Genomic DNA, 227245 nt, shown 5'->3' on the forward strand with positions numbered 1-227245 from the left:
TGAAGGACTGGCGCCGTGTCGCCACACGCTATGATCGATGCCCAACCGTCTTCTTCTCAGCCATCGCGCTCGCCGCAACCGTCATCTTCTGGCTCTGATCAACGAGTCCTGAGCCTAGGCGGATCGAGGACGAAGGCGAAGAAGCTGACGCGAAGTTCCGCAAGCGAAGCTACGCGGGCGACTTATCGGCCGTTTCGCTGTACCGCGTTTTCAAATATAATTGGCAGACCGGGGGCCGAATTTATGGAGGCTGGTGGATGAGCCTTCCACGTGTCTTGCGGCCTTTTCTCACCATCAACGGCGAGTCGATCGTCGAACTGGACTACAAAGCGCTGCACCCGCTGCTGCTCTATCGCCGAGCAGGAGCTATTATGCCGAGTGATCCATATCTCGTAGAACCATGGAAATCGCAAGCGATGCGAAATCTGGGGAAGCGTACATTCAACAGGTTATTAAATAGACGGGAAACCGATTCGACAAAACGCCTCATGCTCCGGGCGGCAGCGGGCGATAAAGAGATCCTCGGTCGCGTCGGCTTCAAACAGTATCTATCTGCGCTGACTCGTAATCTTGTTGGTATCGAAAAGTGGTTTGGAACTGGGGAGGGTATTCGGCTTCAATACGAAGATAGCATTTTAGCCCTTCACGTCATAAAAAGCATGGAGGAACAAGATATTGTGGTGTTGCCCATTCACGATAGCTTCATTGTTGAATTGCAATACGAACGACTGCTACGCCTTGCGATGGAAAAAGCATTCAAAGATCTCTACGATATTTTTCCTGCGATCGATCGGAAGGCTGAACCTTCATTGAAGCACAAGCGGGGCGCACAATGACGGTTTCAGCCGGGTCCATAACTAAGTCGCGTAAGCCCGCGCATCCCCGAGGCGGTGACATGGGGCGAGAAATGCCAGTCTCCTTCCGCATTCAACGGCTTCGCAATGGACGATAGCCCCCGACGCCCTCGATACGACCCGCGCTTCGCCCTCCATCAACGTCAGCCACGAGCCAATAAACTTGATCAAAGGCAGCGGCTTCTATGCCGGGCCGATCCGGCGTTTGCAGAGGCACTTAAAGCACGTGTTGCGAGTTCGGCAAGGTTCTCAGCCTTCCTCGGCGGTGCCTCCCTCTACATTGATTTTGATAGGGCGTGCGGCAATTGCGGGAGCTTCAAAAAGCGAACGCGCGATCGTTCCTGCTACGGTTGCCACTTGGCCAGAAGCGCTTCGAACTTTACTCGGATGAAGGAAGGTTTGGCACCCGTCGTGATCAGAAGTCGCGATAGTGTCGCTGATCTACAGCGACGAGAACGAGCGGAGCGAGCTGGCGGATGTGAAGAGCAAACTTTCTTCGGGCTCGTCGCCAAGCGCTGGGCCATGGGTCGGTTAGAGATTACCTTTCCCGATGGATACACCGAGCCAGACCTGTCCAAGCTTGATTTTGAGGGATTGAAGCAGGCGATTCACGAGTTCCCGTCGCTTATCGACGCGCTCCGATGGGCGGGCTGGACAATTCCGGCGTGCGATTAGTTTGAGCTTCAGTGTTAATCGGGCAGACTTCTCTCGAGCAGAAGGTGGTTGGCTACGCTTCGTCTCGCACCCCGTAGTGTAACGTTTCTAGCCTCCCAATACCCAGCCCCTCGCATTTGCATACGCGACTCTATATCCTTGATTTCTTTAAGTTCTGCCGTGAGAACAGCGATTTGTTCGGACGACAATTCCTCGCGAGCTTGGCATAAGAGCAAAGCTAAATCGTTCTCCAATGCCGCAATTTCGTCCGCTTTGGCTTGATGGTATCGTGAGCGACCCAGCCGAACCCAACCCCACCCGATCCAGATTGCAAGCGCCAAAATTGCCATAGATTGAAAACTAAGCACGTGCTGCTCCCACTCTGCGGCCAAACGATAGCCTTTGCGCGATGGGTCGTAAATACCGTAGCGATATAAACTAAGGCAGCCGACCGCTGATGTGTGCCAAGGGTCGCCGGTCATCAGGATGAAAATGGGCTATTGAAACGCCTAGGTGACGCCGTGAGGGTGGCACGGAAGGCGCGCGGTCTCTCCCAAGAATCGCTAGCTGACGCCGCAGGGATTGATCGTAGTCACTTGGGAAAAATTGAGCGGGGAGAGCGCAACGTAACACTTTTAAACGTGCTTAAGATCGCCGCTGCACTCGAAGGTTCCGCTGCGGACTTATTGCGCGCGGCTGAGCTTTGAAGCGATGTCGCGCGACGGCAAGTCAGCTACCTAGCCTTAGACGACGCACTAGCAGCACTGGCAGCGCGTATGGCAATTATGTACTTTGCTGAGTATGTTTGAGTGATACAAGATTTGGAGCAGGCTGGCGATATAGTTGACGGTTTCACCACGCGAGATAGAATAATTGTGGCGGAGTGGCGCCGTCGTGGGTTTCTAATTCCCGGCCGCGAACTTCACGATGAAGAGCTCCAAGATTTCAGAAACAGTCTTAGCAACATTTTCCAGTGTTTCAAGGACAGGCTTTCCGGCAAAAGGGAAGTCTGCGTCGGGGAACACCAAAGGCATGATGCCCGGTAACGGCCGCATGAAGTTCAATGGATCAGTATCATCTCCGAAGAAAACAAATTCTCCGTGTTTGATAGTAACTTCGCGAGGCATGTCCCCTAAGATTGGTGAGTAGTTTACAACGCCATCAATCTCAATGGTAGTTCCATGGGTGTCCCCGTAAAGCACCGGGACGCATTTTCCGATAGACTTGGCTCTCGGTATGCCGTGCTGCTCAATGAGCTGATTTAAAGTCTGCGCATATCCCGCAGCAACATACGCCCCCGGTTGCATCAGCGCGGCAGACTTGAAAAATACTGGGACAAGCAATTCATGCTTATCTTGTATATCAAGATCATGGAGATCGCGTAGTGATTTGTTTCCAGACGGGAATGGCTCAAGAGACTGAACTATTTCAGTCATAACACTATCTATCTTTGAGAAACCAGTATCACGTAATCTACCATCGAAATGAACTTTATCCGTTCCGAAGGGAAATCGTACATTTTTTGTAGAGCGACCTTTCATCCGCGCAACATCACAAACCATAATATCTAAAGAAGAACGCAAATTGTGAGCCGCATCGCCTACGATGCACCCGATGTCCGCAGGTGGTGGCGGTACAAAGTTGACCTGGCGGTCGCGCCCCGCAGAAAGCGTCCCGAACTCAACTTTCGCTTCTAAGCCGTATTCGTAGGTCTGTGTCGCAAGGCTCTCGATGTGATAGTATGCTCGCTCGATTTTGAATTTCGCCCCTGAGAACGGATTGGTAACGGCGATGAAATCGGACGACATAGACACCTACCCTGATGATCAAACCACGGCCCGGCGTGAGGCAGCGCTAAAGCGCATGCTCGCGACCCCTCCTAAGCCACACAAGACTAGCAAGGTGAAGGTCCGCGAGTCTCAATCAAAGTTGCGTTTGCGTGGCGTCCCGAACGTGCGCGGGATCACCGCCGTTTCAGGCAGCGAGCTTGTCAGACCGCCGAGAGGTCAGGCGATGCCCCTCACCGCCCTTTAGGATACCCACCCGCACCCTGTCCGCGTCTCACGGGGCTGGCTAGGGCGTTCTTGGGTATCTGTATGTTCGGCCTTCAAGGCTTTGCGATTTCAATGCCAGGAATTCGGTAGGACGCAATTGCTGCAACCAGCACCCGCATTGATGGCGCTGCCCCGTACTTATCGGCAGCGTCCTTGCCCTCATGCCCCTGAAACTGTCGGCACACCCGTTCGGGAATACCGGCGTCTACGGCATGAGTTTTCCACGTATGGCGGAAAGAGTGAAAGACCTTGGCCTTGTCCTCAATACCGCACTCCTGCTTGTACCGACTGAACCACTGGCCCACCTTGTCAGTAAGCTTTTTGCCAATTCCAACGGGCTTTAAGCCGGGGAATGCGCGGCCCGCTTGATCTGGCAGCTTGGTCACATAATCGATGAAACCTAATTCGATCAGTTTTGGATGCAGCGGGACAAGGCGATTGCTCGCTTCATTCTTGATCTGGTTCGGCAGCACATCGTCATCCGGCGTATCCGTAATGTCGATACACCAAACCTCCTTCCGCTGATCGTCATCGTCCACGTAGGCGACGGGCTTGATATCCTGCACCCGAAGCTGGCCGAGCTCTTCCCGTCGCGCTCCCATGAACAGGGCAATGAGAGGCAGCCAATAGACAGCCTCATCATATCCGCCCTTGGGTCGATAGCCGGTGGCATGAACCGGGCCAGCAAACAGGGCATTCAGATCATCGGTGGAGAAATCTTTGCGCTTCTCGCCCCGCTCAGAAACGGCCATCTTCACGTCGCGGGCCACGTTGACGGGAACTATATCCTCTTGGGCAGCCCATTCGAGCAGGGTCCGCAGATAGGCCAGCCGGTCCCTCACGTTAACCTGCGAGCGAGCCGGGTCCGCGATCAGCTTGCGCTTGTAGGCCATCACATCGGACTTGGTGATAAGCTCGACGGACTTACGGCCCATCATGGAATTGAACAGCTTGGCGTCCCGCCAATAGGCATCCTTGCCACGAGGCGACGGTTTACGCTCAGCAGCCCACCCGTTCAGGATATCCGTGTCGAGATAAATGCCCTCCCCGTTCTCGGTGTCAGCATCGTCGCTGCACTCAACAGCCTGATTTTGGTTTTCCGATGCGCGGCTATTCTTACCATAGCGCTTCACCACGCTCGCTAAGAGGGCCTTGCGATCAAGCTCGGCGTTCTCTCGTTCGTCTAGGATTTGGAGCCGGGCGGCCCTTGCTATGTCAGCCGGGGCGGCATCTGGCTCGCGACCCTCCGCAAGCGCATCCATTACCGGGGCAAGCTTCTCGGCTTCCATATCAGCGGCGAACAACTCCTCAGCGACAAAAGCGGCCTGCTCTTGCTCCCGCTCCCACCAATCACGCTCCCGGTCGATCTGGCGGGGCGACTTGGGCGGCATCGGCGATGGGGCAGACGTTGCAGCGGCTCTATCGCGCTCCGCTTGTTTCAGCAGGCCGTAAGCCGTTTTTGTCATATCGGGAATGAGGCTTTTGGCCGCTTCCCTTTCTTTCAGACCGAGCGAACGCTTTATCTCTCGCTTGCCAGCCATGAAGGGGCGCAGGTCCGCAGGTATCCCCATGCGGAAATAATAGACCCCATTCGGAGCGCGGTGGAGATAGGAACACATAGGCTGCCGTCCTCGTACCTTTGTACTAGACGCTTGTAAAAAGCCTTGGTTTTCCGCCAATTCCTAGGCTTTTCAAGGCCTAGGACAAAATGGTGCCAGAAGAGGACTGGGAGGTATCAATTAAATATTTGATTTAATGAATTAATATTTGGATCGTTCGATGCGATACCAACATCAGTGCCAACAGACCGTTGGGATTTTTTTATCCGGCCTCGGCCAACTTGGTACTCTCAAGTTGAACGGCGCCCGAAAATTTCTGTCGCTGCCTAAAAGCCAAAATGTTGTCTATGCCATATGAGCTTCCGCCGATGCGCCTCCGTTAGCATCAGCGAGCCCACACGCTCCGGCGCTAGCGCGGTAAGCGTCGCGGCATCAAGGCTGGAGCGCACCAGTACCGCTCCCGCATCATCGAAGCTCACAAGACCGGCGTCGAATGCCGCATCCCAGTGGGCGGCAAGCAACAGACCATTGTGAACGTCAAGGCGCTCGGCATCGCTCGTACATTTCGCCCAAGGTACGATGTGGCTCGCCCGTAGCAGGGCGGGTTCGGCGATGCCGGTCACCACGCAACGCCCCTCCCAATAGACCATAAGCGCAGCCCGGAAGACGTCCTGGCCGACCCGTTGCCGGACGATGCGGTCTACCTCGGAATCACCCAGGCCAGCGATCCCTTCCTCGAATTGGCTGAGCGGCAGGGTCGGCAGGCTTGTTGCGAGATCAAACACGCGTGAGAGCGCGCGACGTAGTTCGACCTGCGTGGCAAAACCGAAGGCGGCGCATCCGTTGCCTGCGGGAGGTGCCGCGTGGGGCGCATTGAGTTCGGCGGCGACACCCGGATGCTCCACCGATAGGAACCACGCCGATCCGCTATCCGCCACTGCCAACGCGATCTCGCCCGGCACACCCTCCGCCGAGGCGAAAAACAACCATCCGTCCGCCTCACCCCGCTGAGCGCGATAGCCGTGATTCCATGCCGCTTCGACGAGTTCGGAGCGTGCGGCGAACGGTATCGAGCGTAGACGGGCAGCGGTACTCGCCGCCACAGCGGCGGCACCCATCATAGATCGCGCCGAAAGAGGCGATGTTCCTGCGGCGCGCTTCTTAGCTCCAGTCGCAACCAAGGCTCTTCCTGTAATTCGTCAGGCGGCTCCGTTGTAGTCGTCACGATGTACTGGAACAGCGGCGTATCGCTGAGCCGCTCCAGCATGAGCGCAAGTTCGAACAGCCGGTGATAGAGGTGCAGGCCAAGGTCAGCCTCCCGAGGGCTGTCATGCAGCCAGAAGCCCGGCAGTTGTGTATTATCCTCTATCGTCAGGATGAGGGCGGCAAGGTCAAACGCTACGACCTTGAGTGAATCCACCGCTGCCGTCGTCAGGTTGCCATGTTGAATCACCCGCGGATGAATGCCGCTATCGTCGAGCGAGACTGTCCCCCGCGCGCCATCTGGAATCAGAAACCGGATGACAGCGTCGAAATGTTCGGAAACGCGAGCTATCACGGCTTGCGACGCCCGCCGCAGCTCAGTCACCTGACGCAGCGCCGTCGCGTACGCCTCCTGCTCCTTCGCAATCTCCTTATCGATGCGGGCGATCTCCCCCTCGTACATGCCATAGCGGGCCGTCATGGTTACATATCCTTTGGCGGCGGAAACGCGTTGCGATTGATCGCCAGCCGTACGCTGTAGAATCGTTGCGGCGGCTTCACGACGCGCGAACTCCTGACGATCAGCGGCAACGCTGTACTTCAAGCCGTCCCGCTCCGCCCGAAGGCCAACCTGCTTAGCCTCGGCAGCCTCTCTTTCCTTCACCAGTTCGTCTTTAATCGCGATCTGCTGATCGATATATTCCTGCGCCTCGGCCGGAATTAACTGCCCACATGCCAGGCATCGGGGATTTTCAGCATCACGCACGCTTGTCTCGGCGCGAGCAAGTTGATTGCCCAACACCCGTTGTATTTCGCTGAGCCCGGCCAGTTCGGCATCGATGACTTCCAACCGCGTCTCTGCCTTCGCGACGACCGTCCGCTTCTCGGCAACCGCGTCCAGGGCAAGCTTGAGCTTGGCTTCTATGTCAGGGTCGAGCTTGGTCTCTGCGGCTTCTAGAACGGCCTTGGCATTCAGCGACCATAGATCCGCGACGTTCTCTTCTGTGGGGTCGCCTCCGAAAGTTTCGGCCAAGCCACGCCCGACATCATCCCTGACCCATTCAGTCCGTTCTCGACGCTTCACAGCTAGCCCGGCCGCGCGCTCATGTCCTTGCGCAATGCGCGCGGCCTCGATTTCGGCTGGTTGCAGAGCATTCAATAGCAGCCGAACCACCGTGAGACGTTCCGCTCGCGAAAGGTTTCGCGACGGGGATCGTGACTGCGTGTCTGGCGAGCGCCAGGTCAATGGGTCGAGCAGACGACATTCCTGATCGCGGCTAATCCACGCGAGCGCCGCTTCCCAGCCTTCATCGGCTGCGCTACCGACCGGCATATGTGGCACAGCAACGGGCATGATTGCCTGCGTGATCGCTTGGCGCAGGGGGGATATGCCGGTGTTTGGCATCTCTCCTTGAAAGGCGGTATCGAGCACGCCGCCGATCTGCGCGAGATGTCGGCCGCGAGGATTGCCGATGGGGCGAACGACGACCCAGAGCTTGCCGTCCAGGATCACCTCGGCGCCCACATTGGCGTTCGGCAGCGCCGCTGCGATGAGTTGGCGTTGATCGTGCGAACCGAAACTGTCCTCGCCAAGGCAGTATCGGATCAACCGGCATAGGCTGGTCTTCCCGCCGCCATGACCCATGCGGTTCCCGTCAGCATCGGCATCGGGCGACCAAATGATGTTGAGGCCAGGTCGTAAGCTGATGTCCCGGACCACCTCTCCCGGTTCGCTCCAGATAATCAGCCGCTTCACCCATAGTCGCGGGCCATCGCGCCCTACTGTTGGGGTGATCGCGCTAAGTGACGCGGTGAACAGGTCAGGCAGCGATCGCGCGGGCAAGGAAGGTCTGCTCCTCCTGTGGCAGCGCATTGGCCGCTGCATCTAGCGATATGGCACGCATGGCATGCCAGACGAAATCAGCCCGGCCTTCTACCCAAGGCGGGAGCGCAAGGTCATAGATCGCGGCGCCTCGATCCCAAGTCGCGGTCGCCGCATCGTACCTTAAGGCCCGATCTGCAGTGAGCCTGGTACGGGCTTCGGTGAAACGGCCCAGCTGGGCCGACGCGATGCCGACCACGTTAGCGGCAATCGGAAGATCGGCGTCCGCGCCGACAAGCCGCCGCCATTCGGCTTGCCGTGTCGGATCGAGGTGCCTCATTAGAAGATGTGGGCGGGCAGCAAACACGAAGGCTTGAACCATCTCGCGCACTGGACGAGGTTGACGCATACGCCGCGCCAAGCCCGCTATCAGATGACGCACGTCCAACTCATCGGTGATTTGATATTGCCATTGTCCGTCAGGCACGGCGGCGGTGTCCGGCATTGCAGTAACCAGCGTGTCATAGGCGCCCAGCACGAGACGCCGGGTACGGTATTCGCTGTATTTTGACTGTTCGTTCTTCTGGAGAACGCGGAAGGTTTCGCTCGGATAATCAGCGCCCATCACATCCTTGGGATCAAGCACGTAGCGCAGTTCGTCGCGGGTGAGGCCATAGGCTAACGCGTACCAGCCATCGAGCTCGGCGCGAAGCTGCGCGCGGCGATCCTCATCCCAGTCGAACGGCGCGCCTTCATAACCGAGATCGCGCGCGAAAGGGGTCAGCGCACGGCTGGTATAGGTGAGTTCGAGCACTCGCGGAACGATGAAGGTGAGATCGGCTTCGTTATAAGCGGCCGGGGGCAGGATGGGGAGTTGCTTAAAAACGAAATACTTAAAACTCGTTCCACCAAGCTTTTGTCTGGCAAGATAATCACAGGCCAAGCTATTTAGGCACGCGTAGAAACAAACGACAAGATTCGCGTCGCCGTGCGGCATGGCCAAGAGGAACTTATCATTGCAACCGAAATTCGGTATTATTCCGGAAATAAGCGTCCTCTCATCTATACCACTCGTTATGTCTCTCCAGCCAATCAACCAGTTATATTTCCACGCAGCGCCGGATAATCGGTTGTCGACACTCGAACTCGGCAACCAATATCGCGGCGTAACGTCGTAATTTTTCCTATTCTCCAGTGAAAGATTGGCTTGCGGAATTTGCCTTGGGTCCTTCCCGGGAACAATCGTTGCGAGAGCGTAATCCCCATGGCGATGATTGTACTGATGAATCATCTTTGCTTCGTATAATGGGACGTATCGCTCGCCGGCAACACTATCGACCGAGAGATCTTGATGCTGTGCGTCCCGGCTTCCTAAGAGATCGATCGCCGCTTGGCGCGATTGAATGCCGTCGCGCACCCAATCGCCGCGGTCGCGCGACCAGCCATCTGCCGATAATTGCTCAGCGGTGCGGAACAAGCCGCTATCGGTTGCCATGTCAAACATGCGCATGAACTGAACACTCCAGCGGTTTCCCACACCATCCCGGCTGTCATCAATCAGAACGGGAACGCGTTGCTGGATCGAGGCGCTCAGCTTTGCGTCCATTTTTGATCTAAAGATCGGCAAATTTCCGGTATTCGGGTTTATATTCCGAATGCTGTCTGGAGATAAGGTGAAGTGCCGGCGATGATCCTCTAACTGGCCAATCGCTTCCAGCTTAAAGGCAAATTGTGGGTCTGACTGGTCATTGTCCTTGCCCAACGTGACCAAAGCAAATCTGACGCCTTGTGACTGCGCAACTCCTTCAAAAAATCCGATGTTTCGAAAATCAAACAACGATCGAACGAAGCGCTTGTCGACGAGGTACCCGAAGAACGGCGCGGTCGTGGCGTCGGTGGCGATGCCGGTCGGCACGATCACCCCAGCTCGACCGCCCTCGCGCATCAGATTCAGAAAATGTTCCGTGAACAGCGCATAGGTGTTGACGTCGCCCGTGCCGGTATAGCGATAGCGGCCGCCGCTATCGCCGGGCACGCGAGCGAACAGGCTCATCGCCTCTGCGACGCGCTTAGCCATGCCGAAGGCCGCATGCAGCGCGCGCTGCGCTGCATCGGGCTCGCCGTTCGGCAGCGTCGCGGTGGCGAGCGTGTTGATCATCCGCGTCCGTGCCGCAGCGTTGGGCGCGTCGGCGATCTCGGTCCCAGCGAAGAACTCTTGCTCCTGAAGCTTGATCCGCTCCCATGGGGGATTGCCCAGCACCACATCGAACCCGCCGCGCTCGACCATCACATCGGGAAATGCCAATGGCCAGTGCAACACGCGCGCAAAGCCGGCCGCATCAACCGCTGTCGCCTCAAGCGGACCATAGACCTGCCCGCCACCTAGTTTCGTGAGCACGTCGGCCGTGGTCGGCACCATGTTGCGGCCGTGGTGGATCGGTATCTCGGTCTTTGGCAGCAAAAATGCAGCAGTGTAAAGATCACAGGCGACGCGCGTCGCATAGCGTGCCGGGTCATGTCGCCACGCTTCGTAACGGCGCTTTTTCTCCTCAACCTGACGCACTGTCTCTTCGGGCATCGCCTTGATGTTCGACAGGTTAGCAGCCAACCGCTTCGGCGGCATCGCTCCGCCGCCGCCCGACCAATCGAACTGGCCCTGGCCCTTCTTCGCGGCCTTGTTCTGTTGAAGATAGTATTTGGCCGCCGCTTTGTCGTCGCCGGTCAGCGGCTTGAACGCTTCGTCAGGCACACCCTCCTCAAGCGCCTTCAGCGAAAACACGCCAAGCAGCGCATCACCGCATCGGATATTGGCGTCAAGAAAGCCCAAAGGCTGCCCTGGGGAGACACTCTCGATCCACAGCGCCACCTTCGCGAGTTCGACCGCCATCGGGTTGCGATCAACGCCGTGAATGCAGCGGCTTACGACATCGCGTAGGGCCATCTGCCGGTCAGGCGCGTCCGGGTCACGCAGCTCGGCCACTTTGTCCGCCATCCGCCGTGCGGCACCGAGGAGGAAATGGCCGGAACCGCAGGCGGGGTCGATGACCCGCAGATCCAGGATCGCATCAACCCCACCCTCGGCCTCCGCCTTCGCCAGCACCGGATCAAGCGCGCTATCAAGCAACGTCTCGACCAAGCTGTCCGGAGTGTAGTAGCTGCCGGACGTCTTCCGATCGTTGCCCTTGGCTCCGCTATCGAGCGTGAAGTCTCCGTTCGGGGCGAGAAACGGACGTATCTCCAGTAGGCTTTCGTAAACGCTGCCCAGCTCCTCGGTCTTCATGTCGCGCCAGTTGATTCGGGTGCGCATGGAATCGACTGTGATGAAGCCGAGATTGTAGATCGCGGTCAGGAAGCGCCGGTTTGGAATGCGCGCCGCGTTCAGAGTGGGGGCGCCGGCCCGGGCGAATAGTCCGCCGAGCGCGGGCAGGCCGAGTAGAGGCTGGCCTTGCTCAAGCGCGGCGAGCGTGACCTTCATCCCCTCCCACGCATCGTTGTGCGCATCGTAAGCGGCCCGCCGTGCTGACCGCTCACGCCAGAAGGAGAAGGCGTAACTATCGGCGTAAAGCGCGCGCGTTTTCTGCGGGACGTTGCGCGGGTGGAGCAAGTCGCGATCCTCGGCGACCGCGAGAAAAATTAAACGATAAACCGTACGCAGCAGTTCCTCGAACAGTGCGGGGAGCGTCAGCGTTCCGTCCTCGATCCTTGCCTTCACCTCCGGATTCGCTTCAACCAACCCCTGGCCGAGTACCTTCAGCGCTGTCTCAACTCCTTCGCGGAGCCGGTTTCGGACTGCGGTGCCCTGCTTCTGCCCCTCTTCACGCCATTTTTCGAGTGGTGCGCTGGAAGGGGGTGTGTCCGAAATCCCAAAGCGGCTGGCATGCATCAGCAGCCACCAAGCGGTGAAGTCCGCGAACATCTCGTCTCGGAACATGGCGCCCAGGTCCGCTTCGATCCACGCTGCGCGAGTGAGGCTCGCATTGTCACGCATGAGGCGGACACGATCACCCGCGAAGACAAGGCCCCAGAGGGCGCGGTCGGTGTGGTTAAGCCAGTCTTGAAGCAGCACGACCGGGTTGCGCTTCGCTCGGCCGTCCGGGCCATCGCCGAATTCGGGCAGTGCCTTGGCAAATCCGTCGCCTTCCGGCACGGCAGCAGCAACGATGACGGGCACGCGCCCGCTCTGTGCCTCCCACGCGATGCGATAACGCCGGGTGCCCTGCCGATGATCGATCGGCCCGGTGAGATCGGTGAAACCGAACGCCTCGGCAAGCAGGTCGTGCGCGAACTTTGCCGTTTGCGTGAGGGTCGGCGCGTCAATCCGGTTATACGCCTGCCAGTGTGCCTGACCGATGCGAAAGTAGCGCGCGATCTCGTCACCCAAGCTGGTGCCTTTGGGGCAATCATAATCGGCGGCGGTCTTCGCATTGCGCTCCGTTGCGGCAATCTTCGCCACCTGTTCCGGGGCGATCAGGCCACCTTCAATCTGGATCGCGTCGAGACCGAGTTCAGCGGGGCGACGATTCTGACGGGCCATCAACTGGCCTCCGGGATGAGCACATAGAGGCCAATAATATCGGCCGGCAGCACTGGCGACACTTCGGTGGTGAGACCGCCGCGCGCCGCCTCGGTCACGCGCTGATGGTCCTCGCTCAGTGCGCGTGCTCGGTCATGCGCATAACCGCGGATCGCTGCATCATAACCGCCGAGCCGATCCAACGCCTCGCCGATGCGCCGCGCGATCACCACGCGCTCGACATTGCCGCTAGCCTCGGGTTCGAGCAACGCAAGTGCTTCGGGACCGCACGCGACCGCATCAGTTCCTGGTCCCTCGAAGGCTAAAGCGGTCGCCTCCTCGGCCAATAGTGTGCGGTTGGCACGTCCGCTCGTCACCATCGTGAACCGGAGGCGCATCAGCAGCACCGTAGTCACGCGACTAACAGCACGTGTCCGCCAGGCTCCGGCACGGCCCAGCGGTGCGTCGTCCGGCCGACCGCGTGGATCGAGCGCGCCCTCGGCCATGTTCTCCGCTAACATCGCGACCAGTGGATGGACGCGCCCGACATACGCCACCTCGGGTGGCGCCATGTCGGCGAAGCTGATCGCTCGCGTCCCGGTGAACCCTCGCGCCGCCAACCGCTCTGCCAGCTGCGGAGGCAAGCGATCGTAGTGAACGCGCCAATGCTCGCCCACTTCGCCCAGTGGGGCATTCAAGCGCGCGACGGCGCGACGGGTAAAGCGTTCGACCTCCTGCGGGCCGCCGGTCAGCGCCCGCATTCCTTGCCATTCAGGCAGGACCTCCTCGGGCCTGAGCGAAGCCTGGGAATAGCGGGTTTGGCTCTTGCGCGCGTTCACCTCCGCATCGCGCCACTCGGTTTCGAGCTGCGCATCGACGCCGCCGAAGTCGAACGTCCCCTGCGCGCGGGGTCGGTTCGAATGAAGGAGCATCGCCTTCATCAGAGCGCTGGTGACACTCGCCGAATCCTCGGGCACTGGGACAACAACGCCGGTCTCCCGCGCGATGCGTTGGGCCTTCTTCGTGATGACATCGATCACTGCGCCGTCGATCGCGGAATTGGCGCCAAACATCATCACCGAAAACACGTTCTCCGCGCGCTGCCCAAATCGGTCGACCCGTCCCTCGCGCTGCTGGTGGCGGGTCGGATTCCAGTTAAGGTCATAGTGGACCACGGCGTTGAACAGGTTCTGAAGGTTGATGCCTTCCGACAGGCAGTCGGTCGCGACCAGGATCCGTTCGGGATGGTCCTCCATCGCGTCGATCCGTGCGCGCCGCTCGTCGGGAGTTAGGCGGCCGGTGACAACGTCTACCGTGTGTTTTCTAAATGTGACGGACAGTGCGGCGCCCACCGCCTCGGCGGTTTTGATGAAGCGGCAGAACACGACCGGCCGCGCGCCCCTGTCGATCAGCACCTTCAGCTGGCGGATCAGCTCGCGCACCTTTGGGTCCTCGCTGGCGCGCTCGGCCAGCCTATCGGCGGCGGCAATCAGCGATCCGAGAGCGGCCAGTTCCTCGCCGTCAACTGCCGTTGCCGGTTCGACGTCGCTATCCGACAGCATGCCTTCGGCCGCATCAAACAGGATTGGCTCCAGCGCTTCTTCCTCCGCCATCCCGTCCAGCCGGTTGCGAAGTGCGCTGGCAGCGGCGGCTGGTGATGATCCGACGCAGCGCATTAAGGCGAGCGTCCCCCAGAAAGCGAGACGCCGCGCGCGCTCTCCATCGGCTCGGATCGCGATGTCGACGCAGTAGTCGAGCACGTCTTCCTGAAACGTCAGGAAATCGCCGGTAAGCGTATACGGTGCGTCGGCCGCCAAGGGCTTGGCGAAGGCGCGGACGTCACCCCACAATCCCTCGATATCGGGTCGACGACGCTGGACGAAATGCTGGACCAGACGACGACGATAGCGCTCAACGGCGTTGCGATCCGGTGAATCTGGACCACTCGCCAAGTCTGGATGAAGCAAGCTGAGAAGCCGGGCATAGGCGTCCTGGTTCCCGCTGTGGGGTGTCGCGGTGAGCAACAGTAGGTGCCGTCCCTCGTTTTCTGCCAACCGTTCAAGCAGCGCGTAGCGCTGCTGTGTACCCTTCTCACTGCCGCCGACGCACGCATGTGCTTCGTCGACGATAACGAAATCCGGACAGGCACGCGCAAATTCATCGCGGCGGCCTTCCGCCTTGATGTAGTCGAGGCTGACGACGGTATAAGGATAGGCGGTGAAGATACTGTCGGACAGCGCGAGGCCGCGCTCAAGCGACCGCGCGCGCGCGGAAGTGACGGCGACCGCGTCGATATCAAACTTCTCAGCGAGCTCCCCGATCCACTGGTCGACGAGATGCGGAGGACACAGCACTGCGAAGCGATCTACCTCGGCGCGATCGAGCAACTCGCGCAGGATTATCCCCGCCTCGATCGTCTTCCCAATGCCGACGTCGTCGGCGATCAGCAATCGCTTTACCTCCAACCTCAAGGCCATCAGTAGCGGCACGAGCTGATAGGCGCGTGGTTCAACGCCGAGATGCGCGGCGCTGCGGAACGGCCCCGCGCCTCGCCTGAGCGATAAGCGCAATGCATCAGCGAGCAGCCGAGCGGCGTCCTGCGTGTCGAGCTGTTCGGCGGTTGGTCGGCCGAATGACGCGGTTGTAACCGGTGTCGCCTCCAACGCCGGGGCGATCACTATCGCGTCCTCCTCCGATCCCGACAGCGGACGCACGCGGAGGAGACTATCATCCGGTTTGCCGAGCACGATCCATTCACGCCCCCGCGCGGCGATTAAATCGCCGGTCTGCAACTGAGAAGGATTCACGCGGATACTCCAAGTACTCGCGCCAGCGCGGGCGGCATAGTCGCGCCGGCCTTTTCGGGCAGTTCAATCAGATCGCGATCAAGCTCCGAACAACGCGCGACCAGCGCAGGGTTGGCCGTTCCGGTAACGGCCATCGCCATCAAATTGGGCCAGCACAAAGGATAACTGGCGCCGGCAATCGTCTCCGTTACGGGCGCTGGCGCATCCCATTCCACCAGTGCGGCGAGCCACGAATCTTCTCTACGCGCATCTCCGTTTCCAGTCTCAGTGCACCGGGAGAGGGCGTCCAGGAGAGAACGAACGCCTTCGTCGCGACGCGCGATCAATTCGTGGTCAGGCTGATTGTAATATGAGAGCAGGCAGCGATAGCAACCGTCGACACAGGCGTCAGTGCGATCGACCAGCGCCTTACAGCCTTCGTCTTTGGTTCTTTCCATGTGCATAAGGTCAAGCGCAGTTGTCGCCAGAGTCCGCCAGCGATCGGCGCCATCCATCAATCGCTTGAGCACGCCGGCCCCGCCTTCGGATGCTTCGTAGAGCAGTATCGCATTCCGTGTGTCGCGCGTCGGCAGCGGTTCACCGAGCATTTCGCCCGCTTCCAGTACGTGCTCGGTCTCGATCGCTCGAACCAGCGCATGCTGCACTGTCGCCATCTGTCGATCATCGAGGGCAAGCGCTGACGCAAATTGCACTAGCAGCGCGTTCTTCGTGTCCTCAACAACCGGCACGATCGTCTGGCGCCTGGCACCTTTCGGGTCGGCGCCTTCGTCCTCTCCTTTGGCTTCGTTCTTCAGCCAGCGCCCGGTGATGGTATCGATGTCGAAGCCATGAACCTCCTTGGCTGCGCGCCTCCGCAAGCCAAGGTTTACCCGTGACAGCGCTGTGCGCGGGCCATAACGAAGCGTCAGCAACTCAGCGCCCTCCGCTGCCAACGTCAGCGTCTGTTGCCCATTGCCTTGCCACTGGAAGATTGTGCGTATCTCGAAGCCACGACGCTGGCGATCCTCGTCATTGGCGGTGATCCGCGCACCCGGTACTGCATCAACATTGTCGATCCGGAAGAGATCGGCGATCCGCCCTTCGGTCGTCAGTCCAGCGCCGCAGACGACGCAACGCTCCTGCGTATCCTCATCGTGTGCCGCACCACACGATTGGCAGCAAGTCAGCGTCCGAGTGCCCAGCAGCCCGCTCTCGCCGCGCGACCCGGCTGGTAGCTTGGCGCGGTTACAGCGATATGCCTTGCCCTCATGATAGACGAGGCTGTTCGGTCCGAACTCGGCAATTGCCAAGAAACGTGGGCGCTGAAGAACGGTTGAGGATCTCTCAGCGTCGATGAAGGCGTAGAGCGGCAGCCTGGGGAAATTGTATCCGGGTAGGAAGCCTTCGGTTGCGAGATAGCGATAGGAGTAGAAATCGGAACCCGACGACGACGTGCCAGTTTCCAACAACTGCACCTGCCGATCGGCCGCATCATATCGCCGGCGCGCGTCGGCCCGATCAACTGCGGAAAGGCCGGTCCGCCGGCCGATCAAAGCGGCGGCCTCACGTTCCTGATGTGCCGAATTGTACAACGTTCGCCAGCGCCCGAACGCCGCGCCAAACCGGCTCTCCGCGTCGCGCCAGCGGTCGGCGACAAACATCTCCGGGTCACCGACATCGTTCGGCCCGGCAGTCGGTAAAGCCGATCGTATGATACGAAGCGCTCGGGTCTGCGCCACGATGTCGCCGCTGGCGCGCGCGAAGGCAGCACGCAGCCTGTCACAGACAGGCAGACCGTCTGCTTCCATGTCCAGATTGTCGGGAATGGATTTGCCTAAACCCTGTTCCGCCGCCGCCAGCCACTCGGCATGGATATGCGCTGCCAGTAGATCGGGATTTGCAAGGTCGATTGCTGGCGCGCGGACGATGCCAGCGACCAGCTCGACCCGTCGTTCGAAATAATACTGATCGTGCGGGCTCTGCGCCGCGCAATATGTAATGACCAGGGCCGCTTGGCCGCTACGCCCGGCACGCCCAGCTCGTTGGGCATAATTGGCCGGCGTCGGCGGCGCATTTCGTAGATAGACCAGATTGAGCTGGGAGATATCGACCCCCAGTTCCATCGTCGGCGAACAGAACATCAACGGCAAAAAGTCAGTTCGCTCACGACCCTGCATCTCTGCTGCCGCCGCGACAAGGCGTTCTTTGTCGGCTCCCTCGTAGCGGAACCGATCCTCGCGCCACTGTCGGACAGTGCTGTCCACTTGTGCGGTATGCTCGCGCGCCTCGAATGCGAAGGGGAGCCGGCCCGGCTCTCCCAATCGCTCCGCGACATCGGCGTAGAGACCGGCAAAGAATCGATTGTCTTGTCCTGGCCGAGCGCTCCCGGTCCCCGCGTGCAGCCGGATGGCGTTGGGTGCGAGGCGCCAGCCTGTTATCCCGCCCGCTGTGAAACGCCTGACGATTTGGTGCTGCTCGGCCGAAGTCAGTAGGGCCTCAATCAACGGCTCGCGATCCTTCATGGGAACATCACGGGCCAATGCCTTTACCAGCGCACGGGCGAGCCCGCTGCGCGCCGTCGCGCGGATCGTTGCAGCATCATCGACAGCGCGCGATTGATTCCGGGCGGGCGGCGCAATCACCAACAGACCCTGACGAGCGAGATCGCGATCTTGCTCTTCGCGACCAATTGACCAAGGCGACTTCAGCACGGTGCGAGAGCGCTCTGCGATCTGCTCAAGCCCGACGGCGTCGAGCGCATCGACGCTGATAGCCAGTCCCTGTCGCATCGTATCCAGCAAGCACCGCAGCAGCGCGCTGCGCGTCTCGGCAGGGGCTGCTGCCAGCAGGGGATTCTCCGCAAATAGAGCGTCGTCGGCGGCCAGCATCGGTACACCGGGGTAGCGCACCTCAATCAACGCGAGCTGATCGAGATTCGGATTGGTATAACGCCATCCCCGCCTAAGATCGTTCCACAGACGATGTGCAAGTACTTGGTTGACTGCGCGTTTTGCGTCGTCGAGCGCTTGGAACCCGCGCGGCTCGGCGTCTAGCATCCATTCCTGCCGTCGACTCCGATTCTCGGGTTCGAACCCTAAGGACTGACGCAACGCGTCGCCGAACTGCTCATGGCTAAGCCCTTCGTCTCCAGCCCGGCGCACAGCGCGTAGCATCGCGGCGCGAAGCAACGTCACGAAGATGAAATCGTTGAAATGCCCCGCCTGTAGCGCTGCATCCTGCCGATTGTCGGTGAAGCCGAGCAATTTGCGACGATGATGTGCGGCCGGCGTGCCCGAACGTTCCATCCAATCGAGCGCTGTGGTGGTGATTAGTGTTGTTGCCGAACTTCTGCCTTCGGCCGACAAGCTGGCAAGCTTGTTGATATCGCGAGCCTGAGGCGCTGGTTGATGCCGACAATGCGGGCAAAACCGAAACTTGCCCGGGAAGAACCACGCTTCGACTCCCGTCGAAGCTTCGGTGCCATCCGGTGCCAAGACCATGTGGCGGCCCTCATGTTTGTTACGATGACTGCTCTTGAGCCGCCGGCCGGATTTGGTTTCCTCGATCCAGTCGTCTGGATAGCCGTCCACATCGCCCGCGAACGCCAAATCACCTGCCGCATCAGGCACCAGGAAGCCATGGCATGTGCCGGCGTCGTCTGGCTCGTCGCGCGGGGTAAGGTCGATCGATCGCGCAATCACCGTGCCGGCGCGCTCGATCGACACGCCATGGACTTCCTGTCCACATTCGCGACAGAAGAATAACGGATAGAGCCGCGCCTCTGGCTTTTCGCGATCGAACTTCTCGGCAGCGAGTTGAACGTTGCGTGTCCCGGCGGGTTCGAGTGTAGCGTGCGCGTGGCCCGCACCCGACAGGAATCGGTGCAGCTTGAAGGCCATGAACGCCTGACCACGCGCGTCCACGCATTCATTCATGGCGACAAGCCGCCGAGAGAGCGCCTCCCGGCAAGCCTCGACCGGCGCGCCTGTTTGTTCAGCCAGCTTTTCCGCCGCCGCTGTAAGCGTCATCGGGGTTCGCCGACGCAACGTCTCGCCAGCGTCCAGCCCAATTTCGAGTTCGATCCAGACGGCCAGCGGGTCCTGGCGGAACGCCTCGAACATCATAGGTTGCTCGGGCTGCACGATCGCTGCGGCAAGCTTGCCGGCGAAGGCCGCGTCTCCGCCTGCAATGGTAGTGCACCGCTCAAGGCTTTCAGTGATCACGTCGTCCGGCGATACTGCGCTACCAAACAGCGTTGTGCCTACCGCAGCCACCGCACGGCGACCGGCATCTTCATCACCTGAGGCCATCGTCGCCGAGGTGCCGATGCACAACATTGCGGGCGATCCGACGCGCTCACGCACGCGGCGCACCAACATCGCCACGTCCGCCCCCTGCCGGCCACGATAGGTATGCAACTCGTCGAGGACCAGGAATTCGAGGCCTTCCATGTTGCCGATCACTTGCCGGTCGAGCGCGTCCTGCCGTGTCATCAGCAATTCGAGCATCATGAAGTTTGTTAGGATGATGTCAGGCGGATTGGCCGCAATCCGCTGCCGCTCGACGTCATTTTCCTGCCCCGTGTAACGGGCATAGCTCGGCAGATGATGGGCCGAAAGCCCGCTTCCTTCGATGAATTTGTCCAGTTCCTCGCGCTGTGAATTAGCGAGGGCGTTCATTGGATAGATAATTATCGCGCGTGTCCGGGGTGCCTCTCCTGCGCGCTTCGCTTTAAGGATACGGTCCACGATGGGGACAAAAAAGCACAGCGACTTACCAGAGCCCGTGCCTGTGGTAACGATGTAGTTTCTACCCTGCTGCGCCTTCGCCAGCGCCTGTTCCTGGTGTCGGTGCAGATCAATCGGCGCGCGCAGCTCTCCAACCGCAAACACTTGGGGGAGAGCGGGATCAACCGTCCCCGCCTCTGCCAGCGCCGAGATGGTGTCGCCCCGCTTGTAGTGGGGATTAAGCCCGATCAAGGGCTCCGGCCAGAATTGCCCCCTATCGTAGATTGTGTCGATCTGGGCCTTGAGATCAGGAGCACGGACATCGGTGAATGATCGAGCAAAGGATTCGTAGCGGGCGATTAAATCGGCATCGAGGTCGAAAACATTCATTTGTTAGCCGCCGCTCCCGATCGTACTGATCTCAAGACGACGACGGTAACAGGAGCGAGGGCACTCGGACAATGGGATCGGCTTGTTCCCTAGAAAGGGCGCCGGGGCTTTTCCTCTAATGCACGCAGTACATTGCGCGCTCGCCGCCATCTGGTAAGGCCGCAAACCGATCCTAGATCTTCAATGGACCCATACGACGGGGCGTGTCGTTGGTAGGTCCTTATCGACCCTTATTCGCCTTGGGATCGACGCGTTGATGGTGCAGTCGCAACCATGCGCTTGCCTGCTTCCAGTTGATCTAGGCCAATCGTCCGCGCCGCCATCCACTCTGGCACACGCCAGCTAGCGGGAAGGGACCGTGCAACCGCACCCGGCAGGATCGACATCAGCAACATCCCGCCGATCGCGCTACCCGCGCTCGCCCAAATGACCCATTGCCATTGACGATCTGCCGCCTGTCCGCGCTCGACAATGCCATCAATCCGTCCGATCGACCGCGACAAAGCGTCGCGCGCCTCCTGCAACAGCGCGTGATCCTCGGCACGGGCATCAACGCTCGCTTTGCTGATCGCCGCAGTAAGGCTGGCCGGCGATAGCCGGGCTGCCGGACTCCGTTCGATCCGATCGATGCCTTCGGCCGCTTCCTTCAACGCTTTGGCCATCTGGCCGAGCGTTGTGCTGTAGTCCGGTATACGCTCTCGGGCTGCCGTCAGCCCTTCAACCGCAGCGCGGATAAGGCTCGCCTCGCCGCGCAGCGCTTCGAACGCCTGGGTGAAGTCTTCAATCGGGCTGGTTTGGGTCGGATCGTCGGTCATGATTCGCGCTTACAGGCCCAGCCCGCGACCACGCGAGAGGGCGGGTACTTGCTGGAGGTCATGGGACAAAGATGCGCCGCTCAGCTTGCCGATTCCAAGCTCTTTCACACGATTTCGAAGCAGCGACTCGAGCTGGGGATCGCGATGAAGACTCTTGGCCATGTCGGTCATGCGTTCCTTCACCCGGTGGATGGCATCATAGTCACCAGTGCGATCGAGCCTTTGCAGCGTGCGCGTATTTTTCTGCCAATCAGCTACGAACTGATCGGCACGTTGTGTCGTGTCGATCCGAAACTCGGCCTCAAGCGTCATCGCGCGGATCGCCGCAGCGGTCTTGCCGCCGGCGGCCTGGTCGACCAGTCCAAGATCAGCATTCATGGCGCTACGTAGATCGCGTGCAGCGTCCGGCCGCACGGCGTTGAGCGCCCTGCCGGCTTCGGCAAAGGCGATCTTCTGGTGCGGCAGTTCCGGCAGATTAGCCTTGCGCATGCGCAGGACATCCGCAGCGGCGCGAGCATAGCGCTCGACAGCCTTGTCGAGCGGAGTTGGCTGAGGCTCGATTGCTGGCGCGGGGTTGATCCTAAGCCCGGCGAACGGATTGCGCGGCGGCGACGGTTGCGGCGAGCGCGTCGGCTCTGGCGCTTGCCGATAATCCGACGCCATATCCTTGCCGCGCTCGCGCGACAGCGCCCGGACCAGCTTGCCCTGGTCGGCGAAGTCGTCGCGGCCATAATGAAGATCGACGCTGTCGCGGTGCCGCGACAGCGCGACATAGGCAGCGTGTCGATCGAGACCGGGCGTTGCCAGCACATGCACGCGATCAACCGTCATGCCCTGCGACTTGTGCACCGTCGCGGCATAGCCGTGATCGATATTGGCATAGTCCTCCACGTCGAAAGCGACCGATCGACCGTCATCAAGCATCACCGCCATCCGGCCTTGCGTGACCGACTGCACCTGCCCGAGCGTGCCATTCTTCACGCCAAGGCTGTGCTCGTTCTTCAGGAACATGACTCGGTCACCGGTCGCGAACTGGCGCTCGCCGCGCTCGGCGCGCACAGCGACATCCTCACCAAGCGCACCGCCTGCACGATGCCGCTCGCGCGCCGCGATGTTGAGCGCGCGGACCTCGTCATTGGTGTGGGTGAGGATGATCCGCGTAGCACTTGGTGCAGCGCTGCGATCTCGATCCCAGCGATCGATCAGCTCGCCCCTCGCCTGATCGCGCGTTTCGGCGGCGTGGACGCGCCCGCGCTCGTCGTAAGGAGCGATTGCCTCGGCCGTCCGCCCGGTAGCGAGTTGCCGGGTCGCGTCGCGCTGCCAGTCGTTGCGCTGACGGCGAATCTGCGTGATCTCGACGCCGCCGTGGCGCTCGGCGGTCGCGCGGAATGCGCCGCCCGCCTCGATCGCCTGAAGCTGCTCGGGGTCGCCGACCAGGACGACCTTCGCGCCGCGCTTTTCGGCTTCGCTGATAACGCGTTCCATTTGGCGCGTGCCGATCATCCCGGCTTCATCGATCACCAGCACGTCGCGGTTGGTCAGCAGTTCGTGGCCCTGCGCCCATTGATGCTCCATGCTCGAGATCGTGCGTGACGCGATACCAGAGCCGCTTTCGAGATTCTCGGCGGCAATCCCGGACAGCGCGATGCCATGGACGGAATAGCCCGCCCCCTCCCATGCCTCGCGCGCGACACCGAGCATCGCCGACTTGCCAGTGCCGGCATAGCCAATGACGACACCGAGGCCCTTTGCATCTGTCACATGCTCATACGCGCTGCGCTGCTCGGGCGAGAGCAACATGCCCCGCGCCGCCGCCCGCGCCAGCGCGGTGTCGCGGTGGCAGTCGGCGACGGCGTGATGATCTCGGTTCGCCATTGCCCCAGTCGCGCGTTCGAGCCGCTGTTCGGTCTCGATCATCGCACGACTGGTGAAGCGCTGTTCGCCGCGTCCGTCCTTGCCGAGCGCTACCAGCTCGGGCGCGGCCTTCACCGCCGCGATCACTCGGTCGAACTGCTCTTTCCCGTCGCTGTGCCGATGGACGAACATCGCGAGGTCGCGGTTGGTGAACGTGGATTGCTGGTGCGTAATCGCGTCGAGTGCGAGCGCCGGGTTCGCCAGCAGCTTCTCGCCGTTCGCGCGGGCAATGGCCTGGTGCTCTTCAAGCCGTTCGGACTCCAACCCCTGCGCCGCCATGCGCGACGCCGCCGGCCCGACCTTGTGCTGTGGCTCAAGCTCGATCCCCTGAGCCTCAAGCGAGCGGTGGTCGATCCACGCATCGATATCGAGTTCGGCAAGCCGCTGGTTGACGTGTTCGCACCAGCGCTCCCGCCATTTCTCCAGAAGGTCGGTGCGGTTCCAGTCGCGGTTCTTCTTGGCGAATCCGTCCTCGCCCACCTCGCGCATCGTTAGCATCACATGCGCGTGCGGCTTCGGCATTCCGTCGGCGCCCACGTCCCAATGCACATTGAGATCGGCGATCATCCCGCGATCGACAAACTCGTCGCGGACGAAGTCGCGCGCGAGCGCAATACCAAGTTCTGGGGATAGCTCGCGCGGGATCGCGAACTCGATCTCGCGGGCAAGCTGCGCGTCGATCCGCTTCTCGGCCGCCTCGACTTCGTTCCACAGCTTTTCGCGATCGGAGAGATGCTCGGACGCGCCGTCCGGCAGCATCACCTCGGAATGGACCACGCCCGCCTTGTTCGAAAAGTCGTGGCACCGGTTGAGCCTCTCGTCGTGCAGTCGGGAGGCGGAGCGGTAGGCAGCTGATGCGACGGCGCTCGAACCGGCAGTGCGCGAGATGACCTTGGCCGAGAAATGATAGATCGCCATGACAGCAAACCACTTACACTTCAAAAGCGACGTCGGCACGACGTATAAGCGCGCCCTCAAAAGATTTCATCATTTTCGGGACAGGGTCGTCCCACAATATTCCACGCTGTTTACGCTGATCGATTGCTTCTCTAACTGGTGCGTTCTTACATCTCAATTGAGGGCACTTCTATGCACAAACTCCGTGATTTTGATTCGAAGCTGCAAGCGCTGACCGATAAGGCGAAGTTGCTCCAAATGCGCAAGCTGCATCAGCTCGGCCAACTCGTCGTTGCCACCGGTGCCGACGCCCTCTCGATTGAGCATCTTGCCGGGCTACTGCTCGCCGGGGTTGAGAGCAAGGATGCGAGCGCTGAGGAGAGCTGGCGCACGCGCGGCGCGGCGTTCTTTCAGCGTAAGAGCCGGGCTGGTCGGTCAGATCAGCGCGACAATGGCGTCGCTGCGGCGGACAACCGCGGCACGTCACCGGCTTGAAGCTGATCGTGCGCGCAGCGATACGCGAGCTTGGGTCGTGAAGCGTCGGGAACGAACGCGTCAGTTGATCGAGCTCGGCGGACTGGTCGTGAAGTCTGGGATCGTCGACCTGGTCGATGACGATCGTGCCGTCATTTACGGTGCGTTGCTCGAAATGACCATGATGCTGCGCGACGAGAGCCGCAGAGACTTAGGCCTCCTATGGCAGAGACGAGGTCGCCGTGGTTTGAGCACATAATTCATCGATGAGGCACGTGGGCGCCTACGTTATGCTGTAGAGAGTACCGCCGCTGCACCGAGTCATATTTCTCGACTTGTGGTCCCGTGATATTCTTGCTGTTGGTTTGTAATCGGCGTAAGCTTCGCCGTCCTTAGGGACCGGATGGCGGTACTTCGAAACTTCGTTTTAGGCGGGTCGTCGTGAGGCGCCGGACCTAGCGCCCAAATTGAAGCTCGCCAACGCAGCATTGTCTTGGAGCATCGCGATGCGAAAGCTTTGGGTCGGACTGGACGTGGGCGAGAAAATTACGAACGTCTGCGTACTGGACGAAAGCGTTGATCCAATTCTCGAATTTTCGACTGGGTCATCGCCATCCGAGATTGCGATTGGACTTTCAACTCTCTGCAAGCCCGACATCGTGGCAGTCGCGATGGAGACGGGATCGGTCGGTTTACCGAAAAGACTGATCGCGATGGGTTTCCCCGTGCGGGTCCTAGATGCGAGAAGTGTTCATCGCTTTCTTTCCATTCGTCATCATAAAACCGACGTGAACGACGCGAGAGGTTTGGCAGAGGTTGCCCAACTCGGCAATTTGCGCTCGTTGGAAATTTTCATCCGAGGCTCCGAAGCGCAGCGCGTGCGCAACCTGCTCATCACCCGAAACAGCATGGTAACGATGCACGTCGGCGCGAGGAATTCGCTTCGATCGAGCTTGCGCAATCACGGTAGTGAGCTGACGACTTTGAGAGTCGGCAAAGCACTACGTTTGCAAGTGGAAGCGGAGCTCAAGAGCATCACGTCGTTGAACGGAATGACCGCATCCAATCAGATCCGACCTATGCTCGACGCCTGCGAAATGCTGGCCAGCTACATATCGACTCTCGATCTCCAGGTCAGGCAGACCGCCTTCTCGAACGTCGTCACCAAACGGTTCATGGAAATTCCGGGTGTCGGCCCGATCTGCGCGGTCTCTTTTTTCTCCGCGATCGATGAGCCGCATCGTTTCGATCACACCACCGACGTCGGCGCATATCTTGGCCTGATACCGAAGATCAGCCAGTCCGGAACAGCAACCTATCGGTCTCGGATAACGAAGTCGGGAGACAGGATGACGCGGACACACCTCGTCATGGCGGCGGGGGTGATGATGTCTGTCGCGAAGAAGCGCTGTGCCATTAGCGACTGGGGCGTGACGCTTGCAAAGAGGATAGGTTATCCGAAAGCACGAATGGCCGTGGCGCGGAAGCTCGCGGTGGCAATGCTGAGCATGTGGAAAGCCGATAAATCATTCGATCCCTATCCGACTTAATTACAGCGCTCCGCCGAGGGCGGCGGGCCCGGACTCCGCACCAAGGAATGGAGCGAAAATCTCCGTCCCCATTTTGGAGCCGAGCTTGAATGATCGATATGATCGGAAATGGCCGGGTGACCGATGCGTATGTCCAGATCGCAAGATTAAAGGTGTCGGTGCGTTGTCCCAACTGCGTTCTCAACTCCCGGCTTAATCGGCCTACCGATTGATGGTGACTCAAGGTTATTCGGCAAGCAGCAGAGTTAGGCAACGGCGCTCTGCTGCAGCGCGGCAATATGCTCCTCACAGATCACCTCCACGACGTTGCCGAGCGCTTCGACTCGCTCGCTTAGCCAGGCGAGTTCGTCGTCGCTGATCCGGTAATGCTTTGAGTATCGAGCCTTCACATAGGCTTCCTTGAGCTTTTCAAACCGCGAACGATCGGGCTTCGTCTCGCGCGGCCAGACGTCGATCAGCCGCGGATCGATCCGCTCGGCCTGAGTGCGCAGGAAGCCGAGGTTGTGCACGTGCGGCGAATAGAATGAACAGACTAGGAGAACGCAGTGAAAATATCGCTCTGCTGCTTGATGAAGTTCGAAAGCGGCTTTGTTCTGCCAACCCCGTGCCGAAGCCTCTCGACCCTGAATTAGGAACTGCTCAGCGCTGGGCAGCCACTCCTCAAAATACTCCCGCGCCATCGCCAGCGCTTGGTCGGGCGTCTTGGGTTTCGGCTCGGGAAGATCGGTATCGTCGCTCTGATAGATGGCGATGCCGTCGCGGGCGATGTCGGTGAAGAAATAACGCCCGTCGGACAGTCCGGCGGTCACTTCGCGCCATGTGTGAACGATGAAATTGACCGGCGTGCGCAACGTACCGGTGATCGCCAGTTCGCGGTTGAGCGTGTCCTCGGCGCTCGACCAGAATTCGATGCGGTCGGTGAGCTTCTCATAATTGACGATGACCAGCAGATCGAAGTCGGACTGGTAGCCCTTGGCGGTGTGCGGTTCGTCGACCCAGCCGCCGCGCGCAAGCTGCCGTACAGGATGACCTTCAGGATGCGCGCCTGCTTCTTCCAGTCCGACGTGGCGATCGCGGTCGCATCGGCAAACTGCTCGAACAGGATCTGCACGACGCGTTCGAGTTCGCGCTGCTTCGCCGGGGGCAAGTGGTCGAGACTGGTCTGCATCGCCTCTCATCCTAACGCGGGGCGGACGGTTGGGACAGCCTCGCCGGCATGGCCGACGAGGCTTGGCGGATTATTGTTGGAGCCACGCCCGAAAGCGTTGCCAGCGGCGTTGCCATAGTGTGCGTTCGTCGCCGTCCATGAACCGCGACAGATGAACCATAGTCCTAGTCACATGTCGTTCGACCTGCCGCGGCGTGAGACCGACGATCCGCCCGATCTTGGCATAACCGAGACCGTCAAGCCGGTGGGCGAGGAATATCTCCTGCGTGAGACGCGGCAACGCCAGCATAGCGCGCTCCATTGTCGCGAGGTCTGCTGCGTCCTGAGCGCCAGAGCCGGGCGCTAGCGAACGCTCAGACCCGCTCGGCTGACCGGCTCGCGAGTCGTGTTGATTGTTGGTCATGCCTCCACCTCCCGCTCGGTCGCATCGCCGTGCTCGGGACAGAAACCGAGCAGATAATCGGCCGCTTTGCTGGCGGCGCTCGCCGCGCGAAAGATAGCTTTCTCATCGTTTCGCAGCACGGCAAGCCAGCTGCCGATATAGTCGGCATGACGCACGATCGGCTGGATCGACAGCGACGCACAATTAAAAGCGCTAGCCATCTCCGCGATTAGCTCCTCGCGGGCATAATCGGGATTGCCGAATCCGCCCCGCTGGTCACGGTCCAGGCGAGTGCGATGACCGGTCCAATGGCCAAGCTCGTGCAACGCGGTGCGATACCAGTTCATCGGCTCGCCGAACGCCGCCTGCGGCGGCACCGCCACGAAGTCGCCGCCCGGCGAATAATAGGCTTCCCCGCCCCCGATCCGAAAGTCCGCCCCGATGGCGGCGATCAGACACTTCACCTGGGGCAGGATGTCGACCGCGATCGATGCGTCCGGAACATCCACAAATGCGTCGGACAGCCCCTCGCACTGATCGACGTTGAACACCGTAAAGCGCTTGAGGAACGCGACCTGCCGCGCGTCGCGATCCTCGTCCTGCGCCCGTCCCTCTTCGCCTTTGGGCGTGAAGCGATCGGCGTAACAAACGACGGTCCCTTTCTCACCGCGCCGGACATTGCCGCCCGCCGCCTGCGCTTGCCGATAGGTCAGCCAGCGCTGCGACGCGTAGCCGCCCTCGATCACCGCCGCCCACAGGATCAACACGTTGATACCTGAATAGCGTCGCCCGTCGCCCGCATTATGCGGCATGGTGCAGCCGCATGCCGCACCGTCCCAAGGTTGAACCCATGGCAGCCGCCCCGCTTCCAGCTCGGCAATTACTCGCGATGTCACCTCGGCATAAAGGCTCTGCCGATGGTTTCCGGTCCTTTCTTCCATCTTCCTCACTCCAAACACCGCAACCGGCGCCGGAATGGCGGGGTGGGCGGCAGGAGCGGACCGGCAGTCCCGCTGGAGCGGCGGGTTGCACCCGAAGGGGCCAACGTGTGCCGCACCCGAGGCTTGCCTCGGGTTGCTGCCCGCCGCGGCGGGACTAGAGGGAAGCGACGCCCACCCCGCCAGTTCGAGTGCCGGAGGCACAACGCCATCGCGCCTGCGCGATGCCAGCATACCGGAGCGAAGCACCGGCACACGTCATGCGATCGTCATCCGAACGGACCGAGGCGCCGAAGAGCGACTCGGCGACGCGCAAGCGGCGTAGAGCGCGGTCACGCCTAAAGGCGTGAGACGCCCTGGGATTCCAACCGCAAAATCGGCCCCTACGCCAGCGCAAGTTTTTGGGCGCTGTAGGGCGATCTTCGGCCAGCTTTGGACATGCCCCCTTGCGCCTTCCAAGATCCTAATCCTGTTCGCGGGGAGCCAAAGCGAAGCAGACAGGATTATGCCATGACCGACGCTCCCGACCGTATCCTTCGCCTGAAGGCGGTTCTCCAACGGACCGGGCTCAGCCGCTCGACGATGTACCGGAAGATCCAGAATGGCACATTCCCGAAGAACGTGCAGATCAGCACGCGCTGCACCGGCTGGCGAGAAACGGCGGTGAACGATTGGATGCGCAATCCGATGTTTTACAGCGCATACGAGCACGACCAATAGGGTTCGGCGTAGCCGCGAGTATCGGGTGCTCGATTGTCTCGGTCGGTTTGCGAGAATTCTCAGCTATATGTGCTGGAGCTAAATTTAGGATGCGAAAGCGTTGAGCGATTTCAAGAGTTTCATGGCGAGCGACGCCGGTGCATCGGCCCGCTATCAACAGCGGCGCGGACGGCGCGTCCACGTCAGCATCGATAATATTGAACCGCAGTCGAAGAAGATGTCGCCCGTTGATCGGGCCGCCTTCCAGACTGCGGTCGCCGAACAACTGACCTCGTTCAAGCGCAGCACCTTCACTGGCAACGTTGCGCTCAAGCTCGATCTGGCGACAGCCAGCAAGTCGCCGCCGCACGCGCATACGATCGCTAAGAACCTTCTCGACCTGCTTGGCGAGCGAATGGCGGTAGTGGATTGGCCAAAGAAGAGCCTGTTATACGCCGATGATCGCCAGATTCAGGCCCTTTCGGTGTTGTGCCGTCACGGCGAAGGCCATCCCAGCATCCGCATCGAGGCCAGACCGTTCAGAGCCATGCTCGATGACCTTGAGCTCGCGGCCGAGGCTCTTCGAGCTGCCGAGAGTATGAAAACCTACCAGGAGCAAGAGCGCGAAGGTGAGTGGATCGACACGCTTCGCGATCTTGTTCAGGACGAAAGGTGCCAACGCCAAGCACTCGGCGACGAGATGTACGAAGCCTACTGCAAGATCGTCCGTTGGAACGCGCAGCGCGCGCTCCTCGGCCGCAGCGGCGTCGATATACCGGTCCTGAGCTGGATGTACGGCCTGCCGAGGGGAATTCCGACCGGGTTCGACAAGACCATGTGGGCGCAGTTGGTCGGCGATTCGAGGTTTCGGCTCCAGGTTGGCGAACTGCCGATCGCGACCGGTGGCTCATCCGCCTTCAAGCAGAGGGTGTCGGACGAAGTCGCCGCGTTCAAGAAGCGCTGGGACTGGATCATCAATCCGCTGGTGATCGCAGTCGCACTGGAGGTCGTTGTTCGACCGAACCCCAAGACGCCACCAGCGGTCCTCCACGATCTCGACAATATCGTCCGGGACTATCTCATTCCCGGCATCGTTCCGGCTTTCGGCACCGTCTCTGACCAACGCTGGACGATCGATTTCGACGAGTTGCGCGAACGCGACCCCACCCTCGCGAAATCATGGGGACCTAACCCGACCCCGCCAGCGGGAACGAGGAATGGCGTGACGCGCTACGAGGTCTGGCGCCTGCCGGCCGTAGAGGGCAAGCCCGGCTTTGTTAGCGTAGCCCTTGTCTCCGATATGGACGCCAAGGGCGACCTGATGGATCAGATGGACGAGCACATCAGCGAATGGCGGGACAACCTCTCAGGTGATAGCCGCAATCCTTGGCGCCGCCGCCGGTAAGAGCCCGTCGGCGTCATCGACGCGATTTCGTCCTAATACCTGCGCACATGAAAACCGAAATCGTCGGTCTCGCCAAACAGGCGCTCGCCAGTGAAACGCTCTTCCAGCAATGGAGCCGAAAGCCGACCCTCTCGCATTGTCAGATGATCAGCGGCCCAAGCAAGAAAGCTGGCCACGCGTGGCGTCGGATCGACGGGCGCTTGTTTTGCAAGCAGCGCCATCAGATCGCGAAGCCGGTCGAGTTCCTGGAGTTCTCCGAGGATCGCGCCAAGGGCTGAAGCGCGACGCTCTTCGATATGCTTGGCGCGCGCCTCAAGCTCGTGGAGACGAAGCACTTCCTCCACGCGCTGCTGCTCCGCCGCACGCCTGAGCCTGTCCTCGGTCTTGGCAGCCGCGAGCACGGCGAGGCCAACTGCGATGTCCACCGTCATGTTTTCGAGCCGCTGGATCTTGGCATCGCGATAGCTGCGACGCGGTGAGGTGCTGCCCCAAAGATAGACCTGTTCGAATTCGAACGAGAGTTGCCCGGTTGGCCGATAATCCCATTCGGGAAAGCGCGGTCGGTCAAAGGCGTAGGTGCGCCAAGAATCAGTCTTCGATGCCCGCTCCCGCTTCAGGAGCCACGCATCTTCCTTCGCCTGTTCGGCCTGCGTCAGGACGTGCTTCTCGCGCTTGGTCAACTCCGAGATCGTAAACCCGACACTCTCGGCCTCATTGCTGAATCGCGCGGAGGGCTCGCCATCGATCAGGCGAAACCCTTGCATCGCTGCTGCCTGCACGATCTGGCCCAAGATCGCACCGAGACGATCGATCGTCTCGGGCGCGACTTCGCATTTGATGAGCCCAGGTCCAGCAACCGAGACGATGCCGATGGGCGAAGGCTTGCCCTTCCTCAACTTCGCGAGCGTGCGCTCGACAATCGGATGCGGCGCCGCGTCGGGCTTCTCCCCAGAGGCCAGGATACGCGCCTGTTCGCGCACCGCCGCAATCGAAGGCTGCTCCTGAGATAGTTCTCCACCGGCAATGGTGATCTTGTCGCCTGACCCGGCTTTTGTCTTGGGAAGTGGCGTTAGCTTGACGTTTTTCCCAGCCGCCTTCTTCGCCCACCATCCGGGTGGGGGAGTGGGAACGTCATGTTTCCTGCTAATCTTGTGGAGCGCGACATCCGAGATCGCGAAGTCCTTCGCCAAGTGAGTCATCGGCTTCGACCAGACGAGGTCGTAGAATTCGCTGCGGGTGAAAACTCTGGCCAAGGTTCATCCTCCCAAACGCAATCGTGTCAGCGGCCGTTCGGTGTCGAACGACGGGGTGCGATCACGCCGCCTTCCTGTTCATCGAGCGCGCGAGTGCTTCGGCACGAAGGCGGTCCAGCTCGTCGGACCATGCCTGCATCATGCGGACGCGCTCGTCCCAATACTCGCCTCGGGCATAGACCCGCCGCACTGAGTTCGCGTCGACATGGGCAAGCTGCCGTTCGATTGCGTCCGGGGTCCAGTTCCCGGATTCATTGAGCAGCGTGCTCGCCATCGCGCGGAAACCGTGCGTGGTCATGCGGCCTCCGCCATAGCCAAGGCGCTGAAGTGCCAAGTTCAGGGTGTTCTCGCACATCGGGCGATCGCGCTTCCCCTGACACGGGAATAGATAGCGATGCTTGCCGCTTACGGGGCGGATGTCAGCGATGATCGCGAGTGCCTGCTTCGACAGCGAGACATGGTGCGGCCGACGCATCTTCATCTTCTCCGCCGGGATCGCCCAGACGCCTTCCTCGAAATCGAACTCCGACCACTCTGCCTGGCGCAGCTCGCCTGGGCGTACAAACAGGTGTGGCGCCAGCCTTAGGGCGACGTGGGTCACGCGGTATCCGTCGAACCCATCGATCGCGCACATCAGCTCGCCGACTTCTGCCGGCTTGGTAAGCGCGGCGAGGTGCTTCACCTTTGGGGCGGTCAGCGCGCCGCGCAGATCAGCGCTCACATCACGTTCGGCGCGGGCCGTAGCGACCGCATAGCGGAACACTTGGCTGCAAGTGCCGCGCAGGCGGCGTGCCGTTTCATAATGGCCCTTGGCTTCGATACCGCGCAGGACCTCATACACCTCATGGGCGGAGATGCGATTAATCGGACGGGTTCCAAGCTTGGGATAGGCGAAGTCGAGCAGCCAGCGCTGCTTCTGCAACGTGATTTCCGCGCGGCCCTCGCGCTCGCATTTGCTGTACCATTCCTCGGCCACGACCTGGAACGTGATCTGCTCGGCAAGCTTTGCGGCTAGCTCTTCCTCACGAGCAGCGGAAACCGGATTCTTCCCGTCGGCGAGAATCTTCCTAACTGAATCGCGCTTAGCCCGCGCGTCGGCAAGGCTGACATCTGGAAATACGCCAAGAGCCATCGTTTGCTGCTTGCCGCCCCACCGATAGGCCAGTCGCCAGTAGCGCTGCCCAGAGGGCTGAACGAACAGATAGAGGCCGCCTGAGTCACTGACCTTGTACGGACGCTCCCTGCCCTTGAAGGAGCGGACTTCCAATGCGGTGAGAGCCATGTTGGTATCTCCCATTGTTGGCACCCGGAAATACCAACAATGATGCCAACATCGGATCGGGATGCAGTGGCACGTCGCGGGTCTTCCCGAGCCAGTTTATGGCAGAAAACCGTGGTTTTTTCAAGCTTTCGGGATCGTCTGGGACCCCCTGAAAAGGGGGCCCTGGTGCCCAGAAGAGGACTCGAACCTCCACGGCCTTACGACCGCCAGCACCTGAAGCTGGTGCGTCTACCAATTCCGCCATCTGGGCACGGGGTAGGGGGCGGCCTTTAGGGGTGGGGTGACGGCCTTGTCAACACAGCAGGTGCTGGGGCAAGGGGATCGGCGGAAATAGTTGAGGCAGGCGGTGTGATGAAGGACAGGCTGGTTACGCTGATCGGGGGCGGCGGATTCCTCGGGCGCTATGTCGCGCAGGATCTGCTGAAGGCGGGTGCGCGGGTGCGGATCGCGCAGCGCGACCCCAAGGCCGCGTTCCACCTGAAGACGCAAGGCGGATTGGGGCAGACGCAGTTCGCCGCCGTCGACGTGACCAAATACGATTCGGTCGCACGGGCGGTGCACGGATCGGACGCCGTGGTGAATCTGGTCGGCATCCTTTCGGGCGACTTCCACGGGATCCAGGTCGAAGGCGCGGGCAATGTCGCGAAGGCCGCAGCCGCGGCCGGCGCATCGGCGCTGGTGCAGATCTCCGCAATCGGCGCGGATGCCGAATCGTCATCTGCTTATGGCCGGTCCAAGGCCGAGGGCGAGGCCGCGGTGCGTGCGGCCTTCCCAAGCGCCACGATCCTGCGGCCCTCGATCGTGTTCGGGCGCGAGGACCAGTTCGTCAATCGCTTCGCCGCGATGATCTCCGCCGCGCCGGTCGTGCCGGTGTTGCGGGCGGGCGCGAAGTTTCAGCCGGTGTATGTGGCGGATGTTGCCAAAGTTGTCGCACTTTCGCTTTCGGAGCCGGATCGTTTCGGTGGCAAAACGTATGAGCTGGGCGGAGCGGATGTGTTGACGATGGGGCAGTTGATCCGCTGGATCGCCACTGCGATCGGGCGCGATCCGACGATCGTGGAGCTGCCGGATTTCGCGGGTTCGGCCCTGTCCAATCTCGGTTTCCTGCCGGGTGCGCCGATCACACGGGACCAGTGGAAGATGCTGCAGAGCGACAATGTCGTAACCGGCACCGACGGGCTCGCCGCGTTCGGCATCACACCCACGCCACTCGACGCCGTCGCGCCGGGCTGGCTGGTGCGCTATCGCCGCGAAGGGCGCTTCGGCACGCTCGGCCAGGCCGCCTGAGGCCTTGAGAGGGGAAGTTTCGTGGACCTGTTGATCATCGTCCTGCTCGGCATCGTCGAGGGGGTGACCGAATTCCTGCCCGTATCCTCGACCGGCCACCTCATCCTGGCCGGCGCGCTGCTCGGCCTGCCGCAGGCGGATGCGACGTTCGACATCGTCATCCAGCTGGGCGCGATCCTGGCAGTGATCGTGTTGTTCTGGGGGCGGTTCATGAAGGTCGGCCACGGATTGCTCGCGCGCGATCCTGCGGCGATCCGCTTCACGCGCAACGTGCTGCTCGGCTTCCTGCCCTCCGCCTTGGTCGGCGCGCTCGCCTACAAGGCAATCAAGGCGGTACTGGAGGCGCCGACCGTCGGGCCATTGGTGGTGGCGATCGCCCTGATCGTCGGCGGCGTTCTGATCCTGATCATCGAGCGGCTGTCCAAGACGATCGTCACTCGCTCGGTCGAGGATATGCCGTGGCGCACGGCCCTCACCATCGGCGTGGTGCAGTGCCTGGCGATGATCCCGGGCGTCAGCCGATCGGGCGCGACGATCATGGGCGCTCTTACGCTGGGCGTGGATCGCGAGACGGCGGCGGAATACAGCTTCTTCCTCGCCATTCCGACGATGATGGGCGCGACCGCACTGGCCTTGTTCAACAGCCGTCACGAATTGGGTGACGCGCACCTGACCGCGATCGCGATCGGCTTCGTCGTGTCGTTCCTGGTCGCACTGGTGGTGATTCGCTGGTTCGTATCCTTCGTCGGGCGGCACGGGTTCGCGCCATTCGCCTGGTATCGGATCGTCGCCGGCATCGTGGCCCTGATCGCGCTCGCCTACAGATAAGACCGGTTCGGCCATATTATCTACTGGCCGCTGGCTGATTTAGAAGCATTTCTTGATCGACGGCGTATATAGGTAAGCTTAGCTTACCTAAAAGTCGTTTCTGTCGTGACTCCAGTGTAAATTTGTAATATTGGGTCCGCGATCAAGCGAGCGAGACCCATGACCGAAACCATGCTGAAATTCGTGGAGACGCCCCAGGCATTCCCCGGCAAACGCGCACCAGAATTGCGCGCGGAAGATTTCCGCGAGATCGCCGACCGCTACGCAACCCCCACCGCCGAGGATCAGGCCGGACGCTGCTCGCAATGCGGCGTGCCCTATTGTTCGGTGCATTGCCCGCTGCACAACCACATTCCGGACTGGCTTCGCCTGACCGCCGAGGGGCGGCTGCGCGAGGCCTATGAGCTGAGCAATTCGACCTCGACCATGCCCGAGATCTGCGGCCGCATCTGTCCGCAGGACCGGTTGTGCGAGGGCAATTGCGTGATCGAATTCTCCGGCCATGGCGCGGTGACGATCGGATCGGTGGAGAAGTTCATCACCGATACGGCGTGGGAGGAAGGCTGGGTCGAGCCGCTCGCCGCCGGCCGCCCACGCGGGCAATCGGTCGGCGTGGTCGGCGCAGGCCCGGCGGGGCTGGCGGCGGCGGAATATCTGCGCGGTTACGGTTATGAGGTGCACGTCTACGATCGCTACGATCGCGCCGGCGGGCTGCTGACCTACGGCATTCCCGGTTTCAAGCTGGAAAAGCATGTGGTGATGCGCCGCGTCGAACGGCTCAAAGAGGGTGGCATCGTGTTCCACGAAGGTTTCGAGGTCGGCCGCGATGCGAGCCTCGACGAACTGCGCCAGCGCCATGACGGCGTGCTGATCGCCACCGGCGTGTACAAGCCGCGCGCGATCCGGGCACCCGGCGTCGGCAGCCATGGCGTGGTCGATGCGCTCGATTTCCTCACCGCCTCCAACCGCAAGGGCTTCGGCGATGCGGTGCCGGCGTTCGACGATGGCTCGCTGAACGCCGAGGGCAAGCATGTCGTGGTGATCGGCGGCGGCGATACGGCGATGGATTGCGTGCGCACCTCGATCCGCCAGGGCGCGGCATCGGTGAAGTGCCTGTATCGCCGCGACCGGGCGAACATGCCGGGATCGCAGCGCGAGGTCGCTAATGCCGAGGAAGAGGGCGTCGAGTTCGTCTGGCTCTCCGCCCCGGAAGCGTTCGCCGCCGCGAGCGCCGCCGACAACAAGATAACGAGCGTGAAGGCCAGCCGCATGCGCCTCGGCGCACCCGATGCGAGCGGCCGGCGTGCGCCGGAAGTCGATCCGGCGGGCGGCTTCGATGTGCCGGCCGATCTGGTGATCAAGGCTTTGGGCTTCGATGCCGAGGATCTGCCGACGATGTTCGGCGCCCCCGAATTGGGCGTGACGCGCTGGGGCACATTGCTGGTCGGCAAGACGCTGATGACCAGCCTCGACGGCGTATTCGCGGCGGGCGATATCGTGCGCGGGGCCTCGCTGGTGGTGTGGGCGATCCGGGACGGGCGCGATGTCTCGGCAGCGATGCACAAATATCTGAGGGCCAAGGCGGCAGCGGCGAAGGTGGCGGCATGAAGAGCTTGATCCTCGCCGCCTTGTTGGCACCGATCTCGGTCACGGCGCAGGCGACGGCACCGCAAACCGCCGTCACGAGCGCACCCGACCCCGTGCGCGTGGCCGTCGCCCGCCGGCTGATGGATCAGATCATGCCGCCCGCGACGCGTGATCAGATGATGCGATCGATGATGGGTGCCATGTCGCAGAACATGGTCGGGGCGCTGCGCCAGAACCCCGAGCTCAAGACCGCGATGGAAAAGCTGCCGGGTGCGCAGGGTGTGTTCGATCGCTTCATTCAGCGCCAGATGGAGGCCGGGACCAAGGACCTGATCGCCAGTCTTCCCGGAATGCTTGATGCGATGGCCAATGCCTATGCCCGTCGCTTCACGCTGGCACAGCTGAACGAGATGGCGGCGTTTTTCGCGACGCCGACCGGACAAGCCTATCTTACGCAGGCCCCGACGATCATGGCCGATCCGGATGTCGGGGCGTGGATGAACCAACTCATGACGCGATCAATGCAACGGCTGCCCGACCAGATGGCGACGCTAAAGGCTGAAATCGAGGCGTTGAACAAGAAGAAGAGCGGATCATGAGCATGGAATCCGAACGCGAACGCCTCGCCGTCGAAGGCATGTACCGCCCCGAATTCGAGGGCGACGCTTGCGGCGTGGGTCTCGTCGCGGCGACCGACGGTTCGCCGTCGCGCCGCGTGGTGCAATCGGCGATCGATGCGCTGAAGGCGGTGTGGCATCGCGGCGCGGTGGATGCCGATGGCAAGACCGGTGACGGCGCCGGGCTGCATGTCGATCTGCCGCTGAAATTCTTCGACGATGCGGTCGCCGCATCGGGCCACAAGGCAATGCCGAACCGGCTGGCAGTGGGCATGATCTTCCTGCCGCGCACCGATCTCGGCGCGCAGGAGGATTGCCGGACGATCGTGGAGGCCGCGATCATCGAGGAAGGCTATACCATCTATGGCTGGCGTCAGGTGCCGGTCGACGTCTCGGTGATCGGGCAGAAGGCGCAGGCGACGCGCCCTGAGATCGAGCAGATCATGATCGCCGGGCCGTTGCCCGACGAACAGTCCGCCGCCGAGTTCGAGAAGAACCTGTATCTCGTCCGCCGCCGGATCGAGAAGCGCGTGATCGCGGCGCAGATCCAGGGCTTCTACATCTGCAGCCTGTCATGCCGGTCGATCATCTACAAGGGCCTGTTCCTCGCGGAATCCCTGTCGGTCTTCTATCCCGATCTGCAGGACCAGCGCTTCGAAAGCCGCGTGGCGATCTTCCATCAGCGCTATTCGACCAACACCTTCCCGCAATGGTGGCTGGCGCAGCCGTTCCGCTGCCTGGCGCACAATGGCGAGATCAACACGATCCGCGGCAACAAGAACTGGATGCTCAGCCACGAGATCAAGATGGCGAGCCTAGCGTTCGGCGAGCATAGCGAGGACATCAAGCCGGTGATCCCGGCCGGCGCGTCCGACACCGCGGCGCTGGATGCGACGTTCGAGGCGATCTGCCGCTCGGGCCGCGATGCGCCGACCGCCAAGCTGATGCTGGTGCCCGAAGCCTGGGGCCCGAAGGGCGAGATGCCGCGCGCGCATCTCGACATGTACAAATACCTCGCCTCCGTCATGGAGCCGTGGGACGGGCCGGCGGCGCTGGCGATGACCGATGGCCGCTGGGCGGTCGCGGGCATGGACCGCAATGCGTTGCGCCCCTTGCGCTATACGCTGACCGGCGACGGGCTGCTGATCGTCGGCTCCGAAAGCGGCATGGTCGTGGTGCCCGAATCGACCATCGTCGAGAAGGGGCGATTGGGGCCGGGCCAGATGATCGCGGTCGACCTGGAAGAAGGCCGATTGTTCAAGGATGTGGAGATCAAGGACAAGATCGCCGGCGAGGCGGACTATGCCGCGATGATCGGCAAGTTCCTGAGCGTGGACGACCTGACGGCACCCCCGGGCGACGCCTGCACCCGCTTCCCCCGCGGCGAGCTGACGCGCCGCCAGATCGCCGCCGGCCAGACGCTGGAGGATATGGAGCTGATCCTGTCGCCGATGGTCGAGGGCGCGAAGGAGGCGATCGGATCGATGGGCGACGATACGCCGCTCGCCGTCGTATCGGACAAGCCGCGCCTGATCAGCCAGTTCTTCCGGCAGAATTTCAGCCAGGTCACCAATCCGCCGATCGACCCGTTGCGCGAACGGCACGTGATGTCGCTGAAGACGCGCTTCGGCAACCTCGCCAACATCCTCGACACCGGGGCACGGCAGGACGGCGTGCTGGTGCTCGAAAGCCCGGTGCTGACCGGTGCCGATTGGGCGCGGCTGAAGGGATTCTTCGGAGCGCAGGTGGCGGAGATCGACTGCACGTTCGAAACCGGCGGCACGCCCGAAACGCTGCGCGGCGCGATCACGCGGATCCGGCAGGAGGCCGAACAGGCGGTGCGCGAGGGCAAGAGCGAATTGTTCCTGAGCGACATGGCGATCGGGCCGGATCGCGTGGGGATTGCCGGGGTCCTCGCGGCGGCGGCGGTGCATACGCATCTCGTGCGCAAGGGCCTGCGGTCCTATGCCAGCATCAACATCCAGACCGCCGAATGCCTCGATACGCATTATTACGCCGTGCTGATCGGCGTCGGCGCGACCACGGTGCATGCTTATCTTACCGAGGCGTCGATCGCCGACCGGCACGAACGCGGCCTGTTCGGCGATCTATCGCTCGACGAGTGCCTGAAGCGGCATCGCAAGGCGATCGACGAAGGGCTGCTGAAGATCATGTCGAAGATGGGGATCGCGGTGATCTCCTCCTATCGCGGCGGCTATAATTTCGAGGCGGTCGGTTTGAGCCGCGCTTTGGTCAACGATTTCTTCCCCGGCATGCCGGCGAAGATTTCGGGCGAGGGCTATGCGTCCCTGTTCGTCAACGCGACCGACCGGCATGAGGCGGCGTACGATTCGGTCGTCACGCACCTGCCGATCGGTGGCTTCTATCGCCAGCGCCACACCGGCGAAACGCATGCTTATTCCGCGCAACTGATGCACCTGCTGCAAAGCGCGGTCGCGACCGACAGCTATTCGACCTATCTGCAATTCTCGCGCGGGGTGGAGGCGTTGCCGCCAGTCTATCTGCGCGATCTGCTGCAGTTCAACTTCCCCGACGAAGGCGTTGCGGTCGATCAGGTCGAGGCGATCACCGCGATCCGCAAGCGCTTCGTGACGCCGGGCATGTCCTTGGGCGCGCTCTCGCCAGAAGCGCACGAAACGCTGGCGATCGCGATGAACCGGATCGGCGCGAAGGCGGTGTCGGGCGAAGGCGGCGAGGACCGCGCGAGATATACGCCCTATGCCAACGGCGACAATGCGAACTCGGGCGTCAAGCAGATCGCCAGCGGGCGCTTCGGCGTCACGGCGGAATATCTCGGCGCGTGCGAGGAGATCGAAGTCAAGGTCGCGCAGGGCGCCAAGCCCGGCGAGGGTGGGCAATTGCCCGGCTTCAAGGTGACCGAATTTATCGCGAAGTTGCGCCACGCAACTCCGGGCGTGACGCTCATCTCGCCGCCGCCGCACCACGACATCTATTCGATCGAGGATCTGGCCCAGCTGATCTACGATCTGAAGCAGATCAATCCGCGCGCGCGGGTGTGCGTGAAGCTTGTTTCGTCGGCGGGCATCGGCACGGTCGCGGCGGGTGTCGCCAAGGCGCATGCCGATGTCATCCTTGTCGCGGGCCATGTCGGCGGCACGGGTGCCTCCCCGCAGACCAGCATCAAATATGCCGGAACGCCGTGGGAAATGGGCCTGTCGGAAGTCAATCAGACGTTGACCCTCAACGGCCTGCGCGGGCGCATCAAGCTGCGCACCGACGGGGGTCTGAAGACCGGGCGCGACATCGTCATCGCGGCAATCCTGGGCGCGGAGGAATTCGGCATCGGCACGCTCAGCCTGGTGGCGATGGGCTGCATCATGGTGCGGCAATGCCATTCGAACACCTGCCCGGTCGGCGTCTGCACGCAGAACGAGGCGCTCAGGCAGAAATTCACCGGCACGCCGGAAAAGGTCATCAACCTGATGACCTTCATCGCCGAGGAAGTGCGCGACATCCTCGCGCGGCTGGGCTTCCGCAGCCTGGACGAGGTGATCGGGCGCACCGAATTGCTGCGCCAGGTCAGCCGCGGGGCGGAGCATCTCGACGATCTCGATCTCAACCCGATCCTCGCCAAGGTCGATGCGCCGGACGACCAGCGCCGTTTCAGCCTGACGACGTGGCGCAATGAGGTGCCCGACAGTCTCGACGCGCAGATGATCAGCGACGCCGCCGCCGTGTTCAGCCGGGGCGAGAAGATGCAGCTGACCTATTCGGTGCGCAACACGCACCGCGCGGTCGGCACGCGCCTGTCGAGCGAGATCACGTCGAAGTTCGGCATGTCCACGCTCGCCGACGGCCACGTTCATGTCCGCCTGCGCGGCTCGGCGGGGCAAAGCCTCGGCGCGTTCCTGTGCAAGGGCATCACGCTGGAAGTGTTCGGCGACGCCAACGATTATGTCGGCAAGGGCCTGTCCGGCGGCAAGATCGTCGTGCGCCCGATGGTCAGCTCGACGCTGGCGAGCCAGGACAATACGATCATCGGCAACACCGTGCTGTACGGCGCGACCTCGGGCAGCCTGCTCGCGGCGGGCCAGGCGGGCGAACGCTTCGCGGTGCGCAATTCCGGCGCGACCGTGGTGGTCGAGGGCTGCGGCGCCAACGGGTGCGAGTACATGACCGGCGGCATCGCGGTGGTGCTGGGCAGCGTGGGCACGAACTTCGGTGCGGGGATGACCGGCGGCATGGCCTTCGTCTACGATGCCGACGACAGTTTCGAACGCCGCGCCAATCCGGAGAACATCACCTGGAATCGCCTGTCCTCGATGCATTGGGAGGCGGTGCTGCTCAACCTCGTCCGCGCGCATCATGCCGCGACCGACAGCAAATGGTCCGGCGCGTTGCTCGACGATTGGGGTCGTGCGGTGGAGCGCTTCTGGCAGGTGGTGCCGAAGGAAATGCTCGGCCGCCTGGCGCACCCGCTGGACGACAGCCTGGAGGTGATCGCGGCGGAGTGAAGGCTCAGGCCCGCGCGGAGCGGATGTCGGTCTGGGCGAAGTCGTTGCCTTTATAGAGCAAAGGCACGTCCAGCGACTTCGCCAGCGCATAGGCCATGCAATCACCGAAATTGAGCTTGGCGGGGTGGTTGCCCTTGCCGTATTTGACGAATGCGAGTCCGGCGATAATTGCCATCTCGGCATCGAACGCGATCACGGTCGATTTCGTCTCGGTCAGAATATTGTCAAGCTGATCAAACCCTTCCAGAACCTTGCGGCGCGTAACGACGGTCCGCATTTCAACCAGCGTAGGCGCGGCAATGACCGTTTCGTTGTCGAGCAGCGTATCGATAAAATCGTTCGCGTCGGATTCACGGAACAAGATTGCCAGGATTGCCGAGCTATCGACCGAAATCACGACAGGTATGGCTGCTCAGGCACGCCGAACTCGTCATAACCGAGAATCTCGTCATCTGTTTCGGACCAGTCGATTCCACCAGCCGCCACCTCGTCTTGAATTTTTCGGATCGCCGCCATCCGGCGCGCGCGCTCCTCATCGGTCATCGGGACGGAACCGCTTCGTTCCAACTCGTTGCGCACCGCGATGCCAATTGCCTGAACCATGCTGCTTTGCCGCTGGCTGGCGAGTTGGCGGATCAGCCGCTCGATTTCTTCGTGCTTGATGCTGATGCCCATGCGACACGCTTTCTAGAAAATACTCGATAATCATATAATGCGGGCCAAGACGTCGCAACCCCTTCCGACGGCCTCCGGCTTGGCTTAACAAGCGTCTCATGTGGCAACTCCATCAATTCGCGCTGTGTCCCTTCTCGCGCAAGGTGCGCCTGCTTCTGGGCGAGAAGGGCGTCGGCTATGAACTCGTGCGCGAACGGCCGTGGGAACGGCGCGACGAGTTTCTCGACATGAACCCGGCGGGACAAGTGCCGGTGATGACCGACGAGACTCGCAAGATCCTGTTGATGGATTCAATGGCGATCTGCGAATATCTCGAGGAAACGGTCGACAAGGCGGCGATGATCAACGGCACGGCGACCAACCGCGCCGAGATCCGCCGGCTGGTCGCGTGGTTCGACACGCAATTCTTCGCCGACGTCACCGCGCCGTTGCTGCACGAGCGCATGATGAAGCGGCTGGTGACTAAGGAATCGCCGGATTCGAAGACGCTGCGCGAATCGATGAAGGCGGCGGTGCGGCATCTGGATTATACCGATTACCTGCTCGGCCATCACAACTGGATCGCCGGCACGACCATGAGCCTTGCCGATCTGGCGGCGGCGGCACAGATTTCAGTGGCCGATTATCTCGGCGGGATCGACTGGAAGAATCACGAGGAAACCGCGCGCTGGTATGCCGGCATGAAGAGCCGGCCCAGTTTCCGCCCTTTATTGTCCGAGCGGATGGAGGGCATTTCCCCACCCTCGCACTATGACGACGTCAATTTCTGATGCACGTATCGCACGAGGCTGAGGCGGGCGCGGCGGAGATGATCGCGTTCGACGATTTCCTGAAGGTCGACATCCGCGTCGGCACGATCCTGGAGGCGCTGCCATTCCCGGAGGCGCGCAAGCCGGCGTATAAATTGGTGATCGATTTCGGGCCGGCGATCGGCGTGAAGCGCTCCTCGGCGCAGATCACCGAACATTATGCACTGGCGGATTTGCCCGGGCGGCAGGTGGCGGCGGTGGTGAACTTCCCGCCACGCCAGATCGGCCCGGTGATGTCCGAAGTGCTGACGCTCGGCTTTCCCGATGCGGAAGGGAAAGTCGTCCTGGTGACGCCGAGCGAGGGCGTGCCGAACGGAGGACGGCTCTTTTAACTCCCCTCCCTGGAAGGGAGGGGTCGGGGGTGGGTTGCCATCCACATGCTCTACGGTCAGATTTGGCGAATGCCGCGCATCTCACCCGTGATGAAACAGCGCGCTCGCGATTTACGCAAGCATCGCACCGACGCAGAAGCGCTGATCTGGCGACGGCTCCACGACTACCGGCCACGGTTCACGACGCAATTGTCGATCGGAAGCTATATCATCGATCTGGCGTGCCGCCGGGTAAAACTGGCGGTAGAGTTCGACGGCAGTCAGCACGTGGATTCCGAATATGATCTGGAACGCACAACTTGGCTGGAGGGTCTCGGCTGGACCGTGCTGCGGTTCTGGAATTTGGATGCGATGACTAACCCGGACGGCGTGGCGGAAGCCATCATCGCCAAGGTCGGAGAATTGGTCGGGCCGACCCAACCCCTCCCTTCCAGGGAGGGGAGACGAGCGCGGGTGCCTCGTACTCGCTCGACCTAACCCGCCAAACTCTTCGATGCCTGTTCGAACATATCCTTCGACAGGCCCGGCGTCGCCACGATCCGCTCCAGCTCACCGCGCATCAACGCCGCGCGTGCCTCGCCGAAGCGGCGCCAGCGGCCGAGCGGCGGGATCAGTTTCGCCGCGGTCTGCGGGTTGAGCTTGTCGAGCGCGATTAGCTGATCCGCGACGAAACGATAGCCCGCCCCGCTGGCAGCGTTGAACGCGCGCTGGTTGACGCTGAATGCGCCGATCAGCGCGCGTGCGCGGTTGGGGTTGGCCAGCGTGAAATCGCGGTGGCGCGACAGCGCCTCGACCTGCGCCAGCGTGTCGTCGCGCGCGGACAGCGCCTGGGTCTGGAACCATTTGTCGAGCACCAGCGCATTGTCCGAATAGCGATTGTAGAAGATGTCGAGCGCGGCGATCCGCTCCGGCGAGTCCCCGGCGACCAACGTCGCCAGCGCGCCCTGCCGGTCGGTCATATTGTCCGCCGCCTCGAACTGCTTGAACGCCAGGGCCGCCGCATCCGCCGCGCCGCTCGCCGCGATGTAGCCGAGCGCCACCGTCTTCAGGCGGCGCAGGCCCTTGGCGGCGGGGGAATAGACGAACCGGTCCGCCCGCGCGCCTTCATACACCGCGCGCCACCGCGCATCGAGTGCCTTGCCGAGATCGCGGCGCAGCGCCTCGCGCGCGCGGAAGATCGCTTCGGGATCGACCAAAGTCATCTGATCGCCGATGAAGCTGTCCGACGGCAGCAGCACCGCCTCGGCGATGAACGCGGGATCGAGCGCGGCATCGCCCAGCGTGTTGGCGACTGCGGCGATCACCGCCTTATGGTCGGCCTGACCGTTCGTCGCGCCGTCCACCAAAGTGTCGAGCATCAATTGCTGCATCGCCTCGTAGCGCGCGAACGGATCATCGTCATGCGCGCTGAGAAAGGCGAGATCGGCGGCGGTACGATCGGTTTCCAGCACCACGGGTGCGGAGAAACCACGGTTGATCGACAGGACCGGACGTTCGGTGACGCCTTCGAACACGATCCGCTCGCTCGCGCCGTCGAGCAGCACCAGGTGTTCGGGCACCAGCGTGCCCGCAGTGTCCGCGCCGAACAGCTTGAGCCTGAGCGGCAGCACCATCGGCCGCTTGTCCGGTTGGCCCGGCGTCGGCGGCACGCGTTGCGTGAGCGTCAGCGTGGAGCGCGCATTGTCCGCATCGTACGACAGCGCAGCGGTGACGCGCGGCGTGCCGGCCTGCGAATACCACAGCCGGAATTGCGACAGGTCCGCCCCGCTGCCCGCCTCCATCGCCGCGACGAAATCCTCGCACGTCGCCGCCGTGCCGTCGAAGCGATCGAAATACAGGTCCGACCCCGCGCGAAAGCGCTCCGCCCCCAGGATCGTGGCGATCATGCGGATCACCTCGGCCCCCTTGTTATAGATCGTGGCGGTGTAGAAGTTCGAGATCTCCTGATATTCGTCCGGGCGGATCGGGTGCGCGAGCGGCCCCGAATCCTCCGGGAATTGCGCCGCGCGCAGGCCGCGCACATCTTCGATCCGCTTAACCGCCGCACTGCCCTGATCGGCGGAAAATCCCTGGTCGCGGAAGACGGTGAAGCCTTCCTTCAGCGACAATTGGAACCAGTCGCGGCAGGTGACGCGATTGCCCGACCAATTGTGGAAATATTCGTGCGCCACGACGGCGGCGATCGCATCGAAATCGTAATCCGTCGCGGTATCCGCATCGGCCAGGATGTAGCGGCTGTTGAAGATGTTCAGCCCCTTATTCTCCATCGCGCCGAAGTTGAAATCGTCCACCGCAACGATGTTGAACACATCGAGATCGTATTCGCGGCCATAGACGTCCTCGTCCCACTTCATCGCGGTCTGCAGCGCGGCCAGCGCATGTTCGGTCTTGGCCAGATCGGCGGCGCGCACCCAGATGCCGAGCGCCACGTCGCGGCCCGAACGCGTGGTGAAGGTCGCCGTGTTGGCGACGAGATCGCCGGCGACCAGTGCGAACAGATAGGACGGCTTGGGGAACGGATCGTGCCATTCCGCCCAATGCCGCCCGTCCGCCTCATCACCCGCCGCGACCGGATCGCCATTGGCGAGCAGCACCGGATAACGCTGTTTGTCCGCCGCCATGCGCACCCTGTAGGTGCTCAGCACATCGGGCCGATCGGGGAAGAAGGTGATGCGGCGGAACCCTTCCGCCTCGCATTGCGTGCAGAGATTGCCGCCCGAGGCATACAGGCCCATCAGCTGCGTGTTGCGATCGGGTGCGATCTCGACCTCGGTCTCGATCACATGGTCCGAACCGGTGAGCGGAATCACCAGCGCGCCGCCCTCCAGCCGCCAGTCGTTGACCGCGACCCCGTCGACCTTGACCGACAGCGGCGTCTGCCCGCCGCCATCCAGCACCAGCGGCCGATCATGCACGCCATTGCGCACCACCCGCATCGTCGCGCGGACCTGCGTCGCCGACGCATCCAGCGCGAAGTCGAGCGCGATCTCGGGCACCTGCCAGTCGGGCGGCATATAGTCCGCGCGGCGGGTGACGTGAGGAATGGCGGTGGCGGTCTGTATGTCGAGCATGAGCCCGACTTACAGGAGGCCGCGGCGGCTATGCCATAGAAATCGCCACACTTGCGCGCCGCAATGCGCGTGCTACCCCGATGATGCGGGGCATGTAAAAGGCAGACACGAATGGTTCGGACGATCGGCGCAGGCATTCTGCTGGCCATGGCAGCGGCGGCGAGCGCCCAGAAGAAGCCCCCGGTACCGCCCGCCCCGCCCACCGCGCCAGTAGTCAAACCGCGCGATATGAAGGCGATCAACGCCGAACTGACCAGAATATTGCCCGACGATCAGGCAGCGATGAAGGCGCATGTCGTGTTCCTCGCCTCCGATGCGATGCGCGGGCGCGAGGCGGGCAGCCCGGAATACGATATCGCCGCGCAATATGTCGCGTCGCAATTCTATGCCGCGGGGCTGCGACCGGCCGGCGACGACGGCGGCTATTTGCAGAAGGTGCCGCTGACCACCTATCGTGCCGCCGATCGCGGCGACCTGATCCTGACGCGCAAGGGCACCTCGCCGCAGAAGCTGGTGTTCGGGGAGGATTATGCGACCGGTGTCGATCCCGGCGCACGCGCCACGGTGATCGATGCGCCGGTGGTGTTCGTCGGCTACGGCCTGATTGCGCCGGACAGCAAGCGCGACGATTATGCCGGGGTCGACGTGAAGGGCAGGATCGTCGCCTATTTCGCCGGCGCGCCGGCCAGCCTGCAAAGCGAGGAGCGCGCGCATTTCTCGTCGCCCGCCACCAAGGCGGCGATCGCCGAGGCGCAGGGTGCGGTCGGCGCGATCGTGCTCGCGCGCGACGGCGGCGCGGCCTTCGCCCGGACGACGCAGCGTTGGGACGGCACGCGCACCACCTGGGCCAAGCCCGACGGCACGGGGAATCGCAACGGCGTACCCGTGCTGGCCACGCTGAGCCCGGCCGGCGCGGCGAAACTGTTCGCCGGCACCAAAACCCCCTGGGCCGAACTGCTGAAGCGCGCCGCCGACAGCGAGGCGAGTTTCGTCGCCGAACCGCTGCCGGGCAGTCTCGCGGTATCGATCAGGACGAGTTTCGAGAGCGGCCTGAGCAGCAATGTCGTCGGCATCATCCCCGGCAGCGATCCGAAGCTGGGCAAGGAAGTCGTCGTCCTCTCCGCGCATCTCGACCATCTCGGCGTCGGCCGCGCGGACGAGACCGGCGACACGATCTACAATGGCGCGGAGGACAATGCCGTCGGCATCGCCAGCCTGATCGAGGAGGCCAAGCGCTTCAAGACCAGCGGCAAGCCGCCGCGTCGCACCGTGATGTTCCTGGCCGTGACGGCGGAGGAGAAGGGGCTGGTCGGCGCGGATTATTTCGCCAACCACCCGACCGTGCCGATCTCCACGATCGTCGCCGACGTCAATCTCGACATGCCGATCCTGACCTTCGCGTTCGAGGACATGACGGTCTACGGCGCGGATCGTTCGACGCTGGGGCCGATCGTATCGAAAGCGGTCGAGGCGCTGGGCGTGCATATGGGGCCGGACCCGGACCCGTCGCAGGGGTTCTTCGTCCGCTCCGATCACTACCGCTTCGTGCAGCAGGGCGTGCCCTCGGTGTTCCTGTGGCCGGGACAGGCCGGGCCGGGCAAGGCCGCCTATGCCGATTTTTTCGCGCGTCATTATCACAAACCCTCGGACGAGGCGTGGCAGCCGCTGGATTGGGCACAGGGCGTGCGCTTCGTCAGCGTGAACTATGCGATCGCGCGCGAGATCGCCGATGGGGACGAGCGGCCGCGCTGGAACAAGGGCGATTTCTTCGGGCTGCTGTATAAGGGCTATGGGGCGAAATAACCGCCATCCTCCCCTCCACGCTTCCCCGGCGAAGGCCGGGGTCCAGGAGTAGAGCGTTGCATAGGTTGGCGGTGCGCCCTCCACCTCGACCTTTCCGACTGGGCCCCGGCCTTCGCCGGGGAAGTGCCTTAGGTTAGGAAAGAGCATGCCCCGCCTGTTGATCTTCGGCCTCGGCTATACCGCCGAGCGCATCGCCTCCGCGCTCGGCGCGAAGGGCTGGCAAATCGTCGGCACCACGCAAAACGGGCGCGACGACACGCTGCGCTTCGGCGACACCGCCGCCATCACCCGTGAACTCGCGCTGGCGACGCACATCCTGTCCTCCGTCCCGCCCGCCGACGACACGGACCCAGTACTCGCCAAATATGGCGATGCACTCGCCCGATCGAATGCGTGGCTCGGTTATCTCTCCTCCACCGGCGTCTATGGCGATGCGGGTGGCGCGTGGGTCGATGAAGGCGCGCCGATCCGCGGCCGGCGCGGCGCACGGTCGGCGGCGGATGCGGCGTGGCTGGCGCGCGGCGCGCGGGTGTTCCGCCTGCCGGGCATCTACGGCCCGGGCCGATCGGCGCTGGACCGCGTGCGGCAAGGCAAGGCACATCGCATCGACCTGCCGGATCAGGTCTTCAGCCGCGTGCATGTCGATGACATCGTCTCGGGCGTGATCGCCGCGCTCGACGCACCGGCGGGCGCGTACAATTTGTCTGACGATGTGCCGTGCGGACAGAATGACGTCATCGCGCTGGCCGCCCGCCTGCTGGGCCGGGATGCGCCGCCCTTCGTCACGCTCGATACGCTGTCGCCGATGGCGCGCGCTTTCTATGCCGAGAATCGCCGCGTCGCGAACCTCAAGGCGAAGCGCGTATTGGGCTGGCGCCCGCTCTATCCGGATTACCGGTTGGGCCTGCGCGCCCTGAGCGCGATGATCAGCCCGGCTCCCGCCAACACCGCGCCGGACACCGCCAGCGGCGACCAAAGATAACCTTCGAAGACGGTGGACAGCAGCATCGCGATCACCGGCACCATCACGCCCGAATAGGCCGCCTTGGCCGGCCCGATCTGCCGGATGACGTGGAAATAGAGCGGGAAGCTGAGCGCCGATCCGAACAGGGCGAGATACAATATGCCCCCGGCATAATTGGCGCGCCATTCGAACACCGGCGGGCCCGACAGCGACAGCGCGACCACGGCATCGATCGCCGCGCCGATCAGCATCGCCACCGCCAGCGTCGGCACCATCGGATAGCGTTTCGCGGTTTCGGTCGCCTGCAGGATGTTCGCGCTCGATGCGCACAGGATCGCGGTCAGGGTGAAGCCGATGCCGAGCATCGTCTCGCCCACGCCATTCGGCGACAGCCGCGCCTCGTGCAGGAACAGCAGAACGATCCCGGCCATCGCCACCGCCGATCCGGCGATCAGCTGGCCGCCCATGCGCTGCCCGAGCAGGATGCGCGCCAGCACGGCATTGGGCACCAGCATCAGCGCGAAGACCACCGCGACGATGCCGGACGTGATGTGCCGCTCGGCACGATAGACGAAGTTGAAGTTGAGCACGAACTGGCTGAGCCCGAGCGCCGCGGCAAACGCCCAGCCGCGCGCATCGAGCGCGAACCGCTCGCGCCTGAGCTTCGCGACCACGATCATCGCGAGGCCAGCGACGAGGAAGCGGTAACAGACCGACCAGCTCGGCGGGACGCTCGACAATTGGTCGCGGATCACCAGCCAGGTCGAACCCCAGATCAGCGTGACGATGCCGAACGGGATCAGCACCGCCGCCCGCGTCGATCGCGGTGCCGGAGCGCCCGTCACTGAATCGCCCGTCACTGAATCCTCCGTCACTGGCGTTCGGAAAGGGCGCGCTCCCACGCCACCGCATCCGCCACGATCAGGTCGAGATCGGCCCGCTTCGGCGTCCAGTCGAGCGTGGCGAGGATCGCGCGATTGTCGGCGATCAGTTCGCCGGCATCGCCCGCGCGACGCCCCTCGATCTTGCGATCGAGCTTGATATTGGTCACCCGGTCCACCGCGTCGAGCACTTCGAGCACGGAAAAGCCCCGGCCATAGCCGGCGTTCAGCGTGTGGCTCTTGGCCGGCTCGGCGATCAGCACCGCGAGGGCTGCGACATGCGCGGCGGCGAGATCGCTGACATGGATGTAGTCGCGCACGCCGGTGCCGTCCGGTGTGTCGTAATTGGTGCCATACACGCCGACGCTGGCGCGCTTGCCCAAAGCCGCCTCTACCGCGATCTTAATCAGGTGCGTCGCGCCGACGGTCGATTGCCCCGAACGCTGTTGCGGATCGGCACCGGCCACGTTGAAATAGCGCAGCGCGCAATAATTGATCGGGTGCGCCGCCGCGACATCGCGCAGCATCGCCTCGGTCATCAATTTGGACGTGCCATAGGGGTTGATCGGGATCGTCGGATCGGCCTCGGCCACCGGCACCTTCTCCGGCGTGCCATAGGTCGCGGCGGTGGAGGAGAAGATGAAATGCTTCACCCCGCACATGACGGCGCTTTCCAGCACGGCGCGGCTGGCGACGGTGTTGTTGCGATAATATTTGAGCGGGTCGCTGACCGATTCGGGCACGATGATCGATCCCGCGAAATGCATGATCGCGCCGACCCGATGATCGCGGATCGTGCCGCGCACCAGATCGTCGTCCTCGATATCGCCCTGCACCAACGTGGCGCGGGGATCGACCAGCCAGTCGAATCCGGTGGTCAAATTATCGACCACGACGACGCGATATCCCGCATCGAGCAGCGCCAGCACCGCATGGCTGCCGATATAGCCCGCACCGCCCGTCACCAGCACCGTCATATCGTGCATTCTGCCACCCCTGTCTTCGGTCCAGTCCGGCGCTGCCTATCAGCGCCGATTGCGCCGCGCCACCGGCTTCCTATCTTGAGTCTACATTGAAGGAGTTTCCAAAATGGCAAATGAAGTCGCCACCCTCGCGGGGGGATGTTTCTGGTGCACCGAGGCCGTGTTCAACGACGTGATCGGCGTGACCAAGGTCGAGAGCGGCTATATCGGCGGCCATATCGCCAATCCGACCTACAAGCAGGTGTGCGGCGGCGACACCGGCCATGCCGAGGCGATCCGCATCACCTTCGATCCCGCGCAGCTGCATTATGGCGACCTGCTCGACATCTTCTTCGCTACGCACGATCCGACGCAGCTCAACCGCCAGGGCAACGATGTCGGCACGCAATACCGCTCGGCGATCTTCCCCCATTCGGACGAGCAGGAAACCGAAGCCCGCGCCGCGATGGCGCGCGCCGGCGCGACCTCGTCCGGCCCGATCGTGACGACGATCGAACCGCTGGCCGAATGGTATCCGGCGGAGGATTACCATCAGGAATATTGGGAAACGTCCGGCTCCAGCAATCCGTATTGCATGGCGGTGATCCCCCCCAAGCTGCAGAAACTGCGCAAGAGCTTCGCCGCAAGATCGAAGGCGGCGGTTTCGGCCTGAAGAAGATCGGGTTCACGCAGAAGCGCGGAGGACGCTGAGAAGAGGTGCGCGGCAGCACTCCTTTTCATTCTTCTCCGCGCTCTTTGCGGCTCTGCGCGATACGCCAAACCTTTTATCGATGCGCCGCCCGCGCCAGGCGATCGTTTATAGCTGCGCCGATACCGTCACGCGGGATCGGCGCAACTGCGATCATCTTCCGGTCGCTGGCGTCGGCGCGGTGCAGGGCGTCGAACAGGTTTGCCGCGGCTTCCGTGAGATTGCCTGTCGCTGACAGTGTGGCGTCACCTTCTACCTCTCCGAAGCCGATCAGCCATTCGCCCTGCCCCGCCTCCGTCACATTCAGCCGTAAAGCCTTGCCCGGCGCATAGTGGCTAGCAAGCTGTCCCGGCGCGATGATCTTCCTCGGTCCCCTCGACGGTTTTCCGCCGTCAGGGGGCTCGAGGCCAAGCTGTTCCAGTGTAATCGGCCCCTCCCGCAGGATCCGCACACCGCCAGACGTAGCCACGATCGTGGACTCCAGCCCCGCCTCGGTCGCCCCGTCGTCGATCACCAGCGGTATCCGCCCGCCCAAAGTGGCCAGCACATGCGCCGCCCGCGTTGGGCTGATCGCGTTGCTGGCATTGGCGGACGGCGCGGCAAGCGGCATGCCGCTTGCCTCCAGCAGCGCACGCATGGCGCGGTGCGCCGACACCCGCACCGCCACCGTCTCCAGCCCCGCCGTCACCAGTGACGCCAGCCCCGAATCCCCGCGCACCGGCAGCACCAGCGTCAACGGCCCCGGCCAGAACGCCGCCGCCAATGCGCGCGCGTCCGCGTCGAACACCGCCAACGCCTCCGCCGCCGCCAGATCCAGCACGTGCACGATCAGCGGGTTGAAGCTCGGCCGCCCCTTCGCGGCATAGATTCCCGCCACCGCACGCGAATCGGTCGCATCCGCCGCCAGGCCGTAGACCGTCTCGGTCGGCACCGCGACGCACCCGCCACCGGCGATCACTCGCGCCGCCGCGAGGATCGCGGCCTCGCCGTACGGTAACACGCGAGTCTCGACGGGGGGATTTGGATCGGCCATGGCCCGACGCTATAGCCCGTGCAAAGCAACAGGATAAGAGAGCGATGCCCTTCACCCCCGCCATTGCCGACCAGCGTTTCGTGCTGGACCATATCACGCGCATCGCGGACCTCGCCGCGAGCGAACGCTTCGCCGCCGCCAGCGACGATGTGGTGGATGCGGTGCTGGAGGGCGTAGGCCAATTGGCAGAGGGCGAATGGGCACCGCTCGCCCGCGCCGGCGATACGGTCGGCGCGAAATGGACGCCCGACGGCGTGGTGATGCCGGACGGCTTCGTGCAGGCCTATCACGATTATGTCGAAGGCGGCTGGGGCACGATCGGCGTGCCGGAGGAATTCGGCGGCCAGGGCCTGCCCTTCGCGATCCAGACCGCGGTGCTCGATACGCTGGGCAGCGCGAACATGGGCTTCGCGCTCGCCCCCACGCTGACGGTCGGCGCGATCGAGGCGCTGGCGCATCACGGCTCGCCCGAACAACAGGCGCTCTACTTGCCGCACCTCGCTACCGGCGAATGGACCGGCACGATGAACCTGACCGAACCGCAGGCCGGATCCGACGTCGGCGCGCTGCGTACCCAGGCCAAGCCGCTGGGGGATGGCAAATGGTCGATCAAGGGCACCAAGATCTACATCTCGTTCGGCGATCACGACATGGCGCCGAACATCGTCCACCTCGTCCTCGCGCGTACCCCCGATGCGCCGGCCGGGACCAAGGGCATCTCGCTGTTCCTCGTCCCGAAATATCGCCTCAAGGAGGACGATGGCACGCCGGGCGAGTTCAACGACGTCCGCGTCGTCTCGATCGAACACAAGATGGGCCTGCACGCCTCGCCCACCTGCGTGCTGAGCTTCGGCGATCATGACGATTGCATCGGCGAGCTGATCGGCCACGAATATGGCGGCATCCGCGCGATGTTCACGATGATGAACAATGCGCGCCTCAATGTCGGGCTGCAGGGAGTTCAGGTCGCCGAAGGCGCGACGCAGATGGCGGTCGCCTATGCGCTGGAGCGCGTGCAATCGGCCCGCGCCGGTTCCACCAGCCGCGATTCGGTGAAGATCGTCGAACATCCCGACGTGCGCCGCATGCTAATGCGGATGAAGGCGCAGACACAGGCCGCGCGCGCTTTGGTCTATCTCGCCGCCGCGCAGGTCGATCGCGCGACGTTGGGCGAGGCAGGCGCGCAGAACCGGCTGGAGATACTGACGCCGCTCGCCAAGGCGCACGGTACCGATATCGGCTGCGAAGTGTCCTCGATCGGCGTGCAAGTGTTCGGCGGCATGGGCTACATCGAGGAAACGGGCGCGGCGCAGTTCTTCCGCGATGCCCGCATCACCCCGATCTACGAGGGCACCAACGGCATCCAGGCCGCCGATCTGGTCGGGCGCAAGCTGGGTCTCGACAATGGCGGCGCGTTCAATGCCCTGATCGCCGACATGAAGGCCGAGGCGCAGGATCGCACGCTGATCACGCTGATCGACACCTGCGACGAGATCGGCCGCGCGATGATGGCACTCGATGCCGACGACAAGCTTGCGGGATCTTATCCGTTTCTCACGATGCTGTCGGTCGCGGTGTGTGGCTGGCTGATGGAACGGCAGGGGCGCATCGCCGCCGAAACCGCGCCGTCCGATTTTCTGGCGATGAAGATCGCAGCGTCGCGTTTCTACGTCGAACAGATCGTGCCCGAGGCGCTCGGGCTGAAGGCGGCGGCGACGGCCAAGGCGGATGTGCTCTATTCGATCGCGGCGGACGTGTTCGCGGCATGAGCTTCGATCTCGACGCCTATCTCACGCGCATCGCTCTCGGCGCGCGGCCTTCGCCCGATGCGGCGGGGCTGGAACGGCTGCAACGCGCGCACCGCATGGCGATCCCATTCGAGAATCTCGACGTGATCCTCGGGCGCGCCATCCGCATCGACAGCGAATCGGTGTTCGCCAAGCTCGTCACCGCGCGGCGCGGCGGATATTGTTTCGAACATAACCGGCTGTTCGGCGATGCGCTGGCGGCGTTGGGCTTCGCCGCGCGACCATTGCTCGGCCGCGTATGGCTGGTGCCGGTCGACACCGCCGATGAGGTGCCGGGGCAGACCCATACGCTGAGTCTGGTGCAGGTGGATGGGCAGTACTGGATCGCCGACACCGGTTTCGGCGGCAGCTATACCCCGCCGATGCCGCTGGCTGACGGCACCACCGCAACCGCGCCTGACGGATCGGTCTTCCGGCTCGAAGCGGACGACACGTTCGGCTGGATGCTCCTGCGCGATGGCGGCGACGGGTTCCAGCGCCAGTATAGCTTCACGCTGAACCCGGTATGGGAATCGGACCTGCTGATGGGCAACCATTGGTGCGCCACCTCGCCCGCAAGCCGTTTCACCCGATCGCAGATCGTCAGCTCCGTCCTGCCCAAGGGCTTCGCGAGCCTGAACGACAATGTCTATCGCCGCCGCGCCGGCGACGAGGAGACTGTCGCCGAGATCACCGATCCGCGCGTCTACCGGCTGCGATTGAGCATGATGTTCGGGATCGATCTGAGCGTGGAAGAGGTCGAGGCGTTGTGCGTGTTTCCGGTCGCCTGACACGGCAACACCGTCATCCCGGCGTAGGCCGGGATCGCTGGGAGGAAAGTACAGCACCCGCCACACGACGATCCCGGCCTTCGCCGGGATGACGATGAGGAGCGGCAGGCGTCAGACCCGCTCGCGCTCCAGCAGATCCGCCGCGTCCAGCCCGAGCAAATCGATATGGCTGCGAATCCGCGGCCAGCTCGTCTTCAGGAACAGCTCCCGCTCGGCGACCTTCAGTTTCTCCGCCGCACCCGGCAGCACGAACATGCCGACGCCGCGCCGCACCTCGACATAGCCGTCGTCCTGGAAGCTTTGATAGGCCTTGGCGACGGTCAGGGGGTTCGCGCCATGTTCGGCGGCGAGCGCGCGGACCGACGGCAATTGATCCCCGGCGCGGAAATCGCCGCGCAGGATCGCGGCCGAGATCGTCGCACGCAGCTTCAGATATACCGGGCTGTCTTCGCTGTTGAGCGCTGTCATGCTGCCTTAATACACCAATGAACCGTTTCGTCCAGTGCCATTTAGGACCATATCGACACGATCCTGTTCATATCGGGACGCGGGCGTTCGTCCAGCGCCCGGCCCGGCGTGCCGAGGAACATGAAGCCGGCAATCCGCTCCGGGGCCGCGCCGAATGCATCGCGCACGGTATCGCTGAAACTCGGCCAGCCGGTCAGCCAGCCGCCGGCAAACCCGCTGGCATGCACCGCGTGCAACAGGTTCATGCACACCGCGCCGGCCGACAATTCCTGCTCCCACAACGGGATATGACTCTCCGTTTTCGGCGAGAACATCACCACCACCAATGCCGGTGCCTGATGCGCGAATTGCTCGAGCGATTCGATCTCCAGCCGCGCCGCCTGCGGCCGCTCGGCGCGATACGCATCGGTGATGATCTGTGCCAGCGCGGCGCGCCGATCGTCCGGTACGATCACGAAGCGCCACGGGGCCAGCTTGCCGTGATCGGGCGTGCGCGCGGCGATCGTCAGGATGTCGGCCATCTGCGCCGCATCCGGCCCGGGCAGGGTCAAGTCGCGCGGCTTGCCCGATCGGCGCGTGGCGAGAAGCGAGAGCGGCGTGGAGAGGTCGTTGAACATTCCCGCCATCTAGTCGCGACGCTCGCGTATTTACACCCCGGCGATTGGCGTTAGTCTCTGCCGCCATCAAGGCACCGCGCCAGACGGTGCCTCAAGTGTTTCAGGGAGCTTAGAAAAGATGGTCGACACCCCCACCGCGGATTCCCGCGGCGAGCCGGATATCAGCCACGTCAATCCGGCCGAGACCAAGACCTGGTTCGGCCATCCACCACAACTCGCGCGCCTGTTCACCACCGAGATGTGGGAGCGGTTCGGCTATTACGGCATGCGCGCGCTGCTGACGCTGTATCTCACCAAGCATTTCGTGTTCGGCGATCGGCAGGCGACCGGCCTGTATGGCGGGTTCACGGCGCTGGTCTATCTCACGCCGTTGATCGGCGGCTATCTCGCCGATCAGTATCTCGGATCGAAGCGCGCGGTGAAGTTCGGCGCGATCCTGATGTCGCTCGGTTATTTCGTATTGTGTTTCGGCGGCCAGACCGCGACGCCATTCGCGACGATCGACGGCCAGCGCTACGCGGTCGAGGTCCGGCAGGAGGGCGGCGCGGAGACGCGCTACGTCACCAATTCCGCCCCCGGCGTAACCGCCGAGCCGCTCAAGGTGAAGGGCAATGACGACGGCACCGTCACGCTGACCCGCGCCGATGGCCAGGTCGCGCAGACCGTCGCCAAGGGCGGTTTCGTTTCCGATGCGGACCGCAGCCCCTTCTATGTCGCGCTGATGCTGCTGGCACTGTCGATGGTCTCGGTCGGCAACGGCTTCTTCAAACCGAACATCTCGACCATGGTCGGTGAACTCTATGCTCAGGGGGATCGCCGACGCGATTCCGGCTTCACGATCTTCTATATGGGTATCAACCTCGGTTCGCTCGGTTCGCAGATCCTCTGCCCATTCCTCGCCGATGCGGTCGGCTGGTGGGCCGGGTTCGGGCTGGCCGCGATCGGCATGCTGTTCTCATTCGCTTTGATCCAGTTCGATGGCGGCAAGCTGGCCGGTTACGGTGAATCGCCGATCGTCTCCGGGCAGAAGGACCCTGCGTTCGGCATCTTCGTGCTCGCCTTGCTGGGCGTGCCGGCCTTCTATCTGCTGTTCGTCAATCTGATGAACATGGCGCCGCAAGTGCCGGGTTCGGGCATCATCGGTTACATCGCGTCGCTCTCGCTGATGGGCAAATTGTTGTTCGGCACTTTCCTCATCGCGGTACCGGGCATCCTGATCTGGTCGTTCCTGAAGGGATCACGCAAGGAATTCCAGATGATGCTGGCGGCGATGGTGCTGGTGGTGTTCAACGTCGTGTTCTGGACGTTGTTCGAACAGGCCGGCTCGTCGCTCACCCTGTTTGCCGATCGCAACACCGAGCTCTCGCTGCTCGGCATCCCGATCTCCGCCGGGCAGACGCAGTTCTTCAACGCGTTCTTCATCGTCGCTTTGGCACCGGTGATGAGCTTCCTGTGGACCAGCCTCGCCAAACGCGGCCTGGAACCGTCGATCCCGGTGAAGTTCGGCATCGCGCTGATCGGCGTGGGCTTGGGCTTCTTCTTCCTGGTCTGGGGCACGACGTTCGCAGGCCCCGATTTCAAGGTCGCAATGTGGTGGCTCGCGGGGCTCTACTTCATCCACAGCTTTGCCGAATTGTGCATCTCGCCCGTGGGCCTGAGCATGATCACCAAGCTGTCGATCGCGCGGATCGTCGGGCTGATGATGGGCGTGTGGTTCCTGTCGATCTCGGTCGCGCAATATGTCGCCGGCGTCGTCGCGCAAGTGGCGAGCGTCGAGACGGTCGGTGGCGAGGTGACCAATCTCAAGGTCAGCCTCGACACCTATAGCGGCGTGTTCACGACGATCTCGGAGATCGCGATCGGCCTCGGCCTGCTCTTGTTGCTGCTGTCCTGGCCACTCAAGAAGTGGATGCACGGCGTGAAGTAAGCGCCGGCGGTGGGGCCGGGGTCAGACCCGCTCCACCGCATTCACCGCATCGGCGGCGCGCAACGCGCCGATCACGCGCATCAGGTGTTGCGCGTCGTGGACCTCGACGTCGATCGTGTTGGTATGGAAACCGGTATCCCGATTATCGAGCCGCAGATTGACGATATTCGCCATCTGCGCGCCGATGATCGTCGCGATCGTGCCCAACGCCCCGGGTTCGTTCTTCACCTCGACCAGGATACGGCCGGTCGCGCCCTCGGTCTTGTCGCCCCAGGCGAGATCGACCCAATCCGCATCGTCCGCCGCCGCCAGCACCGGGCAATCGATCGTATGTACCTCGATCCCCGCATCGGGCCGGCGCAAACCGACGATGCGATCGCCCGGCACCGGGTGGCAGCATTCGGCGAGATCGAATGCGACGCCCGGCGTCAGCCCACGGATCGAAATCGCACTGGATTGGGGCGGCAGGTCGCGCAGTGCATCCGCGCCGGCGGATCCCGGCATCAGCGCCTCCATCACCTGCGCATCAGTCACGCGCCGCCGCGCGATCGCCTCCATGAGCGCGGCTTCGTCGGCGAGTTTCAGCCGGGTGAGCGCCGCCTTCTGCGCGCCTGCCGCCATCGTTGCGGGCAGGCGCCCGACCAGTTCGTCATAGATCTTGCGCCCCAGCGCTTGGGTCTCCTCGCGCTCCTTCAGGCGCAGATGGCGGCGGATGCCGGCCAGCGCCTTGCCGGTGATCGCGAAGTTCAGCCAGGCCGGTTGCGGCTCCTGCGCCTTGGATCGCAGAATCTGTACCTGATCGCCATTGTCGATCGGTGTGCGCAATTGCACCACGCGCCCGTTGATCTTCGCGCCGACCGCCTGATCGCCAAGATCGGTGTGGACGGCATAAGCGAAATCGACCGGCGTCGCGCCCTTGGGCAACTGGATCAGCTCGCCCTTCGGCGTGAACGCGAAGATGCGATCCTGATACATCGCCATCTTGGTATGTTCGAGCAGCTCCTCCGGGCTTTCCGCCGTATCGAGGATCTCGACCAGATCGCGAATCCAGCTGACCTGCGTTTCGGGCTTCACCTTATCCTGTTTGTACGCCCAGTGCGCGGCGAGGCCGAGTTCCGCCTCCTCGTGCATCGCTTCGGTGCGGATCTGGATTTCGACGCGGGTATTGTCGGCATGGATCACCGAAGTGTGCAGCGACCGGTATCCGTTGCGCTTCGGCGTCGAGATGTAATCCTTGAACCGCCCCGGCACCATCGGCCAGCGGCGGTGGATCTGGCCCAGAGCGGCGTAGCAATCCTCTTCCGTCGGCACGATCGCGCGGAATGCCATGATGTCGCTGAGCTGTTCGAAGCTGATGTGCCGCTCCTGCATCTTCTTCCAGATGCTGAACGGATGCTTCTCGCGTCCCGAGATATCGGCATCGATGCCGTGCCGGCCGAGCAGCAGCTTCAGCCCCGATCCGATCTTGGCGATCCGGTCCCCACCGCCTCCGGTCTTTAGCGATTCCAGCCGCCGCGCGATCGATTCATACGCTTCCGGCTCGAGTTGCGCGAAGGCGAGCGTTTGCATCTCCTTCATGAACTCGTACATGCCGATCCGCTCGGCGAGCGGGGCGTAGATATCCATCGTCTCGCGCGCGATGCGGCGGCGCTTCTCGGGCTTGGCGATGTGATGCAGCGTGCGCATGTTGTGCAGCCGGTCGGCCAGCTTCACCAGCAACACGCGAATATCGCCCGACATGGCGAGCAGGAACTTGCGCAGATTTTCCGCGGCGCGCTCGTTCTCGGTCTGCGCCTCGATCCTGGACAGCTTGGTCACGCCATCGACGAGGCGCGCGACATCGGGGCCGAACAGCGACGTGATCTGTTCGATCGTCGCCACCGTATCCTCGACCGTGTCGTGCAGGATCGCGGTGGCGATGGTCTGATCGTCGAGGTGCAGCTCGGTCAGAATACCGGCGACTTCGATCGGATGGCTGAAATAGGGATCGCCGGAGGCACGCTTCTGTGTGCCGTGCGCGTTGACCGAAAACACGTAAGCGCGGTTGAGCAACGCCTCGTCGGCGTCCGGATCGTAGCTCAACACCCGATCGATCAGTTCATATTGCCGCAGCACGCGCCCACAATGTGGCCGCGTGCCGCTGCTTTGCAACACAAGTTTCAGTTATTTAGCGCGCGAGTTGCACTTGGCGAGCGCGGCTTCGTCGAATGCTTTGCCGTCGGCCGAGAAGCTGGTCAGCGCGCCATAGCGCTTGGCGACCAATTCGCACACGATCGGCGCGCGCGTCGAGGAGGATGGCGCGGTGCACACGCCGTCGGCGCATTTCCACATCACGCCGCCGGTGATCGAGCTGGCCTTGGCCGGTGCCGCGACCGGCTTGGCATCGTAAAAGCCCGCACTTGCAGCAGAAGCTGCGAACAGGGTGGAAGCGGCCAGGGTGGCGGCGAACGAAGCGAATCGGATCATGATGTCCTCCTGAATATATTGCGCAGCACAATAGGTTGCTAAAGGCCACTTATGCCTATAGGTTGCCGCTTGCAACTGAAAATCGATAAATCGTTGCGACCCTTTTCGGAAATGCGATAGGCTGCGGGAATTATGGGCGAAAAATTACGCGAACCGCTGCGCGACCTGGCCGAATGCAGCCTGCCCGCCGCGCTGGAGGCGATGGGCGAACGCTGGTCGTTCCTGATCCTGCGCGGGTCCTTCAACGGGCTGCGCCATTTCGAGGAATTCCAGTCCGAACTCGGCATCGCGCGCAACATCCTCGCCAATCGCCTGTCGCGGCTGGTCGAACACGGCATCTTGAAGCGCGATGCGCTGCCCGAGGATCGTCGCAAGATCGAATATCGCCTGACCGACAAGGGCGAGGCGTTGCTGCCGACGATGCTGGCGCTGCGCCAATGGGGCGAACGCTGGGAAACCGGCTATGCCGCGTCGCCCGTCCTGGTCGACAAGCGCGACATGCGCCCGATCGCGCCGATCCTCGTGCGGGCCTGGGACGGCCGCGCGCTGATCAAGGGAGAGTTGGTCTGGGCCTTGCCCGAGGATGTGGCGACCGGGGAGCCTCACGCCGAGGCGGCTGAGTAAGGTTGAGGTAGCGTAACCCCGCGCGCCCTCCCTCGTCATCCCCGCGAAGGCGGGGATCCCGCTTCTGCTTCTTCCTTACTTCAGATATTGGCTTCAGCCTCGGGCAGGCAGATAGGAGGAGCGTCATCCCCGCCTGCGCGAGGATGACCGGGTGGTAACCTAACTCCCCGCCAATCGCTCCAGAAATGCCCGCACCGGCGCGCCGTGCGATACCGGCCGGCCGGTCGCCAGATCGACGTTCACGATCACCATGTTCACCACGCAATGCAGGTCGCCGGTGACCGCGTGGCACAGGTCAAACCGTTGCGCGAGGCTGCTGTTGCCGATCCGGTCGATCGCCACGAACGCCTCGATCTCGTCGCCCAGCCGGAAGGGTTTGAGATAATCGATCTCCGTACGGCGGACGTTGAATTCGGTGTCCTGCCATTCCGGCAAGGCCTCGATCCCGGTCCATGGCCAGAATTCGGTGACGGCGACGTCGACATATTCGAGATAGCGCGAGTTGAAGACGATCTTCTGCCCGTCGATCTCGGCATAACGCACCTTGAAGCGCGTCGAGAAGACGAACCCGTCCCTCATGCCACCGCATCCGCCGGCAGCCCGGCGACGAAGCGCTCCATGATCCACACCTCCGCGTCGTTCCAGTCGTCGATCCGGGCATGAGCGGCGGGTGCCTTGGCGACGTGCGGCGCCATCGCCGGTTCGGAGATCATGTGGAGACGATGCACCTCGGGCGCATGGCGCGCGACCGATTCGTGATGCACCGCCAGATCGTCGACGAACACCGTGACGCTCGGATCGTATTCCGCGATCAGCCGCGCGACCGGCGTGCCCTTGCCGCCCTGATTGCATTCGACGCGATGCTTGATGCCGAACTTCGCCAGTTGCTCGATCCGCGGCTGGCGGCAGACATCCTGCAAATTGGTCAGCACGACGATATCGGCGATCTCAGACAAGGCCGCCAGCGCCTCGCGGGCGTGCGGCACAAGCGTCTGGCGATCCATCTCGGCCGGAAAGAAGCCGTCGAGCATGCCCCACATATCCTCGCGCGTCACCGCCGGGCCATCGCCGCGCCGCTTGATCGCGGTCGAGAAATCGCCGCCGCCGAGCGCGAAATCCATGTCGTGCGTCTCGCCCAGCCACACGCCGAAATGGCGCACCATGTGCAACAGCACCTCGTCGCAATCGGTGATCAGCAGCGGCTTCATGCGTCCAGCTCCGCGCGCGCCGCGACCAGAGCCGCCGGGGTCACGCTCAGCCCTTCGGCACAGGCGATCAGGTCGGGCTCGTGATTCTCCAGGAAGCCCAGCGTCGCGGCGAGCACCGCCGGATCGCTCGCCCGCGTGCGTAGATCGGCGGGCGTCAGGCCGGTCACGTCGAGCAGGCGGATCGCGCGCTCCGGCTCCACCAATGTCCATACCAAAGCGCGCAATGCCAATGCGGCTGCGTCTTCATTTGTCTCGGACGCACGCATTGCCTATCACTCTCGCATTATCGGCTGGAAGGATCGTGCGGGCGTGGCAAAAAGGGTGCTCGTTGTCGAGGACAATGAACTCAATTTGAAGCTGTTCTGCGATCTCCTGCGCGCGCACGAATATCTGCCCGAGGGGGTCCGCGATGGCCGCGAGGCGGTCGAACGCGCACGCGATTTCCGGCCCGATCTGGTCATCATGGACATCCAGTTGCCGCATGTCAGCGGTTACGAACTGATCGTGCAGTTGAAGGCGGACGAGACGTTGCGCTCGATCCCGATCATGGCCGTCACCGCTTATGCCGGGCGCGACGACGAGGACCGGATTCGCGCGGCGGGGGCGGATGCCTATGTGTCCAAGCCGATTTCGCTGGCGCGGTTCGTGGACGAGGTGAGCGGGCTGCTGCCTTAAAGCTTTCCATCTTCTCTTCCCCGGCGCAGGCCGGGGCCCAGTCGGGAGACAGAAATAATCGGGCGCTGCGAGACGTAATCTCGACCATCGCGACTGGGCCCCGGCCTGCGCCAGGGAAGCATAGGAAAGGGAGCAGGCAGGCAAAAGCAAAAAGCCGCAAGGCTTGCGCCCGCGGCTCCGCATTCCCGTCGAGGAAACGATCGCTGGTGGCTCACGCCACCGGCGCGATCACTTGATCTTGGTTTCCTTGAACTCGACATGCTTGCGCACGACGGGATCGTACTTCGAGAAGCTCAGCTTCTCGGTCTTGGTGCGCGGATTCTTCTTCGTGACGTAGAAGAAGCCCGTGTCTGCCGTGCTCAGCAGCTTGATCTTGACGGTGGTCGGCTTTGCCATGACCCGAATTCCTGAATCTGTAAAAAAGCAAAAGCGGCAGACGTGCTGCCGCTCACAAGCCGCGTCCGTTGGGGCAAGCACGCCGCCAAGTCAAGTCCGGCGTGCGCCCGAAGCGCCATTTACCGCCTGTTTACCACGGCGGGTGCACGTTCGGGGGCGTAGCGGGAGCATGGGGCATGGGACAGAGCGAGACATCCGGAACCGTCCGGGAGGAACTGGCGGCGCGAATCGGTATGCTCGATGCATGCATCGGCCTGAAACGCCCCGACGATCTGGCGCGCGAGATCGATGCGATCCGCGATCTTGCCCATCGGCACGGCATGCGCCCCGCCGTCACCGTCGCCCAAGCGCTGGAAATGGCGCTGGCCCGAGGCGAACGCGGGCCGCTGATCCATGGCTGGCTCGCCATCCTGCGCGACGCGATCGGCAGCGAACGGCATGACGACGCCGCCTGCGATACGTTCCGCGCCGCCTGCGCCGTGCGCATGTTCGGATAATGTCTTGGACGCATTGATGGCGGCTCTGGTCGCGGCGCTGCTGGCGCAGGCGACCGACCGCACCCCCTGGCTGACCGCGATCCTCGCCACCCGATTCGGTCGGCCCGGCGCGGTGATCCTCGGCACCGCGCTCGCGCTGGCGATCGGCAATGCGGTCGCCGCAGTCTGCGGCATCCTGATCGCCGCGCATATGTCGCCCAATGCGCGCGACCTGTTTCTCGCCATTGCGCTGATCTTCGCGGGCGGATCGTGTCTGGTGGCGATCAAGCCGCCCGAGCGGCTCGATACGTGGACAATCGGAGCGTTCGCCACCAGCCTGTTCGGCGTGGGCGTTCTGGCGCTGGGCGATCGCAGCCAGTTCATCACGCTGGCGATCACGGCACGCAGCCCATCCCCCGCGCTCGCCGCGATCGGCGCGACGATCGGCGCGCTGGCGATCAACGTGCCCGCCATCGTGCTCGGCGAACCGGCACGCCGCAAGCTGCCGATCGCCGCCGCACGTTTCGTGGTCGCCGCCATCTTCCTGATCGCCGGCATCGTGCTGGCTTTGGGCGCTATTCGGTTGATCTGATCGGTCGATCACACAGATCGGGCAATTTCGCATGGGGCGGGCGGAGCGATTCCGCTATCGGATCGTTATCGCAACGACCCCACGCCATCACAGGAAACCCGACCCATGGCCGATCCCGCCGCCCCGCTGAAGACCCCGACCGACATCAAGAGCAACGCGGCAAAATCCGTCGCCGAGGCGCTGAACGGCATCCTCGCCGACAGCTTCGCTTTGTATCTCAAGACCAAGAATTTCCACTGGCACGTCTCCGGCCCGCATTTCCGCGATTATCATCTGATGCTCGACGATCAGGCGACGCAGATCCTGGGCACCACCGATGCGATCGCCGAGCGCGTGCGCAAGACCGGCAACACCACCCTGCGCTCGATCGGCGACATCGCCCGCCATCAGACGATCAAGGACAATGACGAGAGCTTCGTCAGCCCCACCGACATGCTGGTCGAGCTGCGCGAGGACAATCTGAAGCTGGTCGAGGCCCTGCGCGAGGCCAAGCATATCGTCGACGACGCCAAGGACAATGCGACCAGCGGCATCCTCGACGAATGGACCGACCTGGCCGAGGAACGCGCCTGGTTCCTGTTCGAGGCCAGCCGCAACGGCTGAGGTTCAGTTCGCTTTTGCCGCCGCCGGGCCGAGGGTCAGCACCCAGAGGTCCGGCGGTGCGTCGATCCGGATCGGCGCGATGCTGGTGCCGATGCCGCTGGTGACGATCACCTTGTCCCGCCCGGCCGAAGATACGCCGCACAGGAAGATCGCCCGGTAATCGATCAGGGTCAGCACCGGGCCCAGTCCGGGCACCGCGATCTGCCCGCAATGCGTGTGCCCGGCCAGGATCAACCGCGGACCGTCATCGGGCAACAGAAGCTTGAGGTCCCGTCCCTGCATCGCTCGGGCGGCATCGGGATCGTGGACCATCACGATTCGGGCACCCGGCAGCGCCGACAGAGCGCGCATCGTTTTCGGGATATTGCCGTAACGATGGCCGAGATCGTCGATCCCGCCGATCGCCAGTGGCCCGCGCCGGATCGCCTCGTTTCTCAACACCGTGACGTTCGCGTTGGCGAGCGCGGCCCTGACCACGCCGACATCCGTGCCGTAATCGTGATTGCCGAGCACCGCGACGACGCCCAGCGGCGCGCGCAATCGCGCCAGGCCGGCGGCGAGATCGGCTGCCGAGCCTCGTGCCATGTCGGGCGTGTGGCCGGCAATGAAATCGCCTGCGATCAGGATGATGTCGGGCCGCAGCGCGTTGATCTGATCGACGATCCGCGTCAGCCGCTGCCGCCCCATCGCCAGATTGCCGAAATGCACGTCGCTGATCAAAACCGCGCTTACCGGCTTGGCGCCGGCCGGCCAGTCGGCAAGCGGCAGGGTGATGAGCCTTGCCACAGGATCGCGCCGAGCTTCGAACAGGCCGTAAAGCGCGAGGGCCAGCGCGATCAGTACGCCCGCGCCGAGAATTTTGAAGATCGTCCGCACATCCGCCCTCTAGCCGGAGCACGAACGGTGCGCCATGCGTTGTCCCGCCATGCGCGCCTTTGCCGACCTGCTCGATGCCCTGATCTACACGCGTTCCCGCAACGCCAAGCTGAAGCTGATCGGCGATTATCTTCGCGTCACGCCCGATCCCGATCGCGGCTGGGGACTCGCTGCGCTGACCGGCGATCTTGACCTGCCCGGCGTCAAGCCGGCCGTGATCCGCGCACTGATCGAGGCGCGCGTCGATCCCATATTGTACCGCATGAGCCGGGACTATGTCGGCGACAGTGCCGAGACGATCGCCTTGCTGTGGCCCACGCCCCCAATTCCACCGGCCGAGGCGGAACCGCTGACCATCACGCAGGCGGTGGAGACGCTCAATTCGCTGTCGCGCTCGGACGCCCCCACCGCGCTGGCCGGGATGCTCGACCGGTTGGATGCCGAGGAGCGTTTCGCGTTACTTAAAATGGCGACCGGCGCGCTGCGCATCGGGGTCAGCGCACGTCTCGCCAAGACCGCGCTCGCCACCGCGTTCGGCATCGATGTCGAGGCGGTCGAGGAAGTGTGGCACGGCATCGACCCGCCTTATGCAAGCCTGTTCGCTTGGGCGGAAGGGACCGGCGAACAACCGACCGCCGCCGACGTGCCCGTATTCCGCCCGTTCATGCTCGCACATCCGCTGGAGGATCTGCGCGTCGATCTCGCCGATTATGCCGCCGAATGGAAATGGGACGGCATTCGCGTGCAGATCGTCCATGTCGCGGGCGAAACGCGGCTGTTCAGCCGCACCGGCGACGATGTGACCGGCAGTTTCCCCGACGTGGCGCGCGCCTTCACCACGCCGGGCGTGATCGACGGCGAATTGCTGGTGAAGGGCGAGCATCAGGGCGGTACGCTGGAGGATGGCGGGGGTGCTGCGAGCTTCAACGCGCTCCAGCAGCGGCTCGGCCGCAAGATCGTCTCGGCGAAGATGCTGGCCGATTACCCTGCCTTTGCTCGCGTCTACGATATCCTGTTCGACGGCAACGAAGACCTGCGCGAATTGCCGTGGACCGAGCGGCGCGTCCGGCTCGAAGCGTTCGTCGCTCGGCTCGATCCCGACCGGTTCGATCTCAGCCAGGTGATCGAGGCGGAGGATTTCACCGCGCTGGAAGGCATCCGCGCCGGTGCGCGCGACGCCGCGATCGAGGGCGTGATGCTCAAGCGGCGCACTTCGCCCTATGTCACCGGGCGTCGCGTCGGCCTGTGGTACAAATGGAAGCGGGATCCGCTGACCGCCGATTGCGTGATGATGTACGCGCAGCGCGGTTCGGGCCGTCGCTCATCCTTTTATAGCGACTATACGTTCGGCTGCTGGACCGAAGACGGCGAGTTGCTTCCCGTCGGCAAGGCCTATTCGGGCATCACCGACGAGGAACTGAAGATGCTCGACAAATTCGTCCGCGGCCACACGCTCAATCGGTTTGGCCCCGTGCGCGAGGTCGAGAAGACGCTCGTGCTGGAGATCGCGTTCGATTCGATCCATGAGTCGAAACGCCACAAATCCGGCGTCGCGATGCGCTTCCCCCGGATTGCGCGGATCAGGACCGACAAGCCTGCAGCCGAAGCGGACACGGTGGCGGGGCTGAGACGGCTGATCGTCTAGCGGCCCGGCTTTACTTCACCCATTGCGCCAGCCAGTCGGCCAGCCCCTGCGGGCTCATGCTGCGCGCATCGGCCAGTGCGGCGGTGCGGCCGGCATTGATCAGCTTGTCGGTGCGCGGATCGACGATCAGCAGGCTGGGTACGCCTTCCAGCCGCTTGGTGATGCCGTAATGCGCGGGCACCTGAAGGTTCTTGTCGAAGCGGCCGATATCGACCGTGACGACCTCGTAATGCCTGTCGACGAACGCCTTTAGCGCGCCGGTATCCATCGTGCCGGCGAGCAGGCGACAATCGAGGCACCAGTTTCCGCCGAGATCGATCAGCAGCAGCTTACGCTTCGCCTTGGCCCGCGCCTTGGCGGCGGCGACCTGGGCATCGGCATTGGCCTGTTCGTCGTAGGGCAGCGGCAGGGGCTTGGCGAGTTGCTCGAAACTCGTGATGCCGACGCGTGGCGGCGTCGCGGCGGTTGCGGGCGCGATCATCGCGAGCGTGGCTACGGTGGCAACGGTGGCAGCAATGGGGGCGAGGATGTGGCGCATCGGGAAACTCCTTGGGGGACGCGCAACACCTATCACGGCATTTTGCGAAATTCCGAGCAACAAAGCCTTCGTGGCGTGAAGAAAAGGCCATCACCCGAGCCAGAAACCGCGTTGGGCTGTTCCATTTCGGGCTGTTCGCGCCGACATCGTCGCTGCTAGGTGGAAACCATGATCACACTCTCCTGCCTCTGCGGCCAGGTCGTCGCGAACGTCGGCCAACGTCCGGATTTCATTCATGAATGCAATTGCGATTTGTGCAGCAAGACCGGCGCGCGCTGGGGCTATTTCGACCCATCGGGGGTGAGCATCGCGGGCGCGACGAAAGGCTATTGCCGGCAGGACAAGGACGATCCCTCGGCGGAAACCCGGTTCTGCGAAACCTGTGGATCGACGACGCATTTCGTGCTGACCGAAAGCGCGGTGGCGAAGTTCGGGAACACGATGATGGGCGTCAACATGGGATTGGCGAACGAACGCGATCTGGCGGGGATAGAATTGCGTTTCCCGGATGGACGAGCCTGGGCGGGCGCGGGCGAGTTCGGCTATGTTCGGGAGGCGCGCGTCATTGGGGAAACGACCGTCCTGGAATGATGTCGGAACCAAATTCTGTCCGCTTCGATACGCTTTTTTCCAGCGCTTGCTGCCGGTGATTTGGCCGAAAGTCACACAAGGTCACACAGTATCGAGGGTTCTTCGCGCCTGAGATGCGGGATAACGGGCCAGTGCTGAGAAAGAGTGAGGGGAGTCTGGCAGAGTCGAGGCTTGTAGGACAGCAATAATGCGCCGGTTCGATGGCCAGACAGCTGGTCGCTTTCGGCCCTCAACAAGTTCGGAAAGGCGCTAACGGCTTATACGCGTTCGCCCTCGGCGTCGTTCGTACGCAATCTCGCGTTGTGGTGGAAACGCGGACAGACGGGCGTCCTGCAATTCGATGGCGGGCAGTGGCCTCGAAGTCGCCGCAATTGATGGCGTAGAAAATGCCCGACGCTATTGGAGATGTGTGCATGATTGCTGCGGCGTTGTTGCTATCGGCCATAGCGGGCGCACCGCCCACCTGCGCTCACCCTGCGGCCACGCAACAGTCGGATGCTCCGATGCCTGGCGTCCGGCACGTGTTCCAGAACGGCGAGCGCTACCCGCTAAGGCTTTTCTGGATCGATCCGCAGGGCCGGAAAATCGATCAGGGCTCGATAGCGCCAGGCGCTTATCTTTCAGTGCAGACATTCGTCGGCCACGCCTTCGAATTGACCGACCCCGCCGGTCGTTGCCGATCATCGGTTCGGATCGGCGACGCTTTCACCGGCACCTATCTTGGCACGAGCCGCTACCGATCCGTTGCCGTCAGCGCAGGATGGCATGTTTTCATCGATCAAGCTCTTCGCCCCGACGCCGAACCGGCGCGGGCAGCGCTCGACACTATCGCGCGCATGCTTCAGCAGGTTGATGCTACCCTGCCGGCAGCGTCGCTTCTCCAGGTGCGCGCAACGCCGATCTTTCTGCTGGACCATTCCGGTTCGAGCCAGATGTTCCACCGCGACCCGGACTGGCTGACCGCGCATGGCCGGACGGTCGAAATGCTCGATGGTATCGAAGTGTCCGATGCAGGTCTTTTCGTCGAATCGGCCAAGGTCCAGCCGGGGAGCCTGCTGCACGAACTCGCGCACGCATATTACTCACGCCTTGCGGACAAGGACCGCGCCGAAATCGAGCACGTATACCGAACGGCGATGGAGAGCGGTCGCTACCGAAGCGTCAAGCGTCATGACGGCACGGTGGGCGAAGCCTATGCACGGTCTAATGCGGCGGAATATTTTGCCGAACTCAGCGAGGCCCATTTTGGCCGCAACGATTTCTTCCCGTTCACACGAGCCGAACTCATTGCCTATGATCCTGCCGGTGAACGCATGATCGCAGCGCTCTGGCGGTGAGCGACTCCAGACCTCCGCAACCCGATATCATGCGCTCGGCATCATCCGGTATCGACTGCCTCTAACATGCGGCGGACGTCCGGTTTCGGGCGTTGGCAACCGCGCCGTTCGGTTTTCGCAAAGGATCAAAGCACGCAAAGAAAAACCCGGCGAACCATGTGGTCCGCCGGGTCTATCTCTTGGAACTGATCCGAAGCGCTTACGCGATCGAGGTCAGGTTCACCGCTGCGTGCTTGCCGCGACGATCGACTTCCAGTTCGAATTCGAGCCGGTCGCCTTCGTTCAGGCTGGTCATGCCGCCGCGTTCCACGGCCGAGATGTGCACGAACGCATCGGGCTGTCCGTCGTCGCGCTGGATGAAGCCGAAGCCCTTCATCGCGTTGAAGAACTTGACCGTGCCGGTCGCCTTCTCGCCGGTCAGCTGACGCTGCGGTGCCGCGCCGAAGCCGCCGGCTGCGCCGCCGCGCGGTGCACCGCCGGGAGCCGCATCACGCTCGCGCGGCGGGCCGCGGTCGGTGACGGCCATCGGCTCGCCGTCGATCTTGAGGTCGGTCGCCGAGATACGGCCGCCGCGATCGACCAGGGTGAAGCCCAAAGGCTGACCCTCGGCCAGACCGGTCAGGCCGGCCTGCTCGACTGCGCTGATATGCACGAACACGTCCTCGCCGCCATCATCGCGAACGACGAAGCCGAAGCCTTTCTGGCCGTTGAAGAACTTGACCACGCCGGTGCCTTCGCCGACGACCTGAGGGGGCATGCCACGGCCACCGCCGCCGCCGGCACCACCGCCGAAGCCACCACCGCCGCCGCTGCGGAAACCGCCGCCGCCGCCGCCGCCGCCGAACCGGTCGCCACCACCGCCGCCACCGCCGAAGCGATCACCGCCGCCGCCGAAACGATCGCCGCCGCCACCGAAGCGGTCACCACCGCCGAAGCTGCTGCCGCCGCCGAAATCATCGCCGCCGAAACCGTCGCGCTTGTCGCGGCCACGCCCACCGCGGTCACCGCGGCGTCCTTTATCGAAACTCATGCCCTGTTCGTCTTCCCGGTTCGCCCAACTTGCCTATGACACCTGGACGCCGGACGAAAAGCGCAGGTCTCCGGGCACCAAACCAATCGTGCCACCGATTCGGTCTAGCCTAAAAACGTCAACGCTGCGAACGAATTCGTCCAAATTGCGGCACGCCCCGCATCATATGCTTGCAGGAGTGTGGCGTGGACGGCACAGCTGGTGCCATGTCGATCATCGCGCTCCTGTCCGATCCCGCCACCTGGGCCGCCCTCGCCGCGCTGATCGTGCTGGAAGTGGTGCTCGGCATCGACAACCTCATCTTCATCTCGATCCTGTCGAACAAGCTGCCGCCGGAGCAGCAGGTGAAGGCGCGGCGCCTCGGCATCGGGCTGGCTTTGGTCTTGCGGCTCCTGCTGCTGTCGATGATCGCGTGGATCGCGGGGCTTACCGCGCCGGTGTTCGATCTGGGCATCCAGGGTGCGCCCGGCGCGACCGGGCTGCCATCGTTCGAGACGGCGTTTTCGTGGCGCGACCTGATCCTGATCGCCGGCGGCCTGTTCCTGTTGTGGAAGGCGACCAAGGAAATCCATCACAGCATGGACCCGCACGAATCGGGCGAGCAGCTCGACAAGAAGGGTAGGACCGCGCTCAGCTTCGGTTCGGCGATCGCGCAGATCTTGGCGCTCGACATGGTCTTTTCGATCGATTCGATCCTCACCGCGATCGGCATGACCGACGATCTGCCGGTGATGGTGATCGCGGTGATCTTCGCCGTCACGGTGATGCTGCTGGCGGCGACGCCGCTCGCCAATTTCATCGAGGAAAACCCGACGGTGGTGATGCTGGCGCTCGGGTTTCTGCTGATGATCGGCGCGGTGCTGATCGCCGACGGCTTCGGCGTGCATGTGCCCAAGGGCTATATCTATGCCGCGATGGCCTTCTCGGCCGGGGTCGAGACGCTCAACATCCTGTCGCGCAAACGGCGCGAGCGGCGTGAGGCGGCCACCGCCACACGCCATTGAGCGTTCGGCATTTCGCGGCTAGGCGGAATGCATGACCGTTTATTTGCATGAAGAAGACCTGCCCGCCGGCCTGTTCGCCGATGGTGCCGACATTGCTGTTGATACCGAGACGATGGGGCTGCTGACCCCGCGCGACCGGTTGTGCGTGGTGCAATTGTCGGATGGCGGGACAGACGAGCATCTCGTCCGCTTTTCGCCCGGCAGCGATTATGCCGCGCCGAACCTGCGCGCGCTGCTGGCCGACCCCGGCCGCGTGAAACTCTATCATTTCGGGCGGTTCGATCTTGCCGCGATCAAACATTATCTCGGCGTCGATGCGACGCCGGTCTATTGCACCAAGATCGCCTCGCGGCTGGTGCGCACCTATACCGATCGCCACGGGCTGAAGGAGCTGGTGCGCGAATTGTTGCAGACCGATATCTCCAAGGCGCAGCAATCGTCCGACTGGGGCGGGCCGGTGCTGAGCGAGGCGCAGAAGGATTATGCCGCGTCGGACGTGCGCTATCTCCACCGCCTGCGCGAAGAACTCGACCGGCGGCTGGCGCGCGAAGGCCGCGCGGACCTGGCGAAAGCGTGCTTCGATTTCCTGCCGCACCGTGCCGAGCTCGACCTGGCCGGCTGGCCCGAGACCGACATCTTCGCGCATGTCTGACATCGCCGCACGGACCCGATCCGAGCGGCAGATCTGGGCCGCGCCGGGCAGCAGCCACGACCGGCTCGTGCGGCTGTCGAGCGTCGTGCTGCCGGTGGCGATCGGGGTGCTGGCCGCATTCCTCGTCATGGCGCCGCTGACGATGCGCGGCGACGTGTCGTTCCTCCTCGACAAGAACAAGGTGGAGGTGGCCAAGGAACGGCTGCGCATCCAGCAGGCGCTGTACCGCGGCGAGGATGGCAAGGGCCAGCCGTTCGCGCTGACCGCAGGTTCGGCGATCCAGAAGAGTTCGGCCGAACCGATCGTGCGGCTGACGACCTTGTCCGCCGCGATCCGCCTGACCGACGGGCCGGCAAGCCTGATCGCGAACAATGGCCGCTATAACATGAACACCGAACAGGTGATGATGGACGGGCCGATCCTGTTCCGCGCCGCCAACGGATACCGGCTCGACACGCAGGATTCGATCGTCGACCTGAAGACCCGCAAGCTGCAGAGCGGCGGCGCGGTGACCGGCACCGTGCCGCAAGGCAAGTTCAGCGCGGATGCGATGAAGGCCGATCTCGAAACGCATGTCGTGACGCTGGACGGCAACGCACGCTTGCGGATCTTACCGGGAAGGGCGAAATAGCCGCGATGTCCAATCCTATTCGTTTCGTGGCGCTGGCCGCCTTGGTGTTCGCCGGTGCCGCCTCGGCGCAGTCGAAGCATAATTCGAACGCGCCGATCGATTTCGGCGCGGACCATATCGAATTGCAGGACAAGGCGAACCGCGCCGTCCTGTCTGGAAACGTATCGGTCAAGCAGGCCGAGATGACGCTGAAATCGGCCCGCATGACCGTGTCCTATACCGGGCAGGTGATCGACGGCAGCCCGCAAGTGTCGCGGCTCGACGCGTCCGGCAACGTCGTCGTCACGCGGCCGGACCAGACGGCGCGCGGCAATTTCGCGGTCTACGATCTCAATCGCCGCGTCGTGACGATGCTCGGCGCGGTGACGCTGACGCAGGGCGGCAATACGGTGAATGGCGGGCGGCTGACGATGAACCTCGACAGCGGGCGCGCGGTGATCGACGGATCGTCGGTCGGCGGCACGCGCGCCAATGGCGACGGTACGACGACCGCGGCGCCGGGCGGGCGCGTCACCGGCCGCTTCTCCGTACCCAAGCGCGACCAGCCTGCGACCAACTGAGTTCGCGCGCCGTTCGAGGCGGCACATCGCGCAAATCGCCGGGTTTCACCGCTTCGCCCTTCCAACCGGCGCGCGTCTGCGGCATGAGCCATGCAGGAAGCTTGCCAATTTGCATTCGGTAAGCTTTTTCTAACCCTAAGCTGCGAGCAGGGATGCGATGACCGACACTGCGATCCTCGAAAAGATGCCGCCGATTCACGAAAAGCCCGTCGCACAGGGTCTGGCCGTGGTGTCGATCGCGAAATCGTACGACAAGCGCGTCGTGCTGACCGACGTATCGGTCAGCGTCGGGCGCGGCGAGGTGATCGGCCTGCTCGGGCCAAATGGTGCCGGCAAGACGACCTGCTTTTATTCGGTGATGGGCCTGGTGAAGCCGGATTCGGGCCGCATCATGCTCGACGGCGACGATATCACCGGCCTGCCGATGTATCGCCGCGCGATCCTGGGGCTCGGCTATCTGCCGCAGGAAACCAGCATCTTTCGCGGCCTGTCGGTCGAGAAGAACATCCTCACCGTCCTCGAGCTGGCCGAGCCGGACAAGGACGCGCGGGCCGAAAAACTCGAAAAGCTGCTCGGCGAATTCGGCCTGACCCGGCTGCGCGACGCGCCGGCGATGGCGCTGTCGGGCGGCGAACGCCGCCGCGCCGAAATCGCCCGCGCGCTGGCCGCCGAACCCTCAATCATGCTGCTCGACGAGCCCTTCGCGGGCATCGATCCGATCTCGATCTCCGACATTCGCGATCTCGTCTGCCAGTTGAAGGATCGCGGCATCGGCGTGCTGATCACCGATCACAACGTGCGCGAGACGCTCGACATCGTCGATCGCGCCTACATCATCTATGACGGCCGCGTGCTGTTCACCGGATCGCCGGCCGAACTCGTCGCTGACGCCAATGTTCGCCGGCTGTACCTCGGCGAGAGTTTCTCGCTTTAGTCATGTCCCGCGCCCCCCTTTCCCGTCACCCCGGCGCAGGCCGGGGCCGCCGCGTTCGGGGCACCTGTTGCGCGTCGTCATCCAGCGGCCCCGGCCTGCGCCGGGGTGACGAAATAGCATGAGCCTCGCGCCGCGCCTCGACCTGCGCCAGTCGCAATCCCTGGTGATGACGCCGCAATTGCAGCAGGCGATCCGCCTGCTCGCGCTGTCGAATCTCGAAGTCGAGGGATTCATCGCCGAGGAGATCGAGCGCAACCCCCTGCTCGAATCTTCCGCGCCCGACGATGACGGCCCGACCCAAGAGCGCGAGGCCCCACCCGAGGCACGCGAGCCGGCCACCGCCGACCAGCTCGTGATGGGCGGCGACACCACCGGCGAAGCCTCGCTCGACGTGGATTTCACCGCCGAAAGCTTCCATCACGACAGTCCGTCCGACGGCGGCGGCGGCGACGGCGCGGGCATGGATGGATCGCTCGGGATGAGCGGCACGGGTAGCGGCGGGATCGGGGAGGACGGGCCGGACTTCGATTCGTTCGCCGCCAGCGACATGACTTTGGCCGAATTCCTGATGGCGCAGGCCGGGCCGGTGATCGACGGCGCGGACGCGTTCATCGCCGCGCACCTGATCGACCAGATCGACGATTGCGGATACCTGACCGTGCCGCTGCTGGAGATCGCCAACCGGCTGGGCGTGGCGCTGGCGCGCGTCGAATATGTCCTGGCGCTGATTCAGACGTTCGAACCGACCGGCGTGGGCGCGCGCGATCTGGCCGAATGCCTGAAATTACAGGCGATCGAGGCCGATCGCTACGATCCGTGCATGGCGCGCCTGCTCGACCATCTCGATCTGCTCGCGCGCGGTGAACTCGGCCGGCTGAAGCGCATCTGCGACGTCGACGACGAGGATATGGCGGACATGATCCGCGAATTGCGCAATTACGATCCCAAGCCCGGTTGCCGGTTCGGCGGCGAACCGGCGCAGGCGGTGACGCCCGACGTGTTCGTCGCGCGTCGTAAGGATGGCTGGGGGATCGAGATCAACGCCGCCACACTGCCGCGCCTGCTGGTCAATCGCGGCTATTATGTCGAACTCTCGGGCGGCGAGCAGGACAAGGCGAGCAAGGCGTGGCTCGGCGAGATGCTGGCCAGCGCCAATTGGCTGGTCAAGGCGCTCGACCAGCGCCAGCGCACGATCGTCAAGGTCGCGACCGAGATCGTGAAGCAACAAGAGGCGTTCTTCCTGCACGGCGTCGCGCATCTGAAGCCGATGACGCTGCGCCAGGTCGCCGATGCGATCGAGATGCACGAATCGACCGTCAGCCGCGTGACGAGCAACAAATATCTCTATTGCGCGCGCGGCCTGTTCGAACTGAAATACTTCTTCACCAGCGCGATCCAATCGTCCGAGGGCGGCGATGCGGTGTCGGCACAGGCGGTGAAGGCGGCGATCCGCACGCTGATCGCGGCCGAGGGTAGCGCGATCCTGTCCGACGATACGTTGGTCGAACTGCTCAACGCCAAGGGGTTCGACATCGCGCGCCGCACGGTGGCGAAATATCGCGAGGCGCTGGGCATCGGCAGTTCGGTACAGCGCCGCCGCGCGCGGGCGCTGGAGGGTGCGGGCTGAAGCGGCCCTGCTTCGTCATGCCTGCGAAGGCTGGCATCTCATAGGGCTCCGGCACCGCACATCGCCTGAGATCCCAGCCTGCGCTGGGATGACGATCGAGGAGAGATCCTCTTATGGAGGAGAGAGTATGATCATCGTCACCGGCAGCGTCACCGCAAAGCCCGAAACCTTCGACGCGCTGCGCCAGGCCAGCCTCGATCACGTCCACCGCTCACGCACCGAGGACGGGTGCTTGCTCCATTCGGTGCAACAGGATTGCGAGAATCCCCTGCGATTGTTCTTCTACGAACAGTGGCGCGATCTGCCGTCTTTGCAGGTGCACGGGCGGGTGGCCGGATCGCGGGAATTCATCACAGCGGTGCGCGAACTGGCTGCGTCCAGCGAACCGATCAGCGTTTACGACGCGACCGAGGTTACGCTCTGACGCTCAATCGTCCTCGTCCTCATACCCCACCAGCGCCAGCGCGCGCGCCTTGATCTGGCGGGTCATGCACCAATGGACCAGCGCATCCTCGCGGCCATGTGTTACCCACACTTCCTTCGGGGCGATTTCGGCCAGCGTGTCGGTCAGTTCATCCCAATCGGCGTGGTCGCTCAGGATCAGCGGCAGTTCGACGTTGCGCTGCACCGCGCGCTGGCGGACGCGCATCCACCCCGAGGCCATCGCGGTGATCGGATCGGGCAGGCGGCGCGACCAGCGATCGTTGAGCGCGCCCGGCGGCGCGATGACGACCTTGCCCATCAGCTCCGCCTTGGGAGTATCCGCCACCAGCCGCAGATCGCCGAGATCGACGCCGAGTTCCACGTAGAGATCGCACAAGCGCTGCACCGCCCCGTGCAGGTAGATCGGATCGTCATGCCCGCGATCGCGCAGTTCGCGGATCACTCGTTGCGCCTTGCCCAGCGCATAAGCCCCGACCAGCACGCACCGCGTCGGGTTGGCGCGCAAGGCGGCGGTCAGCTTGTCGATCTCGTCGCCTGATTCGGGATGGCGGAACACCGGCAGACCGAACGTCGCCTCGGTGATGAACACGTCGCATTTCACCGGCTCGAAGGCGGCACAGGTCGGATCGGCGCGGCGCTTGTAATCGCCCGAGACGACGATGCGCTCGCCGCGATGATCGAGGATGATCTGCGCCGATCCCAGCACATGACCGGCGGGCACGAACGTCGCCTCGACATCGCCGGCCAGTTTCAGCGTCTCGCCATACGCCACCGGGTGGCCGTTTTGCGGGCCGTAGCGCGTATTCATGATCGCCAGCGTCTCCGGCGTCGCCCACACCGCATCATGCCCGCCGCGCGCATGATCGGCATGGCCGTGCGTGACGAGCGCCTTGGGGCTGGGCCGCGAGGGATCGACCCAGATGTCGGCGGGTTTCACATAGATGCCGTGCGGATGCGGTTCGATCCAGTCGCCGAGCTTTGCCATCGTCCCTATATGGTTGGAATGAGCGCAAGTTCCCACTTTCTTCAAGCCCCTCCCCTTCAGGGGAGGGGTTGGGGTGGGGCCGTGCCATCTCATAGAGACAATCGCCGGTACCTGCGGCACGGCCCCACCCCCAACCCCTCCCCTGAAGGGGAGGGGCTTTGAAAATCCCAATTCTCCCCGCCCCGATCACCGACTGGTTCGCCGCCAAGGGCTGGTCGCCGCGCCGGCACCAGCTCGAGATGCTCGACGTCGCGCGGGCCGGGCGGCACGGGCTGCTCGTCGCTACTACGGGTGCGGGCAAGACGCTGGCCGGGTTCCTGCCGACGCTCGCCGAACTCATCGAGCGTCCGACGGAGGGCCTGCACACGCTCTACGTCTCGCCGCTCAAGGCGCTGGCGGTGGACGTGCAGCGCAATTTGATCACGCCGATCGAGGAGATGGGTCTCGACATCCGCGTCGAGACCCGCACCGGCGATACGCCCAGCGACCGCAAGGCCCGCCAGCGCATCCGGCCGCCGCAGATCCTGCTGACCACGCCCGAATCGCTCAGCCTGCTGCTCAGCTATCCCGACAGCATGCTGATGTTCGCCGGCCTGAAGACGATCGTGGTGGACGAGGTCCATGCCTTCGCCACCGGCAAGCGCGGCGACCTGCTGTCCCTGTGCATGTCGCGGTTGCAGACGCTGGCCCCCGGCCTGCGTCGCGTCGCTTTGTCCGCCACCGTCGCCGATGCCGACGGCTATCGCGCGTGGATCGCGCCCGATGGCGATATCGATCAGGTCACGCTCGTGAAGGGCGAGAACGGCGCCGATCCGAACATCGCGATCCTGTTGCCGCAGGGCCGCGTGCCGTGGTCGGGCCATTCGGGTCGCTATGCCGCCGAACAGGTGATGGCCGAGATCGAGACGCACAAGACCGCGATCGTGTTCTGCAACACGCGCAGCCTGGCCGAACTGATCTTTCAGGACCTGTGGAAGGCGAACGCGATGGGGCTGCCGATCGGCATCCATCACGGATCGCTCAGTCTCGAGGCGCGGCGCAAGGTGGAGGGCGCGATGGCCGACGGCAAATTGCGCGGGCTGGTCGCCACCGCCAGCCTCGATCTGGGCGTCGATTGGGGCGATGTCGATCTGGTGATCCAGATGGGCGCGCCCAAGGGATCGTCGCGCCTGTTGCAACGCATCGGCCGCTCCAACCACCGGCTCGACGAACCGTCCGAAGCGGTGATCGTGCCGGGCAATCGCTTCGAATATCTGGAGGCGCGCGCGGCCTTGGACGCGGTGCATGCGGGCGAACTGGACCCGGATATCTTTCGCCCCGGCGGGCTGGACGTGCTCGCCCAGCACATCATGGCCTGCGCCTGCGCCGGGCCGTTCAGGGAGGCGGAGATGCTGGACGAGATCCGCTCGGCGCTGCCCTATTCCGCGCTGACCGACGACACGTTCACCCGCGTGCTCGGCTTCATCCGCGACGGCGGTTATGCGCTGAAGGCCTACGACAAGTTCCGCCGCCTGACGCAGGATGCGGATGGCACCTGGCGGATCAGCCATCCGAAGTTCATAGCGCAGCACCGCCTGAACGCCGGGATCATCGTCGAGGCGACGATGCTGACGGTGCGCTTCAAGAACGGCCGGTCGCTCGGCAAGGTCGAGGAAGGGTTCGCCGCCACGCTGACGCCCGGTGACACATTCTTCTTCGCCGGGATGAGTGTCGAGGTGATGGGGATCAGCACCGAGGACCTGCTGGTCCGCGCGACTGCCCGCCCGGCGCGCATCCCGACCTATGGCGGCGCGCGCATGGCGCTGTCGACCAACCTTGCCCAGCGCGTGCGCGGCTTCCTGGCCGCGCCGGAGGAATGGCACCGCTTCCCGAACGACGTGCGCGAATGGCTGGAGGTGCAGGCGGTCCGCTCCACCCTGCCAAGTTCCGGCCAGTTGCTGGTCGAGACCTTCCCGCACGACAACCGGCATTACATGGTCGCCTATAGTTTCGAGGGCTGGAACGCGCACCAGTCGCTCGGCATGCTGGTCACGCGACGGATGGAGACGATGGGGCTGAAGCCGTTGGGGTTCGTCGCCAACGATTATGCGCTGGCCTGTTACGGGCTGGATCCGATCACCGATCCGCAGGCCTTGTTCTCGCCCGACATCCTGGAAGACGAATTCGTCGACTGGGTGCAGCAATCGCACTTGCTGAAACGCGCCTTTCGCGAGGTCGCGGTGATCGGCGGGCTGGTCGAGCGCCAGCATCCCGGCAAGCGCAAGACCGGCAAGCAGGTGACCTTCTCGACCGACCTGATCTACGACGTGCTGCGCAAATACGAGCCTGGCCATCTGCTGCTCCAGGCCGCGTGGGAAGATGCCCGCGCGCGAATGACCGATGTCGGCCGCCTCGCCGGCCTGCTCGATCGCGCCGCCGACACGATGCTGCACGTCGATCTGCCGCGCGTCTCGCCGCTCGCGGTGCCGGTGCTGACGCTGATCGGGCGCGAAAAGGTTGCCACCGGCACCGCCGACGACGCGCTGCTGATCGAGGCCGAGGCGCTGGCCGAAGTGGCGATGCGGATCGACTGAAGACGCCCTTGCAAAGGGTCCGATTCGGGCGCACCCTCCACTCATGCCGATCGCGTCCGCCCTGATCGCCCTCCTGCTCGCCGCCCCCGACATCGCTGCGCCCGCGCCACAGCAGCCGATCGATCCGGCGACGACCGAGACCGCGCCGACGCTGAATTTCGGCGACGAGGAAGATCGCATGACCCTGCCGGTGACGATCTCCGGGGCCGGGCCGTACCGCTTCATCGTCGATACCGGCGCGCAGCGCACGGTGATCTCCCGCGAACTGGCCGGCCTGTTGAAGCTCAGCCCCGGTCGCAATGTCCGCATGACGACGATGACCGGGTCGAGCAGCGCCAATACCGTCATCATCCCGCTGATCTCGGTCGGTGCTTTCGGCGGCAGCCGGATCGAGGCACCGGCACTCGAAGGTGCCAATCTCGGCGCGGCCGGCCTGCTCGGCATCGACACGCTGCAGGATCGCGCACTGTCGATCGATTTCGACCTGCAGCGCATGACCGTGCGGCCCGCCGTGCGACGCACCAAAACCGAACGCGCCGGGCCGGACGAGATTATCGTCCATGCCAAGAGCATCTACGGCCAATTGGTCGTCACCGATGCCTATTATGGCGACGTCAAGGTGCGCGTGGTGCTGGATACCGGGACCGCGGTGACGATGGGTAATCTGGCGCTCAAGAAACGCGTACGGCACGGCAAGATGAAATCGATCGACGTGACGAGCGTCACCGGATCGGTGCTGCAGGCCGATTATACCAGCATCAGCGCACTCAGGATCGGCAGCGTCAGCTTCAACGATCTGCCGATCGCCTTTGCCGATGCCGCGCCATTCGCGCATTTCGGTTTGGACAAGCGACCGGCACTGTTGCTCGGGATGGACGCGCTGCGCCTGTTCCGACGCATCGACATCGATTTCCCCAATCGCGAACTGCGCCTGGCTTTGCCGCGGCGGTTCTAAGGACGATCGTTTGCCATCGCGCGGGCGTTGCTGTGATCGCCCCGTTGCTTTGATCACGCAGTGCGTTACGCTGATGCCCTGAGACGATCAAAGGGGCAGAAGATGCGGAAATTCACACGGGTCATGACCGGCGCGATGCTGGCGGGGATCGCGCTGCAGCCGGTCGCGGCGCAAACCGCGCTCACGCCCGATCAGCAGACTTTCTTCGGTCTCTACAAGGAACTGGTCGAAACCAACACGACGCTGTCGGCGGGCAGCTGCACGCAGGCTGCGGCTCAAATCGCCACGCGGCTGAAGGCGGCAGGCTATAAGGATGCCGACCTCACGTCCTTCTCTGTGCCGGATCACCCGAAGGAGGGCGGCCTCGTCGCGGTCCTGCCCGGCAGCGACCGGAAGGCCAAGGCCGTGCTGCTGCTCGCGCATCTCGACGTGGTCGAGGCCAAGCGCGAGGATTGGGTGCGCGACCCCTTCACGCTGATCGAGGAGGGCGGATATTATTATGCGCGCGGCACGGTCGACGACAAGGCGATGGCCGCGGTCTGGGCCGACAGCATGATCCGCTTCAAGCAGGCGGGCTACAAGCCCAAACGCACGATCAAGTTGGCGCTGACCTGCGGCGAGGAAACGACCTTCGCGTGGAACGGCGCGCAATATCTGACCAAGACCCGGCCCGATCTGGTCGCGGCGGAGTTCGTGCTCAACGAAGGCGGCGGCGGGCGGCTCGATGCGGCCGGCAAGCAGCAGACGCTGGCGATGCAGGTCGGCGAGAAAGCGGCACAGAACTATACGCTGACCGCGACCAACCCCGGCGGGCACAGCTCGCAACCGGTGCCGGACAATGCGATCTACGAACTGGCCGATGCGCTGGAGGCGATCCGGGCCTATGAATTCCCGATCAAGTTCAGCGATACGACCCGCGCCTTCTTCACTGCCACGGCGCAGGGGACGCCCGGGCCGATGGGCGATGCGATCCGCAAATTGCTCGCCGATCCAACCGATGCCGCCGCCGACAAAATCGTCAGCGCCGACAAGACGTTCCACTCCACGCTGCGTACCTCCTGCGTCGCGACATTGCTGAACGCCGGCCATGCCGAGAACGCGCTACCGCAACGCGCCACCGCCAACATCAATTGCCGCATCTTCCCGGGCGAAACAGTAGAGGCGACCGCCGCCAAGTTGCAGGAACTGGCCGGCGCGAAGGTGAAGCTGACGATCAACCAGCCGATCCGCCCGACCGCGATCCCCACCCCGCTCGATCCCAAGATCATGGGCCCGGCCAAGGCGGTGGCGGCAAAGCATTTCCCCGGCCTGCCACTGGTGCCGCTGATGTCGACCGGCGCGACCGACGGCATCTTCTTCCAGGCGATCGGCATCCCGGTCTACGGTGTGCCGGGCATCTTCATCGACAGTGATTTCAACGGCATCCACGGCCTGAACGAACGCATTCGGGTGAAGTCCTTGTATGACGGGCGGAATTATCTGTTCGATCTGGTCAAGGCATATGCGGGGTAAGGTGCGCGCCACCCCCGCCTAACCACGATCGTCACCCCAGCGCAGGCTGGGGTCTCTACGGGGCTAGCGTACCGCGCGCCTCGCTGAGATCCCGGCCTGCGCCGGGATGACGGCATTGGGGGGCGCGCATTCTCCCCTCCCTGGAAGGGAGGGGTAGGGGGTGGGTCGGTATGGGGCGGGCGTCATGCCAGCCAATCGGCCCACCCACCCCTAATCCGCGTCCACTCTTCCGTCATCCTACGAAGGTCAGGATCCAACGTGCCGCAAACTTGCCGGCGGTTGCTTATGCGGCGCGATGGATCCTGACCTTCGTCAGGATGACGGCGATTGTATGGTGAGCGCGCCGCGCGCCTCGCTGAGATCCCGGCCTGCGCCGGGATGACGGTTGTGGTTAGGTAGCCGCCGTCACACCGCCACCTGTTCACCCAGTTCCAGCACCTTGCCCGGCGGGATGCGCAGGAAATCGGTCGGGTCGCTCGCGTTGCGCTGCAGGAACATGAAGATATGGTCCTGCCATAACGGCATGCCCTCCTTCGCGGCGGGCTTCAGCGTGTTGCGGCCGATGAAATAGCTCGTCTTGGCCGGGTTGAGCGGCTTCTTCGCCGCCGCCGCGCCGAAGCCGAGATCGGCCGGCACGTCGGGCGTCTCCATGAAGCCGTAGGTCAGCACGATGATGACGAAATTATCGTCGACCAGCTCGCGCTTCACCCGGTCCTCATCCGCCGCGATCGGGCGATCGGTGGTGCGGATGCTGACGATCAGATTGCGTTCGTGCAGCACCTTGTTGTGCTTCAGATTGTGCAGCAGCGCGCCCGGCGCATTGTGCGGATTGCCGGTCAGGAAGATCGCCGTGCCCTCGACCCGTTCCGGCGGGCGGCGCGCCAGCGCGGCGGCGAGATCGGCGAGTGGAACGCTCTGTCGCTCCTCGAACGCGCGCACGATGCCGCGCCCGCGCACCCAGGTGTAGATCAGCAGCCCGATCGCGGCGGCGATCACCAGCGGCACCCAGCCACCCTCCACCACGCGCAGGATGTTCGCACCGAAGAACACCAGATCGAGCGCGAGGAACGGCACGATCACCGCCAGCGCCAGCGGCCGGCCCCAATTCCAGCGATGCCGCACGACGATATACGCCAGGCAGGTGGTGACGACCATCGTGCCGGTTACCGCGATGCCGTAGGCCGCGGCCATCGCCGAGGACGTCTTGAACTGTATCACCAGCACCAGCACGCCGGCCAGCAACAGCCAGTTGATCGCCGGCAGATAGATCTGTCCGGCATGATGCGCCGAGGTCTGGCGGATGCGCAGGCGCGGCAGCAGGCCCAGCTGGATCGCCTGCTGCGTCAACGAATAGGCACCGGTGATCACCGCCTGGCTGGCGATGACCGTCGCGAGCAGCGACAGGCCGACCAGCCACGGCCGGAAGCGATCCGGCGCCATCAGGAAGAACCAGTCCTGATTGACGAAATCCTTGCCCGTCGCCAGCGCGCTTTCCTGTGCGGCGAGCGCGAAGGCGCCCTGCCCCAGATAGTTCATGCACAAGGCCGGGAAGACCAGAAAGAACCAGCCGATCCGGATCGGCCTGATCCCGAAATGCCCCATATCGGCGGTCAGCGCCTCGGCCCCGGTCACGGTCAGGAACACCGCGCCCAGCACGAACAGGCCGGGCACGCCGTGGCTGGCGAGGAACAGCACGCCGTAATGCGGCGAGAAGACGCGCAGGATCGAAGGCTCGTCGGCGATGTGCCACAGGCCGAGCCCGCCGATCGCCAGAAACCACAGGATGCAAACCGGCCCGAACAGCGCCGACACCCGCGCCGTACCGCGCGCCTGGATCAGGAACAGGCCGACCAGAATAACGATCGTCAGCAGCAGGATGAGGTTGCCGTCCACGAAGGTGAGGCCGGGAATCGTCTTGATCCCCTCCACCGCCGACAGCACCGACAGCGCCGGCGTGATGATCGCATCGCCGTAGAACAGCGACGCGCCGGCCGCGCCGAGCACGATCGCGATCAGCGAGCGCTTGCCGAGCGCGCGGCGCGCCAGCGCGGTCAGCGCCAGCACGCCGCCCTCGCCCTGATTGTCCGCGCGCATCAGGAACAGCACGTATTTCAGCGTAACGACCAGGATCAGCGCCCACAAAGCCAGGCTCAACACGCCGAGGATCTCGCTCGGGTCGATCCCGCCCTCCGCCGTCTGGGCCAGCGCCTCCCGGAACGCGTAGAGCGGGCTGGTGCCGATATCGCCGAACACCACGCCGATCGCGCCGATCGTCAGCGCGATCATCGCCGGGTGGGGGGCCGGGTGCGGCGTGGAATGGGGGGAGAGTTGCGCCGATCCGGGCGATTCAGCAGCAGATGACATGCATTTTCGACCGATGGTGGAACACGGCGCGCTCTACGCCTGTTGCGGTGCGGCGCAAGAGGATTCGTCGGTGCTATGGCGGCAAGCCGTTGATCGGGCCGCGCAAACGCGTCATAGCCGGGCGATGGTTCCCTTTTCGTTCGCCGGGCACGATCTGTGCGCACTGCCGGAAGGCGCGTTGTTCTGGCCGTCGCGCCGCGCGCTGCTGGTCGCCGATCTGCACTTCGAGAAGGCGAGCTGGTTCGCGAAACGCGGGCAGATGCTGCCGCCCTACGATTCGATCGCGACGCTGACCGATCTCACCATATTGGCCGAGGCGACCGACGCGCGGGAAATCTGGTGCCTGGGGGATAGCTTCCACGATTCCGCCGGCTGCGACCGGTTGCCGGAACGCGCACAGGCGCTGCTCCGCGCGCTGACGACCACGCGGCGGTGGATGTGGATCACCGGCAACCACGATCCCAGAATCGAACGGAGCATCGATCGTTGCGGCGGCGAGGTGCTGGACGAGGCGATCGTCGATGGGCTGGTGCTGCGGCACGAGGCCGATCCGGCGGAGACACGGCCGGAATTGTCGGGCCATTTCCACCCAAAACTGCGGTTGCGCGTGCGCGGCAAGCTGGTGTCGCGGCGCTGCTTCGTGACGACGCCAGCCAAGATCATCCTGCCCGCGTTCGGATCGCTGACCGGCGGTCTGGACGCGACCCACCCGGAGATCGTGCGCGCGATCGGCGGCGGCGCACAGGCGCTGATCGCGGTGGAGGATAGGTTGCTGCGGTTTCCGCTGGCGGCTTGATTCCTCTTAAGCCCCTCCCCTTCAGGGAGGGGTTGGGGTGGGGCAGTGCCGCAAATTCTGGCGCTGGTCTCTTCGAGACGGGACCGCCCCACCCCCAACCCCTCCCCTAAAGGAGAGGGGCTTAAGGAACATCACCGCGCCAGCGTCGGGAACCCGGCCTTGAACGCCGCGACCTTCGGCTTGTCCCACGTCACGATGTACGGATGCGTCGGGTTCCGGTCGAAGAAGTTCTGGTGATACGCCTCGGCCGGGAAGAATTGCCCGCCCTCCAGCTTGGTCACGATCGGCTTGCCGAACGCCTTGGTCTTGCCGAGTTGCGCGATATAGGCCGCAGCCACCGCCTTTTGCTGGGCATTCTGCGGGAAGATCGCGCTGCGATAGCTCGGGCCGCTGTCCGGCCCCTGCCGGTTCAATTCGGTCGGGTTGTGCGCGATCGAGAAATAGACGCGCAGGAGCGTGCCGTAACTGACCTGCGCCGGATCGTAGATCACCTTGATCGCCTCGGCATGGCCGGTGCTCTCGGTGCTGACCTGATCATAGCTCGCGGTCGCTTTCGTGCCACCGGCATAGCCCGCCGTTACGGTCTTCACGCCCTTCACATTTTCGAACACCGCCTCCATGCCCCAGAAGCAGCCACCGCCCAGCACCGCCGTCTGCAAACCGGGCGTCCTGGGCACGTCCTGCGCAGCGGCGGGGATCGGCACGGCGCGCTCGGCATTGGCGCTGCCGGAGAACAGGGCGACCGCGCCCAATCCGGCAATGACAGCGATCGGCAGGATGGTTTTCAACATCGGGAACTCCTTGGCATCGATCCATATTCGCGCCAGCAACTCAGATAGTTACGCGCATGGCCGATCCCAAGGGCAGGAGGCATCAACGATCGGCGTGAACCGCCGGCGCGAACGGGCTGCGGATCTCGCCCTGCGGCTGCAACGTAACCATGCCGACGGCACCCAGCAGGAAACCGGCGGCAAACTGCCAAAGGAAAGCGGATTTCAGGAAACTGCGCATAACCTACCTTTACGGTTCTTGCGTCTCACCTTCATTGCACGGCGGACATAATCGCAAAACATCTCGCGACCGCAGATCGTCCTTCGAACCGCCGCCGACAATGCCGTTTTGCGAAACCTAATGTTAACGGTCGCTGGCGGGCGCGTTCATCCCGCGCCCATGTTATCGTACGTTCGCGCAGGCCGTCTGGATGCGCTCGCACGCCTCGCGCAACAGTTCGTCCGAAGTCGCGTACGAAATACGCATCGCCGGCGACAACCCGAACGCCGCCCCCTGCACCGCCGCCACCTTGGCGTCATCAAGCAGATATGCCACGAAATCCTCGTCGGTGGCGATAACCTTGCCCTTGGGCGTGGTCTTGCCGATCAGCGCGGAGAATTCGGGATAGACGTAGAACGCACCCTCGGGCCGCGGGCACGTCATGCCATTGGCCTGGTTCAGCATCGACACGACCAGATCGCGACGCGACTGAAACAAGGCGGCATGGTCCTTCAGAAAATTCTGATCCCCGTTCAGCGCCGCGACGCTCGCCGCCTGCGCGATAGAGCACGGATTGCTGGTCGATTGCGACTGCAGCTTCGACATCGCCTTGATCAGCCACGGCGCACCGCCGGCAAAACCGATCCGCCACCCGGTCATCGCATAGGCCTTCGAACAGCCATTGGCGGTCAGCGTGCGATCGTACAGCGACGGGCAGACCTGAGCGATGGTGGTGAATTCGAAATCGTCGAACACGATATGTTCGTACATGTCGTCGGCGAAGATCCAGACGTGCGGATGCCGTTCCAGCACCTCGCCCAGCGCCTTCAGCTCGGCGCGCGAATAGGCCGCACCGGTCGGGTTGGACGGCGAATTGAGGATCACCCACTTGGTGCGCGGGGTGATCGCGGCCTCGAGCTGCTCCGGACGCAATTTGTAGCCCTGGTCCGCGCCGGCCGCGACGAACACCGGCGTGCCGTTGGCGAACAGCACGACGTCCGGGTAGCTGACCCAATAGGGCGCGGGAATGACGACCTCGTCGCCTGCGTCCAGCGTCGCGACCATCGCATTGAACAAAGTGTGCTTGCCGCCGGCGTTGATCGTGATCTGGTTGCGGGCATAGGTCAGGCCGTTGTCGCGCTTGAACTTGGCGACCACCGCGTCCTTCAGTTCGGGCGTGCCATCGACATTGGTATATTTCGTCTGGCCGTCGCGGATCGCCTTGATCCCGGCTTCCTTGATGAAATCGGGCGTGTCGAAATCGGGTTCGCCGGCGCCCAGGCCGATCACGTCGACGCCTTCCGCTTTCAGCTCGGCGACGCGCGTGGTGATCGCCAGCGTCGGCGAGGGCTTGATGCGGTTCAGCGCGGCGGAGGGCTGCATGAGGCTGGTTCCTGAATTTAGGGAAGCGCGGGCGCTATAGACTCGGGCGAGTCCAGTTCGCAACCGCAACAACCGCAGGAAACAGCCCGCGCAGTGCATTTCCCAGCAGAAAGCCGTGCGCGAGGTCGTCGGGCGTCAGATCGGCCTCGATCGCCCGCCCGCTTTCGATCAGCTCGCCGCGTAGCACGCCGGGCAGCAACCCCCGCGCCAATGGCGGCGTGATCAGCACGCCGTCGCGCTCGACGAAGACATTGGTGAAGCTGCCTTCGGTCACAAAGCCCTGGGAATCGACGAACACCACCTCATCCGTGCCCGCGGCGCGGCGCGCATCGTCGTAGAAAGCCCGGTCGCTGGTCTTGTGGCGCAAGCGGAAATCAGCGGACGCGACCGGCAGCGGCACCACCGCCGCCCGTGCCGGGCCATCGAACGGCGCGGGGACCGGGGCGACCTCGATCGCGATCGCCCCGCCCTTCGCCAGCAACAGACGCACCCGCCGGGCAACACGCAGGCGGAAGGTCGCGGCCTGCAATTCGTTGCGCGTATCGTGCCGGTCGAAAGTGAAGCCGAACGCATCCGCGCCGGCCTTCAGCCGCGCGAGGTGCCGTTCCAGCAACATCAGTCCGGCCATGGGATCGAACGCCATCGTCTCGATCAGGTCGAAACCGCGCTGTCCGGCGGTGAGGAAATCGCCCTTGGCCAAGCTTTCGTCCCATTCTTCTCCGCCACGGGAATCCGCGACGATACCGCCCCCGGCACCGAACATGGCGCGATCGCCGCCAATGGGAATCGATAATGTGCGGATCGCGACGTTGAACATGGCGTCGCCGGCCCCGCCGTCTGCCGCCGGCCCGATTCTGCCGATCGCCCCGGTGTAGAGTTCGCGCGGTGCGGTCTCGATTCCCGCGATCGCCTGCATCGCGCGGATCTTCGGCGCGCCGGTGATCGATCCGCACGGGAACAGAGCGGCGATCACGTCGATCGCATCCCTGGCCGGCGCAAGATCGGCGGTGATCGTCGAGACCATCTGGTGCACCGTCGGATAGGTCTCCACCGCGAACAATTGCGGCACCGCGACGCTGCCGGGGCGGGCGACGCGCGACAGATCGTTGCGCATCAGATCGACGATCATCAGGTTTTCCGCACGCTGCTTCTCGTCGCTACCCAGGCGGGCCTTGCGTACGGCGTCGTCAGCCGCCGTCTCCCCCCGCCGCATCGTGCCCTTCATCGGGCGACAGGTGAGCTTGCCCCGGTCGAGCGCGAAGAACAGTTCGGGCGACAGCGACAGGATGATGTCGTCGCCCGTCGAGACCAAGGCCCCATAACCGGCCCGCGCCCGCGCCCGGAGCGCGGCATAGAGCGCCAGCGGATCGCCGGCGAAACGGCAGGTCGCGCGATAGGTGAGATTGGCCTGATACAGATCGCCCGCCGCGATCAGATCGTGCACCGCGGCGAAGTGCGCATCGTATTCGGCGCGCGCTACGTCGGGCTCCGGCGCGCCGATCCACGCGCCAGCCGGATCGGGCAGCAATGCCGCCACGTCTTCGGGCGCGATCTCGTCATAGCTCTCGAACAGACCGACCCACAGCAAAGGAGTTGGTCCCCGAGCAGGCACCCCCAGCACCGGTTCGAACGCCGCTCCCGCATCGTAGGACAGGAACCCCGCCGCATGCTGCCCGGCCGCACCGGCCGCCCGCACCTGCTCCAGCGCGGGCAGAACTTCCGCCACATCATATGCCGCGATGACCCGGACCGGCGCACGGTACAGCCGCGCCATCGCGCCATCGGCACGGGCGTCGTCGAGCAACACGAAAGGCGGGGCGTCGAGCGCGAGCATGGCGGCCACCGCATGCAATGCGCCATGGGCCACCGCAAGCGCCAAGGTTGCCGCCCGGCCCCCGCCCGCCTATTTCATCGCGCTATGACCATCCCTCCCCTGCGCGCCGCGATCGTGCCCGTCACCCCGCTCCAGCAGAATTGCACCTTGCTGTGGTGCACCGAAACGATGCGTGGTGCTTTCGTCGATCCCGGCGGCGACCTGCCCAAGCTGAAGGCGGCGGCGGCGCAGCACAATGTTACGATCGAGAAGATCATCCTGACCCACGGCCATTTCGACCATTGCGGCGAGGCCAAGCCGTTAGCCGAGCAATTGGGCGTGCCGATCGAGGGGCCGCACGAGGCCGATCTGTTCCTGCTCGAAACGCTGGCCGAGGACGGGATGAAATACGGCATCATGGGCGGCAAGGCGTTCGTGCCCGACCGCTGGCTGGTCGAGGGCGATACCGTCACGGTCGGCAATCTGACGCTGCACGTCTACGAAACGCCCGGCCACACGCCGGGGCATGTGATCTTCCACCACCCCGAATCGAAGCTCGCGCTGGTCGGCGATGTGCTGTTCCAGGGGTCCGTCGGCCGCACCGATTTTCCGCGCAGCAACCATCAGGACCTGATCGATTCGATCGTCGCCAAGCTCTGGCCGCTGGGCGACGACACCGCCTTCATCCCCGGCCACGGCCCGATGAGCAATTTCGGCCATGAGCGGCAGTATAATCCGTTCGTCGGCGCGGGCGCGACCGGGTGATGCCCGTCTCTCCCCTCCCTGGAAGGGAGGGGTTGGGGGTGGGTCGGCATGAGGAGATAACCGCGCTCCTTCGAGAGGAACCCACCCCCGGCCCCTCCCTTCCAGGGAGGGGAGAAGGTCGTTCACCCAGTCGCCGGCACCACCTCCACCGCCGCCTTGGGCGCGCCGTAATGCGCGATCAGCGGTAGCGCGATGGCGTAACCGCCCAAAGCCAGCAGCAGCAGGAAGGTGATCAGGATGCCGATCATGCGGCCGCCTTTCATGCCGTCCATGCCGAAGGCGTGCAGCACGCGCGCGATCAGGAACAGGATCGCCGCCACCCATAGCCAACTCGATGTGCCACAGGTGAATTCCAGCGCCGCGATCAGCATCACGATGAACGGCGCATATTCGACATAGTTCGCCTGCGCGCGCATCCGGGCGATCAACGCCGCGTTGCCGCCATCGCCGATATCGATCTTCGCACCCGACCGGACCTTGCCGGCGCGCAAGCCCAGCCATAAGGCGATGATCCCCGCGCCGCCGGTTGCGACCAATGTCACCGGCATCGTGATGCTTTGCATGTCCGTCCCCCCATCATTATCGTGTGCGTCGCAGCCTGCCACCCGGCGCGGCGGGTTGCAACGTCCGCAGGAATCGCTATAGGCGCATCGCTTCGCGTGTGTGTCCGGCCGCTGGTGCCACTGCGGCCGACTTCATGTCGGTTGCGTGGGGCCTTCGATTCGGGCTTGCCGCAAAATCAGGTCCGATCAAACACAAGGTTTCGCCGAAATGGCCGTCCCCAAGAGAAAAACCACGCCGTCCAAGCGCGGCATGCGTCGTAGCCACGATTCGCTCAGCATCGACGCGTTCCAGGAATGCCCAAACTGTGGCGAACTGAAGCGGCCGCACAACATGTGCCCGTCATGCAACCACTATAACGGTCGCGAGATCATCGCGGACAAGGCCTGATACCGGGCCTGATACTGAACCTGATCCAGGTTCCGAACAGGAACGGAGCGACGTGACCGACAGCTCCTTTATTGCCGTTGACGCGATGGGTGGCGACAAGGGGCTGGCCGTGATGCTGGCCGGTGTCGCACGCGCGCGTCATCGCTTTCCCGACATGCGTTTCCTGCTCGTCGGGGACGAGACGGCGATCCATGAGGGATTGCGGTCGCATCCGAACCTGACCGCCAATTCGGAAATCGTCCATGCGCCCGAAGTGGTTGGCTCCAGCGAGAAGGCCGGAGTCGCGCTGCGGCGTGCCAAGAAGACGTCGATGGGCATCGCCATCGATATGGTGAAGCAGGGTCGCGCCGGTGCCGCCGTATCGTCGGGCAATACCGGCGCGCTGATGGCGATGGCCAAGATCAGCCTGCGCATGTTGCCGGGCATCGACCGGCCGGCGCTGGCCGCGATGCTGCCCACGCTGGGCGACAACGACGTCGTCGTGCTCGATCTCGGCGCCAATACCGAATGCGATGCGCGCAACCTGATCCAGTTCGCGGTGATGGGCGCGGCCTATGCCCGTACCAACATGGACCTAGCCTCCCCCCGGGTCGCGTTGCTCAACATCGGCAGCGAGGATCAGAAGGGCACCGACGAGATTCGCGACGCCGCCAGCGCATTGCGCGCCGCGACGCATCTGCCGCTGACCTTCACCGGCTTCATCGAGGGCGACCGGCTGTCGCGCGGCGAAGTCGATGTGATCGTGTGCGACGGTTTCTCGGGCAACATCGCGCTGAAGACCGCCGAGGGTACCGCGCGCTTCGTGGCCGATCTGCTCAAGCGCGCGTTCAGCTCGTCATTGCGCTCCAAGGTCGGCTTCCTGATCTCGCGCCCGGCGACCGAATTGCTGCGCCATCATCTCGACCCCAACGTGCATAACGGCGCGGTTTTCCTCGGCCTCAACGGCATCGTCGTGAAGAGCCATGGCGGGGCTACCGAACTCGGCGTCGCCACCGCGATCGCCGCCGCGGCCAAGATGGTGCGCGACGATCTCACCCGCCGGATCAGCGAAGACCTCGGCAATTTCGAGGCCAAGGCAGCATGATTCGTTCGGTTATCACCGGCACCGGTTCCGCGCTCCCGGCGCGCCGCGTTTCGAACGCCGAATTGGCCGAGACCGTCGATACGACCGACGAATGGATCGTCGAGCGCACCGGCATCCGCTTTCGCCACATCGCCGGCCCGGACGAGACCACCGCGACTCTGGCCGCCGACGCCTGCAAGGCGGCCTTATCCGCCGCTGGCATTTCCGCGCAGGAGATCGACCTGATCGTGCTGGCCACCGCCACGCCGGACCAGACCTTCCCCGCCAGCGCCACCAAGGTGCAGGCGATGCTGGGCATCGACGATTGCGTCGCGTTCGACGTGGCGGCGGTCTGCTCGGGCTTCCTCTATGCCGTGCAGGTCGCCGATGCGATGCTGCGTTCCGGCACCGCGCGTCGCGCGCTGGTGATCGGTGCCGAGACGTTCAGCCGCATCCTCGACTGGGAGGATCGCACCACCTGCGTCTTGTTCGGCGATGGTGCCGGCGCGATCGTGCTGGAGGCGCAGGAAAGCGACGGGGCGCCTGAATCGCGCGGGATTCTCGCGACCAAGCTGCATGCCGATGGGCGTCACAATCAATTGCTCTATGTCGATGGCGGCCCATCCACCACCGGCACGGTCGGCAAGGTGCGCATGAAGGGCCGCGAGGTGTTCCGCCACGCCGTCACCAATCTGGCCAGCGTGATGAGCGAATCGCTGGCGCTCGCAGGTCTCGACTCCGCGGACGTGGATTGGGTTGTGCCGCACCAGGCCAATGCGCGCATCCTCGATGCCACCGCGCGCAAGCTCGGCCTTCCGGCGGAAAAGGTCGTCATGACGGTCGATCAGCACGCGAACACGTCCGCCGCGTCGGTCCCGCTCGCACTCGATGTCGCGGTGCGCGACGGGCGCATCAAGCCAGGACAACTACTCGTGCTCGAAGCGATGGGCGGAGGATTCACCTGGGGTGCCGCGGTGGTTCGATTCTAGAACCGGATCGGCGATCGAAACGGATGCGTCACAAAGACCTTTCCGCCTGCTTCGTCATTGTGCTAGACTATTGTCCTGCCACGCTGTGGAGAAGGGGAGCGCATGGCGCCTGCTGGAACATTGACCAGGGCCGATCTGGCCGAAGCACTCCACCACCAGGTGGGGCTGTCGCGCGCGGATTCGGCTAAGCTCGTCGAAGATATTCTCACGCACATGTGCGAATCCCTGTCCAAGGGCGAGAACGTCAAGATTTCCGGTTTCGGCACCTTCGTGCTGCGCGACAAGGGCGAGCGGGTCGGGCGCAATCCCAAGACCGGCATCGAAGTGCCGATCGCCCCGCGCCGCGTCCTCACCTTCCGCGCCAGCCAGATGATGCGCGATCGCATCGTGAGCGGGGGCTGATGTGTCCCGGAACGACCCACCGCATCCCGGGTCGCGGCTGACATGACCGTGTCCGGCGCTCCCGACAAGGCGGCGGGCGCGTTCCGGACGATCGGTGAACTGTCGCGTGAGACGGGACTGCCGCAACATATCCTGCGCTATTGGGAAACGCGCTTTCCTCAGTTGAGGCCGCTGCAACGCGCCGGCAACCGCCGCTATTATCGCCCCGCCGACATCGCCTTGGTGCTGCGCATCCAGAGCCTGCTCGAACAGGAAGGCTATACGATTCGCGGCGTGCAGAAACTGCTCATGACCGAACGCAAGCGCGGTGCCGGTAAGGTCGATCTCGAGGCGGTGCAGGACATCCGCGATTCGCTCGCCGACGGGCTGGAGCAGGACGAGAGTTGAGAGGCTGGCGCTCTGAGGCTGCCTCAGTCACACATCCCAAGTCGTCACCCCGGACTTGATCCGGGGTCCAACCAGCGGCTTTCGATGAGCTTGATAACAAAGTGTGCGCTTGCGGCACGTTGGATCCCGGATCAAGTCCGGGATGACGGCGCTGTTGGAGCGTTCGGCGCACACCAAATAGCCGCACCGAAAAATGGGGAAAGTCTCGAAACCCTAATCCTTGTCCGGCCCCAAGGCTGGATCCAGGTCGCGCGGGCGAATGAACCGCGTCAGCGTCGCCATGTTCTGCGCGACATCGGCCCAGGCCCCTTCGAAGGTCAGTTCCGCCGTGCTGGCGGTAGGGAATTTCTCCTCCACCGTATCGCGCAGGGCGTCGCTGGCCTTGTCCGGTACCAGCATCAGCACGAGATCCTCCAATCCCGGATTGTGCCCGATCATCAGCACACGGTCCGCCCCCTCGGGCAATTCGTGAATCACGTCGATCAATGTCACCGCCGACGCAAGATAGATCCGGCGATCCACCACCGGCACGATCGTCTCGCCATATCCGACCGCCAATTCCGCGATCGTCTCATGAACGCGGACCGCCGGCGAGGCGACGACATGATCGAAACCGAGGCGAAGATCGCGCCAATGCTGCCCCACGCAGGCCGCGGCGCGCTTGCCCTTGCCGTTGAGCGGTCGATCGACATCGCGCACGACCTTGTCGTCCCAGCCGGATTTGGCATGGCGAAGCAGGGTCAGCGTCTTCATGGGCTCTCCGTCAGGCGTCCTGCCGCGATTCATGCACGAGGCGCGTGACGGAAGGAAGACGCGATGCGCGCAATACCGCTTCATCGAGCGTGACGCGCTCGATTCGCACGCCCGGCGGGAAGGCGGTGAGCAGGCGGGACGGCATCGCGGCCGAGAGCAGGACGAACATGCCCTTGTCGTCGGCGCGGCGGATCAGCCGCCCGAACGCTTGCGCCAGGCGCGCGCGGACGATGCGGTCGTCATAGGCGCTGCCCCCGCCGGCCAGCCGCCGCGCGGCGTGCAGCACGGTCGGCTTCGACCACGGCACGCCCTCCATCACCACCAGCCGCAGCGATTCGCCCGGCACATCGACCCCATCGCGCAGCGCATCGGTGCCAAGCAACGATGCACTGGCGTCGTCGCGGAAGATATCGATCAGCGTGCCGGTGTCGATCGGATCGACATGCTGGGCATAGAGCGGCAGGCCATCACGCGCGAGCCGATCGGCGATTCGCGCATGCACGCCGCGCAGCCGCCGGATCGCGGTGAACAGGCCGAGCATCCCGCCATGGCTAGCACACCCCAGCCGCGCATAGGCGTTGGCCAGCGCGCCCATATCGCCGCGCTTCACATCCGTGACGATCAGCACCTCGGCCTGGGTTGCGTAATCGAACGGCGACGGTGCCTCGAAACGACTGGCCCCGCGCAGCAGGTGCGTGGCCCCGGTACGCGCCTCGGCCACTTCCCATTCCCCGCCGCCGCGCAACGTCGCCGAGGTGACGAGCGCGCCGTGCGCCGGTTTCAGGACCGTTTCGGCGAACGGCTTGCTGGGATCGAGCCAGTGGCGATGCAGGCCGATATCGTATTCGCGTCCCTCGATCCGGTCGACCGCCATCCAGTCGACGAAATCGGGCGTCGCCGGCCCGCCGATCCGGGCCAGCAGCGACACCCAGGCAGCGACCGTTTCGGCGCGCCAGCCGATCGAGGCGATCGCGCCTTCGATCCGCGCCCGCGCCTGCCCGTCCATCCAGTCCGGCCCTTCCTGCAACACCGCTTCGAGCCGGCGGCCCAGCCCTACCAACGGGCGCACCAGAGCGTCGAGCGCATGCGCCGCCGGCCCCGCCGCCTCGACCAGCGCCGCATCCGGCTCGGCCAATTCGGTTTCCAGCCCGTAACCGGCATCGCCTTCCGCCTCGGCGCGCGCATAGGTCAGGCCGCGTACCGCAGCAAGTAAGGTCTCGATCGGCCCAAACGGCGCGCCCTCGCCCAGACGCTGCAACCAGCCCTCGCTCGCCAGCGCACCGGCCGCCGCGACCGCATCGGAGATCGCCCGCGCACCGCCCTCGTCATAGCTCGCCACTTCGGACAGGCGCGCCTGAAGCCCGCGCCGCCGCCCGCGCCCGCCGGATTCGGGGCCGAGGATCCAGCGCCGGATCTCGATCGTCTCGCCACCGGTCAGTGCGGTCGAGAACATCGAATCCGCCGCATCGAAGATATGATGCCCCTCGTCGAACACATAGCGCGTCGGGCGCGTGGTCAGTTCGCGGCCGCGCGCGGCGTTGACCATCACCAGTGCATGGTTGGCGATGACGATATCCGCCTCGGCACTCGCCCGCGCCGCGCGTTCGATGAAGCATTTGCGGTAATGCGGGCAGCCGGCATAGACGCACTCGCCGCGCCGGTCGGTCAGCGCGGTCGATCCGTTGCGCCGGAACAAAGTGGGCAGCCAACCAGGCAAATCGCCGCCGACCATGTCGCCATCGGCGCTATACGCCGCCCAGCGTGCGACCAGATGTGCGAGGATCGCGGCCCGCCCGGCGAAACCGCCCTGCAACGCGTCCTCCAGATTGAGCAGGCACAGGTAATTCTCCCGCCCCTTGCGCGTCACCACCTTCACCTTGCGCACCGCCGGATCGGGGAACAGCCGCGCGCTTTCCTGCCCCAATTGGCGCTGCAACGCCTTGGTGAAGGTGGACACCCATACCGCGCCGCCCGCCTTCTCCGCCCAGAGCGAGGCGGGAGCGAGATAACCCAAAGTCTTGCCGATCCCCGTACCCGCCTCGGCCAGCACCATATTGGGCGATTCACGCACCATGCGCGGGCCGAACGCCTCCATCGCCGCTTGCGCGAAGGCGCGCTGGCCGGGGCGTTGCTCGGCCGCGCTCCCGGTAAGTTGCGCGAGACGACTTTGCGTCTCGTGCGCCTCCAGCGTGATCGTGCGCGGGGCCGGACGCGGCGCGCCTTCGGACCATTCGGGCAGTTTCGAGAACAGCCAGCGTTCCGCCTCGGTCGGTTTGGTCAGATGATCGCCGACCAGAGGCGCCCAGGGCCAGCGCAACCGGAACAAAGATTGCGCCGATGTCCATGCGCCCTCCTGTTCCGGCCAATTGCTTTTGGGCAAGGCGAGCAAGGCCTCGGTCGCCTTCAGCAGGAACGCCGCCACCTCCTCGTCGCGCGCCGGCGCGTCCAGCCCCGTCACGCGCGCCAAGCCGCGCGGCGTCGGCACCATGAAACGGGCCGGGCACATGAAGGCGAACAGTTCGAGCACGTCGAGACCCGACAGATCGGCATAACCCAGCCGCTGCCCGACCAGAGCGGCGTTGAGCACGATCACCGGCGTATCGGCGGCGATGCGAATCGCCTCGCCGCGCCCGATCGGGCGCGTGCCATCCATGGTGGCGATCCAGATGCCGCTATGGCTGGCGTGGATCGCGGGATAGGGGAACGGCTTCACGCTGGCGTTGTCGCGCAGCCGGAACAGAATGGCAACGTGAGATTGACGGATTCAGCGCCTCGGGCGTTCCACCAGCCGCGCAAAGACATGGCGGTACCGCCACGCCAGCAATGCCCACCAGATCGGCCAGATACTGCCCCACACATACTGGTGCGACAAAAACCAGTGGAAGCCAGTGATGACGAGAATCGGCGGAGCGAGCAGGATCAAACCGACCGGCGCAGTGCGGTGAAACAGCATCAGCACGCCGCCGATCAGCAGATCCACGATCAGTGCCGGGTTGATGAACCCGGTGTCGTTCAGCGCCTGCGCGAAATGCTGGGCCGCCGGCACGGTTTCCGGCGGGTTCTGGCCGCCGAATTCGATCAGGATCATGATCGGCGCGTAAATGAAGAAGGCCCCGAACAGTATGCGGGCGATCGTCCAGCCGAGATTGCGGTAGCGCATGGGCCAAAGCTGGCGAACTTGTGGCGGGAGAGCAACCCGATTTCTCCGTCATCGTCACCCCAGCGGAGGCTGGGGTCTCTGTGAGGCGAGTGCGCGCATGCCCCTTGAGATCCCAGCCTTCGCCGGGATGACAGGGCTTAGGGTTGCATGGGCGGCATCTCCTATGCACTAAGCCGGGCATCATGACCGACGCCCTCCGCACCGCCGCCCTCGAGTCCAAAGCCTGGCCGTATGAAGAGGCGCGGAAAATACTGAAGCGTTATCCGAACGGGAAACCGGGCGGCGCGCCGATCCTGTTCGAAACCGGCTATGGCCCCTCGGGGCTGCCGCATATCGGCACGTTCAACGAAGTGTTGCGCACGACGATGGTGCGCAACGCCTTCCATGCGCTCTCCGATCAACCAACCCGTCTGCTGGCGTTCAGCGACGATATGGACGGCCTGCGCAAGGTGCCGGACAATGTGCCGAACAAGGCGATGTTGACCGACCATCTCGGCAAGCCGCTTAGCCGCATTCCCGATCCGTTTGGCACGCACGAGAGTTTCGCCGCGCACAACAATGCGACGTTGCGCGCATTCCTCGACCAATATGGCTTCGACTATGAATTCGCGTCCTCGACCGAATATTATGCGAGCGGGCGCTTCGACGAGAAGCTGAAGGACGTGCTGCGCAACTATGCGGCGATCATGGCGATCATGCTGCCCACGCTGCGCGGCGAGCGGCAGGAGACTTATTCGCCCGTCCTGCCGATCAGCCCGAAGTCGGGTATCGTGCTCCAGGTGCCGGTCGAGGTGGTCGATGCCGATGCGGGCATCATCGCCTTCATGGATGAGGGCGAGCGGATCGAGCAATCGATCCTAGGCGGGCAGGCCAAGCTGCAATGGAAGCCCGATTGGGGCATGCGCTGGGCTGCCTTGGGCGTCGATTACGAGATGCACGGCAAGGACCTGATCGACTCCGCGCAACTTGGCGGCCGCATCGCGCAGGTGCTGGGCGGGCGCAAGCCGGAGGGGCTGATTTACGAACTGTTCCTCGACGAGAAGGGTGAGAAGATCAGCAAGTCGAAGGGCAACGGCCTCAGCCTGGAGCAATGGCTGACCTATGGCCCCGAGGAATCGGTCGCCTTCTACGCGTATCGCGAGCCAAAGAAGGCCAAGCAGTTGCACATGGGCGTGATCCCGCGCGCGGTGGACGAATATTGGCAGTTCCGCGGCAATTATGCCGGGCAGGAGTTGAAGGAACGACTCGGCAATCCGGTGCATCACATCCATGACGGTGCGTTGCCGACGGGCGAGATGCCGGTGACGTTCGGGCTGCTGCTCAATCTGGTCAGCGTGATGGGCGATGCGACCAAGGCGCAAGTGTGGGGCTATCTCGGCAATTACGTGGCCGATGCCACGCCGGAAAAGTATCCCGAACTCGATCGGCTGATCGATCGCGCGCTGGCTTATGGGCGTGATTTCGTGACGCCGACGTTGAAGCGGCGGGTGCCGGAAGGTGTCGAAGTTGGCGCGCTCGAGCGGTTGGATCGGGACCTTGCGGACCTGCCGGACGGCGCGAATGCCGAGGATATTCAAAACCTTGTCTATGAAATCGGCAAGACCGGCGGGTTCGAGAATCTGCGCGATTGGTTCAAGGCGTTGTACGAGACGCTGCTGGGTGCCGAGCAAGGCCCGCGGATGGGCAGCTTCATCGCGCTGTACGGCATCGCCAATTCGCGCAAGCTGATCGCGGAAGCCTTGGCGAGATAAGCAATGGGATTCGACTCCGGATTACGGAACATATAAGGAACATGTTTGCCGAGTCGGAGGGTGAGTACATGTTCGAGAAACGGATCAAGGCGGCGCATCGCTTCTTCTTCGCGCTGTTCCCGCCGCCGGTTCTGGCGCGGCAGACGATCGAGGCGATGACGCCGTTCGCCGATGGCGCGCGGATGATGCGGCACGAACGGTTGCACGTAACGCTCGATATCCTGGACGATTTTGCCGAATGGCCGGACGAGATCGTGCCGGCCCTCGTCGCGGCGGGATCGACCGTGGCGGCCGCACCGTTCGAGGTCATGTTCAATCGCGTGTCCGGCGGCGAAAGCACGATCGCGCTGCGTCCACGCCTGAAGAATGCGCCGCTGAATGCTTTGCACCAAGCGATCGCGGCAGGACGCGCCGGGCTGAGCGTCGAGGGGCGCTATGGTTACGCATTCTCGCCGCACATGACCTTGGTGTATCGCAAGGGCGCGCCGTTCAGCCATTCGGTCGCGCCGATCAGCTGGATGGCGGAGGAATTCGTGCTGGTGCACAGCCTGATCGGCCAGACCCGGCACGAGGTGATCGCGCGCTGGCCGCTGAACGCGACCGCCGAGATAGTCGATAGCGACCAGCTCGCTTTGTTCTGATTGCCTGCCCAGCCCCGCGCACTAAGAATAGTCGCGTGGCCCGCACTTCCCCCATTTCAGCTCTGCGCGCCTTCCTGAACGACGAGGCGGCGGGCGGGATCGTGCTGATCGCCGCCGCGATGCTGGCGATGATCGCTGCCAATTCCCCATGGTCGGCGGGCTATTTCCATCTGCTCCATGCCGAGACCGGCCCGACGATCGCGCCCGCTTTGGGGCCGATGACGGTGCATCTGTGGATCAACGACGGGGTGATGGCGATCTTCTTCCTGCTCGTCGGGCTGGAGATCAAGCGCGAGTTGCTGGACGGCGGCCTATCCGACGCACGCAAGCGCCGCCTGCCCGTGATCGCCGCCGCCGCCGGGATGATCGTGCCGGCATCGATCTATCTTGCCGTCGCGGGGAGCGATCCGGCGCTGGTGCGTGGCTGGGCGATCCCGGCGGCGACCGACATCGCGTTTGCGATCGGGGTGATGGCGCTGCTCGGCAAACGCGTGCCGGCCTCGCTCAAGCTGTTCCTCACCACCGTGGCGATCGTCGATGACATGGGCGCGGTGGCGATCATCGCCATCGCCTATAGCCACGGCCTCGATCTCGGCGCGCTGGCGGCGGCGGCGGGGGTGCTGGCGATCATGGCCGCGCTGAACCGCCATGGCGTGCGCGCTCTGACGCCCTATCTGATCGCCGCCGCCTTGTTGTGGTGGCTGGTGCTGCTGTCGGGCGTGCATGCGACGGTGGCGGGCGTGCTCGCCGCCGCGATCATCCCGATCGACCGCGACGAACGCCGATCGCCGCTGCACCGTCTGGAACATGTGCTCAGCCCATGGGTCGCCTTCGCGATCGTGCCGCTGTTCGGGTTCGCCAATGCCGGGGTCGCGATCGGCGGCATGTCGGCATCGGTGCTGGTCGAGCCGCTGGTGATCGCGGTGGCCGCCGGTCTGTTCCTGGGCAAGCAGGCCGGCATTCTCGGCAGCATCGCGCTGGCGGAGACACTGGGCATCGCGCGCCGCCCGGAACAGGCCAGCTGGGCGCAGGTCTATGGCGTTGCCTTGCTGGCGGGAATCGGATTCACGATGAGCCTGTTCATCGGCGGCCTCGCCTTTCCCGGCGATGCGGCGTTGATGGACGAGGTGAAGATCGGCGTGCTGGGCGGATCGATCCTGTCGGCGCTGGCCGGTTTCGCGGTACTGCGTTTCGCCCGGCCGATACGGAGATGATGTAATGCGCTGTTTCTTCGACCCCCGGCAATTGGCCCATGCCCCGGCCAAGGAACTGCACAATGGCGGCTTCGTCGATTATGCCGAGACGCCACCCCGCGCCAAGGCGATTCTGGCGGCGATTGGCGCGATCGAGGCACCGCGCGATCATGGCGAGGCTCCAATCCTGGCGATCCACGATGCCGGATACGTGGATTTCCTGAAGACCGCGCCGGCACGCTGGGCGGCGGCGGGGCGACCGGGCGACGTGATGGGCTATATCTGGCCGATCGCGCGGCGGCGGCCGCTGAAGCTCGACCGGATCGATGCGCTGGCCGGGCGCTACAGCCTCGACGCCTCCACGCCGCTGACCGCCGATAGCTGGGGTGCCGCCTATTGGAGCGCGCAATCCGTGCTGTCGGCCACCCACGCCGTATTGGGCGGCGAACGCGCCGCCTTCGCACTGTGCCGCCCGCCGGGCCATCATGCCGGGGCGGATTATCTCGGCGGTTATTGCTACCTCAACACCGCCGCGATCGCCGCCCAATACGCACTGACGTCGGCGCGCGATGCCGGGGCACAGCGGGTCGCGATCCTCGATATCGATTATCACCACGGCAACGGCACGCAGGATATCTTCTGGACGCGCGGCGATGTGTTCTACGCTTCGCTGCACGCCGATCCGGCGACCGATTATCCGTTCTTCTGGGGCCATGCCGACGAGACCGGCGAGGCCGAGGGCGCAGGCACGACGCTGAACCTGCCGCTGCCGCAGGGCGCGACGCTGGACGCGTTCCGCCGTGCGCAGGCGAGCGCATTGGCGGCAATCGCCCGATTCGCGCCCGATCTGCTGGTGCTGAGCTTCGGCGCGGATACTTGGGAGGGCGATCCGATCTCGCATCTGAAGCTGACCACCGCCGATTATGCCGTGCTGGCGCGCGACATCGCCGCATGCGGATGGCCGACGGTGATCGCGATGGAAGGCGGCTATGCGATCGATGCGCTGGGCGCGAACGTGGCGAGCTTGCTGGACGGGTTCGCGCAGGGATGACCGCACTCGCCAAGGGCAGCGCAGGCTATCGTCGGCTGACGCTGGCGATGCTGTTCGCCGGTTTCTCGACCTTCTCGCTGCTCTACGCCGCGCAACCGTTGCTGCCGGTGTTCGCGACCGATTTCGGCCTGAGCGCGGAAGGGGCGAGCCTGGCGATCGGGCTGGCGACGGGGCCGCTGGCGATCGGCATCCTGTTCGCCGGCGCGCTGTCGGATCGCTGGGGACGCAGGCCGATGATGGTGGCGGCGATGTTCGTGGCCGGCCTGCTTGGCCTCGCCACCGCTGTCGCGCCCAACTGGCCGATGCTGCTTGCGATCCGCTTTGCCACGGGCGTGGCGCTGGCCGGGGTGCCGGCGGTGGCGATGGCCTATGTCAGCGAGGAGGTGGACCACGCGTCGGTTGGTTCGGCGATGGGCCTGTATATCGCCGGCAGTGCGATCGGCGGGATGGTCGGGCGATTGGGGGTGAGCCTGCTGACCGATCTCGCCGGGTGGCGCTGGGCGATGGCGGCGGTCGGGCTGGCCAGCCTGGTGATGGCGGAGGCGTTCCGGCGGCTGGCGCCCGAATCGCGCGGGTTCGTCGCATCCGCGCCGTCGCCGGCGCACGTCGCGCGCGGCATGATCGCGCTGTTCCGGGACCGGGCGATGCTATTGTTGTTCGCCGAGGCGTTCCTGCTGATGGGTGTGTTCGTCAGCATCTACAATTATGCCGGGTTCCGCCTGATGGGGGCGCCGTACGGGCTGGGCCATGCCGCGGTCGGCGCGATCTTTCTGTTATACGTGCTCGGCTCGGTCAGTTCGGCCTGGTTCGGCGGGCTGGCGGGTACGATGGGGCGGCGCAAGATATTCTGGGTGCCGGTCGTGTTGCTGATCGCGGGTGTGGCGTTGACCGCCGCGAGGCCGCTGGCGGTGGTGATCGCCGGGATCGGCATCGTCACGATCGGCTTTTTCGGTGCGCATTCGATCGCCAGCGCGTGGGTCGGCCGTCGCGCTTCGAGCAGGCGCGGACAGGCGGCGGCGGTGTATCTGTTCTTCTATTATGGCGGATCGAGCGTGCTGGGATCGCTCGGCGGCATGGCGTGGACGCGCAGCGGATGGAGCGCGGTGGCGTGGTATTGCGGGGTTCTGGGCGTGATCGCACTGGTGCTGGGGCTGGTGTTGCGGACGATCCCGCCTTTGCCGGAGAATGAGGTGCCGCCGGTGAAGCCGTTGGGGACCGATTGAACGATCGGCGTGGTGGGCGGTTTCGGTTCCTCGAGTTGGAGACAAGGCCATGCAGATCACCCGCAGCGGAACGACCCCTTCCGGCAAGGGCCCGGAGGACTGGTTTACCGGCACCGTCCGGATCGACCCGCTATTTTCCGCGCCCGATCCGGCGCGCACCGCAGGCAATACGGTGACGTTCGAACCCGGCGCGCGGACGGCGTGGCACACCCATCCGCTCGGCCAGACGCTGATCGTGACGTTCGGTCTGGGCTGGGTACAGCGCGAGGGCGGGCCGGTGGAGGAAATCCGCCCCGGCGATGTCGTGTGGTTCGAGGGCGGCGAAAAGCACTGGCACGGCGCGACCGCGACGAACGCGATGACGCATATCGCGATTCAGGAAGCGCTGGACGGCAAGGCGGTGGAATGGATGGAGCAGATGTCGGACGCGGAGTATTCTGGCGAGCGACGGCAATAGCAGCCCCCTTCTACGCGCCGATCAATCGCCACCAATCCTGCGCTGCGTGAATTACCCGCACAATTGTGATGCCGGTTGCGCGGGGTTCGTAGAAGATGATCACGTTCGGAAAGCCATCGACCTTCCACTTCCGTAATCGGGCGATCCGCTCGTTCGCCGAAGCGACCGCCGGTCCCATGCCGGGATGCTCGGCCAGCATCCAGAAGGCCTTGTTGGTAGCGGTCAGGAAACGGTCGGCCACATCGACGCCTGCCTCTTTAGACAGCCAGCGATAATGATCTTCGATGTCCTGCCGCGCGAGCGCGCGAACCCCGACATTTGCCGGGTTCACCGGGGCGATTGGCCAATCTCGCGAATGGTTTCTATGTCCTGCCCGGTCCATGGCGTCTCGGGACTGGCAAGTCCTTCCAGAAGCATCGTTTCCAGCCGATCCTGCGCCGTCCGCTTCTCGTCTGCACGGATCAGTTCACGGACATATTCACTCGCGCTGCTGTATCGCCCGCCCGCGACCTGTCCGTCGATGAACGCCTTGAGCGGCGTCGGTAGCGAGATGTTCATGCTGTCCATCGGTATCGAAAATACGCCAGTGGCAGGAAATGACAAGATTTGGCGATCGATCGAAATGAAAAAGGGCGGTGCGATTACATCGCACCGCCCCTTCCTTTTCGAGCGTTAGCGACGCGGGAGTAAATCCCGCGTCGTCGGCCGCGGCTTTGGCCGCGCCGGCCGGTCGAAGTGTTGCGGGTTCGCTTCGCTCACCCGCACCGGCGCGCAGCATGCGCGCCTTACAACTTCGACGTCAGTTCCGGCACGATCTTGAACAGATCGCCGACCAGGCCGATGTCCGCGACCTGGAAGATCGGGGCGTCCTCGTCCTTGTTGATCGCGATGATCGTCTTGCTGTCCTTCATGCCGGCGAGATGCTGGATCGCGCCGGAGATGCCGACCGCGACATACACTTCGGGAGCGACGATCTTGCCGGTCTGGCCGACCTGATAGTCGTTCGGGGCGTAGCCTGCGTCCACCGCCGCGCGGCTCGCGCCGACGCCGGCACCGAGCTTGTCGGCGAGCGGATCGATCAGCGCGTGGAACTGTTCGCCCGAACCCAATGCTCGACCACCCGAGACGATGATCTTGGCGCTGGTCAGTTCGGGGCGTTCCGACTTGGCGATCTCGCTACCGACATAGGTCGATACGCCGGTATCACCCGTCGTCGCGACCGCCTCGACCGTGCCCGAACCGCCTTCGGTCGCGGCCTTGGCAAACGCGGTGCCGCGCACGGTGATGACCTTCTTGGCATCCTTGGTCTGGACGGTGGCGATGGCGTTGCCGGCGTAGATGGGGCGGGTGAACGTATCTTCGCTTTCGACCGACAGGATGTCGCTGATCTGCATCACGTCGAGCAAAGCGGCGACGCGCGGCGCGATGTTCTTGCCGCCCGAGGTGGCGGGGAACAGCACGGCGTCGTGATCGCCCATCAACTGGACGATCAGCGGCGCGACGTTCTCGGCCAGCGCATGGGCATAGGCCGCGTCGTCGGCGACATGGACCTTGCCGACGCCGGCGATCTTCGCGGCTTCGGCGGCGACCGCATCCACGCCCTGGCCGGCGACGAGCAGATGGATTTCACCCAGTTGCGAAGCGGCGGTGACCACGGCGAGCGTGGCATCCTTGACGGTGGCGCCGTCATGTTCGACCCAGACCAACGTCTTCATTTCGCGACTCCCATCGCCTTGAGCTTGCCGACCAGTTCATCCACATCGGCGACCTTGATGCCGGCGACCCGCTTAGCCGGCTCGACCACCTTCAACGTGGTCAGGCGCGGCGAGACGTCGACGCCGTAATCGACGGCGGTCTTCTGCGCCATCGGCTTGGATTTCGCCTTCATGATGTTGGGCAGCGAGGCGTAACGCGGCTCGTTGAGCCGCAGATCGGTGGTGATGATCGCGGGAAGCTTGAGCGTTTCCGTCTCCGATCCGCCATCCACTTCGCGCGTTACGGTGACGCTGTCGGCGGTGAGGTCCACCTTCGACGCAAAGGTCGCCTGGCCGACGCCGAGCAGGCCCGCCAGCATCTGGCCGGTCTGGTTGTTGTCGTCGTCGATCGCCTGCTTGCCGAGGATCACCAGATCGGGCTTTTCCTCGTCCACGATCGCTTTCAGCAGCTTGGCGACGCCCAGCGGCTCGACCTTCTCTTCCGACACGATCAGGATCGCGCGATCGGCCCCCATGGCGAGCGCGGTGCGCAGCGTTTCCTGCGCCTTCTGCTCGCCGATCGAAACGACCACGATCTCGGTGATGCCCTTGTCCTTCAGACGAATGGCTTCCTCGACCGCGATCTCGTCGAACGGGTTCATGCTCATCTTGACGTTCGCCAGATCGACGCCCGTCCCGTCCGCCTTCACGCGGGGCTTCACGTTGTAATCAAGCACGCGCTTGACCGGCACCAATACCTTCATCGCAAACTCTCCGTCTGTCCTAATGCGCTCCTGGGGAGAAAACGCTCAGGCCGCTTTTTGCACTTCCGCGACGATCTTCTTCGCCGCATCGCCTAGATCGTTAGCAGCAACGATCGCCAGGCCGGAATTGGACAAAATGTCCTTGCCCTGCTGCACGTTGGTGCCTTCCAGGCGAACGACCAGCGGCACGGAAAGGTTCACTTCCTTCGCCGCGGCGACGATGCCCTCGGCGATGATGTCGCAGCGCATGATGCCTCCGAAGATGTTGACCAGGATGCCCTTCACCGCCGGATCGCCGAGGATGATCTTGAACGCCGCCGTCACCTTCTCGGTCGTGGCACCGCCGCCGACGTCGAGGAAGTTGGCCGGGAACATGCCGTTCAGCTTGATGATGTCCATCGTCGCCATGGCGAGGCCGGCGCCGTTGACCATGCAGCCGATGTCGCCGTCGAGCTTGATGTAAGCGAGGTCGTACTTCGAGGCTTCCAGCTCGGCCGGATCCTCCTCGGTCTCGTCGCGCAACTCCATCAGATCCTTGTGGCGGAACATGGCGTTGCCATCGAACGCGACCTTGGCGTCGAGCACCAACAACTGGCCCTGCTTGGTGACGGCGAGCGGGTTGATCTCGATCTGCTCGGCATCGGTGCCGAGGAACGCGTCGTATACGTTCGACGCGGTCGATGCGGCCTGCTTGGCGAGATCACCGGTCAGGCCGAGGGCTGCGGCGACGGCACGGCCGTGATGCGGCTGGAACCCGGTGGCGCAATCGATATCGATCGACTGGATCTTCTCCGGCGTGTCATGCGCGACCGCCTCAATATCCATGCCGCCTTCGGTCGAGACGACCATCGAGACCCGGCCGGTGGCGCGGTTGACGAGGAATGCGAGGTAGAATTCCTTGTCGATATCGGCACCGTCGGTGACGTACAGGCGATTGACCTGCTTGCCATGCTCGCCGGTCTGGATCGTCACCAGCGTGTTGCCGAGCATGTCGGTCGCGGCCGCGCGAACCTCATCCTCGTTCCAGGCGAGACGGACGCCGCCCTTGGCGTCGGGCCCGAGTTCCTTGAACTTGCCCTTGCCGCGACCACCGGCATGGATCTGCGATTTCACGACGTAGAGCGGCCCGGGCAGCTTCTTCGAAGCCTCCACGGCCTCCTCGACGGTCAGCGCGGCGAAGCCGGCGGGGACGGGGACACCGAACTTGGCCAGCAATTCCTTGGCCTGATATTCGTGGATGTTCATGAGAAGCGTTCGCACCTTTCGCTGAAACGGAGGTTTGCATGGGCCTTAAGCACAGTGGCCGACGCGAATCCACCCTTCGCTGTTCTCCCGCCCCGCTCAATCCAGCCCGAGCGAACACAAGGCGGCCGCAGTGGTGGTGACGGATATGATCTGCGGATCGTCGAGGGCGCGAATCCGCTTGAGCAGGTGCTTGCGGCCATGGGATTCGCCGGACTCGCCCAGCGATGCGAGTTTGCGCAGTTGCGCGACCGAAAGCTGTTCGGACATCGGCTTGGCCATGCAGGTGGCGAGCTTCGGCGACAGGCCGGCGCGGATCAGGCCGTCGCGGGTGCGACTCTCGATCGGCGAGCAGGCGGCGAGCGCCAGCAGACCCGCGGCAATGCCCAAACGGATGACGGATCGGGAAAAGGACACAGGTTCACCTCGCAACACCGGACGTGGGCCGCTATATCGCAGCGCATGCACTGGGCAACCGGACTCCTTCTCGCGCTCGCGACGATCGTCTTCATGGAAGGCTTCGCTTATGTCGCGCATCGCTGGGTGATGCACGGCTTCGGGTGGTTCCTGCACGAGAGCCACCACCGCGTGCGCCACGGCAATTGGGAGTTGAACGATCTGTATGCGGTGATCTTCGCGGTCCCGTCGTTCGTGCTGTTGCTGGGCGGGGTGCAACTCGGCTGGTGGCCGGGCTTCGCGTGGATCGGCGGTGGCATCGCGGCCTATGGCGCGATCTATTTCGGCTTTCATGACGTCATCGTCCATAAACGCCTGAACCACCGCTATCTGCCCAAGTCAGCATACATGAAGCGCATCATCCAGGCGCACCGGCTGCACCATGTGGTCGAGACCAAGCACGGCACGGTCAGCTTCGGTTTCCTGTGGGCGCCGAAGCCCGAGGCGCTGAAGGCCGAACTCAAGCGCCGCGACCACGCCGGGGTGCGTGCGCCGGCCGAGCGTTCCGAAACGCCCGCCGCTTGAACGACACCGCATTGTTGTTCGCGCTGGCGGTGCCGGCGGTGATGATGACCGGGCTTGCCAAAGGCGGGTTTGCCGGTGTCGGCGGGCTGGCGCTGCCGATGATGGCGCTGGCGATCTCGCCGGTGCGCGCGGCGGCGATCCTGCTGCCGATCCTGGTCGTGCAGGACGTGGTCGGCGTGTGGGCGTTCCGCAAGGATTGGGACGGCTACGTACTTGGCTGGACCCTGCCCGGCGCGGCGATCGGCATCGCACTCGGCTATATCTTCGCGGCGCGCGTGTCGGCGGATGCGGTGCTCGGTCTGGTCGGCGTGATCAGCCTGGCGTTCGGCGCATACCGCTTGTGGCGCGAGCGCGGGCATGTCGTCGCCACCTCCGCCAATGCGCCCGGCTGGGTCGGCGCGCTGTGCGGCATGGCGTCGGGCTTCACCAGCCAGGTCGCGCATGCCGGGCAGCCGCCGTTCCAGATCTGGGTCCTGCCGCGCCGCCCGCCGCGCGACGTGCTGGTCGGCACGACGGCGATCTTCTTCGCGATCGTCAACTGGGCCAAGGTGCCGGCCTATTGGGCGCTGGGCCAGTTCAGCCGCGACAATCTGATCATCGCCGGACTGCTGCTGCCGGTGGCGATCCTCTCCACGTTCGGCGGCGTGTGGATGGTGCGCCGGATCGCGCCGGAGCGCTTCTACACCGCGATCTATGTGCTGATGATGCTGGTGGGGGTTAAGCTGATCTGGGACGCGGTGGCCTAGCTTCGGCCAATCGAAGCGGTCCTCACTCCCCCGTTCGTGCCGAGCTTGTCTAAGCATGTGCCCCGGACACGCTCTTCGACGGGCTCAGGGCGAACGGAATTGGGGGAGTCGAGGTGATTCAAACGCGTTAGTCAAAGAGGCTCGACACCGAGCTTTCGTCCGCGATACGACGGATCGCCTCGGCCAGCAGTGGCGCGATGGTCAGATGACGGATGCGCTTGGCGGTGGCGACGATATCGTGGCTGCCGATCGAATCTGTGATCACCAGTTCTTCCAGCGCCGATCCCTCGACCCGCGCCACTGCGCCGCCCGAGAGCACGCCGTGCGTGATATAGGCCGCGACGCCGGCCGCGCCCGCTTCCTTCAGCGCAGCGGCGGCGTTGCACAAGGTGCCGCCCGAATCGACGATGTCGTCGATCAGGATGCAGAACCGCCCCTCGACATCGCCGATGATGTTCATCACCTCGGATTCGCCGGCGCGCTCGCGACGCTTGTCGACGATCGCGAGCGGGGCGTTGTCGAGTCGCTTGGCCAGGGCGCGTGCGCGCACCACGCCGCCGACGTCGGGCGAGACGACCATCAGATTGCGCCCGCCGTAACGCGTCAGGATATCCGCCGACATCACCGGTGCCGCGAACAGATTGTCGGTCGGGATATCGAAGAAGCCTTGGATCTGCCCGGCGTGGAGATCGACCGACAGCACGCGGTCCGCGCCCGCCACGGTGATCAGATTGGCGACCAGCTTGGCCGAGATCGGCGTGCGCGGCCCCGGTTTGCGATCCTGCCGGGCATAGCCGAAATAGGGCACGACGGCGGTGATGCGCTTGGCCGATGCGCGCTTCAGCGCATCGATGCAGATCAGCAATTCCATCAGATTGTCGTTGGCCGGATAGCCGGTCGACTGGATCACGAACACGTCCTCGCCGCGCACATTCTCCTGGATCTCGACGAAGATCTCCTCGTCGGCGAAGCGGCGCACGCTCGCCTGGGTCAGCGGCATCTCGAGATAGCGCGCCACATCGCGCGCCAGCGGCAGGTTCGCATTGCCGGTTAGAAGTTTCATGAAAGCCCCTTTGAGCGCCGATTGATGCCTCCTTAGAAGCGACATAAGCATCGGGAAAGAGCGGAAGGGGCGAAGATGGTCGGCAATGTGACGTTCGAGGCGACCGAAGCCGATTATGTCACCGCGAATTTGCTGTGGACGAGCAGGGCATCACAAACCCGAATGCTCGGGTGGCTGGTGGTCGCCGGTGCAGCATTGGCCGTCATCGGCATAGCGCTCGATATATGGTTGGGCCGGACCGTATTGGCAGCGATCAAAGATATTGTTTGGGTTCTGTTGTTCCTTGCGATCCTGATCGGAATTCGGTTCGCGACGCCAATGATGATACGACGCCAGGTAAGAAAAATGATGGCGCAGAATCACGCTTTGAAGGAACCCGTCAAATGCTGGTGGGACGAACAGGCGATAAATTTCTCCGGTAGCAACGGGACGGGAAATCTTGCGTGGGGTCGCCTGCATCGCTGGCTCGACAACGATGCTACCTTCGTTTTTCTGCAATCGGATCGGTTGATGTTTGTTCTTCCCAAGCGCGCCCTTACAAAGAGCCAGGCGGACGATCTGTACGCGACGCTCGTCGCAGCCGGCGTCCGACGATTCTGAAGCGGTGGCTTGCCGGTCGCCCCTCGTCCTCCTAGTTCGCGTTTATGACTGTCATCACCCGTTTCGCGCCCAGCCCCACCGGGCGGCTGCACGTCGGCAACATCCGCGCCGCGCTTCACAACTGGCTCTGGGCGTGCAGGAATGGCGGGCAATTCTGGCTGCGCATCGACGATACCGATGCCGAGCGCAGCGAGGAACATTATGTCGATGCGATCCGCACCGATCTCGCTTGGCTGGGGCTGCTACCCGATGGCGAGGAACGGCAATCGGCGCGCTTTGCCTTGTACGAAACGAAGTTCGAGGCGCTGCGCGCGGCGGGCCGGGTCTATCCGGCATACGAAACGGCGCAGGAACTCGACCTGAAGCGCAAGATCGCCGCCGGGCGTGGCCTGCCGCCGGTGTACGATCGCGCGGCGCTCACGCTGAGCGATGCGGATCGCGCCAAGCTGGAGGCGGACGGTGTAAACCCGCACTGGCGCTTCAAGCTGGATCACAACGCGCCGATCGAATGGGACGATCTGATCCGCGGCCATCAGAAGTTCGATGCCGCGACGATGAGCGATCCGGTGATCCGCCGCGCCGACGGATCGTGGCTGTATATGTTGCCCAGCGCGATCGACGATGCCGAGATGGGCATCACGCATGTCGTACGCGGCGAGGATCATGTGTCGAATGCCGCGCTGCAATTGCAGATGTTCGACGCGATGGGCGCGGCCCGCCCGGCCTTTGCCCATGAGGCGTTGCTGGTCGGGAGCGAGGGCAAACTTTCCAAACGGCTGGGCTCGCTCGGCGTCGATGCGTTTCGCGAGGCGGGGATCGAACCGGGCGCGGTGCGGGCGCTGCTGGCGCGGATCGGGACGAGCGATCCGGTGGAGCCGATCGCCGAGGTCGCGCCGCTGATCGCGACGTTCGATTTCGCGCGCTTCGGGCGGGCGCCGGCGCGGTTCGACGATGCCGAACTGGCCGGGCTGAACGCGAAGATCGTCCACAGCCTCGATTTCGATGCGGTCTCGACGCGCCTGCCCGAGGGCATGACTCGGGCGGAATGGGATGCGGTGCGGCCGAATTTGAAGACCGTGGCCGAGGCGGGGGACTGGTGGACCGTCATCGAGGGCGACGTGACGGCCGATCGCGACCCCGCCGACGCGGATTTCCTGGCCGAGGCGGCGCGCGTCGCAGGCACGATCGACTGGTCGGCCGACCCGTGGCACGCGCTGACCGGTGCCCTGAAGGCATCGAGCGGGCGCAGCGGCAAGGCGCTGTTCCTGCCATTGCGCCGCGCGCTCACCGGGCTGGATCATGGGCCGGACATGGCGGCGTTGCTGCCGCTGATCGGGCGCGAGCGCGCGGTGGCGCGGCTCGGGTAGCGGTTTGCCGTTCCCCGGCGGAGGCCGGGGTCCAGTCGCGAAGGTCGAGGTTACTAAGCGCAGCACCCGATCATTTCTGCTTCCCGACTGGGCCCCGGCCTCCGCCGGGGAACAACTCTATGCAAAACCTCGCCAGGCCCACGCCATCATGTAACAAAGTATCACTTGCCATTGTAATGTTATGTTGTATCGTTTCTCGATCAAGTCCGGCGATCGACCGGATCCCTCGAGGAGAGATGGAGACGGAGACATGTACGCGGATCGATATGGCAAGACAGGCATCAAGCCCGGCGCGCTCAGCGTCGCGATCGGACTGAATGGCGCGGTATTGGCGGCACTGATCTTTTCGGCACCCGAGCTGATCAAGCGACCGGACCCAACGCCTTTCAAGATAATCAACATCCCGATCCCCGTTCCGCCACCGCCCAAGCCGGTCGAAAAACAGATCACGCCCAAGATCGAACGGCAGATCGTCGATCCGCCGCCGCTCGAACGGCCCGTCACGACCGATCCGATCGCGCCGACGCGGACGGAATACACCCCAACCGGGCCGACAGGCCTGGAAGGCGGCGTGACCGGCGGCACCGGCTCTGTGACGCCACCCTACGTTCCGCCGCACCAGCCCGTGACGATCGGCGCGAAGGTCGATCCACGCTATGCCCGTTTCCTGCAGCCGGATTATCCGCCCGGCGAGCGCCGCATGGGCCGCGAGGGTCAGGTGATGGTGCGCGTGCTGGTCGGGATCGACGGGCGGGTGAAGCAGGTCGAGCAGTTTAGCGCGGCCAGCGCGGCGTTCTTCGACGTCACGAAACGGCAGGCGCTGGAGAAATGGCGTTTCAAGCCCGCGACGCGCGATGGCGTGCCGCAGGAGGATTGGCGGACGATGACCGTGACGTTCGTGCTGAACGAAAGCGATTGAATGAACGGCGCGCGGGGCTGGCATGATCGGCCCCGCGCGCTTATCTTGGGCGCAGGATGCAGATTCTCCGTCACTTCAACATATTGCGCGCGATCAACGACCTGCGCAGCTTCCTCGCGCAGGAGGCGCCGCACAAGCTGGCATTCCTGCTGCTGTCGGTCGTCCTGTTCGGCGCGCTGCTGATCGGTTTCACGATCGATAGCCATGAAGAGCCGGTCTATCACCGCGAAATTACCTATGTCGAACAATGGCCGGCCAACCGCACCGACGCGGAGATCATCGCGCAGCAGAAGATCGATGGCCCTATCGAGGCGAAGCGCGCGGCCGAGGCGGCGGCGCGCGAGAAGGAAACCCAGGCCGGGTTCAAGCGCCTCGACGACAAGTTGAAGAAGTTGGGGATCTGAGCGACGCTCGCTGGATGGCGGCGGCGCTGGCGCTCGCCGAGCGCGGGCGTGGCCGCACCGCGCCCAATCCCAATGTCGGCTGCGTTCTCGTCAAGGACGGCCTGGTGGTCGGGCGCGGCTGGACGCAACCGGGCGGACGTCCGCATGCCGAGGCGATGGCCTTGGCCGAGGCGGGCGAAAAGTCGCGCGGCGCGACCGCCTTCGTCACGCTCGAACCCTGCGCGCATCGCTCCGCGCGCGGCCCCGCTTGCTCGGATCTGCTGATCGCCGCCGGCGTTGCGCGGGTCGTGGTCGCGCTGGGCGATCCGGACGCGCGCACCGATGGCGAAGGGATCGCGCGGCTGCGAGCGGCGGGGATCGCGGTGGATGTGGGGATCGGTGCGGACGATGCGCGGCGATCGATGGCGGGGTTCCTGACCCGCAAGGCGCTCGGGCGGCCATTCGTGACGTTGAAGCTGGCACTGTCGCTGGATGGAGCGGCGGCGATGTCGGACGGATCGAGCCAGTGGATCACGGGGCCGGAGGCGCGGGCGCATGCGCATCTCGAACGGGCGCGGCACGAGGCGATTCTGGTTGGGCGCGGAACGCTGGAGGCGGACGCGCCCCGGCTGGATGTGCGATTGGCGGGGCTGGAAAGCCTTTCGCCCCGGCGTTTCCTGCTGTCGTCCGCACCCGCATCGAATGGCTGGAATTGCATTGCCCGCCCCGAAGACATCATCACGCTGGACGGCGTGGATCATTTGCTGGTCGAAGGCGGCGCGCGGACCGCGGCCGCGTTTATGGCCGCCGATCTGGTCGATCGGCTGCTGCTGTACCGTGCGCCGATCCTGATCGGCGGCGGGCGTACCCTGCCCGATATCGGACTGACCGACCTGCCGGAAGCGCATGGCCGCTGGCGATTGCACGACGCGCGGCAGCTTGGCAGCGACCGGCTCGAAGTCTACGAGCGCGTCAGGAGCTAGGCACATGTTTACCGGAATCATCACCGATGTCGGCACGATCGACCGGGTCGAGGCGCTCGCCGACACGCGCGTGGTGGTGCGGAGTAGCTACGATCCCGCGACGATTGATCTCGGCGCGTCCATCTCCTGTTCGGGCGTGTGCCTTACGGTGATCGATAAAGGCAGTTTCGGGGGCACCGGTGCCAAAGGCCATTGGTTCGCGGTCGACGTTTCCGGCGAGACGATCAGCCGCACCGCGCAGGGCCAGTGGAGCGCGGGCCGCCGCCTCAACCTGGAACGCGCGATGAAGCTGGGCGACGAACTGGGCGGTCATATCGTCACCGGGCATGTCGACGGCATCGGCGAGATCGCATCGGTGTTGGAAGAGGGCGGATCGAAGCGCATCCGCATCACCGCCGGACCCGACATCGCACCGTTCGTCGCGGCCAAAGGCTCGATCACGCTCGACGGGGTTTCGTTGACGGTCAACGAGGTGGAGGACGGTGCCGACACGGTGACGATCGGCGTCAACATCATCCCCCACACCGCCGCCGTGACGACGATCGGGGCGTTGAGCGTGGGCGATCCGATCAACATCGAGATCGATGTTCTGGCGCGGTATCTGGGGCGGATGCGGTCGTTTTTGCCAGGCTGATCCAGCCGATGACGCACACCCGTCCGTGCTGAGCCTGTCGAAGCACTGCTTTTCTTTACGGCGGTCGAAATAAGGACAGTCCTTCGCCAGGCTCAGGACGGATGCAGCTGTTTAATGAGTGGTCTCGATGTGATCGTCGGGATTGACGATCACATCGTGATGTGATTTATATCCACTCATGAGCACATTGTTGATCCAGAAGCTGCGCAACCTTGTCACCGATGGTGGCATGTCGCGCTCCGGCCTTGCCCGCGCGGCGGGGCTTCATGCCAATACGCTGCGCGATCTCGACCAGCCCGACTGGAACCCGACCGCCGACACGCTGCGCAAGCTGGAGACGTTCATCTTCTCCAACGACGATACGCCGGCTTTGGTGTCGATCGAGGAGATCATCGACGAGGCGCGCAATGGGCGCATGTTCATCCTGGTCGACGACGAGGACCGTGAGAATGAGGGCGATTTGATCATCCCGGCGCAGATGGCCACGCCCGACGCGATCAACTTCATGGCAACGCATGGACGCGGGCTGATCTGCCTGGCGATGGGCAAGGCGCGGATCGATTCGCTCGGGCTAGAATTGATGAGCCGCGCCAACGGCACGCGCCACGAAACCGCCTTCACCACCTCGATCGAGGCGCGCGAGGGGGTGACGACCGGCATCTCCGCCGCCGATCGCGCGCGCACCATCTCGGTCGCGATCGATGCGTCGAAGGGCAAGGGCGATATCGTGACGCCGGGCCATGTCTTCCCGCTGGTCGCGCGCGACGGCGGCGTACTGGTGCGCGCGGGCCATACCGAAGCGGCGGTGGACGTGGCACGGCTCGCCGGGCTGAACCCGTCGGGCGTGATCTGCGAGATCATGCGCGACGACGGCACGATGGCGCGGATGGACGATCTGGTCGCCTTTGCCCGGCTGCACAATCTGAAGATGGGCACGATCCGCGATCTGATCGCCTATCGCCGCCGCCACGATCATCTGGTCGAGAAGCGCGCGGAAATGGCGTTCGAGAGCCGGTGGGGCGGCGACTGGAAGGCGATGACCTTCTTCAACAAGGCCAGCGGCGACGAGACGATCGCGCTGGTGAAGGGCTATATCGACCCGGGCAAGCCCACGCTGGTGCGGATGCACACGATGTCGATGTTCGTCGATGCGTTCGGCGAGGAATCGGAGCGATCCGGCCTATTGTCGGGATCGATGCAGATGATCGCGGACGAAGGCGCGGGTGTGATCGTGGTGATCAACCGGCGCATGGCCGACGGCATCACCCGCTTCATCAAGCTGCGCGGCGAGGGCAAGGGTGCCGGCGCGCCGGAGGTCGAGGAATTGCGCGATTACGGCGTGGGCGCACAGATCCTGGCCGAACTGGGCGTGGAAGAGATGGTGTTGCTGACCAACACGCACCATACGCTGGTCGGATTGGAAGGGTATGGCCTGTCGATCGTCGGCGAGCGGCCGATTCCCGGCACCGGAGGCGAGTGAACATGGCCAAATTGCTTATCGTCGAGGCGCGCTTCTACGATCACCTCAACGACCTGCTGTTGGACGGCGCGCGCTCGGCGATCGAAGCCGCCGGCCACACGCATGAGACCATCACCGTGCCCGGCGCGCTGGAAGTGCCGGGCGCGATCGCGCTGGCGGCGGACAGCGGACAATATAGCGCGTTCGTGGCGTTGGGCGTGGTGATCCGCGGCGAGACCTATCATTTCGAGATCGTCGCGGGCGAAAGCGCGCGCGGCCTGATGGCGCTGTCGATGGACGGCCTTGCGATCGGCAACGGCATTCTGACCACGGAGAACGAGGCGCAGGCGCTGACCCGTGCGAAGAAGAGCGAGAAGGACAAAGGCGGCGAAGCGGCCAAGGCGGCGCTCGCCATGCTGGAACTGAAGGGCCGCTTCGGCTGATGCCGCTGTTCGTCGACGCACCGGCGCTGCAGACCGAGCGCCTGACGCTACGGGTTCCGGAAGCCGCCGACTTCGATGCCTTCGCTGATTTCTGTGCCGATGCGACGACGATGCGCTTTCTGGGCGGTACGAAGTCGCGTGGCGAGGCGTGGCGCATCTTCACGATGATCGCCGGCGCATGGTCTATCAACGGCTATTCCTACTGGTCGGTGATCGAGCGGGAAACCGGAGCCTGGGTCGGGCGAATCGGGCCATGGCAGCCGGAGGGATGGCCGGGCACCGAGATCGCATGGGGCTTGGCCCCGGCGTTTACCGGGCGAGGCTATGCGTATGAAGCGGCCGCCGCCGCGATGGACTATGCGGTCGACGTTCTGGGCTGGACCCGGATCATCCACACGATCCATCCCGACAATACGCCCTCGATCCGCCTAGCGCAGCGACTGGGATCGAGCAATGGCGGGCTGGTGACCCTGCCCGATCCGCTGTCCGATTTTCGCGTCGACGCTTGGGGCCAGAGCGCGGCGGAATGGCGCGCGCGCCGGACACCAGAGTAAAGCGCAGGTTGCATTGTCGCGCGCCTTACTGATATCAATGTCAGTAAGGGAGAGACGGCATGGCGCTCGCGCACACCTTCAAGGCGAATCCGCATTGGCTACCGCGTCAGGAAAAGGGCGCGCTGGGGGCCATTCCGGGCGAGGATGGGCTGCCGTTCATCGGCAATACGCTGCGGCTGTTGAAGGACCCGGTGGGGTTCGGACGGCGGATGGCGGCGACGTACGGCCATGTCTATCGCAACAACAGTTTCGGCGGCCCGAACGTCGTGCTGCTCGGGCCGGAGGCGAACGAACTGGTCTTGTTCGACCGCGAGAAGATCTTCTCGTCGGAACAAGGCTGGGGGCCGATGCTCAACCTGCTGTTCCCGCGCGGGCTGATGCTGATGGATTTCGACCATCACCGTGCCGATCGCAAGGTGCTCTCGGTGGCGTTCAAGCCCGAGCCGATGCGCCATTATGCCGCGGCGATGACCGCCGGGATCGCCGCGCAGGTCTCGACCTGGGGCAATCGCCCGATCAAATTCTACGACGCGATCAAGTCGCTCACGCTGGATCTGGCGGCGGACAGCTTCTTCGGCATGCCGCTGGGGCCGGAGGCCGACCGGATCAATCAGGCGTTCGTCGATGAGGTGCAGGCGTCGATCGACCCGATTCGCATGCCGTTGCCCGGCACCAAGATGCGGCGGGGGGTCAAGGCGCGGGACTATCTGGTCGGCGTTTTCGCGCGGGAGATCCCCAAGCGGCGCGCCGGCGACGGGCAGGATTTCTTCTCGCAATTCTGTCGCGCGACGGACGACGAGGGCAAACCGCTGCCCGATGCCGCGATCATCGACCATATGAACTTCCTGATGATGGCCGCACACGACACGATCACGTCGTCGGCGACGAGCCTGATCATGCTGCTCGGGCGCAACATGGAATGGCAGGAGAAATTACGCGAAGAAGTGCGGTCGCTGGAGCTTGGCGAAGACGGTTCCGTGGCGCACGGCCAGCTCGATCGACTGGTGCTGACCGAATATGCATTCAAGGAGGCACTGAGGCTGATCCCGCCGGTGCCGTCGCTGCCGCGGCGCGCGCTGAAGGCGTTCAGCTTCGGCGGCTACGACATTCCCGCCGGAACGCCGGTCGGCATCAATGTCGCCCATACGCATCGGATGCCGGAACACTGGCCCGATCCGGAGACGTTCGATCCGCTGCGCTTCATCCCCGAAGCGGTGCGGGCGCGGCATAAATATGCCTGGGTGCCGTTCGGCGGCGGCGCGCATATGTGCCTGGGGCTGCACTTCGCAACGATGCAGATGAAGCTGCTGATCGCCGGACTGCTCAGCCGATATCGCATCGAACTGGACGAAGGATCGGGCGCGGAATGGCAGGCATGGCCGATCCCCAAGCCCAAGGACGGTTTGCCGCTGCGGTTCGTGCCGCTTTAACAAGCGCCTTTCCCGTTATCCTCGCGGAGGAGTGCGCAGTCGGATCGTCCCCCGGACGATCCTTGAACATGCGGGGCATGTTCAACTGCGCACTGATCCCGCTTCTTCTACTTCGTGCAGGGCAAGGCAGCGGGATCCCGGATCAAGTCCGGGATGACGGTGGCGGTATCCCGCTCAACCCTTCGGCGTCACCCATACCGTAACCGGCACGGCGAACTTGCCGGGCGCAGGCTTGCCGACATCGACGCGGTCGGCCGTCACCAGTTCGCCGGTTTCGAGATTGAACGACACCCACGGCTTGGGCATGCGCCCGAAGACGAATTTCTGGATCGGCTGGCCCGTGGCCGTATTCATGATCGTAGCGGAAACACCCATGAGCGCGGCGATAGCGGCGATGCCGGGCCTGTCCACCCGGCAACGCGGCACGGCCGGGATTTCCTGTGGGAAACCCCGGCGGCCGACATCGGATCAGGCGTTCACCGTCTCCAGCGCGGGATAATCGGTATAGCCTTCCGCACCCTGGCTATACATCGTCTTCGGGTTCATCGCGTTGAGCGGCGCGCCGGTACGCAGGCGTTCCGGCAGATCGGGATTGGCCAGGAACGTGCGGCCGAACGACACCGCGTCGGCGGTGCCGGCATCGATCACCGCCTGCGCTTCCTCCACCGTCGTGTAATCCGAATTGAGCACCAAAGGCCCCGTGAAGACCTTGCGGATTTCCGGGGACAGCTTCGGCACGTCGGTGCGGCCGAACGTCCCCTCGGGGCCGGGTTCGCGCAGTTCGAGGAACGAGATGCCGATCTCGTCCAACACCGCGGCGGCGGCGGTGAACAAGGGCTGCGGATTGCTGTCGTCCACGCCCTGCGAATCACCGTTGGGCGACAGCCGGACCGAGGTGCGATCCTTGCCGGCGACCGATACGACGCGTTCGACCACTTGCCTAAGCAAGCGGGTACGGTTCTCGACGCTGCCGCCATATTGATCGTCGCGGAAATTGGCGTTGTCGCGCAGGAATTCGTCGATCAGATAGCCGTTCGCGGCATGCACCTGCACACCGTCGAACCCGGCGGCGAGCGCGTTCTTCGTCGCGCGCTCGTAATCGTCGAGCAGGCCGGGGATCTCGCTCACCGCCAATGGCCGCGCGGTTTCGAACGGCTTCTTGCCCTCATAGCTGTGCGCCTCACCCGCCGTCGCGGTGGCGGAGGACGAGACGGGCTGTTCGCCGGTGACGGAGGAATGGACCTGCCGGCCCATATGCCACAATTGCGCGACGATCAGCCCGCCGGCATCGTGCACCGCCTGGGTGATCGGCTTCCAGGCTTCGACCTGCTCGTCGCTCCACAGGCCCGGCGCGAAAGGCCAGCCGAGACCCTGGCGGCTGATGCCGGTCGCTTCGGAGATGATCAGGCCGGCGGAGGCGCGCTGGCGATAATATTCGATCATGATCTCGGTCGGCACATGTTCCTTGGTGCCGCGACCGCGCGTCAGGGGTGCCATGAGGATACGGTTCGGCGCGGAAATCGCACCCAGCTGGATAGGATCGAACAGACTCGGCATTACGTTTCCTTTTGCTACCTGACTGCGCACAGATAGGGCGCTACAGGGCGGCATGCATCCCGCCGCTCCCAAGAAAATCTAACATGACGCAAACGGACACCTTGCCGCGCCACGGGCCGGATCGGCTCGCATTCCTCGCGCTGATCGGCGCGAACGTCGCGCTGGCGTTCGGGCCGTGGTTCGTGCGGCTGGCCGATACCGGGCCGGTGGCGGCGGGGTTCTGGCGCGTGACGCTGGCCGTGCCGTTGCTGCTGGCGATGTCGCTGGCGAGCGGATGGCGGCCGGCGCGGCAGTTGAGCGGGGTGGGTGCGGGATTGTGGCTGATGATCGGCATTGCCGGCGTCAGCTTCGCCGCCGATCTGGCGAGCTGGCATCTCGGCATCCTGCGCACCACGCTGGCCAACGCGACCCTGTTCGGCAATTCGGCGACGTTGATCTTTCCGCTCTACGGCTTCCTGATCGCGCGCGCCTGGCCGAGCCGGACGCAGGGCATCGCGCTGGTGCTGGCAGGGATCGGCGCGGCATTGCTGATGGGGCAATCGTACAGCCTGAACCCGCGCAATCTGGCGGGCGATCTGCTGTGCCTGTTCGCGGGTGTGCTCTACACGCTCTACTTCATCGGCATGGCGCGGGTGCGGGATACGATGGCACCGCTGCCCGCGCTGCTGCTGTCGAGCATCGCCGGGATCGTGCCGTTACTGGTGTTCGCGCTGGCGCTCGGCGAGAAGGTGTTGCCCGATCACTGGACCCCGCTGATCGGTCTGGCGTTGTGCAGTCAGGTGATCGGTCAGGGCCTGATGATCTATGCGCTGGGCCAATTCTCGCCTCTGGTGGTCGGACTGGCGCTGCTGACGCAACCGGTGGTCGCGGCGGTGATCGGCTGGAGCGTGTATGGCGAACGGCTGGGCGTGGCGGATGCGACCGGCGCGGTGCTGGTCGCGGTGGCCTTGGTACTGGTGCGCAGGCCGGCTAAGACGGATGTGGAGGAACGCGCGCGATGAACACTCTGCCGGAAGACCCGACGCTGGACGAAATCCGCGCCGCGATGGCGCCCGTATTGGCGAGCAACGCCGCGTTCGACGGCTGGGGCGAGGCGGCACGCGATGCCGCCGCCGATGCGCTGGGCGTGGACCGCGACGTGGCCCTGCTCGCCTTTCCGGGCGGCGCGGTGGAGATGATCGCGGCGTGGTTCGCGCATATCGATGCGGCGATGCTGGCGGCCCTGCCGCCGGAGCGGCTTGCGACGATGAAGATTCGCGAGAAGATCGCCGCTCTGGTCGAGGCGCGGCTGGATGCCGTCGCCGCCGATCGCGAGGCGCTGCGCCGAGCGCTGGCGATCCTGGCCATGCCGCAGAACCTTGCGCGCGCGGCGAAGCTCGGCTGGCATGCGGCGGACGTGATGTGGCACGCCGCCGGAGATACCGCGACGGATTACAATCACTATACCAAGCGGACGATCCTGGCCGGCGTGTACGGTGCGACGGTCGCCGTGTTCCTGGACGACGAGAGCGACCGGTTCGCCGATACGCGCGCGTTTCTGGCGCGGCGGATCGAGGGGATCATGCGGTTCGAGAAAGCCAAGGCCGGGTTTCTGGGGCGTACGCAGCATCGGCCGAGCCTGTCGCGGTTCATCGGGCGGCTGCGCTACCCGGCGGTGTAGCCCGACGGATAATTTGTCACTGGCGCACCCCGCGAGTTATTGATAATCAGTCGCATCATGAACGCGACCGTCGCCCGTGCGATTCCCCTCAGCCTCGAAAAGCTCCCGCGCCGTCAGCATGCGACCGTGGCGGCGATCGACTGGCAGGGGTTGAGCGCGCCCGAAGCGCGGCGGTTGCGCGAATTGGGGTTCGACGAGGGTGTCGATATCGAGGTGTTGCACAAGTCGCTGTTCGGCACCGGCCCGATCGCCTGCCGGATCGGCCGCATGACGGTGGCGTTGCGCCGCACCGTCGCTGCGGCGATCGCCGTCTCGCCCGTCTGAAGACCCTCACGTTGATCACATCATGAGCATTCTGCCGCTGGTCGCATTGGTCGGCAATCCCAATGCCGGCAAGAGTGCCCTGTTCAACGCACTGACCGGCGCGCGGCAGAAGGTGGGCAATTATCCCGGCGTGACGGTGGAGCGGCATTCAGGCCGGCTCGCGCTGGACGATGGGCGGCCGATCGAACTGGTCGACCTGCCCGGTGCCTATAGCCTCGACCCCTCCAGCCCCGACGAGCGCGTGACGCGCGATGTCGTGATGGGGCGGCAACAGGGCGAGCGACTGCCCGATGCGATCGTCGTCGTCGTCGATGCCTCGAACCTCGACAATCATCTTCGCTTCACCTTGCAGCTGATCGCTTTGGGCCTGCCGGTGGTGGTGGCGCTGAACATGATCGATCTCGCCGAGCGTGACGGGCTGACGCTGGATGCAGCCGTACTGGAACGCGAACTGGGCGTGCCGGTGGTGCCGACGGTCGCGGTGCGCAAGCGCGGACTGGACGAATTGAAGGCGCGCATGTCGGGCATGATCGGCAGCGGCGGCGCGGTGCGCCTGCGCCCGAACGAAGGCCATGTGGCAGAGGATATCGTCACGCTGCAACGCCGGGCGCGCGCGCTGTCGGTGAAGGCGACGGTGTCGGAGACGAGCGGGCGGCGCTGGACGCATATGCTGGACGCGGTCGCGCTGCATCCGATCAGCGGGCCAGTGCTGTTGCTGGGGCTGCTGTTCGTGATGTTCCAGGCGGTGTTCGCCTGGTCGCAGGCACCGGTCGGCTGGATCGAGCAACTGTTCGCGTGGATCTCGACTGGCGTCACCGCGGCACTGCCCGCCGGGTTCGTGCGCGACTTCCTGACCGATGGCGTCATCGCGGGCGTGGGCGCGGTGATCGTGTTCCTGCCGCAGATCCTGATCCTGTTTGCCTTCATCCTGGTGCTGGAGGCAACCGGATACATGGTGCGCGCGGCGTTCATGATGGACCGGCTGATGGCCGGCGTCGGCTTGTCGGGACGCGCGTTCATTCCTTTGCTGTCGAGCTTCGCCTGCGCGGTGCCGGGGATCATGGCGACGCGCACGATCGACGACGAGAAGGACCGGCTGACCACGATCCTGATCGCGCCCTTGATGACCTGTTCTGCGCGGCTGCCGGTCTACACGCTCATCATCGGCGCGCTGATCCCCAACACCAGCGTGCTGCCGTTCGTGGGATTGCAGGGGCTGGTGATGTTCGCGCTCTACGTGCTGGGCATCGTGTCGGCCTATGTCGCCGCTCTGGTGCTGCGCAATACGGTGACGGCGGGGCCGTCCTCCGGCTTCATGATGGAGATGCCGAAATACCAATGGCCGCGCCTGTCGGACGTGGGAATCGGGCTGTGGAGCCGTGCGCTGATCTTCCTGAAGCGCGCCGGCACGACGATCGCGGTGACGGTGGCGATCCTGTGGGTGCTGGCGAGCTACCCCCAAGCGCCCGCCGGCGTGCGGCAGAGCGAATATTCGATCGCCGGGCGCATCGCGAGCGGGATCGAAATAGTCGTCAAGCCGATCGGGTTCAACCACGACATCGCGCTGTCGCTGCTGCCCGCGATGGCGGCGCGCGAGGCGGCGGTGGGCGCGATGGCGACGGTCTATGCGATCGACAACCCGGAAGAGCCGGCGGGCGAAGGCAAATTGGCCGAGAATCTGCGCGGCCGCTGGAGCCTGCCGACCGCTTTGGCCTTCCTGATGTGGTTCGTGTTCGCGCCGCAATGCATCTCGACCATCGCCGTTACGCGGCGCGAGACCAATGGGTGGAAATGGCCGATGTTCATGATCGGATACTTGTTCGCACTGGCATATATCGCCGCCGGGGCTACATACTGGGCCGCAATAGGACTCGGTTTGTAGGAACGTAGAATATGGCGGGCAGCGTCAACAAGGTGATCATCGTCGGCAATCTCGGCCGCGATCCCGAAAGCAAGAGCTTCCAGAACGGCGGCAAGGTGGTGAACCTGCGCATCGCCACGTCCGATTCGTGGAAGGACAAGAACACCGGCGAGCGCAAGGAAGCGACCGAATGGCATTCGGTGGCGATCTTCAACGAAGGCCTCGCCAATGTCGCCGAGCGTTATCTGCGCAAGGGCAGCAAGGTGTATATCGAAGGCGCGCTGAAGACCCGGAAGTGGCAGGATGCGCAGGGCCAGGACAAATATTCGACCGAGATCGTGCTGCAGGGCTTCAATTCCGTGCTGACGATGCTGGACGGCGCACCGGGTGCCGGTGGCGGCAGCGGCGGTGGTTCGGGTGGCGGCGGCAGCTATGGCGGCGGCGGGCGTGACGATTTCGGCGGCGGTAACGAATTCGGCGGCGGCGGTGGTGGTTACGGCGGCGGCGGTGGCGGCGGAAGCCGTGGCGGCGCGTCGTCCGGCGGTGGTGCGTCCGGCGGCGGGCGTCAAAGCTTCGCCGACGATCTCGACGACGACGTGCCGTTTTGAATACACCGGTCCTTTCCTGTTCGAGCGCATTGACCGATACCGACCTGCCGGCGACACGTGGCTGGCAGGTCGATGAGGCGGCGCGTGCCAAGGTGCTGGCCGACTACGATTTCGAGACGATCCGCGACGACAAGGCGCTTGGAAAGCTGACCGATTTCGCGGCGGCTTTGTGCGAAACGCCGGTCGCCCTGATCAATATCGTCGAGCAGCATCGCCAGCATTTCCTGGTGCGCACGGGATATGACGGTATCGAAACGCCACCGGAGACATCGTTCTGCGGCGTGTCGATGCATGGCGGCGATACGATGGTGGTGACGGACGCGACGCGCGATCCGCGCTTTGCCGACAATCCGCAGGTGATCGGGGAACCGTTCATCCGCTTCTATGCCGGCGTGCCGTTGAAAACCGAAGAGGGCGTGCCGCTGGGCTCGCTGTGCGTGATCGATACGGTGCCGCACCCCGATGGCCTGACCGCGTTGCAACATCAGGGTCTGGTGACGCTGGCCGAATCGGTGATGGCGCGGTTGCGCGACAGCCGCGATGCCGCCGCATGGCGGGCATCGGACAATGCCAACCACCGCGCGCTGACCGAGAGCCACAACCGTTTCCGCGTGCTGGCGGATTCGATGCCGCAGATGGTGTGGTCCACCCTGCCCGACGGCTATCACGATTATTACAATGCGCGCTGGTACGAATTCACCGGCATGCCCGAAGGATCGACCGACGGCGAGGAATGGAACGGCATGTTCCATCCCGACGATCAGGAGCGTGCCTGGGCGTTGTGGCGTCATTCGCTAGCGACCGGCGAGCCCTATCAGGTCGATTATCGCCTGCGCCGCGCGGACGGGGAATATCGCTGGACGCTGGGCCGGGCGCTCCCCCTGCGCGACGAAACGGGCAAGATCGTGCGCTGGTTCGGCACCTGCACCGAGGTGCACGAGCAGAAGCAGGCGAGCGAGGAGCGCGAGGTGATCGCGCAGGAGTTGAGCCACCGGATCAAGAACATCTTCGCGGTGATCTCCGGCCTGATCGGTTTCGCCGCGCGCGCCAATCCGGGCTTTCGCGGCATTTCGGACGATCTGCGCGAGCGCGTGACCGCACTCGGCCGCGCGCATGATTTCGTGCGCCCGCACAGCGCCCAATCCCGCCCGGCCGCGGCGCAATCCAGCCTGCATGGCCTGCTCGACGAGCTGTTCCGCCCCTATCAGCAGGGCGAAGGCACGCGGATTTCGGTGATCGGCGGCGACGTTAATATCGACGATCGCTCCGCCACGCCGCTCGCTTTGCTGTTCCACGAATTGGCGACCAACGCGACGAAATATGGCGCCCTGGCCAATGACGAAGGGCGCATCACGGTCGAGATTGCGCCGCAGGACGACAAGGTGTGCCTGACCTGGAGCGAGACCGGTGGTCCCGAGGTGGTCGGCACGCCCGATCCGTCGGGCTTCGGATCGCAGCTGATCGAGATGAGCGCCGTGCGCCAGCTTGGCGGCACGGTGGAACGCGACTGGCGACGGGAGGGCCTTGTGGTCACGACCTGCGTGCCGCTGAAGGCATTCAGCCGAACCTAGAATATTTCGTTTTTCCGTGCTCGCCCTACCGGCGTAACGTCGGCATCAGCCTATCTTGGCGTTGCCGATCAATACGACATCATCATTCGCCGGGTGATCGGCCGAAGCGCTCGCGAAAGCGGCGGCGGCCAAGATAGCTGCTTCGCTGAACGGCTTGCGGACATACGCCAGCGCATTGCCGGGATCCCCGATCTGCGCGGGGTTGGCGGTGACGAACACCACCTTCAGACCGTAATCCTGCGCCAGCGTACGGGCGAGATCGGGCCCAGTCGGGCCGTCACGCAGATTGATGTCCACCAGAGCGAAATTGCACTCACCGGCTTCTTCCAAAGCGGTCGAGCGATCGGCGGCGATGGCCTTCACCTTGTAACCGGCATCCGTCAGGATCCGTTCGAGGTCGAGTGCGACGAAAATCTCGTCTTCGACAATCAGGGCGGTGGCGGTCATTTCATTCTCGTCGGCGATGGTCCGTTACAAACCGTCGATAGAGTGCTTGGTTCCTTGATTCAGATCAACCAAAATAGGAACGGTCAACTTTTTAATAGGAATACGGCGTGTTCGGCGCGGAAGTTGGCCGCGGCCGAGCTGGTCTGCCGATCGCCGGACAGGAACCACGCCGCCTCCACCACCAGCCCGCGATCGGCAACGAAGGCGCGGAAATCGTCCACGGTGACGTGGTGGATATTGGGCGTATCGTACCAGCGTTCGGGCAGCAGCCGCGTGACCGGCATGCGCCCGCCCCACAACAAAGAGGCGCGCACCCGCCAATGCGCGAAGTTCGGGAAGGAGACGAACGCGCGCTGGCCGATGCGGAGCAGATGATCGAGCACGACATCGGGCCGCCGCGCGGTCTGCAACGTCTGGCTGAGGATCGCATAATCGAAGCTGGCGTCGGGATAGGCGGCGAGATCGGTATCGGCATCGCCTTGGATTACCGACAGTCCGCGCGACACCGCGGCGGCGACGTTGCCAGCGGCGATCTCCAGCCCGCGCGCGTCCACGCCCTTCGTATCGCGCAATGCCGCCATCAACTGGCCGTCGCCGCAGCCGACATCGAGGATGCGCGATCCGGCGGCGACATGATCGGCGATGATCGCGAGATCGGGACGCAGCGTCATGGCGTTCCCCGCGCAAAGGCTTCGGCCTCGGGCGATAGGCGTTCCATGTAGCGATCGGCGCGGATCAGGGCGTGGAAGCCGATCTTCTCGTACACGCCGTGCGCGTCACGCGTGACCAGACCGATACGGCGGATGCCGGCAAAGTCCGGGTGATCGATGAACCACTGCACCAGCCGTCGGCCCAGCCCCTGCCCGCGCCCGGCCTTGTCCACCCAGACGTCCGCGATCCAGGCGAAGGTGGCGTGATCGGTGATCGCGCGGGCGAAACCGATCTGTTCGCCGTCGCGGTATGCGCCGAGGGCGTGCGATCCGGCGATCGCGCGCTCGACGAGGCTGCGCTCGATTCCCGGCGACCAATAGCTGCTCGCCAGCCAGCGGTGGATTTGTTCCACGTGTAACAATGCTTTGTCGTCGGATAATAAGATGTCGCTCATGCCCCTGCCCTCAGGAAGCCATCGACCACACGATTGAGTTCGGGCGCGTCCAGCAGGAACGCGTCGTGGCCAAACGGGCTCGACAATTCCACGAAGCTGACCGGCGCGCCGGCGGCGTTGAGGGCATGGACGATCGCGCGGGATTCGGCGGTGGGATAGAGCCAGTCGGTATCGAAGCTGACCAGGCAGAAACGCGCCTTGCTGGCCTTGAAGGCGCTGGCGAGGCGGCCGCCATGCTCCTCGGCGAGGTCGAAATAGTCCATCGCGCGGGTGATATAGAGGTAGGAATTGGCATCGAAGCGATCGACGAAGGCGATGCCCTGATGGCGCAGATAGGATTCGATCTGGAAATCGGCATCGAAGCCGAACGTCTTCGTTTCACGCGCCTGCAGCTTGCGGCCGAACTTTTCGGTCAGCCCCGCCTCGGACAGATAGGTGATGTGCGCGGCCATGCGCGCGACCGCGAGGCCGGCCGCCGGTGGGTCGGCATCCGTATAATAATCGCCGCCACGCCATTTCGGATCGGCCATCACCGCTTGCCGCCCGACCTCGTGAAACGCGATATTCTGGGCGGTGTGGCGCGCGGTCGAGGCGATGACGACCACCGCTTTCACCCGCTCCGGGAAGGTCGCGGGCCAGCTCAGAGCCTGCATCCCGCCCATCGATCCGCCGACCACCGCCTTGAGCACGCCGACGCCAAGATGATCGAGCAGCATCGCCTGCGCGCGCACCATGTCGCGAATCGTGATGACGGGGAACGCCATGCCCCAAGGCGCGCCCGTCGCGGGATTGACGCTCGCCGGGCCGGACGACCCCATGCAACTGCCCAGCACGTTGGCGCAGACGATGAAATGGCGCGCGGGATCGATCGGCTTGCCCGGCCCGACCATCCGCGTCCACCAGCCGGGCTTGCCGGTGACGGGGTGGTTGCTCGCGACATGCTGATCGCCGGTCAGCGCGTGACAGATCAGGATTGCGTTACCGCCGTCCGCGTCGAGCGTGCCGTACGTCTCATAGGCGATATCGACCGGCGACAGCAGCACGCCACCGTCGAGGCGCAGCGGCCCCGGCAGCGTGACGGTGCGGGTCAGCCCGAAGCGCTGGTCCGCATCGGGATCGCTATTGGGTTCGATGAAGGTCACGCTCCGGGCGCTAGGGCGCGCGGCCTCGCCTTGTCAATTTCCGTGGTGCCGCTATGCCGCGCGACCATGAGCGCATCCCAAAACAAGCCCGTGGCCAAACCGTGGATCATGGCGATCGCCCCCTATGTTCCGGGCCGGTCCACCACCGATGACGGCCGCAAGGTCATCAAGCTGTCGTCGAACGAAAATCCGCTCGGCACCAGTCCGGCTGCGCGCGAGGCTTTCGCAGCCGCCGCGCACCGGCTGGAGCGTTATCCCGATGCCAGCGCGACCGAATTGCGCGACGTGCTGGGCGCCAAGCATGGCCTGGATCCCGCGCGGATCATCTATGGCAACGGATCGGACGAGGTGCTGCATCTGGCCGCCGGGGCCTTTGCCGGGCCGGGCGACGAGGTGATCTACGTCCGTTACGGTTTCGCGGTGTACGAGATTGCGGCGCGGCGCGTGGGCGCGACGCCGGTGATCGCGCCGGACACGGACTATGCGACCGATGTCGATGCGATCCTGGCCTGCGTCACCGACAAAACGAAGCTGATCTACGTCGCCAACCCAAACAACCCGACCGGCACCTATTCGACCAAGGCCGAGATTGCGCGATTGCATGCCGGGCTGCGCCCCGACATCCTGCTCGTGCTCGATCATGCCTATGCCGAATATATCGAGGGCGACGCGGAAGATGGCGGCATGGCGCTGGCCGAAAGCGCATCCAACGTGCTGGTCACGCGCACCTTTTCCAAGATGTACGGCCTCGCCGCCGAACGGATCGGCTGGGGTTACGGTTCGGCGGAGATCATCGATGCGATGCACCGCATCCGCCTGCCCTTCTCGATCACGATCGCCGGAACGGCGGCGGCGGTCGCCGCGGTCGGGGATACCGAATTCGTAGAATCGACGCGGGCGCACAATGCCGAATGGCGGCGCTGGTTCGCGGACGAGATCGGCAAATTGGGCAATGCCGGCCTGCGGGCCGTGCCGAGCCAGGCGAATTTCGTGCTGGTGCTGTTCGAGGGCAAGCTAAGCGCCGAGGTGGCGTATAAGGGCCTGATGGATGCGGGCTATATCGTCCGTTGGTTGCCCGGACAGGGCCTGCCCCACGGGTTGCGCATCACGATCGGTACGGGGGAGGAAACGCAGGGCGTGATGGCGGCGCTGCGCGATCTGGTCGAAGCCGCCGGCTGATGTTGCCTTTTGCCCGTGTCACGATCATCGGATTGGGCCTGATCGGCTCCTCGATCGCGCGCGCGGTGCGTATCGCCATGCCGACGGTGCGGCTGACCGGGTATGATGCAGATCCCGAGGTTCGCGCGGTCGCCGACCGGCTGCAGCTCTGCGACGATATCACGGAATCGAGCGGCGCGGCGGTGATCGATGCCGATCTGGTGATCCTGTGCGTGCCGGTCGGCGCGATGGGCGCGGCGGCGGCTGAATTCGCGGCCGATCTGCCGGCGGAGGCGATCGTCAGCGATGTCGGTTCGTCCAAGGCCGAAGTGTTGCGCGTGCTGACCGAGGCCTTGCCCGGTGCCACCGTGATCCCGGCGCATCCGGTGGCGGGCACCGAGCGCAGCGGGCCGGAAGCGGGCTTCGCTTCGCTGTTCCACAAGCGCTGGTGCATCGTGACGCCACCCGAGGGCGCGGATGCGGCGGCGGTGACGCGCGTCGCGGAATTCTGGCGGCGGCTGGGCGCGGATATCGAGATGATGGCGCCGGAGCATCACGATCGCGTGCTCGCCGTGACCAGCCATCTGCCGCATCTGATCGCCTATACGATCGTCGGCACCGCTTCCGATCTGGAGGAAGTGACGCAATCCGAGGTGATCAAATATTCCGCCGGCGGTTTCCGCGATTTCACGCGCATCGCCGCCTCCGATCCGACGATGTGGCGCGACGTGTTCCTGACCAACAAGGACGCGGTGCTGGATATGCTGCAACGCTTCTCCGAAGATCTGACCGCGCTGCAACGCGCGATCCGGCTGGGCAAGGGCGAGGAATTGTTCGAGCATTTCAGCCGTACGCGCGCGATCCGGCGCGGGATCATCGAACAGGGGCAGGACGATCCTGCGCCCGATTTTGGGCGTTCGCACGAATAGAGCGTCGTCGCCCCGGCGCAGGCCGGGGCCGCCAGATTGTTTTGCGCTGGTGGCACCCTTAACCCAGCGGCCCCGGCCTTCCGCCGGGGCGACGGTCAGCTTGTCACATCCAAAGCGTTGATCGCGGCGTGCACCCTTGCCTCGGCTTCCTCGCGCGGCAGGCCCGCCGGGATCGCCTCGCCGAAGCGGAACGTGACCGTACCGGCCTGTTTCAGCCCCTTTTTCGGCCAAACGATTCCGGAATCGATCGCGATCGGGATCACAGGGATTTTCAGCATCTGATACAGGCCGGCGAACCCGGCGCGTAACGGCGGCTGATCGCCGGGGGCGACGCGCGTGCCCTCCGGGAAGATCAGGATCGAGCGGCCCTCGGCCAAAGCGGCCTTGGCCTCCTTCACCATCCGCCGGAGTGCGCCGGCCGACGCTTCGCGATCGACCACGATGCAGCCATAGATCCGCGCCGCCCAGCCCCAGACCGGAATGCTGGCCAGCTCCTGCTTCATCACGATCGCCGGCGTGTCCAGCATGCGGCCGAGTTCCAGCGTCTCGTACATCGCCTGATGCTTGGCGGCGTAAATCACCGGGCCATCCAGGAACTGCGTACCCTCGATATGCTGGTGGATGCCGAGAAAGGTCTTCGTCGCCCAATGGTGGAATTTCGTCCAGATGTGCGTGTTGACGATGATCGCGCGTCGCCCGAACAGCGCGCTGATCGGCGTGGCCAGCACGATCGGCACCGAAATCGTGTAGAACACGATCCGGAACAACAGGTTGCGCAAGCCGATCATCGTCCGATCCCCGTCCATAACGCGATCTGGCGCAGCAGCAATTTGTTATATTCCGCGATCAGGGTGGCGAAGCGCGGATGGCTCGGCACGCCGTCGCCCACCACCGTCACGTCGCGGTCCAGCGCATAGGCCAGTTCGAGCCGCGCGCGCGCCATGTGCCAGTCCGACGTGACGAGCCGCACCGTCTTGTAGCGATGATCGCGCACCCAGCGCGCGGTCTCGATCGCGTTGGAGCGGGTGTCGACCGCCTCCTGCCCGAGATCAATGCAGCAGTCGAACAGCGCCAGCGGAGCCTTGTACTCAGCGGCCAGTTCGTCCGCCTCCACCTCGGGTGCGACGCCGGTGATCAGCATGCGCTCTGCGGCATGGGCCTGAAGCAGCTCCAGCCCGCGCTGGATGCGGCCCGCGCCGCCGGTCGGCACTACGATGGCGTCGGTCTTCGTGTCCTCCAGCGGGCGCGGCAGCAGCAGCATGAACACCGCGAAGCCGAGCAGCCATACGATCAACGCGAGGGCGAGCAGCCGCCGGATCACAGGATCTTGCTCAAGGCGGCCGTGACCGCGACGCGCGCGGCCAGCGTGGCGAGCAGCGAGAAGATCACCGGCAGCAGCAGCAACAGGATCCAGTCGCGCGGACCCAGCGCCACGCCGCTCAGCAGATCCGATCCGATCGCGCCGATCCGGACGCCGATCAGCAGCACCAAAGCGCAGGCGATGAGCGTGCCGAGCAGCCCGCCGACCAACGTATCGAGCGCGATGCGCCGCTGGAACAGGCGCGAAACCTGGATGTCGGTGGAGCCGAGCATGTGCAGCACCTGGATCGTGTCGCGATGCGTATCGAGGCCAGCGCGCGCGGCGAGGATCACCACTGCCGCGGTCGCCGCCGCCATCAACAGGACGAGCGCACCCGCCAGACTGGTGATCATCGCCATGAAACTGCTGACCGGTGCCATCCAGCTTTCCTGCCGGTCGATCCGCGCGGTGGGCGCGACCGCCTGCACCGCTGCCGTCGCCCGCGCGACCGCCGCGTCGCTGGCGGTGGCGAGATCGACGTCGATCATCGCCGGGATCGGCAGATCGGGATCGGCCCCGTCGCTGCCCAACCATGGACGCAGCAAAGCGGTGAGTTCGGCGCGATCGACCGCGCCCGCGCGCTTCACCTCTGGCAGGGCCTTCAGCGCGCGGAGTGCCGCCGCCGCCTGCCCTTCCCGCACCGCCGCTTCCGGCGCGACGATCTGCACCGTCAGCCGCCCGGCCAATTGCCGGTCGAGCGACACCGCCGCGGAACGCGTGCCCAGCCCCAGCGCGCCGGCCAGTACCGTCAGGAACAGCATGATCGCCATGATCCACGTCATCGCGCGCGTGCCCCGACTTTCGTCGAGCAGGCGGCGATCGGCGGCGGACGGGATCAGCTTGACCGGCATCAGTCTTCGCCGTCCTGGCTGGGCGGTGGAAAACGCAGCGATCCGGTGGGGTCGAGCAGGCGGCCACCATCGAGCCGCATCATGTGCGCCCCCGGGATGCGACCGAGCAGGTGGAAGTCGTGCGTCGCGACGACGACGGTGGTGCCGAGCCGGTTGAGCGAATCGAACAGGTGCAACAAGCGCTCCGCCATGTCGGGGTCGACGTTGCCGGTCGGCTCGTCGGCGACGAGGATCTCGGGCCGGCCGATCACCGCGCGGGCGATGGCGACGCGCTGCTGTTCGCCGCCCGACAGCGTCGGCGGCTTGGCGTCGGCGCGGTCGCTGAGGCCGACCCAGGCCAGCATCTCGCGCACCGGAGCGGCGATATCGCTCTCCGGCACGCCCGAGACGCGCAAGGGCAGTGCGATATTATCATAGGCCGACAGATGCGGCACGAGCCGGAAATCCTGGAACACCACGCCGATGCGGCGACGGAAGCCGGGCAGTCGCTTTCGCGGCAGCGTCACCGCATCCTCGCCGAACAGCCGGATCAGCCCGCGCGTCGGGCGTTGCGCGAGGTAGAGCAGCTTGAGCAGCGACGTCTTGCCCGCGCCGCTTGCCCCGGTGAGGAAGTAGAACGCACCGCTGGCCAGCGTGAACGAGACGTCGGACAGCGTTTCCTGGCCGGTGCCGTAGCGCAACCCAACATTCTCGAACTGCACGATATTGGCCATTACCGGCGTGTGCCCGCTTCGCTACCTGACTATGCCCCTGCGCCCAGCCTTCGCACGTTCCACGCCTGCGCGGCAAGCCGGGCCGCGTGTCCGCCGGGCGCACGATATCGTGCGCTCTTGCCAGTTGGCGTCATCGCGTGTTTAGTTTTGAAACATCCATGACCGTGGGTGCTCAGCCGCGAAGTCCTTTCATGATCCTCGAATGTACCGAATGCCGGACCCGCTATATCGTCCCCGATAATGCGATCGGGACCGAGGGCCGAACCGTGCGTTGCGCCAATTGCCGCCATAGCTGGTTCCAGGCCCCGGCTCCGGCGGACGAACCCGATCTGGTCGATCGCGCCGAAGCTCAGCCGGTCGAGACGCCAGCGCCGGAGCCCGCGCCCCAGACGCAAGCCCAGACCCAGGCACAGACCCAGCCCGAAGTTGCGCCGGCGGTGCGCGACACGCCGCCGCCCCCTCCGCCGCCGGTTCGCGATGTCTATCCCGACGACGAGCAGGCGGATTATGACGCGTTCGCCCATCGCGCGCCGTTCCGCCCGCGCCGCAATCGCGCGAAACAATGGACGATCATCGCCTTCGTCGCCGGCTTCGCGATGCTCGTCGCGCTGATTGCGCTGATCTATGCCGGGGACAGCAGCTTCATCCAGCGGCTCGGCCTGCCGATCGCGCCGCAGGAGACCCCCCTGCGCCTGATCGACAATCCGATCGAGCGGCGTGAGCTGAGCAACGGCAGCGAGATGTTCGCGGTCAGCGGCAAGGTGACCAACCCGACCGACACGCACCAGAGCGTGCCCGATATCCGCGCCGAACTGCGCGATGCGCAGGGGCGGCTGGTGTATAGCTGGACGATTCGGCCCGAAGTGACGGCATTGCCGCCGCGCGGATCGGTCGATTTCAACAGCGCCAAGCTGGACGTGCCGGTCAATTCCGAGAAACTGGTGCTGAGCTTCTCCGGCGCGCAGCACTGATCGACAGACGCCGCGCTTGCCAAGGGGTCGGGCGCTTGCTAGGGGCGCTCGCCTACCAGCTGCCGGGTCTGCCCGGCGAGTGTTACGTGCGGCCGTGGCGGAACTGGTAGACGCGCAACGTTGAGGTCGTTGTGGGCGAAAGCCCGTGGAAGTTCGAGTCTTCTCGGCCGCACCACTTTTCCCGTAGAATCTTTGGTATAATCGGTGCCTTACCGAGGCGATGGCCACGGCTCGCGATTGACTTGTTGGAAAATGTTGCTGAAATGTTCTCACCTCAATGACGGGTGAGGCGGCATGAGTCAGACATCTGGCAACAGGCAACGAAGTGCGTTTTCGGGGTGGCTGCGGACTGGCAAGCTGCCCCCGAGGCCGAATCCCGATGGCCTCGAATTCAAGTTCAATCCCTGGCACGATCCGGCGGACGGCAAATTCACCTTCGCCGGATCCGGACGCCATTATGGCGCGGGCGGGGCAAATGCGGCCAACCGCGCCAGCGGTCGCATTGCGGGTGGCTCCAATCGCGCGCCGAGTGTCGGCCATCGCAACCCCGCGCCGATCGCGGCCGCGCCAAAGGCGCAAACGCCGCGCACGGGGCAATCGGCGGGTAGTAACGCGAGGTCGACAGATCGTGGGTCCGTGAAGGTTCCGCGCAGGCAGATTCAGGAACCTCCGCTCAATAATCAGACAAACCGGGTCACCGAATTGGTCGGCGGGTTCGGTGAAAAACTCTACGATGTCGCGGAGGGAACGGCAAAGTCGATATATTCTGTGATGACGACGCCTCCGACTACCACCGGTTACAATGTCGTTCGCGGCCTCGCAGGTATGATCGACTCCGGCATAGCTGCCGAAGACGTACCGGCACGCCGTCAGGTCGCGCGCGCGGCCGATGCCGTCGCCAATGCTTCGGCACGTGATGTCGGTCGCGCCCTAGGATCTGTCGTCGGCAACGTTGCGGTGACCGTGGCGACGGGGGCGACGGGGGCGGGTGTAGCCAGGGTTTCCAACTTGAGCCGCCTCCGCGCCGTACGGCCTCGTGCAACCTACGATCCGCCGCAAATCGGCTGGGCGAAGGAGAATGTCAAAAGCGACAAGCTCTGGAAAGCGTACAATGACTCGGCCCCCGGTGCGCGGTCCGGTCAAGCGCCGACGTTGATGCGCACGATGCCGAACGGCTCGAAACGGCCGGTGAAGTTCGATGGCGTGCAGGGTGATTACGTGATCGATCGGAAATGGGGCGTACGGGATGCGCCGCGCGCGCTAGCCCAGCTTAAGCGGCAGTCTGAGGTGCTGGCGCAACATCGCGTCATTGGGATTTGGGAGGTTCCTACGCCCGCTCTGAAAGTCAAAGCACTGAAGATTCTCAAAAAACACAACGTCACCAACATCAAGGTCAAGGTGGTCAAGCCATGATAGCAACGCAGGTCGCACGTATCATCGCCAGTTTCGTCATGTTTCTGGAGCTGACCGACGACGACAAGCTCGATCCCGACGAGGCCGTGGAAATGATGGAATATATCGGGAGCCAGCTTGATGCGCTGGACAAGCCGTTTCTACGCGAACTGGTCGATGCCTTTCCGGTCATTGCCTTGGAATATGTCGGCGAGGCGCAACAGCTGGTGCGCGATATCCCGCACAGCTTCTATCTAGAGGAGACGCTGGCGGCCGACGATCCGGTGCGATTGGCCGAACTGGAAGCATTGCGCGACGCTAGAGATTGAAGAACGTTCCGCGGCGGCAGACAGCCGCAGGCATCGAGGCTGAATCTCGACACCGGGTTGTAAGCGGTAGCAAATGTCGTTCTCCGATAGCTCGTTTTGCAGCAAACGTTCAGAAGAGGTGCAAATCCACAGGCGGGGTGGCGGGAAAAACCGTGGCGAGGCGATCGCCACTTAGGCCGTATTGCCGGGCGACGAGGCCCCCGATCATCGCGCGGTAATCGGTCAGCACCGGCAGGTCGCGCCCCTGATTGAGCGTCGCTTGCGACAGCCCGACCTGCGGGCCAGCCATGCGCCCTCCGTTCACGCCGCCGCCCAGCACCCAATAGATGCTGCCATGGCCATGATCGGTACCCTTGTCGCCATTCTCGTGAAAGGTGCGGCCGAATTCGGACACGACGATCACCGTCGTGGTCAGCCAGGCTGTGGGGCCGATCTCGTCGACGAAGCCCGCCAGGCCACGCCCCAATTCTCCGACATGCGTTGCCAGATACCCTTGTGCCCCACCTTGGTTCACATGCGTATCCCAGCCGCCGACATCGACGAAGGCGAGGTTGAACTGATCGCGCATCAGGCGACCGATCCGCCGCGCCGACAGCTCGAAACCCTTGGGGCTGACCGCACCGCGACTCGCCTGCTTCATTTCCTCGTCGACCGTTCTGAACACGGTATCGCGGACCTGAAACCCCTCGGCAACCGAACTGCCCAGATCGTTGGTGCCGCTGTGCTGGCCCTTGTACATGGCAGCGATTAGCGCGGCATCCCGCGCGGGGACGGCCGGCTTCGATCCCACGGCATTGAGCGCGACGTTGGGGATGACCGGACCGCCCCGAAAGCACAAAGGCAGTTGATCGGTGAACGCGATCGGCTTGTCCTGACCCAAAGCGGCGGCGAGCCGGGCCATGAAGCCCGAATTATAGTCGCGATGGCCGGTGATCGGCTGGCCCATCTCGATCGTATCCTGAGTCTCGAAATGGCTGCGGCTCATATCGTCCGTGCCGACGAAAGGGATGAAGGCGATCTGCTTCTTCTGCCACAGCGGGTAGATCGAATCCCGGAGCGCGGGATGCAGGCTCCAGTCGCCATCGAGCGCGATCGGCGCGTTGGGATCGGCCGGATCGGGCTTGCCCAGCGCGATCGTCGGGCGGGAGGTGTGGTAGAAATCGCTTCCCGTCGGCGCGATGACGTTGGCGGCATCATACGCACCGCGCAGGAACACGACGAGCGTCCGGCTCCCGGCTTGCGGCGCGGCGAACGCGCGGCCGGCGATGACGAGCGGGGCCAGTGCCGCGGCACCGGCCAGAAGTTCACGGCGGTCGAGCAACATGTCCGTTCTCCGTTCGAGTCAGCGGCGCATGAATTCGGGCGAGGACAGGAACAGGCCGTTCCATTCCTGCGGCGAGGTCGCCTGCGTCAGGGCGCTTCGGGTCGGCGCGCCCAATGCGGGCGCGATCCCCTGATAGTAAGCGGCGGTCTGCAGCCGGGGGAGCGGCGGGGGCGGCGATCCGACCGGCGTCGCGGGGGCAGCCGGCGGTGCCATGTCGGTCATCGGCACAGGCATCATCGGAGCCATCGCGCCGGACGCCCCGGCGATCGGCGCGGGCGACATACCCCCGATCGCGGATGGCACCTGTGGTTTGAACAGCCCGGCGGCGCCGCCGCCGATCTGCCGCGCGATTTCGAAGCGCACCGACATCTGGCCGGGCCCGGTCCAGGCGGCGGTGGCCATCGGAAAGCCATCGGGCGTCTCGTGCGCATACAGGCCCTCGCCCATACGGTTTAGCCAGCCGATGATCGGCTGCGCATTCACGATCACCCGGTCGCCATACGTCAGCCGTACGGCGGATACCGTGTAGTGCACCGGATCCTTGAACGCGGTCCCGAGCGATTGTCTGAACTCGGGCGCCTGGATCATCGTGCGCAGCACGGCCGAGATGGTGCCGTGGCTATGCGACCACGTCCTGGTCATGCGATCGATCAGCGCTTCGGGCGGATCGTCTCCCATGAAATAGATTGCGAGCTGCCGGGACACGTGGCGCGCCGTTGCCGGGGAAGCGGCGATGAGATCGAGTGCGTCCTCGACCTCCCCGAACCCCCGGCCCTTGATCGCATGACCGAGAAACTGCTTGTCGCCGAAATCGTGACGGTTGGGATTGAACTCGAACAGCCCGGCACGGAGGTAGAGCGGCCGGCGCGCCGCGCTGAGTTTCGGATCGGCGGCGTTCAGATCGACGCCCACGCCGGTCAGGATGCGCGCCAGTTCCTGCACGTCCTTCTGCGTATAGTCCGATCCCACGCCCATGGAATGTAGCTCCATGATCTCACGCGCATAGTTTTCGTTGATGTGGTTGGCGGCATTCTGGTCGTTGTCGAGATAGCGCAGCATCGCCGGATGCCGGAGCGTCGCCTCGAGCAGATCTCGGAAGGTGCCCAGCGCATGGGCCCGGATCGTGTCCTCGTAATCGGCGATCATCGGGCGGATGTCGCGTTTCTGCGCCTGGACATTGAAATGGTTGAACCAGAACCACGTCAATTGCTCGCGCAGCTGGTCCGGCGCGTAGATGTCGCGCAGCAGCGACCGCGTCGCCGCTTCGGTCGCGAGTGCGTTCATATCCTGCTGATAGGCCTTGCGTGCCGCGTCCCGCTGGGCCGGATCGGCGAGTTTGTTGGCGTAGCGACTGGCGGCATCCTCGTCGACGACCAGAGCCGCCATGGATTGACGGCTGATCCGCATGGCCGCCACCTGCGCCGAGATTTCGGGTGGCAACGTGTCGTCGGGGGTTTTGAGCTGCGCGTTCAGCCAGCGATCCGTGCCGGGCTTAGCGCCTGTGGCAGGGGCGGCGGACACGCCCCAGGTCAGCCGGTTAGTCCACGCCGCATCGCTCGGCGTCGCCGGCGCCGCGTTGGCACGCGGCACCATCGTCGCGGCCAGCAGCAAGGATAGGGAAGATGCACGCATATCGGCTTTCCTTCGCGACGATCTTACGCACGAAAGCCTGAACTGCTCCTGTCGCATCCGAAGATGACACCGATTTCATCCGATCGTCATGCGGCGCGGGATGCGCGCGATCCGCCGATCATCCGGCGTCGGCGCGATCCGGATCGACACCGCACCAGCCCGGCATGAAGCGCGCCTCGGACGTTCGAGCCAGCAGGAGCGCCTTGTCCACCGCCTTGTCGAACTTCTTTTCGACGAGCGCATGCTTGATGTTTCGTCGGAAATAGTCCGCCCAGATGAACTCGCTGAACGGCGTGGTGTCCTTGGCGTAGCCCCCGGCCTCGCGCACTGCGCCGGCCAGCGATCGGAACGGATCGTCGGCAAGGTCGCGCATGCGTTTCGGTATGTCGTCATACGAGCAACGGCGGCCCTCGGCGTCGAACGGATGCAACCAGCCGCGATTGTCGAGGAACACCCAAAAGGCCGCTTGGCCGAGCAAACGCAGATCGGCGACGATCGTCGTCAGTACCTCGCTCTGGCCTTCGTCGATCAACGCCCGGGCAAGATGGTGATGGTCGATGACATAGGATTTGCCCTTCGGACCCAGCACGACGGGGATCATGTGGCGGCCGAGATACAGGCCGGCATCGTCGCCCCGCGCGCGCCATTGCTGGCGCTTGCGCTCCACCTCGCGCAGGCCGACCGTCATCTGGGTCGGGCGCAGCGCGTCCAATCGAACGGGAACGAGTATGGGTTCACGGGTCGATCTCACGATCCTGGCTCCTTGTGATGAGGGCGCGATGCCGCATCCACGGCGTCGGCCACGCTGCGCACGCTGCGATTGGCGAGATCGATCAATACGGGGCCGCTTGCGTTCAACAGATCGCGCACCGGATCCTTCAGTCGCGCCAGAACGAGCGCCCGCCCCCCGGCGGTCAGGCGGATCGACGATTCGCCCAGAACGTCGAGCGCGGTACTGTCCAGATCGCTGCTTTCCTCGAGACTGAGCACCACCGTCCGCGCGCTCGCCGCCGCGGCGCGCCGTTCGACCTCCGCCATGATCCGTTCGGCATTGGCGAAGAACAAGGGTTCGCCGGGCCGCAGGACCAGAATATCCGGCCGGACCACGGATTCGGGATGCCGCGCGCGATCGACGAAATCCCGCCCATCGCCCAGCCGCCCCAGTTCGACGATCTCGGGCGACGATATCTTTCGCACGATGGCCAGCACCGACAGGCCGACGGCGAGCAGCATCCCGTTCAGCACCCCGAGCAGCAGAACGCCGAGCGCGGCGGCCAATGCCACATATTGATCGCGATCGATGCGCCACAACCGTCGCAGCGGCGACGGGTCGAGGGCATGCAACAATGCCGCGACGACCACGGCGGCCAGCACCGGCACCGGAACGCGCGCGACCAGCGGCAGCGCCAGCCACATCAGTAGCGCCAGTCCGACGAGCGCGACCATACTGGCACACCGGCTGCGCGCACCGGCACTGTCGTTCGCCGACGATGCGGAAAACCCCGCCCCCACCGCCTGCCCGCCGACGAGCGCGGAGCCGATATTGGCGAAGCCGATCGCGACAAGCTCCCTGTTCGGATCGATACTGTCCCCGCGATTCAATGCCAGCGACCGCATCGTCCCCCAGGATTCGACGAACACGATCAGCGCGAGCGGCAAGGCGGCGGTGGCGAGCATCCTCCAATGTATTGGATCGAGCGCGGGCAATCGGGGTGAGGAAAAGCCGGGTACGATCGCGCCGACGACCGGCACGTGCAGCGCCGGCAGGTCGACCACCCACGACAGCAGGACACCGAACACGAGCAGCACGAGCGCGATCGGAACGCCGTGCCAGCGCCGCAAAACCAGCGCCATGGCCAAAGCCGCCCCGGCGATGGCGATGGCGTATCCGTTCCATCCTCCCACTTCGCCGATCGCCGAAACAAGTTGCGTGACGGCATTGCCGCCGCTGACGGACACGCCCGTCGTGCCGACGAACTGGCGGATAACGATGCTCGCGGCCAGCCCGATCGCAAAGCCGCGCAGCACCGGCCGCGACACGAACGCGGCGATGAAACCAAGCCGAAACACCCCCGCCAGCACGAACAGGATACCCGCGAACCCGACCATCGCGACCGCCGCGAGCAACCGCTGGGCGGGATCGGCAATGGCGAGCGTCGCCATGGCAGCGGCGAGCGTGGCGGCGGACGCCGACGTCGGAGCCACGATCGCTACGCGGCTCCGGCCGGCCACGGCGTAAACCGCCATTCCGGCGAGGGCCGCGATCAGCGCATGACCCGGCGGGAAGCCCGCAATGCTGCCATAGGCAATCGCTTCCGGCAGCAACAGTGCCGCCACGGAAAGGCCCGCAACCGCGTCGCTGGTGATGGCCCGTCGATCCATATCCGTTAACGTCGCACGCGGATGCTCCAAGGTCGAGCGCACGGATTTGTTCGACGCTTCAGAGCCACGCCGCCCCGCTCAGCACGACGCCCAAAAGCGCCGACGCGCCGGCACCCCAGAGCAACCAGCGGCGCTGGGTCAGCGCGCTGATCGAGGCCAAAGCGATCGCGACCTGGATGAACGTCATCGCGATCGCCAGCTTGGTGTGCGGCGACAATGCCCGCCGCGATTCGGCATCGGCCTCCTCCGATTTGCGATCATAATCCTCCGCCGTCGCGCGCAATTTTTCGGCGCGTGCGGCATATTTCTTCGAATCGGCACCCGCGTTCGCGGACGCCGGTGCCAGTGCCGCGACCGTATCAGCCAGATGGCGCTTGATGTCCTCGGACTGGTAATAGGCCCAACTGTCCGACGCCCGCGCCTTCATCAGCACGGCCTCGTTCTTGTAATACAGCGCGTCGTTCTGCGTGTGCCCGCCAAGGAAGCTGACGATCGCGCCGAGCGTCGCCAGCACCGCCGAGAACAAGGCGATCTTCTGGCTCAGCGGCTCATGATGGTGCGCCCGTTCCTCGATCGCATCTTCATGCGCGCCGCGAATCTCATAGGCTTCTTCCGGCATATGCCTGCTCCCATCATCTGGATGTAGTCCGGTTCGGTTGCCGTTCAGCGCCGAACCCAGATACGATCACGTCCAAGGTCGAAAATCACGCGGAGGTGGCGGAAGGCGTAGAGCCCCACGATCGGGCTTAGACCATCCGTCGGATCGACATTCGCCAACGCGACGCCGCCGACCGTCACCACGCTTCCCGCCTTCAAACCGGGCGCTGCCACACTGGTCGCCTGGGCCAGATCGAGAACCGCCCGCACCGCATCATGGCCCTGTTCGGCAAGCTCGACCGAGAGCGTTCCGTCGGCTTCGTGGCGGATCGCGATCGGTCGGGATTTGCGCTCCAGGCTGCGCGCCTCGCCGCTCGACAATGGGCGCAGGCTGCGATGGCCGAAGTCGATCTCGATCGGGTTGTCGTCGAGCACATCCTGCCCGATCCGCACCTCAGCGTTCGAGCCGGGATCGGGCTCGACCGCGTCGATCCTGGCCCGGAACGATTCGGCGCGAAGATGGATCTTCACCTCGTGATCGCCGCCATGGGCTTTCACGCGATCGGCCATTTCAGGGCTGATCGCGGAGGTCGGCGCGCCCGGCACGATCGCGATGCGGACCTTCTTGTCCTCTACCCCGCCGTGAAGCAGCAATGCCGTTCCCATCAGGACGAACTTGCCGCTGATGGCTCCGATCGGACCTCCCATAATTCAATCCCCTACGACGCCGCCGCCGGCGGCTTGGAACATTGCGACCGTATCGGTGAGGCGCGCGGCGCGGGCCTGAACGAGTTGCGCGCGGGCCTGCGCATCGGCGGCGGTGGCGTTCAGCAAGGCGAGCGTCCCGACATCGCCCAGACTGAGTTGCCGGCGGACGAAGCCCAATGCGCGACCGGAGGCGTCGCTGGCGCGCGTGGCGGCATCGAGCGCGTCGGCATCGGCATGCAGCCCGGTCAGCGCGTCCGACACATCGCCGAACGCCTGCAGCACCGCCGCGCGATATTGCGCCTTGGCCCCGTCCAGCGCCGCTTCCGCAGCGTGCTGCTGGTGGCGCAACGCTCCGCCATGGAAGATCGGCTGCGTGATTCCGCCGAGCAGCGACCAGAAGGGATTGCCGTTCTGGAACAGGTCGAACAGATGCTGCGCCGAGCCACCCCCGGTCGCGCCAAGCTGGATGCTCGGCAGACGTGCCGCGATCGCCACGCCCACATCGGCACCCGCGCCCTCCAATTGTGCCCGCGCCGCCCGCACATCCGGACGGCGTGCTACGAGTTCGGACGGGAGCAACAGCGGCACGTCGTGCGGCAGGGACAATGCGGCGAGCCCCGGCAGCGGCGGCAGATCGGTTCCCGCCGCACGACCGAGCAGCGTGCCGATCAAAACCCGCTGATGCGCCTCCGCCCGCACCAGCGCGGGAAGCGCGGCCTCGGCCGAGGCCAATGCGGTCTGCTGCGTCGCGACATCCGCCGCGCCGACAGCGCCGAGTTGCTGGCGGCGCTGCTGATTGCGCAGGATATCGCGGTTGACCGATATGCTGGCCTGCGCGGCATCGATCTGGTCGGCGAGCGCGGCCCGCTGGATCACCGCGAGGACGAGATTGGCGGCCACGGTCGCGCGCGCGGCATCGAACCGGTCGCGCGCGACATCGGCGGCGGCCCGCACCGACCGGATTCTGGCATGGGTGCCGCCGAACAGGTCCGGAGCATAGCTGATCGTCACCTGCGCCGTGTGCAGCGTGTACAGATATTGCGAGGCATCCGTCACCGCGGGGGCAAGCGCATTCGAAACGCGCGCGCGTTGCACCTGATAGCCGGCATCCACTTGCGGCAGAGCGGAACCGGCAACTGCTCCGGCTTGCTCGCGTGCCTGGCGCAGGGCGGCGTCGGCAATTTCGATATCGGTCGCGTGATGCAACGACTCGCCGACCAGCGTGTCGAGTTCGGGCGACCCGAATGCGCGCCACCAGTCGGCGGTCACGGCATCGTTCGTCACCTGCTCCGGCCCGGCCCCCGGGGCAAAACGCTGCGGCAGCGTCGGCGGTGGCGACGCTGCATGGGGATCGAGATCGCGCGGGCCCGCCGCGCAGCCGGAGACCGCCAGCAGGAGGAACGGGACCAGGTGACGCTTCATGCCGGCACCTCCCCATGATCCGTCGCGGGCGGCGGGTGGTGCCCGACATCGCGACCATGCGCGCCGCGATCCTCCGGCGGCACGCGTCTGGAGAAACGGTCGATCAGAACCGGCAGGACGAGCAGGATGAGGATCGGCGCGAGCGTCATCCCGCCAACCACCACCAACGCCAGCGGCTTCTGCACCTGGCTGCCGATGCCGTTGGACAAGGCCGCCGGCAACAGGCCGATCGCCGCGACGAGGCAGGTCATCACCACCGGACGCAGGCTGTGCCGCACCGTCGTCGCCAGCCCGATCTCGCGCGATGCGCCTTCGTCGATCGCGTGATTGTACGTCGTGACGACGAGGATACCGTCCATCACCGCGATGCCGAACAGCGCGACGAAGCCGATCGCCGAGGAAATGCTGAACGCGGTTCCGGTGAGCGCGAGCGCCAGCACGCCGCCGACGATCGCCATCGGGATCGCCGCGAACGCCAGCAGACTATCCCGGACGGACCCGAAATTGGCGTAGAGCAACAGCAGGATGAGTAGCAGGCTGATCGGCACCACGACTTCCAGCCGCGCGACGGCATTGTTCAGATTGTCGAGTTCGCCCGCCCATTCGAGGTGATAGCCCGAAGGCAGATGCACGCCCCGCGTGATCCGCGCCCGCGCCTCCTCCACCGCGCCGCCAAGATCGCGCCCGCGCACCGAGAATTTGATCGGGATGTAACGTTCCTGATGCTCGCGATAGATGAAGGATGCGCCCGACGTGAGCTTGATGTCGGCCACTTCGGACAGGGGCACCTGGATCGTCCCGGTGCCGTTCGGCGATGGGGCGCCGACAGTGATGCGGCGGATCGCGTCGATCCCGTCGCGCTGTTCCGGGCGCAGCCGCACGACGATCGGGAAATGCCGGTCGGTGCCTTTTTCATACAATTCGGCCGAAGATTGGCCGCCGATCGCCGCCGCGACGGTCGCATTGATATCGTCCGGCGTCAGGCCGTAGCGCGAGGCGCGGGCGCGATCCACGTCGATGCGCACGGTCGGCTGGCCCAGCGACTGGAACACGCCGAGATCCTCGATCCCGCGCACCTTCGCCATTTCGGCCTTGATCGCATCGGCATATCTTTCGAGCGTGGCGAGATCGGGACCGAACAGCTTGATCGAATTCGCGCCCTTCACGCCGGACGCCGCTTCTTCGACATTGTCCTCGATGATCTGCGAGAAGGAGAAATCCACCCCCGGATAGCGGGCGGACAATTTCTTCGACAATTCCTCGGTCAACGTCTCCTTGGTCACGCCGGTGGGCCAGGTGTCGGCGGGTTTGAGGGGGACGAAATATTCGGCGTTGAAGAAGCCGGTCGAATCCGTGCCGTCATCCGGCCGGCCATGTGCGGACAGCACCGCCTCGACCTCGGGATAGTGCATTAGGATGCGCCGCACCCCGTTCACCACCGGCTGCCCCGCCTCCAGACTGATCGACGCGGGCAGGCTCGCGCGGATATACATATTGCCTTCTTCGAGGTGCGGCAGGAATTCGATGCCGAGCGAGCGAACCCCGATCATCGCCGCCACGAGCAGCAGCAGGGTGCCGCCGATCGCCAGCACGCGATTGCCGAGCGCGAAGGCGGCGGCCGGCTCGTACCAGCCACGCAACCGGGCCACGACGCGCGTCTCCACATCGGACAGTTTGTCGGGCAGCAGCATCGTCGCCAGCACCGGCGCGACGGTGAAGGTCGCGATCAGGCCGCCGGTGATGGCATAGGCATAGGTCTTGGCCATCGGCCCGAAGATATGGCCCTCGACCCCGGTCAGCGTGAACAGCGGCAGGAAGCTGGCGATGATGATCGCGGCGGCGAAGAAGATGCCCCGGCTCACCTCGTGGCTGGCACCCAGCACCGCCGAGAACCGGCTCGCCAGCGTGTAATGCCCCCCACGCCCATCCACACGCCCCGCTTCGACATGCGCCGAGCGTTCGACCATGTGGCGGAAGATATTCTCGACCATGATGACGCTGGCATCGACCACCAGCCCGAAATCGAGCGCGCCAACGGACAGCAGGTTCGCGCTTTCGCCCTGCAGCACCAGGATCAGGATCGCGAAGGCCAAGGCGAACGGGATCGTCGCCGCGACGATGATCGCGCTGCGCAGATTGCCGAGAAACACCCATTGCAGGACGAAGATCAACGCGATGCCGGCGAGCAGGTTTTCCAGCACGGTATGGATCGTCAGGTGGATCAGATCCGACCGGTCGTAGATCCGCTGGAGCTGCACGCCGGGCGGCAGGATGCCCGAGGCATTGATGTCGGCGACTTCCTTCTGCACCGCCTGGATCGTCGGCATCGATTGTGCGCCGCGCTGCATCAGCACGATGCCCTGAACGATATCGTCCTGATCGTCGTATCCTGCGATGCCCAGGCGCGGTGCGTTGCCGACGCGCACGTGCGCAACGTCCTTCAGCAGGATCGGCTGGCCGTTCGCGGTGCCGACCAGCACGTTCTCGATTCCCGACACCGACTGGATCAGCCCGACGCCGCGCACGATCGCGGCCTGGCTGCCGAAGTTGATCGTCTGGCCGCCGACATTGCCGTCGCTCTTGCCCAGCGCGGCCAGCACCTGCCCGACCGAAACGCCGTGCGCGGCGAGGCGATCATTGTCGATCACCACGTCATAGGCGCGGAGCTTGCCACCCCAGCCGGTGACGTCGATCACGCCGGGAATCCGCTTGAAGCGGCGTTGCAGAACCCAATCCTGTAACGTCTTCAGGTCCATCACCGAATAGCCCGGCGGCGCGGTGATCCGGTAGCGATAGATCTCACCGACGGGGCTGGTCGGCGACAATGTCGGTTGCGCGCCACCCGCGAGCGGCGGCAGTTGCGACAGGCGGTTGATCACCTGCTGCTTGGCGTCGTCATTGGTCAGATCGTAGCTGAACTGGATTTTGACGTCGGACAGGCCGAACAGCGAAATCGCGCGGATCGCGGTCAGGTGCGGGATGCCCGCCATGCCCACCTCGATCGGGATGGTGACGTTGCGCTCCATCTCCTCGGCGGACAGCCCCTGCGTTTGCGTGATGATCTCGACCATCGGTGGCACGGGATCGGGATAGGCCTCGATGTTGAGCTTCCAGAAGCCCACGCCGCCAGCCACCAGCATGGCGGCGAAGATGCCGACGATCAGCAGACGCTGGCGCAGCGCGAACTCGACGATGCGGTTCATTCGCCCAGGCCTGCCTCGTTCACGAACAGCGCACCGGCGGTGACGATCCGCTCGCCCGGTCGCAGGCCCGTCAGCACCACGACCATGCCGTCCTGCTCATCGCCGACGGTGATCGCGCGCGCCTGCAACAGGCCGTCGGTACGCACGATCCAGATGCGCGCGACATCGCCCTCATGGATCACGGCGGCGGCGGGGATGCGAAGCGCCGCGCCGCGCAAGGGGCGCTGGATCGAGAAGCTGGCGAACATCTGCGGCTTCAGCGCACCGTCGGGATTGGCGATCGTCGCCCGCACCGGCAGGCGATGCGTCTGCGCGTCCAGCGCCGCGCCGACGAGGTCGATCGTCGCATGGAACGTCCGCCCGGGCAGCGCCGGCGTGGTCACCGCGACCGTGTCGCCGACATGCACCGCGCTCGCATCGCCCTCGGCGATCTGCGCGATCAGCCAGACGTGCGACGGATCGGTGATCGTCATCACCGGCTTGTCGCCGCCCTGCGATACATATTGCCCGGCGGAGACATCGCGGGACGCGATCAGCCCGGCGATCGGGGCGTGCAACGTCGTGCGGTCGTGAATGCCGGACACTTCGTTCGCGGCTTCGAGCCGCCCGATCTCTCCTGGCGATTTTCCGAGAATCGCGAGTTTGTCGCGCGCGGCGCCCAGCGCCGCCGCGGTGGTCCGCGCCGTGGCCTGCGCCGCGACCAGGTCGGTCTGCGCTTGCAGATAGTCCTTCTGCGCGCCGCCCGCCGTTTCGAAGATCTGGCGCTGGCGCTCGGCGGTGCGGGTTGCCGTCGCCAGTTGCGCCTGCGCGTTTTGAAATGCCGCGCGCGTCGCGAACAACCCGCTGCGCGCATCGACGAAATCGCTCGTCTTGACGAGCAACAGCGGCTGCCCGGCGCGAACATATTGACCGGCATCGGCCAGCACGCGGACGACCTGGCCGGCATAAGGCATCAGCACCGGCGTGCTGTGATCGCCATCCACGGTGATCGCGCCGCTCGCCAGCGTGCGATCGGCGGAGGCCCCGTAGCCGACGCGCACGGTCTTGAGCGCGGCCATCTGATCCGCCGTCAACCGCAAGGTGCCGGGCGGCGTGACCGCTGGCGCGGGGGCTTCGTGATGCGTCAGCCCGGCGATCGCCAGCCATAGCAGCACGAGGCCGATCGTCACCCCGGCGGCAATGACGAGCCAGCGCAGCTGATCACGGCGTGGCAAGGCACGCGTCGGCGGCAACGGATGTTGAGGGGAAGAAGCGTGCATTTTAGGCCCTGTCTCGGCGAGACTGGCACCCCTAGGCAGCCTAGCTTACAGCGGGCTTACAAACGCTGCAGTGCGGAAAAAGTCGGACGATGCGGATTCTGCTGATCGAAGATGAGGACATGGTGGCGATGCCGCTCATCGATGCCTTGTCCCGGCGCGGGCTGTCGCTGGATCGCGCGCGGAACGTGGAGGAGGCCGAGGCCTATCTCGCCGCGATCGATTATGCCGCCGTCCTGCTCGATCTCGGCCTGCCCGATGACGACGGCATCGATCTCCTCATCCGCATGCGCGCGCGCGGCGACACGCGCCCGGTGCTGGTGCTGACCGCGCGCGGTTCGATCGACGCGCGGATCCTCGGCCTGAACGAAGGGGCCGACGAATATATGGTCAAGCCCTTCGACGTCGACGAACTGAACGCACGACTGTTGGCCATCCTGCGCCGCCGGGATGGTTATGCAGGGAAATCGCTGCGCTGCGCTGCGCTGGAATTCGTCGTGGAGAGTCGCATGGCGTTCATCGGATCGCAGGTGCTGTCTCTTTCGGTGCGCGAGACGGAGTTGCTCGAACTGCTCCTGCGCCGCGTCGGCAAGGTCGTTCCCAAGCGCGTGGTCGAGGATCAGCTGTTCGGGCTGGACGGTGATCTCGGATCCAACGCTGTCGAGGTCTATGTCCACCGGCTCCGCAAACGGCTTGAGGATGGTGCGACCGGCGCCCGGATCGATACCGTGCGCGGCGTCGGCTATATGATCGTCGCCGCAGCGTGAAGATCGGTGCGCCCCGCTCGCTCCTCGGGCAATTCGTCGCACTGCACATCGTCATCGCGATCGCCGCCGCAACGATCCTGTTATGGAGCGCGACCGCGCTGCTGCACCAGACCGCCGATCATTTTCAGCGCAACCTGCTACGCCGTCAGGCCGCCGTCTCGGCGGAATCCCTGACGTCGGCCGCGCAGGCATCCGAGCCGATCGTCCTGTCGAACGGCATGGCGGTCGGCGTGATCGGATCGGACCGCCGCGTGTTGAAATCCTATGGTCCGGCCCGGCCCGAAATCCTGGCCGCCGCGCCGCTGGAACGCGCGGCCCGGTTTTTCCGCATCCGCGCGATCGAGGGATTGAGCGTGCCGCACGGGAGCGGCTGGATCGTCGTATCGCAGGACGATGCCGATCCGGCCGTCGTCACCGACGATATCGTGCGCAGCTTTCTGCTGCGATTCGCGCTGATCAGCTTGCCCATCGCCGCGCTCGTGCCGCTGGTGGGTGCCTTTCTCGCCCGGCGTCTGACGCTGCGCATGCGCGCGGTATCGCAGGTCGCGGCGCGGATCGGCCCGCAATCGCTCGATACCCGCCTGCCGCGCGGCCTCCTTCCGCTGGAGGCGGAGCCGCTGGCCGAGGCGACCAACGCCGCGCTGGACCGGCTGGCCGCTGCCATCCATGTGCAAACCGCCTTCGCCGCCGACGTGGCGCACGAACTGCGTACGCCACTGGCGGTCGTTCGTTTGCGGGCCGATGCCGTCGTCGATCCCGACATCCGCCAGGCGCTGATGGCCGCCGTCGATCGGGCCGGCCGTGTCATCGCCCAGCTTCTCGCGCTTGCGGAACTCGAAAGGCCGATCGAGGCCGGTGGGACGATGGTGGATCTCCACACGCTGGCCGAAAAGGTCGTCGCCGATCGCGCACCGGCCATTCTTGCCTCCGGTCGCACGATCGCGCTCGAGCGGAACGACGAACCGGCTAGCGCCTTCGGTTATCCTGAAGCTCTCGTACTGGCGCTGGAAAACCTGATCGACAATGCGACGCGCCATACGCCGCCCGGAACAGCGATCGAGGTGCGCAGCGGCCCCGGATCGCGGCTCACCGTGAGCGACGACGCTTCTGCCATTTCCGAACCCGATTTCGCGCGCTTCAAGAACAGATTGTGGCGTGGCACAGGATCGAAGGTCGAAGGGTCCGGCATAGGCCTTTCGATCGTCGAGCGCGTGGCACGGGCACATGGCGGACGACTGATCATGGGCCAGGGCCCCGACGGAAAAGGCCTTGTTGTCGTGATCGTAATCGCTCCGGATAAGTAAATGCGCTGGAGGTAGCGATCAGTGGTCGGCAAGCCTCCCGGCATCGGTGACGGCCTAGATTACATTATCCCAATCATCGTTTTGACGCATTGCTGCAACGAAACCGTCACGGGCCAACCATAGCTCCCGCTCAGCCAATCGAGGGCTGGGGAACATCACATGACGACGTCTACGGGAATGCGCGTGCGGCGCGCGGCGATGGGTTCTGCGGCGTTGATCCTCGCGCCTTTGTCCGGCGTGGCATATGCGGCCGATGGGCCACCGCTGACGGCGATCGCGGCGGATAGCGCGGTCGGCGATCCTCAGACGAAGACCGGTGGTATCGCGGAAGGGTCCGACATCGTCGTCACCGCGACGCGGCCGAACGAGATCGCTCCGGTCACCGCATCGCTGAACACGACGCAGCCGCAATCGGTAATCTCGCGCAGCTTCATCGAGGATTCGCTGCCCGCGACCGCCGATTTCAACCAGATCGCGTTGATCAGCCCCAGCGTATCGAACACCGGCAACGCCAACGGCGCCGGCCTGTCCGAAAGCAAGGCGCAGATCCGCGGCTTTCAGGACGGCGAGTATAACGTGACCTATGACGGCGTGCCGTTCGGCGACACGAACGATCCGACGCACCATTCGAACACCTTCTTCCCGTCCAATACGATCGAGACGCTGGTGGTCGATCGCGGCCCCGGCAATGCCAGTCAGCTCGGCCAGGCCACGTTCGGCGGCAACATGAACCTGTTCAGCCGAGCGACCCGCGAGGATGCGAGCGTCGAGGCGAAGACCACCTATGGCTCCTTCAACACCTATCTGCTGCGCGGCCTCATCCAGTCGGGCGCGATCGAGAAGCTGGGCGGGGCGGAGATCGTGCTGAGCGGGCAGCACGTGAAATCGGACGGCGCACGCACGTACAGCCCATTCAAGTCGAACAACATCTTCGGCAAGATCATGATCCCGATCGGCCCCGATGCACGCCTGACATTGTTGGCGACCTATAACGAGAACACGTTCAACCAGCCCGACAATGACGGCGCGACCCAGTCGCAGATCGCGCAATACGGCAAGTATTTCAGCCTCAACAACGATCCGACGTCGCAAACCTATTACGGCTATAATCACACTCACAAAACGACCGATTTCGAGCTGGTGAAGTTTGAGGCGAACCTGTCGCCCAATGCGACGTTCGAGAACCGCGCCTATACCTACAGCTATGACAACGAGACGCTGAGCGGCAACGACGTGACGCTGTTCGCGACCGCCACGGCCGCGCAGATCGCCGCCGCCAATGTCGTGACGCTGACGCCCGGCGCGAAGGCGGTGACGGGCGTGCCGGGTTATACCAAGACCAACAAATACCGCATGTTCGGCGATATCGCGAAGGCGAGGATCGATTTCGGGTTCGGTGCGATCACCGCCGGCGCATGGCTCGAATGGTCGAACACGTACCGCCAGCAACGCGACGTCGATCTGGTCACGGGCGGGCGCAACTATATCGAAAAGACGGTCGTCAATCCGGTCAACCAGGTCGCGACGCCGCAGGACATCAAGTTCGACCAGAAGAGCCACACCAACCACACCGAAGAATTCGTCGAGCTCGAACTTCGCCCGATCGACGGACTGAAGATCACGCCCGGATTCAAGCATGTCGATTTCAACCGCCGGATCGACGCTCAATACAATCAGACGACGCGCTACGCGCAACAGCTAAGCAACACCTATACCGCCAACCTGCCCTTTGCGACGGTCAACTATGTGGTGACGCCACAGGTGTCGGTCTACGCACAATATGCCCGCGGTTTCCTCGCCCCGCCGCTCAGCGTGCTGTACGTCGCCAATCCTGGCCTCTCGACCGTGCAGCCCGAACGCTCGACCAACTACCAGGCCGGTGCGGTCTATCACGGGCACAATCTCAGCCTCGATGCCGATGTCTACAAGATCGATTTCACCAACAAGTTCGCGTCCGTCGTGTCGACGGTGCCAGGCGAGGGTACGGTATTCTTCAATCAGGGCGCGGTGCAGTATAAGGGTGTCGAAGGGCAGGCGACCTATGCGCTGCCGATGGGGTTTGCCGTGTTCGCCAACGGTTCGCGCAACTATGCCAAGACCGACAATCCCGGGGTGATCCGGCAACAGGTGGCCAAGGCACCGGAATGGACCGCCGCCGGCGGCATTCTCTACAAGCATGGCCCGATCCGCTTCTCGCTGATCGACAAATGGGTCGGCAAGCAGTTCTTCATCGCGCCGGCCGGATCGACTGTCGTGGGCAATTCCTACGACAATCCGGTGTATCAGAGCCGTGGGTATAACAGCGCGATCCTGTCGGCGCGCTACGATATCGGCCCGGTTCGGATCGGCGTCGAGGTCAACAATCTGCTGGATTCGAAGCGGGTGGCCAATATCAGCGCCGGCAAGACCGCCCCGTTCGATCAATATTTCTATCAGGTCGGTCGTGCCTTCACCGGCGATGTGACCGTCACCTTCTGATGCGCGGCACGATCGTTATCGCGCTGACGCTGGTCGTGGCGGCACCAGCGCTGGCCAAGAGCGATGTCGCGCCGATGTTGAGCGGCGCGGATCTCGATCCCGCATCTGTCCTGCCCCCGCCGCCCGCGCTGGGTAGCGTCCAGGCCAGAGCCGAATTCGCCGAACTGCATGCGATCGAGGCGGTGCGGACGGCGGCGGACGAGGCCGATGCGCGCGCCGATGGCGATACGAAGAACGCGACGATCTTCGCCGTCGTTCTGGGGCCGCGTTTCGACCTCACCGCTCTGCCCGCGACGGCGCGCCTGATGAACATCGTCCGCGCGAGCGAACAGGACGTGGTCGGTCGCGGCAAGGCGCATTTCCAGCGCCCCCGCCCCTATGCGCTCGAACCTGCGCTCAAAAGTTGCAACTCGACTGGCGATCCCGGCACCAGCTATCCCAGCGGCCATACGACGATGGCCTTTTCGATGGCGGAGACGTTGGGGCGGCTGATTCCGGACAAGGCCGAGGCGCTGCTCGCCCGTGCGGCGCGATACGGCCAGAGCCGGATCGTATGCGAACAGCATTTCCGCAGCGACGTGACCGCCGGCCAGACGCTCGGCACGCTGGTCGCCGAACGGCTGATGGCGAAACCCGCGTTCCGCGTGGCGTTCGACGAGGCCGGGCGCGAACTGGCCGGTGCCGGTATCGCCGCCCCGGTCAGGTAACGCGTTCGCGCCGTCCGAGCGCCACGATCGCGGCAGGCAGGAACAGCAGAACCAGCGGCACCGCGGCGATCAACCCGAAGATGATCGCGGTCGCCAGCGGCTGTTGCAGCCCAGCACCGCGACTGAGGCCCAGCGCCAGCGGGCTGAGCGTCAGGATCGCGATCAGCGCCGACATCAGGATCGGGCGCAGCCTTTTGCTCCCGGCCACGCGCAATGCGGCGATGTCCGGCGTCGGCGTATCGATCTCGGCGAGGAAGAACACGACCAGTTCGGTGACCATGCCGACGACCATCGTCAGCCCCATCAGCGCCGAAATGTCGAGTTCGATACCCGTCAGCCACAGCCCGCCCAGCACCGCCGTCACCGACAGCAAAACCGTCGCGATCGCCGCCAGCGTCCAGGCGATCCGTTCGAACAGGAACGTCAGCAACAATGCGGACAGCAACAGGGCCGCGGCGAACACCAGCGACAGATCGGCAAAGCTGCGCTGCTGCTGCGCATAGAGCCCGCCATAATCCACGCGGACGGATGGCGGCAGCGACAGGCCGGCGACGGTAGCGCGCACGTCGCGCATCGCGGAGCCCAGGTCGCGACCCTCCAACCGCGCGGTCACGCCCACGAACGGCGCGAGATCCTCCCGCGTCAACTGCGTCTGTCCGGCGGCGATATCGACGCTCGCGATCTGCGCCACGCGGACGAGATGCCCATCCGGCGCGACCAGCGGCAGCCGCGCGAGATCGGCGGCGCGGGTCCGCAGATCGGCCGGCGCACGTACGCGCACCGCCACCAGTTGCGCGCCGATCCGCACATTGGTCGCCTGCGTTCCGCCGATCAGCGCGCTCAATTGCGTGGCGACCGCGCTTGGGTCGAACCCCTGCTGGATCGCGCGCGCAGGATCGATCCGGATGCTCACCGCATCGCCCGCGACGCGCAGGCCATCGACCACTTCGACCACGCCGTCGATCTTGCCGATCGCATCGCCGACGCGCTTGGCCGATGCTGCGAGCGTGGCGGGATCGTCGGCGAACAGCTTGACCTCGATCGGCTGCGGCACCGCGGTCAAATCGCCGATCAGGTCCTCCATCAACTGCGCGGTCTCGATCTCCAGTCCGGGCACCTGCGCCGCCACCTTCTGGCGGATATCGGCCATCACCGCCTCGATATCGCGGCGCGACCCACCCTTCAGGCGGATGAAATAATCGCCCTCGTCGGCCTCGGTCAGGCCGCCGCCGAGCTGGACGCCGGTCCGCCTCGAATAGCTCGCCACTTCCGGCGTCGCGGTAACGATTTCCTCGACTTGGCGGAGCAGCCGATCGGTGTCCGACAGGGCCGCGCCCGGCTGCGCCTTGTAATCGAGGATGAAGCCGCCCTCGTCCATCTTCGGCATGAAACCCGAAGGCACATGGGTCCAAGCCGCCCAGCCGATCAGCGCCATACCGCCGGCGAGCAGCACAGCGAACAACCGGGGCCGGGCGAAAGCGCGCACGGAGGCGCGACCGTAACTCCGGTCCAGCCGCGCCATGAAGCCGCCGGCGCGCTCCGCCGCCGCGGCGTCCGCGTCGCGCAGCCAGTAGGCCGCCGCGAGCGGGATCACGAATCGCGCGTACAGCAGCGATAGCCCCAGCGCCGCGACCATCGTCAACGCCAGCGCCTTGAAGAAGCCGCCGGTCACGCCGCTGATGAAGGCGAGCGGCAGGAACACGACGATCGTCGCGGCGGTCGACCCGAACAATGGCTTGCCCATCTCGGCAGCGGCGGCGAGCACGCCGGCCACCCCCTTCCTCGTCCCCTCCTGCATCCGGCGCATGATGTGTTCGAGCATCACCACCGCATCGTCGACGACCAGCCCGACCGCCGCCGCCATGCCGCCCAGCGTCATCATGTTGAAGCTCATGCCCAGCGCGAACAGGATCAGGCAGGTGCCCGCCAGCACCGCCGGCAGCATCAGCCCGGTGATCAACATCAGCCGCCCGCTGCGCAGGAAGACGAACAATACGATCCCGGCCAGCACCGCGCCGAGCAGGATCGCGTCGCGCACGGCATTGGCCGCCCCCGTCACCAGTTCGGACTGGTCGTAGAACGGCGTGACCTTCACCGAGGGCGGCAGGCCGAGCGCTTGCAGCCTGGCATCGACATCGGCGACGATGCGCACGCTGTCGCCATCGGGCGACTGGCGGATATTGACGAGCACCGCATTCTGCCCGTCCGACGTGACGCGCGTATAGGTCGGTTCGGCGGCGGGGGCGATCGTCGCAATCTGGCCGAGCGTGACGATGCCGCCGCCCGCGCTCGCCGCCGCCTTGACCGGCAGCGCGGCGATATCGGCGACCGAGGCGATGCGGCTCTGCGCGAGGACCAGATAGAGCCGGTGGCGGTCCTCGATCCGCCCCACGCCCTGCACGTCGTTGCCCTTGCCCAGGGCGGCGGCGATATCGGCCAGGCTGAGGCCCAAAGCCTGCGCGCGGGCCGGATCGACCTCGGCAGCGAATTCGCGCGGGGCACCGCCCAGCACGTCCACGCCGGCGACCCCGCCGACCGCGCTCAGCGCCGGCCGCACACGCAGTTCGGCGATCTGGCGCAACGCCTGGCTGTCGAGCGAGCGCGAGGTAAGCGCGAGGCCAAGCACCGGGAAGATCGTCGGGTCGGACCGGCGGACGCTGAAGCGCGTACCCGCCGGCAGATCCGGCAGCGTCGCGGCAAGAGCGCCCTGCGTCGCCAGCGTGGCCGCCACCATGTCCTGCCCCCAGGGGAAATTCAGCGACACCTCCGCCGTGCCGCGGCTGGTGGTCGAGCGGATCGAATCGACCCCCGGCACGGCGCGCAGGGCGACCTCGATCGGGCGCGTGATCCCGGCGGCCATCTCGCCGGCGTCGCGTTCGCCGGCATCGACCGAGACGACGACGCGGGGATAATCGATATGCGGGAACAGGCTGACCGGCAGGCCGGTCGCCGCGAAGATCCCGCCCAGCGTCAGCAGCAGCGCGGCAAGCCAGAGCGCGCGGGCATGCGTGGCGAGTGCGCGTCTCACCGGGTACGGACCTTCATTCCATCCTGCACCGCGGTGCCGCCGGCCGTGACGACCGCGTCGCCCGCGCTCAGGCCCTTGGTCACGGCGACCCGGTCGCGCTCGGTCGCGCCGATCGCGACATCGCGGCGATGCGCCACGCCGTTCGCGACGACGAACACATAAGGCTGCCCGCCATCGTCGAGCAAGGCGGCATAGGGGATGGTCAGCGCATTGCCGGTGGCACCGATCAGGATCGATCCGGTGAGCGCCTCGCCCACCCCGATCCCGGCCTGCGCGGGCAATTTCGCAAACACCGCCGCCAGCTTCGTGACGGGATCGACCACCGGTTCGACCGACTGGACGGGGACGGTGAAGCCGGCCCGACCCGCGCTCCCGGCGATCGCTAGCGGCGTGCCGGCGCGGACGGTGCGCGCGGTCGCCGGGTCCACGCCGAAGCGCGCCCGCAGATTGCCGCCGCGCGCGATCGTCGCGACGACCGCGCCGGATTGGATCGTATCACCGGGATTGGTGGCGACCGATTCAACGAAGCCGGCGGCCGGCGCGCGCAGCGTGAGCGCACCGGCACGCCCGGACAGGCTGGCGCGGGTCGCGTCCGCCGCGGCGGCGGCGGCGCGCGCGGTTTCGACCTCGGCATCGCTGGTCAGGCCATCGGCGCGTAATCGCTGGACGCGGGCAAGAGCGGCGTCGGCGGCCCGCGCGTCGCTGGCGGCCTTGGCGATGTCGAGCCGGGTGGCGGGCGTCGCGCTCAACTGGGCGATCACCTCGCCTGCCGTCACGCGCGTACCGGCGGGCGCGACGATGCGCGTGACGATCGCCTCGGCGGGTGCGGTCAGCACGGCCTTGCTCGCCGGGCCGCCCTCCGCGATGCCATAGACGCTGGCGTGCTGGCCGAGCGTGCCGCTCTCGACCCGGGCGAGCGACACCAGAGCAACCGGCGCGGGCGCGGCCTCGTCGGTGGCGCCGCCGGAGCAGGCGGTGCAAGTCAGCAGCACCAAGAGCGGGATCGCCTTCATCGGGGCCAGTCTTCCTTCAGCCAATCTTGTTGGGGGGTTCCGGTGAGCAGTTCGAGTGCGATCGTCCGTTCGGCCATGTCCTGATCGATCTGCGCGGCCAGGCTCTGCTTGTCGCGCACCGCCTGTTCGGCGGTGTCGGCGGTGGCGAGCGCGAGGTCGCCGCGCGTCGCCGCACGCCGGCTGGCGGCGGCGAACGTTTCCAGCGCGGGCAGATCGCGGGTGATCGCCGCGCGCTGGGCGGTGGCGACCTGGATCCCGCCGATGGCGGCGGCGATGTCCGCGCGGGTCTGGAACAGGCGGGCGTCATATTCGGCCTTCAGCGCCGCGCGCGTCGCGCGCTCGATCGCGATGCCGCCGCGATTGCGGTTCCACAGCGGCAGTGTGAGATCGACAGCGGGACCGAGCAGTGCGTTTCCGGCCGAATCCCGCACGCCGTTGATCGTCAGCCCGAGGGTCGGGAACTGGTCGAGGATCGCCTTGTGGACGATCGCCTCCTGCGCATCATATCCCGCCGCCAGCGCCTGAAGATCGGCCCGCTTCAGGCCGGCGAGCGCGAACAGGCTGGCAGCGGACGGCGGCGGTGGCGGGATGGGTATGAGAGCCAGTCGCACGGGGTAACCGGGCGGCATGCCGAGCAGCTTGACCAGTTCGAAGCGCGCGACGGCCAGATCGCGTTCGGTGACGCGCACCCGTTCCTGCGCGTCATAGGCGCCGATCCGTGCCGCCTGCAGCTGATCGGGCGGCAGATCGCCCCGCCCGGCGGCGCGCAGGGTGCGGTCGAGCAGCGATTGCGTCACCGCGCGGCTGGCGGTGACAAGCGACAGCGAGCGCTCAAGCCCGGCGATACGCACCGCCTGGATCCGGGCCTGGCCGGCGACCTGCCATTCCGACCAGGCGAGATCGAGCCGCACCTGCCGCGCGGCCGCACGCGTCTGCGCCAGCCGGACCCCGCGACTGCGCAGCGCGGCAAGATCGAAGCCGAGCGAACTGGCAAGATCGACGAACGGATCGGGTCCGGTGACGACCCGGCTCGCGCCCAGACTGAAGGTCGGATCGGGCAGCAGTCGCGCTGCGAACGCCTGCGCATCGGTGACACCGGCGCGGACGCGCTGCGCCTTCAGATCGGGATTGTTGACGACGGCGAGCGTCGCGATCGCATTCATGTCGAGGGGTTGCGCCAGATCGATCGTGGCGGGGGCGAGATATGGCCGTCCGGTCGCCGCCGCATCATGCAGCAGCACTGCCGCGACTGGGGTGGCGAGTACGGCGGGATCCGCCTCGAGCGGAGCCGGCGCGTAATGCGCACAGCCTGACAGCAGCAGCAGCGGCATCAACCAGACATTCCTCATGCCGCCAGCCTCGGCAGAAGGATCGTTGCACACAAACCGGGCATGTTATCGGTGATCTCCAGCGTGCCGGCATGCGCCCGTGCAATCGCCGCGACGAGGTTTAGCCCGAGGCCGTTGCCCGGCGTGGTCCGACTGCGCTCCAGCCGCACGAAGCGTTGGACAATACGATCGCGATCGGCGGCGAGAACACCGGGGCCGTTATCGGCGACGCTGAGCGCGACCATCTTGTCCACCGCCCGCACCGTCACGGCAATCGTGGATCCCGGCGGCGTGTGCAGCTGCGCGTTATCGAGCAGGTTGATCATCGCCTGCGCGATCAGCTCGTAATCGCCCAGCACACGAGCCGCCGCGCCGGTATCGCACATCAGGATTCGGCCACCGTCCGCGACTGCCGGGGCATAGGTTTCGCAAAGGTCGGCCATCAGCGCGCCGACATCGACGGGCGCGAAACCGCGCGTCAATGCACCGCCCTCGACCTCCGATATGCGCAGGATCGCCGCGAACAAAGACAGCAATGCGTCGCTCTGCTTCAACGCCTGTTTCAACGCGAGCCGATCGGGCGGTCCATCGAGCATCGCCTCCAGCGCGCCGCGCAACCGCGCGAGCGGCGTGCGCAGATCGTGCGCGACATCGCTCGACACCTGCCGCAGATTATCGAGCAGTTGCGCGATCCGGTCGAGCATCGCATTCAACGATTCGCCCAGCGCATCGAACTCGTCCCCCCGCTGGCCGACCGACACGCGCCGCGACAGGTCGCCCGCGACGATCGCCTGCGCGGTCTCGCTGATCCGTTCGAGCCGTCGCCGCAAATACCCGCCGAGCAGCACCGCACCGCCGCCGCACAACAATACGAAGATCGCCAGCGCAAACCCGAACATCGTCAGGATGGTGGCATCGATCCGTTCCAGCGCCGCCGGATCGACCGCGACGACGAGCGTTCGCCCATCCGCCAGCGACGTAACCAGCGCCCGCGCCCGGTTTTGCCCGCCATCTGGATCGCCAACGACGATGTCGCGCAGCCCCGCCTCCGGCCGTGCGGTATCCAGTGATCCGGTCTCGCGACGTCCCGCCGCGTCGAACAGGGCGTAGCCGAACTGCGCCACGCTGCCCGTCTGGCGCAGGCCGACACGCGCGCGCAATTCGGCCAGTCCGGTGCTCCGATAGGCGTCGACCAGCTCGCCGGTTTCCTCGACCAGGCTGGCATCCTGCTGGCGGCGGAATTCGGCATTGGCGGCAAAATAGACGGCGGCACCGAGCAGTACGATCGCCAGCAGGAACGCGGCGGAATAGGTAAAGGCGATCCGGTATGCCGCACTCGCACGAACCTGGCGCAGCTTACCCATCGTCGCGCATCCGGTAGCCGATGCCGCGCAACGTCTCGATCGGATCCTGCTCGAAGCCTTCGTTGAGCTTGGCGCGCATCCGACTTAGATGGCTCTCTACGATGTTGGTCTGCGGATCGAAATGGAAACCCCAGACGCTTTCGAGGAACATCGTTCGGGTAACGATGCGTCCGGCATTGCGCATCAGCTGTTCGAGCAACGCGAATTCGCGCGGCTGCAGACGGATGATGCGCCCGCTGCGATGCACGTCGCGGCGCAGCAGATCGAGCGTGATATCCCCGACCGTGAAGCGCGTCGGGGCGTTATCGGTGATCGGCGGACGGCGCATCAATGCGCCAATGCGCGCGGCGAGTTCGGCTAAAGCGAACGGCTTGACCAGATAATCGTCGGCGCCCGCCTCCAGCCCGGTCACCCGATCGGCGATGCCCCCCAGCGCGGTCAGCATCAGTACCGGGGTGGTCACGCCACTCGCGCGCCATTGCCGCACGACATCGACCCCGTCGATACCGGGCAGCATGCGATCGAGGATTGCCACGTCGAACCGCTCGTCCAGCCCGAGCCGAGCCGCCGCCTCGCCACTCGTGACGCGCGCCACCTCGTAGCCGAGCTCGCCCAATCCGCGCGCGACCAGCGCCGCGGTCGCATCGTCATCCTCGGCGATCAGGATCCGCATCAGGCGGCGCGGGCAGGCCGGACCACCAGGATATGGAATGTCCCAGGCAGTGCGGGCGCCCGCTTCGCACCCGGCATTAGCGGACCGAACCGTGCCGTCGGCAGATAGATCGCGCCGGTTTTGGGATCGAGTGCCCCGGTACGTGCGCCGACCTCGGTACGGATACTCGCGATCCGCGCGACACCGCCCGGCGCATCCAGCGACAGCATCTCCAGCACGCCGTCCTTGCCGCAAGGGATGAACGCCAGGCGGCGATCGGCATCGAGGATCACCGCGTCCGGCCCGCCGCCGATCGCGACCAGCGACACGAGCCGCCGCCTGGTCGCATCGACGATCGCGGCCTTGCCGTTGGCGCAGGCGGCGATCAGCCGATCGGTGCGCGCATCATAAGCAAGCCCCGTCGGTGCCTCGCAGCCGGGCAGCGCGATCGGCGCGCGCATCCGTCCGGCGGCAAGATCCACCGTGTCGATCTCGTTCGAATCCTCATTGTTGACGAACAGAATGCGCCCCCGCCCGATCGCGGCGAATTCCAGCGCGGGCTTCACCTTGATCGTACGGACGACCGCCGCCTTGGCCGCATCGATCTCGGATATCGTGCCGGCCTTGGCATTCATCACCAGCACATGGCCCGTGACGGGATCGAGGATCGCCGCATCGGGATCCTCGCCCACCGACAGCCGCGCGCGTTCGGCACCGCTCGCCGTATCGATCAACCGCACGGTCGAATCGCGCCCGCTGGTGACGAGCAGCACGTGCGAGTGCGGGATTGGCACGACGGCATGGCCGTGGTTTATCGCCCCGATCGATGTCGCCTCGACCGAGCCATCGAACGCCACCGTCGTCACGGCATCGCCGTGCGCGACATACAATTGCCGCGCATCTGCATCGACGCTGGCATAGTCCCAGCCGGCACCGTCCGGTCCCGCGATCGTCGTGGCAACCCGATATGTCGGCAATGGCGCGGGCGCGGCGGCGAGCAGCGCGAGCATGACTAAGGATCGACCAGGCATCGCGATTCTCCCTGCGGTGACCCACGTCATGCGATCCGAATGCGCCGACGGCCAGAGCGAAGGATCGAAATTGGGAAATCACAATGTCACCAGCGGCCAAGAGCGTACAAAACTAATCCATGTGTCGGCACAATGTTTTGGTCGTCTGAGGTGACGTCGATGATCGCGGGCCGTGCGTCCGGATCGAGATCGGCGAGCGCTCACGATAAGGGTGGACAAGGCCGGCCCCGGATGAAACTGAACAAGCCGACTGCAATACAGAAGAAGTACGTTCCGTGAATTTGAAGTTAGCCGCATTATGTCTTGCCTCCGCCGTCCTTCCCGGCGGTGCCGACGCCCGAAGCAGGCAAGCGGAAATCGCCATCACCTTCGATGATCTGCCCGCGCTGACCATTTTGCGCGATCAGCCATATGTCACCTATTTGAACACGACGATCCTCCGCGGCCTGAAACGGCACCGGATACCCGCCACCGGTTTCGTGAACGAATCCAAGCTGGACGAGCTCGACCGTGCGCAGCAGATCGCGATTCTTCAACAATGGCTCGATGCGTCGATGGATCTCGGCAACCACACGTTTTCGCACGGATCTCCCAACACGCTCGGCGCGGCAGGCTATATCGCGGACATCATCAAGGGAGAGCCGGTGACCCGGGCTTTGCTGGTGGCACGGCACCGCCGCATAGCGTGGTTTCGTCACCCCTATCTGGAGACCGGCACACCACTTGCCGTGAAGCGCGAGATCGATGGCTGGCTCCGGGCGCATGGCTATCGGATAGCGCCGGTGACGATAGACGGTGACGATTGGGAATTCGCGGAACCTTATGACGATGCCATCGCGCGGCACGACGAACTCCGTCGCCAGAGCATTCGGCGCGAATATCTCAAGCACAGCGCCAAGACCGTTCGCTGGTATCGCGCCGCAGCCCACGCCTTGTTCGGCCGGGACATCGCCTATGTCATGCTGCTGCACGCGACACGCCTCAACGCCGATTGCATCGACGACATCGCTGCTTTGCTCAAGCGCGAGAAGTTGCGGCCGGTGTCGCTCACCAGGGCGATGGCCGACCCCGCCTATCGAACACGGGACCCCTATGTCGGGAAAGACGGTATAGAATGGCTCGAGCGCTGGTCGATAGCGCTGCACAAGGAACTGCCGTGGGACAGCTACAACGACGTCCCCAAGGATATCTCCGACGAATATGACCGGGTCGATGCCGATCGGCACTGACGGCGACGATATCAGGATCTATGGCCGACCAGCCGTCTGCCGAGGCATCGGCCAGAGTTAGAACAGTTCGTCCAGCAACAGATGAAATTGAATTTTTCGGTCATCGGGTTCGGCGATCCCGTAGGAGTCGAACAGCCGTTGTTGCAGGGCAGTGCCAAACTCGCCGAGGCAATTCCAAAGGATGGCGAGATCCTGATAACGGTCGGCGATCCCTGCCCTGCCGACATCGATGCAGCATGCTTCATCGCCATTCGTCAGCAGGATGTTGTCCAGCGAGAAGTCGCCATGGGTCACCACCGAATCTTGCGCCATCGGCAACAATACCGTCATACCAGCCCACACTGCTTCTGCCGACCAGCCGGCGCGTTCCTCGTCGAAGTCGTCGACATCCACCAGTCCGCGATCGATCCGCCAACGGGCTTCGCCGAGCCGCAGATGGTGATCGCTGTTGAACGGACAGCTTTCGACCGGAATTGCGTGGAGACGCCGCAATAGATGAGCAAGCCGATCGACGATCGCCAGCCGCTTATCGGGATATGCCTCGAGCAATTGATACGCCGTCTTGCCCGGCAATGCGGTGATCAGCAGCCACGCCTCGTCCGGCGTGCCGAAGAAAGCACGAACGTCCGGAACGGCGATGTGATCGCCCAACCACTGCAACCGCACCGATTCACCTGCCAGGTCGCGTGCTGTCGATCGTCGGGCGTGTTTGATAAACATGTCGGGCCCGGCATCGTTCTTCCGCAATCGATAAACGGCATCTCCGGATTCACCGACCGTGTTCTGCGACCAATCATAGCCGTTCAGCAGAGCCGCCAGGGCGATCGGCGTCTCCACCGGTCGGACAGGATGCTCTCTCGTCTCACTTTCCATGGCCAGGGGGCGTCCGATTCCCGAATATTCAAGATGGTTTCAAGCGGGAATTCGCACGTCCGGATATTCCAGACAACGGCTGCGGCGCGCGATTGTAGACACTGCGGATCTCGTTGCCGACAATCCCGCAGAACATGCCCCGTGGGCTGTAAACTTCCGATTTGGTCCATCTCGGCGCTTATGGCTTCGATACTGTGGAGGGCCTGTTCGGCTGTGCCACGAGCACCACTTTTCCCACCAGTCCGGCGTGCGGACACGCGAGCGATATTCACGCTGGCGGATCGACTGCAAAGGAGTAGCGTTGTGAGGATCGACGCAGGGGCCGAACCCTCGCGCGCCCGAAAGCCGCTTCTTGCCCCTTACGTCCCAGACTGAAACCTATCTCAACGCGATCGGCACCGCCGTGCCAGGGCACGACATCCACCACGCTTTCATCGGCTGGGCACGGGCGCGGCTGAGCGATCCACGCGAGGCGAAGGTGTTCGACCGGATGGCGGCGCGGGCGGGAATCGCGCATCGCTGGTCGATCCTGCCGGTGGGCGCGGATGGCGGATCGCCGGTCGACCCGGGCGGTTTCTATGCCGATGCGATCCTGCCCGGCACGGCGGAGCGGATGCAGCTCTATGCCTCGGCGGCGCCCGATCTCGCCGTCACCGCGATCGAGGCGTTGCGCGCGCAGACTTCGCTGGGCGAGATCACCCATCTGGTCGTCGCTAGCTGCACCGGCTTCGTCGCGCCGGGCGTGGACCAGATCGTGGCGAAGCGGATCGGCCTGTCACCTTCGGTCGAGCGGCTGCTGATCGGCTTCATGGGCTGCTACGCCGCCGTCGCGGCGCTGCGCAGCGCACGGCATATCGTGCGCTCCGAACCCACCGCGCGCGTTCTGGTGGTGTGCGTCGAGCTGTCGACGCTGCATCTGCAGGACACACCTTCGATCGAACCTTTGCTCGCAATGTTGCAGTTCGGGGATGGGGCGGCGGCGGCGCTGGTGACGGCGGACGCCACCGGCTTCGCGCTCGGCCAGCCGTTCGCGACCACGCTGCCCGATTCGGAGGCGCTGATCCGCTGGGACATCACCGATCGCGGCTTCGCGATGCATCTGTCGGGCGAGGTGCCGGCGCGGATCGCCGCTGGGCTGGCCGACCCCGACTTCGCGCGTGCTGCCACGGGTGGGCGGACGCCATCCGAGATCGACGGCTGGGCGGTGCATGCCGGCGGGCGATCGATCCTCGATGCGGTCGAACACAGCCTGCATCTGCCGCCCGAAGCCCTGGCTGCATCGCGCGCGGTGCTGGCGGAGAATGGCAATATGTCGTCGGCGACGTTGATGTTCGCGCTCGCCCGGCTGCTGGATGGGCCGCCGATCCGCGACGGCGTCGCTCTCGCGTTCGGCCCCGGCCTTGCCGCGGAGGGCTTCGCCTTCCGGAGCGCCCAAGGATCGGTATCGTGAACCTCGCGCGGCGCGCCATCGCCGAGGAACTGATGGACGCCGACGACCTCGATGCTGAGACCTATGCCGCCGTGGTCGGGGATCTGGCGCAGGTGAATGTCGTAACGATGGCGGGGAGGCCGACACTCGATTTCCTCGAACGCGGCACCAAGGGCATGACCCGGTTCCGCCTGATCGATGTCGGGTTCGGCGATGGCGACATGCTGCGGCGCATCGCACGCTGGGCGGCGAAGCGCGGGCTGGAGGCCGATCTGGTCGGCGTCGATCTCAACCCGAGAAGCGAACTTGCCGCGCGCGCGCATACCCCGCCGGGTCTGCCGATCCGCTGGGTGACCGGCGACTATGCCGATCAGGCGGGGCCGTTCGATTTCGTCGTCAGCAGTCTGGTCGCCCATCACATGACGCATGACCAGCTCGTCGCCTTCCTGCGCTTCATGAAGGCGAATTCGGCCAAGGGCTGGCTGGTCAACGATCTGCATCGGCACGGCTTCGCGCATTGGGGCTTTCCGATCCTCGCTCGGATATTCGGGTGGCATCCGATCGTCCGGCATGACGGCCAGCTCTCGATCGCACGCTCCTATCGCCCGGGCGAATGGCCGGCGATCCTCGCCGAGGCCGGGATATCCGGTGCCCGGATCACCCGCGTCTTCCCGTTCCGGTTATGCGTCGAACACCTGCGCTGATACCCGCTCTCATTCTGGGCGGCGGCCCGGCGGGGGCGAGCGCGGCGATCCGCCTCGCCAGCGCGGGCACGCCGCATCTGCTGATCGAGCGCAGCCGCGAGACCGGCGATGCGATCTGCGGCGGCTTCCTCAGTTGGCGCACGCTCGAATCGCTTGCCAGTCTCGGGATCGAACCCGATGCGCTGGGGCCGGCGCGCGTCACCAGCGTCCGCCTGTTCGCGGGAAATCGGGTGGCGGAGGCGCGCCTGCCCCGACCGGCGCACGGCGTGTCGCGCCGCCATCTCGATACGCTGATGCTCGCCCGCGCGGCCGAAGCCGGGGCGGCGATCGAACGCGGCGTGACCGTCAAGGAGACGACAAGTCGCGCGGCGCGACTTCAGGACGGGACGATGCTGGAGGCGGACGCGCTGTTCCTTGCCAGCGGCAAGCACGACGTGCGCGGCCTCGCCCGGCCCGAGGCGGCGCGCGGGGACGATCCGACGCTGGGCCTGCGCGTCCGGCTCGGCCCCGCCCCGGCGCTCGACCGGTTGATCGGCGAGGGGATCGAACTGCATCTGTTCGATCGCGGCTATGCCGGGATCGTCCTGCAGGAGGACGGCACCGCCAATCTCTGCATGGCCGTCCACCGATCGCGCCTGACCGAAGCGGGCGACCCCGAAAAGCTGCTGGCAGCGCTCGGCACGGAAAGCCCACGTCTCGCCGAACGCCTTGCATTTCGTGGCGGCGGAGCGATCGATGCCATCGCCAACGTCCCCTATGGCTGGCGCGTTCGGCAGGGCGAAAGCGGGCTGTTCCGGCTCGGCGATCAGGCCGGCGTGATCCCTTCGCTCGCTGGAGAGGGCATGGGCATCGCCATCGCCAGCGGGATTCGCGCGGCCGACGCTTATATCAGGGGTGGCCCGGCGGCGGCGGCACCGTTCCAGCACCGCCTGGCGCGCGATCTCGCCTGGCCGATCGGGCTGGCCGGATGGATTCGCACCGCCGCCGAACGGCCCGGCCTCGCCCACGCCCTGCTTCCGCTGGCGCGTACCAGCCCGATACTGGTCGACATCATCGCCCGTGCCACCCGCATCGGGCATGATCGCGCCGCGCAATGACGCCAAAAAATCAGCCGCGTTCTGACGCTTGTTCACCTCACGTATAACGCCTATCCGTATCGGCGCTTCATATGGCTCGCACACCCTCCCCCAAATCCCGTCTCAAGACCCGTTCGCCCTGGCGTCGCCGTTTCGTGCGTACGCTTCAGGTGCTGATCGGTCTCGGCGTGCTCGCACTCATCGGGGTCGTCGTCGCGGTGTATGTCGCGCGTGCGCAATTGCCGAGCTTCGACGAGATGAAATCCTCGCCGAACGGGCAGATGATCCGCGTCCATGCCGCCGACGGCACGGTGATCGTTTCGCTCGGGCCGAGTTATGGCGAATGGCTGCCGTATGACCGGATTCCGGCGGTGATGCGCGATGCGATGGTCTCGGTCGAGGATCGCCGTTTCCGTTCGCACTTGGGGGTCGATCCGATCGGGCTCGCGCGTTCCGCCAAGCTGGCATTCCAGTATCGCGGCACCGGGCGGCGCTTGCAGGGCGCATCGACGATTACGCAGCAGGTGGCGCGCACGATCTTCCTGTCGAACAAATACGATGTCAGCCGCAAGGTGCGCGAGGCGATCCTGGCGCTGGCAATGGAGCGCAAGTTCAGCAAGGATCAGATCCTCGAACTGTACCTCAACAAAGTGTATTTCGGCGGCGGCGCGTACGGGATCGACGCCGCATCGCGCAAATTCTTCGGGCATGGCGCGGATTCGCTGTCGCTGAACGAGGCGGCGGTGATCGCCGGCCTGGTCAAGGCGCCGTCGCGCTATTCGCCCACCGCCGATGCCGAAGCGGCGATCGGTCGCGCCGGCGTGGTCATCCAGTTGATGCAGGAAACCGGCAGCATCACCCCTGCGCAAGCCGCCGCCGCCGATCCCAAGAGCGTGACGCTGGCACCCGAGCCGAAACAGAACAGCGTGCGCTACTTCACCGACTGGGCATTGCCGCAGTTGGAAGTGCTGATCGACGAGACGGCCCGTCCGCTCGAAGTGTGGACGACGCTCGACCTGAACATGCAGCGCGCCGCCGATACCGCGGTCCAGGCCAACGCGCCCAAGGGCGCGCAGGGCGCGCTCGTGTCGATCGACCGCGACGGCGCGGTGCGCGCGATGGTCGGCGGCACGGATTATGTCAGCTCGATCTACAATCGAGCGACGCAGGCCGTGCGTCAGCCGGGATCGGCTTGGAAACTGTTCGTCTATCTCGCCGCATTGGAGGCGGGCCATAAGGTCGAAGACAATATCGTCGACGAACCGGTGACGATCAACGGCTGGAGCCCACGCAATTCATCCGGCACCAATCGTGGGGCGATGACGTTGCGCACGGCCTTCGCCTATTCGGTCAATACGGTCGCGGCGAAGCTGGGGCAGGAAGTCGGCTTCGGTACCGTCGCCGCGATGGCGCAGCGCTTCGGCATTTCGACTCCGATCGACACGCATCCGGCAATGGTGCTGGGCACCAGCGACGTGCGCCTGATCGACATGACGCGCGCCTTCGCCAGCGTCGCCAACAAGGGCGTGGCGGTGACGCCCTACGGCATCACCAAGGTGACGGCGCAGGGCGAGACGATCTATCAGCAGCAGGTCGATCGCAGCCATGTGCTGGTCGCGCCTTATGTGGCGGCGCAGATGACCGACCTGTTGCAGACCGCGGTCAACACCGGCACCGGCAAGGCCGCGCAGATCGGCAGGCCCGTGGCTGGCAAGACCGGCACGACGACGTCGAACAGGGACGGCTGGTTCGTCGGCTTCTCCTCGGGCCTCACCACCGGCGTGTGGATGGGCCGGGACGATGCCAAGGTCGTGCCCGGCCTGCAGGGCGGCACCGCGCCGGCCAAGGCCTTCGCCGCGTTCATGAAGCCCGCCGTCGCCAATCGTCCGGTCGAGGAATTCGACACCAAGGTGACGTTGCCCGAATGGCAGCTGGAACCGGATGAGGAGAGCTATTTCGGCCAGGCCGACAACGGTCTGTTCGTGGATGCCGACGGCAATCCGGTCGATCCGGGCGCGCAACCGCAACAAGGCGACCAGCAGGTGGATGCCGATGGCAATCCGGTGGCACCGCCCGCAAGCGGCACGACGACAACCACGACGACGACCGCACCGCCATCGGAAAAGCTCGACCAGCAATGGATCGACCGCGTGCTCGATCGCAAGAGTCCGCCACGGCCGGCCCCGAGCCCGCGCGTTCCTGCGGGGACACCGCCGCCGGAACAGCCATCAGACCGGAATCAGGACTCGCGCCCGAACCAGTGAAGCGCCGCGCCATTGGCCCGGAGCCAGGCGCGCGATTCGTCCGGGTGGCCCTCGGTCAGCGCATCGGCGAGTGCGTGGAACTCCGGTCCGTGATTCATGTGCACGCGGTGCGCGATTTCGTGCGCGACGGTCGATCGGCGTACGAAGGCGGGGGCGAGGATCAACCGCCAGCTATAGCGGATCGTGCCCGAAGACGAACAACTGCCCCAGCGCCCTTTGGGATCGCCGATCGATACCTTGGCGACGGTGACGTTTGCTTTCATGGCAAACTCCGCCGTCTCGGCGCTCAGCACGCGCAAGGCTTCGCGCTTCAGCCAGGTTTCGATCCGGCGCGACAGGCCATCGAGCGGGCCACCGCAGCGTAATTGCTCGCCATCGCGCACGATCCGGCGCGGCGCGGCCTCGTCCCACAGGATCGCCAACATGATGTCATCGAACGGCAGGGCCGCGCCGGGTGCGAAGGGCCGCGCCTGCGGCAGTCGCGCGCGCTGGCGATCGATCCAGACCTTCTGCTCCTGCGCCCACCGCAATGCAGCCTTGAGCGGTGCACGCGGCGGCAGGGTAAGCCGCACCCGTCCACTCGCCGGATCGACCGACAGCTTGGCCCGGCGCGACCGCGCGTTGCGCACCACCTCGATCTCGCCCGACGACATCGGCGTCACAGCCGCCGATCGACGATGTGATTCTCCAGTTCGCCGGCATCCACTTCCGACACCGTCCAGCCGCGCACCGATTCGCCGACGCGATGCACCGCCTCGCGGTCGCCACAGACGAGATAATGCCAGCGCGGCAACGGTTCGCCTTCGCGGCGCAGGCGATAGGCGCAGGTGCTGGGCAGCCAGTCGATCTCGTGCACATTGTCGCGTGTCAGCCGCACGCATTCCGAGACGAAGGCGAAGCGGTGCTTGTAGTTGGAACATTGCGCGCTGCGGCGATCGAGCAGTTTGCACGACACGTTGGTGGTGAGCAGCTCGCCCGTTTCCTCATCCTCCAGCTTGTGCAGGCAGCATTTGCCACAGCCGTCGCACAAGGCCTCCCATTGCCCGCGATCGAGTTCTTCGAGGCGCCTGGTTTCCCAGAAATTCTCGCTCAATGGACCCAGCGCTTCAGCTCCGTGGCGATCGCCTGCGGGGTGCCTTCGCTCGGCAGCAAAGCGAGCGGCTTGCCTTCGGGGTTCATCAGATAGGCGACGCGGCTGTGATCCATCATATATCCGCCGTCAGGCGATACATCGCCTTTCTTGTAATAGACGGCATAGGCCTTGGCGATGGCGGCGGTCGCGTCCGCGCTGCCGGTCAGGCCGACCATGCGCGGATGGAAATTGCCGACGAACTGCTTGAGCACGGCCGGCGTATCGCGCGCCGGATCGACGCTGACGAACACCGGCACAACCTTCGCGGCCAGCCCCGGATCGCTCTTTTCGAACGTGCGCAGGCCCGAGGCGATGTTCTGCATGTCGACCGGGCACACATCCGGGCAGAAGGTGTAGCCAAAATACATGATGGCATATTTGCCGGCGAAATTGTGTTCGGTCGCGGGCTTGCCGTCCTGATCGGTTAGGGCGAACGGCCCGCCGATCCGCGCACCTTCCAGCGGCGGGCTGGCGGCGGGCGGAGAGGGACTGGAACAGGCGATGGGCAGACACGCAATCGACAGCGCGGCGGCCAGACGGACGATCTGGTTCATGGCGCGGCCAGCCATGATCTGTTAAGGGCAGGGACGCAAGTTTGAGCGCAAGTTCAGGCCCACATATCCCGTTCCGTAATCTGTCGAGGTTCCCCGTCACGATGGTCGCCAAATCCATTCGCATCGCGCTCGTTGCCGCCCTGGTCGCCACCGCACCGGGCATCGCCTCCGCCCAGCAGCAGTCCGAGGGCTACAAGTTCCTCGACGCTGTGAAGAACGAGAAGGGCAATGATGTCGAGGAGGCGCTGAACAAGCCCGGCACGACGGTGATCAACACGCGTTCGGTGAGCAATGGCGAAACCGCGCTGCACATCGTGATTCAGAACGGCAGCGGCACCTATCTCACCTATCTGCTGTCGCGTGGTGCCAACCCGAATGTGCGGGACAATGCCGGCACCGCGCCGATCGTGCTGGCGGCGAGCCGGGGACGCAACGACCTGATCGAGAAGCTGATCGCGGGCCGGGCCAACGTCAATTACGGCAATTCCAACGGCGAAACCGCGCTGATCGTCGCGGTGCGCCGCCGCGATCTGGCGATGATCCACACCCTGCTCACCGCCGGCGCGGATCCGGACCAGGCCGATCTGCTCTCCGGCCAGTCGGCCCGCGAATATGCCAAGCTGGATGTGCGATCGCCGGCCGTGGCGAAGGAACTGGCCGATGCGCCGAAGACGAAACGCGCGGCGGTGGCTGGGCCGAAGTTTTAAACGCTGCCAGGTTAAACCTATTCCCCGTCCGTGTCGAAGCACTTGCCCCAAACACGCCCTTCGAAAGGCTCAGGGCGAACGGGGTTAGGAATGCTTCAGACGCAAAGCCCTACGGCCAGGCCAGCCCATCCGCATCGGGATCGATCGCCCCGATCAACCGCCGGCCCGCCCGCCGGGCAAAGGCCAATGTACAGCGCTTGCGCGTCGCGGCCGGCAACGGGTCGCTATGCGCCTCGCGCACGATCGCGGCGTCATAGCGATCGGCGACGATGACACCGGTCCGTTCGGGCAGGAACGCCGATCCGTCGAGCGGCGAGGCATCGAAGCCGGCGGGAATCGCCCAGTAGAAACGATCGCAGTGCGCGAGATAATCCGTCCACTTGCCGTCGCCGAGCAGATCGGCCCGCGACACCTTGATCTCGACGATGACGATCTGCCCGCGCGCATCGATCGCCATCAGATCGGCGCGGCGTCCGCCCTCGAGCGGCACCTCTCCCATTGCGACGAGATCGTGGCGCAGCAGCATTCGCGTCGTGCCGCGACACACGTCGATGGCGCACAACGGCGAACCGGGAGCGTCGATACAGGAATCGGGCGGACGCTGGAGCATCCACCCGATCTAGAACATTACACGAACAGGTAAAGCCGAAAGCGCGCGATCAGCGGTAGAACACATGGTTCCCGATCGCCGCGACCTTCTGCATCCGCCAGCTCGGCGAGACGCGGCGGGCGTGGAAATACAGCGCATTCGGCGCGGGGCTTTCCCAATCGTCGCCCATCGCGACCTGCGCGACGGCGATGGCGGTGCGATAATCGCGGTTGTTGGCAACGGCCGGGATCTGCCCACCGCGTACGAACGAGAATTGGCCGCGCTGCTTGACCACACCACAGATCGAGGAGCCGAAGCGGCCCGATTTGGCACGGTTGATGATGACTTCGGCGACGGCGAGCTGGCCCGAAAGCGGCTCGCCCTTCGATTCGAAATAGATCGCGCCGGCGAGGCAGGTGAGATCCTGATTGAGATCGGCTGGGGTGTCCTGATCGGCGACCGCTTCGGAGAGGCTTTCATAGCCGTCATCCTCGCTCTGCGCGATGGCAGGTTCTGCGGTGGGCGTAGTGGGGGAAAGCGTATCGGCTGCGGCAGGAATTTGCGCGGGCATGGGAACGATTGCCGGATCGGCTGCGTTTACCTCATGATTGCCCTGATATGCGAAGCCCGGAGTGCTGGCACCAATCATGGTGACCATTCCAAGCGTCATCGCCGCAAGGGTTGCGGCGCGTTGAAGAAACGACATTCAAACTTCATATTATGCGGTTGGTGCGCGGAAGCGATCGCGATCTCCACCCTGATGGAGCGATCGTCCGGGCGAGCCCCCCGACTGCGTAATCGACCCGGATCGCACCCGCTTCGACACAACGCTTTTGACAACACGGCGCTCCTGCATGGTGCGCCGCAGCACGTCAACCGTCGAGGATCGTTTCAGCGGCGAACCGTTCGGCAAACGGGATGTCCAGTTCGATCACCCACAAATCGGGATCGTTTCGGCGTCGACGCTGCCAATAGTCGGTTACCTGCGCCGGATCATCCACATCTTGCGGTGTCCAGGCGATCAACGTCACTTGTCCGTCCGGCCCGATTCCACGCTCCAGCGCGCGCGGATTAGCGTTGTTTTCCAATGCTATGACAAGGATGCCGCCACCTTGGGCATTGCCCCTGGCGAGCATCATGCCCATACCGCCGGCATCGTTGACCCGCCGCAGCAATGCACTGACCAACATGCCGCTGGGCAGCCGTCCACTCATGGCGCGGCGCGGTATCCCGGCAGACCGGCGAGTGGAATGCGCGATTTCATGAAAGTGCCGGTGCCACGCGCCGCTTCCTCGCCCTCGGCGTCGATCAGCCGCGATTCGGCAACGAATACGCGACGCTGACCGCTGATCCAGCGGCCCTCCGCGATCACGGGGCCCGCCTTTAACGGCTTGGTCAGCAAAAGGTTGAAAGCGGTGGTGAGCAGGAAACGATCGGTCACCAGGCTGTTCGCGGCATAGAAGGCCGCATCGTCGAGCATCTTGAAATAGCTCGTGCCATGCGCGGCACCTGCGGCATGGAAATACCGTTCGTCGATCCGGAAATGGATTCGCGCGATGCCGCGTTCGGGGATTTCCAGCGTGGATTCGAACAAAAGATTGATCGGCGCGGCGGCATAGAGCGATTCGAGCGCGCGGAAATGCGCCTGCTCGCCCTCGACCGCGCCCGTTTCAGGCGGCATCGCGTGCTTCGTCGACGGTCAGCAAAGCATAAAGCGCGTCGCGCGAACCCGCACCACGCAATTTGGCGACGAACGCCCGATCGCGGAGCCGCCGCGATACGCGCGCGAGCGCTTTCAAATGGTCCGGCCCGGCATCGACCGGCGAGAGCAAGACGAACACCAGATCGACCGGCAGATCGTCGATCGCCTGAAAATCGATCCCCTGCGTCAGCCGCGCGAACAGCCCTACCACCTTGGTCAAGCCGGGTAGTTTGCCGTGCGGAATGGCCACACCGCCGCCGAAGCCGGTCGAGCCGAGCTTCTCCCGCGCGATCAGCACGTCGCCCACTGTCTTGGCGTCAAGATCGTGCGCGCCGGCGAGGATCGCGGCGAGTTGCGGCAGCAACGTCTTCTTGCTGGCCGCCGCGACACTCTGAACCACGGTGTCGGGCAGCAATACATCGCTGAAATCGGTCATCATGATATTCCGGCCACGAACCTGCCCCCCGAACCAGCCTCCGGGCCGGTGAGCGCCTTTAACGCCGAACCGGCCCGGAGAATAGCGTCTTGGATCAGCTGGCGCGCTGCGGCTCGACCCAGCCGATCGTCCCGTCACCACGGCGATAGACCATGTTGTACGCGCCCGACCCGCTATTCTTGAACAGCAAGGCCGTGGTGTTGCGCAGATCGAGCATCATCACAGCGTCCGAAACGCTCGATTCGGGAACGTCGACGCGGGTTTCGGCGATGATCAGCGGATGATCCTCGGGCTCTACATCCTGCGCCGCCTCCTGGAACAACGTATACCCCGCATTGTCATACGCGATCTCGTCCTGTGCCGCGACGGCAGTGCCGGCGTTGCGATCCTTCAGGCGGCGCATGTAGCGACGCAACTGCGTCTCGATCTTCGCGGCGGCACCTTCAAACGCGACATGCGCATCGCGCCCCTCATTGCTGCCCTTCAGCACCAAGCCGTGCATCACATGGGCCACGATATCGCAGGTGAAGCTGTCGTGCGGGCCTTTTCCGAAGGTGACGTGCGCGGATATGGCGCGCGCGAAATATTTGGTGGCGATGCCCTGGAGCCGATCCTCGACATGGGTTTTCAGCGCGTCGCCCGTAGCGACCTGATGGCCCGATACCCGGATTTCCATAGCATTCTCCTTATTGGGGCCACCCAGATTGGGCGTCCCCGGCAGTGACGTCAACCGGACGCCCCGGCCCCCCCTTCGCCCATTCCCCAGATCGGATTGGTGAGTTTGGCGATAAACGCGGCATGCCGTGCAAGTTCCGCATCCGATGCTGAAAAAGTCCGCGCCGGCCGCACCTTTGCAGGCGCGGCATCGGGCTGAAAGCTGGTCTGGACCTCGATCGTTTCGCTGACCAAGGTGAGGCCGATCTGCCGCCCGCCGGTTAGTTCGACATAGACCTGGGCGAGCAATTGCGCGTCGAGCAGCGCGCCGTGGACGACGCGGTGGCTGCGATCGATGCCGTAGCGGTTGCACAACGCATCCAGGCTGTGCTTGGCACCGGGATGGCGCGCGCGCGCCAACACGATCGTATCGACCATCCGCGCCAGATCGACCGCGGTGCGGCCGCAGCGCACAAGTTCGCCATTGAGAAATCCGAAATCGAACGTCGCGTTGTGCGCGACGAGCGGCGAATCACCGATGAATTCCAGCAAATCATCGACGCCGGCATGGAATAACGGCTTGTCGGACAGGAACGCGTCGCTCAGCCCATGAACGCGCTGCGCCTCGGCCGGCATGGTGCGTTCTGGATGGAAATAGGCGTGGAAGCTGCGCCCGGTCTCGACTTTGTTGAGCAGTTCGATGCACCCGATCTCGACCAGTCGGTCGCCGTCCTTGAAACTGAATCCGGTGGTCTCGGTGTCGAAGACGATCTCGCGCATTGAGGGAATATCGTCCCTATCCGGCGCTCACGCAAGCGATCACCGCATCGACCGCGCGACGCGTCTCGTCCAGCGAACCGCCGGTCGGAATGACGAAGTCGGCGCGGGCGCGTTTTTCGGCGTCCGGGGCCTGGCGCGCGAGAATCGATTCGAACCGCGCAACGCTCATCCCGGGGCGTGCAAGGACGCGGGCGCGCTGGGTTTCGGGCGCGGCGCTGACCACCGCGACCTTGTCGACGCGCGATTCGCCGCCGGTTTCGAACAGCAAGGGGATGTCGAAGACGATCAGCGGAGCGGCGGCATGGGCGGCAAGAAAAGCCTCGCGCTCTTCGCCCACCGCCGGGTGAACCAGCGCCTCGAGCCACTTCAGCGCCGGCGTATCGTTCAGCACGCGCTCGCCCAGCGCGGCGCGGTCCACGCCGTCCGGCCCGGTCGTACCCGGAAATCGCGCCTCGATCGCCGCGACCAGCCGGCCGCCCTTACCCTGCAGGCGGTGGACGGCGGCATCGGCATCGAACACCGGCACGCCACGATCGGCGAACATCTGTGCGACCGTAGACTTGCCCATGCCGATCGATCCGGTGAGGCCGAGGACGATCATCGCTGTACGATCACGATCACGACGTCAGCAACGCGCGCAACTCCTCGTCGCGATCGCGCGGCGGCGCGGCGCCGAAAAACAGTTCAAACGCCACCGCCGCCTGCCCGACCAGCATCTCCAGCCCATCGACCGTGTCGAGATCACGATCGCGTGCCTGCGCCAGCAATTCGGTTTCGAGCGGGGCATAGACCACGTCGTAGACCAGGGCATCGGCCGGCAGCGGCGACAGATCGATCTCCAGCGGCGGCTGCCCCGCCATGCCGAGCGCGCTGGTATTGACCAGCAAGGCGGCGGCCGGAATCGCATGGCCGAGCGGCAGCGCCTTGCCCTTCAACCCGAACGCGGACAGCAATGCCGCGCCCTTCAGGACATTGCGGTTGAGGATCGTCACCGGGCCGACCCCGATCCGCGACAATGCGAACAGCACCGCCCGCGCCGCGCCGCCGGCTCCGATCACCACCACCGGCTTGCCCGCCAGATCCAGATCGGAAATCGGCGTGTAGAATCCGCCGGCGTCGGTGTTGGTGCCGATGAACCCGCCATCCTCGCCCCGGAACACGGTGTTGATCGCGCCGATCGACGCACGCACGTCGCCCGGATCGGCGACATGATCGAGCGCGGCGAGCTTGTGCGGGATGGTGACGTTGCAGCCGCTCCAGGCCGGATCGGCCTTGCGACGCTCGAAGAAGCCGCCGAGATCTTCCGCCGTCACCTGCGTCGCGCGATATTCGGCATCGATGCCCAACGCATCCAGCCAGAAGGTGTGGATCAGCGGCGATTTGGCATGCTCGATCGGATCGCCGATCACTTCGGCATAGGGCTTCGTCATGACGCCAATATTCCCCGCACCCGCAGATAATCGAGCACCGGCAGCAATGGCAGCCCGAGCACGGTGAACTGGCTGCCGTCGATCCGGGCGAACAATTGCGCGCCCGGCCCCTCGATCCTGTAACAGCCGACACAGCCCGAAATCGCCGGCCATTCGGCATCGAGATAGGTCTGGATGAAGTCATCGGACAGCGGCCGGACATACATCTTGGCGCGATCGACCACGCGCCAGATCGGCTTGCACCCTTCCGCGATCACTGCCGCGCTGACCAGTTCGTGGCGCTTGCCCGACATCAAGCGCAGATGATCGGCGGCCTGTTCGCGAGTCTCCGGTTTGTCGAGCAGGGTGCCGTCTTCCAGTGCGACGACGGAATCGCTGCCCAGCACCAGCGCGTCCGGTTCCCGCCCCGATACGCGCAATGCCTTCAGTTCGGCCAGAGCATCAGCGAGATCGCGCGCATTGAGATCGCGCAGCGACGCCTTCGCCGCCTCTTCGTCCACGCCCGCCGACATCGCCGAGAACGGCACCCCCGCCGCTTCCAGCATCGCCCGACGCGAGGCGCTTTGCGACGCCAGGATCACCCGCAAGCTCATTCGTCGTCCGCCGCCCCGCTGCCTTCATCGCCGCGCCGTTCCTGCACCAGGGCGATGATCGCCGCCGCAGTTTCCTCGATCGAACGCCGCGTCACGTCGATCACCGGCCAGCCATTGTCGGCGAACATCCGCCGCGCGAATGCGACCTCGCGCGTGACGGCATCGTGATCGACATAGGCCGTTTCCGGCGCCTGATTGAGCGACAGCAGGCGATTGCGCCGCACCTGGATCAGCCGTTCCGAACTCGTCGTCAGCCCGACGACCAGAGGATTCTTCAGGCGGTACAGCGTATCGGGCGGCGGCGATTCCACCACGATCGGAATGTTCGCCGTCTTGAACCCGCGATTGGCGAGATAGATCGAGGTCGGCGTCTTGGACGAACGCGAGACGCCGGCCAGCACGATATCGGCCTCTTCCCAATTCTCCCAGCCGATGCCGTCGTCATGCGCCATCGTGAACTGGATCGCATCGACGCGGTCGAAATAGGCCTCGTCCAGCACGTGCTGCCGCCCCGGCCGCGCCTTGGCCTGTTGCCCAAGCATGCCCGACAGCGCATCGTTCACCGCATCGAGCGGCGCGACCGCAGAGAGGCCGAGCTTGCGGCATCGTGCCTCGAGTGTGGCGCGCGCCGTGCTGTTGACGAGCGTGAAGATCACCAGCCCCGGATTCTGCGCGATCTCCTGCAGGATACGCTCCAGATGCGCCTCGGTGCGGACCATCGGCCAGAAGTGGCGGATCGTCTCGACATCGTCATATTGCGCCAGCGCGGCCTTGGCGATGTTCTCCAGCGTCTCGCCAGTCGAATCCGACAGCAGATGGAGGTGCAACCGCACGGGTCAGGACAGGTCTGTGGACAACATCGGCAGAATCGCTAGCGCAAGCGGACGCCCTCGCCAAGCCGGGGATAAAAGCTAACTTGTCCACAATCCCGTCCCCACCCGCCGGTTCCGCCCACAGGCTGTGGATAACGGGGATGACGCGCGGGAATCGCGAGCGGTGCGTGGGCGCGCTCCGGTCAAGCTGTTGGCATTTCGGGGACGAACGCATAAGCCCCGGCACCCACGCGCCAACAACCGCTACAACCTTTTCAAGATTCTAATTCTTTATAGAAGTAAGGGCTCGGCCAGCTTGTCGATAACATCTCAATCCCCCAACCCGACCAAAGCCCTGCTCGGCGTATTGAAGGGTGAACACAGGGCAACTCCCCCGGTCTGGCTGATGCGCCAGGCGGGACGCTATCTTCCCGAATATCGCGCGCTGCGGGCGGACAAGGGCGGCTTCCTCGCGCTCGCCACCGATCCGGAAGCAGCGGCGGAGGTGACGTTGCAGCCGATACGCCGGTTCGGGTTCGATGGCGCGATCCTGTTTTCGGATATCCTGATGGTGCCATGGGCGCTCGGCCAGGATCTGAGCTTCGGTGTGGGCGAAGGGCCGCGTCTGGCCCCGGCGCTCGTGGATACGGCACTGGCGAGCTTGCAGGCAGCGCCGGAGCGGCTGGAGCCGGTCTACGCCACCGTCGCGCGGGTCGCCGCTTCTCTTCCCGCCGAAACCACCTTTCTGGGCTTTGCGGGCAGCCCCTGGACCGTCGCGACCTATATGGTCGCCGGGCAGGGCAGCAAGGATCAGGGCGAGACGCGCCGCGTGGCCTATGGCGACCCGGTGGCCTTCGCCGAGATCATCGATGCGATCACCGCGCTGACGATCGACTATCTCTCCGCGCAGATCGCCGCCGGGGTGGAGGCGGTGCAGTTGTTCGACAGCTGGGCAGGATCGCTCAGCCCGGCGCAGTTCGAACGCTGGGTGATCGCACCCAATGCGGCGATCGTCGCCGGGCTGAAGGCGCGCCATCCGGATACGCCGATCATCGGTTTCCCCAAGGGGGCCGGCGGCAAGCTTCCCGCATATGCGCGCGAAACGGGTGTCGATGCGCTCGGGCTGGACGAGACGGTCGATCCCGTCTGGGCCGACCGGTTCGTGCCGAAGGATATGCCGGTGCAGGGCAATCTGGATCCGCTGGCGCTGATTGCCGGTGGTGCTGCCCTCGAAGATGCCATCGACCATGTGCTTGCGGCGTTCGCCGATCGTCCGCATATCTTCAATCTGGGCCACGGCATCCTTCCCGATACGCCGATCGCCCATGTCGAGCAGCTGTTGGCGCGGGTGCGGATGAGATGATGGAGCGAATGGTCGTGGCGTATAATTGGTATCTCGCGGCCCATATCATCTTCGTCATCTTCTGGATGGCCGGCCTGTTCATGCTGCCGCGCTATCTGGTCTATCATCAGGAAGCGCTGGCGGCGGGCCGGGCCGAGGAGGCCGCCTTGTGGGTGACGCGCGAGGGCAAATTGCGCACGATCATCCTGACGCCGGCGATGATCTTCGTCTGGCTGCTGGGCCTGACGCTGGCGACGATCGGCCAGCATTGGGGCGAGGCGTGGCTGCACGGCAAACTGCTCTTCGTCCTGGCGCTCAGCGGCTATCACGGCTGGGCGGTCGGTTATGCGAAGAAGCTGGCGGCGGGCAAACCGACGCTGACCGGCAAGCAGTTGCGGATGTTGAACGAGGTGCCTGCGGTCGCCGCGGCGATCATTGTGGTGCTGGTGGTGGTGAAGCCGTTCTGATTTCTTCTCCCCTTCCTGGAAGGGAGGGGCCGGGGGTGGGTCGCTCTCGGGGAAATGCAGCGATTGCCCCATACCCACCCACCCCCAGCCCCTCCCTTCCAGGGAGGGGAGCAATTCTAAACCAACAACGCCCGTTGACTTGGGGGCGACCCCCTCTTAGGTCGCATCAATGTCGGCAATGCGGTTCTCGCGGCCCGGCATCCTCCCTCCAGCATCGCCCAGCGAATCCTTCGCGGAACATACCGATGCCAAAATCCCCACGACGAGCCGGACGCTAGACCCATGCATCTCAAAGACCTCAAGAACAAGAAACCGGCCGAACTGGTCAGCATGGCCGAAGAGCTCGGCGTCGAAGGCGCATCGACTCTGCGCAAGCAGGATCTGATGTTCGCCATCCTCAAGGTCCAGGCCGAAGAGGGCGAGATGATCATGGGCGAGGGCACGATCGAAGTGCTGCCCGACGGCTTCGGCTTCCTGCGGTCGCCACAGTCCAACTATCTCGCCGGACCGGACGACATCTATGTCTCGCCCAATCAGGTCCGCAAGTTCGGCCTGCGTACCGGCGACACGGTCGAGGGCGAGATTCGCGGGCCGAAGGACGGCGAACGCTATTTCGCGCTGGTGAAGCCGTCGAAGGTCAATTTCGACGATCCCGATGCGGTGCGCCACCGCGTGAATTTCGACAATCTCACCCCACTCTATCCCGAACAGAAATTGACGCTCGACACGCTCGATCCGACGCAGAAGGACAAGAGCGCGCGCGTCATCGATATCGTCTCGCCGCAGGGCAAGGGCCAGCGCACGCTGATCGTCGCGCCGCCACGCGTTGGCAAGACGGTGATGCTGCAGAACATCGCCCGCGCCATTTCCGAGAACCACCCGGAAGTGTTCCTGATCGTGTTGCTGATCGACGAACGCCCGGAAGAAGTGACGGACATGCAGCGCAGCGTGAAGGGCGAGGTCGTCTCCTCCACCTTCGACGAACCGGCGCAGCGCCACGTGCAGGTCGCCGAAATGGTGATCGAGAAGGCCAAGCGTCTGGTCGAGCACAAGAAGGACGTGGTGATCCTGCTCGATTCGATCACGCGTCTGGGCCGCGCCTACAACACCGTCGTGCCCTCGTCAGGCAAGGTGCTGACCGGCGGTGTCGACGCGAACGCCCTGCAGCGCCCGAAGCGCTTCTTCGGTGCGGCACGCAACATCGAGGAAGGCGGGTCGCTGTCGATCATCGCGACGGCGCTGATCGATACCGGCAGCCGCATGGACGAAGTGATCTTCGAGGAATTCAAGGGCACGGGTAACTCGGAAATCGTGCTCGACCGCAAGGTGGCCGACAAGCGCGTCTTCCCGGCGCTGGACGTGGGCAAGTCCGGCACGCGCAAGGACGAACTGCTGGTCGACAAGGTCAAGCTGTCGAAGATGTGGGTGCTGCGCCGCATCCTCATGCAGATGGGCACGATCGATGCAATGGAGTTCCTGCTCGACAAGATGAAGGATTCGAAGACCAACGAAGACTTCTTCGAAAGCATGAATCAGTAGCGCAGTGCGGTAGCCGGCCACGCCCGGCTGACTCGCACAAGCTCGGCCGGCGGGCTAAAAGCCCGGCCGACGGCGTGGGCTTTGCCCACGCCCGCCCCACACGAGGACCAGCCCGAAATGATCCTCGAACACGCCCTCCTCCACATCCGCCCCGGCCAATCCGCCGCCTTCGAAGCCGCGATGCACAAGGCCCGTCCGCTGATCGCGGCCTCTCCCGGTTTCGTCTCGCTCGACGTCCGCCCGGCCGCCGAGCGCTCTGATCGCTACCTCCTCGTCGTGATGTGGGAGGATATCGCATCCCATCGCGACGGCTTCCGCACATCCGATCGATATGCAAAATGGCGCGATCTGCTGCACGGATTCTACGAACCCATGCCCGACGTCACCTATTTCGCGGAGTCGATCCTTTGAGCCTCATCGCCCTGCTGTCCGCTGCTGCGGTTCCGGTCGTCGAACCGATGTCGTTGAGCTGGCTGTGGAATCACATCGTCAGTGATTTCGCCAACATCGCCACCGCCTCGGCACTGACCGCGTTCGCCACCGTCGTCCTGCTCGATGTGGCGCTGGCCGGGGATAACGCGATCATCGTCGGCGCGCTCGCCGCCGGCCTGCCTGCGGACCAGCGCAAGAAGGTGATCGCGATCGGCATCCTCGCCGCCTTGATCCTGCGCGTCGTCTTCGCGGTCGCGGTGCTCTACGGTCTGGAGAGCTTCAAGCATTACGGTCTCGTGCTCGGCGGCGGCCTGCTGCTACTGTGGGTGGCGTGGAAGATGTACCGCGAACTGCGTCCCAAAAGCGCGCCCGGTGGTTCGCCCGAGGTGGATGGCGACGAAACCAGCGGCATCCGCCCCGCCAAGAGCTTCATCGCCGCCGCCTGGGCCGTCGCGGTGGCGGACGTGTCGATGAGCCTCGACAACGTGCTGGCCGTGGCCGGTGCCGCGCGCGAGCATCCCGGCATCATGGTCATCGGCCTGATCCTGTCGGTCGCGCTGATGGGCATCGCGGCGAACATCATCGCCAAATACATCGAACGCTATCGCTGGATCGCGTGGGTCGGGCTGGTCATCATCCTGTACGTCGCCGGCAAGATGATCTTCGAAGGCTGGCACGACGTGCATCCACTCGTGGGTTCGGTGATCGGCTGACCGCAACGTCTGGACCGTAACCCCATTTCCGTTCGCCTGAGCCTGTCGAAACTTGCTTCGACAAGCTCAGGCGAACGGAGGGTTGGGATCGTACCTGATTGAGGTGGATTCAGCCGAGATGCTCGGCGAAGAACGCCGCCGTCCGTTTGTCCGCCAGCTTGGCCGCAGCCTCAGATCGCCGCGCGCCGATCTCGGTTGCGAAGCCGTGGTCTTCGCCGGGATAATCGTACGACGTGACCTTGGGATGATCGTCCAGCCCGGCATGCATGCGGCTTTGCGCATCCTTGTCGACGAAATGATCCTCGACCGGCACGTGCAGCAGCACCGGACGGGCGATCGCGTGCTTCTCGCCCAGCAATCCGTCGATCCCGACGCCGTAATAGCCCACACTGGCATCAATATCGGTGCGCGCCGCGGTCATGAACGCCAGCCGCCCGCCGAGGCAGTAACCGACCGCGCCGACCTTGCCGCCGTCCACCTTCTCCCGTGCGAAGCGGATCGTCGCCTCGATATCGGCAATGCCCTTATCCTGATCGAACTTGCCCATCAGCGACAGGGCGTTCTGCATCTGCTCGGGAATATCGGGATCCAGGTCGATGCCCGGTTCGATCCGCCAGAACAGGTCCGGCGCGATGGCGAGATAGCCGGCCTCGGCCAGCGTATCGCATTTACGGCGGATGCCGGTGTTCACCCCGAAAATCTCTTGGATCACGATGATCGCGGCCTTGGGCTTGCCGGTCGGCTCGGCGACATAGGCGGCGAAGGCACCTTCATGGTCGAGCGTGGCGATGGAGATCATGGCCGTCATAATAAAGTCCTTCCGGAAAGAAGCCGCTCATGATCGAGCAGCCAGGATTTGGTCGTCGGCCCTGCCCCGGCCGAATATCGGCCGAGCGATCCATTCGCGTCGAGCACCCGGTGGCATGGCACGACGATCGGGAACGGATTGCGCGCGCAAACCTGTCCGATCGCTCGCGCACTGGATCCGACCGATCTTGCGAGTTCACCATAACTCATTGTTTCCCCATAGGGAATTGCGATCATGGCATCGCGCAGCGCCTGTCCACGCACCGTCGCCGCCGGACCAAGTGGCAGATCGAACCGGCGCAGCTCGCCAGCAAACCAAGCGCGTATCTGATCCGCTGCGATCGCTACCGCACCGGTGTGCGGCTGCATCTCGTCGGTCTTGTCCGATCCGATCTCGATCGATTTCACCGCTTTGGCATCGCCGACGATCCGCACCATGCCGATGGGCGTTGCGATTTCGGCGATGTCGCGCGCATACATGGATAAAGCCTATGCGCCGCCGCGCCGTGGCTCAAGCGGAGAAGCGGTCATGAAGTTCAATGTCGAAGTCGAATGTTCGCCCGAGGAAGCGCGCCGCATGATGGGCCTGCCGGATCTCACGCCGGTGCACGACAAATATATCGCCTCGTTGACCGACGCGATGGACGGCGTGATCGCGCCCGAACTGCTCGAGGGCATGATGCGCAACTGGGCACCGATGGGCGATGCGGGGATGAATTTCTGGCGCAAGCTGTTCGACGGTACGAGCAAGACCGGAAGCTGACCGTTTGTCGATCGGAGACACGATCTTCGCCGTATCGAGCGGTGCCCCGCCTGCGGCGATAGCCGTCTTGCGGATCAGTGGTGCGGGCGCGCTGGCGGCTGCGACGACCCTCGCCGGCACCCTGCCCGCAGAACGGCATGCGGCGCTACGCCGTCTGCGCGATCCGGCCGATGACGATATGCTCGATTCGGCGTTGGTGCTGGTGTTTCGCGGACCCGCGACGGCGACCGGCGAGGATCTGGTCGAGCTGCATCTCCACGGTGGTCGCGCGGTCGTGGCTTCTGTCGAACGGGTGTTGGGGGCGATGCCCGGACTGCGCATGGCGGAACCGGGCGAATTCACCCGCCGTGCGCTGATGGCGGGGCGAATCGATCTCACCGAGGCGGAGGGTCTGGGCGATCTTCTCTCCGCCGAAACCGAAACACAGCGGCGTGCAGCCATCACCGCAGCCGATGGCGGCGTGCGGCGCAGGATCGAGGGCTGGTCATCGCGTCTGCTGACTCTCTCTGCACGGGTCGAGGCGGAACTCGATTTCTCGGACGAAGACGATGTCGCTCCCCTCGCCCTGCAGGACATCGTCGCCGAAGCCGCCACACTGGCAAAAGATATCGACGCGGTGCTCGACCAGCCACCGATCGAGCGACTGCGCGATGGCGTGCATATTGTGCTCGCCGGTCCCCCGAACAGTGGCAAGTCCACCCTGTTCAACGCGATGGCGGATCGCGAGGCGGCGATCGTGTCGCCGATCGCGGGGACAACGCGTGATCGCATCGACGTTCCGGTCAGCCGCAACGGCGTGGCGTATCTGCTGACCGACACCGCCGGTTTAGCTGAAGCTACCGATGACCCGATAGAGGCGATCGGCATCGTCCGTGCGCAACGTGCCGTGCAGGATGCGGATATCGTTTTGTGGTTGGGTGACGAGCCAGGTCCGGAAAATGCGCTTTGGCTTCATCCCCGAGCCGATCAGCCGGGACGCGAGAATATGCCACCGGATCGGAAGATCAGCCTGTCCGCCGCGACGGGAATAGGTCTTCCCGAACTTTGGCAGATGGTCGAAGTTCAGGCGCGATCGATGTTGCCTCGGCTCGACGAAATTGCCTTGAACCACCGCCAACGCGATCTCGCGGCGCAATGCTCTCAAATGATCGCAATGGCCGCGGGATATTCCGATGCGCTGATCGTCGCGGAAAATTTGCGCACCGCTCTCGCGATGCTCGACCGGATCACCGGGCACAGTGATACGGAAGCCATGCTCGACACGCTTTTCGGAAATTTTTGCATCGGAAAGTGATGTTCCACGTGGAACGGTTTTGACTCGGTGGCATGAAATACCTAGCTGCTGTTCATGACGAAATTCGATGTCATCGTCGTGGGTGGCGGTCATGCGGGTGTAGAAGCGGCCGCAGCAGCAGCGCGCCGTGGTGCAAGGACGGCCTTGCTCAGCTTCGATCCCGCCAAGATCGGCTTCATGTCTTGCAATCCCGCGATCGGCGGACTGGGTAAAGGTCATCTGGTTCGCGAAGTCGATGCGTTCGATGGCCTGATGGCGCGTGCTACCGATGCCGCCGGCATCCACTATCGCATGCTGAACCGGAGCAAAGGCAGCGCAGTACAAGGCCCGCGTGTTCAGGCGGATCGCAAGCATTACGCTGCCGCAATCCAACGGATGATCGCTGAACAGGTCAATCTGGAGGTCGTCTCCGGTGAGGCGGTAGCATTGGCTTGCGATGCGACGAACACCATCAACGGCCTCCGACTGGCCGATGGTCGCACGCTGGAAAGTCGTGCGATCGTGCTGGCGACCGGGACATTTCTCGGCGCGCGCATGTTTCGCGGCGAGGAACGGTTGACCGGCGGACGGATCGGCGAAGCGGCGGCAACCGAACTCGCGCTGCAATTGCGTGACGCAAAGCTACCGATGACCCGGCTGAAGACCGGCACGCCGCCCCGCTTGGATGGCCGTACGATCGATTGGTCACAGCTGGATCAGCAGTTCAGTGACACCGATCCCTGGACGATGTCGCCGGCATCGCGGGGTCGTAATTTACCGCAACTGTTCTGTGCGATCACACGGACGACCGAGCAGACGCACGATATCATTCGCGCCTCGCTCCACCGGTCGCCTTTGTTCGGTGGAGATATCGCAGGCGTGGGCCCACGTTATTGCCCGTCGATCGAAGACAAGATCCACCGGTTCGGTGATCGTGACGGTCATCAGGTGTTCCTCGAACCCGAGGGACTCGACGATCCGCTGATCTATCCCAACGGTATTTCAACATCGCTGCCGACCGATGTGCAGGAGGCCATGATCCGCTCCATCCCCGGGCTGGAACGCACGCGGATCACGATGCCAGGCTATGCGGTCGAATATGATCATATCGATCCCCGCGCATTGGAGCCCACGTTGGAGATCCGGGCATTGCCGGGCCTGTTCTGTGCTGGCCAGATTAACGGGACGACCGGCTATGAGGAAGCGGCAGGGCAAGGCCTGATCGCGGGCCTGAACGCGGCGGCGCTTGCCCTGGAAATTGCGCCGGTGATTCTCGATCGGACGTCGAGTTATCTTGGGGTTATGATCGACGACCTCGTGCTTCAGGGCGTTACCGAACCGTATCGGATGCTCACCGCTCGCGCGGAATATCGTCTGCGGTTGCGGGCCGATAATGCAGAGACCCGGCTTGGTGCGATTGCGGATGCGGCGGGCTGTGTCGGTCGTGAGCGCCGCCAGCGTTTCTCGGAGCGCCGCCAGGCATTGGCCGAGATTGCATCACGCCTGGACCTTCAGGTTCCCGTCAGCACGATCGGCGATGTGAACCTGAGTGGCAATCGTTCGGGCGCGGAATGGCTCAGGATCGCCACGGTCTCGATCGCGCAGGTCGCGCCGGACTTGGCCGACCGATACGACGCGGCGGTGATCGCTGAGGCTGTCGAAGACGCGCGCTATGCTCCCTATGTCACTCGACAGGCGGAGGATGTGATGCGCCTTCGGTCGAACGATGCCATCGCCCTGCCCCAAGAGCTGGATTACGCCGCCATTCCCGGGCTTTCGAACGAGATGATCGAGCGTCTGGGCACCGCGCGCCCTGCCACCCTCGGTGCGGCTGGGCGCATTCGGGGGATCACGCCGGCTGCGCTCACTGCGATCATGCTTCACGCCAAAAGGATTGCGGCATGACCAAGGACGAAGCCAGGAACTGGATCGAAGAACAGTTCGGCGATGTCGCACTGCATCGGCTCAGCGATTTCGCCCATATGGTGGAAATGGAATCGGCTCGGCAGAATCTGATTGCGGCATCCACCCTGCCGATGATCTGGTCCCGTCACATCGTCGATTCGGCCCAACTCGTGCTTCTGTCGGGAAAGGCGGATGGGCCATGGGTGGACATCGGCACCGGTGCCGGCTTTCCCGGAATGATCGTAGGTATTTTGAGCGGACTACCGACGATTTTGGTCGAACCGCGTCGCCGCAGGGTCGATTTTCTTCAGGATGCTGTGGATCGTCTCGCTCTTACCGACACCATTTCCGTTGTGGGCTCCAAGATAGAAACCGCGAAGGTCAAAGCGGGCATTATATCGGCTCGGGCGGTCGCGCCGGTATCCGCGCTTCTCGAATCGGCGGTCCATACGGCACGAAAAGATACACTTTGGTTGTTGCCAAAGGGTCGCAGCGCGCGCGAAGAGGTGGCGCAGGCGAAACTCTCGTGGCATGGTACGTTCCACGTGGAACAGAGCATAACTGATCCCACATCGCTCATCGTAATTGCCAGCGGGATAGCGCGTCGATGAATGTCATAGCGGTCGCAAATCAAAAGGGTGGCGTCGGCAAGACGACGACCGCGATCAACCTCGGTACGGCCTTGGCCGCGACGGGCATGCGCGTGCTGGTGATCGATATGGACCCGCAGGGTAATGCGTCGACCGGCCTCGGCATCAATCGTGCCGATCGCGAAAAGTCGATTTACGATGTCCTGCTCGGCGAAATGCCGGTTACGGAAGCTGCCGTCCCGACCTGCGTCCCCAAGCTCGATATCGTTCCTGCGACGGCCGATTTGTCCGGCGCCGAGATCGAACTGGTCGAATATCAGGAGCGCACCCACCGCCTGAACCGCGCGCTTGATCGGTGCGAGGATCGCTGGGACGTCGTGCTGATCGATTGCCCGCCATCGCTTGGATTGCTTACGTTGAACGCGATGGTCGCGGCCAATTCGCTGCTCGTGCCGCTGCAATGCGAGTTCTTTGCGCTGGAGGGGTTGAGCCAGCTGTTAGGTACGGTCGAGCGTATTCGGGAGAAGTTCAATCCCGGGCTGTCGATCCTTGGCGTGGCGCTGACGATGTACGATCGTCGCAATCGCCTAACCGATCAGGTGTCTGCGGACGTCCGTGCGGTGCTTGGGCGGGTGGTGTTCGAAACGGTCATCCCGCGCAATGTGCGGCTGTCCGAGGCGCCGAGCCATGGATTGCCCGCCTTGATCTACGATTATCGGTGTTCGGGATCGGAAGCGTATATCGCGCTTGCTCGCGAACTGATCGTTCGCTTGCCGAAATCGACCCCTCCGTCCGCGAAGGCCGCATGACCGATCCTCTCGCTCCCGAATCGTCCCGTCCCAAGCCGCGCTCCGGACTGGGCCGCGGTCTCAATGCTTTGCTCGGCGATATGGCGCGCGAGGAGCCGGTCGGTGGCAGCGAAACCGTTTCGGCGGGTCTCCGCACGCTGCCCGTCGGGTCGCTCAGCCCGCATCCGGGTCAGCCACGCCGTCATTTCGATGAAGCGGCGCTCGAAGAACTCGCGACCTCGATCGCTGCGCGCGGACTGATCCAACCGATCGTCGTACGGCCGCATGGCAAGGGCTATCAGATCGTGGCCGGCGAACGCCGCTGGCGCGCGGCGCAGCGTGCCCGCCTTCACGAAGTGCCGGTGATCGTTCGGGATTTCGATGATGCCGAGACGCTCGAAGTCGCTTTGGTCGAGAATATCCAACGCCAGGATCTCAACGCGATCGAAGAGGCGGAGGCGTATCATCGCCTGATCGACGATTTCGGCCACACGCAGGAAGTGCTGGGCAAGCTCGTCCACAAGTCGCGCAGCCATATCGCCAACCTGCTGCGCCTGCTCGATCTGCCGCGCCCGGTGCAGGAACGCGTCGTGACCGGCGAGCTGACGATGGGCCATGCCCGCGCGCTGATCGGTGCGCCGGATGTCGAGACCCTGGCCGACCAGGTCGTGGCGAAGGGACTGTCGGTGCGCGAAACCGAACGACTCGCGCGGGCGGCCAAGCCGGATCAGCGGGCGCGATCGGGCGGTGATGGCGGACGGGATGCCGATCTCGCGGCGCTCGAACACCAGCTCGGCGATCTGCTCGGCCTGTCGGTGCGCATCGCACACAGCGCCAAGGGTGGCTCCCTCACCCTGAGCTATGCCACGCTCGACCAATTAGACATGGTTTGTCAGAGGCTTACCGGCGAACGGATCTAAGTCTAGCGCTGCCGGGCGGCCATCCGGCCGACGGCGACGATCGCGGCTTTGGCCAGCACCGCGCCTGCGGTCGCTGAGCCCATCATCGCCCGTTCGGCCACACGGACGCGGCCGATCGCCTCGGCCAATTTGTCGCTGCGCCAATGACGCAACGCCCGTGCGGTGATCGCCTTTTCGCGGAAGAACACGCCTTCCGTCACTTGTGCCACCCCTGCCCCGGCATCGACCTGCGCGCGCAGTTCGGCCAGCGACATCAGTCGCCGCGCGAGTTGCCGCAGCACCGGGATGGGCGAGACGCCGGCCTCATCGAGCCGCGCCAGTTCCGCACCGACCAGATCGGGCTGCCCCTCGATCGCAGCGTCGATCGCCCGGCTCATCTCTGCATCGCCCAGATCCGCGCCGATCGCATCCAGCGCCGCGTCGTCGATTTCGCGCGGGCGATCCGGCGCGGCATCGAGAAAGAGCGACAATTTCTCCAGTTCGCGCGTCATCACCGCGCGGTCGCCGCCGCTCGCGCTGGCCAGCCGCGTCGCCGTGTCGCCGGTGGTGCGCATGCCGAGTTCGCGCGCGATGGTCGAAACGATCCGGTCCGCCTCCGCGCCCTCCGGCACGTAGCAGGCAAAGGCCATCGCGCGCGGCGAGCTCTGCGCCAGCTTCACCACCTTGGCCGTGCCCTTGAGCGATGGAGCGATCGCCACCACCGGATTTCCGGCGCGTTCGGTTTCCAGCAGCAAGGTGAACGCTTCGAGGCTCTCCTCACCCGCGCCGGAAATACGGATATGCCGCGCGCCGCCGAACAACGAGAGCGACGCTGCCTCGTCCGCCAGCCGGCCGGGGTTCGATTTCAGCGTCGAAGGCTCGAGATCTACCCGCTCTGCCTCCGGCCCCATCTTGCGTGCCAGCCGGATCGCCAGATCCTGCGCGCCGGCTTCGTCGGGCCCGTGGAGCAGGAACAGGCGGATATCGGGGCTGGCGGCATCGATCGCCGCACGGATCTGGTTGGCGTTGGCTTTCATCGGGGGGCCTTCATCGGAGCGCCTTTACGGCCGGCGCTAAGGCGTCTTGGGCGTGGTTCGCCGATCGTAGAGTGCGATGCGCGAGACGATCTGGTCGGCGACGATGCCTGACAGGCGCTCCAGCATGGTGTTCTCCGCCGCGATCGTGGCATATTCGGACCCGACCACATCGATCCCCGCATCGGAGCCGGCCGTCGCATCGAGCAGCACCGTGCCATTGGCGAGATCGACCAGTTGGTAGCGCGCGCGCAGCGTCCGCCGTTCGCGCGCGACGCTGTTGTCGGCGCGCACGCCGAGGCCGCTGATCTTGTCCTCCAGCTTCACTTCCAGCCGGTAAAGCGGCGTGGTCTTGCCCGCCGCCAGCCGATCGTTCAGCGCATTCGCCATCAGCCAGCCCGATTTGCCCTCGATCGGGGCGACCTCGATCCGGGTCAGCGCCGTCGCCACCGCGCCCGATCCGCCGCCGCTGTACAATGGTTGCAGGCCGCAGCCCGATAGGAGGCCAGTGGCCAACAAAAGCAGCGGAGCAAGGCTGGCGAGACGCTTCATACGACGAGGTTTACCAGACGATCGGGGACGACGACGATCTTTTTCGGCGTCGCGCCGTCCAGAATGCGCTGCACATTGGCATTGGCCAGCGCCAGCGCCTCCATCGCGTCCTTCGGCGTGCCCTTGGCGACCTTCACCGTGTCGCGCAGCTTGCCGTTGACCTGCAGCGCGATCGTCACCTCGTCCTCGACCAAAAGCGCCGCATCGACCTCTGGCCAAGGCGCATCGGCGATCAGCCCGGATTGGCCGGCGACCGACCAGGCTTCCTCCGCCAGATGCGGTGCCATCGGCGCGACCAGCCGCATCAGCGTGGCGATCGCCTCGCTGCGGGAGGCCGAGGGCGTGGACTTCTCGATCATTCCGGTCAGTTCGTAGAGCTTGGCGACCGCTTTGTTGAACGACAGCGCCTCGATATCGGCGGCGATGCCGGCGATCGTCTGGTGCAGCTTGCGATCGAGCGCGGCGTTGCGCCCCTCGGCCGGAGCGGTCGCCTCGGCTTCACCATCGAACAGCCGCCACAGCCGCTGGATGAAGCGCCACGACCCGTCGATGCCGGATTCGCTCCACGGCAGATCGCGCTCTGGCGGCGAATCCGACAGCATGAACCAGCGCACCGCATCCGCGCCGTACTGATCGACGATCGGCTCAGGATCGATCGTATTCTTCTTCGACTTGGACATCTTCTCGACACGGCCGACCGTAACCGTATCGCCGGTCGCCTTGTCGAATACACCGCCATCGCGCCGCTCGATATCGTCGGGGCCGAGCCAGAGCGGCTTGACGATCACGTCCGTCCCGTCCGTGCCGAGTTGCTCGACCGTGCGGCTGTACGTCTCGTGCGTCACCATGCCTTGCGTGAAAAGGCCGGCAAACGGCTCCGCCACGTCGAGCTGCCCGATATGCTTCAACGCCCGCGTCCAGAAGCGTGCATAAAGCAGGTGCAGGATCGCATGCTCCACACCGCCGATATATTGGCCGACCGGCAGCCACTTCTCGGCGACCTCGCGATCGAACGGCCGATCGTCCGGCTGGCTGGCGAAGCGTATGAAATACCAGGAGGAATCGACGAACGTGTCGAGCGTATCGGTCTCGCGCCGCGCCGGTTTCCCGCAGGATGGGCAATCGACCCGGTTCCAGCCGGTATGGCGATCGAGCGGATTGCCCGGCACGTCGAACGTCACATCCTCGGGCAGCACCACCGGCAATTGCTCGCGCGGCACCGGCACTGCGCCGCAGGCGTCGCAATGGATGATCGGGATCGGCGTGCCCCAATACCGCTGGCGGCTGACGCCCCAGTCACGCAGGCGGAACACGGTCGATCCCTTGCCCCAGCCTTCACCTTCGGCGCGCTGGATCACAATGCGCTTGGCATCCTCGATATCCATGCCATCGAGGAAGTGCGAGTTCACCAGGGCGCCCGGCCCGGTATAAGCCTCGTTCCCGACGAACACCGGATCCTCGATCTCGCCTTCGGAGACGACACGCTTGACCGGCAAATTATATTTGCGCGCGAAATCCAGATCGCGCTGGTCGTGCGCCGGCACGCCGAACACGGCACCGGTGCCGTACTCCATCAGCACGAAGTTCGCGATGTAGACCGGCAGACCCCAATTCTTGTCGAACGGATGCGCCGCGCGCAGGCCGGTGTCGAAGCCCAGCTTTTCCTGCGTTTCCAGCTCGGCGGCGGTGGTGCCGCCACGCTTGCACAATTCGATAAAGGCGGCGGCGTCCGGGTTCGTCTCGGCCAGCGTGCGCGCGATCGGATGATCGGCGGCGACCGCGACGAAGCTGGATCCGAAGATCGTGTCGGGGCGGGTGGTGAAGACCTCGACCTTGCCGCCATCCGACAGGTCGAACGAGAACGTCAGCCCCTGGCTCCGGCCGATCCAGTTCTCCTGCATCAGCTTCACCTTGTCCGGCCAATGCTCGAGCGCACCCAGCCCATCGAGCAGTTCGTCGGCGAAATCGGTGATCTTCAGGAACCATTGCGACAGCTTGCGCCGCTCGACCAGTGCGCCGGAGCGCCAGCCTCGCCCGTCGATCACCTGTTCGTTGGCCAGCACGGTCATGTCGACCGGATCCCAATTGACCGCGGATTCCTTGCGATAGACCAGACCGGCCTTGAACAGATCGAGGAACAGCGCCTGTTCCTGCCCGTAATAGTCCGGCTCGCACGTCGCCAGTTCGCGCGTCCAATCGAGCGCGAAGCCCAGCCGTTTTAGCTGCGCCTTCATCGTGGCGATATTGGCACGGGTCCAGGCGCCGGGATGCACGCCCTTTTCCATCGCGGCATTTTCCGCCGGCATGCCGAATGCGTCCCACCCCATCGGGTGCAGCACTTCATGCCCGATCATCCGGCGGTAGCGCGCGAGCACGTCGCCCATCGTGTAATTGCGCACATGGCCCATATGGATCCGCCCCGACGGGTACGGAAACATCTCGAGCACATAGGAGCGGGGCTTGGGCGAATCGTCGCGTGCCGCGAAGGTGGAACGCTCGTCCCAAACCTTCTGCCAGCCTGCGTCCGCCTTCAAGGCATTGAAGCGCGACGCCATATTTCTGTCTTTCTTATCCGGCGACGGCGGCGCGGCGCAGGTCTCGCGCACGCGTCAGGATCGCATCTTCGAGTTTCTGGACCGTCGCGGCTTTCACCGGCGCGGCGACCCATTGGCCGTTCTGGTTCACTTCGCGCAGCGCCGCGACGCGCAGGCCGTCGGCGCGCAGATCCTGGTCGAGGATCGTCACCGTCACCTTGACGCGCTCGGTCGCGATCGCCGGGTTGATGTACCAGTCGGTCACGATCACGCCGCCGTTGGAATCGGTCTGCACCAGCGGCATGAAGCTCAGCGTGTCGAGGCTGGCGCGCCACAGATAGGCGTTCACGCCGATCGTCGTCACCTTGGATGCCGCGAGATCGGTCTTCACCCGGCCTTTATTGCCACCGCCGCAGGCCCCGAGGGCGAGCGGAAGAGCGAGCGCGGCCAGCAGCGCGAGCGCTTTGGCTGGGGCCTTAATCGGGGCCTGAAGGCGGATCATCGGCAGGTTCCTGGGCAAATTACGGATACTAGGGATGCGCATCTATAGATGGTCTCGCGCTTGCCGCAAGCAGCAGGCGTGTCCGGGCGGCACGACCTGCCTGTGGGCGGATTGCAACACTCGTTCAGAAAGTGATTCCACATGGTGGTGACGCGGGATCGAACCGTGATAAGCGCAGTTTGAAGAATGCGGCGCGAATTGTGCCGTGTTGGGGACGTGAACGTGGTCGCTGGTCGCACGATTGCCGGGATTGCTTTGGGGGCGCTGGTCGCCGCCGGCATCGCCGTGGCACCTGCGATCGGTGCGCCAGAGAGCGGGAATCGCACGGAAAAGCGCGTGAATCTGGTGCGCGGTGCCGGATCGTTCACGCCTGCTTCGGCCGATCCGCGGCTGGCGGCGGTGTTCGCGCGGGGCGGCCTCGATTCGACCGGCTTCAGTTTCACGCCGTCCGAGTCGCGCCGCGCCGGCAGCCATGCCGTGACCGTGGCGGTGCGTGCTCGCTCGACTCGTGGCGCGCTGTACGCCGAACGCAACGGCGTCGCGGCCTCGGTTGCGGCACCGCAGGTCAGCTTGGCACCGATCGCCTATAATCTCGGCGTGGCGGTGGGCTGGAAGCAGTTCGCCTTGTCGAGCGATGTGGCGCGCGTCGATATGGCCGGTCTGCCGGGCAGCCGCGAGCGCATGGATCTGGGCCTGAGCTATACCGGCAAGCGGTTCAGCGGGCAGGTGAAGGCGATTTCCGATCGTCCGCTCGCCGGCGCGCCGAAGCTGGTCGAGGAAGCGCCGAACTATGCGCTGGACGTTGGTGGGTCCTATTCGCTCACGCGCAATCTCGCCGTGACGGCGGGCGTACGCTACAAGACCGAGCGCGACCGGCTCGAGCGGTTGAAGGATGACAACCGGGTTGATAGCCAGGCCGTCTATATCGGCACCGCGTTCCGCTTCTAATACTAACGGCGCGGCGTGATCCACGCATCGATCGCCGCCCAGCCGTAGAAGCCACATCGTCGTAACCGCAAGCCGCGTTGTTTCGTCATGCCGCCGAGCGCGATGGCGGGCACCGGCAATCCGCGCATGATCTGCGCCGCGCGGATCGGCCCGAGCGCGGGGGCACCGGGATGCGATGCGGTGGCAAAGACCGGTGATACGAAGATCAGGTCGGCCCCGGCGCGTACCCCTGCCAGCGCCTCGGCCCGGGAATGTGCTGCCCAGGTCCGGATCTGTCCGCGCCTGATCGAGCCCTTGCCGTGCACGCCGCGTTCCCTGCCGAGCCGCACGCCCCCGGCCCGAATCACGATCGCACCCTTGCGCCGTGCAAGCTTCGTAATCTTCGCCAGCAGCGCGCGGCGCTCCGCCAGGGGCGTGGCATAATGGCGTACGATGACTCCCGATCCGCGCGGCAATGCCGCCAGCGCGCGCCACAGCCCGTCGCCCATACGTTCGTCGGTAATCAGCCACAGGCGGGGGAGCTTGAGCGGGGGCTGCTGGGCGGGGTGGCGGCGGGGCACGGCCCTGCCTATAGCAGCGCCGATGTCCGCACACGATCCCGCAACCGCGCTCGAATCCGTTCGCCAGTCGATCGCCCATGCCGCCGCGCTCGCGTCGCGCAAGGCAGACGACGTGACGCTGATCGCCGTCTCCAAGACGCAAACCGCCGAGGCGATCCTGCCACTGCTCGAAGCCGGGCAACGCGATTTCGGCGAGAACCGCGTGCAAGAGGCGGAGGGCAAATGGCCCGCCTTGCGTGAGGCGTATCCGGACGCGGTGCTTCACCTGATCGGGCAACTGCAATCGAACAAGGCCGAGGAGGCGGTGGCGTTGTTCGACGTGATCCATTCCGTCGATCGCCCGTCGCTGGTGACCGCGCTGGCCAAGGCGATGGAGCGCGCGGACAAGCGCCCCGCCTGCTTCGTCCAGGTCAATATCGGTGCCGAGGACCAGAAGGGCGGCTGCGCGATCGCCGACGTGCCGGCGCTGCTGGCGATGGCGCGGGACGCCGGCCTGCCGGTCGCCGGGCTGATGGCGATCCCGCCCGCCGACACCGAAGCCGCATCCTATTTCGCCTTGCTCGCCAAACTGGCGCGCGAAACGGGTCTCGCCGGGCTCAGCATGGGCATGTCGGGCGATTACGAAACGGCGGTGATGATCGGTGCGACTCATGTCCGCGTCGGCACCGCCCTGTTCGGAGCGCGCGCATGAAGTTCGACGCCATCATCTTCGATTTCGACGGCGTGCTGATCGAGAGCGAACTCGTCGGCAATCGCCAGATCGCCGCCTACCTGACCGGTATCGGTCATCCCACCACCGCCGAACAATCCATGGCGAAGTTCATGGGGCTGGCCGGGGCCGACTTTATCGGCGCGGTCGAAGCGTGGATCGGGCGCACGCTGCCGGACGATTTCCACACCGCGCGCAAGGCCGAGGATGCGCGCGTGATGGCCGCCGGGATCGATGCGGTGGCCGGCGCGGTCGGCTTCGTGCGCGGCCTGCCCGCCGATCTGCCGATCGCCATCGCCTCGTCCAGTTCGAGCGCCTGGATCGAACGCCATCTCGACCATATCGGGCTGCGCGACCGCTTTGGCGCGATGATCTTTTCCGGCCGCGAGCATGTGACGCGCGGCAAACCGGCGCCGGACCTGTACCTGCATGCCGCCGCCGCGCTGGGCGTGGATATCGCGACGAGCGCGATCATCGAGGATTCGCCCGTCGGCGCGACCGGTGCGGTGGCGTCGGGCGGGCATGTCATCGGGTTTGTCGGCGGAAGCCATTGCGCGCCCGACCATGCCGACCGGTTGCGCGCGATCGGCGTGCAGGATCTGGCCGGCAGCTTCGACGAGATCGCGCTGCTGATCGCCTAGAATTGATGCCCGGTGCGGTCGCGCTTGGTGGCGAGATACTGCGCGTTGTGCGGGTTGGCCGGCAGGATGTGCGGCACGCGTTCCACCACCGCGATCCCGGCGCTCTCCAGTTGCGCGACCTTTTCGGGATTGTTGGTCAGCAACCGCACCAATCGTTGCCCAAGCAATTCAAGCATCCGTGCCGCGACCCGGAAATTGCGCGAATCGACCGCGAAACCCAGCCGCGTATTGGCATCGACCGTATCGAATCCCTGATCCTGCAGTGCATAAGCGCGCAACTTGTTGATCAGCCCGATCCCGCGCCCCTCCTGCCGCAGATAGAGCAGGATGCCCCAGCCGCTGGCGGAAATCGCCGCGATCGCCGCATCTAGCTGCGGCCCGCAATCGCATTTCAGGCTGCCGAGCACGTCACCGGTCAGGCATTCGCTGTGCAGCCGTACCAATGGTGGCTGCCCGTTGGGCGTGCCGATCAGCAGCGCAATATGCTCGCCCGGCATTTCCGGCGTGCGGAAAGCCACGATCTCCGCATCCTCCGCCCCGCCGACCGGCAGACGCGCGCGCGTGGCGATAGCGAGCCGCGCGGCATCCTCATGCCCGGCAATGTCGTCCACCTGCAACGTCAGGTCCGCGCTGCCGCCGGGAATCGCGAAGAACGCCGGCAACATCCCGCCGATCCGCGCCAGCCGCAAAGCCGCCGCCCCGGCATCGCGCTCGGCCAGGCAGATCGCCCGGAACGGCCCCTTCATCGGCGTCCGCAAGTCGAATTGCGGATCGGCCAGCGCCGTCGCGGTATCGAAATCGAGCCAAGCCGCGCGCTCGACCAGCACTGGCGCGTCCGGCACCGCCGCATCGGCCTGATTGGCGAGCTTCAGCGTCAGCGCGCGACCGGCCGACAGCAGCACCGGGGCGGTGCCGGCGGGGTCGAACGCCGCCATCCGCACCGGATCGGCCGTCTCGATCGGCAGCAGCGCCAGCACGCCGTCCGCACCGCGAATCGCGATCGGCCAGCCACGGCGTAGTGCATCGATCGCGAGCGCGGCCCGACGAGGATCGCTCAAGGCGCGGGGATCGCTCAAAACGCGAACTCGGTCATGATCGGAATATGGTCCGATGGTTTCAGCCACGACCGGCAATCCTCGAACACCGTATGCGACACCGCTTTCGCTGCGACATCGGCGGTCGCCCACATATGGTCGAGCCGCCGCCCGCGATCGTTGGCGGTAAAATCGGGCGAGCGATAGCTCCACCACGTGTGCAGCCGCGCCGGTGCCGGGTGGAAATGCCGCCCGAGATCGACCCAGCTATTCGACTCCTTCAACCCGTTCAGCGCCGCGACCTCTACGGCCGTATGGCTGACCACGTTGAGCAATTGCTTGTGGCTCCACACGTCGGATTCGAGCGGCGCGATGTTGAAATCGCCGGTGACGATCGTCGGCGTCTTCAGATCCTCCGACCAGCGCGTCATGCGCGCGACGAAATCGAGCTTCTGGCCGAATTTCGGGTTCACGTCGCGATCCGGCACGTCGCCGCCCGCCGGCACATAGACATTGTCGAGCCGCACGCCGTTCGGCAACCGCACGCCGACATGCCGCGCCTCCATGTTCGCCTGCCAATCGTAGCGATCATCCTCGATCAGCGGAATGCGCGACAGGATCGCGACGCCGTGATGCATCTTCTGCCCATGCAGGATGATCTGGTCATACCCCAGCGCGCGGAACGGGGCGCTGGGGAAATCGCCGTCGATCACCTTGGTTTCCTGCAGGCACAGCACGTCCGGCTGCACCTCGCGGAGGAAACGTTCGACGATCTCGATGCGGAAACGGACCGAATTGATGTTCCAGGAAACGATCTTGAGCGGCTGTGCCATCGGCCGCATGTAGCCACGCTATGGGGGCAGCACCAGAGTGGTGTGGCGTGCCTTGTGAAAGACTCACGCTATCCGACGCGCTGCCCCTTGAACGTCAGATATCAGTCATTCAGTTTGCAAATTTCAGGCGAAGCGAATTTTCAACCCAGTGCAAAAGCGCGCTCTCGATCAATCTTCGAGTAACCTGCTCCATGTAACTCTTGTCAGCATGAAAGCTTTTTCCGGAAAGACATTTAGATACGTCGGGCAACGGGCATGCCTGATTCTCGTCTTTCCTATTTCCGTTGCTGCGGTTCAACCTCTGGCACCGGCCTGGACTGCCGCTCAAACCAGTCAGTTGGCTGTCGCCAAGACGTGCGTTGGGCAGGAATATTCCCAACCCAGTGGTGAACTGAAAGCCAGAATTCGTGACGCCGCTGAAATCGTGCGGGCGCTGCCGCAAGCAGGAGAGGGTCCCTCCGATATTAGCGACGATCGCGCTGCTGACATCTATTCCGTCGCGAAAGGTCTGCTGCTCACTTCAATGCCAGATCCCGAACGACCATTGGATGGAGGCAAACCGTTTTTGACGTGCCAGTCAGATCCGAAAGCCGCCGTTGCGCTACTGACGTTTCTTGCCGCCGACGGTCCGGCAAACCGGCGTGGACCCGACAATACCTTCAATTGGCTGGGTATGGCCTATCGCCGAGGCGTCGGTGTTCCACAGGACATGTCACGGGCACGGTCCTTGTTCCTGGCGGCCCGTATTCTTGGCCTGACTCAGCTGACGGTGGAAGATTGGGGAGCCCGTCCAGCCGATACGTTGACCGCTGTGTTGTCGCGACCTGACGATCGCGCGATGCTGGAAAAAGCGGCAGCGGCAGGACGTGACGAGGCTCAGCTTCTGCTGGCCAACCTCCTTCTCTCAAGCGACAAGGTGCGCGCGCGTTCCTTGCTTCTCTCGTCTGCTGCGGGATGGAATATCCCAGCTATACGACGGTTTGCCGATCTCGAGATGCAAGGTTCGTTCGGCAAACCGGATTATCTCAACGTGGCGAAACAGCTCGCATCGCTCGCAAATATCAGAATCGACGATTACAATTCCATGCTCGGCGCGGCGCGCTCTTTCAACCAAGGCGAGATCGCCGAACTCGGCCGTGTCGTGACCGTTGCAGATATCGGGGGTGAAAGACTGCTTGCTCAGTTGCGTGCCGCTGAGGTGGACCATATTCGCGGACGCGTAGCGACGCGCGGTTTGGTCGCGCCTGACGGACGCATTATATTTGTCGAGGTGCCGGATTCCGGAACGCGTCAGTTTAAGATGGCCAGACAAACTCTACGTATTTTCCGTCCGGAAAATCTTCGGCCAATCGCGCCTCATCGTGTCGACGGGAAGCCGGTCTTCGCTTGGGTCGATCTGCCCACGGTAAACTGGCGATAGGAAATCGCTCAAAAAATAGGCCGCCGAGCGATGCGCCAAGCCCGAAAAAGGAATGGCCCCCGCTCCGGGGGCATGGAGCGAGGGCCGACCTGGCGTTCGTCACGCAGGCGGGATGAGCGCTATAATTCGAGCAACAGGGGGGAAAATCCCGAACCGCGCCGCATCCGCAAGACCGCCTTTAGGACAGCAAACCTGTCGCCAATATGAATGGATTACTTGCGCGGGCCGGAATTGCGCTGCGGGTCGTTGAAGCGGAACGTTCCGTCGCTCACCGGCGCGTTGAAGTTTTGGCCAGTCAGGCGGATCGTCGTGCGGTTGTTCTGCGCGTCGAGCGCGACCCAGCCCTGCAGCATCAGCCCGCCCGGCGCGGCGGCGTTGCGCACGAACACCAAGGTGATGCGGCCATATTCGGGATGCTTGGGGTCGGCGGCATCGACCGAAATGATGCGCGGATCGTTGCCCGACACGACGCGCGCCACCTTCGTCATGTCGCGCGTGGGATCCAGCAGCACGCCGAGCGGCGAATTGCCGATCGGCCAGCGCTGCTTCTGCCCGACCGAATAATCCAGGAACCACAATGCCTTGCCGTCGCCCACGATCAGGATTGGCACGCCCTTTTCATACTGAAAGCGGATCTTGCCCGGCTTCTTCAGCGTCAGCGTGCCGTTCAGGACCTTGCCGGTGCGATCGGTCTGGGTGAAGCTTGCGGTCATGCTCTGCACCGCTTGCAGGTGCGTCTGGACCAAGCCGAGATCGCCCGGCGCGGTCGCGGCGACCAGCATTGGCGCTACAGCGAGCGCGGAAATGAGGCGGAAATTCACGGAATTCTCCTGAAGACGGATCGCCCTTATCGACGGGCGGCGTTGAACCCGCTCTGAACCGCCCGCGCCTAGAGCGGGTTCCCGTCGCGATCGCGGAGCACCTCGCGGCGCCCTACATGGTCGGGTCGCCCCACGATGCCATCCTTTTCCATCCTCTCGATCAGTCGGGCGGCGCTGTTGTAGCCGATGCGGAGCTGGCGCTGGAGCCAGGAGGTGGACGCCTTTTGGCTTTCCACCACCAGCTGAATGGCATTGCGATATTGCTGGTCCTCGGCCGAATCCTCGCCCTCCGGCGCGCCGTCCAGCGCGAAACCGTCCTCCGGCTCCTCGGTGACCGACTGGATGTAATCCGGCTTGCCCTGCCCGCGCCAGTGATCTGCAACCGCGCGCACTTCATCGTCGCTGACGAACGGCCCGTGCACACGCACAGTGCCCTTGCCGCCGGGCATGTAGAGCATGTCGCCCTTGCCGAGCAGCTGTTCGGCGCCCTGTTCGCCCAGGATGGTGCGCGAATCGATCTTGCTGGTGACGTGGAAGCTGATGCGCGTCGGCAGGTTGGCCTTGATCACGCCGGTGATGACGTCGACCGACGGGCGCTGCGTCGCCATGATCAGGTGGATGCCGGCCGCACGCGCCTTCTGCGCCAGACGCTGGATGAGGAATTCCACCTCCTTGCCCGCGGTCATCATCAGATCGGCGAGTTCGTCCACGATCACCACGATCTGTGGCAACACCTGAAAATCGAGTGTCTCTTCCTCGTAGATCGGCTGGCGCGTGTCGGGATCGTAGCCGGTCTGCACCTTGCGGCCGAGCGGCTGGCCCTTGGCCTTGGCCGCGCGCACCTTGTCGTTGAAGCTCGCCAGGCTGCGCACGCCGACCGACGACATCTGGCGATAGCGGTCCTCCATCTGCTCGACCGCCCATTTCAGCGCGCGCACCGATTTGGCCGGATCGGTGACGACCGGCGACAGCAGATGCGGAATATCGTCGTACATGCTCAGTTCGAGCATCTTGGGATCGATCATGATCATGCGGCACTGGTCCGGCGTCAGCCGGTAGAGCAGCGACAGGATCATGCAGTTCAGGCCGACCGACTTGCCCGAACCGGTGGTGCCGGCGACGAGCAGATGCGGCATCGGCGCCAGATCGGCGATCACCGGATCGCCGGCGATGTTCTTGCCCAGCACCAGTGGCAACGATGCCGATTGGTCCTCGAACGTCTGCGACGCGATCAGTTCGTGCAGGCCGACCGTCTCGCGCCGCGCGTTGGGCAATTCGATGCCGATCACGGTGCGCCCCGGAATGGTCGCGACGCGTGCGGAAATGGCGCTCATGTTGCGCGCGATATCATCGGCGAGCTGGATCACGCGGCTCGCCTTGATGCCGCTCGCCGGCTCCAGTTCGTACATCGTGACGACCGGGCCGGGCCGTACCTCGACGATCGAGCCCTTCACGTGGAAATCGTCCAGCACCGATTCGAGCAGCCGGGCATTGCGTTCCAGCGACGCCTTGTCGATCGCCGCGCCGGGGGCGGGCGGTGCGGGCACCAGCAGGTCGATCGAGGGCAGGCGATAATTATTGTCGCGCAGGTCGAGCCTTTCCTGCGTCGCCTTGGGCTTGGCGACCGAGGGCGCGACGTTGCGGTCGGCGATCACCGGGCCGGGGCGAGCGTCGGGCATCGCCACCGCGCGCGGCGCGGGCGTGGCCTTGCGCGCCGGTTCGGCGACGAACGCCTCGCGCTCGTCGGTCAGGCGGGGTTCGGCGCGGAAACGCGGCAGGCTCGGCAAGCGCGGGGCGGACAGCGCGACCTGCAGGCTGCGCGCCCACACGACCACGCCGATCAATCCGGCGAGCAGCCCGATTCCGCGTCCGGTCCACAACATGGCGACCGGTTCGCCGATGAAACCGATTCCCCAGCGCAGGCCGTCGGCCAGGCCCAGGCCGAGCACGCCACCCCATCCGGCGGGGAGGGTCAGCACCGAGGATGCGGCGAAGAACGATACCGCCGTGCCGATCAGCACCGCGCCCAGTGCGCCGCCCGCCAGCATGCGCAGCCAGCGCCCGGCCGGCTCGTCGCGCCACAGCCGGAGCGCGACGATCGGCGCGATCGGCACCAGCAACAGCACCGTCCAGCCGAACAAGGTCAGCGCCAGATCGGCGAACCACGCGCCCGGCAGGCCCAGCCAATTCTCCGCCGGCCCGCCCGACGCGGTGTTGAGCGACGGATCGCCGGAATGATAGCTGGCGAGTGCGGTGACCATCACGATCGTCGCGGCGAACAGCGCCAGCGCGCCGAGCAGCGCGCTGCTGCGCACCGCCCCCGCCTTCACCGTCTCGCGCCACAGCGCTGGTCGAGCCCGGCTCGCCATTGTCTTGTCCCCACTCTGTCCGCTGTTCGTTCCCGAAATCATCCGCTTTCGGGAGTCCGACGTCAAGATGGCGCATGTCGCGGTGCGTCGGCGGATTGGCAGCGGCGGCGCACGGCTCTAGGGTCCGGGCCATGGAAAAAGCAGATGTCATCATTCTCGGCGGCGGACTGGTCGGCAGCGCGCTGGCCGTGGCGCTGGATGCGCATGGGCTGAGCGCTATCGTGGTTGATATCGCCGATCCGGAGGTGATTCTCGCCGCCGGGTTCGACGGGCGGGCGTCGGCGATCGCCAGCGCGCCGTACCGGATGCTGGGCGCGATCGGGGTGCTCGATCGACTCGGCGACAATGGCTGCCCGATCGCGGGAATCCGGGTCAGCGATGGGCTGGAGCCAGGCGCGCTCGATTTCGAACCCGGCGCGGATGATGGTGCGCTCGGCCATATGTTCGAGAATCGCCTGCTCCGGGGGGCGTTGTACGAAGCGGCGGTGGCCGCGCCGCGCGTCGATCTGCGCATGAAAACGCGCGCAATTTCGGTAGACCGCGGCGAACATGGCGTGGTGGCCACGCTGGATTCGGGCGCGACGATCTCCGCGCCGTTGCTGATCGCGGCGGAGGGCCGCAACTCGCCGACGCGCGATTCGGCGGGGATTCGCACCGCGCGCTGGAACTACGATCACGCCGCGATCGTCACCTCGCTGCACCACGAACACAGCCACGAAAACACCGCTTTCGAAATCTTCTACCCCCAAGGCCCCTTTGCGATCCTGCCGCTGAACGACGATGCGGCGGGGCACCGTTCTGCCATCGTCTGGTCGGTTTCGCGGGCCGAGGCGCCGGGCATGCTGAAGCTGTCCGAACGCGGCTTCCTCGCCGAAGCGGAGAAGAAGATGGGCGGGTTCTTGGGGAAGCTCGGTCCACTCGGCGGACGATCGAGCTACCCGCTCGGTTTCCATCACGCGGCGCAGATCGTGTCGAACCGGCTGGCCCTCGTGGGCGATGCCGCGCACGGGATTCACCCGATCGCGGGCCAGGGCGTCAATGTCGGTTTCCGTGACGTGGCGACGTTGGTCGAGGTGCTGGTGGAGGGCAAACGCCTCGGCCTCGATCTTGGCGATCCGGCCTTGCTGGCACGCTATCAGCGCTGGCGCAGTCTTGATACGTTGATGGTGTCGATCGTCACGGATGGCTTGCAGCACCTGTTCGGCATCCCCGGCAAGACCGCCAACGCCGCGCGCCGCTTCGGCCTGTCCGCGGTGCAGAAACTGCCCGCGCTGAAGGATCGCTTCATGGCCGAAGCGCGCGGCGAAAGCGGCGAGGTGCCGAAGCTGTTGCAGGGGATGATGGTTTAGGGTCGCGTCCGCTTGTGGTGACGAGCGGACTGACAGGTTTCGGCACTGCAACGAGCAAAGCCGACATTCGGCTAAGGCACTTTAGGTTTTAGAGGCGCTTTCATGCGTCAACCAGACATCTGAAAGCTAAGAAGCGCGTTGTAGCTAGCGCGAGGAAGGCGGATCGGCTATACCTAGCGCTAGACAGATGTAGGGTGCACTATATTTCAGATCATTTTTGGTGATGATGAACATACCGCAGCGGACGGACCGTATGTTCGTGTGCTCAAGACACGAAAGTGGATGTATATACTCTCTTTCGCTTCTTTCGCTCTATCTTTCGATCTGTACGACGAAAAAGCAGCGAAGGATTTGCTTCACGTCATAAACCTTCCGGCTCATGCACTCTCGGTTTCAGTGGCATTCGGTCTTTCCTATTTAGGTTTACAATACATCCTTTTAGTCTGTCAGTTAATTGTAACATACGATATTACTTTAGATGAACGGTTGGTTTTCCGTCGGGAAGATGAACTTGCGATAGCAAGAGAAAAAGAAACGAAAGCAAAAATCGCGCTGGACGAAGCGAAGGCGAATTTATCGACGCCCGAATTGCGAAAATTGCGAAATGAGATTGCAACTCTAAGTGCAGAAAACGCGAAAGCGATCTTGGATACAAATACGAAACATGAACTAGGCGTCCTCCCGATTAGAATTAAAAGTGTAACACCAACTGACGAAGAAATTCGTCAGGCAAAAATCTCTATTCGAAATCGGACTACGAGACTAAAGAAATTGCGGGACGAGGAAGAATGGTTGACTGCCCAGGTTAAGGAGAATGATGATCCATCATGGGTGGCTGCTTATAAGACGTACAAAGGTGCCTTGCTATATAGATATAGCGTATTTGAAAAAGCCCCGGCGTCTAGGATGGGTTACACGCTGTTGGAGCGCATCATCGATGGCGCGCGGGTAGTCCCGCCGATTGGCGTAGTCATATTTGCCCTTTGTTGCTTAGCCTATCCGCCCGTCTAGGCGCTCATTTCTTAGCTAAATAAGCAGAATGAATGACCATTTTCGGCATACGAAAGCTAATGATCGAGTGACCGCAAATGGGGCGTAAGCGGTCGTCGGTTAGTTATTGCAGCGTCACCGATTCCTCGCCGTCGTGCCGCCCGAAGAATTGCATCAGCTGGATGATCAGTTCGGCCCGGTCCTCGATCGCCGGGGCCTCGAGCAGCGCCTGCTTCGCGGCGACGTCGAACGGCGCGATCTGGGCGATGCCGTTGACCAACGCCTCGTCGTCGAGCCGGTTCACCGCCTCCCAATCCACCGCATAGCCCTGCGCATCGGCGAAGCGGCGCGATTCCATTTCCAGCGAGGAGCGGCGGGAGAGCGACAGTACCTCATCGTCCGCGACGATCGGCAGTAATTCCGCCTCGACCTGACGGAACGCGGTGGTGACGTCCAGTTCGCGCAGGATGCGGAACAGCGACAGCCCTTCGAGCACGAGGTTGTAGCGCCCATCCTCCAGCGCCTCGAATTCGGCGATCTTGCCGACGCAGCCGATGTCGAACAAGGGCGGCGGCTCGTTCGGGGCATAGGCACCGGGGCGCGGCTGGATCATGCCGATGCGCCGGTCGCGCGCCATCGCATCGCTCATCATCGCGCGGTATCTTGGCTCGAAAATGTGCAGCGGCAGGTGCATCCCCGGAAACAGCAACGCGCCGGGCAGCGGGAAGACCGACAGGCGCGTGATGCTGTTCACGGGCGCGCTCACCCGAACAGGATCGCGGAAAGCTTGCGGCGTTGCGCGGAGACCCACGGGTCCTCGAGGCCGACGACCTCGAACAGCTTGAGCAATTGCGCGCGCGCGGCACCATCGTTCCAGTCGCGTTCGGCGGCGACGATCGCAAGCAGCGATTCGGCCGCGGCATCGCGGTCGCCCGCCGCCATCTGGCCACCCGCGAGTTCGAAGCGCTTGGCATGATCGTCCGGATTTGCGGCAACCTCGGCGGCGAGGCCGGACAGATCGTCGACCGGCCGGGCATCGCGCGCCAGGGCCAGCGCGGTGCGCGCGCGTTCAAGCTCGGGCGATTTGGCGGTTTCCTGGTCCAACGCGGCGAGATGCGCATCGGCCTCATCGAGCTGTCCGGCGGCCACCAGCGCGCGGACGAAACCGGAATGTACCGCCGGATGCGCCGGGGCGATGTCGGCGACCTGACGGAAAATGTCGATCGCACGCTCGGCATCGCCATCGGCCAGCACCTGTTCGCCCATTGCGATCAGCGGTTCGATCTCGGCCTCCAGGTCCGCCGCCGGGCTCGGCACCGGCAGCTTGGCGAGAATCTGGTCGAGCATCGTCTTCAGCTGCGATTCGGTGCGCGCCGGGGTCAGGTCGGCGACCAACTGTCCCTGGAACATCGCATAGACGGTGGGGATCGATTTGATCTGGAACTGGCTGGCGATAAACTGATTCTTGTCGGTGTCGACCTTGGCCAGGATCACGCCCTTGTCGGCATAATCGGCCGCGACCTTTTCCAGTACCGGGGTCAGCGCCTTGCACGGGCCGCACCATTCGGCCCAGAAATCGATGACGACCAGGTTCGTCATCGACGGTTCGACGACGTCGCGACGGAAATCATCGACCGCTTCGCGTTCCGCCGCATTCAATCCCAGGGTGGCCAAGACAGACTCCGTTTTTGCTTGAACGCCTTATGTGGGGCGTCGGGGCGGCAAGCCAACCCTTTTCGTATCTGTGAAGACAGGGTGTGAAGAGGGGGCTTGCCGGGTTCGTATGTCGCTGCTAAAGGCCCCCCTCCCCGCCCGGTGTCACCACCGCGGCACGGCGCCAGAGCGGGCGTAGCTCAGGGGTAGAGCACAACCTTGCCAAGGTTGGGGTCGAGGGTTCGAATCCCTTCGCCCGCTCCAGTCTTTCCAGTGAAATCAATAATTTACGGCTTAGGCCGTCGCGATGGCGACACCTCTTTTCGGCTTTGGTCCGCACTTGGTCCACACCGTTTTTCTCCTGTAGCCATTGTTATGGCAATCAACCCGCAACAAAATCGTAAAAGTTTGTTGGCGCTGCTGTCGCTTCGTAACCTTGCCTTGGAACCTTGATCTGGGTCGAAAGTGTAAGGGGGGACCAGGGAATCCTCGTAACGGGCTGAGGGCGGAGAGAGAGAGTCTGCCGGCTGCCTGTCATGGAGATTCCCCTGACCACGACTGGCCTTCCTGCTGCCGCTCCCCCTTTGGCGCGACCGCGTCCGCTTCCTTCGGCCGGCTATAAGATCGACATCAGCCGCGGCGAGCGGATCGGCCGTGTCTCGTCCGAGTGGTTCTCGCGGCCCAACGACGAGCGCTTCCTATCACTGGGGTCACTCAATGCTGCGGTCCGCGCCAGAGCCGAGCGGCGACCGCCCGCATCGTTGAGACACAGGCGCACGCGTGGAAGCAAGTCGCGGCGATGCCGAGTGGTGGTTCTCGCTGATCGTGCCCGGGCAGGACGCGCCGGTCGCGCCCGTCCTTTGGTCGTACGGCCAGCTCTGCAGCTTGGTCAGTGGCCCCGCCGCCTACATGCGCCAGCTGCGCGCACCCCTCGCTGGCATCAACCTCCAGCACAGTTTGTTGCTTAGAATTCGGTTGAGCATTTCATCCTCGGCACAACGGCAATCATCGCCCGGGCATCTGGGCAAAGCATGCCTCTCGCCTGCCTCTTGCGTTGCGAACGAGATTCGCGTCTTGATCGCACAGGATCTTATGCCGCACTCATCCGCACAAACGCTTCCTTGGGGGCACGGTACCTTTGCCCATTTCACGTCCGGGGCGTGCGACACCCTGATCCTTATGGTTCATGGGTTTGGTGGAGGTGCTGCCAATACCTGGACCGGCATGCAGTCTCTGATAGAAGACAGCGAATTCGCAGTCGGTCAGGCCGACGTTGTGTCCTACGGTTACGACAGCACCAACACGCCCGCTGCCAATTCCGCAGTACTGCTCCGCGACTTTATCAATGCAATCGTCGATAACCACCCAGCATGGTCCAGTGCTGCCGCGCGTGCTGGACGCACAGCCGTTCAACGCAACTATGCGCACATATTCGTTGTCGCACATTCACTAGGTGCCCCGGTCGCTCGGCGGGCGCTGTTGGATGCTATCGAAAGTCGCGACAGGTGGCCTGCAAGAACAAGACTGGTTTTGTTTGCACCAGCACATATGGGTACGCGGCTTCTCAATGACCAAAATTTTCTGACTGGCGGTCTGGGCGGTATTGTTTCGACAATTCTGGTCGGCTTCAAACTCGGGCGCCCCGCGTTAGATGATCTCAAACCGGACAGCCCTTTTCTCAATCGCCTCAGCGACGACACGAAACGTTACATTGCCGAGGGATGGGAGGAATCGTTGAAGGCGAAACGCGTGGTGTTTGGGGCGCAAGAGAAAGTGGTCCGGGTGGACCGGTTCTGCAACGATCCGATCCAGGTCGTCTGGCCCAGACATAATCATGTGAGCATCTGCAAAGTTGCCGAAGCTGCAACCTTTGTCCGGGAGGCCTTGGTGTGAGCGCGATCGGAGCGGTGTCGACCTTGTCCGCCCAACGGGCAATCGATGATATCCTGGCGCAGTTCGAGGCAGGCGCTCTGGTGGATTTCGTACTGTCGAGCATGACCGGACCAATCAAGCGAACCTTCGATCTGTATCGACTGCACAGCGACCGTCCTATTACAGCACGCGAATCTGAGCGACGGACCGCATTCGACGAATTGATTGAGATGACTTCCCTGGTCAGCATCATTAGCGGCGACCTTGCGACAGCGCTGGACGCCCGCGGAGTCGCCAGCGCCGATGTTAGCCGTATCTTCGCCCAACCTGCAGCCGAACTCTATATGACCCGGCATTACCCGATGGCGTACGGCTTGCTTGCCCGTGCTGACCTTGAGGGCCGGCTTCCTCCGAATTTTCAGACGATCGACCGTCTGGAAAAAACCAGGTCGGACTGGAATGGCAAGTTGCAGCGCTTTCTCAGTTTGAACGCGCAACTCCTCGCTGATCAACCGCTCCTGAACTTCCTGTTCCTGCTTGACGACCACGAGGTTGCCGGCACTCACATCACCGAGTTGCAGCGCGCCTTCGCCAATCGCGACGCTATGGCAGCGTGGCTGGATCGGCCCGAACGTACCGAGTTGCTCGGGGGTCTGGAACGCATGCTCGATTTCTCCGGTGCACTCCATGATCTGCTCGTGGAACTTAGTGATTTTCCCCTCTTTCGCGGGAGAATCTGGCTGCATTATTCGTACTGGCTGGGGAACGGCGGTGCCCGCGTGCGCGAAACGACCAACTGGCTTGTTCGGGCTTTACGCGAGGCAAGTCTGCCAGAAAGCGATCAGGATCAGGCGGTCAGCGCTCTGGAGACGACCTTCCGCGACCTGACCAATCCGCGATGTTTTGCCGGAACGCTGCTCGATTTGACACGCGAGACTGTTCCACTGCCGTTTCCGGGGATGCCAGCGGCCGGCGGCGCCCGGACTATGATTGCGGCTCCCCCCGCCCCGCAGCATGAAAGCGGTGATAGAGTTTTGTCCGGAAGCACTACGTCGGTCGATACTGGAAAGTCAGCCCGAGCGAACAGGGAATTCCTGGCTCAGGGTCTTGCGGCACAGGGCATTAAGACCCGTGGCACCTTGCACTGGAACCTTGTCACCGCCCGCCTTGTCGATGCGGCGATCTCTCGCGGCGAGGGCAGATTGTCTGCCGATGGTCCGCTCGTTGTCGAGACCGGACCGCACACAGGCCGCTCTGCGCAAGACAGGTTCGTCGTCCGCGATGCCGAAACCGAGTCCGTCGTGTGGTGGGGCAAGAGCAACAAGGGCATGAGCCCCGAACAGTTCGCTGCGCTGAAGACCGACTTCATGGCCGCGCTGAAGGACAAGGAAGACCTATATATCCAGGATCTGTTCGGCGGATCGCAGCCTGAAAATCGGGTGCGCGTTCGGGTCGTGACGGAACTGGCCTGGCACAATCTGTTCATCCGTACGATGCTCGTGCGACCGCAGGAATCCGAACTGCGCGGGTTCGAGGCGGAATACACAATCATCGATCTGCCGAGCTTCCGCGCCGATCCGGCCAAGCACGGCTGCCGCAGCGAGACGGTGATCGCGGTCAATTTTACCGAGAAGCTCATCCTGATCGGCGGCACGAAATATGCCGGCGAGATGAAGAAAGCGGTATTTAGTCTTCTCAACTATCTGCTGCCGGTCGACGGCGTGATGCCGATGCACTGTTCGGCCAATATCGGCCCGAACGGCGACACTGCGGTGTTCTTCGGCCTGTCCGGTACCGGCAAGACGACGCTCAGCGCCGATGCCAGTCGCACGCTGATCGGCGATGACGAACATGGCTGGTCGGACACTGCGGTGTTCAATTTCGAAGGCGGTTGCTATGCCAAGATGATCCGCCTGTCGGCCGATGCCGAGCCCGAGATCTTCGCCACCACCAAGCGCTTCGGCACGGTGCTGGAGAACGTCGTGATGGATCCGGTCACCCGCGCGCTCGATCTGGAGGACAACAGCCTGGCCGAGAACAGCCGTGGCGCCTATCCGATCGACTTCATTCCCAATGCCTCGGAAGAGAATATGGGGCCGGTGCCGCGCAACATCGTGATGCTGACAGCGGATGCTTACGGCATCCTGCCGCCGATCTCGAAACTGACGCCGGATCAGGCGATGTACCACTTCCTCTCGGGCTATACCGCACGCGTTGCGGGCACCGAGATCGGCGTAACCGAGCCGGATGCGACCTTCTCGACCTGCTTCGGCGCGCCGTTCATGCCGCGCCATCCCTCGATCTACGGCAATCTGCTCAAGAGCCGGATCGCCAAGGGCGGGGTGGATTGCTGGCTGGTCAACACCGGCTGGACCGGCGGCAAATACGGCACCGGCAACCGCATGCCCATCAAGGCGACGCGTGCATTGCTCAACGCCGCGCTCGACGGGTCGCTCAACGACGCCGAGTTCCGCACCGATCCGAACTTCGGCTTCAAGGTGCCGGTCAGCGTGCCGGGCGTGGACAGCGCGATCCTCGACCCGCGCGAGACCTGGGCGAACAAGGCGGAATATGACGCCACTGCGGCCAAGCTGGTCGATCTGTTCGTCGAGAACTTCGCCCAATTCGCCGAACATGTGGACGAGGGTGTGCTTCAAGCAGCGCCATCACAGCTAGGAGTTTACGGCCGTGGCCGCGTCGCCTGAGCCCGCCTAAGCATCGATCTGTAGGATTATCCGATCGCGCGGTTCATGCATTCCGGCGGAAGCGCCTTCGCAAGTATCGCCGCGTCCTCTGTTCCAACCGGGAGGGCAAGATACCCAATTACCGCGTCTCGGTCTTTATTCACGGCACACTGTGCATGATCAACACCGAAGACCCGAGATTTTGCGGCCGTGGCATTGCGCCACTGCTCCCTCCCGGACGAGCCAAAAGCTTGCAATAGCGTAACACATACTACGGCAGCGATTGCGACCAGCTTCACTCTGTCCATGCCATGACTTCGCGCCCTCGGATTGCGACATGTTGATCCGGTCATGCGGGCCGATATAGGTAAGGTCAATTTCGCTTCTGGCCGGAATCACGCAGGGTGGAAACGACCGTATTCGGGCCGTTGAGAGGCGCCAGCCGACATTGGCCTGTCAGTACGACGCCTCCTACGGCCCTCTGTCCGACGACCTGTTTCGTCAACGAGGACGCTCGTGATTTTTGCCATTCCGATCCTGATCGCCGTCGCATTGGTCTATGCTGGTGCCTCGTCAAACTCACCGTGCACGCCTTACCGCTCCTCTCTGCGGTAACGACGACGCTATTTCTCGCTCATGCTGGCCTTGGGTTGGGTTCCGTCCTCATCTGCGCCTGCGCGGTCGCACTTACTGTGCTGATCAGTGGCAGGATGATGGCCGCGCAGGCCATTTCGCCAATGGTGCGCTTGGGCATTTTGACCGCGTTTGCAGCACCTGCGTTGGTCGCCGCCTATCATGCCGTCATGGGCCTTACCGCACCGCTCGTTGGCTCTGATGCGGTGCGCACCATCATCGCCATCATGGTCGAAGGTGCAGCGTGGCGGGGCGTTGACAGCGAAGGGATGCCCCATTCTGGAACGTGACGTCGCGCGTGCCCAATGTCACCAGGCGGTCGTTGGGTCACGAACGATCACGGATGGTGGGGTCAGATCAACGTTTGTCGGGAGTTGTCGGGCTAGTAGCGAAGTGGCCTAACACGGGCAACGATCAGGCAAGTGCCGCATGTCGATCTAAAAAGCTGCGTCTTGCCGGGTCTATTCCTTTGGTGATCAAGCCCGCTCCAACGGCCTCTTCAATGGCTGAGCTAGCCGGGTGTCGGCTTCGCCTCGATACGCCTTGACCGCAACCGCGGGCCGGGCAGTTTCTTCCCCTGGGCTGCGCCCATTCCTCGCGAAGCATGAAACCGCCCGTCCCGCAGTCCTCCGCTACGCTGCGGGCTGACGCTGCGGCGGCGATCGCACCCGTCCTTTGCACGCCATCGAGGCCGCATAGGGCGGGCTCGAAATCACGAAGGAATATCATCATGGCAAACATCGGCAGCTTCAAGAAGGTCGGTCAGGACTATCAAGGCGAAATCGTTACCCTCAGCGTTCAGGCCAAGGGCGTCCGCATCGTGGCCGAAACCAACCGCTCGAACGACGCAGCACCGACCCACCGCGTGTTCGTTGGCCGCGCAGAAATCGGGGCCGCCTGGACGAAGACCTCGGCCGAGCAGCGCGAATATCTCTTGGTCAAGCTCGACGATCCCAGCTTCACCGCACCGATCTTCGCCAACCTCTTCGACGACGAAGGCGACGACACCAGCAGCCTGATCTGGTCGCGCCCGCGCCGCGCCAACAACGACTGACGCCGTGAGGAGGCCCCGCCCGGCAATGCCGGGCGGGGCTTTCGCGCGTGAGAGCCGCAGCCGCGAATTCGATAACTCGCTGCAACCGAACATTCTTATTTTCAGCAGGAGTCCATCAATGCAAACCCTGACTTCTCCTCCGGTCTTCGTTTTCGGGTCGAACCTCGCCGGCCGTCACGGTAAGGGTGCGGCTCTCTGGGCTCGCCGGCGTCGCGGTGCGATTTACGGCCGCGGGATCGGTCGGCAAGGAAACGCCTATGCCATTCCGACCAACCACCATGATTTCCGCGTATTACCGCTCGCTGAGATAGCGGGCTATGTCGCAGCATTCCTCGATTACGCTCGCCGATACCCCGACATCGCATTCGAGCTGACGCCGATTGGGTGCGGCTTGGCCGGATATCGCCCCGAGCAGATCGCGCCGATGTTCTCGGACGCACCGCCAAACGTCGCGTTGCCGGACGTCTTCGCAGTCATTCTTTACGCTGCTTGATCCTACCGCCCGGTACGGCCGCGCGCCTGCAAATCTCTCACCGAGTTCAACATAGTGTCGGTTCGACGGCAGTTGTTCGATGCGCGGCATATTTCCTGGAACAGTCTCGATGCTGTTCTCCCCGCTCGGGCGTAATGGCCAGCGTCAGCGCGGATAACCGTGCTGGACGGAATGGCATCAAGTTAGCGAGCTGACCTGTCGCGGCGGCGCTTGCCGCCTGGTGCGCCAGCTTTCGAGGCAGGAGCGGTTGGCCTCGGCGAAGGTCGTCGCCCGCATATCGCGGGGCCTTCTGAGCTTAGCCGAATTCCCTCCAAGGTCTGCGGGAGATGGAGCGCGCTGGCGAACACCGCCAAGCTCACGCTGGAGACGCCGAGATGACCGCAACACCGCCGGATTCCCCAAAACGCTATCTGCGGACGCCTGACGCGGCGTTGATCCTAGGCCTGTCCGCTCGCACACTCGAAAAGCACCGCTGCTATGGCACCGGCCCGGCCTATCACAAGCTCGGCGGGCGCGTGGTTTACGCACTGGATGACATCCAGCGTTGGGCCGACTTAGGGGTCCGCCGCTCAACCTCCGATCCCGGCCATGGGGTCGTGCTGCCGGCGAAACGGCAGCCCGAACACGCCGGATATGCTGGTCCGGTTCGGCGCTGACATGGCTCTCCGACAGGGCTTAATCGCGGCAAGTCTTGGCGATCGGCAGTTGGACTTGTTCCGCGCCGTGCCGGGCAATCTCGCGCCGCGCGACGCGCAGGATTTGATGTCCTGGCCGTTCTTCAGCCTCGCCAAATCGCGCCGCGTGAAGCCGATCGATTTCAAGCTGGGTGACGTTTCGATTAGCGTGGAGGCGACGGCCGAACACGGCATGGCGACCATCTGGGACGCCGATATCCTGATCTGGGCGGCGAGCCAGATCGTGGAAGCGCGTGATCGCGGCCGACCCACTTCCCGGTTGATGGCGACGACCCCCCATGCAATCCTGACGTTCGTCGAGCGGGGGGTGTCGCTGCGCGATTACGAGCGGCTCAAAGCCGCGCTCGACCGGCTGCAATCGACCACGGTGGCAACCACGATCCGCCAGCCGCAACAGCGGCGGCGTCACCGGTTTTCCTGGATCAACGAGTGGAAGGAGCGGCTCGATGCCTCAGGCCGACCGCTCGGAATCGAGATGATCTTGCCCGATTGGTTCTACGAAGGCGTGCTCGATCAGGCGCTCGTGCTGACGATCGACCGCGACTATTTCGCGCTCTCCGGCGGCCTCGAGCGCTGGCTTTACCGCATCGTCCGCAAGCATGGTGGCCGCCAGGTCGGCGGCTGGAGCTTCGATCTCGCGCATCTCTATCTGAAGTCCGGCGTGCTTTCGCCGCGCAAGCAGTTTGCCTTTGCGCTGCGCGATATCGTTCGCCGCCAACCGCTTCCTGGATACCGGCTCAAGCTAGAATTCGCACTCGGTCGGGAGCGTCTCGCCTTCGCAGCACTTCCGCGTGACCCGTTCGATGTTGCGATGCGGCGGGTCGGCAACAAGGCTGTGGACAAGTGATCGCCACGCTCGTGCTATCGTTGACTTGGCCGCTCGTGCTTTCGAAAACCGAAAGCTCGTGCCATCGAAAACCCAAACAGACCTTAACATGCTGTCCTGGCGTCGTTTTCGGCTACGCTAACTGTGCTAACATAGAATCCTACGGATTCTTTCTAACGCTAGGCGATAGTTGCGCGCCGCCGCCGGCAGGCAAGTCGGGAAACTCGTCGTGATTGCCGACGGGAAGCCGCCGATGTCGCCCGGATGTCCGGTGGCGACAGCTCATGCCGACGACACTCGGCAGCAGGCGGGCAACGACATGACGCGCGTCCGTCTGGTGTGGATCGAAGGCAAGATCGAGCACTGGATTCGCTTCGGTCGGATTACGCAGGAGCGCATCGTCGATCGTCGAACGCGCGTGGTCGGCTTCCAACCGAACGCTGTTTTCGCGCTCATCCACTGGGCATCGAACGCGCACGGCACCATCCTGTCGCGCATCCATATCGTTCTCGCGGTAGCCGAGGACGCCGCGTGTTCGACGGTGCCCTGTGTCGACCCAGGTGGCGACATTCTCCTCCACATCGGCGGCTGGCCACGCGTCGAACGCGTCCTTCAAGCGATCGATCAAGTCGAAGCGCTCGGCGTTGACCCCTGCAACGCGGCGCCAGACCATTGGCGCCATCTCCACAATCGCATGACCGCCAGCCATCCGGCACGACCCTATTCCCTTGAACGCCATCGCGCCTGGATGGGGCGCAAGGAGCTCCAGCCATGACCCGTTTCGTCTATGTGATGACGGCCTATTTCGCGATTATGGCGACGGTCGCGACCGGCTTCATCCACCCTGCTGCCCGGTTCGTCTGGAACGCTAGCGCGAGCGTTCCGATCGGCCTCTACCGCGCCCACCCGGGAGCCGTCGTCAAGGTCGGCGATCTGGTCGCGGTTACGCCGCCCAAGGCTCTCGAAACGTTTCTGGCACAGCGCCATTATCTGCCGCTCAGGGTGCCCTTGTTGAAGCCTGTCGCCGCAATGGCAGGCCAGACCGTTTGCCGATTTGGCTCGAGTGTTTCCGTAGACGGGAAGCATCTTGGCAACGCCTTGCCCTTCGATCGGTATGGTCGTCCGCTGCCCAGATGGGCCGGCTGCCGGCGGCTTGGTCCCCATCAAGTATTCCTGATGAGCGCCGCGGTTCCCGACAGCTTTGACGGCCGATATTTCGGCCCGCTCCCTGCTTCCACGGTGCGCGCGATGCTGACGCCGCTCTGGGTTTCCAAGCCGGCGGCGCAGCGCTGAGCCAGCCGGTTTCCCTTTTTCCGCCCTCATCCAAGGAACATGGCATGCCCCAGATTGGACTTTTCACCCGAACGTCGGATGGCTTCACCGGCATCGTCAGTACAATGTCGCTCGAAACAGCGCTCACGCTGCTGCCCGCTGACCATTTCGACGTCGATAACGCACCGGATTTCCGAGTCGGCGCCGCATGGCGCCGAACGGGAGAGCGCGCGGGCGCCTATCTCTCCTTGATGATCGACGACCCGAGCTTTGCTGGGCCGATCCATGCGAATCTTTTCCAATCAAACGAGGGCGATGGCACGCACCATCTCGTCTGGACGCGCCAGTCGCGGCGCGACAGTCGCGTTTGAAGCGCGATGCCAACTTCGCTCCTTCATCGGCTGGGCGTCTGTGTCGCTAGCGTTGCTGCCATGAGCTTACCGATGCCGCTCAGCGCTGCCGAAAACGGCCAATCAGCAGTCTCGATCGACGCTTATGTCACGGAGGCGGCGCAGCGCTTCGCCATCCCCGAAAGCTGGATTTACGCGGTCATGCGCGTAGAAAGTGCGGGCAATCCGCACGCGGTATCGGTCAAAGGCGCTACAGGCCTGATGCAGATCATGCCTGCGACGTGGGCATATTTGCACGCGCGCTACGGTCTTGCCGATGACATCTACGACCCTCGCGCGAACATTCTCGCTGGTGCTGCCTACATGCGCGAACTCTACGATCGCTATGGCGCGCCGGGGTTCCTCGCAGCCTACAATGCAGGCCCTGTTCGTTACGAAGCATATCTCCGCAGCGGGCGACCTCTCCCTGCTGAGACCATTGGCTATGTCGCGAAGCTGACACCGACCACGAGCGGGCCGGTCACCTTTGCCGGCGTCGCGCAACGCCCGGACCCATCTACCTGGACGCGCGCTACGATCTTCGTGAACGGCTCGAAAAGCGTGTCCGCCGCATCCGAAACAAAGCCCGTCGAGCGTGCAGACCTCGCCTCGGGCGCGACTCACTCGTCACGCCCTAGCCTGTTCGTCGCTCTTTTCGGCCAACATCCGCAATGACGCAGCTGGTCGCATTGCCGCTTCTGGCGCAGCATAGCGTAGGAATGGGGGTAGATGCCTTTGAGATCGCAGAAAGTGAGAAGCGATGGCGAGATAAAAGCGCTGCCGTACCGGCTAGCTTATGTGGTTGGTCGGTAAGGGGAATTTTGTCTGGCAGCCGCTATAGGGGGCTGGCGCCTTCTGCGGTTTCCGTCAGTTATTCAGTATCTTATCGGCTGGCACCACCTCAAACGGGTGACGCTGATCGTGGAGCGTGACGATCACGACTTCACGATCCGCCCCGGTAAGGTGGGTGACGGTGGAGCGCGTTCAGGCAGCCGGGCGAAGAGTCTTGCTGCGCAGGTTCGCCGCGCTGCCGCCAAAGCGGGACATGCGCGGCGCTCGGCAAGGCCGGGATGCGGAGGGACAGGGCATCTGGGTCGTGGGCGCAGCGCGGCGTTGAACGCCCGGTTTAGTCGAACCAATCGCCGGGTCGTAATCAAGGCGCGGGTTGTGCGGCACCACGGCGCGCGCTACCGCGCCGCGCCACTCGCGCGGCACGTCGCCTATCTCGAGCGAGACGGCGTCACTCGAGACGGTCGCGACGCCACTCTGTTCGATCGCACCAGCGACGCCGCAGACGGAGATTCGTTCGCCGAACGGTGCGACGGCGACCGTCACCATTTCCGGTTCATCGTCTCGCCCGAGGACGCCTCCCAAATGACCGACCTGCGAGCGTTCACGCGCGAGCTGATGGATGACATGGCGCGCGATCTTGGCAGCGATCTCGACTGGGTCGCCGTCGATCATTGGAATACCGACAATCCGCACATCCATGTGCTGGTCCGCGGTCGTGCTGCCGATGGCTCGGACCTTGTCATCGATCGCGACTATATCCGGGAGGGTATGCGCGCTCGCGCAGAGAGCCGGGCGACGCTCGAACTCGGACAACGGAGCGAGCGTGAGATCGAGGCAGCGCTCGGTCGCGAGGTCGGCGCGCAGCGCTTCACCAATCTCGATCGCCAGCTTGGTCGAATGGCGGATGAGAGTAATGGGATCGTCGATCTGCGCCCCGGAGAACCCGGGCCGGATATGAATCGCCGTATCCTGTTGCTGGGCCGGGCGGCAGAACTGGAGCGACTTGGTCTCGCTAACCGCGTCTCCTCCGCCACCTGGACATTGCGCGCTGACCTCGAACCCACCTTGCGCGATCTGTCGATCCGGACCGATATCATCAAGACCATGCACCGCGCGATGGCGGGCGCCGAGCGTTCGATCGATCCGCAGAGTTTTGCGCTGCAAGGGGATGCGCCGTCCGAACCAATCATCGGGCAGCTGGTCGAGCGCGGACTTCATGACGAACTCACAGGCACTGCCTATGCCGTGATCGACGGTGCTGACGGTCACGTCCACCATGTCCGGTTCGCAGATCTCGAGACGACCGGCGACGCCGCGCCCGGCGCGATCGTCGAAGTGAGACAATGGGTGGGAACAAACGGCGATACGCGTTTGTCGCTCGCCGTCCGTTCCGACCTCTCGCTGGATCAGCAGATCGAGGCCCGTGGCACTACATGGCTCGATCGGCAGCTTGTCAGCCAATCCCCCGTCCCCACAGCTGGAGGGTTTGGCCGGGATATCCGTGACGCGCGGGAACGACGCGAAGCGCATCTCGTGGAAGAGGGCTTGGCGCACCGTGTCGGTAGCGGAGTTTCGATTCAGCGCGGCTTGATCGAAACATTGAAGGCGCGCGAGCTGGATGACGCCGTGTTGCGGAAGGTCGGGCAGACTGGCCTTGTCCATAACCCGTCAGCGCTCGGCGATTATGTCAGCGGCGTCTACCGCGAGCGGGTCACGCTTTCCTCGGGTCGCTTCGCCATGATCGACGACGGTCTCGGCTTTCAGCTCGTTCCCTGGCGACCTGCACTCGATGCGCATCTCGGTCGCCACATCACCGGCACGATGGGTCCCGGCGGTGCGGTCGACTGGTCGCTTGGTCGGTCGCGTGGGCTCGGTCGATGAACCCACCGTCTCCTTTAGCTTCGGAGCCAATCTGATGTCCGCGACCAAAATTCTGTGGGGCCAGGTTACCACGGTGTTGCTGATCGTGCTTCTTACGCTTTGGGGCGCGACCCAGTGGACCGCGCACGCGCTCGGCTATCAGCCGCAGCTGCAGCCAATCTGGTTCACGCTTTGGCGAACGCCGATCTACCCGCCACCCGCCTTCTTCTGGTGGTGGTTCAGCTACGATGCTTATGCGCCGGCGATCTTTCTGCGCGGCGCGGCGATCGCCGCCTCCGGTGGGTTCCTCTCGATCGCCGTCGCCATCTGCATGTCGGTCTGGCGCGCGCGTGAGCAGAAGAATGCGCTGACCTTCGGGTCGGCGCGATGGGCGACTCCAGAAGAGGTGAAGACCGGCGGCATGCTGGGCGATGCCGGCGTCGTGCTGGGCCGAATGAGCGGCTCGTATTTGCGGCACGATGGCCCCGAACACGTCCTCTGCTTTGCCCCGACGAGATCGGGCAAGGGTGTGGGTTTGGTGGTGCCTACACTGCTGACCTGGCCGGGCAGCTGCATCGTCCATGACATCAAGGGCGAGAACTGGACGTTGACCGCGGGCTTTCGCGCTCGGATCGGGCGCGTGCTTTTGTTCGACCCGACCAACGCAGCGTCGTCGCGATACAATCCGTTGCTCGAGGTTCGCAAAGGCGAATGGGAAGTGCGTGACGTCCAGAATGTCGCCGACGTCCTGGTCGATCCCGAGGGTAGTCTCGAGAAGCGCAACCATTGGGAGAAAACCAGCCACTCGCTGCTGGTCGGGGCCATCCTCCACGTCCTGTACGCTGAGCAGAACAAGACCCTCGCCGGTGTGGCTGCCTTTCTTTCTGATCCCAAGCGACCGATCGAGACGGCGCTCAAGGCGATGATCACCACGCCCCATCTGGGTGCGGCTGGCGTGCATCCGGTCATCGCATCGGCCGCTCAGGAATTGCTCAACAAGTCCGAGAACGAAATGTCCGGCGTGCTCTCGACCGCGATGTCGTTCCTTGGCCTGTATCGCGATCCTATCGTTGCCGCGGTGACGGGTGCCTGCGACTGGCGCATCGCCGATCTTGTCGATGGCACGCGGCCTGCCAGCCTCTATCTCGTCGTTCCCCCTTCCGACATCTCCAGAACCAAGCCCCTGATCCGGCTGATCCTCAACCAGATCGGGAGGCGGCTAACCGAGGATCTGAACACCAAGTCCAAGCGCCAACGGGTACTGCTGATGCTCGACGAATTCCCGGCACTCGGGCGGCTCGACTTCTTCGAAAGCGCGCTCGCCTTCATGGCCGGCTACGGCATCAAGGGGTTCCTCATCGCGCAGAGCTTGAACCAGATCGAGAAGGCGTATGGACCCAACAACGCCATTCTCGACAACTGCCATGTCCGCGTCTCGTTCGCGACCAACGACGAGCGAACCGCCAAACGCATTTCGGATGCCCTGGGAACGGCTACAGAGATGCGCGCGATGCGAAACTATGCCGGGCACCGGTTATCGCCTTGGCTGGGTCATCTCATGGTATCGCGCAGCGAGACGGCGCGACCGTTGCTCACCCCTGGAGAGGTGATGCAGCTTCCGCCCGACGATGAGATCGTCATGGCGGCCGGTGTTGCGCCGATCCGCGCCACCAAAGCGCGCTATTTCGCGGACCGCCAGTTCGACCCGAGGCTTCTGCCGCCGCCCGATCCGCTGGCCAGCCGTCCAGTTGAACTGCCTGCTGACGATTGGACGGGCGCACCGCCCGTTGCGGCGCCTGCCATCGCCTCACCGCCGCCGCCGCCGCCGGACATCGTGGAGGAAAAAGCTGTGGAGACGCGACCGGACGAGGGAGAAATGGAGGTTATCCGCGACATCACTCCGACGGCCGATCCCGCGAACGCAGGCATCCGGCGCGAACCCGATTTGCCAGTGCAGGAGGAGATCGTGCCGCGACCTAAGGCGCCACAAAGCGAATTTGAATTCGGTATCCTGGCGAACCCGGAAGAAGAAATCGCGCGACGCCGGTTACAGGACCGGGCCGCCGGCTTGGCGCGTCAGGCGTCGCTCGATCCCGGTGACAGCATCGCGCTATGACGATCAAGCCGCGCGTGAAGCTGACCTTTCGTCTTCCGGTGCAACTCGGGCGTGACCTCGCCGAGCATGCTCGGATGCGGAAGGTGCCGCAGGGAGCGATCATTGAAGCAGCGCTGACCTCGTTCCTGTCGCCCGATGGCGCCGATCGGCTCGAAGCGGCGCTGGCGCGACGTCTGGATCGACTGACTCGTCAAGCCGAGCGGCTCGAGTGGAATGTCGAACTGACCAACGAAACGCTCGCGCTGTTCATTCGGTTCTGGCTGACGAACAATGCGCCGCTCCCCGACACTGCGCTCGCCGCGGCCCAGGCGATGGGGAAAGACCGCTGGGAGCGGTTCGTCGAATCGCTGGCTCGGAAGATGGAAAACGGTCCGCGCCTGAGCCGGGAGGTTTCGCGCGATGTGCCTGGCCGTTGAATGACAGACGGCGCAGGCGGTATCTGGTGCGCTAGCTCGCGTGCTTTGAAGCCCCGGCAAGGGCCACCAGGATGCGTCCGAATGCGGTGCGTTGCTTCCGTATCTTGGCAATTGCCGGTCGGAGAATTTTTTCGCGGTAGCGCGAGTCGATCCGCAGATCGTCCACAAAGGTTTCCATCACTTCCAGCGGATCGCGGTCCACGGCTCGATGTGCCTTTCGGCCTGTC

219 protein-coding genes, 3 tRNA genes and 2 pseudogenes (1 of these 224 cut by a window edge) are annotated in these 227245 nt (G+C 64.4%); 120 read left to right on the forward strand and 104 right to left on the reverse strand.

From position 1 onward, the window contains the following. The 4 genes and pseudogenes from U1738_RS13230 to U1738_RS13245 form a co-directional block, all read left to right on the forward strand. Positions 1-98: pseudogene (locus tag U1738_RS13230) on the forward strand (IS5 family transposase); the annotation flags it as partial. 159 nt (positions 99-257) lie between these two features. After that, positions 258-836: a hypothetical protein gene (locus U1738_RS13235; protein WP_332789528.1), complete on the forward strand. Its 579-nt coding sequence runs from the start codon at positions 258-260 to the stop codon at positions 834-836. A gap of 405 nt (positions 837-1241) precedes the next feature. After that, the gene (locus U1738_RS13240) at positions 1242-1529 is read left to right on the forward strand and encodes a hypothetical protein (RefSeq protein WP_332789529.1); all 288 of its coding nucleotides are present in this window, start codon (positions 1242-1244) and stop codon (positions 1527-1529) included. A gap of 440 nt (positions 1530-1969) precedes the next feature. Beyond that, complete coding sequence (locus U1738_RS13245; protein ID WP_332789530.1) at positions 1970-2215, forward strand: helix-turn-helix domain-containing protein; 246 nt, start codon at positions 1970-1972, stop codon at positions 2213-2215. A 195-nt stretch (positions 2216-2410) separates the two neighbouring features. On the opposite strand, the gene U1738_RS13250 is transcribed toward U1738_RS13245, so the two are convergent. From U1738_RS13250 to traA, 9 genes are all read right to left on the reverse strand, one after another. Next, a complete protein-coding gene (locus U1738_RS13250; protein ID WP_332789531.1) occupies positions 2411-3316 on the reverse strand; it encodes a hypothetical protein in 906 nt (301 codons plus the stop codon). A gap of 299 nt (positions 3317-3615) precedes the next feature. Beyond that, positions 3616-5181 carry a DUF6538 domain-containing protein gene (locus tag U1738_RS13255; RefSeq protein ID WP_332789532.1) on the reverse strand — a complete coding sequence of 522 codons (1566 nt, stop codon included), beginning with the start codon at positions 5179-5181 and terminating at the stop codon, positions 3616-3618. Between the two features lie 266 nt (positions 5182-5447). Further along, the gene (locus U1738_RS13260) at positions 5448-6242 is read right to left on the reverse strand and encodes an HNH endonuclease (RefSeq protein ID WP_332789533.1); all 795 of its coding nucleotides are present in this window, start codon (positions 6240-6242) and stop codon (positions 5448-5450) included. Then, positions 6239-8080, reverse strand: coding sequence for a hypothetical protein (locus U1738_RS13265; RefSeq protein WP_332789534.1), 1842 nt, complete (start codon positions 8078-8080; stop codon positions 6239-6241). Before U1738_RS13265 ends, U1738_RS13260 begins: the two co-directional genes overlap by 4 nt. A 64-nt stretch (positions 8081-8144) precedes the next feature. Then, positions 8145-12680, reverse strand: coding sequence for an Eco57I restriction-modification methylase domain-containing protein (locus tag U1738_RS13270; RefSeq protein WP_332789535.1), 4536 nt, complete (start codon positions 12678-12680; stop codon positions 8145-8147). Further along, positions 12680-15466 (reverse strand): DEAD/DEAH box helicase, encoded by a 2787-nt coding sequence (locus U1738_RS13275; RefSeq protein ID WP_332789536.1) that lies wholly within the window; start codon positions 15464-15466, stop codon positions 12680-12682. The genes U1738_RS13270 and U1738_RS13275 overlap by 1 nt, the downstream gene beginning before the upstream one ends. After that, positions 15463-20562, reverse strand: coding sequence for a DEAD/DEAH box helicase family protein (locus U1738_RS13280; RefSeq protein ID WP_332789537.1), 5100 nt, complete (start codon positions 20560-20562; stop codon positions 15463-15465). Before U1738_RS13280 ends, U1738_RS13275 begins: the two co-directional genes overlap by 4 nt. A gap of 230 nt (positions 20563-20792) precedes the next feature. After that, positions 20793-21377: a DUF6118 family protein gene (locus U1738_RS13285; protein ID WP_332789538.1), complete on the reverse strand. Its 585-nt coding sequence runs from the start codon at positions 21375-21377 to the stop codon at positions 20793-20795. 9 nt (positions 21378-21386) lie between these two features. Further along, on the reverse strand, positions 21387-24209 hold the full coding sequence (gene traA / locus U1738_RS13290) for a Ti-type conjugative transfer relaxase TraA (RefSeq protein ID WP_332789539.1): 2823 nt from the start codon (positions 24207-24209) through the stop codon (positions 21387-21389). A 138-nt stretch (positions 24210-24347) separates the two neighbouring features. Between traA and U1738_RS13295 the strand changes: the two genes are divergently transcribed. The 3 genes from U1738_RS13295 to U1738_RS13305 all read left to right on the forward strand — a co-directional run bounded on the left by U1738_RS13295 (position 24348) and on the right by U1738_RS13305 (position 26212). Further along, the gene (locus tag U1738_RS13295) at positions 24348-24683 is read left to right on the forward strand and encodes a conjugal transfer protein TraD (RefSeq protein ID WP_332789540.1); all 336 of its coding nucleotides are present in this window, start codon (positions 24348-24350) and stop codon (positions 24681-24683) included. Continuing rightward, positions 24640-24921, forward strand: coding sequence for a conjugal transfer protein TraD (locus tag U1738_RS13300; RefSeq protein ID WP_332789541.1), 282 nt, complete (start codon positions 24640-24642; stop codon positions 24919-24921). The genes U1738_RS13295 and U1738_RS13300 overlap by 44 nt, the downstream gene beginning before the upstream one ends. Positions 24922-25129: 208 nt before the next feature. After that, positions 25130-26212, forward strand: coding sequence for an IS110 family RNA-guided transposase (locus U1738_RS13305; protein ID WP_332789542.1), 1083 nt, complete (start codon positions 25130-25132; stop codon positions 26210-26212). A 245-nt stretch (positions 26213-26457) separates the two neighbouring features. Here the strand turns inward: U1738_RS13305 and U1738_RS13310 are convergent. From U1738_RS13310 to U1738_RS13320, 3 genes and pseudogenes are all read right to left on the reverse strand, one after another. Then, a pseudogene (locus U1738_RS13310) lies at positions 26458-27380 on the reverse strand (HEPN domain-containing protein). A gap of 70 nt (positions 27381-27450) precedes the next feature. Continuing rightward, complete coding sequence (locus tag U1738_RS13315; RefSeq protein WP_332789543.1) at positions 27451-27783, reverse strand: sigma factor-like helix-turn-helix DNA-binding protein; 333 nt, start codon at positions 27781-27783, stop codon at positions 27451-27453. After that, positions 27780-28703 carry an ArdC family protein gene (locus U1738_RS13320; RefSeq protein WP_332789544.1) on the reverse strand — a complete coding sequence of 308 codons (924 nt, stop codon included), beginning with the start codon at positions 28701-28703 and terminating at the stop codon, positions 27780-27782. Before U1738_RS13320 ends, U1738_RS13315 begins: the two co-directional genes overlap by 4 nt. A 507-nt stretch (positions 28704-29210) precedes the next feature. Between U1738_RS13320 and U1738_RS13325 the strand changes: the two genes are divergently transcribed. Both U1738_RS13325 and U1738_RS13330 read left to right on the forward strand, forming a co-directional pair. After that, positions 29211-29420 (forward strand): helix-turn-helix transcriptional regulator, encoded by a 210-nt coding sequence (locus tag U1738_RS13325; protein ID WP_332789545.1) that lies wholly within the window; start codon positions 29211-29213, stop codon positions 29418-29420. Positions 29421-29520: 100 nt separating this feature from the next. After that, on the forward strand, positions 29521-30804 hold the full coding sequence (locus tag U1738_RS13330) for a hypothetical protein (RefSeq protein ID WP_332789546.1): 1284 nt from the start codon (positions 29521-29523) through the stop codon (positions 30802-30804). Between the two features lie 32 nt (positions 30805-30836). Here U1738_RS13330 and U1738_RS13335 read toward each other — a convergent pair whose 3' ends face one another. From U1738_RS13335 to U1738_RS13345, 3 genes are all read right to left on the reverse strand, one after another. Beyond that, on the reverse strand, positions 30837-32057 hold the full coding sequence (locus U1738_RS13335; protein ID WP_332789547.1) for a hypothetical protein: 1221 nt from the start codon (positions 32055-32057) through the stop codon (positions 30837-30839). 61 nt (positions 32058-32118) lie between these two features. Then, positions 32119-33339, reverse strand: a complete 1221-nt coding sequence (locus U1738_RS13340) for a tyrosine-type recombinase/integrase (protein ID WP_332789548.1) — start codon at positions 33337-33339, stop codon at positions 32119-32121. Between the two features lie 163 nt (positions 33340-33502). After that, positions 33503-33589, reverse strand: a tRNA-Leu gene (locus U1738_RS13345). Between the two features lie 101 nt (positions 33590-33690). On the opposite strand from U1738_RS13345, the gene U1738_RS13350 reads away from it, so the two are divergent. From U1738_RS13350 to gltB, 5 genes are all read left to right on the forward strand, one after another. Next, positions 33691-34626: a complex I NDUFA9 subunit family protein gene (locus tag U1738_RS13350; protein ID WP_332789549.1), complete on the forward strand. Its 936-nt coding sequence runs from the start codon at positions 33691-33693 to the stop codon at positions 34624-34626. A gap of 21 nt (positions 34627-34647) precedes the next feature. Further along, entirely contained in the window at positions 34648-35454 is an 807-nt protein-coding gene (locus tag U1738_RS13355) for an undecaprenyl-diphosphate phosphatase (RefSeq protein WP_332789550.1), read from the forward strand. A gap of 159 nt (positions 35455-35613) precedes the next feature. Further along, positions 35614-37062, forward strand: a complete 1449-nt coding sequence (locus tag U1738_RS13360) for an NAD(P)-dependent oxidoreductase (protein WP_332789551.1) — start codon at positions 35614-35616, stop codon at positions 37060-37062. Further along, positions 37059-37640 (forward strand): DUF2059 domain-containing protein, encoded by a 582-nt coding sequence (locus U1738_RS13365; RefSeq protein WP_332789552.1) that lies wholly within the window; start codon positions 37059-37061, stop codon positions 37638-37640. Before U1738_RS13360 ends, U1738_RS13365 begins: the two co-directional genes overlap by 4 nt. Continuing rightward, entirely contained in the window at positions 37637-42154 is a 4518-nt protein-coding gene (gltB, locus tag U1738_RS13370; RefSeq protein WP_332789553.1) for a glutamate synthase large subunit, read from the forward strand. The genes U1738_RS13365 and gltB overlap by 4 nt, the downstream gene beginning before the upstream one ends. A 4-nt stretch (positions 42155-42158) precedes the next feature. On the opposite strand, the gene U1738_RS13375 is transcribed toward gltB, so the two are convergent. Both U1738_RS13375 and U1738_RS13380 read right to left on the reverse strand, forming a co-directional pair. Beyond that, positions 42159-42551, reverse strand: a complete 393-nt coding sequence (locus U1738_RS13375) for a type II toxin-antitoxin system VapC family toxin (protein WP_332789554.1) — start codon at positions 42549-42551, stop codon at positions 42159-42161. Beyond that, on the reverse strand, positions 42548-42829 hold the full coding sequence (locus tag U1738_RS13380; protein WP_332789555.1) for a type II toxin-antitoxin system VapB family antitoxin: 282 nt from the start codon (positions 42827-42829) through the stop codon (positions 42548-42550). Before U1738_RS13380 ends, U1738_RS13375 begins: the two co-directional genes overlap by 4 nt. 98 nt (positions 42830-42927) lie before the next feature. Between U1738_RS13380 and U1738_RS13385 the strand changes: the two genes are divergently transcribed. From U1738_RS13385 to U1738_RS13395, 3 genes are all read left to right on the forward strand, one after another. Then, on the forward strand, positions 42928-43599 hold the full coding sequence (locus U1738_RS13385; RefSeq protein ID WP_332789556.1) for a glutathione S-transferase family protein: 672 nt from the start codon (positions 42928-42930) through the stop codon (positions 43597-43599). After that, positions 43599-43970 carry a tRNA-binding protein gene (locus U1738_RS13390; RefSeq protein ID WP_332789557.1) on the forward strand — a complete coding sequence of 124 codons (372 nt, stop codon included), beginning with the start codon at positions 43599-43601 and terminating at the stop codon, positions 43968-43970. Before U1738_RS13385 ends, U1738_RS13390 begins: the two co-directional genes overlap by 1 nt. 69 nt (positions 43971-44039) lie before the next feature. Beyond that, entirely contained in the window at positions 44040-44447 is a 408-nt protein-coding gene (locus U1738_RS13395) for an endonuclease domain-containing protein (RefSeq protein ID WP_332789558.1), read from the forward strand. Here U1738_RS13395 and pepN read toward each other — a convergent pair. Then, positions 44444-47041: an aminopeptidase N gene (pepN, locus tag U1738_RS13400; protein ID WP_332789559.1), complete on the reverse strand. Its 2598-nt coding sequence runs from the start codon at positions 47039-47041 to the stop codon at positions 44444-44446. The two genes, U1738_RS13395 and pepN, sit on opposite strands and share 4 nt — an antisense overlap. A 111-nt stretch (positions 47042-47152) precedes the next feature. Here pepN and U1738_RS13405 point away from each other — a divergent pair, with 111 nt between their 5' ends. Then, on the forward strand, positions 47153-48844 hold the full coding sequence (locus tag U1738_RS13405) for a M28 family metallopeptidase (protein WP_443027020.1): 1692 nt from the start codon (positions 47153-47155) through the stop codon (positions 48842-48844). Between the two features lie 145 nt (positions 48845-48989). Further along, positions 48990-49826 (forward strand): Rossmann-fold NAD(P)-binding domain-containing protein, encoded by an 837-nt coding sequence (locus U1738_RS13410; RefSeq protein ID WP_332789560.1) that lies wholly within the window; start codon positions 48990-48992, stop codon positions 49824-49826. On the opposite strand, the gene U1738_RS13415 is transcribed toward U1738_RS13410, so the two are convergent. Together U1738_RS13415 and galE are read right to left on the reverse strand one after the other, a co-directional pair. After that, positions 49736-50653 carry a DMT family transporter gene (locus U1738_RS13415; RefSeq protein WP_332789758.1) on the reverse strand — a complete coding sequence of 306 codons (918 nt, stop codon included), beginning with the start codon at positions 50651-50653 and terminating at the stop codon, positions 49736-49738. The two genes, U1738_RS13410 and U1738_RS13415, sit on opposite strands and share 91 nt — an antisense overlap. Before the next feature lie 26 nt (positions 50654-50679). Then, on the reverse strand, positions 50680-51675 hold the full coding sequence (galE, locus tag U1738_RS13420) for a UDP-glucose 4-epimerase GalE (protein WP_332789561.1): 996 nt from the start codon (positions 51673-51675) through the stop codon (positions 50680-50682). A 103-nt stretch (positions 51676-51778) separates the two neighbouring features. On the opposite strand from galE, the gene msrA (U1738_RS13425) reads away from it, so the two are divergent. Continuing rightward, entirely contained in the window at positions 51779-52324 is a 546-nt protein-coding gene (msrA, locus tag U1738_RS13425) for a peptide-methionine (S)-S-oxide reductase MsrA (protein ID WP_332789562.1), read from the forward strand. Between the two features lie 112 nt (positions 52325-52436). Here the strand turns inward: msrA (U1738_RS13425) and U1738_RS13430 are convergent, their stop codons facing one another. Then, entirely contained in the window at positions 52437-53393 is a 957-nt protein-coding gene (locus U1738_RS13430; protein ID WP_332789563.1) for an L-threonylcarbamoyladenylate synthase, read from the reverse strand. A gap of 44 nt (positions 53394-53437) precedes the next feature. Between U1738_RS13430 and U1738_RS13435 the strand changes: the two genes are divergently transcribed. Together U1738_RS13435 and U1738_RS13440 are read left to right on the forward strand one after the other, a co-directional pair. Continuing rightward, positions 53438-55162: an acyl-CoA dehydrogenase family protein gene (locus U1738_RS13435; RefSeq protein ID WP_332789564.1), complete on the forward strand. Its 1725-nt coding sequence runs from the start codon at positions 53438-53440 to the stop codon at positions 55160-55162. Beyond that, the gene (locus U1738_RS13440; RefSeq protein ID WP_332789565.1) at positions 55159-55971 is read left to right on the forward strand and encodes an arylamine N-acetyltransferase family protein; all 813 of its coding nucleotides are present in this window, start codon (positions 55159-55161) and stop codon (positions 55969-55971) included. The genes U1738_RS13435 and U1738_RS13440 overlap by 4 nt, the downstream gene beginning before the upstream one ends. Before the next feature lie 111 nt (positions 55972-56082). Here the strand turns inward: U1738_RS13440 and U1738_RS13445 are convergent, their stop codons facing one another. Both U1738_RS13445 and U1738_RS13450 read right to left on the reverse strand, forming a co-directional pair. Further along, positions 56083-56439, reverse strand: a complete 357-nt coding sequence (locus tag U1738_RS13445) for a GntR family transcriptional regulator (RefSeq protein WP_332789566.1) — start codon at positions 56437-56439, stop codon at positions 56083-56085. A 41-nt stretch (positions 56440-56480) separates the two neighbouring features. Next, positions 56481-57056, reverse strand: a complete 576-nt coding sequence (locus U1738_RS13450) for a nitroreductase family protein (RefSeq protein ID WP_332789759.1) — start codon at positions 57054-57056, stop codon at positions 56481-56483. Between the two features lie 118 nt (positions 57057-57174). Here U1738_RS13450 and U1738_RS13455 point away from each other — a divergent pair, with 118 nt between their 5' ends. Continuing rightward, entirely contained in the window at positions 57175-58983 is a 1809-nt protein-coding gene (locus tag U1738_RS13455; protein WP_332789567.1) for a peptide MFS transporter, read from the forward strand. 21 nt (positions 58984-59004) lie between these two features. Here the strand turns inward: U1738_RS13455 and U1738_RS13460 are convergent, their stop codons facing one another. Next, entirely contained in the window at positions 59005-61098 is a 2094-nt protein-coding gene (locus U1738_RS13460) for a RelA/SpoT family protein (protein WP_332789568.1), read from the reverse strand. A gap of 48 nt (positions 61099-61146) precedes the next feature. After that, positions 61147-61449 carry a CC_3452 family protein gene (locus U1738_RS13465; protein ID WP_332789569.1) on the reverse strand — a complete coding sequence of 101 codons (303 nt, stop codon included), beginning with the start codon at positions 61447-61449 and terminating at the stop codon, positions 61147-61149. 132 nt (positions 61450-61581) lie between these two features. Here U1738_RS13465 and U1738_RS13470 point away from each other — a divergent pair, with 132 nt between their 5' ends. Further along, positions 61582-62073 (forward strand): winged helix-turn-helix transcriptional regulator, encoded by a 492-nt coding sequence (locus tag U1738_RS13470; RefSeq protein ID WP_332789570.1) that lies wholly within the window; start codon positions 61582-61584, stop codon positions 62071-62073. 159 nt (positions 62074-62232) lie between these two features. Here U1738_RS13470 and U1738_RS13475 read toward each other — a convergent pair whose 3' ends face one another. Genes U1738_RS13475 through U1738_RS13485 form a run of 3 tightly spaced genes read right to left on the reverse strand, consistent with a single transcriptional unit; the run spans position 62233 to position 63547 of the window. Continuing rightward, positions 62233-62652 (reverse strand): acyl-CoA thioesterase, encoded by a 420-nt coding sequence (locus U1738_RS13475; RefSeq protein ID WP_332789571.1) that lies wholly within the window; start codon positions 62650-62652, stop codon positions 62233-62235. Continuing rightward, on the reverse strand, positions 62649-63281 hold the full coding sequence (locus U1738_RS13480) for an HAD family hydrolase (protein WP_332789572.1): 633 nt from the start codon (positions 63279-63281) through the stop codon (positions 62649-62651). Before U1738_RS13480 ends, U1738_RS13475 begins: the two co-directional genes overlap by 4 nt. After that, on the reverse strand, positions 63278-63547 hold the full coding sequence (locus tag U1738_RS13485) for a DUF3572 family protein (RefSeq protein WP_332789573.1): 270 nt from the start codon (positions 63545-63547) through the stop codon (positions 63278-63280). Before U1738_RS13485 ends, U1738_RS13480 begins: the two co-directional genes overlap by 4 nt. Positions 63548-63590: 43 nt before the next feature. On the opposite strand from U1738_RS13485, the gene U1738_RS13490 reads away from it, so the two are divergent. Beyond that, entirely contained in the window at positions 63591-63956 is a 366-nt protein-coding gene (locus tag U1738_RS13490; protein WP_332789574.1) for a response regulator, read from the forward strand. 228 nt (positions 63957-64184) lie between these two features. On the opposite strand, the gene rpmG is transcribed toward U1738_RS13490, so the two are convergent. Next, the gene (gene rpmG / locus U1738_RS13495) at positions 64185-64352 is read right to left on the reverse strand and encodes a 50S ribosomal protein L33 (RefSeq protein WP_055774840.1); all 168 of its coding nucleotides are present in this window, start codon (positions 64350-64352) and stop codon (positions 64185-64187) included. Between the two features lie 176 nt (positions 64353-64528). On the opposite strand from rpmG, the gene U1738_RS13500 reads away from it, so the two are divergent. The 3 genes from U1738_RS13500 (at position 64529) to U1738_RS13510 (ending at position 66023) form a co-directional block, all read left to right on the forward strand. After that, complete coding sequence (locus tag U1738_RS13500; protein WP_332789575.1) at positions 64529-64849, forward strand: hypothetical protein; 321 nt, start codon at positions 64529-64531, stop codon at positions 64847-64849. Between the two features lie 4 nt (positions 64850-64853). Further along, positions 64854-65420, forward strand: coding sequence for a TMEM165/GDT1 family protein (locus U1738_RS13505; protein ID WP_332789576.1), 567 nt, complete (start codon positions 64854-64856; stop codon positions 65418-65420). A 105-nt stretch (positions 65421-65525) separates the two neighbouring features. After that, positions 65526-66023, forward strand: a complete 498-nt coding sequence (locus tag U1738_RS13510) for a Dps family protein (RefSeq protein ID WP_332789577.1) — start codon at positions 65526-65528, stop codon at positions 66021-66023. Between the two features lie 3 nt (positions 66024-66026). Here the strand turns inward: U1738_RS13510 and U1738_RS13515 are convergent, their stop codons facing one another. Next, the gene (locus U1738_RS13515) at positions 66027-66899 is read right to left on the reverse strand and encodes a metallophosphoesterase (protein ID WP_332789578.1); all 873 of its coding nucleotides are present in this window, start codon (positions 66897-66899) and stop codon (positions 66027-66029) included. Between the two features lie 49 nt (positions 66900-66948). Here U1738_RS13515 and U1738_RS13520 point away from each other — a divergent pair, with 49 nt between their 5' ends. Then, on the forward strand, positions 66949-68544 hold the full coding sequence (locus tag U1738_RS13520) for a cisplatin damage response ATP-dependent DNA ligase (RefSeq protein WP_332789760.1): 1596 nt from the start codon (positions 66949-66951) through the stop codon (positions 68542-68544). A 10-nt stretch (positions 68545-68554) separates the two neighbouring features. Here U1738_RS13520 and U1738_RS13525 read toward each other — a convergent pair whose 3' ends face one another. Beyond that, entirely contained in the window at positions 68555-69082 is a 528-nt protein-coding gene (locus U1738_RS13525) for a thioredoxin family protein (RefSeq protein ID WP_332789579.1), read from the reverse strand. Positions 69083-69250: 168 nt separating this feature from the next. Between U1738_RS13525 and U1738_RS13530 the strand changes: the two genes are divergently transcribed. Next, positions 69251-69673, forward strand: a complete 423-nt coding sequence (locus U1738_RS13530) for a GFA family protein (RefSeq protein WP_332789580.1) — start codon at positions 69251-69253, stop codon at positions 69671-69673. Positions 69674-70059: 386 nt separating this feature from the next. Beyond that, on the forward strand, positions 70060-71010 hold the full coding sequence (locus U1738_RS13535) for a hypothetical protein (protein ID WP_332789581.1): 951 nt from the start codon (positions 70060-70062) through the stop codon (positions 71008-71010). Between the two features lie 199 nt (positions 71011-71209). Here the strand turns inward: U1738_RS13535 and U1738_RS13540 are convergent, their stop codons facing one another. After that, entirely contained in the window at positions 71210-72040 is an 831-nt protein-coding gene (locus U1738_RS13540) for a cold-shock protein (protein ID WP_332789582.1), read from the reverse strand. Between the two features lie 206 nt (positions 72041-72246). On the opposite strand from U1738_RS13540, the gene U1738_RS13545 reads away from it, so the two are divergent. The 7 genes from U1738_RS13545 (at position 72247) to U1738_RS13575 (ending at position 77872) form a co-directional block, all read left to right on the forward strand. Continuing rightward, complete coding sequence (locus U1738_RS13545; RefSeq protein ID WP_332789761.1) at positions 72247-73044, forward strand: TerC family protein; 798 nt, start codon at positions 72247-72249, stop codon at positions 73042-73044. A 31-nt stretch (positions 73045-73075) separates the two neighbouring features. After that, a complete protein-coding gene (locus U1738_RS13550; protein ID WP_332789583.1) occupies positions 73076-73696 on the forward strand; it encodes a ribonuclease D in 621 nt (206 codons plus the stop codon). After that, on the forward strand, positions 73689-74327 hold the full coding sequence (gene lptC, locus U1738_RS13555) for an LPS export ABC transporter periplasmic protein LptC (protein ID WP_332789584.1): 639 nt from the start codon (positions 73689-73691) through the stop codon (positions 74325-74327). Before U1738_RS13550 ends, lptC begins: the two co-directional genes overlap by 8 nt. 5 nt (positions 74328-74332) lie before the next feature. After that, positions 74333-74887, forward strand: a complete 555-nt coding sequence (locus U1738_RS13560; protein WP_332789585.1) for an LptA/OstA family protein — start codon at positions 74333-74335, stop codon at positions 74885-74887. A 157-nt stretch (positions 74888-75044) separates the two neighbouring features. Then, positions 75045-75821, forward strand: coding sequence for an LPS export ABC transporter ATP-binding protein (gene lptB, locus U1738_RS13565; RefSeq protein ID WP_332789586.1), 777 nt, complete (start codon positions 75045-75047; stop codon positions 75819-75821). Positions 75822-75939: 118 nt separating this feature from the next. After that, a complete protein-coding gene (rpoN, locus tag U1738_RS13570) occupies positions 75940-77448 on the forward strand; it encodes an RNA polymerase factor sigma-54 (RefSeq protein WP_332789587.1) in 1509 nt (502 codons plus the stop codon). 127 nt (positions 77449-77575) lie between these two features. Further along, complete coding sequence (locus tag U1738_RS13575) at positions 77576-77872, forward strand: putative quinol monooxygenase (protein ID WP_332789588.1); 297 nt, start codon at positions 77576-77578, stop codon at positions 77870-77872. Positions 77873-77875: 3 nt separating this feature from the next. Here the strand turns inward: U1738_RS13575 and U1738_RS13580 are convergent, their stop codons facing one another. After that, positions 77876-78877: a ligase-associated DNA damage response exonuclease gene (locus U1738_RS13580; RefSeq protein ID WP_332789589.1), complete on the reverse strand. Its 1002-nt coding sequence runs from the start codon at positions 78875-78877 to the stop codon at positions 77876-77878. Between the two features lie 185 nt (positions 78878-79062). Here U1738_RS13580 and U1738_RS13585 point away from each other — a divergent pair, with 185 nt between their 5' ends. From U1738_RS13585 to U1738_RS13595, 3 genes are all read left to right on the forward strand, one after another. Next, positions 79063-81450, forward strand: coding sequence for a ligase-associated DNA damage response DEXH box helicase (locus tag U1738_RS13585; protein WP_443027025.1), 2388 nt, complete (start codon positions 79063-79065; stop codon positions 81448-81450). Positions 81451-81493: 43 nt separating this feature from the next. Beyond that, positions 81494-82405 (forward strand): aspartyl protease family protein, encoded by a 912-nt coding sequence (locus tag U1738_RS13590; RefSeq protein ID WP_332789591.1) that lies wholly within the window; start codon positions 81494-81496, stop codon positions 82403-82405. 102 nt (positions 82406-82507) lie between these two features. Next, positions 82508-83917: a M20/M25/M40 family metallo-hydrolase gene (locus U1738_RS13595; RefSeq protein ID WP_332789592.1), complete on the forward strand. Its 1410-nt coding sequence runs from the start codon at positions 82508-82510 to the stop codon at positions 83915-83917. 405 nt (positions 83918-84322) lie between these two features. Here the strand turns inward: U1738_RS13595 and U1738_RS13600 are convergent, their stop codons facing one another. Further along, the gene (locus U1738_RS13600; protein ID WP_332789593.1) at positions 84323-86281 is read right to left on the reverse strand and encodes a potassium transporter Kup; all 1959 of its coding nucleotides are present in this window, start codon (positions 86279-86281) and stop codon (positions 84323-84325) included. 124 nt (positions 86282-86405) lie between these two features. On the opposite strand from U1738_RS13600, the gene pdeM reads away from it, so the two are divergent. Next, on the forward strand, positions 86406-87077 hold the full coding sequence (gene pdeM / locus U1738_RS13605; protein ID WP_332789594.1) for a ligase-associated DNA damage response endonuclease PdeM: 672 nt from the start codon (positions 86406-86408) through the stop codon (positions 87075-87077). A gap of 131 nt (positions 87078-87208) precedes the next feature. On the opposite strand, the gene msrA (U1738_RS13610) is transcribed toward pdeM, so the two are convergent. From msrA (U1738_RS13610) to pabB, 4 genes are all read right to left on the reverse strand, one after another. Next, positions 87209-87868, reverse strand: coding sequence for a peptide-methionine (S)-S-oxide reductase MsrA (gene msrA / locus U1738_RS13610; protein WP_332789595.1), 660 nt, complete (start codon positions 87866-87868; stop codon positions 87209-87211). 82 nt (positions 87869-87950) lie between these two features. Then, positions 87951-88088, reverse strand: coding sequence for a hypothetical protein (locus tag U1738_RS13615; protein WP_332789596.1), 138 nt, complete (start codon positions 88086-88088; stop codon positions 87951-87953). Positions 88089-88250: 162 nt separating this feature from the next. After that, the gene (locus U1738_RS13620) at positions 88251-89450 is read right to left on the reverse strand and encodes a pyridoxal phosphate-dependent aminotransferase (RefSeq protein WP_332789597.1); all 1200 of its coding nucleotides are present in this window, start codon (positions 89448-89450) and stop codon (positions 88251-88253) included. A 34-nt stretch (positions 89451-89484) separates the two neighbouring features. After that, positions 89485-91284, reverse strand: a complete 1800-nt coding sequence (gene pabB, locus U1738_RS13625) for an aminodeoxychorismate synthase component I (RefSeq protein WP_332789762.1) — start codon at positions 91282-91284, stop codon at positions 89485-89487. An 84-nt stretch (positions 91285-91368) separates the two neighbouring features. On the opposite strand from pabB, the gene U1738_RS13630 reads away from it, so the two are divergent. After that, the gene (locus U1738_RS13630) at positions 91369-92028 is read left to right on the forward strand and encodes an MBL fold metallo-hydrolase (protein WP_332789598.1); all 660 of its coding nucleotides are present in this window, start codon (positions 91369-91371) and stop codon (positions 92026-92028) included. Between the two features lie 122 nt (positions 92029-92150). On the opposite strand, the gene U1738_RS13635 is transcribed toward U1738_RS13630, so the two are convergent. After that, positions 92151-92591 carry an MAPEG family protein gene (locus tag U1738_RS13635; RefSeq protein WP_332789599.1) on the reverse strand — a complete coding sequence of 147 codons (441 nt, stop codon included), beginning with the start codon at positions 92589-92591 and terminating at the stop codon, positions 92151-92153. 208 nt (positions 92592-92799) lie between these two features. Here U1738_RS13635 and rpmF point away from each other — a divergent pair, with 208 nt between their 5' ends. The 5 genes from rpmF (at position 92800) to U1738_RS13660 (ending at position 95820) form a co-directional block, all read left to right on the forward strand. Then, positions 92800-92979 carry a 50S ribosomal protein L32 gene (gene rpmF, locus U1738_RS13640; protein ID WP_055774773.1) on the forward strand — a complete coding sequence of 60 codons (180 nt, stop codon included), beginning with the start codon at positions 92800-92802 and terminating at the stop codon, positions 92977-92979. 52 nt (positions 92980-93031) lie between these two features. Then, positions 93032-94063, forward strand: coding sequence for a phosphate acyltransferase PlsX (gene plsX / locus U1738_RS13645; protein WP_332789600.1), 1032 nt, complete (start codon positions 93032-93034; stop codon positions 94061-94063). Then, positions 94060-95031: a beta-ketoacyl-ACP synthase III gene (locus tag U1738_RS13650; RefSeq protein ID WP_332789601.1), complete on the forward strand. Its 972-nt coding sequence runs from the start codon at positions 94060-94062 to the stop codon at positions 95029-95031. The genes plsX and U1738_RS13650 overlap by 4 nt, the downstream gene beginning before the upstream one ends. 102 nt (positions 95032-95133) lie before the next feature. Continuing rightward, positions 95134-95433, forward strand: a complete 300-nt coding sequence (locus tag U1738_RS13655) for an integration host factor subunit alpha (protein ID WP_332789602.1) — start codon at positions 95134-95136, stop codon at positions 95431-95433. 42 nt (positions 95434-95475) lie between these two features. Then, positions 95476-95820 carry a MerR family transcriptional regulator gene (locus U1738_RS13660; protein ID WP_332789603.1) on the forward strand — a complete coding sequence of 115 codons (345 nt, stop codon included), beginning with the start codon at positions 95476-95478 and terminating at the stop codon, positions 95818-95820. A 213-nt stretch (positions 95821-96033) separates the two neighbouring features. Here the strand turns inward: U1738_RS13660 and U1738_RS13665 are convergent, their stop codons facing one another. The 3 genes from U1738_RS13665 to U1738_RS13675 form a co-directional block, all read right to left on the reverse strand. Then, positions 96034-96573 (reverse strand): SixA phosphatase family protein, encoded by a 540-nt coding sequence (locus U1738_RS13665; RefSeq protein ID WP_332789604.1) that lies wholly within the window; start codon positions 96571-96573, stop codon positions 96034-96036. A 10-nt stretch (positions 96574-96583) separates the two neighbouring features. Then, entirely contained in the window at positions 96584-99226 is a 2643-nt protein-coding gene (locus U1738_RS13670; protein WP_332789763.1) for an ATP-dependent DNA helicase, read from the reverse strand. 111 nt (positions 99227-99337) lie between these two features. Next, positions 99338-99733, reverse strand: coding sequence for a hypothetical protein (locus tag U1738_RS13675; RefSeq protein ID WP_332789605.1), 396 nt, complete (start codon positions 99731-99733; stop codon positions 99338-99340). 182 nt (positions 99734-99915) lie between these two features. Here U1738_RS13675 and U1738_RS13680 point away from each other — a divergent pair, with 182 nt between their 5' ends. The 6 genes from U1738_RS13680 to U1738_RS13705 all read left to right on the forward strand — a co-directional run bounded on the left by U1738_RS13680 (position 99916) and on the right by U1738_RS13705 (position 106049). Continuing rightward, on the forward strand, positions 99916-101484 hold the full coding sequence (locus tag U1738_RS13680; RefSeq protein WP_332789606.1) for a lysine--tRNA ligase: 1569 nt from the start codon (positions 99916-99918) through the stop codon (positions 101482-101484). A 68-nt stretch (positions 101485-101552) separates the two neighbouring features. Next, a complete protein-coding gene (locus U1738_RS13685; protein ID WP_332789607.1) occupies positions 101553-102125 on the forward strand; it encodes a 2'-5' RNA ligase family protein in 573 nt (190 codons plus the stop codon). Between the two features lie 35 nt (positions 102126-102160). Next, positions 102161-103339: a Na+/H+ antiporter NhaA gene (gene nhaA / locus U1738_RS13690; protein WP_332789608.1), complete on the forward strand. Its 1179-nt coding sequence runs from the start codon at positions 102161-102163 to the stop codon at positions 103337-103339. A 4-nt stretch (positions 103340-103343) separates the two neighbouring features. After that, positions 103344-104369, forward strand: coding sequence for a histone deacetylase family protein (locus tag U1738_RS13695; protein WP_332789609.1), 1026 nt, complete (start codon positions 103344-103346; stop codon positions 104367-104369). Next, positions 104366-105592, forward strand: coding sequence for an MFS transporter (locus U1738_RS13700; protein ID WP_332789610.1), 1227 nt, complete (start codon positions 104366-104368; stop codon positions 105590-105592). The genes U1738_RS13695 and U1738_RS13700 overlap by 4 nt, the downstream gene beginning before the upstream one ends. 49 nt (positions 105593-105641) lie before the next feature. Next, positions 105642-106049, forward strand: a complete 408-nt coding sequence (locus U1738_RS13705; protein WP_332789611.1) for a (R)-mandelonitrile lyase — start codon at positions 105642-105644, stop codon at positions 106047-106049. Positions 106050-106059: 10 nt separating this feature from the next. On the opposite strand, the gene U1738_RS13710 is transcribed toward U1738_RS13705, so the two are convergent. From U1738_RS13710 to U1738_RS13735, 6 genes are all read right to left on the reverse strand, one after another. After that, positions 106060-106380, reverse strand: coding sequence for a type II toxin-antitoxin system RelE/ParE family toxin (locus U1738_RS13710; protein ID WP_332789612.1), 321 nt, complete (start codon positions 106378-106380; stop codon positions 106060-106062). Further along, a complete protein-coding gene (locus tag U1738_RS13715) occupies positions 106377-106616 on the reverse strand; it encodes a type II toxin-antitoxin system ParD family antitoxin (RefSeq protein WP_332789613.1) in 240 nt (79 codons plus the stop codon). Before U1738_RS13715 ends, U1738_RS13710 begins: the two co-directional genes overlap by 4 nt. Positions 106617-106834: 218 nt before the next feature. Beyond that, positions 106835-107764: an electron transfer flavoprotein subunit alpha/FixB family protein gene (locus tag U1738_RS13720; protein WP_332789614.1), complete on the reverse strand. Its 930-nt coding sequence runs from the start codon at positions 107762-107764 to the stop codon at positions 106835-106837. Then, the gene (locus U1738_RS13725) at positions 107761-108507 is read right to left on the reverse strand and encodes an electron transfer flavoprotein subunit beta/FixA family protein (protein WP_332789615.1); all 747 of its coding nucleotides are present in this window, start codon (positions 108505-108507) and stop codon (positions 107761-107763) included. The genes U1738_RS13720 and U1738_RS13725 overlap by 4 nt, the downstream gene beginning before the upstream one ends. Before the next feature lie 45 nt (positions 108508-108552). Continuing rightward, complete coding sequence (gene sucC / locus U1738_RS13730; RefSeq protein WP_332789616.1) at positions 108553-109752, reverse strand: ADP-forming succinate--CoA ligase subunit beta; 1200 nt, start codon at positions 109750-109752, stop codon at positions 108553-108555. 96 nt (positions 109753-109848) lie between these two features. After that, positions 109849-110166, reverse strand: a complete 318-nt coding sequence (locus U1738_RS13735) for a hypothetical protein (protein WP_332789617.1) — start codon at positions 110164-110166, stop codon at positions 109849-109851. Between the two features lie 45 nt (positions 110167-110211). Between U1738_RS13735 and U1738_RS13740 the strand changes: the two genes are divergently transcribed. Together U1738_RS13740 and U1738_RS13745 are read left to right on the forward strand one after the other, a co-directional pair. Then, positions 110212-110730, forward strand: a complete 519-nt coding sequence (locus U1738_RS13740; RefSeq protein ID WP_332789618.1) for a sterol desaturase family protein — start codon at positions 110212-110214, stop codon at positions 110728-110730. After that, positions 110727-111476 (forward strand): sulfite exporter TauE/SafE family protein, encoded by a 750-nt coding sequence (locus U1738_RS13745; RefSeq protein WP_332789619.1) that lies wholly within the window; start codon positions 110727-110729, stop codon positions 111474-111476. The genes U1738_RS13740 and U1738_RS13745 overlap by 4 nt, the downstream gene beginning before the upstream one ends. Before the next feature lie 127 nt (positions 111477-111603). On the opposite strand, the gene U1738_RS13750 is transcribed toward U1738_RS13745, so the two are convergent. Next, positions 111604-112539, reverse strand: coding sequence for a ribose-phosphate pyrophosphokinase (locus tag U1738_RS13750; protein WP_332789620.1), 936 nt, complete (start codon positions 112537-112539; stop codon positions 111604-111606). Positions 112540-112614: 75 nt separating this feature from the next. Between U1738_RS13750 and U1738_RS13755 the strand changes: the two genes are divergently transcribed. The 10 genes from U1738_RS13755 (at position 112615) to U1738_RS13800 (ending at position 121311) form a co-directional block, all read left to right on the forward strand. After that, a complete protein-coding gene (locus U1738_RS13755; RefSeq protein ID WP_332789621.1) occupies positions 112615-113139 on the forward strand; it encodes a YcxB family protein in 525 nt (174 codons plus the stop codon). A 44-nt stretch (positions 113140-113183) separates the two neighbouring features. Then, positions 113184-114506: a glutamate--tRNA ligase gene (locus U1738_RS13760; RefSeq protein WP_332789622.1), complete on the forward strand. Its 1323-nt coding sequence runs from the start codon at positions 113184-113186 to the stop codon at positions 114504-114506. Between the two features lie 250 nt (positions 114507-114756). Next, a complete protein-coding gene (locus U1738_RS13765) occupies positions 114757-115425 on the forward strand; it encodes an energy transducer TonB (RefSeq protein ID WP_332789623.1) in 669 nt (222 codons plus the stop codon). A gap of 56 nt (positions 115426-115481) precedes the next feature. Further along, entirely contained in the window at positions 115482-115829 is a 348-nt protein-coding gene (locus U1738_RS13770; protein WP_332789624.1) for a hypothetical protein, read from the forward strand. Positions 115830-115843: 14 nt separating this feature from the next. Further along, positions 115844-116791, forward strand: coding sequence for a bifunctional diaminohydroxyphosphoribosylaminopyrimidine deaminase/5-amino-6-(5-phosphoribosylamino)uracil reductase RibD (gene ribD, locus U1738_RS13775; protein ID WP_332789625.1), 948 nt, complete (start codon positions 115844-115846; stop codon positions 116789-116791). A 4-nt stretch (positions 116792-116795) separates the two neighbouring features. Continuing rightward, entirely contained in the window at positions 116796-117425 is a 630-nt protein-coding gene (locus tag U1738_RS13780; protein ID WP_332789626.1) for a riboflavin synthase, read from the forward strand. Positions 117426-117603: 178 nt separating this feature from the next. Further along, positions 117604-118905, forward strand: coding sequence for a 3,4-dihydroxy-2-butanone-4-phosphate synthase (gene ribB / locus U1738_RS13785; RefSeq protein WP_332789627.1), 1302 nt, complete (start codon positions 117604-117606; stop codon positions 118903-118905). Between the two features lie 2 nt (positions 118906-118907). Beyond that, positions 118908-119327 (forward strand): 6,7-dimethyl-8-ribityllumazine synthase, encoded by a 420-nt coding sequence (gene ribH, locus U1738_RS13790; protein ID WP_332789628.1) that lies wholly within the window; start codon positions 118908-118910, stop codon positions 119325-119327. Then, positions 119327-119881: a GNAT family N-acetyltransferase gene (locus U1738_RS13795; protein ID WP_332789629.1), complete on the forward strand. Its 555-nt coding sequence runs from the start codon at positions 119327-119329 to the stop codon at positions 119879-119881. Before ribH ends, U1738_RS13795 begins: the two co-directional genes overlap by 1 nt. 59 nt (positions 119882-119940) lie before the next feature. Next, entirely contained in the window at positions 119941-121311 is a 1371-nt protein-coding gene (locus U1738_RS13800) for a cytochrome P450 (RefSeq protein ID WP_332789630.1), read from the forward strand. A gap of 174 nt (positions 121312-121485) precedes the next feature. Here U1738_RS13800 and U1738_RS13805 read toward each other — a convergent pair whose 3' ends face one another. Together U1738_RS13805 and U1738_RS13810 are read right to left on the reverse strand one after the other, a co-directional pair. Further along, positions 121486-121686 carry a hypothetical protein gene (locus U1738_RS13805; RefSeq protein ID WP_082472550.1) on the reverse strand — a complete coding sequence of 67 codons (201 nt, stop codon included), beginning with the start codon at positions 121684-121686 and terminating at the stop codon, positions 121486-121488. Positions 121687-121779: 93 nt separating this feature from the next. Further along, positions 121780-122868: an alkene reductase gene (locus U1738_RS13810; RefSeq protein ID WP_332789631.1), complete on the reverse strand. Its 1089-nt coding sequence runs from the start codon at positions 122866-122868 to the stop codon at positions 121780-121782. Between the two features lie 83 nt (positions 122869-122951). On the opposite strand from U1738_RS13810, the gene U1738_RS13815 reads away from it, so the two are divergent. The 6 genes from U1738_RS13815 to U1738_RS13840 are packed head-to-tail and all read left to right on the forward strand — an operon-like array spanning position 122952 to position 128892. After that, the gene (locus U1738_RS13815) at positions 122952-123869 is read left to right on the forward strand and encodes a DMT family transporter (RefSeq protein ID WP_332789632.1); all 918 of its coding nucleotides are present in this window, start codon (positions 122952-122954) and stop codon (positions 123867-123869) included. 44 nt (positions 123870-123913) lie between these two features. Continuing rightward, on the forward strand, positions 123914-124528 hold the full coding sequence (locus U1738_RS13820; protein WP_443027026.1) for a COQ9 family protein: 615 nt from the start codon (positions 123914-123916) through the stop codon (positions 124526-124528). A 57-nt stretch (positions 124529-124585) separates the two neighbouring features. After that, positions 124586-124852, forward strand: coding sequence for a FeoA family protein (locus tag U1738_RS13825; protein WP_332789634.1), 267 nt, complete (start codon positions 124586-124588; stop codon positions 124850-124852). A gap of 22 nt (positions 124853-124874) precedes the next feature. After that, positions 124875-126734: a ferrous iron transporter B gene (gene feoB, locus U1738_RS13830; RefSeq protein ID WP_332789635.1), complete on the forward strand. Its 1860-nt coding sequence runs from the start codon at positions 124875-124877 to the stop codon at positions 126732-126734. A gap of 11 nt (positions 126735-126745) precedes the next feature. Next, entirely contained in the window at positions 126746-127321 is a 576-nt protein-coding gene (gene ssb / locus U1738_RS13835; RefSeq protein WP_332789636.1) for a single-stranded DNA-binding protein, read from the forward strand. A gap of 29 nt (positions 127322-127350) precedes the next feature. Further along, positions 127351-128892 (forward strand): PAS domain-containing protein, encoded by a 1542-nt coding sequence (locus U1738_RS13840; RefSeq protein ID WP_332789637.1) that lies wholly within the window; start codon positions 127351-127353, stop codon positions 128890-128892. A gap of 45 nt (positions 128893-128937) precedes the next feature. Here U1738_RS13840 and U1738_RS13845 read toward each other — a convergent pair whose 3' ends face one another. The 4 genes from U1738_RS13845 to metX all read right to left on the reverse strand — a co-directional run bounded on the left by U1738_RS13845 (position 128938) and on the right by metX (position 131586). Then, the gene (locus U1738_RS13845; protein WP_332789638.1) at positions 128938-129339 is read right to left on the reverse strand and encodes a response regulator; all 402 of its coding nucleotides are present in this window, start codon (positions 129337-129339) and stop codon (positions 128938-128940) included. 83 nt (positions 129340-129422) lie between these two features. Continuing rightward, on the reverse strand, positions 129423-130010 hold the full coding sequence (gene metW / locus U1738_RS13850) for a methionine biosynthesis protein MetW (protein WP_332789639.1): 588 nt from the start codon (positions 130008-130010) through the stop codon (positions 129423-129425). After that, positions 130007-130444 carry a GNAT family N-acetyltransferase gene (locus tag U1738_RS13855; protein ID WP_332789640.1) on the reverse strand — a complete coding sequence of 146 codons (438 nt, stop codon included), beginning with the start codon at positions 130442-130444 and terminating at the stop codon, positions 130007-130009. Before U1738_RS13855 ends, metW begins: the two co-directional genes overlap by 4 nt. Beyond that, the gene (gene metX / locus U1738_RS13860) at positions 130441-131586 is read right to left on the reverse strand and encodes a homoserine O-acetyltransferase MetX (protein WP_443027021.1); all 1146 of its coding nucleotides are present in this window, start codon (positions 131584-131586) and stop codon (positions 130441-130443) included. Before metX ends, U1738_RS13855 begins: the two co-directional genes overlap by 4 nt. A gap of 66 nt (positions 131587-131652) precedes the next feature. On the opposite strand from metX, the gene hisC reads away from it, so the two are divergent. After that, positions 131653-132765, forward strand: coding sequence for a histidinol-phosphate transaminase (gene hisC, locus U1738_RS13865; protein ID WP_332789641.1), 1113 nt, complete (start codon positions 131653-131655; stop codon positions 132763-132765). Next, positions 132765-133673 carry a prephenate/arogenate dehydrogenase family protein gene (locus U1738_RS13870; RefSeq protein WP_332789642.1) on the forward strand — a complete coding sequence of 303 codons (909 nt, stop codon included), beginning with the start codon at positions 132765-132767 and terminating at the stop codon, positions 133671-133673. The genes hisC and U1738_RS13870 overlap by 1 nt, the downstream gene beginning before the upstream one ends. A 95-nt stretch (positions 133674-133768) precedes the next feature. Here U1738_RS13870 and U1738_RS13875 read toward each other — a convergent pair whose 3' ends face one another. From U1738_RS13875 to ftsE, 4 genes are read right to left on the reverse strand one after another with little or no spacing between them, the layout of a single operon-like run. After that, the gene (locus tag U1738_RS13875) at positions 133769-134461 is read right to left on the reverse strand and encodes a lysophospholipid acyltransferase family protein (RefSeq protein WP_332789643.1); all 693 of its coding nucleotides are present in this window, start codon (positions 134459-134461) and stop codon (positions 133769-133771) included. After that, positions 134458-134994, reverse strand: a complete 537-nt coding sequence (locus tag U1738_RS13880) for a YdcF family protein (RefSeq protein ID WP_332789644.1) — start codon at positions 134992-134994, stop codon at positions 134458-134460. Before U1738_RS13880 ends, U1738_RS13875 begins: the two co-directional genes overlap by 4 nt. Then, positions 134991-135884 (reverse strand): cell division protein FtsX, encoded by an 894-nt coding sequence (locus U1738_RS13885; protein ID WP_332789645.1) that lies wholly within the window; start codon positions 135882-135884, stop codon positions 134991-134993. The genes U1738_RS13880 and U1738_RS13885 overlap by 4 nt, the downstream gene beginning before the upstream one ends. Continuing rightward, entirely contained in the window at positions 135884-136597 is a 714-nt protein-coding gene (gene ftsE / locus U1738_RS13890; RefSeq protein ID WP_332789646.1) for a cell division ATP-binding protein FtsE, read from the reverse strand. The genes U1738_RS13885 and ftsE overlap by 1 nt, the downstream gene beginning before the upstream one ends. Before the next feature lie 191 nt (positions 136598-136788). On the opposite strand from ftsE, the gene U1738_RS13895 reads away from it, so the two are divergent. The 4 genes from U1738_RS13895 to U1738_RS13910 all read left to right on the forward strand — a co-directional run bounded on the left by U1738_RS13895 (position 136789) and on the right by U1738_RS13910 (position 139289). Next, positions 136789-137568, forward strand: a complete 780-nt coding sequence (locus U1738_RS13895) for an MJ0042-type zinc finger domain-containing protein (RefSeq protein WP_332789647.1) — start codon at positions 136789-136791, stop codon at positions 137566-137568. Between the two features lie 88 nt (positions 137569-137656). Further along, positions 137657-137743: transfer RNA gene (locus U1738_RS13900), tRNA-Leu, on the forward strand. Positions 137744-137862: 119 nt separating this feature from the next. After that, a complete protein-coding gene (locus U1738_RS13905; protein ID WP_332789648.1) occupies positions 137863-138981 on the forward strand; it encodes a hypothetical protein in 1119 nt (372 codons plus the stop codon). Then, positions 138978-139289: a hypothetical protein gene (locus U1738_RS13910; protein ID WP_332789649.1), complete on the forward strand. Its 312-nt coding sequence runs from the start codon at positions 138978-138980 to the stop codon at positions 139287-139289. Before U1738_RS13905 ends, U1738_RS13910 begins: the two co-directional genes overlap by 4 nt. A gap of 109 nt (positions 139290-139398) precedes the next feature. Here the strand turns inward: U1738_RS13910 and U1738_RS13915 are convergent, their stop codons facing one another. The 9 genes from U1738_RS13915 to U1738_RS13955 all read right to left on the reverse strand — a co-directional run bounded on the left by U1738_RS13915 (position 139399) and on the right by U1738_RS13955 (position 151816). Further along, positions 139399-140613, reverse strand: a complete 1215-nt coding sequence (locus tag U1738_RS13915) for a DUF1501 domain-containing protein (RefSeq protein ID WP_332789650.1) — start codon at positions 140611-140613, stop codon at positions 139399-139401. Positions 140614-140631: 18 nt separating this feature from the next. Next, positions 140632-142245: a DUF1800 domain-containing protein gene (locus U1738_RS13920; protein WP_332789651.1), complete on the reverse strand. Its 1614-nt coding sequence runs from the start codon at positions 142243-142245 to the stop codon at positions 140632-140634. A gap of 118 nt (positions 142246-142363) precedes the next feature. Next, positions 142364-142996, reverse strand: a complete 633-nt coding sequence (locus U1738_RS13925) for a ParB-like protein (RefSeq protein WP_332789652.1) — start codon at positions 142994-142996, stop codon at positions 142364-142366. Further along, a complete protein-coding gene (locus U1738_RS13930; protein ID WP_332789653.1) occupies positions 142993-144627 on the reverse strand; it encodes a SulP family inorganic anion transporter in 1635 nt (544 codons plus the stop codon). Before U1738_RS13930 ends, U1738_RS13925 begins: the two co-directional genes overlap by 4 nt. 58 nt (positions 144628-144685) lie before the next feature. Beyond that, positions 144686-145246 carry a DUF4337 domain-containing protein gene (locus tag U1738_RS13935; protein WP_332789654.1) on the reverse strand — a complete coding sequence of 187 codons (561 nt, stop codon included), beginning with the start codon at positions 145244-145246 and terminating at the stop codon, positions 144686-144688. Between the two features lie 44 nt (positions 145247-145290). Then, entirely contained in the window at positions 145291-145932 is a 642-nt protein-coding gene (locus U1738_RS13940; RefSeq protein WP_332789655.1) for a hypothetical protein, read from the reverse strand. A gap of 3 nt (positions 145933-145935) precedes the next feature. Further along, positions 145936-147354, reverse strand: coding sequence for an efflux transporter outer membrane subunit (locus tag U1738_RS13945; RefSeq protein ID WP_332789656.1), 1419 nt, complete (start codon positions 147352-147354; stop codon positions 145936-145938). Further along, entirely contained in the window at positions 147351-150557 is a 3207-nt protein-coding gene (locus U1738_RS13950) for an efflux RND transporter permease subunit (protein WP_332789657.1), read from the reverse strand. Before U1738_RS13950 ends, U1738_RS13945 begins: the two co-directional genes overlap by 4 nt. Further along, positions 150554-151816: an efflux RND transporter periplasmic adaptor subunit gene (locus U1738_RS13955; protein ID WP_332789658.1), complete on the reverse strand. Its 1263-nt coding sequence runs from the start codon at positions 151814-151816 to the stop codon at positions 150554-150556. Before U1738_RS13955 ends, U1738_RS13950 begins: the two co-directional genes overlap by 4 nt. A gap of 89 nt (positions 151817-151905) precedes the next feature. Here U1738_RS13955 and U1738_RS13960 point away from each other — a divergent pair, with 89 nt between their 5' ends. The 4 genes from U1738_RS13960 to U1738_RS13975 all read left to right on the forward strand — a co-directional run bounded on the left by U1738_RS13960 (position 151906) and on the right by U1738_RS13975 (position 157069). Next, the gene (locus U1738_RS13960; protein ID WP_332789659.1) at positions 151906-152580 is read left to right on the forward strand and encodes a response regulator; all 675 of its coding nucleotides are present in this window, start codon (positions 151906-151908) and stop codon (positions 152578-152580) included. Then, positions 152577-153884 (forward strand): ATP-binding protein, encoded by a 1308-nt coding sequence (locus U1738_RS13965; RefSeq protein WP_332789660.1) that lies wholly within the window; start codon positions 152577-152579, stop codon positions 153882-153884. The genes U1738_RS13960 and U1738_RS13965 overlap by 4 nt, the downstream gene beginning before the upstream one ends. A gap of 159 nt (positions 153885-154043) precedes the next feature. Next, positions 154044-156362, forward strand: a complete 2319-nt coding sequence (locus U1738_RS13970; protein WP_332789661.1) for a TonB-dependent receptor — start codon at positions 154044-154046, stop codon at positions 156360-156362. Beyond that, positions 156362-157069: a phosphatase PAP2 family protein gene (locus U1738_RS13975; protein ID WP_332789662.1), complete on the forward strand. Its 708-nt coding sequence runs from the start codon at positions 156362-156364 to the stop codon at positions 157067-157069. Before U1738_RS13970 ends, U1738_RS13975 begins: the two co-directional genes overlap by 1 nt. On the opposite strand, the gene U1738_RS13980 is transcribed toward U1738_RS13975, so the two are convergent. The 6 genes from U1738_RS13980 to U1738_RS14005 are packed head-to-tail and all read right to left on the reverse strand — an operon-like array spanning position 157062 to position 165485. Then, positions 157062-160097 (reverse strand): efflux RND transporter permease subunit, encoded by a 3036-nt coding sequence (locus U1738_RS13980; protein WP_332789663.1) that lies wholly within the window; start codon positions 160095-160097, stop codon positions 157062-157064. The two genes, U1738_RS13975 and U1738_RS13980, sit on opposite strands and share 8 nt — an antisense overlap. Beyond that, positions 160094-161110, reverse strand: a complete 1017-nt coding sequence (locus U1738_RS13985) for an efflux RND transporter periplasmic adaptor subunit (protein WP_332789664.1) — start codon at positions 161108-161110, stop codon at positions 160094-160096. Before U1738_RS13985 ends, U1738_RS13980 begins: the two co-directional genes overlap by 4 nt. Next, positions 161107-162459, reverse strand: coding sequence for a TolC family protein (locus U1738_RS13990; protein ID WP_332789665.1), 1353 nt, complete (start codon positions 162457-162459; stop codon positions 161107-161109). Before U1738_RS13990 ends, U1738_RS13985 begins: the two co-directional genes overlap by 4 nt. Next, positions 162456-163802 (reverse strand): HAMP domain-containing sensor histidine kinase, encoded by a 1347-nt coding sequence (locus U1738_RS13995; RefSeq protein ID WP_332789666.1) that lies wholly within the window; start codon positions 163800-163802, stop codon positions 162456-162458. The genes U1738_RS13990 and U1738_RS13995 overlap by 4 nt, the downstream gene beginning before the upstream one ends. Beyond that, the gene (locus U1738_RS14000) at positions 163795-164475 is read right to left on the reverse strand and encodes a response regulator transcription factor (RefSeq protein ID WP_332789667.1); all 681 of its coding nucleotides are present in this window, start codon (positions 164473-164475) and stop codon (positions 163795-163797) included. The genes U1738_RS13995 and U1738_RS14000 overlap by 8 nt, the downstream gene beginning before the upstream one ends. Further along, positions 164475-165485 carry a gluconolactonase gene (locus tag U1738_RS14005; RefSeq protein WP_332789668.1) on the reverse strand — a complete coding sequence of 337 codons (1011 nt, stop codon included), beginning with the start codon at positions 165483-165485 and terminating at the stop codon, positions 164475-164477. Before U1738_RS14005 ends, U1738_RS14000 begins: the two co-directional genes overlap by 1 nt. Before the next feature lie 275 nt (positions 165486-165760). On the opposite strand from U1738_RS14005, the gene U1738_RS14010 reads away from it, so the two are divergent. Continuing rightward, a complete protein-coding gene (locus U1738_RS14010; protein ID WP_332789669.1) occupies positions 165761-166714 on the forward strand; it encodes a polysaccharide deacetylase family protein in 954 nt (317 codons plus the stop codon). Positions 166715-166771: 57 nt separating this feature from the next. On the opposite strand, the gene U1738_RS14015 is transcribed toward U1738_RS14010, so the two are convergent. Continuing rightward, positions 166772-167587, reverse strand: a complete 816-nt coding sequence (locus U1738_RS14015; RefSeq protein WP_332789670.1) for an APH(3')-I family aminoglycoside O-phosphotransferase — start codon at positions 167585-167587, stop codon at positions 166772-166774. 352 nt (positions 167588-167939) lie between these two features. Here U1738_RS14015 and U1738_RS14020 point away from each other — a divergent pair, with 352 nt between their 5' ends. The 4 genes from U1738_RS14020 (at position 167940) to U1738_RS14035 (ending at position 173060) form a co-directional block, all read left to right on the forward strand. After that, positions 167940-169037 carry a type III polyketide synthase gene (locus U1738_RS14020; protein ID WP_332789671.1) on the forward strand — a complete coding sequence of 366 codons (1098 nt, stop codon included), beginning with the start codon at positions 167940-167942 and terminating at the stop codon, positions 169035-169037. Beyond that, entirely contained in the window at positions 169034-169720 is a 687-nt protein-coding gene (locus U1738_RS14025; RefSeq protein ID WP_332789672.1) for a methyltransferase domain-containing protein, read from the forward strand. The genes U1738_RS14020 and U1738_RS14025 overlap by 4 nt, the downstream gene beginning before the upstream one ends. Then, positions 169699-170817 (forward strand): NAD(P)/FAD-dependent oxidoreductase, encoded by a 1119-nt coding sequence (locus U1738_RS14030; RefSeq protein WP_332789673.1) that lies wholly within the window; start codon positions 169699-169701, stop codon positions 170815-170817. Before U1738_RS14025 ends, U1738_RS14030 begins: the two co-directional genes overlap by 22 nt. 71 nt (positions 170818-170888) lie before the next feature. Next, positions 170889-173060: a transglycosylase domain-containing protein gene (locus tag U1738_RS14035; protein ID WP_332789674.1), complete on the forward strand. Its 2172-nt coding sequence runs from the start codon at positions 170889-170891 to the stop codon at positions 173058-173060. Here the strand turns inward: U1738_RS14035 and U1738_RS14040 are convergent. From U1738_RS14040 to U1738_RS14050, 3 genes are read right to left on the reverse strand one after another with little or no spacing between them, the layout of a single operon-like run. Continuing rightward, positions 173036-173713: a M48 family metallopeptidase gene (locus tag U1738_RS14040; protein ID WP_332789765.1), complete on the reverse strand. Its 678-nt coding sequence runs from the start codon at positions 173711-173713 to the stop codon at positions 173036-173038. The genes U1738_RS14035 and U1738_RS14040 overlap by 25 nt on opposite strands. A gap of 5 nt (positions 173714-173718) precedes the next feature. Next, entirely contained in the window at positions 173719-174153 is a 435-nt protein-coding gene (locus tag U1738_RS14045; RefSeq protein ID WP_443027022.1) for a YcgN family cysteine cluster protein, read from the reverse strand. Continuing rightward, positions 174150-174761, reverse strand: coding sequence for an SCO family protein (locus U1738_RS14050; protein WP_332789675.1), 612 nt, complete (start codon positions 174759-174761; stop codon positions 174150-174152). Before U1738_RS14050 ends, U1738_RS14045 begins: the two co-directional genes overlap by 4 nt. Before the next feature lie 86 nt (positions 174762-174847). Here U1738_RS14050 and U1738_RS14055 point away from each other — a divergent pair, with 86 nt between their 5' ends. Then, positions 174848-175453, forward strand: coding sequence for an ankyrin repeat domain-containing protein (locus tag U1738_RS14055; RefSeq protein ID WP_332789676.1), 606 nt, complete (start codon positions 174848-174850; stop codon positions 175451-175453). 109 nt (positions 175454-175562) lie between these two features. Here the strand turns inward: U1738_RS14055 and U1738_RS14060 are convergent, their stop codons facing one another. From U1738_RS14060 to U1738_RS14110, 11 genes are all read right to left on the reverse strand, one after another. Next, on the reverse strand, positions 175563-176063 hold the full coding sequence (locus U1738_RS14060; protein ID WP_332789677.1) for an MmcB family DNA repair protein: 501 nt from the start codon (positions 176061-176063) through the stop codon (positions 175563-175565). 49 nt (positions 176064-176112) lie between these two features. After that, a complete protein-coding gene (locus U1738_RS14065; RefSeq protein ID WP_332789678.1) occupies positions 176113-176700 on the reverse strand; it encodes a cell wall hydrolase in 588 nt (195 codons plus the stop codon). A 214-nt stretch (positions 176701-176914) separates the two neighbouring features. Next, positions 176915-177256, reverse strand: coding sequence for a DUF1491 family protein (locus U1738_RS14070; RefSeq protein ID WP_332789679.1), 342 nt, complete (start codon positions 177254-177256; stop codon positions 176915-176917). Beyond that, on the reverse strand, positions 177253-177723 hold the full coding sequence (locus tag U1738_RS14075) for a PaaI family thioesterase (protein ID WP_332789680.1): 471 nt from the start codon (positions 177721-177723) through the stop codon (positions 177253-177255). Before U1738_RS14075 ends, U1738_RS14070 begins: the two co-directional genes overlap by 4 nt. Next, positions 177713-178180 carry a PTS sugar transporter subunit IIA gene (locus tag U1738_RS14080; RefSeq protein ID WP_332789681.1) on the reverse strand — a complete coding sequence of 156 codons (468 nt, stop codon included), beginning with the start codon at positions 178178-178180 and terminating at the stop codon, positions 177713-177715. The genes U1738_RS14075 and U1738_RS14080 overlap by 11 nt, the downstream gene beginning before the upstream one ends. 94 nt (positions 178181-178274) lie before the next feature. Next, positions 178275-178856 carry a ribosome hibernation-promoting factor, HPF/YfiA family gene (hpf, locus tag U1738_RS14085; RefSeq protein WP_332789682.1) on the reverse strand — a complete coding sequence of 194 codons (582 nt, stop codon included), beginning with the start codon at positions 178854-178856 and terminating at the stop codon, positions 178275-178277. A gap of 50 nt (positions 178857-178906) precedes the next feature. After that, positions 178907-179614 (reverse strand): DNA polymerase III subunit epsilon, encoded by a 708-nt coding sequence (dnaQ, locus tag U1738_RS14090; protein WP_332789683.1) that lies wholly within the window; start codon positions 179612-179614, stop codon positions 178907-178909. Positions 179615-179630: 16 nt separating this feature from the next. Continuing rightward, positions 179631-180215 carry a dephospho-CoA kinase gene (coaE, locus tag U1738_RS14095; protein ID WP_332789684.1) on the reverse strand — a complete coding sequence of 195 codons (585 nt, stop codon included), beginning with the start codon at positions 180213-180215 and terminating at the stop codon, positions 179631-179633. 16 nt (positions 180216-180231) lie between these two features. Beyond that, on the reverse strand, positions 180232-181044 hold the full coding sequence (locus tag U1738_RS14100) for a shikimate dehydrogenase family protein (RefSeq protein ID WP_332789685.1): 813 nt from the start codon (positions 181042-181044) through the stop codon (positions 180232-180234). Beyond that, a complete protein-coding gene (locus U1738_RS14105; RefSeq protein WP_443027027.1) occupies positions 181041-181589 on the reverse strand; it encodes a Maf family protein in 549 nt (182 codons plus the stop codon). The genes U1738_RS14100 and U1738_RS14105 overlap by 4 nt, the downstream gene beginning before the upstream one ends. 44 nt (positions 181590-181633) lie before the next feature. Continuing rightward, positions 181634-182470, reverse strand: coding sequence for a pyruvate, water dikinase regulatory protein (locus U1738_RS14110; RefSeq protein WP_332789687.1), 837 nt, complete (start codon positions 182468-182470; stop codon positions 181634-181636). A 301-nt stretch (positions 182471-182771) separates the two neighbouring features. Between U1738_RS14110 and hemE the strand changes: the two genes are divergently transcribed. From hemE to U1738_RS14135, 5 genes are all read left to right on the forward strand, one after another. Next, positions 182772-183812 carry a uroporphyrinogen decarboxylase gene (gene hemE / locus U1738_RS14115; protein WP_443027028.1) on the forward strand — a complete coding sequence of 347 codons (1041 nt, stop codon included), beginning with the start codon at positions 182772-182774 and terminating at the stop codon, positions 183810-183812. After that, positions 183812-184258, forward strand: coding sequence for a CopD family protein (locus tag U1738_RS14120; RefSeq protein ID WP_332789689.1), 447 nt, complete (start codon positions 183812-183814; stop codon positions 184256-184258). The genes hemE and U1738_RS14120 overlap by 1 nt, the downstream gene beginning before the upstream one ends. 282 nt (positions 184259-184540) lie before the next feature. Further along, positions 184541-185797 (forward strand): transcription termination factor Rho, encoded by a 1257-nt coding sequence (rho, locus tag U1738_RS14125; RefSeq protein ID WP_055774565.1) that lies wholly within the window; start codon positions 184541-184543, stop codon positions 185795-185797. A 117-nt stretch (positions 185798-185914) separates the two neighbouring features. Then, on the forward strand, positions 185915-186208 hold the full coding sequence (locus U1738_RS14130) for an antibiotic biosynthesis monooxygenase family protein (protein WP_332789690.1): 294 nt from the start codon (positions 185915-185917) through the stop codon (positions 186206-186208). A gap of 47 nt (positions 186209-186255) precedes the next feature. Beyond that, a complete protein-coding gene (locus tag U1738_RS14135; RefSeq protein ID WP_332789767.1) occupies positions 186256-186942 on the forward strand; it encodes a YjbE family putative metal transport protein in 687 nt (228 codons plus the stop codon). 109 nt (positions 186943-187051) lie between these two features. Here the strand turns inward: U1738_RS14135 and U1738_RS14140 are convergent, their stop codons facing one another. Together U1738_RS14140 and U1738_RS14145 are read right to left on the reverse strand one after the other, a co-directional pair. Continuing rightward, the gene (locus U1738_RS14140; protein ID WP_332789691.1) at positions 187052-187750 is read right to left on the reverse strand and encodes a dienelactone hydrolase family protein; all 699 of its coding nucleotides are present in this window, start codon (positions 187748-187750) and stop codon (positions 187052-187054) included. Beyond that, a complete protein-coding gene (locus U1738_RS14145) occupies positions 187747-188229 on the reverse strand; it encodes a methylated-DNA--[protein]-cysteine S-methyltransferase (protein WP_332789692.1) in 483 nt (160 codons plus the stop codon). The genes U1738_RS14140 and U1738_RS14145 overlap by 4 nt, the downstream gene beginning before the upstream one ends. A gap of 49 nt (positions 188230-188278) precedes the next feature. Here U1738_RS14145 and U1738_RS14150 point away from each other — a divergent pair, with 49 nt between their 5' ends. Genes U1738_RS14150 through U1738_RS14175 form a run of 6 tightly spaced genes read left to right on the forward strand, consistent with a single transcriptional unit; the run spans position 188279 to position 193988 of the window. Beyond that, positions 188279-188512, forward strand: coding sequence for a DUF6489 family protein (locus tag U1738_RS14150; RefSeq protein ID WP_332789768.1), 234 nt, complete (start codon positions 188279-188281; stop codon positions 188510-188512). Between the two features lie 4 nt (positions 188513-188516). Further along, positions 188517-189806, forward strand: a complete 1290-nt coding sequence (gene mnmE, locus U1738_RS14155) for a tRNA uridine-5-carboxymethylaminomethyl(34) synthesis GTPase MnmE (protein WP_332789693.1) — start codon at positions 188517-188519, stop codon at positions 189804-189806. Positions 189807-189860: 54 nt separating this feature from the next. Then, positions 189861-191690 carry a tRNA uridine-5-carboxymethylaminomethyl(34) synthesis enzyme MnmG gene (mnmG, locus tag U1738_RS14160; protein ID WP_332789694.1) on the forward strand — a complete coding sequence of 610 codons (1830 nt, stop codon included), beginning with the start codon at positions 189861-189863 and terminating at the stop codon, positions 191688-191690. Beyond that, positions 191687-192301: a 16S rRNA (guanine(527)-N(7))-methyltransferase RsmG gene (locus U1738_RS14165; protein ID WP_332789695.1), complete on the forward strand. Its 615-nt coding sequence runs from the start codon at positions 191687-191689 to the stop codon at positions 192299-192301. The genes mnmG and U1738_RS14165 overlap by 4 nt, the downstream gene beginning before the upstream one ends. After that, the gene (locus U1738_RS14170) at positions 192298-193089 is read left to right on the forward strand and encodes a ParA family protein (RefSeq protein ID WP_332789696.1); all 792 of its coding nucleotides are present in this window, start codon (positions 192298-192300) and stop codon (positions 193087-193089) included. Before U1738_RS14165 ends, U1738_RS14170 begins: the two co-directional genes overlap by 4 nt. Next, positions 193086-193988 carry a ParB/RepB/Spo0J family partition protein gene (locus U1738_RS14175; RefSeq protein ID WP_332789697.1) on the forward strand — a complete coding sequence of 301 codons (903 nt, stop codon included), beginning with the start codon at positions 193086-193088 and terminating at the stop codon, positions 193986-193988. Before U1738_RS14170 ends, U1738_RS14175 begins: the two co-directional genes overlap by 4 nt. Positions 193989-193990: 2 nt before the next feature. Here U1738_RS14175 and holA read toward each other — a convergent pair whose 3' ends face one another. The 4 genes from holA to U1738_RS14195 are packed head-to-tail and all read right to left on the reverse strand — an operon-like array spanning position 193991 to position 198589. Next, on the reverse strand, positions 193991-195004 hold the full coding sequence (holA, locus tag U1738_RS14180) for a DNA polymerase III subunit delta (RefSeq protein WP_332789698.1): 1014 nt from the start codon (positions 195002-195004) through the stop codon (positions 193991-193993). A 36-nt stretch (positions 195005-195040) separates the two neighbouring features. Then, positions 195041-195553: an LPS assembly lipoprotein LptE gene (gene lptE, locus U1738_RS14185; RefSeq protein ID WP_332789699.1), complete on the reverse strand. Its 513-nt coding sequence runs from the start codon at positions 195551-195553 to the stop codon at positions 195041-195043. Further along, complete coding sequence (gene leuS, locus U1738_RS14190) at positions 195550-198108, reverse strand: leucine--tRNA ligase (RefSeq protein WP_332789700.1); 2559 nt, start codon at positions 198106-198108, stop codon at positions 195550-195552. The genes lptE and leuS overlap by 4 nt, the downstream gene beginning before the upstream one ends. Positions 198109-198121: 13 nt before the next feature. After that, a complete protein-coding gene (locus tag U1738_RS14195) occupies positions 198122-198589 on the reverse strand; it encodes a DUF3576 domain-containing protein (RefSeq protein ID WP_332789701.1) in 468 nt (155 codons plus the stop codon). 216 nt (positions 198590-198805) lie between these two features. Here U1738_RS14195 and U1738_RS14200 point away from each other — a divergent pair, with 216 nt between their 5' ends. After that, complete coding sequence (locus U1738_RS14200) at positions 198806-199537, forward strand: hypothetical protein (protein WP_332789702.1); 732 nt, start codon at positions 198806-198808, stop codon at positions 199535-199537. A 2-nt stretch (positions 199538-199539) separates the two neighbouring features. On the opposite strand, the gene U1738_RS14205 is transcribed toward U1738_RS14200, so the two are convergent. Continuing rightward, positions 199540-200097: a thiamine phosphate synthase gene (locus tag U1738_RS14205; RefSeq protein WP_332789703.1), complete on the reverse strand. Its 558-nt coding sequence runs from the start codon at positions 200095-200097 to the stop codon at positions 199540-199542. A 22-nt stretch (positions 200098-200119) separates the two neighbouring features. Here U1738_RS14205 and U1738_RS14210 point away from each other — a divergent pair, with 22 nt between their 5' ends. Both U1738_RS14210 and U1738_RS14215 read left to right on the forward strand, forming a co-directional pair. Next, positions 200120-200788: a YggS family pyridoxal phosphate-dependent enzyme gene (locus U1738_RS14210; RefSeq protein ID WP_332789704.1), complete on the forward strand. Its 669-nt coding sequence runs from the start codon at positions 200120-200122 to the stop codon at positions 200786-200788. Next, positions 200785-201447, forward strand: a complete 663-nt coding sequence (locus U1738_RS14215) for an HAD family hydrolase (protein WP_332789705.1) — start codon at positions 200785-200787, stop codon at positions 201445-201447. The genes U1738_RS14210 and U1738_RS14215 overlap by 4 nt, the downstream gene beginning before the upstream one ends. On the opposite strand, the gene ribA is transcribed toward U1738_RS14215, so the two are convergent. Further along, a complete protein-coding gene (gene ribA, locus U1738_RS14220) occupies positions 201444-202505 on the reverse strand; it encodes a GTP cyclohydrolase II (protein WP_332789706.1) in 1062 nt (353 codons plus the stop codon). The genes U1738_RS14215 and ribA overlap by 4 nt on opposite strands. 14 nt (positions 202506-202519) lie before the next feature. Continuing rightward, positions 202520-203314, reverse strand: coding sequence for an exodeoxyribonuclease III (locus U1738_RS14225; RefSeq protein WP_332789707.1), 795 nt, complete (start codon positions 203312-203314; stop codon positions 202520-202522). Between the two features lie 148 nt (positions 203315-203462). On the opposite strand from U1738_RS14225, the gene U1738_RS14230 reads away from it, so the two are divergent. Continuing rightward, a complete protein-coding gene (locus tag U1738_RS14230) occupies positions 203463-204734 on the forward strand; it encodes an SEL1-like repeat protein (RefSeq protein WP_332789708.1) in 1272 nt (423 codons plus the stop codon). A 212-nt stretch (positions 204735-204946) separates the two neighbouring features. On the opposite strand, the gene U1738_RS14235 is transcribed toward U1738_RS14230, so the two are convergent. Both U1738_RS14235 and U1738_RS14240 read right to left on the reverse strand, forming a co-directional pair. Further along, on the reverse strand, positions 204947-205516 hold the full coding sequence (locus U1738_RS14235) for a LolA family protein (RefSeq protein WP_332789769.1): 570 nt from the start codon (positions 205514-205516) through the stop codon (positions 204947-204949). Positions 205517-205623: 107 nt separating this feature from the next. Further along, positions 205624-207924 (reverse strand): FtsK/SpoIIIE family DNA translocase, encoded by a 2301-nt coding sequence (locus tag U1738_RS14240; protein WP_332789709.1) that lies wholly within the window; start codon positions 207922-207924, stop codon positions 205624-205626. A gap of 131 nt (positions 207925-208055) precedes the next feature. Here U1738_RS14240 and U1738_RS14245 point away from each other — a divergent pair, with 131 nt between their 5' ends. Then, a complete protein-coding gene (locus U1738_RS14245) occupies positions 208056-209273 on the forward strand; it encodes a UbiH/UbiF/VisC/COQ6 family ubiquinone biosynthesis hydroxylase (protein WP_332789710.1) in 1218 nt (405 codons plus the stop codon). A gap of 282 nt (positions 209274-209555) precedes the next feature. After that, positions 209556-210284: a hypothetical protein gene (locus tag U1738_RS14250; RefSeq protein ID WP_332789711.1), complete on the forward strand. Its 729-nt coding sequence runs from the start codon at positions 209556-209558 to the stop codon at positions 210282-210284. Between the two features lie 103 nt (positions 210285-210387). Here the strand turns inward: U1738_RS14250 and U1738_RS14255 are convergent, their stop codons facing one another. Both U1738_RS14255 and U1738_RS14260 read right to left on the reverse strand, forming a co-directional pair. Next, positions 210388-211017: an LON peptidase substrate-binding domain-containing protein gene (locus U1738_RS14255; protein WP_332789712.1), complete on the reverse strand. Its 630-nt coding sequence runs from the start codon at positions 211015-211017 to the stop codon at positions 210388-210390. 8 nt (positions 211018-211025) lie between these two features. Further along, complete coding sequence (locus tag U1738_RS14260) at positions 211026-211922, reverse strand: tetratricopeptide repeat protein (RefSeq protein ID WP_332789770.1); 897 nt, start codon at positions 211920-211922, stop codon at positions 211026-211028. Between the two features lie 183 nt (positions 211923-212105). Between U1738_RS14260 and U1738_RS14265 the strand changes: the two genes are divergently transcribed. Both U1738_RS14265 and U1738_RS14270 read left to right on the forward strand, forming a co-directional pair. Next, positions 212106-212180 (forward strand) — tRNA-Gly (locus U1738_RS14265). A gap of 516 nt (positions 212181-212696) precedes the next feature. Beyond that, positions 212697-213809, forward strand: coding sequence for an esterase/lipase family protein (locus U1738_RS14270; RefSeq protein WP_332789713.1), 1113 nt, complete (start codon positions 212697-212699; stop codon positions 213807-213809). Here the strand turns inward: U1738_RS14270 and U1738_RS14275 are convergent. After that, positions 213749-214534 (reverse strand): hypothetical protein, encoded by a 786-nt coding sequence (locus U1738_RS14275; protein ID WP_332789714.1) that lies wholly within the window; start codon positions 214532-214534, stop codon positions 213749-213751. The two genes, U1738_RS14270 and U1738_RS14275, sit on opposite strands and share 61 nt — an antisense overlap. 348 nt (positions 214535-214882) lie before the next feature. Between U1738_RS14275 and U1738_RS14280 the strand changes: the two genes are divergently transcribed. The 13 genes from U1738_RS14280 to U1738_RS14340 all read left to right on the forward strand — a co-directional run bounded on the left by U1738_RS14280 (position 214883) and on the right by U1738_RS14340 (position 227018). Beyond that, positions 214883-216493, forward strand: a complete 1611-nt coding sequence (locus U1738_RS14280) for a phosphoenolpyruvate carboxykinase (RefSeq protein WP_332789771.1) — start codon at positions 214883-214885, stop codon at positions 216491-216493. Positions 216494-217122: 629 nt separating this feature from the next. Further along, on the forward strand, positions 217123-217395 hold the full coding sequence (locus tag U1738_RS14285) for a hypothetical protein (RefSeq protein WP_332789715.1): 273 nt from the start codon (positions 217123-217125) through the stop codon (positions 217393-217395). 440 nt (positions 217396-217835) lie between these two features. Next, a complete protein-coding gene (locus U1738_RS14290) occupies positions 217836-218159 on the forward strand; it encodes a DUF736 domain-containing protein (RefSeq protein WP_332789716.1) in 324 nt (107 codons plus the stop codon). A 25-nt stretch (positions 218160-218184) separates the two neighbouring features. Continuing rightward, the gene (locus U1738_RS14295) at positions 218185-218652 is read left to right on the forward strand and encodes an A1S_2505 family phage non-structural protein (protein ID WP_332789717.1); all 468 of its coding nucleotides are present in this window, start codon (positions 218185-218187) and stop codon (positions 218650-218652) included. Between the two features lie 374 nt (positions 218653-219026). Then, positions 219027-219308 (forward strand): helix-turn-helix transcriptional regulator, encoded by a 282-nt coding sequence (locus U1738_RS14300; RefSeq protein WP_332789718.1) that lies wholly within the window; start codon positions 219027-219029, stop codon positions 219306-219308. Position 219309: 1 nt separating this feature from the next. Then, positions 219310-220194, forward strand: a complete 885-nt coding sequence (locus tag U1738_RS14305) for a replication initiator protein A (protein WP_332789719.1) — start codon at positions 219310-219312, stop codon at positions 220192-220194. Between the two features lie 211 nt (positions 220195-220405). Continuing rightward, positions 220406-220948, forward strand: coding sequence for a DUF2840 domain-containing protein (locus tag U1738_RS14310; protein ID WP_443027029.1), 543 nt, complete (start codon positions 220406-220408; stop codon positions 220946-220948). Beyond that, a complete protein-coding gene (locus tag U1738_RS14315; RefSeq protein WP_332789720.1) occupies positions 220945-221466 on the forward strand; it encodes a S26 family signal peptidase in 522 nt (173 codons plus the stop codon). Before U1738_RS14310 ends, U1738_RS14315 begins: the two co-directional genes overlap by 4 nt. A 44-nt stretch (positions 221467-221510) precedes the next feature. Then, positions 221511-221816 (forward strand): DUF736 domain-containing protein, encoded by a 306-nt coding sequence (locus tag U1738_RS14320; RefSeq protein WP_332789721.1) that lies wholly within the window; start codon positions 221511-221513, stop codon positions 221814-221816. A 72-nt stretch (positions 221817-221888) separates the two neighbouring features. Beyond that, positions 221889-222509 (forward strand): lytic transglycosylase domain-containing protein, encoded by a 621-nt coding sequence (locus tag U1738_RS14325; RefSeq protein ID WP_332789722.1) that lies wholly within the window; start codon positions 221889-221891, stop codon positions 222507-222509. 246 nt (positions 222510-222755) lie between these two features. After that, the gene (locus U1738_RS20320) at positions 222756-224507 is read left to right on the forward strand and encodes a relaxase/mobilization nuclease domain-containing protein (protein WP_443027030.1); all 1752 of its coding nucleotides are present in this window, start codon (positions 222756-222758) and stop codon (positions 224505-224507) included. A gap of 34 nt (positions 224508-224541) precedes the next feature. Then, positions 224542-226602: a conjugal transfer protein TraG gene (locus tag U1738_RS14335; protein WP_332789774.1), complete on the forward strand. Its 2061-nt coding sequence runs from the start codon at positions 224542-224544 to the stop codon at positions 226600-226602. Beyond that, entirely contained in the window at positions 226599-227018 is a 420-nt protein-coding gene (locus tag U1738_RS14340) for a CopG family transcriptional regulator (protein WP_332789723.1), read from the forward strand. The genes U1738_RS14335 and U1738_RS14340 overlap by 4 nt, the downstream gene beginning before the upstream one ends. Before the next feature lie 31 nt (positions 227019-227049). Here the strand turns inward: U1738_RS14340 and U1738_RS14345 are convergent, their stop codons facing one another. Then, a protein-coding gene (locus U1738_RS14345; RefSeq protein WP_332789724.1) for a hypothetical protein crosses the window boundary here: on the reverse strand, positions 227050-227245 show its final stretch. 377 nt of this gene lie beyond the right edge of the window; 196 of the gene's 573 nt are visible here — the last part of the coding sequence; its start codon lies off the right edge, out of view; its stop codon occupies positions 227050-227052.

The sequence above is a fragment of the Parasphingomonas caseinilytica genome (genome assembly GCF_036663755.1).
Classification (GTDB): domain Bacteria; phylum Pseudomonadota; class Alphaproteobacteria; order Sphingomonadales; family Sphingomonadaceae; genus Sphingomonas.

Coding starts and splice junctions, on each gene's coding strand:
- hisC (WP_332789641.1), top strand. CDS start 131,653: ATGAGCGCATCCCAAAACAAGCCCGTGGCCAAACCGTGGATCATGGCG.
- U1738_RS13600 (WP_332789593.1), bottom strand. CDS start 86,281: ATGTCATCTGCTGCTGAATCGCCCGGATCGGCGCAACTCTCCCCCCAT.
- U1738_RS13250 (WP_332789531.1), bottom strand. CDS start 3,316: ATGTCGTCCGATTTCATCGCCGTTACCAATCCGTTCTCAGGGGCGAAA.
- rpmF (WP_055774773.1), top strand. CDS start 92,800: ATGGCCGTCCCCAAGAGAAAAACCACGCCGTCCAAGCGCGGCATGCGT.
- rpmG (WP_055774840.1), bottom strand. CDS start 64,352: ATGGCAAAGCCGACCACCGTCAAGATCAAGCTGCTGAGCACGGCAGAC.
- ftsE (WP_332789646.1), bottom strand. CDS start 136,597: ATGGCCAATATCGTGCAGTTCGAGAATGTTGGGTTGCGCTACGGCACC.
- U1738_RS13930 (WP_332789653.1), bottom strand. CDS start 144,627: ATGGATCGACGGGCCATCACCAGCGACGCGGTTGCGGGCCTTTCCGTG.
- U1738_RS14315 (WP_332789720.1), top strand. CDS start 220,945: ATGACCCGTTTCGTCTATGTGATGACGGCCTATTTCGCGATTATGGCG.
- U1738_RS13240 (WP_332789529.1), top strand. CDS start 1,242: ATGAAGGAAGGTTTGGCACCCGTCGTGATCAGAAGTCGCGATAGTGTC.
- U1738_RS13700 (WP_332789610.1), top strand. CDS start 104,366: ATGACCGCACTCGCCAAGGGCAGCGCAGGCTATCGTCGGCTGACGCTG.
- hpf (WP_332789682.1), bottom strand. CDS start 178,856: ATGGAAATCCGGGTATCGGGCCATCAGGTCGCTACGGGCGACGCGCTG.
- U1738_RS14040 (WP_332789765.1), bottom strand. CDS start 173,713: ATGTCGTCGGGCGAGATCGAGGTGGTGCGCAACGCGCGGTCGCGCCGG.
- U1738_RS13765 (WP_332789623.1), top strand. CDS start 114,757: ATGTACGCGGATCGATATGGCAAGACAGGCATCAAGCCCGGCGCGCTC.
- U1738_RS13475 (WP_332789571.1), bottom strand. CDS start 62,652: ATGAGGGACGGGTTCGTCTTCTCGACGCGCTTCAAGGTGCGTTATGCC.
- U1738_RS13820 (WP_443027026.1), top strand. CDS start 123,914: ATGGCGCCCGTATTGGCGAGCAACGCCGCGTTCGACGGCTGGGGCGAG.
- U1738_RS13945 (WP_332789656.1), bottom strand. CDS start 147,354: ATGAAGCGTCACCTGGTCCCGTTCCTCCTGCTGGCGGTCTCCGGCTGC.
- traA (WP_332789539.1), bottom strand. CDS start 24,209: ATGGCGATCTATCATTTCTCGGCCAAGGTCATCTCGCGCACTGCCGGT.
- U1738_RS13995 (WP_332789666.1), bottom strand. CDS start 163,802: ATGGGTAAGCTGCGCCAGGTTCGTGCGAGTGCGGCATACCGGATCGCC.
- U1738_RS14075 (WP_332789680.1), bottom strand. CDS start 177,723: ATGCCGCCTGAAACGGGCGCGGTCGAGGGCGAGCAGGCGCATTTCCGC.
- U1738_RS13855 (WP_332789640.1), bottom strand. CDS start 130,444: ATGAGCGACATCTTATTATCCGACGACAAAGCATTGTTACACGTGGAA.
- U1738_RS13255 (WP_332789532.1), bottom strand. CDS start 5,181: ATGTGTTCCTATCTCCACCGCGCTCCGAATGGGGTCTATTATTTCCGC.
- U1738_RS13300 (WP_332789541.1), top strand. CDS start 24,640: ATGGCGTCGCTGCGGCGGACAACCGCGGCACGTCACCGGCTTGAAGCT.
- U1738_RS13915 (WP_332789650.1), bottom strand. CDS start 140,613: ATGTTGCTCGACCGCCGTGAACTTCTGGCCGGTGCCGCGGCACTGGCC.
- U1738_RS13535 (WP_332789581.1), top strand. CDS start 70,060: ATGCCCGACGCTATTGGAGATGTGTGCATGATTGCTGCGGCGTTGTTG.
- U1738_RS14325 (WP_332789722.1), top strand. CDS start 221,889: ATGCCGCTCAGCGCTGCCGAAAACGGCCAATCAGCAGTCTCGATCGAC.
- U1738_RS13910 (WP_332789649.1), top strand. CDS start 138,978: ATGATAGCAACGCAGGTCGCACGTATCATCGCCAGTTTCGTCATGTTT.
- U1738_RS14120 (WP_332789689.1), top strand. CDS start 183,812: ATGGAGCGAATGGTCGTGGCGTATAATTGGTATCTCGCGGCCCATATC.
- U1738_RS13590 (WP_332789591.1), top strand. CDS start 81,494: ATGCCGATCGCGTCCGCCCTGATCGCCCTCCTGCTCGCCGCCCCCGAC.
- U1738_RS13755 (WP_332789621.1), top strand. CDS start 112,615: ATGGTCGGCAATGTGACGTTCGAGGCGACCGAAGCCGATTATGTCACC.
- U1738_RS13990 (WP_332789665.1), bottom strand. CDS start 162,459: ATGAGGAATGTCTGGTTGATGCCGCTGCTGCTGCTGTCAGGCTGTGCG.
- U1738_RS13970 (WP_332789661.1), top strand. CDS start 154,044: ATGACGACGTCTACGGGAATGCGCGTGCGGCGCGCGGCGATGGGTTCT.
- U1738_RS13410 (WP_332789560.1), top strand. CDS start 48,990: ATGCCCCGCCTGTTGATCTTCGGCCTCGGCTATACCGCCGAGCGCATC.
- U1738_RS13920 (WP_332789651.1), bottom strand. CDS start 142,245: ATGCGTGCATCTTCCCTATCCTTGCTGCTGGCCGCGACGATGGTGCCG.
- U1738_RS13550 (WP_332789583.1), top strand. CDS start 73,076: ATGACCGTTTATTTGCATGAAGAAGACCTGCCCGCCGGCCTGTTCGCC.
- U1738_RS13975 (WP_332789662.1), top strand. CDS start 156,362: ATGCGCGGCACGATCGTTATCGCGCTGACGCTGGTCGTGGCGGCACCA.
- U1738_RS14105 (WP_443027027.1), bottom strand. CDS start 181,589: ATGCTGGAAGCGGCGGGGGTGCCGTTCTCGGCGATGTCGGCGGGCGTG.
- ribH (WP_332789628.1), top strand. CDS start 118,908: ATGGCCAAATTGCTTATCGTCGAGGCGCGCTTCTACGATCACCTCAAC.
- U1738_RS14070 (WP_332789679.1), bottom strand. CDS start 177,256: ATGAGTGGACGGCTGCCCAGCGGCATGTTGGTCAGTGCATTGCTGCGG.
- U1738_RS13630 (WP_332789598.1), top strand. CDS start 91,369: ATGACCATCCCTCCCCTGCGCGCCGCGATCGTGCCCGTCACCCCGCTC.
- lptB (WP_332789586.1), top strand. CDS start 75,045: ATGACCGACACTGCGATCCTCGAAAAGATGCCGCCGATTCACGAAAAG.
- U1738_RS14320 (WP_332789721.1), top strand. CDS start 221,511: ATGCCCCAGATTGGACTTTTCACCCGAACGTCGGATGGCTTCACCGGC.
- U1738_RS13530 (WP_332789580.1), top strand. CDS start 69,251: ATGATCACACTCTCCTGCCTCTGCGGCCAGGTCGTCGCGAACGTCGGC.
- U1738_RS13705 (WP_332789611.1), top strand. CDS start 105,642: ATGCAGATCACCCGCAGCGGAACGACCCCTTCCGGCAAGGGCCCGGAG.
- U1738_RS13440 (WP_332789565.1), top strand. CDS start 55,159: ATGAGCTTCGATCTCGACGCCTATCTCACGCGCATCGCTCTCGGCGCG.
- ribB (WP_332789627.1), top strand. CDS start 117,604: ATGAGCACATTGTTGATCCAGAAGCTGCGCAACCTTGTCACCGATGGT.
- U1738_RS13485 (WP_332789573.1), bottom strand. CDS start 63,547: ATGCGTGCGTCCGAGACAAATGAAGACGCAGCCGCATTGGCATTGCGC.
- U1738_RS13235 (WP_332789528.1), top strand. CDS start 258: ATGAGCCTTCCACGTGTCTTGCGGCCTTTTCTCACCATCAACGGCGAG.
- U1738_RS14135 (WP_332789767.1), top strand. CDS start 186,256: ATGTCGTTGAGCTGGCTGTGGAATCACATCGTCAGTGATTTCGCCAAC.
- U1738_RS13670 (WP_332789763.1), bottom strand. CDS start 99,226: ATGGATGGCACGCGCCCGATCGGGCGCGGCGAGGCGATTCGCATCGCC.
- U1738_RS13655 (WP_332789602.1), top strand. CDS start 95,134: ATGGCGCCTGCTGGAACATTGACCAGGGCCGATCTGGCCGAAGCACTC.
- U1738_RS13560 (WP_332789585.1), top strand. CDS start 74,333: ATGTCCAATCCTATTCGTTTCGTGGCGCTGGCCGCCTTGGTGTTCGCC.
- holA (WP_332789698.1), bottom strand. CDS start 195,004: ATGAAAGCCAACGCCAACCAGATCCGTGCGGCGATCGATGCCGCCAGC.
- U1738_RS13960 (WP_332789659.1), top strand. CDS start 151,906: ATGCGGATTCTGCTGATCGAAGATGAGGACATGGTGGCGATGCCGCTC.
- U1738_RS13725 (WP_332789615.1), bottom strand. CDS start 108,507: ATGAAGGTATTGGTGCCGGTCAAGCGCGTGCTTGATTACAACGTGAAG.
- U1738_RS14140 (WP_332789691.1), bottom strand. CDS start 187,750: ATGACGGCCATGATCTCCATCGCCACGCTCGACCATGAAGGTGCCTTC.
- U1738_RS13595 (WP_332789592.1), top strand. CDS start 82,508: ATGCGGAAATTCACACGGGTCATGACCGGCGCGATGCTGGCGGGGATC.
- U1738_RS13340 (WP_332789548.1), bottom strand. CDS start 33,339: ATGGCTCTCACCGCATTGGAAGTCCGCTCCTTCAAGGGCAGGGAGCGT.
- U1738_RS14250 (WP_332789711.1), top strand. CDS start 209,556: ATGTATATACTCTCTTTCGCTTCTTTCGCTCTATCTTTCGATCTGTAC.
- U1738_RS13800 (WP_332789630.1), top strand. CDS start 119,941: ATGGCGCTCGCGCACACCTTCAAGGCGAATCCGCATTGGCTACCGCGT.
- U1738_RS14030 (WP_332789673.1), top strand. CDS start 169,699: ATGCGTCGAACACCTGCGCTGATACCCGCTCTCATTCTGGGCGGCGGC.
- U1738_RS13675 (WP_332789605.1), bottom strand. CDS start 99,733: ATGCGCTACCGCAATCTCGGCTGGACGATCGCCCGCATACTGTTCGGG.
- U1738_RS13680 (WP_332789606.1), top strand. CDS start 99,916: ATGACCGACGCCCTCCGCACCGCCGCCCTCGAGTCCAAAGCCTGGCCG.
- U1738_RS13580 (WP_332789589.1), bottom strand. CDS start 78,877: ATGGCAAAGCTCGGCGACTGGATCGAACCGCATCCGCACGGCATCTAT.
- U1738_RS13740 (WP_332789618.1), top strand. CDS start 110,212: ATGCACTGGGCAACCGGACTCCTTCTCGCGCTCGCGACGATCGTCTTC.
- U1738_RS13405 (WP_443027020.1), top strand. CDS start 47,153: ATGGTTCGGACGATCGGCGCAGGCATTCTGCTGGCCATGGCAGCGGCG.
- U1738_RS14130 (WP_332789690.1), top strand. CDS start 185,915: ATGATCCTCGAACACGCCCTCCTCCACATCCGCCCCGGCCAATCCGCC.
- U1738_RS14340 (WP_332789723.1), top strand. CDS start 226,599: ATGACGATCAAGCCGCGCGTGAAGCTGACCTTTCGTCTTCCGGTGCAA.
- U1738_RS13450 (WP_332789759.1), bottom strand. CDS start 57,056: ATGTTCAACGACCTCTCCACGCCGCTCTCGCTTCTCGCCACGCGCCGA.
- U1738_RS13810 (WP_332789631.1), bottom strand. CDS start 122,868: ATGCCGAGTCTGTTCGATCCTATCCAGCTGGGTGCGATTTCCGCGCCG.
- U1738_RS13635 (WP_332789599.1), bottom strand. CDS start 92,591: ATGCAAAGCATCACGATGCCGGTGACATTGGTCGCAACCGGCGGCGCG.
- lptE (WP_332789699.1), bottom strand. CDS start 195,553: ATGAAGCGTCTCGCCAGCCTTGCTCCGCTGCTTTTGTTGGCCACTGGC.
- U1738_RS13685 (WP_332789607.1), top strand. CDS start 101,553: ATGTTCGAGAAACGGATCAAGGCGGCGCATCGCTTCTTCTTCGCGCTG.
- U1738_RS13315 (WP_332789543.1), bottom strand. CDS start 27,783: ATGACCAACAATCAACACGACTCGCGAGCCGGTCAGCCGAGCGGGTCT.
- U1738_RS14050 (WP_332789675.1), bottom strand. CDS start 174,761: ATGGCTGGCCGCGCCATGAACCAGATCGTCCGTCTGGCCGCCGCGCTG.
- U1738_RS13320 (WP_332789544.1), bottom strand. CDS start 28,703: ATGGAAGAAAGGACCGGAAACCATCGGCAGAGCCTTTATGCCGAGGTG.
- sucC (WP_332789616.1), bottom strand. CDS start 109,752: ATGAACATCCACGAATATCAGGCCAAGGAATTGCTGGCCAAGTTCGGT.
- U1738_RS13480 (WP_332789572.1), bottom strand. CDS start 63,281: ATGAAGCCGCTGCTGATCACCGATTGCGACGAGGTGCTGTTGCACATG.
- U1738_RS13720 (WP_332789614.1), bottom strand. CDS start 107,764: ATGAAGACGTTGGTCTGGGTCGAACATGACGGCGCCACCGTCAAGGAT.
- U1738_RS14080 (WP_332789681.1), bottom strand. CDS start 178,180: ATGACCGATTTCAGCGATGTATTGCTGCCCGACACCGTGGTTCAGAGT.
- U1738_RS13885 (WP_332789645.1), bottom strand. CDS start 135,884: ATGCCGGTCAAGCTGATCCCGTCCGCCGCCGATCGCCGCCTGCTCGAC.
- U1738_RS13380 (WP_332789555.1), bottom strand. CDS start 42,829: ATGGGCATCAGCATCAAGCACGAAGAAATCGAGCGGCTGATCCGCCAA.
- U1738_RS13365 (WP_332789552.1), top strand. CDS start 37,059: ATGAAGAGCTTGATCCTCGCCGCCTTGTTGGCACCGATCTCGGTCACG.
- U1738_RS13615 (WP_332789596.1), bottom strand. CDS start 88,088: ATGCGCAGTTTCCTGAAATCCGCTTTCCTTTGGCAGTTTGCCGCCGGT.
- U1738_RS14215 (WP_332789705.1), top strand. CDS start 200,785: ATGAAGTTCGACGCCATCATCTTCGATTTCGACGGCGTGCTGATCGAG.
- U1738_RS13520 (WP_332789760.1), top strand. CDS start 66,949: ATGCGCGCCTTTGCCGACCTGCTCGATGCCCTGATCTACACGCGTTCC.
- metW (WP_332789639.1), bottom strand. CDS start 130,010: ATGACGCTGCGTCCCGATCTCGCGATCATCGCCGATCATGTCGCCGCC.
- U1738_RS13875 (WP_332789643.1), bottom strand. CDS start 134,461: ATGATCGGCTTGCGCAACCTGTTGTTCCGGATCGTGTTCTACACGATT.
- U1738_RS13650 (WP_332789601.1), top strand. CDS start 94,060: ATGATTCGTTCGGTTATCACCGGCACCGGTTCCGCGCTCCCGGCGCGC.
- U1738_RS14235 (WP_332789769.1), bottom strand. CDS start 205,516: ATGCTGGTCGCCGCGACCGCGCCGGGCGATCTCGGCTTGGTCCAGACG.
- U1738_RS14290 (WP_332789716.1), top strand. CDS start 217,836: ATGGCAAACATCGGCAGCTTCAAGAAGGTCGGTCAGGACTATCAAGGC.
- U1738_RS13750 (WP_332789620.1), bottom strand. CDS start 112,539: ATGAAACTTCTAACCGGCAATGCGAACCTGCCGCTGGCGCGCGATGTG.
- U1738_RS13525 (WP_332789579.1), bottom strand. CDS start 69,082: ATGCGCCACATCCTCGCCCCCATTGCTGCCACCGTTGCCACCGTAGCC.
- U1738_RS13350 (WP_332789549.1), top strand. CDS start 33,691: ATGAAGGACAGGCTGGTTACGCTGATCGGGGGCGGCGGATTCCTCGGG.
- rho (WP_055774565.1), top strand. CDS start 184,541: ATGCATCTCAAAGACCTCAAGAACAAGAAACCGGCCGAACTGGTCAGC.
- U1738_RS13950 (WP_332789657.1), bottom strand. CDS start 150,557: ATGAACCGCATCGTCGAGTTCGCGCTGCGCCAGCGTCTGCTGATCGTC.
- U1738_RS14195 (WP_332789701.1), bottom strand. CDS start 198,589: ATGATCCGCCTTCAGGCCCCGATTAAGGCCCCAGCCAAAGCGCTCGCG.
- U1738_RS13795 (WP_332789629.1), top strand. CDS start 119,327: ATGCCGCTGTTCGTCGACGCACCGGCGCTGCAGACCGAGCGCCTGACG.
- U1738_RS13385 (WP_332789556.1), top strand. CDS start 42,928: ATGTGGCAACTCCATCAATTCGCGCTGTGTCCCTTCTCGCGCAAGGTG.
- U1738_RS13715 (WP_332789613.1), bottom strand. CDS start 106,616: ATGGACAGCATGAACATCTCGCTACCGACGCCGCTCAAGGCGTTCATC.
- U1738_RS14165 (WP_332789695.1), top strand. CDS start 191,687: ATGACCAAGGACGAAGCCAGGAACTGGATCGAAGAACAGTTCGGCGAT.
- U1738_RS14035 (WP_332789674.1), top strand. CDS start 170,889: ATGGCTCGCACACCCTCCCCCAAATCCCGTCTCAAGACCCGTTCGCCC.
- pepN (WP_332789559.1), bottom strand. CDS start 47,041: ATGCTCGACATACAGACCGCCACCGCCATTCCTCACGTCACCCGCCGC.
- U1738_RS13540 (WP_332789582.1), bottom strand. CDS start 72,040: ATGAGTTTCGATAAAGGACGCCGCGGTGACCGCGGTGGGCGTGGCCGC.
- U1738_RS14100 (WP_332789685.1), bottom strand. CDS start 181,044: ATGACGAAGCCCTATGCCGAAGTGATCGGCGATCCGATCGAGCATGCC.
- leuS (WP_332789700.1), bottom strand. CDS start 198,108: ATGGCGTCGCGCTTCAATGCCTTGAAGGCGGACGCAGGCTGGCAGAAG.
- U1738_RS14305 (WP_332789719.1), top strand. CDS start 219,310: ATGGCTCTCCGACAGGGCTTAATCGCGGCAAGTCTTGGCGATCGGCAG.
- U1738_RS13815 (WP_332789632.1), top strand. CDS start 122,952: ATGACGCAAACGGACACCTTGCCGCGCCACGGGCCGGATCGGCTCGCA.
- U1738_RS14000 (WP_332789667.1), bottom strand. CDS start 164,475: ATGCGGATCCTGATCGCCGAGGATGACGATGCGACCGCGGCGCTGGTC.
- U1738_RS14150 (WP_332789768.1), top strand. CDS start 188,279: ATGAAGTTCAATGTCGAAGTCGAATGTTCGCCCGAGGAAGCGCGCCGC.
- U1738_RS14170 (WP_332789696.1), top strand. CDS start 192,298: ATGAATGTCATAGCGGTCGCAAATCAAAAGGGTGGCGTCGGCAAGACG.
- U1738_RS13285 (WP_332789538.1), bottom strand. CDS start 21,377: ATGACCGACGATCCGACCCAAACCAGCCCGATTGAAGACTTCACCCAG.
- U1738_RS13465 (WP_332789569.1), bottom strand. CDS start 61,449: ATGATCCGATTCGCTTCGTTCGCCGCCACCCTGGCCGCTTCCACCCTG.
- msrA (WP_332789562.1), top strand. CDS start 51,779: ATGGCAAATGAAGTCGCCACCCTCGCGGGGGGATGTTTCTGGTGCACC.
- U1738_RS13500 (WP_332789575.1), top strand. CDS start 64,529: ATGGGACAGAGCGAGACATCCGGAACCGTCCGGGAGGAACTGGCGGCG.
- U1738_RS13870 (WP_332789642.1), top strand. CDS start 132,765: ATGTTGCCTTTTGCCCGTGTCACGATCATCGGATTGGGCCTGATCGGC.
- U1738_RS13620 (WP_332789597.1), bottom strand. CDS start 89,450: ATGCAGCCCTCCGCCGCGCTGAACCGCATCAAGCCCTCGCCGACGCTG.
- U1738_RS13280 (WP_332789537.1), bottom strand. CDS start 20,562: ATGAATGTTTTCGACCTCGATGCCGATTTAATCGCCCGCTACGAATCC.
- U1738_RS13955 (WP_332789658.1), bottom strand. CDS start 151,816: ATGCACGCTTCTTCCCCTCAACATCCGTTGCCGCCGACGCGTGCCTTG.
- U1738_RS13470 (WP_332789570.1), top strand. CDS start 61,582: ATGGGCGAAAAATTACGCGAACCGCTGCGCGACCTGGCCGAATGCAGC.
- U1738_RS14295 (WP_332789717.1), top strand. CDS start 218,185: ATGCCGGGCGGGGCTTTCGCGCGTGAGAGCCGCAGCCGCGAATTCGAT.
- ssb (WP_332789636.1), top strand. CDS start 126,746: ATGGCGGGCAGCGTCAACAAGGTGATCATCGTCGGCAATCTCGGCCGC.
- U1738_RS13695 (WP_332789609.1), top strand. CDS start 103,344: ATGCGCTGTTTCTTCGACCCCCGGCAATTGGCCCATGCCCCGGCCAAG.
- U1738_RS13360 (WP_332789551.1), top strand. CDS start 35,614: ATGACCGAAACCATGCTGAAATTCGTGGAGACGCCCCAGGCATTCCCC.
- U1738_RS13905 (WP_332789648.1), top strand. CDS start 137,863: ATGAGTCAGACATCTGGCAACAGGCAACGAAGTGCGTTTTCGGGGTGG.
- U1738_RS13325 (WP_332789545.1), top strand. CDS start 29,211: ATGACCGACGCTCCCGACCGTATCCTTCGCCTGAAGGCGGTTCTCCAA.
- U1738_RS14335 (WP_332789774.1), top strand. CDS start 224,542: ATGTCCGCGACCAAAATTCTGTGGGGCCAGGTTACCACGGTGTTGCTG.
- U1738_RS14240 (WP_332789709.1), bottom strand. CDS start 207,924: ATGGCGAGCCGGGCTCGACCAGCGCTGTGGCGCGAGACGGTGAAGGCG.
- galE (WP_332789561.1), bottom strand. CDS start 51,675: ATGCACGATATGACGGTGCTGGTGACGGGCGGTGCGGGCTATATCGGC.
- U1738_RS14225 (WP_332789707.1), bottom strand. CDS start 203,314: ATGGCACAGCCGCTCAAGATCGTTTCCTGGAACATCAATTCGGTCCGT.
- mnmG (WP_332789694.1), top strand. CDS start 189,861: ATGACGAAATTCGATGTCATCGTCGTGGGTGGCGGTCATGCGGGTGTA.
- lptC (WP_332789584.1), top strand. CDS start 73,689: ATGTCTGACATCGCCGCACGGACCCGATCCGAGCGGCAGATCTGGGCC.
- U1738_RS14005 (WP_332789668.1), bottom strand. CDS start 165,485: ATGCCTGGTCGATCCTTAGTCATGCTCGCGCTGCTCGCCGCCGCGCCC.
- U1738_RS13770 (WP_332789624.1), top strand. CDS start 115,482: ATGCAGATTCTCCGTCACTTCAACATATTGCGCGCGATCAACGACCTG.
- msrA (WP_332789595.1), bottom strand. CDS start 87,868: ATGTTGAAAACCATCCTGCCGATCGCTGTCATTGCCGGATTGGGCGCG.
- gltB (WP_332789553.1), top strand. CDS start 37,637: ATGAGCATGGAATCCGAACGCGAACGCCTCGCCGTCGAAGGCATGTAC.
- U1738_RS14065 (WP_332789678.1), bottom strand. CDS start 176,700: ATGGTCACCATGATTGGTGCCAGCACTCCGGGCTTCGCATATCAGGGC.
- U1738_RS14210 (WP_332789704.1), top strand. CDS start 200,120: ATGTCCGCACACGATCCCGCAACCGCGCTCGAATCCGTTCGCCAGTCG.
- U1738_RS14275 (WP_332789714.1), bottom strand. CDS start 214,534: ATGCAGCCAGATTCTCCCGCGAAAGAGGGGAAAATCACTAAGTTCCAC.
- U1738_RS13435 (WP_332789564.1), top strand. CDS start 53,438: ATGCCCTTCACCCCCGCCATTGCCGACCAGCGTTTCGTGCTGGACCAT.
- U1738_RS13845 (WP_332789638.1), bottom strand. CDS start 129,339: ATGACCGCCACCGCCCTGATTGTCGAAGACGAGATTTTCGTCGCACTC.
- U1738_RS13660 (WP_332789603.1), top strand. CDS start 95,476: ATGACCGTGTCCGGCGCTCCCGACAAGGCGGCGGGCGCGTTCCGGACG.
- U1738_RS13270 (WP_332789535.1), bottom strand. CDS start 12,680: ATGGCCCGTCAGAATCGTCGCCCCGCTGAACTCGGTCTCGACGCGATC.
- U1738_RS13455 (WP_332789567.1), top strand. CDS start 57,175: ATGGTCGACACCCCCACCGCGGATTCCCGCGGCGAGCCGGATATCAGC.
- U1738_RS13510 (WP_332789577.1), top strand. CDS start 65,526: ATGGCCGATCCCGCCGCCCCGCTGAAGACCCCGACCGACATCAAGAGC.
- U1738_RS13665 (WP_332789604.1), bottom strand. CDS start 96,573: ATGAAGACGCTGACCCTGCTTCGCCATGCCAAATCCGGCTGGGACGAC.
- U1738_RS14145 (WP_332789692.1), bottom strand. CDS start 188,229: ATGTATGCGCGCGACATCGCCGAAATCGCAACGCCCATCGGCATGGTG.
- pabB (WP_332789762.1), bottom strand. CDS start 91,284: ATGCTCGCGCTCGACGCCCCGCCTTTCGTGTTGCTCGACGACGCCCGT.
- U1738_RS13825 (WP_332789634.1), top strand. CDS start 124,586: ATGAACGCGACCGTCGCCCGTGCGATTCCCCTCAGCCTCGAAAAGCTC.
- U1738_RS14060 (WP_332789677.1), bottom strand. CDS start 176,063: ATGCTCCAGCGTCCGCCCGATTCCTGTATCGACGCTCCCGGTTCGCCG.
- U1738_RS13935 (WP_332789654.1), bottom strand. CDS start 145,246: ATGCCGGAAGAAGCCTATGAGATTCGCGGCGCGCATGAAGATGCGATC.
- U1738_RS14015 (WP_332789670.1), bottom strand. CDS start 167,587: ATGGAAAGTGAGACGAGAGAGCATCCTGTCCGACCGGTGGAGACGCCG.
- dnaQ (WP_332789683.1), bottom strand. CDS start 179,614: ATGCGCGAGATCGTCTTCGACACCGAGACCACCGGATTCAGTTTCAAG.
- U1738_RS13445 (WP_332789566.1), bottom strand. CDS start 56,439: ATGACAGCGCTCAACAGCGAAGACAGCCCGGTATATCTGAAGCTGCGT.
- U1738_RS13940 (WP_332789655.1), bottom strand. CDS start 145,932: ATGGGAGGTCCGATCGGAGCCATCAGCGGCAAGTTCGTCCTGATGGGA.
- feoB (WP_332789635.1), top strand. CDS start 124,875: ATGAGCATTCTGCCGCTGGTCGCATTGGTCGGCAATCCCAATGCCGGC.
- ribD (WP_332789625.1), top strand. CDS start 115,844: ATGGCGGCGGCGCTGGCGCTCGCCGAGCGCGGGCGTGGCCGCACCGCG.
- U1738_RS14300 (WP_332789718.1), top strand. CDS start 219,027: ATGACCGCAACACCGCCGGATTCCCCAAAACGCTATCTGCGGACGCCT.
- U1738_RS13575 (WP_332789588.1), top strand. CDS start 77,576: ATGATCATCGTCACCGGCAGCGTCACCGCAAAGCCCGAAACCTTCGAC.
- U1738_RS13430 (WP_332789563.1), bottom strand. CDS start 53,393: ATGGCCGATCCAAATCCCCCCGTCGAGACTCGCGTGTTACCGTACGGC.
- U1738_RS13760 (WP_332789622.1), top strand. CDS start 113,184: ATGACTGTCATCACCCGTTTCGCGCCCAGCCCCACCGGGCGGCTGCAC.
- coaE (WP_332789684.1), bottom strand. CDS start 180,215: ATGATCGTCCTCGGCCTCACCGGATCGATCGGCATGGGCAAGTCTACG.
- U1738_RS14175 (WP_332789697.1), top strand. CDS start 193,086: ATGACCGATCCTCTCGCTCCCGAATCGTCCCGTCCCAAGCCGCGCTCC.
- U1738_RS13390 (WP_332789557.1), top strand. CDS start 43,599: ATGCACGTATCGCACGAGGCTGAGGCGGGCGCGGCGGAGATGATCGCG.
- U1738_RS13260 (WP_332789533.1), bottom strand. CDS start 6,242: ATGATGGGTGCCGCCGCTGTGGCGGCGAGTACCGCTGCCCGTCTACGC.
- U1738_RS14055 (WP_332789676.1), top strand. CDS start 174,848: ATGGTCGCCAAATCCATTCGCATCGCGCTCGTTGCCGCCCTGGTCGCC.
- rpoN (WP_332789587.1), top strand. CDS start 75,940: ATGAGCCTCGCGCCGCGCCTCGACCTGCGCCAGTCGCAATCCCTGGTG.
- U1738_RS13895 (WP_332789647.1), top strand. CDS start 136,789: ATGATCCTCGAATGTACCGAATGCCGGACCCGCTATATCGTCCCCGAT.
- pdeM (WP_332789594.1), top strand. CDS start 86,406: ATGGTTCCCTTTTCGTTCGCCGGGCACGATCTGTGCGCACTGCCGGAA.
- U1738_RS13985 (WP_332789664.1), bottom strand. CDS start 161,110: ATGAAGGCGATCCCGCTCTTGGTGCTGCTGACTTGCACCGCCTGCTCC.
- U1738_RS13545 (WP_332789761.1), top strand. CDS start 72,247: ATGTCGATCATCGCGCTCCTGTCCGATCCCGCCACCTGGGCCGCCCTC.
- U1738_RS13805 (WP_082472550.1), bottom strand. CDS start 121,686: ATGGGTGTTTCCGCTACGATCATGAATACGGCCACGGGCCAGCCGATC.
- U1738_RS13395 (WP_332789558.1), top strand. CDS start 44,040: ATGCCGCGCATCTCACCCGTGATGAAACAGCGCGCTCGCGATTTACGC.
- U1738_RS14245 (WP_332789710.1), top strand. CDS start 208,056: ATGGAAAAAGCAGATGTCATCATTCTCGGCGGCGGACTGGTCGGCAGC.
- U1738_RS13780 (WP_332789626.1), top strand. CDS start 116,796: ATGTTTACCGGAATCATCACCGATGTCGGCACGATCGACCGGGTCGAG.